Origin of the sequence: Bacillus sp. TH30 (assembly GCF_016650875.1) — a bacterium.
Taxonomy (GTDB): Bacteria; Bacillota; Bacilli; order Bacillales; family Bacillaceae_G; genus Bacillus_A; species Bacillus_A mycoides.
In genome coordinates, this window is the sequence record NZ_JAEKEY010000002.1 from 4,180,903 (window position 1) to 4,411,588 (window position 230,686).

The following is a 230,686-nucleotide window of genomic DNA, read 5'->3' on the forward strand; positions in this document are numbered from 1 at the left end:
TTGGACTTGATTTGTATCCCAGCGTTTACAGATATTATGATTGATGGTGAAGAGCGTACAGCGATAAAATTAATTGTAGAACCTCGTTAAGTTGAAACAACCTGTTTGCATGTATGCAAACAGGTTGTTTTTGTAATGGAGGAATGAAAATGAAAATTTTTGATGCACATTGCGATGTACTCTTTCAGTTATGGAGTGCAAAGGGAAAAAAAGACTTTCAAAACGATTCACAATTACATATTACATTTGAACAATTAATGAAAAGAAAAGGAAGTATACAATGCTTTGCTATATATATACCAGAAACAGTAGCGTATGAAAAGCGTTTTGAAGTTGCGCTGCAAATGATAGATATTTTTCATAATGAAATTCTATCGCTACCAGGAATGAAGTTTATTCAGACAAAAAACGATATTAACATGCTAAAACAGGACGAGATTGGAGCATTATTAACATTAGAAGGATGCGAAGCAATTGGAAAAGAAGCGATGAAATTACGTTTGTTTTATCGCTTAGGTGTACGTTCCTTTGGATTGACATGGAACTATGCCAATTTGTTAGCTGATGGAGCGCTAGAGGCACGTGGAGCAGGTTTAACTACATTTGGTAGACAAGTTGTACAAGAACTTAATACGTTACATTTATGGACCGATGTGTCTCACTTAAATGAAAGAAGCTTTTGGGATGTTATTGAAATTGCTAAAAACCCAATTGCATCTCATTCAAACTGTTATCAACTTTGTGGGCATCCACGCAATTTAACCGATGAACAAATAAGAGCCCTTATAAAGAAAAATAGCATTATTGGTATTACTTTCGTACCGCAGTTTTTAACGAATGAAAGACAAGCGAATATAGCAGATATATTAAGGCATGTGGAATATATTTGTTCATTAGGTGGAGAAAAAAATATAGGATTCGGTTCTGATTTTGATGGGATTTTAGAAACTGTTGTAGGTGTAGAAGTATATAGGGATTATGAAAATATAATTAATCAACTGTGTAAAAAGTATAATGAATCAACTGTAGAGCGATTTTTGTATAAAAATTTTGTTGACTGTATAACGTTCTAAAATTATATTTTAATAATTCTGAAGAATTAAAATAAATTCACTTGAATTTATTGATTTTTTTAAGACCTAATACTAGAATGGTAAACGAAATAGCATTATACTAAAGATTCAGGGAAAACAGAAGAGGCATAATTTGCGTCCATTGTAGTTTATTTGCATAAAAAATGCTAAACTAATACTGTAAAAAAATACACTACAATGAATGCAGCCAAAAGGGGTGTAGGAGATGATTAGTCAACTTTCATGGAAAGTTGGAGGCCAACAAGGTGAAGGAATTGAAAGTACAGGGGAAATCTTCTGTATTGCATTAAACCGATTAGGATATTACCTATACGGTTACCGCCACTTCTCATCACGTATTAAAGGCGGCCATACAAATAATAAAATTCGTGTAAGTACAACAGAAGTACGCGCGATCTCAGATGATTTAGATATTTTAATTGCTTTTGATCAAGAAACAATTGATTTTAACTTCCACGAACTACGTCCGGGCGGAATTGTAGTTGCGGATGCGAAATTTAATCCGACAATACCTGATAATACAGATGTAAATCTATATGTGATACCGTTTACAGATATCGCTTCAGAATTAGGCACATCTTTAATGAAAAATATGGTTGCTGTTGGGGCATCTAGTGCGGTATTAGGATTAGACGAAACAGCTTATTTAGAGGTTGTTGAAGAAATCTTTGGTCGTAAAGGAGAGCAAGTCGTTCAAAAGAATATGGAAGCAATTAAACGCGGCTCTCAATACATGAAAGAATTGCTTGGTGAGAAAGTAAACATGATGCAGCTTGAAAAAGCTGACGGTAAGAAACGCATGTTTATGATTGGAAACGACGCAATCGCATTTGGTGCGGTAACTGGTGGCGCTCGCTTTATGTCTGCATATCCAATCACACCTGCATCTGAAATTATGGAATATTTAATTAAAAAGTTACCGAAAGTCGGCGGAACAGTAATCCAAACTGAGGATGAAATCGCAGCTTGTACAATGGCGATTGGTGCAAACTACGCTGGTGTTCGTACATTAACAGCATCTGCTGGTCCTGGTCTTTCTTTAATGATGGAAGCAATTGGTTTAGCAGGTATTACTGAAACACCGCTAGTTATCATTGATACACAACGCGGTGGTCCAAGTACGGGCTTACCAACAAAACAAGAGCAGTCTGACTTAATGGCTATGATTTACGGAACACATGGTGAAATTCCAAAAATCGTAATGGCGCCAAGTACAGTTGAAGAAGCTTTCTATGATATTGTAGAAGCGTTTAACTTAGCAGAAGAATATCAAGTGCCTGTTATTTTCTTAACAGATTTACAGCTTTCTTTAGGAAAGCAAACAGTAGAACCACTTAAGTTAGATAAAGTGGAAATTCGTCGTGGTAAGCTTGATTTAGAAGTAGAATTACCAGAACGTGAAAATAAAGCATACTTCAAGCGTTATGAAGTAACAGAAGATGGAATTTCACCACGTGTTTTACCTGGTATGAAAAATGGTATTCACCATGTTACAGGTGTAGAACATGATGAAACGGGTAAACCATCTGAATCAGCGTTAAATCGTAAAGATCAAATGGACAAACGTTTCCGTAAAATGGCGAATTTACAGTTTAATACCCCTATTTACAAAAATGCTAAGCATGATGACGCAGACGTATTGTTAGTAGGCTTTAACTCAACTCGTGGTGCGATCGAAGAGGCAATGCAGCGTTTAGAACAAGAAGGAATGAAAGTAAACCATGCCCATGTACGTTTAATTCATCCGTTCCCAACAGCTGAAATCGATCCACTTGTGAAAAAAGCGAAGCGTGTTGTAGTAGTAGAAAACAATGCAACTGGTCAGCTTGCTAACATTATGAAAATGAATCTTGGCAATGGCGAGAAAATTTCTAGTCTTTTAAAATACGATGGAAATCCATTCTTGCCGAAAGAGATTTACAACGAATGTAAAAAAGGGGTTGTATTAAATGGCAACATTTAAGGACTTTCGTAACAGTGTAAAACCAAACTGGTGCCCAGGTTGCGGAGACTTCTCGGTGCAGGCTGCGATTCAGCGTGCGGCAGCTAACGTTGGTTTAAATCCAGATGAGCTAGCTGTTATTTCTGGTATCGGCTGTTCCGGTCGTATTTCAGGGTATATTAATTCATATGGTTTGCATAGTATTCACGGACGTGCTCTTCCAATTGCACAAGGTGTGAAAATGGCAAATCGTGATTTAACAGTTATTGCATCCGGTGGTGACGGTGATGGTTTTGCGATTGGTATGGGACATACAATCCATTCTATTCGTCGTAACATTGATATTACGTACATCGTAATGGATAACCAAATTTACGGATTAACAAAAGGTCAAACTTCACCACGTAGTGAAGCTGGATTTAAAACGAAAAGTACACCACAAGGTTCAATTGAACCATCACTAAATATTATGGAAATGGCTTTAACAGCTGGTGCGACATTTGTGGCGCAAAGCTTTTCAAGTGATTTAAAAGAATTAACGCAAATTATTGAAGCTGGTATTAACCATAAAGGCTTTTCATTAATTAATGTATTTAGTCCATGTGTTACTTACAATAAAGTAAATACTTATGATTGGTTTAAAGAGAATTTAACGAAACTAAGTACAGTAGAAGGATATGATCCATCTAACCGCATGATGGCTATGCAAACATTAATGGAAAAGAACGGGTTAGTAACAGGTTTAATTTATCAAAACACAAAGCAGCCTTCTTACCAAGAGCTTGTAAAAGACTATAGTGAAAAACCTTTAGTGCAAGCTGATTTGAATATGGATCAGAAAATGTTTGATGAGCTTGTTGCTGAATTTATGTAATGATCGGAGAGAAGGTTGCCGCTTGGTAACCTTCTTTTTGAGTGAATAAAAATAATTAATAGATTTGTTTACTTAGAAAATTCAGAATGATAAAATAATATATAAATCGTTGTATAAAAATAGCATGTTCATTAACTGTGAAATGAAATATAGGATAAGAAGCCTTCTTCGTTAAAGTTGGCTAAAGGCTCTATACTATGATAATGTGTATAGGGATAAAGCAATATACTTTTGGGTAGGACAAGATGAAATAAAAAAAAAGGGAATGTCTATTTGTGTGGGGAAGACTTCATTCTTACGGATGATTAGATCGATTACTCAAGTTTCAAAGGGCAAGTTATCTCTCATGCTATCTAACATCATTGAGATGGGTCTAAGCGCATTAAAATGGACTACAGAGTGTGTATAGTTAAGGGTGAAAGGAGATTACCGATGAACGAGCAACAACGATTAGCAAGTCGACAAGCAAATTCCTCTACGAAAAAAGAAGAGAAAGATTATAGTAAATACTTTGAAAGTGTATACCAACCACCTTCCTTGAAATTGGCGAAAAAGCGTGGGAAAGAAGAAGTTAAAATTGAAAGAGATTTTGGCCTACCTAAAGAGTTTCGCGATTTTGGCGCAGGAAGAAAGTTTTACATTCGTACATATGGCTGTCAAATGAATGAGCATGATACAGAAGTAATGGCTGGGATTTTTACAACACTTGGATATGAGCCAACCTTTTCAACTGAAGAGGCAGATGTAATTTTATTAAATACTTGTGCAATTCGTGAAAATGCTGAAAATAAAGTGTTCGGTGAACTTGGTCATTTAAAATCATTAAAGCGAAGAAATCCGGATCTTATAATTGGTGTATGTGGTTGTATGTCTCAAGAGGAATCTGTTGTAAATAAAATTATGCAAAAAAATCAGCATGTAGATATGGTGTTTGGTACACACAATATTCATAGATTACCGTATATCCTAAAGGACGCAATGTTCTCAAAAGAGACGGTAGTTGAAGTTTGGTCAAAAGAAGGGGATGTAATTGAAAACCTTCCGAAAGTACGTCGTGGTGATATTAAAGCTTGGGTAAATATTATGTATGGCTGTGATAAGTTTTGTACATATTGTATTGTACCGTATACACGTGGAAAAGAGCGCAGCAGACGTCCAGAAGATATTATTAAAGAAATTCGCCATTTAGCTGCGAACGGTTATAGAGAAATTACGTTACTTGGCCAAAACGTAAACGCATACGGTAAAGACTTTGAAGATATACAATATGGTCTTGGCGATTTAATGGATGAACTTCGTAAAATCGATATCGCACGTATTCGTTTTACAACAAGTCATCCGCGTGATTTTGATGATCATTTAATTGATGTTCTTGGAAAAGGTGGTAACCTAGTAGAACATATCCACTTACCAGTTCAATCTGGTAGTACAGATATGCTTAAAATTATGGCGCGTAAATATTCGCGAGAACACTATTTAGAGCTTGTACGAAAAATTAAAGAAACAATTCCGAATGCAGTACTAACGACTGATATTATCGTTGGTTTCCCAAATGAAACGGATGAGCAGTTTGAAGAGACGATGTCGTTATATCGTGAAGTAGGATTTGATACGGCATTTACATTTATTTATTCTCCGCGTGAAGGTACACCAGCTGCAAAAATGCAAGATAATGTTCCGATGGAAGTGAAGAAAGAGCGATTACAACGCTTAAATACACTAGTGAATGAATATGCAGTTAATAAGAATAAGCGTTATATAGGTCAAATTGTAGAAGTATTAGTTGAGGGAGAAAGTAAGAATAATCCTGAAGTACTTGCGGGATATACACGTACGAATAAACTTGTAAACTTTGTTGCTTCAAAATCTTTAATTGGTCAGCTTGTGAAAGTAAAAATAACGGAAGCAAAAACTTGGTCTCTTAACGGGGAATTGGTTAAGGAGCCGATTGAGGTGAAATAATAGATGAAAGTATATACGAAAGATGAAATTGTTGAGCAAGCGAAAGAATTAGCGAAAATGATCTCTGAAACAGAAGAAGTCGATTTCTTTAAGCGAGCAGAAGCACAAATTAATAAAAATGAAAATGTAAAGCGAGCAATTGATGAAATAAAAGCTTTGCAAAAACAAGCAGTAAACTTGCAACATTATGGGAAATGGGAAGCTTTGAAAAAAGTAGAAGCTGAAATTGATGCACTTCAAGATAAGTTAGATAATATCCCAGTTGTACAGGAGTTTAAATCTTCACAAACGTATGTAAATGACTTACTACAGCTAGTTGCTAGTACCATTTCTAACAATGTAACAGATGAAATATTAGTTTCAACTGGCGGCGATGTGTTGAAGGGTGAAACTGGTGCAGCAGTAGAAAGTAAAAAAGGAAATTGTGGTTGTTAAAGAGATGTCTTATTGACATCTCTTTTTTTTAGTGGGTTATATCGGAAATTCTTCTCAAAAAAAAGAATGACACATTCCGCTATTGTCACGCATATGATTAAGTGAATAGTGATTGAGGAGGGTTACGAATGTCCGAATTTAGAGAGATTATTACAAAAGCAGTGGTTGGAAAAGGACGTAAGTATACAAAGTCAACGCATACATGTGAATCGAATAATGAGCCAACAAGTATTTTAGGGTGCTGGGTAATTAACCATTCGTACGAAGCGAGAAAGAATGGAAAACATGTGGAAATTGAAGGTTTCTATGATGTAAACACTTGGTATTCATTTGATGGAAACACAAAGACTGAAGTTGTAACAGAACGTGTTAACTACAATGATGAAGTAAGTATTGGGTATCGTGATAAAAACTTCTCTGGTGACGATTTAGAAATTATCGCTCGTGTAATTCAGCCGCCAAATTGTTTAGAAGCTCTTGTATCGCCAAATGGTAATAAAATTGTTGTGACAGTAGAACGTGAATTTGTAACAGAAGTAGTTGGGGAAACGAAAATTTGTGTAAGTGTAAATCCTGAAGGTTGCGTAGAATCAGACGAGGATTTCCAAGTCGATGATGATGAGTTTGAAGAATTAGATCCGAACTTTATCGTCGATGCAGAAGAAGAGTAAGAGAAAGCTAGGGAGAAGTTCTTCCTAGCTTTTTACAGTACATAAGTGGTTCTGCATGAACATGATTCCTTATGAAATGTGCTATAATGAGGAAAGACTCCTGGAATAGGAGATATGGATGTCCGTGAAGTGTGACATATATGAATATAGATTATTATGTAAGAATTATGGAGGAAAGACATGACGCAATATACGCCTATGATACAGCAATACTTAAAGGTTAAGGCAGACTATCAAGATGCCTTTTTATTTTTCCGATTAGGTGATTTTTATGAAATGTTCTTTGAAGATGCGGTTAAAGCAGCTCATGAACTTGAAATTACATTAACGAGCCGAGATGGTGGTAGTAGTGATCGTATACCGATGTGCGGTGTACCGCATCATGCAGCTAAAAATTATATTGAACAACTTGTTGAAAAAGGATATAAAGTAGCTGTTTGTGAGCAAGTGGAAGATCCAAAAACAGCTAAAGGTGTAGTACGTCGTGAAGTAGTACAACTAATTACGCCAGGAACGATGATGGAAGGGCGTACAATAGACGAGAAAGAGAATAACTTCTTAGCAGCATTAACACATTTCGAAGATGGATCTTATGCGCTAGCTTGTAATGACTTAACGACTGGACAAAATACAGTGACGTTATTAACTGGTTCAGTAGAAGATATTTTATTAGAAGTGTATGCGACTGGTTCAAAAGAAATTGTTGTAGATTCTACATTTTCAAAAGATGAATTAAATAAGTTAACTGAAACATTAAAAATGACGATTTCGTATGAAGATGCAACAGCTATTCCAGAAGGATTAGAACATCTTGTGAAAAGTGTTTCCCAAGCGAAATTAATTAAAGCAATTGGACGCTTATTTAACTATGTGATAAGAACACAAAAACGTTCGTTAGATCACTTGCAACCAGTAGAAATTTATTACACGAATCAATTTATGAAAATTGATGTGCATTCAAAACGCAATTTAGAGTTAACAGAGACTCTTCGCACGAAGGAAAAGACAGGCTCATTATTATGGCTATTAGACAAAACAAAAACGGCTATGGGTGGGCGTATGTTAAAACAGTGGATGGAACGTCCACTTATCCAGAAAGAAAAAGTTGAAGAGCGTTTAGAAATGGTTGAAACGTTTGTAAATGATTACTTCTTACGTGAAGATTTAAAAGAAAAGTTAAAAGAAGTATATGATTTAGAGCGTTTAGCAGGGAAAGTTGCATTTGGTAATGTAAATGCACGGGACTTATTACAATTAAGACGTTCTTTACTGCAAGTACCAGCTATTTTAGAAGCGATTAGTCTTTTAGATAATGCTTATGCAGCAAGATTAATTCAAGGTGCGGATCCATGTGAGAGCTTAACTGAATTACTAGGAAGAAGTATTCAAGAAAACCCACCGCTTTCTATTAAAGACGGAGATATTATTAAAGACGGTTATAATGACAAGCTTGATCAATATCGTTACGTTAGTAAAAACGGAAAAACGTGGATCGCTGAGCTTGAAAAACGAGAGCGTGATATTACAGGGGTTAAATCATTAAAAATTGGGTACAACCGTATTTTCGGCTACTACATTGAAGTGACGAAGGCGAATCTTGCAGCACTTCCAGAAGGGCGCTATGAGCGTAAACAAACACTTGCAAATGCAGAGCGTTTCATAACAGATGAACTAAAAGAAAAAGAAACATTAATCTTAGAAGCAGAAGAGAAAATTGTACAATTAGAATACGATTTATTTACAGCACTTCGCGAAGAAGTAAAAGTATTCATTCCGAAATTACAGCATTTAGCAAAAGTAATTAGTGAACTAGACGTACTGCAAAGCTTTGCGACAGTTAGTGAAGAAGAGCAGTTTGTAAAACCTGTTTTAACAAATAAGCGCGAAATCTTTATTAAAGATGGTCGTCATCCTGTCGTTGAAAAAGTATTGAACGGGAAATTGTATGTACCGAATGATTGTATTATGCCGGAGAAGATGGATGTCTTTTTAATTACAGGACCGAATATGTCTGGTAAAAGTACGTATATGAGACAATTAGCACTTGTTACTGTTATGTCACAAATTGGTTGTTTTGTACCAGCGACAGAAGCAGTATTACCTGTCTTCGATCAAATCTTTACGAGAATTGGTGCAGCGGATGATTTAATCTCAGGTCAAAGTACATTTATGGTTGAAATGTTAGAAGCGAAAAATGCAATTGCAAATGCATCAGAGAGAAGTTTAATTTTATTCGATGAAATTGGACGCGGTACATCTACGTATGATGGTATGGCACTTGCGCAAGCAATCATTGAACATATTCATGACCAAATTGGTGCGAAAACATTATTCTCTACACATTATCATGAATTAACAGTGTTAGAAGAAAGTTTAGACCAACTAAAGAATGTACATGTTTCAGCAATTGAAGAGAATGGAAAAGTAGTTTTCCTTCATAAAATTCAAGATGGAGCAGCTGATAAAAGTTACGGAATTCACGTTGCTCAACTTGCCGAGCTTCCAGAGAGCTTAATCGCTCGCGCGAAAGAAGTGTTAGCACAACTAGAAGGACAGGAAGAAATTTTTATTCCGAAACGAGTAGAAGTGAAAGTACCAGAAGTCGCTCCAGAACCAGTTGTTGTAAAAGAAGAACCAGCAGAAATACAAGAGACGAAAGTAGAGACTGAGGAAGAATCGCAATTATCATTCTTTGGTGGAGAACAGTCTTCGAAAAAACAAGACAAGTCAGTTCTAGATGCAAAAGAAACGGCAGTACTTGCACAAATTAAAAAGATTGATTTACTCGATATGACGCCTTTAGAAGCGATGAATGAACTGTATCGTTTACAGAAAAAGTTAAAGAAAGGATGAGTAAGTAGATGGGGAAAATTCGCAAACTCGATGATCAACTCTCTAACTTAATTGCGGCAGGGGAAGTAGTAGAGCGCCCTGCCTCAGTTGTAAAAGAACTCGTGGAAAATTCCATCGATGCGAATAGTACATCTATTGAAATCCACTTAGAAGAAGCTGGATTATCGAAGATTCGCATCATCGATAATGGAGATGGTATTGCTGAAGAAGATTGTATCGTTGCATTTGAACGACACGCAACGAGTAAAATTAAAGATGAAAATGATTTATTTCGTATAAGAACGCTCGGTTTCCGCGGAGAGGCCCTGCCGAGTATTGCCTCAGTGAGTGAATTAGAATTAATTACGAGCACAGGTGATGCGCCTGGTACACACCTTAGTATTAAAGGTGGAGACATTATAAAACAAGAGAAAACGGCAAGCCGAAAAGGAACAGATATTACTGTACAAAACTTATTTTTTAATACACCAGCGCGTCTTAAATATATGAAAACGATTCATACAGAGCTTGGGAACATTACAGATATCGTGTATCGTATTGCAATGTCTCATCCAGAAGTATCGTTAAAACTGTTTCATAATGAAAAGAAATTGCTTCATACATCAGGGAATGGTGATGTAAGACAAGTACTTGCATCGATTTACAGCATTCAAGTTGCGAAGAAGCTTATTCCGATTGAAGCTGAATCTCTAGACTTTACAATTAAAGGATATGTAACATTACCAGAAGTAACGAGAGCGTCGCGTAACTATATGTCAACGATTGTAAATGGCCGTTACGTTCGAAATTTCGTATTAATGAAAGCCATTCAGCAAGGATATCATACGTTATTGCCAATCGGACGATACCCAATCGGCTTCTTATCAATTGAAATGGATCCAATGCTTGTTGATGTCAACGTACATCCAGCAAAATTAGAAGTACGCTTTAGTAAAGAACAAGAATTGCTAAAGCTTATCGAAGAAACATTGCAAGCTGCATTCAAAAAAATACAACTCATTCCAGATGCTGGTGTAACAACGAAGAAAAAAGAAAAAGATGAAAGTGTGCAAGAACAGTTCAAGTTTGAGCATACAAAACCGAGAGAATCATCTATGCCTAACATCGTTTTACCAACAGGAATGGATGAGAAACAAGAAGAAACAACGACTGTAAAACAACCAGCACAACTGTGGCAACCGCCGAAGCAAGAATGGCAACCACCACAGTCACTAGTAAGAGAAGAGCAAAGCTGGCAGCCATCCTCTAAGCCGGTAATAGAACAAACGGTTCGAGAGGAAAAGGAATGGACTAGCAACGATGACGATTTTGAATTAGAGGAATTGGAAGAAGAAGTTCACGAAATAAAAGAGATTGAAATGAACGGTAACGATTTACCACCACTTTATCCAATTGGACAGATGCACGGAACATATATTTTCGCTCAAAATGATAACGGGCTATATATGATTGATCAGCATGCTGCGCAGGAGCGCATCAATTATGAATATTTCCGTGATAAAGTGGGACGAGTTACGCAAGAAGTACAAGAATTACTTGTACCGTACCGCATAGATTTATCTCTTACCGAATTTTTACGTGTCGAAGAGCAGTTAGAAGAACTAAAAAAAGTCGGACTATTTTTAGAGCAGTTTGGCCATCAATCCTTTATCGTTCGTTCGCATCCAACGTGGTTCCCGAAAGGACAAGAAACAGAAATCATTGATGAGATGATGGAGCAAGTCGTCAAACTAAAAAAAGTTGATATTAAAAAATTACGTGAAGAAGCAGCTATTATGATGAGCTGTAAAGCATCGATCAAGGCAAATCAATATTTAACGAACGATCAAATATTTGCTTTACTTGAAGAGCTGCGCACAACAACAAATCCATACACATGTCCGCATGGAAGACCGATTCTGGTGCATCATTCTACTTATGAGTTGGAGAAGATGTTTAAGAGGGTTATGTAGGGTTAATGTCCAAAGAGAAAAAGTTCGTTCCCAGTTATTTGAAACGGTTTGAAAGTGCCTAGTATTATTTATATGTGTTGAAAGAAAATAAAATAAATATGTAATAGCAATGTTCTCTACAGTTATTTTAATAAAATATAGAGAGAAATAAAAAGGGGCGATAGTAACAAGTCGCTCCTTTTTAATATAATTCTTTTGCAACTATATTTTAAAAATTCATTTATAAACTAGAGATAACCTATTTGTAATGTATATGTGCTTTCTCATTTTTTTTGTAAGGAAAGGGGCTTTTAATTTACAGATTTATCAGAATTATGTAAAGTGTAGATAAAACCATAAAATGGGGTGTTCTTTATGTGTACTAGTTTGACATTACAGACAAAAAACGGTCAGCACCTTTTTGCAAGAACGATGGATTTTACATTAGATTTGAATCAAGAAGTAATAATCATTCCTCGACATTACCAGTGGAATAATATAACTGGTGAAATCATTAATACGAAACATGCTACGGTCGGAATGGGGATTAATCATCAAGGAAGGGTCATTATGGCGGACGGAGTAAATGAAGCAGGTATGACATGTGCAACACTCTATTTTCCAGGATTCGCTACTTATAGTAAAAGTATAGATAATAACAAAACGAATTTGGCTCCATTTGATTTTGTGACTTGGAGTCTCACACAATTCAATTCTGTCAAAGAGTTAAAGAAATCTGTAGATAGCATTACCTTTTTGGATATACCATTACCGGATTTAGGACTTACGCCGCCACTCCATTGGATTTTAGCGGATAAATGGGGAGATTGCATTGTACTGGAGCCAACAAATGAAGGATTAAAAATGTATGACAACCCACTAGGAGTGATGACTAATAGTCCGGAGTTTAGTTGGCATTTACAAAATTTAAGACAATATATTGGCCTTAAATCGCAGTCATTCGCGCCAACAGAGTGGAGTAATGTACCATTAAGTGCTTTTGGTCAGGGCTCAGGTTCAATGGGACTTCCAGGGGATTTCACCCCGCCATCAAGGTTTGTGCGAGCGGCATATGGCAAACAAAACATTCAAGGTATAGATAGTGAAGAAGAGGGAGTATCGGCCCTTTTTCATATCTTATCAAATTGCGAGGTTCCTAAAGGCGGAGTAATAACAGAAGAAGGTGCATTAGATAATACCATTTATACAAGCGTAATGTGTATGGAGTCCGGAACATATTATTATCATACTTACGATTGTAGACAAATTATAGCCATTCATTTATTTCATGAAAATTTAGATACAGATGAGATTAAAGCCTATCCGTTCCAACGGAAACAAAAAATATTTTATGAAAACTAAGTAGCTTTGAAACAACGCTTAGTAAATTTTCAAATATATATAATAGAGCAATAATGACCTATAAAAAGTAGGAATCGGAAGGAATCTAATAAGTAACCCGAATAAATACCCCTTAAGAAAAAATAGACGCAAAATATTCAAGGTATTATATAAATTCAATCCAATGACTCCTACCAGTAAAATTCTGCTGGTAGGTGCAGGGGCATTGGCTAAGAAACTTATTTTTTCATTAAACTAGCTTTTATTTCTTCTAGAAGGCCCATTAAAGTGCTATTATGCAAAGCAAACATGAGCGTACTCCATTTATAAATAGCAAAGAACAAAAAAGGTGTGGAAAATATCCATACCTTTTTTGTTCTTCTATTATCTATGTATAAAAAAGCGCTGTATATCAGCACTTTTTAAAAGTACATGAGTTGTATAAGAAAGATTTATACATTACTAAAAACATAACTATGCAAGGTCTAATATAGATTCTTATTTGGCACATTGTTACAAGGATCTATGCGATTATTTATTTTTATTATTATTAATTTTTTCAGTATATAAAACCTGCTCTTTATAATGCTTTTTAATTGGGAAGTTATGTGTATCTGTGCCGTTCTTGAATTTTTTATCAATGGGGTTCTTTAGAGGGACTGTTGTAGTTTCAGTAAATTCATATGGGTAATTTATTTTAGATTTATCTTCAAACATGAAAATGCCTCCTTTTTAGGATTTCCTAAATTCTTTACTATAACATGATATGCATATATATTTTTTTGGACTAGTTATTTATATAGGTTAGAACAATTTAATTACATAACTACTGAAATATTTTTAAGGAAAACAATTAGAGAAAGATATTGTAATGATAGCTGTTCACTATTATTGTTGTTTAAGTTATCGTGGTGTGTTCGAAATTCTGAGGGGACCTAGCATATTGGTCTATCTAATAACCATTATGTGATGAGTTCTTTTATTTATCAGTGAAACAAACAATGCATATATATTCGTTATAGATTGTTTTTATAATGTAATATATATATAGTTTTCCTGATAATATAATGTGGAATATTATAGTGTTATTAGGTTATTAGGAACATTTAATGTTGTTTCACAACTGAAAGGGAATTGAAAAAGAACTGAAACTTTTCTCATAAAAATTCAATCTTACTTGAAAAATGAAAGGAAAATGAAATTTTCCAAAAGAAATTCTTTGTTAAGATAAAAAGCATACATACAAAAAAGTATTGACATATGGAGAAAAATGTATTTTTCAAGATATAGTGGGGGAAAAGATGAGATTAGAAAAACAATTAATAAAAAAGATGTATTATGAAACATTCCTAATGGAGAATGAAACACATCCACCTCTTCAAGTACTTGGAGAAGCTTATGTAAACGAAGAAAAAAATGAGATTTCCGATGGATCTTATATTCGTTTTGCACAAGGTGAATTTTATTATCACCATCAAGATTTTGAAGCAGCTATTTTTAAATGGGAGAAAGTTAGTAATGAATTAGCACCATGGGCACAAAAAAATATTGCGGATGCTTACTTCGAACTTAACCAATTATCAGTTGCTGAAAACGTGTATACTTCTATTAATACTGATAACAAAATACTGATGACCGAAATTGTACTGCAATTACTGTCTCTTTATATCGAGCAAAATAATTTTGATTCAGCTTTCGCTGCTATTAAAGAAGCAGTTTCTTTAAATCCCGATTATCCAAACGTCACAATAATTGCCCGTTCCTTTTATGAAGAACAGCAAGATTTTGATAGTGCAGTAGAGCTTGCTGTGAACGAGTTAATTCGAACAGAATCTTATCCGTGGTTTGAGGTTCTAAAAGAATATATCGATAAAGGATTTACTAAAAATATTTCACCAGATTATTTTTATAAAGTATTAGTTACATTAAATAATGTAGATCAAGTGCAATTTACGCAAATGGTTTCATCACTTTGGCACAGCTATAAAGATGAACAAAATTACTTATTATGGCTCAACACAATAAATGAATTTTTCATACATATCGAAATACATTCGTCCGATATATGGGACGAAATTTCTTCTCTTTACGAAGAAACATACTTTGAATTAATTCAAGGTCAATATATGCTTAGACAATTACACGATATCATTCCAAACCTGTTAACAAATTGGTTAAAGGTAGTCAATCCCTCTCATGCTGTATTTCCATCTGCAGCAGTATTGGCATGGGATGAGATTTTTCCTTCTAAAATAGATTCAGCGGATATAAAAGATGCAGAAGACCTACTGTCATATTCTATTAATCATGTGAATGGCTTAGAGTATAGTTTACATCTTTTTGAATCTATTACACACTGGGCACAAGAACATGATTTAGAAATGGGTCACCGATTTAGCTGGTTAGTTGGTGAGCTTGCAGATTTAAGAACAAATCGCCTATTAGTAACTGGAACTTCAGGGAACGGAAAAGCTTCATTTATTAACTCTATTTTAGGAGAGAATATATTAGAAAACTCAATCTCAAATGTAGTTGTTTTTAAAAATGACGCTTATACAGAAATTAACGCTATAACAGATTCGGAAATTACAACAACTGAGAATTTCTCTGATTTCCATAACATGATGGCAGTGCACCGTCAAACATATAGAGATAGAGCGTGTGTTGAATTTAAATTACCATGCAGGTTTTTAAGTAAAAATAAACTTACATTCGTTGTTACACCTAGCTTTAATAGGAACAATGACGCGAGAGATGAGGTGTTTGAATATTTAAACTCTGTAGATGAATTATTATTCGTATTGAATACGGATTCACCTTTTACTGACAAAGAACGTGACATTCTGTTAAGTATCCAAGAACATACACCAAATCTACAAGTTCATTTCTTATTAAATAAAATCGATAACATTTACAATGAAGCAGAAGCAAAAAGAGTTATACAAGATACGCAAGTGAGAATAAATACATATTTCCCTAATGCAAGAGTTTTCCCTTATTCTTCGTTATATACAAATAGTAAACAACTAAACGATTTAACTGAGTTTATTCATTTTAACTTTAACCATAAAAATATCGATGCAGAACGTACTGAAAAGCTATTGTATTTCATTCGAAAAACAATTACATATCTTTTGGATAAACGCGTCGAGAGGGAAAATAATCTAGTGGATTCTATTAATTGGAATGAAGATATGTTAGTTAAACTAAATGCTTGTATTAATAACCTTACTGCTTTTGAGAAGGAAAAAATTCATTTAATTACAGAAACATATCGTACAATGAAAAACGAAATTACTAATGATCTTACAGAACATATTCCGAAACTATTGCAGAGTTGTTCCGATTTAATTAGTGAAGAAAGTGATTTTGGGCACATTGATATTGAACTAAATACAGCGATGAATGAAAGGGTGCAACAATATCTAGAACAAACTGTATTACCTAATCTTGCTCGCTCTATGCAAAATTGGATTGCGACTTCTAATAACGAGCTCCTTCAAAGTCAATTGTACTTAGCAGAAACCAGTGAAGGACTTAATTCTTTATTTGGAGAAAATCGAATACAGTTAGAATGTGACTTTAAAGTAATTGATGACTGGCGCAGAGATACTGATAGAATGACAACTAGAATACAAATGGAAGAAGTAAATATTTTACGCCGATTTACGCCAGCACAATTTTTACTGAAAAGTGCCGGTAAATTATTTGGAGTTCTTCCTAAAAATAAAGCTATGCTATATAACAAATACAAACAGTATTTAGAAAATGAAGATTATACCGATGTAACGGCTTCTATTATGAAGAAATTTTTCTTGCAGTTTGAGCTATTTGAAAACACACAAGAGCGGGATATTAATATGTTCTTTAGAAATCCATTTGGCTCGTTGGAACAAGCTGTAAAAAACACTCATTTAGAAATAAAAGAAAAACAAGATAAACTGCATAAAATGAAATCAAACCCTGAAGTTTATCATGATCCTATAACGCTCTTTGAATTGAGATTACGTCAATGTGAAGTAATCTTAAATATAGGTGAGGATAATGCCTATACAGATTTAACTTTAGAAACAAGCGTAGAATAAAAGTAAAATATATCAAGTTTTTTATATGAAATTGCATCATGTGTTATAAGAGGGGAAAGGGAGCAACCGTAATGAGTTGCTCCCTTTCTTTATATAGATTACTTTTCAGTTTCTTTAATTTTAGTTTTTACTTCTCCAGTTTTAATTTTATTACTTTCTGAGAAACGTAATAAATCGCCTTCAATAATTTTGTCAGACATTCGTAACTCATTTTGTGCACGGTTAATCATTTCTTGAGCTTCTTTTTTTGGTAAATCTACAACCTCACCTGTTTCTCGATTATAAAAAGTATGATTTGTATATGCATACTTGTCTGTAACGAAGCTGCCATCACGGAAAACAACAAATCCGTTATATTCATCTGAAAACATATCATGACCAAAACGGATATCGTTAGTAGTATCAACCCCTAATAAATTTAGAATAGTAGGTTTCATATCGATTTGTCCCGTAGGCTTTGAAATAGTTTGACCTTCTGTTTGGCCAGGGATATGAATATATAAAGGTGTGCGTTGTAAATTTAAAGTATCAAATTCTGTTATTTGATCTTTTTCTAAAAACTGTGCCATTGCGCGATTATGTTTTTCAGAAATGCCATAATGATCACCGTATAACACAATAATAGAATCATCATACATTCCCTCGGCTTTTAAACGCTCAATAAATTTTTTAATTGATTCGTCTAAGTAACGTGCTGTTACGATGTAGCGATCAAATACGCCATTACCAGAGTTGTATGGTTCAATGAATTTTGTATCTTCATCATACGTAAATGGATAATGGTTTGTTAAAGTAAGGAAACGAGCGTAAAATGGTTGATCAACAGTTTTTAATATATCTACTGATTGATCAAAGTATTCGATATCTTTTAATCCCCAATTTAAATTTGTTTCGGGTGTAATTTTGTAATCAAGTTCATTATAGTAACGATCATAACCAAGAGCAGAGTACATGATATTACGATTCCAAAATGTTGCGTTATTCGCATGGAATACAGAAGTGAAATAGCCTTGCTGACGTAAAATTTCTGGAGTCGCAGTATAATCGTTGTTACCGTGCGTGAAGAATACAGCACCTCGATTTAATGGATACAACGATGTATCTATTAGAAATTCAGAATCCGATGTTTTTCCTTGACCAGTTTGGTGGAAAAAGTTATCGAAATAATAGCTTTCATTTATGAATTCATTTAAGAATGGCGTAACTTCTTGACCGTTAACTGATGCACCTATTAAAAAGGTTTGCAAAGATTCAAGAGTAACGACAATTACGTTTTTTCCTTTCGCTGCACCAAACATATTAGGATTTGGTTCACTTTGGTTTGATTTTACGTAGTTTTCAGTTTCTTGTAATTTACTACTATCTGCAAGTGCCTTTTGGGATCCAGCTTTTACTTGTAGTGTTAAATCATATACTTGATGAGTGTATAGTCCTAAATTTTTCACAAGCATTACGCGGTCGAAGGATCTCGTTAATAATTCAGGTCGTTCTTTTTCTGCAAGCTGTAGATTTGCAAAAAATACACCAATTGTTAAAAGAAAATATAATAAGCGTGCAGAATGAGTTACACGTTCTGTTTTAAAGACTATTGCTTTCTTTTTTAATAAAATAAAGAAGAAAATAATGTCTACGAATGCGAGTATAATTTTGTAGTTCAATATTTCTATAATACTGCCGCCTAATTGGCCGAAGTTTGATGTTTGTCCAAGTACTGGTAACGTAACGAAATCATTATAAAAATCATAGAACATTACATTCCCAACAAGTACGATTGTTAATAAGAGATTAATACATAGCGCTATATAATTTCTCTTTTCACCGGTTGCAAATAATGCTAATCCAACAAATGCTAACGATGCAGCGAGAGGGCTAATAAACAAAATAAGTTCTTGTGTAGAAGACTCAATTTTTAAATCAAAACTGAATCGCGTAATAAGATATGTTTTTAACCATACTGCTAAAGCAATTATTATAACAAAGCTTATATTTTGCAGTTGTAAATTTATTTTATTCTTCATTTTTACACCTTCTTTATAGAATTTATTTAACTAATGTTATATATTATATTTTCATAACTATTAGAGTGTGGTGAACCATTTAGATTATATTTTTCTAAAGGTAATAATTTGAAGTATTCATATACATACAATGGAGAATTTTAAAGCGAAGTAACATAAATCTAATTTTTTTAGAAACGGAGCAGAAAAAGTCATAGTTGTAGTGAAAAATGCTTATAGACATCCTAACATATTAAACACTACGGCGATGTTACAAAATATCGAACAAATAAAAGTGAAAATGAATAGAGACTTGTAAAACTATTGACATTCAATTTGTTAGAATTGAATGTCAATAGTTTTGCATACATGGTTATATTAAATATGTATCTTGTAAAATCCCGATTCTTTGTGGGTTAATCAGTAGCGCGGGAAGGATTTCATTCATGCTATTACTACATAAGTAAAGTACTGGTGAAACTCAAAATGTTTGATTGGTATCTAAATTATAGAAATTAAATGTCAGACAAGTATTTTCCAACATACAGACCACTTGCAGCTGCTTGAGATAATGAATGAGTGACGCCTGAACAATCTCCAATTAAAAATAGCCCATTCATACTTGTTTCAAAGTGGTTATTGATTTTTATTGTAGGAGCATAGAACTTTCCATCAATTCCATATAATAAAGTATCTTTATCGATAGGTTCTTGGATAAATTGTTCTAAACGTAATAAAAATTTTTTGAGTCCTTCAATATATAATTGAGGAATTTCTTCATTCAAATCTCCATAATCTCCGTGTAGTGTAGGCTGTATACGATTATGTTTCATGTTGTTCTCCGCTGTAGGTTGTTTCTTTATTAAGTCCTCTAAACGTTGTATAACAATCCGATCTCGCCCTTGGTTAATGTTTTTAATAATTGAACTTGCGTATACATTTGCTTCTTTGAGAGTTGGAAAATAGCGCGGGATAAATAAAGTGAAATTTAAGTTAGAAGTGCCAGTTTCTTGCTCTCGGAAATTTTGACCGTCAGGCATAATCAAGCCGTCTTCGTACTTTCGAATAATGCGTCCTTTTGGATTCATACAGTAAGTAGTAGCCGTGAAAAGTTCATGCTCATAAGAAAGTTTCGTCTCAAATGTATTTTTTAATATAGAACGTAATTGGTGTTCTTTCATCTCTACTCTAATACCTAAATCTACACGAGTTTGCTCTTGAGAAATATTTAGAGAAGTGCACATTTCTTTTAACCAATCCGCCCCGGAACGTCCTGTTGCAAATACGATTTGCTTAGATTGAACTATTCCTTGATTTGTATCTATTTTAAAATGATTTTTCTGTTTCATGATATGCTCTACATCTATATGGAATCGGATATTTATTTTCGTAAGTAAAAATTCGTAGAGCTGCTGAAAAATGTTACTTGAAAGTGTAGTGCCAAGATGCCTTACTTCTGTTGTGAGCATTTGTAAACCACATGTCTCAGCTCTCTTAGTGAGATTTAGATTTTCTGTAGAATATTTTGAAACCGAACTTCCGCCAAACTGACATAGAATTTCATCTACTTCAGCCATGAGTTGTATAAAAGCTTTTTTACCTACTTTTTGCTCTAGTTCGCCTCCAAATCCATTTGTATAATTAAATTTCCCTTCAGACTTTCCTAAACCACCAAATCCGAAATATTTATCACATGTGTTACAGTTACACGTTTTCCCTTGGTCTAAAGGACAATTCCGATGTTCTAGCGGTTTACCTTTATCAAGAATTAAAATGTTTTTGTTGCTTTTAGCTAATGCATAAGCCATAAAAATGCTACTCACTCCAGCTCCGATAATTGTAACATCATACATATTCTTTCACCTGCTAACGAATAGTTTGTTTTTTATTTTCTTAGTGTATAACACTTTTATGAAGTTAAGAAATAGCTTTTATTAATAAAGAGGGAGTTTTTGAACTTGATGCTTTTCTAATTTCTCCGAGTGGTGGAGTAAATACAAATGTTTTTATTTGAAAGAAGAAATAGTTTTAAATGATCACTATGTCATATGATTAATAAAATCTTACATATAAAAAACAGACCTTTTAAGTGAAGAGGTCTGCTAATCATTTGAAATAGTTGTTAAGTGCATAAATTTGAAGAGAATTATAGTTTTATTTAGCGAAGACGTGGTTACCGATTACCGCTACTGTTTGACGTGTCGTAATCCATTTGTTTGTTGAAGTTTTTGGATTGTAAAAATAAAGCCAATCAGAATGTATTCCATTTGTAGAGATAGCCTCTTCTACTGCCATTTTTGCTTCTGCGCTTGCAGGCTGATTAATTCTACCATCGGTAACAGGAGTAAATGCATATCCGCGTTTAATAGGTTCATAAATAACACCTGTTATTGTATTTGGAAAACCATTTGCATTTACACGATTCAAGATAACTTTCGCCACCGCTACTTTTCCTTTATATGATTCGCCACCTGCCTCAGCAGTAACTAAGCGTGCCATTAAGTCTTTTTCTTTTTCTGAAATACTTGAATTGATTTTTAAATGTTGTCCTGTATAAAGCTTGTTTCCGACTGTATTGTTAATTTGTTTTATAGATTGAACGGTAACATTGTAACGCTTTGCTATAATTTCTAATGAATCTCCCGGCTGTACTTGATAAATAATTTGTCCAGAGATGTTCTTAGGTTTGTCGTTTTGATGAACAGTGACCTCATTTGATTTCATGGATCCTGGAATATGTAACTGTTCACCAATAAAAGTTTGATCTTTTCCTTTATTATTTGCTTGTTTAATAGATTGTATTGAAACTCCATATTGTTTACTGATACCCCAAAGTGTATCATTCTTTTTTACTGTATGAATGGTGGAAGCCTCAGCTACACCTTGATTACATACGAATGTAATTGCTGCCGCAGATAAAGGAATTATATGTTTTATTTTTAATAATTTCATTGTAAATCCTCCCAATAAAAAATTAAGTTTTAACTGTTGAGTAATGTAGTTCAGAGTATATAAGATATGTATTTATATTTTAATATAAGTATATTAGCACGTATAGAATAAATAATCATTATAAGTTTTTTATTTATATCATGTAGGACCCAAATATGAAATATTGCATATGAAAGCCCATTGAAGTTCGAGTTGTTGCTTACTATAATTTATCTAGTGAAAAGGGATATTAAATTTTTTTAATGCATTGAGATGAGAATATGTGGATGTTTTTAAATTTTACTTCTATGCAATATTCCATATTTATGAAACATTATTTATTAAGTAGCTTATATTATATTCAATAAGTTTGATATAAAACAGAAAAAGAGAGGGATAAAAATGAGCAATAAGAAGTTTATTTTGAAATTATTCATATGTAGTACTATACTTAGCACATTTGTATTTGCTTTCAATGATAAGCAAGCAGTTGCTGCTAGCGCTGGTAATGGGCTTGAAAACTGGTCAAAATGGATGCAACCTATACCCGATAACGTACCGTTAGCACGAATTTCAATTCCAGGAACACATGATAGTGGAACGTTCAAGTTGCAAAATCCGATAAAGCAAGTATGGGGAATGACGCAAGAATATAATTTTCGTTACCAAATGGATCACGGAGCTAGAATTTTTGATATTAGAGGGCGTTTAACAGATGATAATACGATAGTTCTTCATCATGGGCCATTATATCTTTATGTAACATTGCATGAATTTATAAATGAAGCGAAACAATTTTTAAAAGATAATCCAAGTGAAACGATTATTATGTCTTTAAAAAAAGAGTATGAGGATATGAAAGGGGCAGAAGATTCATTTAGTAGTACGTTTGAAAAAAATTATTTTCTTGATCCTATCTTTTTAAAAACAGAAGGGAATATAAGACTTGGAGATGCTCGAGGGAAAATTGTGCTACTAAAAAGATACAGTGGTAGTAATGAATCTGGAGGATATAATAATTTTTATTGGCCAGATAATGACACGTTTACGACAACTGTAAATCAAAATGTAAATGTAACAGTACAAGATAAATATAAAGTGAGTTATGATGAGAAAGTAACATCTATTAAAGATACTATAAATGAAACGATTAACAACAGTGAAGAGTGTAATCATCTATATATTAATTTTACAAGCTTGTCTTCTGGTGGTACAGCATGGAATAGTCCATATTATTATGCGTCCTACATAAATCCTGAAATTGCAAGCTATATGAAGCAAAAGAATCCTACGAGAGTGGGCTGGGTAATTCAAGATTATATAAATGAAAAATGGTCCCCAATACTTTATCAAGAAGTTATAAGAGCGAATAAGTCACTTGTAAAAGAGTAAAGATTGTCATAGTAAGAAGCGATGAAATACGTCGCTTCTTTTTTGTTTTCTAAAAATTAACATCAAATATAGTTTTACATATCGTACGTTCATGATAGAAAAAAATCGAAATTTAAGCTATAATTACTACATATAAAATTTGTACCTATAAATCTTATATGTAGTAATGAATTTGATTTGTTGTAATGAAACGGAGGTATATATTATGAAGTTTCCACATGATTTTTTATTCGGGGCTGCTTCAGCTTCTTATCAAGTAGAAGGTGCATGGAATGAGGATGGAAAAGGTGTTACGAATTGGGATGAGTTTTCAAAAATTCCTGGCAAAACATATGATGGAACAAATGGTGATGTAGCGGTGGATCATTATCATCGATATAAGGAAGATGTTCGTTTAATGGCTGAGATGGGATTGGAATCGTATCGTTTTTCGATTTCTTGGGCGAGAATATTGCCGACTGGAGATGGAGAGGTAAATGAAAAAGGAATTGAATTTTATAACAATTTAATTGATGAATGTTTAAAGTACGGGATTGTACCGTTTGCCACTTTATATCATTGGGATCTACCATTACCGTTAGAAAAAGATGGTGGGTGGACGAATAAACGAACAGCAGAGGCTTTTGTAAAGTATGCAGAAATTTGCTTTAAGGCATTTGGTGATAGAGTGAAACATTGGATTACTTTTAATGAAACAGTAATGTTTTGTGGATTAGGCTATTTAAAAGGTGCACATCCACCAGGAATACAAAATGATGTTCCAAAGTATTTTCAAGCGACTCATTATGTATTTTATGCGCATGCGAAAACAGTTGCGGTGTACAAGCAGCTGAAACAGTATGGGGAGATTGGGATTACACATGTTTTCTTACCTGCTTATAGTGTGGATGATCAAAAAGAAAATATACTAGCAGCAAATCATGCGAATGAATATGAAACGTATTGGTACTACGATCCAGTTTTAAAAGGTGAGTATCCGTCTTATGTTGTACAACAATTAAAGGAAAATGGGTGGACTCCTAATTGGACGGTTGAAGAATTAGAAATCATTAAACAAAATGCCGAAAAAAATGATTTTATTGGCTTGAATTATTATCAGCCAATACGAGTAGAAAGATATGATATGGATATAAAGAGCGAGGAGCATTCTCGAGAAAACTCAACACTTGCTCCAGGTAATCCTTCTTTTGATGGTTTTTATCGAACAGTAAAAATGGATGATAAAACATATACCAAATGGGGTTGGGAAATATCTCCCGAAGGTTTCTTAGATGGATTGCATATGTTGAAAGCGCGTTACGGTGACATAAAGATGTATGTAACGGAAAATGGACTTGGTGATGAAGATCCAATCATTGACGGAGAAATTGTAGATGTTCCGCGAATTAAATTTATTGAAGAGCATTTAAAAGTAATGAAGCGTGCAATTCAAGAGGGAATTAATTTAAAAGGTTATTATGCATGGTCAGTTATTGATTTATTAAGTTGGTTAAATGGATATAAAAAGCAATATGGCTTTATTTTTGTCGATCATAATGATAACTTAAAACGTAAGAAGAAACTTTCGTTTCATTGGTATAAACATGTGATCGAAACGAGAGGAGAAGAGTTATAACAGATAAAAGAGTATTTTAGGAGAAAGTGTATGAGTGCAAAGTATAAACAAATTGCAGATGTGTTAGAGCAAAACATTCGAGATGGGCTTTTTAATGAAACGAAAAAATTACCTACAGAAGAAGCGTTGATGAATCGATTTGAAGTAAGCCGTAATACGATACGTAAAGTAATTAGTCAGCTTGTGAATAGAGGTTATATTTTTCAAGTGCAAGGTAGTGGTATGTTTTTACGTGAAACTTCTGTAACAGATTACATTAATTTAGGAAGTTTACGTGGATTAACGAAAAATCTCGTTTCACAAAATATTGAAACGAAAGTGCTAGAGATTGAAGTAATAGATGCGGACGAAGAGATAGCAAAGCGAATGCAATGTGAAACTGGAACTAGGTTATATTTCTTGAAGCGTTTAAGAATTGTAGACGGTAAACCATTCTCTATTGAAGTAAGTTATTTCAAAAAAGATATCATTCCTTATTTGAATGAAGAAATAGCATTAAGTTCTGTATACAGTTATTTCATTGAGGATTTACGATTAAATATTGGCTTTGCCGATAAAGTTATTAGTTGTGAAAAAATAAATAAAGAAAATACAAAGCTTTTAGAACTAAATGAAGGTGATCCAGCGCTTCTTATTGAAAATACAGTTTATCTTGTAAATGGAACAATTTTCGAGCTATCTCAATCAATGTTTCATTATGAAAAGACCAAACTTTTAAATCGAATTAATTTTAATTGAAAATGAATATAAGTAGCCTTGTAAAAAAGCAACTGGTCCTAAGTGAGCAGTTGCTTTTTATTTTTAAAGTGGATGAGCAAAAAAACACAAAAGTGGTTGGTCCGTTTTTTACAAACTTCTATTATGATAAGAGAAGAAAGGTAGTATTTTATTCATGCTTTAAAATAGACTGGCCTTAGAGAGGTGGAAGACAATGAGTTTTGCGATTTCACTAGTTGTTATTATTGTAGTTGTATCACTATTTGGGACCGTACTAGTCGCACGAAATGTAGAAGAGAATTACGGTAAGTCTACAAAGAGGAATGTAAAAAACTTATCTGCTATCTATATCATTCTTCTTTTAGGGCTTCTTGTGGGAGTTACTTGGTATGCGGTCGTTATTTTATAGAGTGTGTATATGATGAAGGAGTTAATGCATTGATGAAAAATGAGCGCCATGTTTTAGTTGTTTTCCCGCATCCAGATGATGAGTCGTATTGTGTGGCTGGCACAATTTTGGCTTATACGGAGCAGAAAGTCCCTCTTACCTATGTTTGCTTAACACTTGGTGAAATGGGGAGAGCGATGGGGAATCCACCTTTTGCAACTCGTGAATCTTTATATACAATTAGAGAGAAAGAGTTAAAGCGAGCTACAAATATTTTAGGGATTGAAGATTTACGTATGATGGGATATCGTGATAAAACTCTTGAATTTGAAGAGCCTGGAAAATTAAGAAGCTTGATTCAAAACTGTATTGAAGAATTGAATCCTTCTGTAGTTATTTCTTTCTATCCTGGGTATGCAGTTCATCCGGATCACGATGCAACAGGGGAAGCAGTAGTAGAGGTCTTAGCTAATATTTCGGAAAGTAAACGACCAGCCTTTTATGCTGTAGCTTTTTCAAATAATCATGAAGCAGAAATAGGACCTCCAAGTTTTAAAAATGAAGTAAAAGAATATGTTCCAAAAAAGCTCGAGGCATTGCAAGCACATGCATCACAATTTGCGACTAAGGTAACGAAACTGAAAAGAGAGTATGCAGATGGTGTTCCAGAAACAGTTGAGTGGTTAGAGAGAGAGCCGTTTTGGATATATCCATTTAAAGATAAGAACATGTGATGCTACATCTGAAGGTGATGAATATGTATTTTGAATATAAGAATCGAAAGGTTTTTTACAATATAGAAGGATCGGGTCCTTTCATATTGTTTTTACATGGTCTTGGAGGGAATTCGAATAATTGGTTATACCAAAGAAAATGCTTCAAGGAAAGATGGACAGTAATCTCACTCGATTTACCTGGGCATGGGAAATCCGAAGGGATGGAAATTAGTTTTAAAGAATATTCAAATGTTTTATATGAGCTATGTAATCATTTAAAGCTAAAATCAGTAACAATTTGTGGTCTTTCAAAAGGAGCTAGAGTGGGTATCGATTTTGCTATTCAATATCCACGTTTTGTTTCTAGCTTAATTGTTGTAAATGCATTTCCCTATTTAGAACCGGCAGATCGTAAAGAACGACTTGAAGTATATGATTTACTTAGCTTGCAGGATAAAGGGAAAACTTGGGCTGATACGTTATTGAGAGCAATGGGAGTAGAAGATAATGATGCAATTGTCCGAGGATTTCATCAATCCCTACAAACGATTCATCCGATTCATATTCAAAGGTTATTTGCTGAATTAGTTGATTACGATCAAAGACCATACCTCTCTAACATTGCATGTCCTGTATTAATAATACGAGGAGAGAATGATTATTTTGTTCCGGAAAAGTATGTGAGAGAATTTGAAAAACACCTGAGAAACGTGACTTTCGTTGAGTTGAAAAATAGTGGACACTTGCCTTATTTAGAACAGCCTACTAGCTTTAATGTGACGGTAGAGGCATTTTTAAATCATGCGCTTGATTAATACCATTTATGCAGTGAATACTGTTATTAATGAGTTCAGGACACCAGCTTGGAGAGGAGGGAACTAAATGGAATGGCAACCGAATCGTGAAGATAAGATACCAGTTTATAAACAAATTGCTGATTACATTGAAAGAGGCATTTCTACCGGTGAATTCCCTTCTGATAGAAAATTACCTTCCGAGCGTATGTTAGCACAGAATTTACAAGTGAACCGGAGTACGGTCGTAGCTGCTTATGAGGAATTGAAATCACTTGGGGTAGTAGAACGGAAAAAAGGAAGCGGCACCCGGGTGAATACAGATATATGGGGTGTGTCACATAAACGAATACCGAACTGGGGTAGGTACGTTGAGGATGGATCGTTCTTACCTAATGTACCACTTGTTCAACAAATTCGAACGGAAACACAAAAAGATGATTTAATCAATTTAGCGAGTGGTGAATTGTCATCAGATTTAATTCCGAGTGATAGATTTCGAACAATTTTGTCGGAGAAAACATTTATGGGAAATCTCGGTTATGACCATCCGCTTGGAAATGAAATGTTGCGAAAAACCATTGCGGCACATGTCGAGCAATATAAACAAATAGAAGCAGATTCAAGCTCTATTCTTATTACATCTGGAGCTCAGCAAGCACTTAATCTTATCGTTCAATGTTTGTTAAAGCCTGGAGATGCGATTGCAATTGAGGATCCCTCCTATTGTTATTCACTTCCGATGTTTAAATCAGCAGGTTTAAAAATATTCCGTTTACCAGTTGATCAGCATGGTATGAATCCAGATGACTTAATCGATTTGCACAAAAAGCATCGCATTCGTATGGTGTTTTTAAATCCGGATTATCAAAATCCAACTGGAACGGTACTTTCATTGGCAAGACGTAAAAAGGTTTTAGAACTATCTTCTGAATTTGGTATACCGATTGTAGAAGATGATCCGTATAGTTTGACTTCTTTTAATGGAGAAGTGAATCCAACATTGAAATCGATGGATCAAAATGGGAATGTTCTTTATGTGAGCTCATTATCAAAAATTGTTGCATCAGGATTACGTATTGGTTGGGTAATTGGCCCCACACGCGTAATTGAGAGATTGGCAGATGCGAAGCAGCAAGTTGATTTCGGTCATAGTGTATTTACACAGTGGGTAGCGAACCAATTTTTAGAATCTGAGGATTTTCATACGCATATTACGATGCTTCGTGGACAACTGAAACAAAGAAGAGATGAGTTAATTAGAAAGCTTGAAGAAATATTAGGGGACCAGATTGAATTTTTTGTTCCTGAGGGCGGAATACATTTATGGTGCAAAGTGCAAGGAACGTTTGATGAATATTATTTACTAGGTGAATCTATACAAAATGGTGTAGCATTTGTCCCAGGAAGCGTCCTAGGTTCGAAAAGTGAATATATACGATTTACTTTTGGCAGAGCGAATGTAGAACAAATTCAGCTTGGAGTTACAAGGTTTGCGGAAACATTAAATGAGATTTCATAATAGTGAAGCGTAATATGGAAATGAGGGAAAGAAATGAAGTACGTGACGCTTTTACTTCAAGTAGGCGTGCTATATGTATTTAGCTTAGCTGGTACGTGGATTCAAGGAGTATTCCATCTGTCGATGCCAGGAAGTTTAATAGGGATGTTAATATTGTTTCTACTCCTTTCTACTCGTATTTTTCCATTAAAGTGGTTTGAGGTAGGGGCAGAAAAGTTAATAGTATTTTTACCGTTATTTCTAATTCCTTCGACAACAGGATTAATGGAATATGGATCTTTTCTTTTAAGTAAGGGGAGTGTTATATTTCTTTTAGTAGTTGCAAGTACGGTAGTAACATTGATTGTTTCAGGGTATGTAAGTCAATTATTAGTAACATCAAAAAAATAAAATCGACAAGGTGTACGATTCAAATGGTCTTAATTATTATTACTGTAGTAATTTATTTATTGGCGACAAAGTTATATAAAAAATTTACGTTTCCATTTACGTTACCGGTATTAACAGTTACAGCAATTATGATTTGCTTATTTTTGATATTTGGTATTTCTCATCATGAGTATAAGGAAAATGGGGGAGACGTTCTTTCAGGTTTTTTGAGTCCTGCAATTGTAGCGTTAGCCATACCTCTATTTAAAGAGCGAAAGATACTTATGAAAAACTTTTTAGCGATACTAATCGGCGTAGTGATAGGTATAGTGGCTTTAACGAGTATGAATGTAGTGATTGGTGGAATTTTAAATATCGATAAGGAACTTATATTAACAACTTTACCACAATTAGCGACAATGCCTATTGCCATTTCATTAGCGGATCAAATTGGTGGCATTCCATCTATGACTTCTAGTTTTGTAGTTGTTGCAGGAATAACAGGTGCTATTATCGGACCGACAGTACTTAAGTTTTTCCGTATAACAAGTACGATTGGAAAAGGAGTGGGGATGGGCTGCGCATCACATATTATTGGTGTGAGCCGTCTAGTGAAAGAAGGAGAGAAAGAGGCAACTATCGGTTCGGTAACGATGATTGTAACAGGGATACTTATTAGTATATTAGTACCTTATGGAGTGAAATTTTTATTTTGAAAATTAATGAATCGTAATAAGGAGTATAACACTACTCATTTTAGAGCGTAATGGAGATGATGAAAATGACAACATGGTTTATAGTTACATTATGTATTTTTGGTGCTCTTAAAGTACTAGTTTCTAGTATGCCAACTTCTGTTGTAGAATCAATTATTAGTAGATTTGAGTTACACCAAAAACTTGATGAGGAAAATACTACTGTAACGGTAGATGGGGAAAGTATAGAAGGAGAAATGAAACTTCAAGTTATTCATGAATTTAACGAGGCTTTATTTTTGGATAAGCATTATTTTCCACCGCAAGGGAATGGAACACCGATAGTCATGGAGACGAAGAAAGGAAAAAGAGAGATTAGATTTTCTATATATAGCTACGAGGAACACGTTGATGTGGTAAAGCAATATAAGAAGAAAGTAGTTGCATATCGTTTGCAATCAAAAAGCCTTCAAAGTCGTTCAGTAGCAGTAACTGAAGATTATGCGTAAGGAGAGACCGTTATTATAACGGTCTCTTTATTTTTGCATCCAAGTATATAATTTCCAAATAAGAGAAAAGAAAATGATATATCCAAATAAAGAATAAGCATGATGCCAATTCCCGTTATGTACAAATAAACCTAACCTCTCAGCAACTTGTTCAAAAATACTAGCACAAATCCCTATTAAAATAATAAATAGAGTTCTAGAAACTGCAGATAATGTTTTTGAAATTTGTATGAAAATGATTGTTAAAATCGGTAGAACAAACAACGTAAAGCCTATGTTAACTGAAAATATAGATGAGAAAGGTCTAACTGGAAAGGAATATATTTGTGTATGCACAAAGAAAGCATCTAAGCAAGTTCCAATAATAGAAGAAAGTAAGACTGTAACTAATAATGGTAAAAAATCATTCTTTTTCTCGAAGGAGGACATTTTTCTTCGCGAGAATTGCGAGTTCAATTTTTTCGAGTGTTTTGCAGTAGTCTTCTGTAATTTTTCCATTTATATTTTCCTCCTTATCAACTAAATAATTTACAACTTGCCAATCGTTAAACCAATCTTCATTTTCAACTTCTTCATGTTTCATATCCCGCCATGCATAGATGAGTGCAGGGCTGTATATACGATACGCGTCACTACGTAACTGGCATTTCTTTATTCGGCGTTTATAAAACTCACGCGAAAAAGATTCATTTACACTAGAAAATAAATGAGGCCAGTAATCTTTCCTTGAGCCTGTATGTGGATGGTGATCGACCCAGTTTATTATTTGAGATAAAATATGTGTATCCCGAAATAACAATGAATACAACCGTTTTCCAAGTGAAATTCGTTCATGCAAAGAAGTGAAATGTTTCATTGTATCACCAAATAGTAATACTTTTTGCTTTTTATCATTTTCGTAAAATGGGAAAAGGATATGATTAAACTGAAAAAAATCAAAGAGTTTAAATCCAATACTATTTAATACAGTCTTTTTAAAGTGTGCATTTTGAATAACTCTTTTTTCTAAGTAGCTTTGTTCATTAATAATAGTTGCGATCGCTAATGTTTTTTTGTTACCTGTTTTCCAAAAATCGTTCCACATTGTTTCCATAAATGTAGAAACATTTAAGTGAGTGAGAAGATGAAATAGCTTTTTTGATTTTTTTACACTTTGCTCATATAGTAAAAATTGAGGATATACATCTTGGAAAATGAGCCAATTTCCTCTTTCTAAAAAAGAGAAAAATGTAATTTGATCTTTCTCGGATAAAAGCCTCGTATATAAATCTCCCTTTAAATCTGTCATATTCCAGCCACCGTTACGTGATACGATATGCCCAAGTAGTGCCCAATGTATTTCTGGATATTGAATGTAAAATTGGTAGTATGCACGTGTTCTTGTGACGTTATTTTTATTTAGTTCTTTTGTCTGAGCTTTAATTTTATCGATGATAAGTTGCTCTTCTTTCGTTAATTTATATATGGTAACAGAAGAGATGAGATCGCTTTTTTGTTGTAACTCGTTTTTCACGTCGAATAGGGAGAGAGGGAGTGCTTTTGAGAATTCTTTAGATGTATTGTTTGAATTGCTTTGGTACATTCCATTACCTCCCTTTGCTATGAGTTTAAATGTAGTATTGGTTATGAATCATTCCATTTATCCCGCTATTAACGAGCAGTAAGACTCCCATCTCAAAAGTCGGCTAAAGCAAAGAAGTTAGGTGAGGGTGGGGCTGCTCGTAAAAGCCCGATTGATTCAACTAATAATCAGTGGGGATGGACAAAATCCCCACTAATTAAAGTTTCACTTTATTTTATTACGAGTATAAGAAATAAATGAGCGGTGTTTTTTAAACCAGTAAGATAGTTATCATTCAAACAGTATAAAGAAAGTCTAATTGCTAAGAAGTGAAATGAAAAACAGAAACTATTAAAAAATAGTTTCTGTTTTTTTATTTTGTCAATTAAATGTAACAAACGACGATTATGATTTGAATCAATTGAAAATAATTCAATAACCTTAATAAATACAATTTGAATTGAAATGTATGGTAGGAGGAAAAGGAATGCTTAATAAAATAATTTTAATTACTGGTGGTACAGGTTCGTGGGGACATGAACTTATAAAACAACTATTAGAAAAATCACCGAAAGAAATTAGAGTTTTTTCAAGGAATGAAACGGTTCAGTTTGAAATGCAGCAACAGTTTATAAATGAAGAGAGATTAAAATTTATTATTGGAGATATTCGTGATAAAGAGCAACTAGTATATGCTTGCCAAGGTGTACATTATGTATTTCATCTTGCAGCTTTAAAGCATGTTCCAGTATGTGAATATTATCCTTATGAAGCTATAAAAACAAATATACATGGTACGCAAAATGTAATTGAAGCATCTATCCAGAATCAAGTTGAGAAAGTTATATATGTTTCAACTGATAAAGCGGCCGATCCATCAAATACGTATGGGATGACAAAAGCAATTGGTGAAAAATTAATGGTTCATGCGAATGTGCAAACGAAGAAAACAAAATTCATTTGTGTTCGTGGCGGAAATGTTTTAGGAACGAGTGGAAGTGTGGTACCGCTTTTTAAAAAGCAAATTAAGCAATCTTCAAAAGTAAGGATTACCGATGCAAATATGACTAGATTTTTCTTAACCATTGAAGATGCTGTTGGATTGTTATTTAAAGCAGCATCTGAAGGAAGAGGAGGAGAAATCTTTGTTATGAAAATGCCAGCATGTAAAATAACGGATTTAGCAAGAATATTGATTGAAGATTCAAAAAAAGAAAACGTGAAGATAAAAGAGGTAGGGATAAGACCTGGTGAAAAATTAAGTGAAATGCTTTTATCTGAGGTAGAGAGTAAAACAAGTATTAGTTTTGATCAAAATTATTTTGTGGTACTACCGACTATTCCTATAGAAGGACTTCAAGAATATTATGCTAGTTATCCGCTTGTGGATGTGAAGAGTTTTAGTTCTCAACAAGACTTACTTACAAAACATGAGGTGAAACAAATGTTAGAAAAAGGAGGGTTTTTACGATGAAAAGAAATGCGAGCCTTTTAATAACTGGTGCAAATGGCTTCACAGGACGTCATGCTTGCCAATATTTTTTAGAGCAGGGCTTTCATGTAATTCCTATGTTTCAAAATCGTTCACATAGAGAAAAAATCGAAAATGGTATTACTTGTGATTTAACAAATAAGAGTGAAGTAATGAAGGTAATTAAACAAATAAAACCAGACTATGTATTGCATTTAGCAGGAAGAAACTCAGTTAATGAGTCTTGGACAGCTTCTCTGGAATATATAGAGATTAACGTAATAGGGACTTTATATTTATTAGAAGCCATTAAGCAGGAAGCCTCGCATTGTAAAACATTAGTTATAGGATCTGCATTGCAAGCAGATAGTATGAAAAACATAAAAGTTTCAAATCCATATAGTTTAAGTAAAACTATGCAAGTCATTATTGCGGAGGCTTGGGGCGGATTAATGGATTCAAATATTATCATTGCAAAGCCCTCAAATTTAATTGGTCCAGGAGTATCGAATGGTGTTTGTTCAATTCTCGCAAAAAAAATGATAGATATAGAATCGGGTAGAAGTAAAGCGATTATTGAAGTAAACAGTTTGAAAGATAGTAGAGACTTTCTAGATGTACGTGATGCAGTTAAAGCGTATCATGTGTTATTACGTGATGGTATAAATGGAAAACAATATAATATTGGATCAGGAGTAAAACGCTCTTTATTAGATGTATTGGAGCAATTTAAAGGATTAACACAGCTGAATTTTACTATAAAAGAAAAAGAGAATAGTGGGAGCAGCTCAAATGAAAATTTATTATTAGAGGATATAAAAAAATTAGGATGGATCCCAGAAATTCAATTTCAGCAATCATTAAAAGATGTACTTGAATATGCGAAGTGTAGTGAAATCTGCATTCAATAAAAATATAAAAGGATGTAACAAATATATGAATTGTTATGAAGCGATAGATAATCAAAGTACGCTATTTCTTTCGATTGTTGATACGTTGGATTGGAAAGATGAAGAAGCGCATGTGTTGCACCTCTATGAGGCAATAAATCAATATCGAGCGTATGTGGAAGAAAAAAAGGTTGATCGAATAAAGCCAGCACTAGAGACTAGAACTAGGCATGTGATTCAAGTTTTTACTCAGTATGAGTGTAGTGAGTATGGAAATGATTTTTATGAACTCATCAAAGATCTCTTACAAGATATAGGACTTGAGTTAAAGATTAATATAAAGCTAGATTTTTAATGATAAAGGTGGATATAAGTTATGAATAAAAAGATTCTCTTTACTGGGGGCGGTACAGCCGGACACGTAATGATTAATATGGTATTGATTCCTAAATTTATGGAAAAAGGATGGGGAGTTGAGTATATTGGATCTCAAAATGGAATTGAAAAATTATTAGTTCAAAATGTTAAGTATAATAGTATTTCAACAGGAAAACTTAGGAGATATTGGGATTGGGAGAACTTTAAAGATCCTTTTAAAATTATAAACGGTTGTTTACAAAGTTATAAATTAATTAAGAAAATGAAGCCTGACGTTATCTTTTCGGCAGGAGGATTTGTTTCAGTTCCTGTAGTTATAGGGGCATGGTTAAATCGTGTACCTATAATAATACGTGAACCAGATAGTACGTTAGGGTTGGCAAATAAAATAGCATTACCTTTTTCTAAAAAACTATGCACAACATTTCCTCAAACAGGGGGTAATGTAAGTACTGAGAAGAAGGTTTATGTAGGGCCAATTGTAAGGGAAGAAATTGAGAGAGGTAACGTATTACGAGGAAGAAGCTATTGTAAATTTCAGCAAGATAAACCGGTATTGTTAATAATGGGTGGGAGTCAAGGTGCTAAGTGGATAAATGATATGGTAAGGAAAAGTTTAGATACATTATTATTAAATTTTAATATTGTTCATATGTGTGGTAAAGGGAAGGTGGACCCAGCTATTGGAATGGAAGGTTATATGCAATTTGAATATATAGGGGAAGAGTTACCGCATATACTGAATATGGCAAGTGTTGTAGTTTCCAGAGCGGGTTCTACTGCTATTTCTGAATTGTTATTTTTGAAGAAACCGATGTTGCTTATTCCGTTAACTAATGGTTCCAGTAGAGGGGATCAAGTTTTAAATGCTGACTATTTTTCTAGGCAAGGATATGCGGAAGTTTTACTTCAAGATAGAGTAAACAGTAGTACATTTACACATGCAGTAAATAAGTTGTATACAAATAAGGAGAGATATATTCAAAACATGAATGGATATAAGAAAACAAATGATGAGGGGATTCATCAATTAATAGATATAATAAATGAAGTGGTGAAGTAATAGAAATTTAAATAGAAAAACAAAAGGAAAGAAGGTATCTTCTTTCCTTTTTACTATAGTTACTCAAATTCATTATTACTTATACCGATTAGCTATGTACTATTGGTGAATACCGATTTCTAATAGCTCAGTAAATGCATTGGCATAAATAGGTTTACTGTAATAGTAACCTTGAATAAACTGACATTTATTTTTTTGAAGGAAATTTGCGTGTTCTTTCGTTTCTACGCCTTCAGCAATGACAGACATTCCTAATGTATTTGCTAATGTGATGATTGTTTTTATGATTTCCATTCCATCTTCACACGTTTCAGACATTGTAATAAATTCTCTTGGGATTTTTAACGTATCGATTGGATATAAAGGTAAGTAGGCTAGGGAAGAATAGCCTGTACCAAAGTCGTCGATTGAAATGTGAATCCCTAAACTTTTTAGTGTACGCAGTTTTATCAATGTTTCTCTCTCATCCATCATTGCAATTCGTTCTGTTAATTCTAGATCAAGGGAACTTGCTGGTAAGCCTGTAGTTGCTAAAGTAGAAGAAATAGACTTTACAAAACCTTCTTGTTCAAATTCTTTAGCAGATAAATTTACCCCTATTTTTAAATGTGAATATCCGAGTGCGTGCCAACGCTTCATTTGCTTACAAGCCTGCTGTAATGTCCATTTTCCTATTGGAATAATTTGTAGTGTTTCTTCTGCAATCGGAATAAACTCGTATGGAGAAATAACACCTAATTCAGGATGATTCCACCTGATTAAAGCTTCTGCACCGATAATTTTATTAGATCCACTATCAACTTGAGGTTGATACAAAAGGAACAATTCTTCATTTTGTATTGCGTTTGGTAAATCTTTTTCTAATCGTAATCGTCTTTCGATTTTTTTAGCGATTACATCGTCATAAATAGAGACAGAGTTAAGCTCTTTTGCCTTTGCATCATACATTGCAACATTAGCGTTTTTCAGAAGTGTAGCGGTATCGATTCCGGAATGTGGATAAATGGAGATACCGATACTCAATGATAAAGTTAATTTATGCTCATGTATGACAAACGGTTTTTTCATGTTTTCAAATAATTGATTACATAACTTGAATAAGGAATCATAGTCCGTATAGTTTTCGATTAAAATTGTAAATTCATCGCCGCCGATTCTTGACAGATGAGTATGTGATGGAAGACATGATTGGAAACGTTTTGCTACTTCTTCTAATATGTAATCACCTGACGAATGTCCAAGTGTATCGTTAATTACTTTAAAGCGATCTAAATCTAAATATAATAATGCAAACTCACTTTGTGTTGTTTGAGCATTTTTTATAAATTTTCTTAGCTTCCTATGGAAAAAGGATCGATTCCCAATTTTCGTTACAGTATCGTGGAATGCTAAATATTTTATTTCTTCTTGTTGTTTTTTTAGTGCGGTAATATCCTTTACCATAATATAGCTTCCTGAAATTTGTCCATCTATCATAATAGGAACGATGGTAACGTATAAAAAATAAGTAAAGCCATCTTTATATTGAGAACTAAGTTGTAAGGATGCTGATTCTTGTTGTTTAACTTTTTCTAATGCAGATATCAGTTTATGTTTATCTGCATCTAAAATAATAGAAAAACATGTCTCACCAAGTAACTCGTTCGTTGGTGCTCCAAGTAGTATACTTCCTGCTTTATTTACATTTAAGAATATTCCATTTAAATCAATCGTAAAAATGGGATCAGGATGATATTCATATAATGATTTGAATTTTTGTTGTTTCTGAGATAGGGCCTCTGATTTATGGACTAAATCAGAAGTTCTTAAAGTAACTTTTTCTTCTAGTTGAGCATTAAATACTTGTAAACGTTTTGTTAGGGTGTCGTTTTGCATACGCACAATAGAATGGCGAATAAGTACGAAAACAAAAGCGATACAATTTCCTGTAATGAGAGTTGAAGACGATGTTTGTTCTTTTAATGTAAACCCGATTAGTATTGCAACAGCAAGATAGGGAAATACGACTAAAACTTTCTTTCCTAGTATAGGGTTTACAATGAAATGATTTTTATGGCTATTATCATCTTCTGAAATAGACCCAGCTATTGCGATAAGCAATATAGGTATTCTATATAAAAGACGTAAAAATGTTATAGTGTCAGTTGATAAATGGGTATTTAAGTAAAAATAAATATAGTTAAAAGTTGCAGAACTAATTAATACAAAAATAAAGATATAAATTTTCCGCTTGGACTTAAAAATTGTCGGGCGGAAAAAGAGACTAACACCTAGTAGAAGAAATAATAGATCTGCAATTGGATATAGAAATGAAAGGAAAATATCTGCGAGTGAAAGTGAGAATATATTTAAATTTGGCTGATTAAATAAATACCATTCTAATGTGAATATGGAAGTAAGTACTATACATATATCACAAATAAAGAAAGCTTTTTCCCATTTATTGCATTCTTTTAAGATCTTATAGCAAAAAGCGATAAGGCAGAAGAATAGAAAAAACATGTAAAATACATCAGAAATAGTAAAATGATGTATTGGAAGTTCGAAAAAGGTATCTTGATACGTATATACTACTTTTCCTAATAAAAAACTACCAATTGCAATTGTAATACATATCCAAAAAGGATTTGAACTAACTTTTTTAGAGTATATAGAGTAAATTAGCGATATAAATGTAATGACTTCAACGATGAGTGAAGCGAAGCGTACATTGAAATTTGAAAAATGAGTAGGGAACAGAAAGAAAAACATAAAATAGATTGAATAGCATATTAATGTTGTGATTAATATACATAGCTGTAAATTTTTATTTAATTTCAAAAAAATCACCTTCTTTAAGCATGTACTATATTCGTAATATCTGTACATAATAATATTACTTAAGGATTGTATCAGATTTCCTTATAAAAAGCATGCTTATAAGGAAAAAAATAAGAGTGCAATAATTCTTGAAAATGAAAAAACACTACATTTAATGATTTTTAGTGTATCAAGATTTTAGATGGGAATTGTATATTTAGTCATCCAGTATATTTTAAAGGTTTTTTAGTGCTTTGCAAGTGGAGATGCAAATTTGCATATAAAATGATGGGATTTTCTTTCTAGGTGAGTTTTTGATTGTTATAGGCTAGTAAGTAACACCTTTGTATGTATCTATTTTCATACTAATGAGGGATTTCAAAAATGTTTTAAGTATATACAATAAAATATAGTCATTCATTACGTTTTTAGTATGGGAGGAAAAGCATGAAAAATTGGGTGAAGTTTCGAATAGCACGTCCAACAGATAAGTTTGAAGAGGTTATAGCATTCTATGAAAAAGGATTAGGTTTAAAGCGTATAGGTGAATTTTACGGTCATGAAGGTTACGATGGCGTCATGTTTGGACTACCAGATGAAGAATATCATTTAGAATTTACAAGATATATAGATGGGAGCCCATGTCCAGCTCCAACAAAAGATAACTTACTTGTATTTTACATGCGAGAAGATAGTGAAATGAAAAAAGTGAGTAAAAGGCTGCATACAATGGGGTATGGTGAAGTAGAACCAGAAAATCCGTATTGGAAAGAAAAGGGGATAACGATAGAAGATCCGGATGGTTGGAGAATTGTATTGATGAAAATAGAAGAATGAGGCTAGAGAAGTTTCGAATTTTGATAGAGTAAAAGAAAATATAAAAAAGTTTCCTTGGAGGGGATAAACTCAAAGGGAAACTTTTTTACGCCTTATAATCTGAAAATTAATATTTGATAATCTATTTCGAGGAAATGTAAAATAGGAACGTATATTCCTATGGGTTTGATAGTCATGTCTTTAAAGAGGAATATAGAAAAGGGAGGACTTATGAATACATATATCTATATGGTTAGGCATGGTGAATCACCTAAATTAGAAGGAGATGAAAGAACACGTGGATTAACTGAGAAGGGAAAAATGGATACCCATAGAGTAACTGATTTATTAAAAACGGAGTGGATTGATACTTTTATTTCCAGTCCGTATAGCCGGGCTATGTTAACGATAGAAGAGTCAGCCAAATTCCATGAAAAAGAAATATTAGTATATGAAAATCTTAAAGAGTGTAAGTTTTTAAATGAAGATAAAATTATATCGGATAAGGAAGTGTACCCACTTGTAAAGGAGATGTTTTTTAATCCAGAATATGCACTGACGGATGGAGAGTCATATGCGGATTGTCAGCGAAGAGTAGTGAGAGTGTTAAAAGAAATATTAATGAATTTTCAAGGACATAAAATTGTAATTGGTACACATGGGCTTGTAATGACACTAATGATGAACTATTTTGATAATCAATATGGACTTGAATTTTTAATGAATACATCCAAACCGGATATATATAAGCTAGAATTTAAAGAAGAGCAATTAATGAATGTAGAGAGATTATGGAGAGAAGAATGAAATGGGGTATATGGAGTGTGTTTTAAAAATTACTTTTAAAACACACTCTTTTGCATTAAGTTGAGTTTTAAATATTTTCACTAATACGTTCTTTGTTTTTGTTATTTAAAGTATGTAAGAGTTTTTGAAATACCTTAAATGAATGCTGAAATATTGGACTTTGAATAAAAGTGTATAGAAAAGTTACGATAAAAACAGGACCTCCTAGCATGAATCCAATGACTAGTACAAAGCATTCTACAATGATTCGAGCACGGCTAATAGATAACCCAGTTTTGTCAGAAATGGTAAGCATGAATCCATCGCGGGGTCCAGCACCAATGCCAGCCGCGACGTACATGCCGCCCCCAATTCCTGTAATTGCAATACCAGAAAATAAAATGAGTAAGTTTATCCATAAATAATCACTAGCGTTTGGAAGGATTTTTGATTGTAAGAAAAAGTCCATAATAGGACCGATAAGTAGTGCATTTAAAAATGTGCCCACGTTTATATATTTTCGATCTACTAGTAAAGAGATAAGGACGAGACATAATCCACATATGACACTCCAAGTGCCAATTGTCCACCCAAATCGTTGGTAGAGAGCCATATTTAAAACTTCCCAAGGATGTAAACCGAGGAATTTAACTTTGACTGCGAGAGCATTTCCAAGTCCAAAAAAAATTAATCCTAGGAAAAAAAGAAAATAGCGAAAGAGAGTTAGCCTCATCTTTAAAACCTCCCAATATATAATGATGTATATTACATGTTTGAATTTCAATGTACAAATATTATGTCTTTTTATGATTTATTAAAAATGTAAATGGATATATATTTGCACAGTCAAAAAAGTTAAAATATTTCGTTTTAAGGATTATAATAGAGAGAGAACTATAAAAGGAGTGAACGAATTTGAAACAAGAACTTATTGAAAGATTTACGAGATATGTAAAGATTGATACACAATCAAATGAAGAAAGTCATACAGTGCCTACAACACCAGGGCAAATTGAATTTGGTAAGTTATTAGTGAAAGAGTTAAAAGAGATTGGGTTATCAGAAGTGACGATGGATGAAAATGGTTACGTAATGGCAACACTGCCTGCTAATACAGATAAGGATGTTCCTGTAATAGGGTTTTTAGCTCATTTAGACACAGCAACAGATTTTACAGGGAAAAACGTAAAACCACAAATTTATGAAAATTTTGATGGTAATGCGATTACGTTAAATGAAGAATTAAATGTTGTGTTAACACCTGAACAGTTCCCGGAATTACCATCATATAAAGGACATACAATTATTACAACTGATGGTACAACACTTCTTGGAGCAGATGATAAAGCTGGTCTTACAGAAATCATGGTCGCAATGAATTATTTAATACATAATCCGCAAATTAAGCATGGAAAAATAAGAGTAGCATTCACACCAGATGAAGAGATTGGTCGTGGGCCAGCTCATTTTGATGTAGAAGCGTTTGGTGCATCATTTGCTTATACGATGGACGGAGGTCCATTAGGTGGTTTAGAATATGAGAGTTTTAACGCTGCAAGCGCCAAATTAACTTTTAGAGGGACAAATACACATCCTGGAACAGCGAAAAATAAAATGCGTAACGCAAGTAAACTCGCTATGGAATTCGATAGACAGTTGCCAGTAGAAGAGGCGCCAGAATATACAGAGGGATATGAAGGGTTTTATCATTTACTCTCTTTAAATGGTGATGTCGAGCAAAGTAAAGCTTACTATATTATTCGAGATTTTGATCGTAATCATTTTGAAGCGCGTAAAAATAACATTAAAGATATTGTGAAAAATATGCAAGAGAAGTACGGTGAAGATGCGATTGTTTTAGAGATGAATGATCAGTACTATAACATGCTTGAAAAAATTGAACCAGTGCGAGAAATTGTTGATATTGCATATGAAGCGATGAAAAGTTTAAATATCGAACCGAACATCCATCCAATTCGTGGTGGAACAGATGGATCACAATTATCGTATATGGGATTACCAACGCCAAATATTTTCACTGGTGGTGAAAACTATCACGGTAAATTTGAGTATGTTTCGGTAGATACTATGGAAAAAGCTGTTCAAGTAATTGTAGAAATCGCAAGACGATTTGAAGAACAAGCTTAAAAAGAGAACCAAGTAGTAATGAAGTGCTACTTGGTTCTTTTCTATAGTAAAAAATACAAAGTGAAACTTGTTACAAGACGTTTGTAAAAGGGGGAAATGTTATGAGTGAAAATCAGTTTCATGGTTATATAGGGACATATACCAAAGCAGAGAGTAAGGGGATTTATAAATTTATACTTGATACGAACATCGGAGAACTTAAAGGGATTGAATTAGCAGCTCATATAGGAAGTCCGACATATGTAACGATTAGTCATAACAACGAGTACCTTTATTCTGTTGCGAAAGATAATGGGTTAGGTGGAATTGCTAGTTTTTCCATTCATAATAAATCCGGTAATCTAAATTCGATTAGCATGCAAGTTTTAGAAGGGGTATCGCCGTGCTATGTAAGTGTGAATCGGGAGAATAGTATAGTAGTAGCAGCTAATTATCATAAAGGAACAGTAGAGTCCTATTTAGTGAAAAAGGATAATGGAAGTTTAAATGCTGCTACGGTAATTGTAGAACATAAAGGGTCAGGACCAAATAAGGAAAGGCAAGAAAAGGCACATGCTCATTATATGGATTTTACTCCTGATGAAAAATATGTAGTAGCAGTTGATTTAGGAATAGACAAGGTGATTACATATAAAGAAAGTGATGGAGAACTAATAGAAGTTACACGGTTATCTGTAAAACATGGTAGTGGTCCAAGGCATCTTATATTTCATCCAAGTGCGCAGTATGCATATGTTATGACAGAATTAAGTTCAGAGATTATTGTACTTCAATATGATGCAAAGAGTGGCAGTTTTAAAGAAAAACAATACATTTCTACATTACCTGAAGATTTTAGAAAAGATAGTTACGGAAGTGCAATTCACATTTCTTCTGATGGCAAGTTTGTTTACGCAGCAAATAGGGGACATAATAGTATCGCGGTTTTCCGAGTGAATGAGCACAATGGAGAGCTCGCTTTTATTGAAACAGTATCGACAGAAGGGGATTGGCCACGTGATTTTTCTTTAGATCCGGATGAAAAATTTTTAATTGCAGCGAATGAAAGATCTAATACTTTGACTTTATTTGCTAGGGATGAAATGACAGGGGAGCTAACGCTTGTACAGACGGACGTAAATGTTCCAGAGCCAGTATGTGTGAAGTTTTTACATGTGAAAAAATAGATAGGTTTCCCTATCTATTTTTATTAGGAAATTTTAATATAGCACCCGCCACAAATAAAAAGTCGCGTAAGACTCCCAATGTATCCAATTTACTGCAAATTCTTTTATTTCATTTTTAGTCGGTTTTTTTTCGGCACCTGTTATAAATTTGATAGCATTATGCAGGCCGACATCATCAATTGGAAAGGCTGAAGGGAATCGTAAGCAACGCATTAAAACATAGTGAGCCGTCCAGGGCCCTATACCGCGAATGCTAGTTAATTGTTTTTCAGCTTGTTTCACATCTTGTATTTGTAATAGAGATTCTTTTGATAATTTACCTTCTGTAATGAGCTGCGCGACGTCAATTAAGTATTCGCACTTTCTTGTAGTCATTTTTAATGTTGCGAGATCTTCTACATCTAAATTTGCTATTACTTCAGGTGATGGGAATATCCAATGTTTTCTACCGTTCCAATCTACATAATCGCCAAAATTTTCGACTAATCTTCTTTTTAGAGTATAGGCATATGTGAGGTTGATTTGTTGACCTAGAATCCCCCAGCATAGTGCTTCAAATAAATCCGGAATTCCCAAAGTACGAAGACCGTAAAATTCTTTAATGGGTTTTTGAAGGAGTGGGTCGTGTTTAGCTAATTTATAGAAGGGAGCTAAATCAGTAGTTAAATCAAACCACTCTTTTACATAGTTAGATACGGCATCGTGTGCCCATTTTTCAGAGACATATGATTCTCCTAAAAAACGTATTTGAATATTACTATCGGCATTCAAACCAATTTCAACTAATGAATTTATGTTTTGAACAGGAATGACTTTATAGATTTTATTGTTTTCAATATGAAACATACATTCATTTTTAGAACGCGATAGATAGCGTAAGTTTTCTTGAAAACTAAATTCTTTTGGAACGACTAAAGACAATATTTCATTACAATCCTCTGTCATATTTACTCCTCCCGAAGCGCTTCTAATTTGAGCAATTCTTTTTTCATTTCTAAACCACCTCTAAAACCGGTAAGTTTACCATTTTTCCCAATAACGCGGTGACAAGGAATAGTGATAAGCAGAGGATTTGCCCCAACGGCAGTCCCAACTGCACGTACAGCGTTAGGTTTTTGAATTCTTTCCGCAATCTCTGAATAAGAATGTGTCTCCCCATAAGGAATTTCACGTACCGTATTCCAAACAGCTAATTGAAATGCAGTTCCGTAAACATCGATAGGAATTGTAAAGGTTTCTAGTTTGGTTTCCAAATACTCGATAAGTTCTTTTGTATATGTTTGCAGATAATCTGGATTTTGGATGAATGTATGTTGTGGCAGTTTTTTGCTAGCCCACGTATTTAGTTCTTCAAAAGTTTCATTTTGCGATCCGATGAAGCATAATCCATTTGAAGTAGCTGCAATATGCATACGCCAATGTTTATGAATAAGCAATGTCCAATATATAGTTTTATTTTCATATGGTTTCATTATTTCATACCTCTTTTATTCCATTCTTTTTTCGATATTCAGTAGGGGTAAATCCTGTCTTCTTTTTAAATAAAGTCGCGAAATACTCCGGATTTTCTATCCCGACATCAGTACTAATTTCCATAATGGATTGATTTGTATGTGAAAGGTATTCTGTCGCTTTTTTAATTCTGAATTGCTGTATATATTCTATTGGACTAATCCCTACAATTTTCTTGAAAGTGCGTTGTAGATGATAAGGGCTACCATGGCATATTTCTGCGAGTAGGTCGAGGGTTAGCACGTCACAATAATGTTTTTGGATATATTCTTTAATTTGCTCTACCCATTCTTCATTAGGTAAAGTTAGCCCGTTTGGTTTACAACGTTTACACGGACGAAAATTTTCATGTAATGCTTGCTCTGCCTTAAGAAAAATACGTACATTGTTTTTATTCGGTATTCTCGATTTACATGATGGTCGGCAAAAAATACCGGTTGATTTTACAGCGTAAAAGAATTTGTCATCATATGTGGAGTCATTATGAATAATTGCTTGCCAATACTCATTTGTTACTGTGAACTCTTCATTATGCACAGAACATCACCTCTGGCATTAGTATAACCTGAATAAAGTACGTATGTACGTATTTACGAATGTAAGAGCAAGATTACAAAGATGAAACTATGATAGGGTATCTATTTTGTGTTAGCATGAAAATTGAAAATGCACATCAAGAGGAGGAACATAGATGAAGTTGATTTCATGGAATGTAAATGGTTTGCGAGCAGTTATTGCAAAAGGTGGATTTCTAGAATATCTAGAAGAATCTAATGCAGATATATTTTGTTTACAGGAAATTAAATTACAAAGTGGACAAATTGATTTAAATCCCGAGGGATACTATACATATTGGAATTATGCTGTGAAAAAAGGCTACTCAGGAACGGCTATTTTCACGAAAAAAGAACCGATTTCTGTTACATATGGTTTAGGGATTGAAGAGCATGATCAAGAAGGACGAGTTATTACGTTAGAATTTGATGATTTTTATATGATAACGCTGTATACACCAAATTCTAAACGAGGATTAGAACGTTTAGATTACAGAATGGAATGGGAAGATGATTTCAGGGCCTATATTAAGCGATTAGATGAAAAGAAACCAGTTATTTTTTGTGGAGATTTAAATGTTGCCCATAAAGAAGTAGATTTAAAAAATCCGAAAAGTAATCGGAAAAATCCTGGTTTTTCGGATGAAGAAAGAGAGAAATTTACATGTGTTTTAGAGGCGGGATTCATTGATACGTATCGCTATCTTTATCCTGATCAAGAAGGAGCGTACTCATGGTGGTCATACCGTATGGGTGCAAGAGCGAAAAATATCGGTTGGCGTTTAGACTACTTTGTGATTTCTGAAAGGCTAAAACATAAAATTACCGATGCGAAAATTAACAGTGAAGTGATGGGATCAGACCATTGTCCAGTTGAATTACATATAAATTTCTAAAAAAGAAGTATCTCGCTAATAATAGGCGGATACTTCTTTTTAATTCAGTTTGTTAAAATTTTTCAAATCATTCTTGAAATAATTGCATATTAAATATATACTTAGTAACGATAATCATTATCATTGAAAAAGGTTATCGATGGATGAAGTGTAAAAGAATTATAGTTTAGGGGAAGTGAATGAGAATGAGTTCCGGATAAAATTATTAATCTAATGAAATATATGTTTGGGACAAGTTTCATGTAGTTAAGTTTTCATATAAAAATAATCTATTTACAAGTTTTGAGAGGAGATATATAAAGATGAACAAGAAGTTATTTACATTAGGGATGGTTACAGTTTTAAGTGTAGGTTTAGCAGCATGTAATAGTACGGATAAAACTTCAGGGGAACAAAAGCAACAGACAAAAGCTACGGAGACAAAAAAAGATGAAAAACGAAAAATTACATATTTAGGTAAAGAATATACAGTACCAGCAAAAGTAGATAAAATTGCGACAGCTAGTTTAGAGTCAATGGAAGATGCAGCAGTACTTGGAATTAAACCAGTCGGTGCAATTACTGTAGGTGGTAAATTACCAAAGTATCTTGAAAAAGAATTAGAGGGTGCAAAATCTGTGGGTGAAAAAATGCAACCTAATTTTGAAACATTACTTCAATTAAAACCGGATGTTATTACATCTAGTACGAAATTCCCAGCAGAAACAGCTGAAAAGTTTACGAAAGTAGCTCCGACGTTCCCGGTATCACACGTTTCAACAGATTGGGAAGATAACTTAAAGTTAATGGGAGAATTAACTGGTAAAAAAGATAAAGCAGAAAAAATTATTAAAGATTACAATGCGGACGCTGAAAAAGCAAAAGCAAAATTAGGAGATAAGTTAAAAGACAAAAAAGTACTTGTAATTAGACTAAGAGCAAATGAATTATTCCTATATCCAGAAGGAGTATACTTCAACCCTGTAATTTATAAAGATCTTGGACTAACTGCTCCAGAACAACTTAAAACTGTAAAAGCACAAGAGAAAATTTCATTTGAAAAACTTGCTGAACTTAACCCAGATTATGTTTTCTTACAATATGAGGCAAGTGAAAATAAAAACCCGAAAGTGCTAGAAGAAATTGAAAGCAATCCAATTTGGCAAAGTATGAATGCTGCGAAAGAAAAGAAAGTATTTGTAAACGTTGTAGATCCAATGGCCCAAGGTGGCACAGCTTGGAGTAAAACAGCATTCTTAAAAGAAGCAGTGAAAAATTTATCTAAATAATACAATAAGTAAGGTGCGTTGAATGATATGCAGAAAACGAATGCGGTACCAGTAACCATTTTATGTATAGCACCCATATTGATTTTATTTACAGTTATACTTTCTGTTTTATATGGGGCGAAAAACATTGATGCTGAAACAGTGTGGAATGCTTTATTTCATTTTGATTCAAGCGATGTAAATCATAATATTATTATTACTTCACGTTTACCAAGGGTAGTTGCAGCTCTTTTAGTCGGAGCATTTCTAGCCATATCAGGAGCACTTATGCAGGGGATGACAAGAAACTATCTTGCATCCCCTTCTATTATGGGTGTGACGGATGGTGCAGCCTTTGTTATTACACTTTGTATGATTTTTCTTCCGGGAATGTCATCGATTGGTATGGTTTTATGTTCAATGATTGGCTCTGCACTAGGAGCCGGTATAGTGTTTGGTTTTGGCTCACTCCTTCAAAATGGCTTATCCCCTGTTAGATTAGCAATTATAGGGACAGTTATTGGAACATTTTTAAGTAGTGTATCGGCTGCGATGGCTTCATATTTCCAAATTTCTCAAAATGTTAGTTTTTGGTTTAATGCAAAGTTAGATCAAGTGGACCCTAATATCATTAAAATCACGATACCATTTGGGATAATTGGTATAATTTTAGCACTATTAATATCAAAATCTATTACCATTCTTTCTTTAGGAGAAGAAGTTTCTATTAATCTAGGTCAGCGTACAAAACTAGTTAAAGCGATGGCAATTTTATCAGTTATTTTTTTAACAGGAACAGCAGTTGCTTTAGTGGGGAAAGTTGGTTTTGTAGGTTTAATTATTCCACACATTACGCGCTTTATAATTGGGGTAGATTATAAGTGGATTTTGCCTTGCGCAGGCGTTATTGGTGGAGTTTTCTTAGCATTATGTGACATTTTAAGTAGATTTGTAAACTATCCATTTGAAACACCAATTGGAGTCGTTACTTCCTTAATTGGAATTCCTTTCTTCCTTTATTTAATCCGTACAAGAGGAGGAGAGAGACATGCTTAAAAGTTCAAGTCAACGTTTTGGAATGACAATGGGGATTAGTATATTTTTAATATTATGTGCTATTTATATTAGTTTAACGAATGGTACGTTTGATATTACGATTACAGATGTATTTAAAACACTCTTTAGAATAGATCCAGTACCAGACCATGATTTAGTTATTTTTGAGTTTCGCCTTCCGCGCATTGTAATTGCTGGATTAGTAGGATTAGGCCTCGGTGTTGCGGGTGCTGTAATTCAAGGGATTACGAGAAATGGATTGGCGGACCCAGGTATTTTAGGAGTGAATGCCGGAGCAGGTACAGCCATCGTAATTTTCATGTTCTTCTTTCAAGGGCAATTAAAGAGCACAGACTGGGTTTCTATTATGATGATGCCGATGTTTGGTTTAGTCGGTGGGCTAGGAGCCGCTATAATAATTTATCTGTTTTCTTGGAAAAACGGTAAGTTAGACTCGCAACGTCTTTTATTAACAGGGATTGCAATTGGATCTGGATTTGGAGCGTTTTCTATGTATTTATCGCTCAAAATGAAGTCAACTGATTTCGAGATGGCTGCAGTTTGGGTGTCTGGAAGCATATATAGTGCAAACTGGAAGTATATTGTTGCTATGTTACCGTGGCTTATCATTTTAATTCCACTTATACAAAAGAAAGCTTATTTATTAGATTTATTTCAATTGGAAGAAACGAGTATTACAAGTTTAGGTGTTGCAGTAGAACGAGAGAAATCCATTTTACTATTAAGTAGTATCGGACTTGTGAGTGCATGTGTTGCTGTTTCAGGAAGTATTGGTTTCATTGGATTAATGGCACCGCATATAGCGAAAAGGCTCGTCGGTATTCAGCATAAATATATAATTCCTACGTGTGGAGTAATCGGAATGTTCCTTGTAATAGCTTCAGACTTTATTGCAAAAACAGTTTTCACCCCTGTAGAGTTACCTGTTGGAATCGTTATTTCTATTGTCGGTGTACCGTATTTCTTATATTTACTTTATAAGGCGAAAGCGTAAGAGGAGGAATAAAAGTGAGTATTTTAAGTGCAAAAAATTTAGAAACGAGTTATGAAAAGCTTACAGTGTTTCGCGATTTAAATGTGGAAATACAAGAAGGAAAAGTAACGACAATTATAGGGCCAAACGGGTGCGGTAAATCAACACTGTTAAAAACAATGGGAAGAATTTTAAAGCAAAAGAGCGGTAAAGTATATTTGCAAGGACAGGATTTAAATACGATTCCAACGAAAGAAATTGCGAAGCAGTTAGCTTTACTCCCGCAAACTCCAATTGCACCAGGAGAGCTTAAAGTAGAAGAGTTAATTTCTTATGGACGCTATCCACATCGAAATAACGTAAATAAGTTAACTTCAAAAGATAAAGAAATGATTGATTGGGCATTAGAAATAACGAAAACTTCTGAATTTCGAACGAGACAAATTGCAAATTTATCAGGTGGTCAACGACAGAAGGTATGGCTAGCGATGGCTTTAGCACAAGAGACAGAAGTGTTGCTATTAGATGAGCCAACTACATATCTTGATATGTCTCATCAATTAGATGTATTACAAATTGTGGAGAAGTTAAATAAAGAACATAATTGTACGGTCGTTATGGTATTACATGATATTAACCATGCAGCAAGGTTTTCAGATGAAATTATTGCAATGAAGGAAGGGGAAATCGTTACAACTGGTAGCCCAGAAGAAATAATTACAAATGAAGTGTTAAAAGAAGTATTTCATATTGATGCACGTGTCATGATTGATCCGTATAATGGGTCTCCTGTTTGTTTCGGTTACGATAGCGTTGTATCTCAAGAAGAGAAAGTAGAAATATATGTAACGAGTTAAGAAGGGGGGATGTAAGATGAATACTACTATTGAAAAACAGCAGGTTATTACATTTAATACAGAACAGTGGAAAATGTATTCAAAATTAGAAGGTAAAGAATATCAAATTCATATTTCAAAGCCGAGGCAGCCAGCACCAGAGTCAGGATATCCTGTTATATACGTATTAGATGGCAATGCCTTTTTTCAAACATTCCATGAAGCGGTTAAAATACAATCAGTTAGAGCAGAGAAAACAGGTGTTTCACCAGCTATTATAGTAGGTATTGGTTATCCAATTGAAGGGGCATTTTCAGGAGAAGAAAGATGCTATGATCTTACACCTGTCGTAATTTCAAAAGATGCCCCGTTAAAACCGGACGGTAAACCGTGGCCTAAAACAGGGGGAGCGCATAATTTCTTTACTTTTATTGAAGAAGAATTGAAACCACAAATTGAAAAGGAATTTGAGATTGATAAAGGAAAGCAAACGTTATTTGGACATTCTTTAGGTGGTCTATTTGCTTTACATATACTATTCACAAACGTAAATGCCTTTCAAAATTATTTTATAAGTAGTCCATCTATTTGGTGGAATAACCAATCCGTGCTTGAAAAAGAAAAGAATCTTATAAATGAATTAAACAATGCTAAGGTTGAAACGGGAGTATTCCTTACAGTTGGGTCATTGGAACGAGAGCATATGGTTGTAGGTGCAAACGAATTATCAGAGCGCCTTCTCCAAGTAAAACACGATCAGTTTAGATTTATGTTTTATGAAGCTGAAGGGGAGAATCATGCATCTGTTGTGCCGACTTCTTTAAGTAAAGGATTGAGATTTATTAGTCAAGTGTAGAAGACGTATATGAAAAAAGGTAAGCAATTGCTTACCTTTTTTCATTATTGTTTTATTGCTACGTATCCATCAATTAAAAAGCTTGTGAAAAAGCGATTGATTTGAGTAAATCCACATTCCTCCATGATAGCTAGTAGATTCGTTTCGGAAATAGGAAATATTTCTGTTTCAAAAGAATTTTCAAATCGGTTCCAATCTTCTAATGGAATTTGATTTTGCATCATGTGGTTGCGCCAAGCATTCAATTGTGCAGAAAACATACTTGTATGGGGTACACCATTTATTGTAGAGAGAAAGAATGGAGCACCAGGTTTTAAGCGACTACTAATTTCATTAAGAAGCTCTTTTTTCTCCTTAATAGTTGGGATGAAATGAAGAACAAGCATACAAGTAGCAGCGTCAAATAATGGATTGGTTAATAATGAATGGACAGTTCCATGTACAAAGTGAATTTGATTTTGTATGCCTTCGCTTTCAATTCTTTTTTTAGCTAGCTGTAGCATGCTTTCAGATGGATCAACACCTGTAAAAGATAAGTTGCTATTTTGTTTGCCTATTGAGAGAATTTCTTGTCCACCACCAGCACCTATAACTAGTAAATTTGGATTCATATTTTCTTTAGGGAGTGTAGTAAACAAGAAATGATTCATCATTTCATATAGGTTGTAGTAGCCGGGGATTTTACATGGAATTCTTTGTTCATATGAATTTACGGTAGTATCATTCCAATTCATTTTTAACCTCCTAAGTATGTGTGTTATAGGTTTATTATGGAATGAAATTATGAAGGGAAACAATCCCGTAAATCTGGGGGGAAGAGGATGTATGAAAAAATAACGAAAGAAATTACAATGGTAGCGAATCGGATAAGTTCTATAAGGACATTTCAAGAGTCATTTCTCCACTTAATACGTAAAGTCATTGATTTTGACGCCGCTTGTTTTACAGCTATAGACCCAATTTCTTTTTTATCTACTGGGGCATTTACGGATGAAAGTGTTGAAAAGATTCATCCACAATTGTTTATGAATGAATTTCTAGAAGATGATTTTAATAAATTTAAATATTTATCAGAACACTATCCTCATGTTGCTTCTCTTAGTATGGTGACAAATGGTGAACAAAAGAAAAGCTCTAGATACCGAAATATTTTAAACCCAGCAAGTTTTGGAGATGAATTAAGGGGCGTTTGTATGAGTAAGGGGAACTGTTTTGGGCATCTTAGTTTATTTCGAGGGAGTACAAGTCCCGCTTTTCATATAGGTGATTGTAAGTATTTGGCAACGATAGTCCCAATTGCTGGAGAGGCTTTAAAAAAGGCATTTCCTAAACCTTTTTCAGAAGAGAAGGTAATAGGGACAGGCACGATTATATTAAGTGAGGATTTTAATTTATTATATTGGAATCAAGATGGTAGCGATTGGCTCTCAAATCTTAGAAAGTATGAACAGTTAAATATAAAAGAAATACCAAGGCCAATACGTGCGGTTTGTTCGAAAGTAAAGGCTAACGAATATAATGTAGGTTGTATGAATAGAGAAGAAAAAGTTTGTATACCTTTAGCCTATGGACATTTTTTAATCATTCGGGCCAGTAAGTTAGAACGTACAAGTAGTTTTCAGGGTGGTTATGTTGTTCTATTCGAAAGAGCAAGACCGGAAGAAATCTTTCCGCTTATTACGGAAGTGTATAGTTTTACAAAACGTGAGAAGCAAGTAATACGTAAAATTCTTACAGGTATGTCGACAAAGGAATTAGCCCATGAACTTTGTATATCTATATACACGGTACAAGATCATTTAAAATCCATTTTTGAAAAGACTGGGGTAAGTAGTAGAAATGAACTCGTGTGGGAAGTTTTTTCAAGATTTTGTTTTGATGTCGATGAATAAAAATAAATAAAATAACTCTATAAAAATCACATGAAGTACGGTGGATGAGTTGTAGAATAGGGCTGAAAAAAGGTTATGGATGAAACATTCCATAACCTTTTTTTATAAGTAGAATTGTCCTTTTTGAAAGTTTTGTTTCAACTTTTCGTCTAAAGAGACAAAAAGTTGTCACAATTCGGTCACAATTAGCATAAACATAAAATAGACGAAATGAACTTATTTCCAAAAAGGCTTGATTCATTCCATTCATGATTAGTAGAGCTGAAAAAGCATGGATTAAAAGTTCACTATATTCTCAAGGAGGTAGATCGTATGAAAACTATTCTTGCTATCGCTGGGTTTATTTGGGTTTTATCACATGGCATTCCAATTTATGAAGGAGAACAAATTCGCAGTGCTCTGAATAAAAATTTTAATGAATACCATATCATTGATCGGCAAGATAATGTTGTGACAGTTCGTGTAAATGACTGTTTTCATACGGTAACCGTTGAAGGAACTTCAGTAGTGAATGATACAAAAGTATGTGATCAGCAATAATTATATATAGGAAGAAAAAAGTCTCAATTTACACGTGTGAAAATTGAGACTTTTATATTTGTGGATGAATAATAAGCGGGGATGGACAATCCCTGCTTATTATTGTTTTTTTGAAAAAAAGAAAGGGTATCATATTAATTGAGACTGAGAAGCTAATGATGTGTTAAGAATAATCATAAAGCGAAAATATACTCATATGGGGTATCCTACATAGATATTTGATGATATAATTGGTATACTCATAAAAGCAATTGTTTTATTGGATGAAGAGAAACTTTAAGAAGGTGATAATATGGATCATAAGGACCATGAATCAGTAACACATAGATCAGAAAAAGAAAAAGAACAAATTATAAATAGATTAAAGAGAATTGAAGGCCAAGTCCGTGGTATTCAAAATATGATTGAAAATGATCGTTATTGCGTGGATATTTTAGTTCAAATTTCTGCGATTAATGCAGCGATGAAAAAAGTAGGAATGGGTGTCTTAAAAAATCATACGAGTCATTGTGTTTCAGGAGCTATTAAAAATGGTAATGGTGACGAAGCAATTGAAGAATTAATGACAGTATTTGAACGTTTTTCAAAAGCATAAAAGCCAAGCTAGTATTTGACTAGCTTGGCTTTTGTTTATATAGGAGAAGATATATAAATTCATAATTGGAGCAAAAAAATAAAGATTTTAGAAAAAATAAAAATCATGATATAAAACCATTGATTACCTTAGGGGGTATGGTAAGATGTAGTTGTGATTAACAAACAATGAAGAAACAAGAGGAGGATTTTAAATGGAACAGTTAACATTAAAAGTTGAAGGTATGTCTTGTGGACATTGTGTAAACTCTATCGAAAGCAGTGTGAAAGAGCTAAATGGTGTTGAACAAGTGAAGGTTCAATTAGCAGAAGGAACTGTTGAAGTTACTATCGACTCGTCTGCTGTAACATTAAAAGATATCGTTGCTGTAATCGAAGATCAAGGATACGATGTTCAATAATTATTTTTGGATATGAAAATAAATCGTACTTTAAACGAAGTACGATTTATTTTGCTAATAATTATACCTCATAAGGGTATATAGAGGTGAGAGACATGAATGAACAAAAAGAGGCCAATCTTCAAATATCAGGAATGACATGTGCAGCATGTGCCAATAGAATTGAAAAAGGTCTGAAAAAAGTAGAAGGTGTTCATGATGCAAATGTAAATTTTGCACTTGAAAAAACAAAAATAATGTACGATCCAGCGAAAACAAATCCGCAATACTTTAAAGAAAAAGTTGAATCGTTAGGATATGGAATTGTAAGTGATAAAGCTGAATTTACTGTTTCAGGAATGACATGTGCAGCATGTGCGAACAGAGTTGAAAAGCGTTTAAATAAGTTAGATGGTGTGAACAAAGCGACAGTTAATTTCGCTTTAGAGTCGGCAACGGTAGACTTTAATCCTGATGAAATCAGTGTAAATGAAATGAAGAGTGCGATTACAAAGTTAGGATATAAATTAGAAGTGAAATCAGATGAGCAAGATGCATCAACAGATCATCGCTTACAAGAAATTGAACGACAAAAGAAGAAATTTATTATTTCGTTTATTTTATCATTCCCGTTATTGTGGGCAATGGTGAGTCATTTCTCATTTACATCGTTTATTTATTTACCTGATATGCTAATGAACCCTTGGGTACAGCTAGCTCTTGCAACTCCTGTTCAATTTATCATTGGTGGACAGTTTTATATTGGAGCGTATAAAGCGCTACGCAATAAAAGTGCAAACATGGATGTTCTTGTGGCACTTGGAACGTCCGCAGCTTATTTCTATAGTGTGTATTTAAGTATTAGGTCGATTGGTTCTTCAGAACATATGACAGATTTATATTTTGAAACGAGTGCGGTACTTATTACTTTAATTATTTTAGGTAAATTATTTGAGGCGAGAGCAAAAGGGCGTTCATCAGAAGCTATTAAAAAGTTGATGGGACTACAAGCGAAAACTGCCACAGTTGTGCGAGATGGAACAGAGATGAAAATTTTAATCGAAGAAGTGGTAGCTGGTGATGTTGTCTATGTTAAACCTGGTGAAAAAATCCCAGTAGATGGAGAAATTGTAGAAGGAAAATCAGCGATAGATGAATCGATGTTAACAGGCGAGAGTATTCCAGTTGATAAAACAATTGGGGATGTAGTAATTGGCTCTACAATGAATAAAAATGGATTTTTAAAAGTTAAAGCAACTAAGGTAGGAAGAGATACTGCATTAGCTCAAATTATTAAAGTAGTAGAAGAGGCTCAAGGTTCAAAAGCTCCTATTCAAAGGGTAGCTGATCAAATTTCTGGTATTTTCGTACCAGTTGTAGTTGTAATTGCTATTATCACATTTGCAGTGTGGATGATATTTGTTACACCTGGTGATTTTGGCGGAGCACTTGAGAAAATGATAGCGGTACTTGTTATCGCTTGTCCGTGTGCATTAGGTCTTGCGACACCTACATCTATTATGGCTGGATCAGGAAGATCGGCTGAGTATGGCATTTTATTTAAAGGCGGGGAGCATTTAGAAGCAACCCACCGATTAGATACAGTTATTCTAGATAAAACAGGTACTGTGACAAATGGGAAGCCGGTGTTAACAGATGTAATTGTAGCAGATGGATTCCATGAAGAAGAAATACTACGTTTAGTAGGTGCAGCAGAAAGAAATTCTGAACATCCACTTGCAGAAGCGATTGTTGAAGGAATTAAAGAAAAGGGTATTGATATCCCAAGTTCAGAAACGTTTGAAGCAATTCCGGGATTTGGTATTGAATCGGTTGTCGAAGGAAAACAATTATTAATTGGTACACGCCGATTAATGAAGAAGTTTAATATTGATATTGAAGAAGTTTCTAAATCAATGGAAGAACTAGAGCGAGAAGGAAAAACAGCAATGCTTATTGCGATAGATAAGGAATATGCTGGAATTGTTGCTGTTGCAGATACTGTAAAGGATACTTCAAAAGCCGCAATTGCAAGACTTAAGAAAATGGGTCTAGATGTCGTTATGATTACAGGAGATAATACACAAACTGCTCAGGCAATCGCTAAGCAAGTTGGTATTGATCACGTAATTGCAGAAGTATTACCAGAAGGAAAAGCAGAAGAAGTGAAGAAACTTCAAGCTAGTGGTAAGAAAGTGGCTATGGTTGGAGATGGAATTAATGATGCTCCTGCGCTTGCTACAGCGGACATTGGAATGGCAATTGGAACAGGAACAGATGTAGCAATGGAAGCAGCGGATATTACGTTAATCCGTGGTGATTTAAATAGTATTGCTGATGCAATTTTTATGAGTAAAATGACGATTAGAAATATTAAGCAAAATCTATTCTGGGCGTTAGCTTATAACGGCCTAGGAATTCCAATTGCGGCGCTCGGTTTCTTAGCTCCTTGGGTTGCAGGTGCAGCAATGGCATTTAGCTCTGTATCAGTCGTATTAAATGCATTAAGATTACAAAGAGTTAAATTGAAATCTTAAACACTTTCAGCTATAAAGCGAATTTAATATGCTTTTTTACAATAAACAATACTTTGTATGAGTATTGTTTATTGTTCGTTTAGAAGGAAAAGTCGATATAATATAGAAAGAGCAGAAGTAGAATCATATATAGTGGAAGAAACTGTTTCGAAAATAAACACGAAATAATTATCCGGATAACCGAAATAAAAGAGTTAGTTTGATAAGGAGTTTTACATATGTTTAAAGATATTAAAATTAGAACATTCCAGAAGGAGGATTTAGAGCAAGTATTACAATTGTTCTATGAAACGGTTCATACGGTGAATGTAAAAGATTATAACGAGTTACAGCTACAGGCGTGGGCCCCAGAGCGACTAGATAGAGAGAGATGGCTACAGTCTTTAGAAAAGAATATTTGTTACGTTGCTGATTATAAAGGTGTGATAGTGGGATTTGGGGATTATAATGATGATCATTACGTAGATCGCTTATTTACGCATAAAGATTATCAAGGAAAAAGGATAGCATCATACATACTACAGAAGTTAGAAAAAGAAGCAGTGAACTTGCAGCATAGGGATATATATACAGAGGCGAGTATTACAGCAAAACCTTTCTTTGAAAGCAAAGGTTTTATTTGCATAAAGGAACAAAATAAGCAGCATAATGGTCAAATTTTTATTAATTATGTCATGAAAAAAATAGCCTTCTCATAAATGAGAAGGCTATTTTTCATTATTTTACAGCTTCTTTTAGTTCTTTACCAGCTTTAAAAGCAGGTACTTTAGAAGCTGCGATTTGCATTTCTTCACCCGTTTGTGGGTTACGGCCTGTACGAGCAGCTCTTTCACGAACTTCGAATGTACCGAATCCGATAAGTTGTACTTTTTCGCCAGCAGCTAAAGAGTTAGTGATTGATTCTACTACAGTTTGTAAAACTACAGTAGCTTCTTTTTGAGAAATCTCAGCGTTTTGTGCTACGTTTTTAATTAATTCTGTCTTATTCATGTTTTTCACCTCATATGTAAATAATGCTATTTAAGTTGTTATTATAACGTATAAAACATTCGAGAACAAGTGTACGTACATATATTCGCAAAAAAAATGAAATTTGTAATATTTTTTAGGACCAATTTATAGACATTCAATTTAAGCGGATACAGATTTTTTCTTTAATGCAGTTTGCTCTTTATTGGAAGGTAGTTTCTTATTATAAGATATGAAATAAGGTAATGCTACAAATAACATACCCCCTACTAAGTTTCCGAAGAAAACAAAAATGAAGTTTGGAAAATATTCAACCCAAGTTAAATGACCAGAAAAAATTGCAGCTGGGATGACAAACATATTGGCTACAACGTGTTGAAATCCAATCGCAACAAAAGTCATAACAGGGAACCAAATACCGACAATCTTTCCGATAAATTCTTTACTTCCCATACTGAGCCAAACAGCTAAACAAACGAGCCAATTACACCCGATTGCAGAAATGAAGGCTTGCAGTGGTGTATCTTGTAGTTTAGCTTGTGCAATAGAAACTGTTTTTGCTAAAAAAGCTCCCTCCGTTAAGCCGACGATATGACCAAAAAAATAAGCGACGAATATAGCACCTATGAAGTTGCTAAACGTAACAATAACTAAATTTCGTATGAAGTGAAATAAGTCGATTTTTTTGTGAAGCCATGCCATTGAAACGGTCATCATGTTGCCAGTTACTAATTCACCGCCTGCAAGGATAACGAGTATAAGACCGATAGGGAATACGGCAGCACCTAAAAAGCTAGTAAATGATCCCCAAGATTTTGGCATTGTTCCGATAACATGGATATCAAGTAAATATCCTAATGCTATGAAAGCACCACCAAAAAAACCGAGAATTAGCATAGGGAGCAATGATAAATGAGCTTTTTTTCTTCCAGAATTAGCAGCAAGTTCCGTAATTTCTTCTGGTGTAAATACAGACATGAATAATCTCTCCTCAATAAAATGATAGAATGAATAGAAGGAACATTTTAAAGAATCTATGTATGATAAAAATATGATATGACTTCTGTATAAATTTGTCAAAGTGAGTGGGGAAGAAATTGGATATAACGAACATTGTTCATGTTGTCACATTAATGTAACAATAAGGATTTAAAGTGATTTTAGAGGTGAAAACATGAATACGCATCATGTAAAAAAAGAACGAAAAAAATCAATCGTAAAGATATTTATTATTAGTTTCATAAGTATATTAATGATACCAGTAAGTTTGTATTTCTATGCGACTGAAATAGAAAGAAGACTAGTAACAGTTACGTGGAATGAAATAGAAGCTCCTACAATTCCTAAAGAGTTTAATAATAAAAAAATATTGCAGTTCTCAGATGTACATTTAGGACCAGATTTTACATTGAAACAACTAGAAAATTTGGTGGAGAAGATGAATGAATTACATCCAGATATAGTAGTTTTTACAGGAGATTTAATAGATAAGTTTGGATCCTATAGTGCGGAAAGAGAAGAAGCAAAGGTTATTTTGCAGAAAATTAAAGCTCCCCTAGGAAAATATGCTGTGTTTGGGAATCATGATAGAGGTGGGGGCGGTAGTTTATTTTACAAAAAGTATATGGAGGAAGCTGGTTTTTCTGTTTTAGTAAATGACGTGCAGAAAATTAAAGTGGAAAATGGCAAGTATATTACAATATCAGGTTTGGATGATTTGTTATTAGGGAAACCACAAATAGATTCGACTTTAAAAAACTTAAGACAACAAGATTTCAATATGCTATTAGTACATGAGCCTGATGTTGTAGATAAAGTAGCTGGTTATCCAGTTGATTTTCAAATCTCAGGACATAGTCATGGAGGACAAGTTCAGATTCCTTTTGTAGGTCCTTTAATTACCACAAAATTAGCAGAGAAGTATGTTGAAGGAATGTATGAATTAGAAGGAAAGAGTAAGTCGTTATATTTATATGTAAATCGCGGTATTGGAACGACTCGAATGCCTGTCAGGTTTTGGAGTGTACCTGAACTTTCAGTTTTTGTATTGAAGCAAAGTAGTAACTTAAAGTAGAACGTTTCATATTTTGGAGAATTAAGAGTACTTTTAAAGAAAGTTCTCTTTTTTATTGATTAAGTGCAGAATATTATGTACTTTTATGTAAAGTGTTAAAAAGAAAGGAGAATTTCTATGATAGAAACATGGCATAAAGAATTGGAAAGTATATATAACCAAATGGTTTCATGGCGAAGAGATTTTCATCAATACCCAGAGCTATCGTTTCAAGAAATAGAAACACCGAAAAAAATAGCTGAAATCTTAAAAAGTTTTCATATTGATGTGACAACAGATGTCGGGGGAAGAGGGGTAATCGGCGTAATTGAAGGTGGAATACCTGGGAAGACGATAGCGCTGCGTGCTGATTTTGATGCACTACCTATTCAAGATGAAAAACAAGTTTCATATAAATCAAAGGTTCCCGGCGTAATGCACGCTTGTGGCCATGATGGACATACAGCAACACTTTTAGGTGTTGCAAAAATATTAAGTGACCATAGAGACCAGCTCTCTGGAAAAATAGTTCTGATACATCAACATGCAGAAGAGAAAGAGCCTGGCGGAGCAATTGCTATGATTGAGGATGGTTGTTTAGAAGGAGTAGATGTTGTATTTGGAACACATTTATCTTCTCAAATGCCTTTAGGAATGGTTGGGGCGAAAGCTGGAGCAATGATGGCGGCAGCTGATACTTTTGAAGTAAAGATTCAAGGGCGAGGCGGTCACGGCGGTATGCCGCATCATACTGTTGATGCTATTATCGTTGCAACACAAGTAATTAATCAGTTACAACTTTTAGTGAGTCGAAAAATAGATCCGCTTCAATCTGCGGTATTAACAGTCGGTACATTCCATGCTGGTCAAGCGGATAATATTATTGCGGATACTGCTGCATTTACAGGGACCATTCGAACGTTAGACCCTGAAGTGAGAGGATATATGGAGAAGGAATTTAAACGAGTTGTTGAGGGGATTTGTCAGTCTCTTCATGCTGAAGTTAATATTCAATATAAACGAGGTTATCCAATATTAATAAATCATGTAGATGAAACACGTCATTTTATGACGGTTGCGGAACATGATCTTGGCAAAGAAAGGGTCATGGAAGTACCACCTATTATGGGTGGGGAAGATTTTGCATACTACTTAGAACATGTTCCAGGAGCATTTTTCTTCACAGGTGCGGGTAATGAAGAAATAGGAGCGACATACCCACATCATCATCCTCAATTTGATTTTGATGAACGTGCGATGTTGGTTGGTGGGAAGTTGCTTTTAAGTCTTGTGAATAGTTATTTAAGAGATGGAAAAGAATTTCTTCATCATATAGAAGTGAAAAAGTAATTTACATAAATAAAAAACAACAATAGGTCATATAAAACCTATTGTTGTTTTTTATTATTTTTGCAAGGAAAGACTATCAAAATATGTTCTATAGTTACTAGAGAATTCAAAGTTGTTTTTTGCATCCCAATTAATAGACCAAGACATTAAACCGCGAAATGCAGGATAGCCACTCTGATTAGAAAGTTTATACTTTCCTCCGAAGGGAACGCCTTTAATGATATAATCTAAAGCTTTTTTCATTTCGGTTGGAGAAATATATCCGCCACTTGGAGCTGCTGCCGGTGCCGCCGGAAGTCCAATCATTACTTGATCTGAACGAAGAGCTGGGAAAATATTATTTGGATTACCACCTACAGGAAAGCCATGTAAGAGCATATCTGCCATCGCGACCTCGTAGTCTGCGGTTCCTTGATTATAATTATTACCGTCCATCCCAATGCCGCTACCAGAATTGTAGTGTTGAACGTGAATATACGTTAGTTTGTCTTTCACTCCGTAAATAATTGGTAAATATGCACCCCATATGCTTCCATACGCGCTATAACCGCCTTGAACATAAGCTGTTTCAGGGGCCATGCTTAATAGGAAATCTGGACCGTAATGGTCTGAAATCGTTCGAATTGCTGAGATAAGATTCACGATTTGAGGAGTTGTTGGGTTTTTAAAATTAGTGTCATTACCGTTTAAGTAAATACCTGATTCAAGGTCAATATCTATTCCATCAAAACCGTATTTATCGATCAGAGATTGTATGGAATTAATAAAACGTTGTTTAGCAGCATTGTCAGGAAGTAAAACGACCCCATTTTGTCCACCTATTGAAAGAACTATTTTCTTTCCTTTACTTTTTAAATAGGAAATATCAGATTTGAACTCTGTATCTGTACCATACACAGGGGAAAATTCAACAGTGGAACGATCACCACCAGTTTCACCGAAAGATACATTTATTACATCCCATTTTGGTGAAACATCTTTTAATTTAATAATGCCAGTACCGTTATCAAAGTTATGCCAATATCCAATGAGTAATTTTGACCCTAAATTGTTTGTTGCTTTTGTTTGGAAGGGAGCTAGTGGTAGCAGTAAGAAAATTACTAAAATACAACAAATGAATTTGAACTTGTTTAACATATCAACACTCCTATACAAAAAGTTGTCTAGATGTATAATCTTGTTCCTTTAATAATATCTGAAAATTCACTCTTTTGTAAGGCGACTATAATTTTCTCAACAATTGTATATGGAAAATTATTAAACCTAATGTAATAATTTCATTAGGAGCTTGCATTACAATTGTTAAATTCAGAATATTTTGATATATTCTGAAGTATAGAACAACGTTTTTCGCATAATACTCTTACATAAATTTCAAAATTAAGTTTGGAAGGGGATGTACAAGAGTTGAATAAAAATCTTAAGAAAGACCTCAAAATACGCCACATTACAATGATCTCAATTGGCGGCGTAATAGGAGCTGGTTTGTTTGTCGGAAGTGGTGCGGTTGTGCATTCAGCAGGGCCAGGTTCTATCGTTTCATATGCATTAGCAGGACTTCTAGTTATTTTCGTTATGAGAATGCTGGGGGAAATGGCAGCTATTAACCCGACAAGTGGTTCGTTTGCAACATATGCACGAGAAGCAATCGGCCCCTGGGCGGGTTATACAATTGGGTGGCTATATTGGTTCTTCTGGGTAATTGTTATTGCAATAGAAGCTACAGCAGGGGCTGGTATCATTCAATACTGGATTCCACAAATCCCGCTCTGGTTATTAAGCTTACTATTAACAATTTTATTAACGCTGACGAATGTTTTTTCAGTGAAATCATTTGGAGAGTTTGAATATTGGTTTTCATTTATTAAAGTAATTAGTATTGTTTTGTTCCTATGCCTTGGTCTTGCTGTGATTTTAGGATTTGTACCAGGAACGGAAGCACCTGGCACTTCAAATTTAGTAGGGCAAGGGGGATTTATGCCAAATGGTATAAGTTCGGTGCTGCTTGGAATCACCGTCGTTATATTTTCATTTATGGGATCAGAGATTGTTGCAGTAGCGGCTGGTGAATCTGCCGAACCTGTAAAAGCAGTAAAAACAGCAACAAATAGTGTGATTTGGCGTATTCTCGTATTTTTTATTGGATCTATCGCTGTAGTTGTTACACTTCTTCCATGGAACTCAGCAAACATATTAAAAAGTCCGTTTGTAGCGGTACTTGAACATATAGGAATACCAGCGGCAGCACAAATTATGAATTTTATCGTTTTAACAGCTGTACTTTCTTGCTTGAATTCAGGTTTATATACAAACTCAAGAATGCTTTTTTCGATGGCAGAAAGAGGAGATGCTCCAAAGGCATTTTTAAAATTGAACAGTAGTGGTGTTCCAGTTCGGGCAGTTTTATTTGGAACGTTCTTTGCTTATATTGGAGTTGTTTTTAGTTACATATCTCCAGATAAAGTCTTTTTATTTTTAGTGAATGCATCTGGTGGGATTGCGTTACTAGTTTATCTCGTTATAGCAGTTTCACATTTAAAGATACGTAAAAAAATGGGGAAAGTAGAACAACAAAATTTGAAAGTGAAAATGTGGCTTTTCCCGTATGTAACGTATGTTACAATTGCCGCTATTATAGCAGTTTTAGTTGCAATGGTTGCAATTGAATCTTTACGTTCACAAGCACTTTTAACGATGCTTGTTACTGTTCTTATTATAGTTTCTTATTTTATTTTTAATAGAAATAAAAATAGTTCGGTTTTGAATCCTAAAAGTGAGGATAAAGAGCCCGTTCAATTCTAATTTATTGTTTTGGAAGAGAGTTACACCCAATCATTGCTATAAAAGAATCATATATAATCATAGAAACAAGTAATTACTATTGTCATAGTGAATATAAACTTTTTTCTTGACTTTTTATACGAAGGCGAGCAAAATGGTAAAAAAGGAAGGGGGGATGATGATGGAAGAGTACGTATTGGAGCTGTATAACTTTTTATATACGACAGAATGGCAAGATATTGTTTCGTTTCTAGGAATAGTATTTTGTATGAAAATTGTAATTGTATATATGGAAGAGCAAGGTATGTTCTATTCCTTCTCATCTCCGTTCGATGTGCAGCGCGAGCCGTTGCTGAACTATGCCAAGGTAAATTACGAACAATTTCCTTTTGTGATTTTCTTTATGATTCGATTTATAACAGCAATTGTAAAGAAGAAGGAAAGTGACGATGAAGAGTGCCACTCAACTTGTAATATAGCTAACGTTTTTTAAGCTAAATACAAGGAGGAGATTTATATGTGGTTTCGATTTCTTATGATTGGTTTCTTTTCATTAACAGCAATTTCATTAATGGGATATCAAGTGTCTGAAATATATCAAGCGTATAGCAATACGTTTTTTAACAAAAACTAATTCCATTGCTATTTAAATAATAAAGCGATAAAATCCTTCTTAAGAAGTTTTATTAAGAAGGATTTTTTCTTTGCTCTGTCTTACTGTGTCAAACTATTGTCACATTTACACTGTGAATAATATGTTAAAATAGTGAGGTTACGTATACATATTTGAAGGAAGAGGAGTGACCATTTTGGTGGATCAATCAACGAATCAGAAAAGCTATGCTCCTATTGTGATAACGCTTTCTGTACTTGTAAATGCGATTATTTTATTTTTGTTCTTTGGACCTGTTGGCTATGAAGGAGAAGTACATTTTGATGTAACAATTTTACCAATGTTAAATGCAATCTTTAATAGTTTTACGTTTGTATTTTTATTAGCAGCATTATTCTCTATTATTAAAAAGAATGTAAAAATGCATCGTGGATTTATTCTTGCAGCATTTACAACGACTTTACTATTTTGTGTTTCATATTTATCGTATCATTACTTGGCGCCAGCAACACATTTTGGCGGAGAAGGATTCATTAAATATGTGTATTTCATCATTTTAATTACACATATTATCCTTGCAGCAATTATTGTACCACTTGCATTGTTTGCACTTGTATTTGGTTTTACAAATCAATTAACACGTCATCGTAAAATTGTACGTTGGACGATGCCAATTTGGTTATATGTAAGTTTATCTGGGGTTATTGTTTACTTAATGATCTCGCCTTATTATCAATAAAAAATCTCAGCCTTTAAGGCTGGGATTTTTTTGTTAAGCAAATTTGTTTGTGAAATTAAAAAAGTGTGGTATACAAAAGTATAGTTGCTTTTCATATGGAAGGGATGGTAAAGGTATATGCAAAATTTTGTATTTCGTAATCCAACAAAACTTATTTTTGGTAAAGGACAATTAGAGCAGTTAAAAACTGAGATTCCACAGTTCGGTAAGAAAGTTCTTCTCGTATATGGAGGAGGAAGTATTAAAAGAAACGGTATTTATGATAATGTAATTTCTATTTTAAAGGATATAAATGCGGAAGTGTTTGAATTGACAGGTGTTGAACCGAATCCTCGTTTATCAACTGTAAAGAAAGGGATTCAAATTTGTAAAGACAATGGAGTCGAATTTATTTTAGCAGTTGGTGGAGGAAGTGTAATCGACTGTACGAAAGCGATTGCAGCTGGTAGTAAGTATGATGGAGATGTGTGGGATATTGTAACGAAAAAAGCATTTGCTAGCGAGGCGTTACCATTTGGTACTGTGCTTACGCTTGCAGCAACAGGATCTGAAATGAATGCAGGATCTGTAATTACAAACTGGGAAACGAATGAAAAGTACGGCTGGGGCAGTCCAGTTACATTCCCTCAGTTTTCAATTTTAGATCCACTACATACTTCGTCTGTGCCGAGAGATCAAACGATTTATGGTATGGTCGATATTATGTCGCACGTATTAGAGCAATATTTCCATCACGGCATGAATACAGAATTACAAGATCGTTATTGTGAATCTGTTTTAAGAACAGTAATTGAAACAGCTCCTAAGCTTTTAAGTGATTTAGAAAATTATGAGCATAGGGAAACAATTTTATATTGCGGTACTATGGCGTTAAACGGCATTTTAGCGATGGGAGTAAAAGGAGACTGGGCAACTCATAATATTGAGCATGCAGTTTCTGCTGTTCATGACATACCGCATGGGGGCGGACTCGCGATTCTATTCCCAAATTGGATGAAGCATGTTATAGATGAAAATGTGAGTCGCTTTAAACAGTTCGCTATTCGTGTATTCGATGTAGAAACAGATGGGAAGACAGATAAAGAGGTTGCGTTAGAGGGAATTGAGGCGTTACGTCAATTTTGGACTTCAATTGAAGCTCCAGTAACATTAGCTGATTACGCTATTAGAGAAAGTGAAATTGACTTAATGGCGGATAAAGCGATGGCTTATGGTGAATTCGGTAACTTTAAAAAATTAAATAAAGATGATGTTCTAAATATATATAAAGCTTCTTTATAAGTGAATCGAGAAAAGAAACCTATTTGATTATTGTATCAAATAGGTTTCTTTTTTGTTGTCTATAACCGTTCGTGACTGATTTTGATTATTTGTGAATGTTTATGGTTGATTTTTGTGATCGTTTTCATTATACTGTAATCAAAGAAGAGGTGAATAAAATGTTAACTCCTGAACGTCATCAAATGATATTGCAACTTGTAAAAGAGCAGAAGGTTGTTAAATTACAACAATTAGTGGAAAGAACAGAAAGCTCTGAATCAACAATTCGTCGTGATTTAGCACAATTGGAAAAGCAAAGGTTATTAAAAAGAGTTCACGGTGGTGCTGCTGTTTTAACAGGAAAAGGACAAGAGCCAACGATGGTTGAAAAATCATCCAAAAACATTCAAATAAAACACCAAATTGCGAGGTATGCGGCTAACATTGTTGAACAAGGTGATTGTATTTATTTAGATGCAGGAAGTACAACATTTGAAATGATTCCATTTTTAATAAATAAAGATGTTACAGTCGTTACGAATGGACTTATGCATATTGAAGCTTTAGTTGAAAATAATATTCGTGCATATTTACTGGGCGGGATGATGAAGAGTAGGACGAAAGCTTTAATTGGTGCTATGGCACAGGAAAGTATGCAGAAGTATCGCTTTGATAAATGTTTTTTAGGAGCGAATGGTGTACATGAACAGCTTGGTTTTACAACGCCAGATCCAGAAGAGGCACTCTTAAAACAAATGGCATTAACATTAGCAAACGAAGGATATTTCTTAATTGATGAAAGCAAGTTTTCAGAAGTTGCGTTTGCGAAAATTGCAAATGTTGAAGATGCAAGCATTATTACAAACCATTTAGAAATTGATTTAGAAAAATATAAAAGACAAACCAATGTAATTGAGGCTGATAAACAATGATCTATACAGTTACTTTAAACCCATCTATTGATTATGTAGTACAAGTTAATTCTTTCGATTTAGGAACAGTAAACCGAGCAGAGAAAGATATGAAGTTTCCTGGAGGAAAAGGGATTAATGTTTCTCGTGTTCTTCATCGTTTAAGTGTTGAAAATGTAGCGCTTGGATTTACGGGTGGATTTACAGGCCAATTTATTAAAGATGTATTGCATGATGAAGGTGTAACAACAAACTTCGTCCAAGTAGATGGAGATTCTCGAATTAATGTGAAAATAAAAGGGCAAGAAGAAACAGAATTAAATGGACAAGGTCCTATTGTGACAAATGAGCAATTTGAACAATTGATGAAAAAAATCGAAAGTATGCAATCTGGAGATTGTGTTGTACTAGCTGGAAGTGTACCTTCTTCTATTCCAAATACATTTTATGAATCAATCGCAGAGTTTGGAGCGGAAAAAGGTATTCGTGTAGTGGTAGATGCAAGCGGTAGTGCACTGCAGCATGTAATTAAAAATAAGCCGTTTTTAATAAAGCCAAATCATCATGAACTTGGTGAGTTATTCGGAGTGGAGCTTTCAACCGTAGAAGACATATTACCGTATGGAAGAAAATTAATCGAACAAGGTGTAGAGCACGTTATCGTATCAATGGCAGGAGATGGAGCTTTATTATTTACGGCAGAAGGTATATATGAAGCAACTGTTCCGAAAGGTGTTGTAATTAATTCGGTTGGGGCAGGAGATTCTCTCGTTGCTGGATTTGTAGGTAAATATGAACAGACAAAAGATATTGAAAAAGCATTTCAATATGGTGTTGCAACAGGAAGTGCAACAGCATTCTCGGCGGATTTATGTACAAAGGAAAAAGTAGAAGAATTATTGTCGCAAGTAATTGTAGCTAAGCGATAGGGGGAAGCAACATATGAAAATTACAGAACTATTAAAAAGGGATACAGTCATTATGAATTTGACAGCTTCAAATAAAGAAGCTGTCATAGATGAATTAGTTGAAAAGTTAAGCGGGGCAAATCGTTTAAATAGTAAAGCTGAATTTAAAGAAGCTATTTTAAAGCGAGAGTCACAAAGTACAACAGGCATTGGTGAAGGTATTGCTATACCTCATGCGAAGACGAATGCCGTTAAGCAACCGGCGATTTGTTTTGGTAGAAGTGTAAGCGGTATCAACTATGAATCACTTGACGGACAGCCTGCACATCTGTTTTTTATGATTGCTGCGAGTGAAGGGGCGAATAATACTCATTTAGAAACGTTATCTCGTCTCTCTACGTTATTGATGGATGAAGGGTTCCGCAAGCAATTATTAGAAGCAAAGGATGAGGATGAGCTTCTCCGTTTATTTGATGAAAAAGAGAATGAAAAAGAAGACGAAGAAGTTGAAGTAGCAAAGCCGGAAGGGAATGAGCCATACGTATTAGCTGTTACAGCTTGTCCAACTGGTATCGCTCACACATATATGGCTGCGGATAGTTTGAAAGCAAAAGCGGCAGAGTTAGGGATTGCGATTAAAGTTGAAACGAATGGATCAACAGGTGTAAAGAACGGTTTAACGAAAGAGGATATTGAACGCGCAACAGCGATTATCGTTGCGGCAGATAAACAAGTAGAAATGAACCGTTTCGCGGGGAAGTATGTCATTCAAGTGCCAGTAGCTGATGGTATTAGAAAAACTGAAGTCCTTCTTAATCGAGCTGTAAAACAAGATGCGCCAATCTTTAAAGGTGTCAAAGAGAATGGGAAGGCAGAAAATGTAGAGAAAGAAAAAGGGCTAGGAATTTATAAGCATTTAATGAGCGGTGTAAGTAATATGCTTCCGTTCGTTGTTGGTGGCGGGATTTTAATAGCGCTAGCGTTTTCGTTTGGTGGTATAAAAGCGGAAGGTCCTTTAGCTGAATTGTTCATGTCTATTGGGGGAGGAAAAACAGGTGCGTTTTTATTCCTTGTACCAATCTTAGCTGGATTTATTGCGAGTTCTATTGCTGATCGTCCTGGTTTTATGCCTGGTGTTGTAGGTGGGTTTTTAGCAGCACAAGCAAATGCGGGATTTTTAGGTGGATTAATTGCTGGTTTCTTAGCTGGATATGTTGTTTTAGGATTGAAAAGATTATTTTCAGGATTACCAGTACAGTTAGAAGGAATTAAACCTGTTTTGTTATATCCAGTCTTTGGATTGTTGATTACAGGAGTTGTTATGCAAAAAGTAGTAAATCCGCCTGTAGTAGCATTAAATGAAATGTTAACAGGATGGTTAAATGGTTTGAACGGTACGAATGCTATATTATTAGGTCTTATTTTAGGCGGTATGATGGCAATTGATATGGGTGGTCCAATTAATAAAGCGGCATTTACATTTGGTATTGCTGCAATAGAAGCACAGAATTTTGGAGTGCACTCAGCAGTTATGGCTGGTGGTATGGTACCGCCACTTGCGATTGCATTCGCAACCACATTCTTTAAAACAAAATTTACAGAAGCAGAACGTAAATCTGGTTTAACAAATTATATTATGGGAGCATCGTTTATTACAGAAGGTGCGATTCCATTTGCAGCTGCCGATCCGGTTCGAGTAATAGTAAGTTGTGTTGTTGGTTCAAGTATCGCGGGTGCCTTATCTATGTTATTCCAAATTACATTGCCGGCACCGCATGGTGGATTGTTTGTTATCGCATTAGTGAATAAACCGTTGCTATACATTTTCTCTATATTAATTGGGACGATTGTTTCAGCTATTATGATAGGTGTTTGGAAGAAGAAAGTTAAATAAAAGATAAAAAGGGACAGCTAATAGGAGTTGTTCCTTTTTCGTTACAAAAAGTAATTTAATAATTGGATTATGATGGATTTTGGTAAAAGATGTAATGAAAAGTGATTTTTTTGTAACAAAAAAGTAATACTGTAATTTTTCTGGAAAAAAATTCTTATACTAATTTGTGAGAAATATATGAAAACTATTGCTAATTTTGGTAGAAATACAATTCTTTAATATGGAAATTTATGTTACAAATCATTAATCGTTTATTACGAATGCTTTGTAATTGTGTGATTTTCGAAATTCTACAAAAAACTGTTGCTATAATGAGAACACGAAAACAAAGCAAATGGAGGCTATTCATGAAAAAATTATTAGGTATAGCAACAGCAGCAGTTTTTGGTCTTGGGATTTTTGCAGGTTCTGCTAAAGCGGAAACGATTGTAACAACAGATGTATTAAACGTTAGAGAAAACCCAACTGTAGAATCAAAACTTGTAGGTAAAATGTTAAGTGGAAATAAATTAGATGTTATAAATACAGAAAACGGATGGTCCAAAATTAAATTAGATGGTAAAGAAGCTTTTGTAAGTGCTGAGTTTACGAAAAGTTCTTATTATGTAACAGCAAACGTATTAAACATTCGTGCTGGAGCGAATACTGATTCAGAAATTCTTGGCACGCTTAAAAAAGATGACTTGATTGAAACGACAAATCAAGTACAAAACGAATGGTTACAATTCGAATATGGCGGGAAAGCGGCGTATGTTCACATACCATTTTTAACAGGTACAGCACCTGTTATTGAAAGAAAAGAAGTTCCAGCTCAAGATGAAGCGCCAACTAAGGTGAAAACGGCGGTTAAAAATGATACATCAGTTAAGGAGAAAGCGCCGGCTAAAAATGATACGGCAGTTAATGGAAAAGAATCAGTTAAAAGTGGAGCATCAAGTAAACCAGTAGCGCAAGCGAAGCCGGCAACTAAGCCAGTGGCAAAATCTACTGAAACAAGTGAACCTGCTGGTCGTGAAATAACGGTAGAAGCGACAGCTTACACAGCTCACCCGAGTGAAAATGGCACATATGGTGGTCGTGTGTTAACTGCGATGGGGCATGATTTAACAGCGAATCCAAATATGAAAGTTATTGCTGTTGATCCGAAAGTAATTCCTCTCGGATCAAAAGTGTGGGTGGAAGGATATGGAGAAGCAATTGCTGGAGATACTGGTGGCGCGATTAAAGGAAACCGTATTGATGTTTTAGTTGGTTCAGATAGCACTGCTGATAGTTGGGGTCGTAAATCCGTTAAAGTGAAAGTTATAAAATAATTTATTAAAATAAAAAACGGCTGCTTGAAAATGTCTAAGCGGCCGCTTTTTTTATATAAGAATTATTGAAAAGGGTAAATTGTTTTACCTGTAATAATTTTATACGCAGTGCAAAATTGAGTTTGCATATACTCTGTATTTTTATTTTCTGGATGTAACGTTGTTTCTTGAAGAGTAGAATGAAAGGAACGTAGTAAACAATTTAGTGCGAAGTATAATTCTTCTTGTGAACAATTTTGTTCTTTTGTAGCAGTAGCTAAAATAAGGTCTTTTATTAATAATGGAAAATCGATAGTCGCTTGTTTCATAGTCATTGCACCCTCTCCGAGCTATTTTTTATCATGTATATGCAGAATTGGACAAGCTATGCTCTTTTTTTGTGTAATTTCATGTACTGGATTCAAAGAACTTGCAATCATGCCGTTAAAATTGGTAAGATTGGGTATAATCAATAGATGGAGTATATTACATAAAGAGAGTTGAATGATATGGGAGAAGTGCAACGTGAAAAAGTTGCTGTCATCATTGGGCCAACTGCTGTCGGAAAGACGAAATTAAGTATCGATCTTGCAAAAGCGTTGAATGGTGAGATTATTAGTGGTGATTCCATGCAAATTTATCGTACGATGGATATCGGGACTGCAAAGGTGACGATAGATGAGATGGACGGAATTCCGCATTATATGATTGATATAAAAGATCCGGAAGATTCATTTTCTGTGGCGGAATTTCAAGAACGTGTCCGTAAGTGCATTCGAGAAATTACAGAGCGCGGGAAATTACCAATTATTGTTGGTGGAACCGGTCTCTATATACAATCTGTTCTATTCGATTACCAGTTTACAGATGAGGCTGGGGATGCTACATACCGAGAACAGATGGAAAAGTTAGCATTAGAACACGGTGTGGAATATGTACATAAAAAGTTACAAGAAGTAGATCCAGAAAGTGCGGAGCGTATTCATGCCAATAATGTAAGGCGTGTTATTCGGGCGTTAGAAATTTTTCACACGACGGGTGAAAAAATGAGTAACCAGCTCGAAAAACAAGAAAATGAGTTACTGTACGATGTTTCATTAATTGGCTTGACAATGGATCGAGAAATGCTATACGATCGCATTAACTTACGTGTTAACCTAATGATTGAACAAGGTTTATTAGAAGAAGTAAAAGGTTTACATGAAAGAGGAGTGCGAGATTGTCAATCTATTCAAGCGATTGGTTATAAAGAGATATATGATTATTTTGAGAATCGTGTATCTTTAGAAGAAGCGGTATCACAATTAAAGACGAATTCACGCCGTTATGCAAAACGTCAATTAACGTGGTTCCGTAATAAGATGGATGTCGCGTGGTTCGATGTTACTGATGGTGAAAAAACGTCAGAAATTTTACGATACATAGAAGGAAAGCTACAACTAAAGTCGAATAATAGTAAGTAGAGAAAAAGAGGAGGATTCGACATGAAGCAATCAATCAATATTCAAGATCAGTTTTTAAATCAACTCCGTAAAGAGAATACGTTCGTTACGCTGTACTTATTAAATGGTTTCCAGCTTCGTGGATTAATTAAAGGATTTGATAATTTTACAGTCCTGCTGGAAACAGAAGGTAAGCAACAGCTTATTTATAAACATGCAATTTCTACATTTGTACCACAAAAAAATGTTTCAATTGAATTAGAGTAGTAATGAATTATTGTACATAATAAAAAAGAGCGAGTTTCTCGCTCTTTTTTTATTTGCCATAAACAATAAATAGTGAAATTTAAGCGATTCTAAATACAGTAAGACGAATGTTAGTGTTTCCTGTTGCAGGGATCGTAATCTCGTTAAGAGTAGATTGGACAGAAATGTTTGCTCCAGCAGCTAATGTTTCGATTGTAGTAAATGAAAGTGAGTCGCCTATTAGATTTGAAGAGAAGTTGTCAGTAGCAACTGCTCCATTAATTGAAATTCCTACTCCAAGTGGAGCGCATCCTGGCGCAGTTGTAGAAATAGATACGCTAATTACATAAATACCAGCGTTAATAACAGTAACTGTATTTGTGCCGTTAAAGATAATATTGTTTACGTTAATTGCAGTACTAAAAATAAAGTTATTAAATTGGAGTACTGTTTGTTGGATGTTGTTTGTTACAACGATTGTTGCTACTGGGAAGCTAGGTCCAGTAGGTCCGGTAACTCCTATACCAGTAACACCCGTTGGTCCTTGAACACCTTGAGGTCCGGTAGCACCTGTGTTACCTTGAGCACCTTGAGGTCCGGTAGCACCCGTGTTACCTTGAACACCTTGAGGTCCAGTAGCACCCGTGTTACCTTGCGCACCTTGAATACCTTGAGGTCCAGTGGAACCAGTAGCACCAGTAGCACCCGTGTTACCTTGAGCGCCTTGAGGTCCAGTGGAACCAGTAGCACCTGTGTTACCTTGAGGTCCAGGAGGCCCACCAGAAGGTCCAGTAGGTCCGGTAACTCCTATACCAGTAGCACCTGTGTTACCTTGAACACCTTGAGGTCCAGTGGAACCAGTAGCACCCGTGTTACCTTGAACACCTTGAGGTCCGGTAGCACCCGTGTTACCTTGAGCGCCTTGAGGTCCAGTGGCACCTGTATTACCTTGAATACCTTGAGGTCCGGTAGCACCTGTGTTACCTTGAGCACCTTGAGGTCCGGTAGCACCCGTGTTACCTTGAGGTCCAGTAGCACCTGTGTTACCTTGCGCACCTTGAGGTCCAGTGGAACCAGTAGCACCCGTGTTACCTTGAACGCCTTGAGGTCCGGTAGCACCCGTGTTACCTTGAACACCTTGAGGTCCAGTAGCACCCGTGTTACCTTGCGCACCTTGAGGTCCGGTAGCACCCGTGTTACCTTGAGCGCCTTGAGGTCCAGTGGCACCTGTATTACCTTGAATACCTTGAGGTCCAGTAGCACCGGTAGCACCCGTGTTACCTTGAATACCTTGAGGTCCAGTGGAACCAGTAGCACCCGTGTTACCTTGAACGCCTTGAGGTCCAGTAGCACCCGTGTTACCTTGCGCACCTTGAGGTCCAGTGGAACCAGTAGCGCCCGTGTTACCTTGAATACCTTGAGGTCCAGTGGAACCAGTAGCGCCCGTGTTACCTTGAATACCTTGAGGTCCAGTAGCACCCGTGTTACCTTGAATACCTTGAGGTCCAGTGGCACCTGTGTTACCTTGCGCACCTTGAGGTCCAGTGGAACCAGTAGCACCCGTGTTACCTTGAGCGCCTTGAGGTCCAGTGGCACCTGTATTACCTTGAATACCTTGAGGTCCAGTAGCACCGGTAGCACCCGTGTTACCTTGAACGCCTTGAGGTCCAGTAGCACCCGTGTTACCTTGCGCACCTTGAGGTCCAGTGGAACCAGTAGCGCCCGTGTTACCTTGAATACCTTGAGGTCCAGTAGCACCCGTGTTACCTTGAACACCTTGAGGTCCGGTAGCACCCGTAGCACCTGTGTTACCTTGAACGCCTTGAGGTCCAGTAGCACCCGTGTTACCTTGAGCGCCTTGAGGTCCAGTAGCACCGGTAGCACCCGTGTTACCTTGAATACCTTGAGGTCCAGTGGAACCAGTAGCACCTGTGTTACCTTGCGCACCTTGAGGTCCAGTAGCACCGGTAGCACCCGTGTTACCTTGAATACCTTGAGGTCCAGTGGAACCAGTAGCACCCGTGTTACCTTGAATACCTTGAGGTCCAGTGGAACCAGTAGCACCGGTAGCACCCGTGTTACCTTGAACGCCTTGAGGTCCAGTAGCACCCGTGTTACCTTGCGCACCTTGAGGTCCGGTAGCACCTGTGTTACCTTGCGCACCTTGAGGTCCAGTAGCACCCGTGTTACCTTGAATACCTTGAGGTCCAGTGGAACCAGTAGCACCGGTAGCACCCGTGTTACCTTGAACGCCTTGAGGTCCAGTGGAACCAGTAGCGCCGGTGTTACCTTGAATACCTTGAGGTCCAGTGGAACCAGTAGCGCCGGTGTTACCTTGAATACCTTGAGGTCCAGTGGAACCAGTAGCGCCGGTGTTACCTTGAATACCTTGAGGTCCAGTGGAACCAGTAGCGCCGGTGTTACCTTGAATACCTTGAGGTCCAGTAGCACCCGTGTTACCTCTAGGTCCGGTCGCACCAGTCACGCCCGTGTTACCTCTAGGTCCGGTCGCACCAGTCACGCCCGTGTTACCTCTAGGTCCGGTCGCACCAGTCACGCCCGTGTTACCTCTAGGTCCGGTCGCACCAGTAGCGCCCGTGTTACCTCTAGGTCCGGTCGCACCAGTCACGCCCGTGTTACCTCTAGGTCCGGTCGCACCAGTCACGCCCGTGTTACCTCTAGGTCCGGTCGCACCAGTAGCGCCCGTGTTACCTCTAGGTCCGGTCGCGCCAGTAGCGCCCGTGTTACCTCTAGGTCCGGTCGCACCAGTAGCGCCCGTGTTACCTCTAGGTCCGGTCGCACCAGTAGCGCCCATGTTACCTCTAGGTCCGGTCGCACCAGTCACGCCCGTGTTACCTCTAGGTCCGGTCGCACCAGTAGCGCCCGTGTTACCTCTAGGTCCGGTCGCGCCAGTCACGCCCGTGTTACCTCTAGGTCCGGTCGCACCAGTCACGCCCGTGTTACCTCTAGGTCCGGTCGCGCCAGTCACGCCCGTGTTACCTCTAGGTCCGGTCGCACCAGTCACGCCCGTGTTACCTCTAGGTCCGGTCGCACCAGTCGCGCCCGTGTTACCTCTGGGTCCGGTCGCACCAGTAGCGCCCATGTTACCTTGAGGTCCAGTAGGTCCAGTAGGTCCAGTAGGTCCTCTGCCGAACGAAGCTGAATTAACTAGAGTAGTTTGTAACTCTGCAATTAATTTAAGGAGTTCTTGGAGTGTACAAGGATCAATTCGGAATAACTTTGTAATGTAAAGTAAATAATTAATTAAAATTTGAAGTTCAACAAATACAGCACTTGCTACGAAGGTTGGATTTTTTAATATAGTTATTAAGTTTTTAATGATGGCTAATCCTTGTGCTTTCAGAGCGGAAGTAGTGTCTAGTGAACAGATGAATTTGCTTAGTAGGTGCAATGTATCTATTAGATTCTCAATGTTTTTGGGAGATGGATTGGCGAAAAGTTTAGGGATTATTTTTATTAAATCGTTAATGATTGCACGGAATGTTCTAATTTGCGCTTTAGTAATTGGAATCGTTGGGGTAGTTGGAATTCGTCCAGCGCTAGTTGGAAAGCAGGGATTGGAGTATTTATTTTGATTGTCGTTAAAGCGAGACATTAAATCTCTCCTTTCTAATAAGAATGTGAATGAAACTCATCATAGTAGATGCAGGGAATAGCTAAATGGTCATAGTGAAATTGAGTGTTTCGAGAAAAAAATAAAAAAACGCCTTATTATAGGGCGTTTTTTTTATTTTCAGCATATTGATAATATCGCTTTAGTGAAATTTTTGATTTGAAGCCAACTAATTTTATGATTTCTGGCTCTGGGGTTTGTTTTTTTATTAGGCGTAAAATAAACGTGTTCCGGAAATGTTGTCCAGAAATGCCTTTACGTAAATTCGCTCTTGCTACTTCAAGTCGGATCATTTTTTGGATAGCGATTTCTGTTAGTGCTTTTGGTGCATCGTTTTCGTATACCCATCTGTATGTTCCGCGGTTAAAATCGAATGCAACAAACAACGGGTCATTACTATGGTATTTAGGACGAACTGGTTCTGGAATACTTTTATAATATGTGTACAGTTGTTTTTTGTCTTCGATTGCTAATGTGATTGTTCTTTCTACTCCTGCGGTTGCTGGAATAGAAAGTGTATTAGTTTCAAAATGAACGTGATGCATAGTTAATGCTGTAAGCTCTTGTAAGGATAGTCCGTAGTCGATTAATATACTTAAAATAGCGATATTACGATCCATTAATAATGGACGAACGGGACGTTGTTTTTCTGAAAGTCCTTCTAATGAAGTGACTATATGCTTTAATCTTTTTTCTTCATCGGATGAAATGAAATCTTCATTACGCAATGCACGGTTTGGTTGAATAGTAATTTCCATATTCTTCAATGGATTTGGAATGTTAAGAAAATGATGCATTCTATTTAATACAATAAATACACGATGCATTGTTTTCTCAGAGTAGTGTCGATTCTTTTTTAAGTCTGAAAAGTAATCTTCATAGTCTTTTGTACAAAGTGTTGCCCATATATTACTGGAAGGGAGCTTTTTGTTTTTTTCTAACCAATGTCCAAAATCTTCAATGTCATAAACATAACGTTTAATGGTTGAAGACTTTCGGCCTTTATTCAATAAAAAAATAGAAAAGGCTTGTATTGTATCATGGAATTCCGTTGTTTCCATAGTCCCACCACCTTGATTATTTCTTATATTATAGCAAACTTTTCTGAAAATAGGCATTTGCAGGAGGGACTGGAATAATAATATTTGGTGAGTGGATAAAATGAGGTGATTGTATGGAACAATCGATGCGTAAGAAAAATAACAATCAAATTAATATTGTATTAAACCATCGAAAGAAAATTTCGTTACCGGCATCAGAAAATAAAACGGTAATTTCAAGTGAAACCACTACTAAACATGAGATGTTGCAGAGAATTGAAGAAGAGATGGGAAAGCTTGTTGGGATGGATGAAATAAAAAAGATAATAAAAGAAATTTATGCTTGGATTTATGTAAATAAAAAAAGACAAGAGATGGGGTTGAAATCTGAGAAGCAAGTGCTTCACATGTTATTTAGGGGGAATCCCGGTACTGGGAAGACAACCGTTGCTAGAATGATAGGGAAATTGTTGTTTGAGATGAATATTTTATCGAAGGGACATTTAGTTGAAGCAGAACGTGCTGATCTTGTGGGGGAGTATATCGGTCATACAGCGCAAAAGACGAGAGATTTAATAAAAAAGGCCATGGGAGGTATTTTGTTTATTGATGAGGCGTATTCTTTAGCGCGGGGGGGAGAGAAGGATTTTGGGAAGGAAGCTATTGATACACTTGTGAAGCATATGGAAGATAAGCAGCACGGTTTTGTATTAATTTTAGCTGGATATTCAAGAGAGATGAATCATTTTCTTTCATTAAATCCAGGGTTACAATCTCGTTTTCCATTTATTATTGAATTTGCGGATTACTCGGTAAATCAGCTGTTGGAAATTGGAAAGAGAATGTATGAGGAGCGTGAATATCAGTTATCTAAAGAAGCGGAGTGGAAATTTCGAGATCATTTACATGCGGTAAAGTATTCGTCGCAAATTACATCGTTTAGTAATGGGCGATACGTACGGAATATTGTTGAAAAATCGATTCGTACACAAGCTATGCGATTGTTACAAGAGGATACGTATGATAAATATGATTTAATTGGGATATCAAGTATGGATTTAATGCTTGAAGAGGAGACGCACAGTACGTAAACTGTGCGTCTGTTTTTATGCATAAGTTCGTTTACTCTTTTTTTGCTTTTTCTTGGTGAGTTTTATGAAGACGTTCCATTTTAGCGCTCTTTTCGTGCGCTGAATTTGGATCATGTCCAAATTGGTTTACTGAGCTTTTTTGAGCTCCTTTATTAACATGGTTTGTCATTTGCATTCACCTCGCTTTAAAAATTAGTATAAACATTATGTAAAGAAAAACTCGTTAGAAAAGAAAAACCTCTTTACGATATGTAAAGAGGTTAGATTACTATTTATGCATTGAGCGCTCCTTTGTATCGATGCGTCTATGCGGTAAATGCCATTTGTAATGAATAGAAACCATGCGGAAGCAAACAATTAAAATGAATAAGGTGTATAGAGCCCAATCGCTAACGATGACTTTAGCGCCAATCAAAAAACCGGCTAAAATCGTCCAAAACGCATATACATCAGCTCGAAGGACGAGAGGTTTTCTACGTGCTAAAAGATCACGAATAATACCGCCGCCAATGCCAGTTAAAACAGCAGCTACAATTGTAGCGCTAATTGGTAAATTTAATTTTTGGGCGTATAGAGCTCCTTGTACGGCGAACGCTGATAAGCCGATGGCATCTGTGATGTTTTCCCACTTTTTCCAATGCTTAATTAATTTATTAGGAAAAAGAAAAATGATCGTCATTGATAATAGTGCGATTTGGAATAACATGTCTTGTTGCCAAAACGCGACGATTGGATAACCGATTAATAAATTACGAAGGGCACCTCCCCCAAATGCGGTTGCCATTCCTAAAATATATACCCCGAAAATATCATAATCCTCTTCCATTGCAACAATGGCTCCGCTTAGTGCGAAAGCGATTGTGCCTATGATGCTAAAAATCTCCCATGCCATGAATTTTCTCCCCCGCTAACTAGATGAAATGTGCTTCCTCTGCTATTATATTAGAAGGTTTAAATTTCGAAAAGGATGAGTGAACATATTTGATGGAAGAAAAAGAAAAAATCATATTAGTTGGCTGTCAATTGCCACAAGATGATGATGAAAAATTTATGCATTCCATGAAAGAGCTTGCATCGCTAGCGAAAACTGCGCGAGCGGAAGTGTTAGTATCAACGACGCAAAAGCGCCCGAAGTTTCATCCGGCGACTTATATAGGAAAAGGTAAACTAGAAGAGCTTGCAGCGTTGACGGAAGAATTAGAACCAGCTGTTATTGTTTTTAATAATGAGTTAACACCAAGTCAAATTCGGAATTTATCTTCAGTATTAGATGCGAGAGTGATTGACCGAACGCAGTTAATACTAGATATTTTTGCGCAACGTGCGAAATCGAGAGAGGGTAAGCTTCAAGTAGAATTAGCTCAATTGCAATATACAATGCCGCGCCTTATGGGACAAGGTCTTGCTTTATCACGTCTTGGTGGTGGAATTGGTACAAGGGGACCAGGAGAGACGAAGCTTGAGACAGATCGTCGTCATATTCGATCTCGTATTGATGAAATAAAGAGACAACTTGCGGTTGTTGTGGAGCATCGAAAGAGATATCGTGAGAGAAGAAAAGATAATAAAGTGTTTCAAGTTGCGTTAATTGGGTATACAAATGCAGGAAAATCTACGTTGTTTAATAGATTAACTGAAGCTGATACGTTTGAAGAAAACTTATTGTTTGCAACGCTAGATCCGACGACAAGAAAGATGCCGTTACCTTCTGGTTATACAGTGCTTTTGACTGATACGGTTGGTTTTATACAAGATTTACCTACGTCACTAATTGCTGCTTTTCGATCTACGTTAGAAGAAGCTGGGGAAGCGGATGTTATTTTACATGTTGTTGATTCTGCAGATCCTAATTATGTAGGGCATGAGCAGACAGTAAAACAATTATTGTCGGACCTTGAAATTAATCGTATTCCTATTATTACGTTATATAATAAAAAAGATAAATTGCATCAAAACTTCATTCCATTTCCGAAAAGTGATTTCTTAATGACTAGTGCTTTTGAAGAAAGTGATTTATTGCGTATAAAAGAAGCGCTAGAAACGAAGATGAAGGAAGAAATGGATGATTATCAAGTGGAAATCCCTCCGAGTGAAGGTAGGTTATTAACGTTTTTAAAGACAGAAACAATATTAACTAAAATGGAGTTTCTAGAAGATAAATTTGTATATGATTGTACAGGGTATATATTTGCTCATTCATCGCTTAAGGGGCAATTAAAGAGATTTTTAGTGGAAGAAGGAGAAAATAATGTTTGATCGTTTGAAAAATGGAGAAAAAATTGCTCCAATCGTAAAAGAAGTAGAAAATCAAATTATAGAAGTACATAAACATGTGGATGAAGTGATTGAGAGTAACCAATTTCGTGTATTAGAAAGTTTTCGTAAACACAAAATTAGCGATTCGCATTTTATTCCGACGACAGGTTATGGTTATGATGATATTGGTCGTGACACGTTAGAAAAAGTGTATGCTGATGTATTTGGGGCAGAAGCGGGTCTTGTTCGTCCGCAAATTATTTCAGGTACTCACGCAATTTCGACAGCTCTATTCGGTATTTTACGTCCAGGAGATGAACTGCTATACATAACAGGAAAACCATATGATACGTTAGAAGAAATCGTTGGTGTACGCGGAAAAGGTGTAGGCTCATTTAAAGAATATAATATTGGTTATAACGCAGTTCCGTTAACTGAAGAGGGATTTGTGGACTTTGAAGCTGTTGCAGCTGCGATCCATAGTAATACGAAGATGATTGGTATTCAGCGTTCAAAAGGATATGCTACTCGTCCGTCGTTTACTGTTTCACAAATTAAAGAGATGATTGCGTTTGTGAAAGAGATTAAACCTGATGTTGTTGTATTTGTAGATAATTGCTATGGCGAATTTATTGAAGAAGAAGAGCCATGTCATGTTGGTGCGGACTTAATGGCAGGCTCTCTTATTAAGAATCCTGGCGGTGGAATTGTTAAAACTGGTGGTTACATTGTTGGTAAAGAGCAGTATGTTGAAGCGTGTGCATATCGTCTAACATCTCCGGGAATCGGTGCGGAAGCAGGGGCATCTTTATACAGTTTGCAAGAAATGTATCAAGGTTTCTTCTTAGCGCCGCATGTAGCGGGACAAGCGCTAAAAGGTGCGATTTTTACAGCTGCATTTTTAGAAAAGTTAGGGATGAATACATCACCAGCTTGGAATGCACCAAGAACAGATTTAATTCAGTCTGTTCAATTTGATGATAAAGATCGTATGATTGCGTTCTGTCAAGCGATTCAATATGCATCTCCAATTAATTCTCATTTCACTCCATATGCAAACTATATGCCGGGTTATGAAGATGATGTAATTATGGCTGCGGGGACGTTTATTCAAGGTGCAAGTATTGAGCTGTCGGCTGATGGTCCGATTCGTCCGCCTTATGTTGCTTACGTGCAAGGTGGGTTAACTTATTCGCATGTAAAGATTGCGATTTGTTCTGCGATTGATGCGTTAATTGAAAAAAAACTATTAACAATTTCTTAAAGGAAAGCTGTCGATTTCGGCAGCTTTTTTCGTGTGAAAGTAATGATTTGTGCCATTAGAAAAAAAATGAAAAAATCCACAAAAAAATCATGTAAGAAAAGCTAACATCTATTGACACTAAACATAACATGGTATAAAATGAGAAACAGTTAAGGCGAAGGAGGAACTGAAACAATGAAAGAAGATAGACGTTCTGCTCCGCTGTTTCCAATTGGTATTGTAATGGATTTAACACAATTATCTGCACGTCAAATTCGCTACTATGAAGAGCATAATCTTATTTTTCCAACCCGTACAAAAGGGAATCGTAGATTATTTTCATTTAACGATGTAGATAAATTGTTGGAAATTAAAGATTTGTTAGATCAAGGCTTAAATATGGCCGGAATAAAACAAGTATTGCAAATGAAAGAAAATCAAACAGAAGCAGTGAAAGTAAAAGAAGAAACGAAAGAAATTTCAAAATCCGAGCTTCGCAAAATTCTTCGAGATGAACTACAACATACAGGTAGATTTAATCGGACCTCATTGCGACAAGGTGACATTTCAAGGTTTTTTCACTAAAGATAACTGATTCTGAAGGTGTTTAGAGGGACTAAGGAGGAATTTATAATGGCTAGGTACACAAAAGAAGATATTTTCCGTTTGGCGAAAGAAGAGAATGTAAAGTATATCCGTCTGCAATTTACGGACCTTTTAGGGGTAATTAAAAACGTAGAAATTCCAGTGAGCCAATTAACAAAAGCTCTTGATAACAAAATGATGTTTGATGGATCTTCTATTGAAGGTTTCGTACGTATTGAAGAATCTGATATGTATTTATATCCGGATTTAGATACTTGGGTAATTTTCCCTTGGACAGCTGAAAAAGGTAAAGTAGCTCGTTTAATCTGTGATATTTACAATGCTGATGGTACTCCATTTGATGGCGACCCACGTAACAACTTAAAGCGTGTGTTAAAAGAAATGGAAGCATTAGGATTCTCAGATTTCAATCTTGGACCAGAGCCAGAATTCTTCCTATTTAAAGTTGATGAAAAAGGAAATCCAACATTAGAATTAAACGATAACGGTGGATACTTCGACCTTGCGCCGATGGATCTAGGGGAAAACTGTCGTCGTGATATCGTTCTTGAACTTGAAGAAATGGGCTTTGAAATTGAAGCATCTCACCATGAGGTTGCGCCAGGTCAACATGAAATTGACTTTAAATATGCAAATGCAATTCGCTCATGTGATGACATTCAAACATTCAAGCTTGTTGTAAGAACGATTGCTCGTAAACATGGTTTACACGCAACATTTATGCCGAAACCATTATACGGTGTGAACGGTTCAGGTATGCACTGTAACTTATCACTATTTAAAAATGGTGAGAACGTATTCTTCGATCAAAACGGTGATTTACAATTAAGTGATGATGCTCGTCACTTCATCGCAGGTATTTTAAAGCATGCGCCAGCATTTACAGCGGTAGCAAACCCAACTGTAAACTCTTACAAGCGTTTAGTACCTGGATATGAAGCTCCATGTTACGTAGCATGGTCTGCACAAAACCGTAGTCCATTAGTGCGTATCCCTGCATCTCGTGGTATTAGTACACGCGTAGAAGTACGTAGTGTTGACCCAGCTGCGAACCCGTATTTAGTAATGGCTACATTATTAGCAGCAGGTCTTGATGGAATTAAAAATAAATTAACTCCACCAGCTGCAGTAGACCGTAACATCTACGTAATGACAAAAGAAGAGCGTGAAGAAGCAGGTATCGTTGACTTACCAGCAACATTAGCGCAAGCGTTAGTTACTTTACAATCTAATGAAATCGTATGTGGCGCATTAGGTGATCATTTACTTGAGCACTTCATTGAAGCAAAAGAAATTGAGTGGGATATTTTTAGAACTCAAGTTCACCAATGGGAACGCGATCAATATATGTCTCTATACTAAGAGAGAAAAAAGCCCTAATACTACGGTATTAGGGCTTTTTCGTCATTTATCTACAGTGAAAAAACACGAATATTGTCGTTATTTTTTTAGTGTCAGCAGGAAGTAATTTAGTGAAAATAATTTGTATTGACTCGTTCTATATAAAGAACTAAAATGGCATTAACTAGAAATGTTTGTATATTTAAAAGAATGAAAATATTGTTTTTTCTTAAGTTTTCGATGCCAATTTCAAGTTGAAGCTCATTGGTTTTAAATGAGGAGGGAAGTTATGGATAAGGAAATAAATTTGAAAAATCTATTTACTATTATACGGAAAAGAATTTGGATACTTCTATTATTTACAACTCTCACAACAGTAGCAGGAGCGATGTATACTATATATGTAAAAACACCATTATATGCCTCTTCAGCAAGAGTTATTGTTCAAGCTAATGCTGAAACGATGAATACATTGAAAGCGATGGTAAATGAGCCTGTAATATTAGAAAAAGTGGCTGCTGAATTGAATATTAACAGATCTGCAGGTGCATTAAGTGGACAAATAAGTACAGAAAGTGTGCAAGGGTCCCAGATTATGAGAATAAATGTAGTGGATATAGATCCTGTGCTTGCTCATAAAATTGCAAATACTACAGTTGCTGTTTATAAGAAAGAAGTAGCGAATATACTGAATTTTAATAATGTGAGTATATTACCAGAAGACCCAGTTCAAAAAAATTCTATGCCTATAAATATAAATCACTTTAAGACGATACTAATTGCATTCTCTATAGGTATGGTGCTCAGTGTTGGATTCATTTTTTTATTGGATTCACTTGATGAGAGAATCAAATCGGAACGGCGAATTGAACAATTGTTAGATGTCCCTGTTTTGGGCGGAATATCTAAAATGAATAGAAAAAATGTGAAAGACAAATTCAGTAAAAAAAATACGGTATTATTGGGGGAGGGAACGGAGTGGCTTACAAAAATAGACGAAAAACAAATAAAGTTAAAGGAGAAAGTATAATTGTACATACCGCTCCAAGATCGAAAATTTCGGAGCAGTATCGTTCGCTTCGAACAAATCTTCAATTATCTTCATCTATTCATAAAAGCAGAACTATAGTTATTACTTCTCCGAGGTATGGTGAAGGAAAATCAACGATTACAGTTAACTTAGCAGTCTCAATAGCACAAAAAGGTGAAAAAGTATTGGTAATAGATGCAAATTTACGAACACCGACGATTCATGAAATGTTTGGAGTAGAAAATACAATTGGATTAATTGATATATTGAACGGAAAAACAACTTTAGAGGGCGCCGTGAAAAAAACAGAGATGGCAAGTCTGGATATATTAACTAGCGGACCGGTACCATTCAATCCATCCGAAGTACTTAGTTCGAGTGCAATGGATATGTTAGTTCAAAAGGCAATGGAACGATATGATATTATATTATTTGATTCTTCTCCTGTACTAGAAGTAACAGATACAAGTGTATTGGCTGATAAGTGTGAAGGTGTATTATTGGTGATACGTTATAATCATACTGTGAATGAAGATGCGCTTGAAACGAAAAGGGCGTTAAGTTTTACGAAAAGTAGGATATTAGGTGCGATTTTGAATGGAAAAGTATAAATAACATAAATGTACTTTTAAAAAAATAATATCCTTATATTAAGATGTTATTTATAAAGAATTTTTTAAAGAGCTACGATGTGGTGATGTCTCCTTACCGCTATCAACGGAGGCACTCGATTATGCTGTGGGTTGTGAAAACAACCTTAGATGCGAGTCATCAAGAGTGTAATGTGAGGCCGGGTTAGATGCCCATGTTTTATTAAAGTTTCTAACTATGTGCTTTTAATAAAGAGAATATAGTTAGAAACTTTAAATTTGAAAGAGTTAAGTATGGAATTGATTAAAGGAGGAAGTTACATGACGTATCGGCGGAGGATATCGTTATTGCTTTTAATGGATTCAATGATTGTGTTAAGTGCTATTTTCTTTAGTTATTTCTTTGTAAATGCTAGCTTTAGTGTTATCACTTTATCATCAATTATTAGCTCTATCACTCTACTAGTCAGTCATCATTTATTTGCTTTAATATATAAGTTGTATAATAAAGCTTGGGAATATGCAAGTATAGGAGAATTACTCATTATATGCAAAGTTGTTACATTTTCTATAATTGCTACAGCAGTTGTGCAGCAACTAATCATGCAAAAAATGTATTTTCGGCTGTTAGTTGTAACTTGGATGATTCATATTTTATTAATTGGTGGTTCACGTTTTATATGGAGAATGTACAGAGATATTTATTATGTAAAAAAGGGTGATAAAAAAAGAACGTTAATTGTTGGTGCGGGATCTGCTGGGACAATGGTTGCAAGGCAGTTGTTAAAGAATAGTGCTGCCGAATTAATGCCAGTCGCATTTATTGATGATAATGTAAAAAAACATAACCTTGATATTTGGGGTATTCCAGTAATTGGCGGTAAGAATCAAATTGAGTATGTCGTTAAAAAACTGAATATTGAAATAATAATTTTAGCAATTCCTTCATTAAACAAAAGAGAGCAAAATGTTATTTTGAAAAGATGTTTAAAAACAGAAGTGAAAACTCAAATTCTTCCGATGTTAGAAGACTTAGTAACGGGTAAAGTATCGGTGAACGAATTCAGAGATGTTCAAGTAGAAGATTTATTAGGGCGCGATCTTGTAGAACTTGATGTGGATGTTATTTCAGATTATATAACTAACAAAGTTATTTTAGTTACTGGTGCAGGGGGTTCAATTGGTTCGGAAATTTGTAGACAAATTGCAAAATTTAGGCCGAAAAGGTTGATTTTACTAGGGCATGGGGAGAACAGTATTTATTCTATAGAAATGGAATTAAACAGAAAATATGGAGATATGAAAGGCACGTTTATTCCTGAAATCGCAGATATACAAGATGAAAAAAAGATGAATTTAATAATGAATAAACATCTTCCAAATGTTGTATATCATGCAGCTGCACATAAACATGTACCACTAATGGAGAATAATCCTGAAGAGGCTGTTAAAAATAATTTGATTGGAACTATGAATGTATCAGAGGCAGCGAGAGCACATGGAGTAGGAACGTTTGTTATGATTTCCTCTGATAAAGCTGTGAACCCGACGAGTGTTATGGGAGCAACAAAGAAATTAGCTGAGATGGTAATTCAACATAAAGATAAAATAAGTCATACAAAGTTTGTTACTGTACGCTTTGGGAATGTCTTAGGAAGTAGAGGGAGTGTTATACCTTTATTTAAGAAGCAAATTCAAAATGGTGGACCAGTTACAGTTACTCATCCTGATATGGTTCGGTATTTTATGACAATCCCGGAAGCATCAAGACTCGTAGTGCAAGCTGGTGCTTTAGCTAAAGGTGGAGAGATTTTTGTATTGGACATGGGAGAACCAGTGAAAATAGTCGACCTTGCCAAAAATCTTATTCGATTATCAGGAAATTCTGTGGATGAAATAGGAATAGAATTTACTGGTATACGCCCAGGGGAGAAACTTTTTGAAGAATTACTAAAAGAAGATGAAATGAATGAAAAGCAAATTCATCCGAGGATTTACGTAGGACAAGAAATGAATGTTCGTATAGAAGAAATTGAAGAGTTTATTTCAAGTTATACAGATTTAAACGAAGTAGAATTAAGAAAACGATTGTTAAAGTTAGTAAATCAGCGTAAAACTTTAAAACTGTTAATACCTGTATCAGGTTAATAGAAAAAATTTATATAAGACGGGTGCGTGGGATGGTGTCTAAAAAAGTTCTGTTTTGTGCAACTGTAGATTATCATTTTAAGGCTTTTCATTTACCGTATTTGAAATGGTTTTCAGAACAAGGATGGGAAGTACATGTTGCAGCGAGTGGGAATATACATCTTCCGTACGTAACTCGAAAATATAACATTTCTATTCAAAGGTCACCTCTTAGTATACAAAACCTCCACGCATATAAAAAACTAAAATCAATTATTGATCAAAATAAATATCATATCATTCATTGTCATACGCCTATGGGAGGAGTAATTGCTCGTTTAGCTGCTCAGAAAGCCAGGCGGCAAGGAACGAAAGTCGTATATACAGCACATGGATTTCACTTTTGTAAAGGATCACCATTCATAAATTGGCTTCTATATTATCCAATTGAAAGAAGTTTAGCAACTAATACGGATTGTCTTATAACAATTAATCAAGAAGATTACAATTTAGCAGTTAAACATCGTTTTCAAGCGAAAGATATTAAATTCGTTCATGGTGTAGGGGTAGATATAAAACGATTTGCCCCTGTAACTGAAACTGAAAAGCAAGAATTAAAACTACAATTTGGCTATAATCCACAAGATTTTTTAATGTTTTCTGCTGCTGAATTTAATAAGAATAAAAATCAAAGCTTTTTAATCCATGTATTAGCACAATTGAAAAATGAAATGCCACATGCGAAGCTTTTGCTTGCTGGCGAAGGACCGTTAATGGAAGAGTGCAAAAAAATAGCTACTCAACTAGGAGTGACTAACATGGTTCATTTTCTCGGTTACAGAAATGATATAGCTTCCTTACTACAGATGTGTGATCTTGCGGTTGCATCTAGTTACAGGGAAGGTTTGCCAGTTAATATTATGGAAGCCATGGCTTGTGGACTTCCGGTTGTAGCTACTGATAACCGGGGACATAGGGAATTGATTATTAATAATAAAAATGGTTGGATTGTAGATCGTGATGATATAAAAGCAATGGCTGACAGGATAAAGGGTATTTCTATAAATCCTAAAGTATTAGCTCAGATGGGGCAGTATGGATGTACTATTATTAAAAATCAATATTCAGTAAATGAAGTGTTAAAAGAGAAAAAAGAAATTTATACAACATTTATGGGGGAAATGGAGGATTTAAATTGGGCACTCCATTAAGAGTATTACATGTAGTCGTAAATATGAATAGAGGCGGAGCGGAAACTTTAATTATGAATTTATATCGCAATATAGATCGTTCCAAAGTTCAATTTGATTTTTTAACATGTAAAGAAGGAGTGTTTGATGAAGAAATAGTAAAGTTAGGCGGGGAAATTCATAGAATTCCATATGTTACAGACGTTGGTCATAGAGGCTATATAAAGACGCTAGATACCTTCTTTAGCTCTCATACGCAATATAAAATCGTTCATTCACATATGGATAAAATGAGTGGATTGGTACTACGTTCAGCTAAAAAAGCAAGGGTGCCAGTTAGGATTGCACATAGTCACAATACTAGTAGTGAAGGTGGTGCTACTGCAAAAATCTATAAATGGTATGCAGGAAAATCTATAGGTACATGTGCAACTCATTTGTTAGCATGCTCAAATGCAGCTGCGAGATGGTTATTTGCAGATAAAGCTGATACAGCCAAAATCTTAAAAAATGGAATTGATTGTGATAGATTTTTGTTCCGTCCTGAAATAAGAAAACAAGTAAGAAAGGAATTACAAATTGAACAGGAAGCTTTTGTTATAGGTCATGTCGGAAGATTCGCTTATCAAAAAAATCATACCTATCTTATAGATTTATTTGCTCAGTTAACTCAATTTCGGCCAAATTCAATACTTTTATTAGCTGGAGAAGGGCCGCTTCGCTTGGAAATGGAAAAAAAGGTAAAAGATTTGAACATGGAGAATCACATAAGGTTTCTGGGGGTACGAAGTGATATAGAAAGGATACTTCAAGCATTTGATGTATTTGTTTTTCCGTCTATTCATGAGGGATTACCAGTCACACTTGTAGAGGCGCAAGGGGTTGGTTTACCTTGTATCATATCGGATACTATTACGAAGGAAGTGGATTTGGGAATGAATTTAGTTGAACATTTTCCTCTAACGGATAAATTGGCATGGATAGAAAAAATGAAAAGACTAGAAACTAGTAATTGCTCGAGGAATATATCAGCTCAATTATTATTAGAAAAAGGATACGATATAAAGCATACGGCAGAATTAACCCAAGGTTTTTATTCCGTACTTTCGAGGTGAGTAATTTGGAAAATTTAACAATTTTCACCCCTACTTATAATAGAGCATATTGTCTTCAAAATTGTTATGAGAGTTTAAAACGTCAAACATGCAAGAACTTTGTATGGCTCATTATAGATGATGGATCTAGTGATCACACGAAAGAGTTGGTGAATAATTGGATTTTCGAGGGACATATAAAAATAAGGTATCATTGGCAACCAAATCAAGGGATGCATGGTGCTCATAATACAGCATATGGGTTAATTGAAACGGAGTTAAATGTTTGTATTGATTCTGATGATTATATGCCAGATGATGCCGTAGAGAAAATTATTTCTTTTTGGAATAGCTATGGAAGTGATGAAGTTAGTGGGATAATCGGACTAGATTTGTATATAGATGGACAAATAATTGGCTCGGAGTTACCAGAAAACCTTAAATATTCCACGTTGTTTAATCTTTACAATAAACATGGTGTCACAGGTGATAAAAAATTGGTCTATCGCACAGAATTGACTAAGAAATATCCATACCCAATTTTTAAAAATGAAAAATATGTTGGATTAGCATATAAATATTATATGTTAGATCAGCAGTATGAGATGTTACTGATGAACGAACCTCTTTGCTATGTTGAATACATGCCTGACGGTTCATCAATGAATATGCTAAATCAATATCGTAAAAATCCAAGAGGTTTTGCTTTTTATCGTAAGGAACTTATGAAATTACCATTTACTAATCGAGTATTCAAGTATAGGCAAGCTGTACATTATGTATCTAGTAGTTTTATAGCGAAAAATAAAAGATTTATGCAAGAGTCGCCATGCAAAGGTCTTACGATTTGCGCATTACCACTTGGAGTTATTCTTTATAGTTACATTACAATGAAAACAAGAATGGAAGTAAATATATAGGGATTTACTTAGTAAGTAAATGAGAGGACATAATAATGACTATACTTTGGATGAATCTTTTTATCGTATTCATACTCGCATTTTTTGCAAGATATTTTGCTATACCTGTAACTAATAATTTTACATTGATAAAGCCAAATAGATTATTGGTTTTAATGGCGGCTCTATCACTTGTATTGGTAGCGGGACTTCGGAATAATATTGGGGATACTTATTTTTATATGCATGCATATAAAATAACGGAGTTTAATTGGGAGTATGTTCAAACTAACAAAGACATGGGCTTTAATATTTTTCAAATGGTTTTGAAAAAATATGCGGATGATCCTCAAGTAATGGTTTTTACTACAGCATTGATAACAAATGTACTCATTGTAGCAACACTATATAAATATTCAAGACTAATTGAATTGAGTTTATATGTTTATATTACGTCGGGTATGTATTTAACATCAATGAATGGGATTAGGCAATATTTAGCCGCTGCAATTATTTTTGCTGCCACAAAATATATTTTTGAAGGAAAATGGAAAAAATATATGGCAATTGTATTATGCGCATCAACATTTCATGCAAGTGCATTAGTTCTTATGCCAATCTACTTTTTTGTAAGAAAAAAAGCCTGGTCAGGAACGACATATTTGCTTCTTTTTTTAGCAGTATGTGTAGTTATAGGTTTTAATCAGTTTTCGGAAGTTTTATTTTCGGCAATTGGAAATACTCAATATGGTCAATATAAGGAATTTCATGAAGGTGGTGCCAATATACTTAGGGTTGCTGTGAGTATAGTGCCAATTATACTGGCTTATCTTGGGAAAGATAAAATGAGGGCGTTATTCCCTGAAAGTGATTATATTGTAAATATGTCTATATTAGGTCTTGTTTTTATGATTATTTCAACACAAAATTGGATATTTGCTAGATTCTCCATATATTTTGGATTGTATCAGTTAATATTAATTTCTTGGGTTGTGAAGTCATTTACAGATAAAGATCAAAAGTTGATTTATTATGCAGTTCTAGTGTGCTATTTTATTTATTTTGTATATGAACATGTAATTACTCTGGGAATTATCTATAAGAGTAACCTACTTTGATAATAAAGTGCAAGATGCTGGGAGAGGATTGTTAAATGGGGATAGATTCTAAGCTTAGACCTAAAAATAAAAAGAAGGTTTTACACATTGTCAGCGCTCTGAATCGCGGGGGAGCTGAAACGTTACTAATGAATATATATAGGAAAATAGATAAGAGGCAGCTTCAGTTTGATTTTGTATCTCATCGAAATGAGAAAAATGATTATGAAGATGAAATAATGGCGTTAGGTGGGAGAATATATAAGGTACCTAGTTTAGGACAAATAGGACCTTTTTCCTATGTTAAAGAACTTGTGAAAATTATGTCGGATAATCAATATGAAGTTGTACATGCACATACGGATTATCAAGGTGGTTTCGTTGCTGTAGCGGCAAAAATAGCTGGTATAAAAAAGAGGATTTGTCATTCACATAGTAATAATTGGCCACAAGACTCTGGAATAAAAGCAAGAGTTATCCTAAAGGTTTTGCAATCTATTATTAAATATGCTGGAACTAATTATTGTGCGTGCAGCGTTGAAGCAGCACGTTTTTTATTTGGCGAAAGGATGCTTCATAGTGAGAGGATAGAACTAATTAAAAACGGTATAGATATTAATCAATTTACTGATATAGACGCTGGGAGTAGTGTCAGCGTAAGAAGGGAACTTAATATACCGAATGCAACAAAATTAATAGGACATATAGGAAGTTTTTCAGAGTCAAAGAATCATATTTTTATCTTAAAAGTTTTAAAGCAAATTTTAAAACGAGATTCAAATTTTGTTGCTATTTTAGTAGGAGATGGCCCGTTAAGGATTTCTATTGAATTAAAAGCAAAGCAATTAGGGGTTTTTGAAAATATTAGATTTTTGGGGGTTAGGAAGGATATTCCACGACTCATGAAGAGTTTTGATGTTTTTATTTTTCCTTCTTTGTTTGAGGGGTTTGGTATTGTAACTTTAGAAGCGCAATCTGCAGGTGTACCATGTGTTGTAGCAGATACGCTACCTAATAATACTGATATGGGGTTAGGGATAATGTCATTTGTTGACTTAGATGAAGAAATTGAAATATGGTGTAAAGAAATTTATAAAGCCTTGTTAAAAGAAAGACCTGACAGGGAATTCATAATTAACAATATATCGAAATTAGGCTTTGATATTAACGATAACATTTACGAGTGGCTATCGTTATATGGAATTGTGCGCAAGGAAGAAATAGGATAATCTAATTTATTTTCATTTTATATGTCTGATGTATAAGGAGATTTGTTGAGCGTAACAGCAAAATACAAATATAAAATGAGGAAGAGAAATCAATAATAGATTTTGTGAGGTATCCTATAATGAAAAAGAAAAGAATATTAATTACATCTTTTGATATGGAAATTGGTGGAGTAGAAAGAAGTTTGATTGGTTTATTAAATACAATTGATTACAGTAAGTATGATATAGATTTAATGTTATTTAAACATGAAGGTGGATTTTTCTCTTTACTACCTAAAGAGCCGAATTTATTAGAGGAATTGCAACAATATACTACTTTTAGAAAATCAATTAAGCAGATATTACAAGAAGGGCATTACTCAATTGGGATTACTAGGATAATAGGGAGAATTATGGGCGTTATGCATGGGCGATATGTAAATAGTAAAGAACCTGGATACTTCGTCATTCAATATGGATGGAGAATATCTCTTCCATTTCTTCCAAAGTTGAGAGAAGAGTACGATGTTGCGATAAGTTTTTTATGGCCGCATTATTTTATAGGGGATAAAGTTCGAGCGAAAAGAAAAATTGGGTGGATTCATACTGATTATTCGAACATACAACTTAACAAAGAAATGGAATGTAAAATGTGGAGGAAAATGGATGATATTGTGGCGGTTTCCGAAAGTTGTAGAGATACATTCCTGAATAGTCTGCCTTATATTAATAAAAAGGTGCAAGTGATAGAAAATATAATAGATTCTGAATTTGTTCGCGAACAATCTAATGAAGGAGATATTACTCAGGAAATACCAATAAATAGAGAGCGAATCAAGTTAGTTACTGTTGCTAGACTTTCTCATGCTAAGGGAATTGATGACGCTATATATGCGCTTAGAAAACTATTAGATCAAGGGTATGATATCGAGTGGTACATAGTTGGATATGGGCCTCAAGAAGCGGAACTTAAATTGTTGATAGATAAATTAGGACTTCAAGATGAATTTGTTTTACTAGGTAAGAAGATTAATCCGTACCCGTACATAAAAGCATGTGATATTTATGTACAACCTTCTAGATACGAAGGGAAGGCAGTAACAGTTCGGGAAGCGCAAATTCTTAAGAAACCAGTATTAATAACTAATTTTTCAACTGCCAAAAGTCAGCTGGAGAACGGGGTAGATGGATATATTTGTCCAATGGGTATAAAGGGAATTGTCGAAGGAATAAAAAAAATGATTGATGATGTTGAATTCAGAAGTGAAATTGTTAATAATGTAAGTCAAAAAAATTATGGTAATGAAATAGAAGTGGAAAAGATATATAGGTTAATTGAATTAGAATAGATTAAGTTATAAAACTAAAAAATCTTTTACTATTTATAAAAGATACTTGGGGGAATTATTTTTATGGAGAATGTTTTAGTATTAGATACATCGGTAGGTTCTCTTAACAAGGGTGACGATATAATAATGAAGTGTGTAAAGCATCATCTTTCTGATATAACTAAAAATGCATATGTTTTAACATTACCTACTCATGTTTCACCTTTTCATTGGTACCAAGTAGCGAGAAAATCAAATAGGGTAAAGATTTATAGTGATGCGAAATATAAGTTTGTAGGTGGTTCGAATTTGCTAGCAATGGATATGTTTACGCACTTTCCGCAGTGGAATATTAATATATTTAATTATGGTCCTTTAAAGGGGAGTATTCTGGTTGGAGTTGGTGCAGGAAAAGGGAATAAAATAAATCCCTATACAAAAATGTTATATAGAAAAGTTTTATCACATGAATATATACATAGTGTTAGAGATGAAAGAACAAAAAAATTTTAGAAGAAATGGGCTTTAAAGCTCTAAATACTGGTTGTGCAACTTTGTGGTCTTTTACGCATGATTTTTGTAGGGGAATTCCAAGTGGAAAATCGGAATCGGTTGTTTTTACACTAACCCATCATTCTAAAAATCGTGAAAAAGATCAATTATTGATAGATACACTTAACAAAAGTTATGAAAATGTCTATTTTTGGATACAAGACGCTGATGATTTTGAATATTTAAAAACTTTAGAGGGTATACAGGACATAAAAATTATACCTCCTACTATAGAGGCGTATGAAAAAATCCTAAATACAGCCGTCGATTATATTGGAACACGTTTACATGGCGGCATATTTGCTATGCGTCATAAAAAACGTGCAATAATTATCTCCATAGATGAAAGAGCTAAGGGGATGGGCGAAACGTATAATTTAAATCTGATTGATAGGGAAGATTTAAATAATCTTGAAAAAATGATAAATTCAGAGTTTATCACGGATGTTCAAGTGAATTTTGATGTAGTAAATCAATGGTTAAAACAGTTCTCTAATTAATAAATGTACTTTGATAAAAATGGCGATTTATTAGGAGGCTCAAATGAATAGTATAATTCTCGATAAAATTGTCGTAAGAAATAATAGAGTTGATTATTCTTTTAGTATTAAGGGGGATTTACAAAAGTATTTTAAGACAAGTAATCATATGTTTCTTGAATATAACTATGATGTATCTGATATCCCTTTAAGTATTTTGGCTATTCCGTTTGTTGCAAATGTAGTTCCTCTTGTATGGATTACTAATTCAACAATAGTAATAAATGAACTAGATAAATCTTTTTATATTTGTTTAAATAATATAAAAAATGCATATCAAAACATGTTTCCTGGTGTGAAATTTAAAGGATCCGTGGATGTAGGAGAAATTATTGATAATGTTTACATTCCGGAATTTGAAGCGGCATCTTTATTTAGTGGGGGATTAGATGCACTTACTACATTTATAAGAATAAAAGATAAAAACCCCTTGCTAGTTACTGAATATGGATGGCATGAAAATGAAATAGAGGGTAGTAAAGTATGGGAGGCAGATAAAGAAAATGCCATAAATTTTGTAAAGGATAATGGACTAGAAAATATTTTTATACAATCCAACTATGGGACCTTTATAATTGCAGGGAACATTGACCATGATTTTAGAGAAAAGTTAAACGATACATGGTGGCATGGATTGCATCATGGTCTAGCGATAATATCTGCAGCTATTCCAATAGCTTTTAAACTTAAGATAAAATGTATATACATTGGAAGCTCTAATTCTCCATTATATCAAGTTACTTGTGCATCTGATCCAACTGTGGATAATGAAATAAAATATGCATCTGGAACAGTATTTCATGATGGATACGAACTTACTAGGCAAGAAAAGATTAAAGTTGTTGTGGACCATTATTCAGCTAGTAAAGAACCTGTTAATATCAGGGTATGTTTTAAAAATGAAGAAAATTGTTGTAAATGTGAAAAATGTTTAAGAACAATTATGGGAATTATTGCTGAAGGGAGAGATCCTCGTGAATATGGTTTTAATATTCCAAGTAATCTTTATCAGTACGTTAAAACTTCTTTAAATAGTGAGGTGAAGTTTTTTACTAATACATTCATTGAAATGTATTGGAACTTAATCCAAGTGCGAATGAAACAAAATTGTGATTGTATTACAGATAAAAATTTACTAAATTGGTTTCTAGATTATGATTTCAAGGCGCAACGAAGAAAAGCGTTATTAAAATACAGGATAACAAAGTTTTTCCCTATTTTAAAGAGGAAGATTAGTGCCAAATTTAGTAGAGTGGGTACGCAAAACAACTAAAATATAGAAGGTATTACGATGAGAATACAAAATTCCTTAAAAAATATTTTATTCGGTTTGTCTGGACAAATAATTAGTATTGGCATGGGATTTGTTGTTCGAACTGTTTTTATTTATACACTCGGTATAGAATATTTAGGTGTGGATGGGCTTTTTACAAGTATACTATTGATGTTTTCCCTAGCTAATTTAGGCTTTGATACAGCTATAATTTATAGTTTATATAGGCCATTAGCTGAGAAGGATATCTATAAAATACAGGCATTAATGAATTTATATCAAAAAGCATACAGATTAATAGGAGTAGTAGTTTTATTATTAGGGTTATCTCTATTACCATTTCTTGATTATTTAGTGAATGCAGATACTATGATTAAAGACATTAACATTATCTATCTTTTATTTTTAATAAGTTCGGTGTCATCATATTATTTTGTATATAAGCAATCTATTATTATTGCTGATCAAAGTAACTATATCATTTCTAAAATACACACTTTGTTCATAATTATATCTAACGCATTACAAATTGTTTTATTAATAATTATTAGTGATTACATTGTAGTACTGATAGTTCAATTAACATTGAAAGTAATTGAGAATGTATATATTGCAAATAAGGCAAATAAATTATATCCATTTTTAAAAGAAAAAAATAATGCGAAATTATCTAAGGCAGACAGACGAGAGTTTTTTGAGAATTTGTATTCCTTGTTACTATATAAAATTAGTGGTGTAGTAATTAATGCAACAGATAATATAATTATATCGAAATTCATTGGAATTATTTGGGTTGGTGTGTATTCAAATTATTTGTTGATCTTAAATACATTAAATACCTTATTAGGCTATTTGTTTTATTCTATCACTGCTAGTGTTGGAAATTTGAATGTGAAAGAAAATGCAGAAAAAAATATTTTATTTTTCGTGTAATTAACTTTTTTAATTTTTGGATATATGGATTTTGTACAGTTTGCCTTTGGAATTTGATAAATCCATTTATAACACTCTGGTTAGGTGAGGAATATGTGTTTAATAAGTATGTATTATTTTTCATATTACTTAATTTTTTCACTTCAGGAATGCAAAATACAACTACAATTTTTAGAGAAACCACAGGTTTATTTAAAAAAGGGAAGTATAGACCTATCATAGCGGCAATTATAAATATTGTAGTTTCTATAATTCTCGCGAAACAAATAGGAATAGCAGGAGTGCTTTTAGGGACTGTTATTAGTAGATTATGTACTTACTTTTGGTATGATCCTTATATTATATTTAAAATGATTTTTAAAAAATCTGTAAAAGTATATTTTATTAGATATATTTTGTTTGTAGTGCTTGTATTATTTTCTGTTATAGCAACGGATTTTATTGGTTATATTTTTCACATAAATATATTTATGGACATGGTAATACGTAGTGTTTTGTGCCTGATTATTCCGAATTTGATCTTTTGGATGGTATTTAAAGAGGCGGAAGAGTATAGATATTTCCTTAATTTAACCCGAATATTAATAAAAAAATAAAGTCGAAATTATTAACTCGGAAAGTTTCGAATGATAATTATCCATAAATCATTATTTTATTTTTTCCATATCACAGTAAAGAATGCTTTATTTACGGAAGAGATTTTAGGTTGTTCTGAAAATAATAGTAGGGGAGTTATGTATAAAGAGCATAGTGTCTTTTTAATAAAATTGTAAGTTTAAATAGTATAAATAAAAGGGTATTGAAATAAAAACAGCTAGTAAGAATAGATCTATTTAGGAAGGAGAAAGGAATTGTGAAAAGACTTTCTAAATAATGGATCTCTAAAAACAATAAAAAGTGATGTTACTTCTCTTATATCCAATCAATTTACCTTATGAAACATAAGATGTAGAAAAGCAAAAAAAGAGGTGTGAATTGATGTGGAGAAGAAGGGATAATCTTGGGAATTTGAATGATTTAGATTTGGTGTCCAAGCCTCCTTTTCATAATGACATTTTAACTTATGATAGTACGCAATTAAAATGGATTCCAAAATCATTTGAAGCTACAAATTCTACAAGTATATATGTATTAGAATTAGATAGATGGGATGTTAAGAATGATGGGACTGATGCTATCAATACTTCCAAAGGTATTAATAATGCTTTAGTTTGGGCGGCTCAACAAGGTTATACGGAAGTTGTGTTACCTAGAGGAATATATTTGATTGATAAACAAACACCCATCGAACCACCAAGTCATTTAACTTTGAATCTAAACGGTTCAACATTAAAAATGGAAACAAATAATTTGACTGGATATGCAATTATAAGTTTTCGTAGAAATCAAGTATATTCTAGGATAACAAATGGTATTATCCAAGGAGATAGATATACACATGATTATTCTAGTGGGGGAACACATGAGGCAGGGTACGGCATTGAATTGGGGAGTTTTACTCCACCTGCTGATGGGGGGAACAATACACGGTTTGTATCTTTAGATAATCTAGATATTTTAGATTGTACAGGAGATGCCATTACACTGAACAGTACCTTTGGGCAGATTTCACCTTTTCCTACAGCATTAGCAAGTTCATTTGAACAGGGAGCAATTAATACAACAGATGGTTCATTAGTAAGTAGTACAACAAAGATACGTTCCAATTTGCAAATTGATATGACCCAAGTGGCTATTGTAAAGTATGGTTACTTTGGATTATATGGAAATGGATTTGGAGCATTGGGTTCTGAAATAAAATGCGATTATTATGATGTCATTTTTTACACTTCAAATAATATATTTTTATCTTCAAAAACCAATGTACAATTCTTTGATGAAGTAGAAGTCCCTAATGGAGCAAGTTATGCTAAAATTGTTTTGCATCAAGGGAATGTTCCTGCTCCTGCAAATTGTTTAATAAATGTTCGGGTGCCTTCTTTTTCACAATATACTTATATAGAAAAATGTAATTTACATGATTGCCGTAGACAAGGGATTAGTGTATGTGGGGCAAAGAATGTATATATTCGAGATAATGATATTCATCACATCGCAGGTACCAATCCACAAAGTGGACTAGATATTGAAGATGGATATGATTTAAATCAATATATATACATTGAAAGAAATAATTTTCATGATAATAAAAATTATAATATTATTGTTGTAAATGGGAAATTTATCTATATATCGAATAATTCTATTATGAATACCATTTCAAATGCTTATGTTGGGCTATCTATTAATGGTGGTGCAGATAGGGTAATCGTAACAGGGAATAATATCCGATTAACCAAGGTCTCTTTGTTAGGAGATGTTATTTTTTCCAATAATTATGTATACGGAGCGCAAGTAAATGTTCAAGGTGTATATGTAAATCGATCTATTAATATATTAGATAATATTTTTTCTAATAGTAAAATGATTATTGATACCCCCTTTCCATATGCGGTTAAAGTTGATTCCTGTCGCTTTATAAACGATGCAGATAAACTAAATTCCTTGTCATCATTGTATCAGTGGACATTAGAGATGAAAAATGAGCCGCAAACTATCTCAAATTGTATATTTGAAGGACAAGACGTTTTGTATTTAAATTATGTACCAGTAGGAACAGTTAAATCAGGATGGATATTTGAAAATATTATATTTAATAATGTTAAAAACCCAACCTTAGTTGCAGGGACATATACAAATTGCTTTTTTAAGGACGTAACCTTTTTGGGGATAACAAGTACAGGAAGCACTTTAGAATTAAAAGATTGCAAGTTCTTTAGTATAGATAGAAATAACACGTTATTTACAGTGAATAACCTCAAAGCATTCAAGATGATGGATTGTCATATAGAAAAACCAAATGGTACGGTCTTGAATATTCAAAATGTATCTGATGAAATAGTGTTAGGGGGAAATACTATAAAAATTACAAATGATACTCTTCAGAGAGCTATTATTGTTTTGGATGCAGCGTTTACTGGTAAGCAAGTGATAATTCAAAATAATATTATAAATTCCACAAATTTGATGCAAGTTGGGATAGATAATAGAACAACGAGTATTACACCCCTAGTAGTAATTCAAAACAACGTGTTGAATAATGCGAAAATTACAATTACAGGGAGGGAATTTCTGCAAGGGAATATAGTTAATGGTGTAATAGATCCAAATTAATGCATGGTGATAATTAAATTTGAATAGTTTCAAAAAATTATGAGAAATGAAGTAGAGTGGCTCTTAATAAATATGTCCATAAAGTATTATATAATGGTACATGGAAGGATTTTGTCCAATGTAATTATTCGAAATAGTCTAATTCCTAATAGATAATAGGTTTATTGACTTTTAGTTACTACTATAGAATAGAGAAAAGCTATTATGTTTTTTATAAACATAATAGCTTTTTATTATTACGTTAACTGCATACTAAAAAATAGTGTGTAGGAGAATTTTTAAATAATAAATGGATTTTTTAATATACTACTAAGCGTTGTTTATAAAACTGTGTTTGTGAATATATTTTTTGAGATTTTTACAGTGTGTAATAGTCTCTTGGATAAGCATTTGGAAAAATATATTTTGCACCTATGTGTATTGCTTTCTTCTACTTATTAAGTTTTAAAGCTGTGTACTATAGAAAATGTTTGCAGGTGATAAGTAAAGAGAAATTGAATACAATTCTTTAATTACAACTTAAGAATACTTGATTTCAATCCGTAATGAATACTTTGTAGATTATTTAACTTTGGAAAAGCATTTGTAATAATTTAAGATGGGGGAATGATTGGTAATGAAGAGACTGTTTGATATCTTTATTTCTTTATTATTATTAATTTGCTTTTTTTTCGTTATTCTTTTAGTAGCAATTATAGTTAAAACTCAGATAGGATCACCCATTTTATTTAGACAACAACGTCCAGGGTTACATGGAAAACCTTTTTATCTTTATAAATTTCGTACGATGACCAATGAGCGAGATCGTAATGGGGAGCTGTTACAAGATCACGCTAGATTAACTAAAGTTGGAAAATTTCTTAGAAAATATAGTTTAGATGAATTACCACAATTAATAAATGTACTAAAAGGTCAATTGAGTTTGGTGGGCCCTCGACCATTATTAATGGAATATATGCCTTTATATTCGCAAGAGCAAGCTAAAAGGCATAATGTTAGACCCGGAATCACTGGATGGGCTCAAATTAATGGAAGAAATAGTATCTCATGGGATGAGAAATTTAAATTAGATGTATGGTATGTTGAGAATCAAAGTTTTCTTTTAGATTTGAAAATTTTATATCTAACTTTTAGTAAGGTTTTAAAGTCGGAAGGGATAACAAATAATAAGCATGTGACTATGCCAGTTTTTAAGGGGGGAATCGAGCATGGGGGGGAATAAAATGAATATTTTGTTTACTAGTTCTGGTAGGAGGGTCACCTTAATTAAAAAATTTAAGGAAGTACTTAAACAAGAAGGAATCAAAGGAAAAATCTTTACTGCAGACTTAAAAGAAACTGCTCCTACCATTTACTTTAGCGATAAGCATTTTATTGTTCCGCGTGTAAATGAAGAGGGATATATAAATGAATTATTAAAAATATGTAAATCTGAAATGATAAATCTAATAATTCCGTTAATTGATACGGAATTAACCCTTATGGCTAATAATTCGAAGGTTTTCGAGGGTATTGGTGTAAAATTATTAGTTTCTAGTATGGAATTAAATAAGATTGCTAATAACAAAAAATACACATATAACTTTTTTGCATCTAATAATATACCAACACCTAGAGTATATAGTGATGAAGAGATTGGAAGAAAAGAATATCAATTTCCACTATTAATTAAACCTTATGATGGCAGTTCTAGTAAAGGTGTAACAAAAATAATGAATGAAAAGGAATTGGAATTTTTTAAGGATTATATACCTAACGCTATGATACAAGAGTATGTTTCAGGAGAAGAATACACTATAGATGTCATGGTAGATTTCTGTGGGAATATAAAAACAATCGTTCCTAGATTGCGTATAGAGACACGAGCAGGTGAGGTAAGTAAAGGTATGACCAAGAAGGATTTTGATATCATCCAAGCAGCAGAAACTGTAATAAAAGCTCTTCCTAATCCTATTGGGTGTATTACTTTACAATGTTTTAAAAAGGAGGATGGACAAATTACGTTTATTGAAATAAACCCTCGTTTTGGAGGAGGAATACCACTATCAATAGAAGCAGGAGCGAATTTTCCACTTTGGACAATTAAAATGTGTCAGGGGGAAGTCTTTATAGATAAGGACTTTAATTGGAGAGAAAATTTAACAATGCTTAGATATGATGAAGCGGTTTTTATGGAGAGTATTTAAGATGATGATTAAAGCAATTGTTTTTGATATGGATGATACTTTATATAAAGAGAAAGATTATGTTGTAAGTGGTTTTAAAGCAGTGGATGATTGGATTAAAGAGAAGTATAAGAAAACCGGATTTTATAATATTGCAATTCAATTATTCGATTCGGGGGAAAGAAGGTTCGTGTTTAATGAAACACTAGAAAAGTTAAACATTCCTTACGATGAAAAATTGATTAGTAATTTGATAGAACAGTATAGGTTTCATAAACCAGATATTCAATTGTTGGATGAAGCGGATTGGGTACTAAATAATTTAGTTAATACCGTTAAAATAGGACTTATTTCAGACGGATATTTAGTTGCCCAAGAAAAGAAAATTAATGCATTAAAGTTAAAAGAGAGATTTCATTCGATAATTCTCACTGATGAGCTGGGAAAAGAATATTGGAAGCCGAGCCAAATTCCTTATGAAAAAATAAGTAAGGAACTACAGGTGCCTCATCAGCAATGTGTCTATATAGGAGATAATTTAAGTAAGGATTTTATAACAGCCAAGAAATTGAAATGGTTAACGATCCATATTAATAGAGAAGGTGGAATTCACCATAATCTTATAGTTGAGCAAGCTTATAAAGCACATTATACAATTGATAATTTAAGGAGATTATCTGATATATCTGTATTAAAGCATATGTTTTTAGATACATAGTATTTAAATATGTATAAAGGATGTGTTTACATGCACACAGTTCAGCATAAAAAGCGAATTTACCTTTCCTCTCCGCACATGAGTAGGAATGAACAAAAATATATTCAAAATGCATTTGATACAAACTGGATTGCCCCTCTTGGTCCAAATGTAGATGAATTCGAAAGAGAACTTGCATCTTTTGTAGGAGTGAAAGGTGGGGCTGCAGTTAGTTCAGGTACGGCTGCTATTCATTTAGCTTTGCGATTATTAGATGTCCAAAAGGGAGATACAGTGTTTTGTTCAAGTTTTACTTTTGTAGCGAGTGCGAATCCGATTGTTTATTTGGGAGCTGAACCAGTATTTATTGACTCAGAACCGGAAACATGGAATATGTCACCGAATGCATTGGCACATGCATTGTATGAAGCTAATAAAGTGGGGAAATTACCAAAGGCTATCATTCTTGTTCATTTATATGGTCAGAGTGCTAAACTAGATGAAATTCTTTCACTTTGTAATCAATATAATGTTCCTATAGTTGAGGATGCAGCAGAATCTCTTGGATCTACATATAAAGGAAAAGCAAGCGGTACATTTGGGAGGTTTGGGGTTTATTCATTTAACGGAAATAAAATTATTACAACTTCAGGTGGTGGAATGCTAGTTTCTAATGATGTAGAAGCATTAGAAAGAGCGAGGTTTTTAGCGACACAAGCAAAGGATCCAGCTCCACATTATGAGCATAGTGAGATAGGATATAATTATCGAATGAGTAATATTTTAGCTGGTATTGGTAGAGGACAATTAGAAGTGTTAGAAGATAGGGTGAGAGCTAGAAGATTTATATATAAACGGTATTATGAAGCGCTATCTCACATGCCAGGATTTTATTTTATGCCTGAATTAGAAAATACTCGCTCTAATCGTTGGCTTACTACATTGACAATTGATGAAAAGGAATCCGGGATCTCTATTGGGAAATTGTTGAGAACTTTAGCAGAAGAGAATATTGAAGCGCGTCCTATGTGGAAGCCACTTCATATGCAGTCGCTCTTTAAAGAGAAGAAGTATTATCCGCATAGTAAAAATGAAGATGTGTCGCATTCCTTATTTCAAAGTGGAATTTGTTTGCCTTCAGGATCTAATATGTTAGCTGAAGATCAACAAAGGGTAATTCAAAGCATTTTAAAAGCAGTAGAATGGAAGAATTAAAAGAAAAGTAAGTAAAATTGGAATTAGATTTGTATATGTACCACTATTTGTTCTTTATAGTGAATTCCAAAGGGGATTGTTTGGGAACATTCAGTTTCAATTGATATAAAAAAGAGATGATTATAGGTTTTAAATATTTATATCTTAGTCTGTAAGTAAATTAAAGCATGTAATTGAGAAAGTAATAAAACAAATAACTTTGTTCGTTAAAAAGAATGATAAAGGGGTATGTTTAACGAATTTAATATATAAATAGTATTTGTAGTGACTTTTCATATATTAGGAGGAAGAAATGAGCGCTATAACTGGTATTATTCACTTTACTAATGAACCTGTATCAATTGAACATGGCACACGATTAATGAGTGATTTACAAAAGTACCCTGCTGATGATATTCAAATATGGCACAAAGAAAATGCTTTCCTAGGATGTCACGCACAATGGATTACGCCAGAGTCAGTTGGTGAACAATTACCCTTCTATAATTATGAAAAGCAACTGGCAATTACAGCAGATGCTATTATTGATAATCGTCATGAGTTATTTAAAAAATTACAAGTAGATTATGCGGATAGAAAGAATATGACAGATAGTGAATTAATTTTACTTTCTTATCAAAAATGGGGGGAAGCGGCTCCAAAATATTTGGTAGGCGATTTTGCCTTTATGATTTGGGATGAGAAAAAACAAATTCTTTTTGGAGCTAGAGATTTTTCGGGAAGTCGGACACTTTATTTTTATCGTGGTGAGAAAAAGTTTGCTTTTTGTACTATTATAAATCCGTTATTTTCTCTACCATATGTTGAGAAGAAATTAAATAAGCAGTGGATTGCTGAATTTTTAGCTATACCTGTAAATTTCGAATCAGTAGATCCACAGTTAACAGTTTATAAATATATAGAACAGGTGCCTCCATCACACACTATTTTGGTAAAGGAAGGCAAAGTGAAGTTTTCGCGATACTATACACCAACTGCTGGGAAAATGCTTAATTTAAAATCAAATGAAGAGTATGAAGAGGCGTTTCGAGAGGTGTATCAAAGTGCAGTGAAGGCACGTTTACGAACACATCACCAAGTAGGAGCTCATTTGAGCGGAGGGCTAGACTCAGGATCTGTTGTTAGCTTCGCTGCAAAGGATTTACGTGCTGAAAATAAAAAGTTACATACGTTTAGTTATGTCCCTGTAACAGGATTTGAAGATTGGACACACAAAGGTAGAATTGCTGATGAAAGGCCATTTATTCAATCAACTGTAGAGCATGTAGGGAATATACAGGATTATTATTTAGAATTGCCAGAGAGAAGCCCACTATCGGAAATTGATGATTGGTTGGAAACGATGGAGATGCCATATAAATTTTTTGAGAATACTTTTTGGTTGAGTGGAGTTTATGAAAAAGCATCTCAGCATGGAATAGGAGTACTCCTTAGTGGTCAAAGGGGTAATTGGACAGTATCATGGGGGCCTATTTTTGATTACCAGGCAATGTTGTTGAAAAAGCTACATTGGATTCGTTTTTATCGTGAACTATATTTGTATAGTAAAAATATAGGAGTGAAAAAATCGCGTGTTTTTGAAGTGGTAAGAAGAAAGGCTTTTCCATTTTTGTATCAGTTACTTTCTTCAGAGGAACAAGATGTTTTCCCCACAATAATCAATCCGGAATTTGCTAAAAAAATGAATGTTTTTGATAGACTCAAAGAACAGGGCGTTGATATAACAGGTACTTCTATCGCAAATGCATATGACATGAAAAGAGAACAGTTTGAAAAACCCTATTATTGGAGCATAAATGGAACGTATGAAACGAAATTGTCGTTACGCTATGCTTTATGGGATCGTGATCCTACAAATGACTTACGGATTATTCAATTTTGTTCGTCAGTCCCGGAAGAACAGTATGTTCAAAATGGTTTAGATCGATCCCTTATCCGGAGAGCAACAAAAAAATTACTTCCTGATAAAGTACGATTAAATCAGCGTATTCGAGGTGTTCAAGGTGCAGATGGTGTTTACCGTATGGCTCCTTTTTGGAATGAATTCATTGAAGAAGTTGAAGAACTTAGTGTAGATCCAGTAATTTCTGAATTTTTAAATGTAGAGGTAATTAAGAAAGCTATCTCAAAAATTTGTAAAGAACCTCGACCAGAATATGCATTTGATTTAGATTTTAGAGTTTTAATGCGCAGCTTAATATTCTATCGATTTATAAAAAAAGTAATATGAAAGGAGGTGATACGTATGAAAAAGGAATGGAAACAACCTGTATTGGAAGTACTTAGTATTAATATGACTATGGCGGGACCTGGGCATAAACTTCCTGATGCTGTTCAACCTGATCCAGATGATGCGGTGAAGTATAGTTAAATCATTAGAAAAATAAAGCTCTTATATAGTTTATCTTATATATAAGAGCTTTCAAAAAATTGACAATGTGGGGTGAATAGGATGATTGATTCGATGGGAAATGTGTTATACAAAGCCTTCGGGTTAAAGTTAGTAAGTGAAATTCCATTACCTGAATTGTCTCAGCTGAATGAAAAGAAAGAGATGGCAGATATTCAAATAGAAATGACTGATCTATCTGAACGATGGAGTGGATATAACGAAGAACAGCAAAGAACAATTGTAGTGGAAGATGATGTAGTTATGTTTCATGTTCCTCAAACTGCAATATTTTCTGTCCAAGCGGGTGAGAAAATCATTTTTTCACCTATGCCAGAGGCTGAAGAAAATAAAATACGACTATATATCCTTGGAACTTGCATGGGAGCACTATTAATGCAACGCAAAGTACTTCCATTGCACGGAAGTGTGATTGCTATAGATGGGAAAGCATATGCTTTAATTGGTGATTCAGGGGCTGGGAAATCAACTTTAGCCTCGGCTTTTTTGAGTAAAGGATATCAGTTTTTAAGTGATGATATAGTTGCTGTGACTCTTTTATGTAAGAATACCCCAATAGTTCATCCGTCTTATCCACAACAAAAATTATGGCAAGAGAGTTTAGATGAGTTTGGAATGGAAATAACGCAATATAGCCCTTTGTTTGAAAGGGAAACGAAGTATGCTGTTCCTGTGAATTCTCAATTCTTTCCTGATCCATTACCTCTTGCTGGTGTTATTGAATTAGTAAAAGCACAGGGAGAAGATATTGAGATGACCCGTATAGAAGGGCTTGCACGCTTGTATAAATTATACCGCCATACTTTTAGGAGTTCTTTGATTTCTAAATTAGGATTGATGGAATGGCATTTTGAAACGTCATCTGATATTGCAAGCGGAATGGAAATGTTTCAATTAAGTCGCCCGACTTCAAGATTTACAGCTCATGAGCTTGTGCAAGTTATTTTAAATACTATACAGAAAGGGAGTATGGTTGATGGTTGTTCATTCGAGAAAAATATCATTAGAACATAACGTTGTCCAAAGTAAAGGTAATATAGTAAGCGATATGGATGGAGAAAAAGTTATGTTAAATGTCCAAAAAGGAAATTACTATAACTTGGGTGAAATAGGCGGAGAAATATGGGAGCTTATTGAAAATCCAGTAATAATTAATCAGCTTGTTACTATGTTAGTATCTAACTATGATATTGAACGAAAAGATTGTGAAGAGCAAGTTCTTTCCTTTTTAGAGCGTTTATTTCAAGAAGGTTTAATTCAAATAAAAGATCAATCTAATAGATAGATTCGCAATTTCAAGAGAACTGTTAGGAAGGGATTAATGAATATTGTGAAAAGGTTAAGGGTATTTTTATCACTGAACATGGAAACAAAGCTTTTATTTTTAGAGGCTTTTATTTTTTTAGGATGGGCGCGTGTACTGAAAAGTATTACCTTTTCCAAAGTTGCACCTTCTTTAGGGGATTACATGAACGAAACATCAGTTGCTCAAATTCAGCCACACGGGGATACACTAAAGAAGGTGTCTGAAGCTATTTCTATTATGAGTCGTTATACTTTTTGGGAAAGTCAATGCCTTGTTAAAGCTATAGCTGGGATGAAAATGCTCGAAAAACGTCACATTGAGAGTACTCTTTATTTAGGAACTGCTAAGGATAGTCATGGTGAATTAATTGCGCATGCATGGTTACGGAGCGGTTCTTTTTATGTTACTGGATCAGAAGGAATGGAGAAATTTACTGTCGTTGGATCATTTGCAAAGAGGTTAAGTGAGGACACTATTAAAGGAGAATAAAATGGAGAAAGATTTTGGTCTTAATGTAGAGTTCATGTCTAAGGAATTGAAACTTCTTTTTACAATTTTGAAGTTACAAGATGACGAAATACTGCAAACTTATAGTAGTGAATGGTTCACAGATATTGATTGGGAGGTTTTTCTTGAGCAAGCCATGCATCATCGTGTTTATCCGGTGATTTATCAAAAACTTAAACAGGTAGATGAGGAACGAATTCCTTCACATGTTGTACAAACTTTAAATAGAAAATATAGAAATAATACATTTCAAATGCTTTATTTAAGTGCTGAAATGGAACGAATAAATAAATTTTTTAATGAAAATGAGATTCGTACGATGTTTCTAAAAGGACCTGTACTATCTCAGGACTTATATGGAGATATTTCTTTACGAACATCTTGTGATTTGGACGTTCTCATTCCTGTTCAAAAATTAGAAAAAGTAGAAAAACTACTTTTAGAGCAAGGATATGTGAAAGATGATTATATTCAAACGATATTAAGTGATTGGAAATGGAGGCATCACCATATAACATTTTTCCATCCAACAAGGCGGATTAAACTTGAAATTCATTGGAGGTTAAATCCTGGACCGGGTAAGGAACCTGGGTTTGAAGAGCTTTGGAAGCGAAAGAGAAAAAGTGCACTTACAAGTAATTCGGTATATATGTTAGGAAAGGAAGATTTATTTTTATTTCTTGTCTCTCATGGTGCTAGACATGGTTGGTCTAGATTGCGCTGGTTAGTGGATATAAAAAAAATTGTCAATCAAGATCTTAACTGGAGTGAGATTAACAAATTAATGAGAAAATATCAAATGTTTCATTTAGGAGGACAAGCATTAATTTTGGCATCTCAAATGTTAGGTGCACGATTAGATAAGAGGATGATGGAATTAGTAGCGAAAAAACGTTCAAAGCAGTTAGCTCAAGAAGCGCTGTTTTATTTCAAGCAAATGATAAACTTGCATACCGACCCTGTGCCAGAAGAAGTACTTGCTTATCATAGTCGACATTTATTTTCACTAATGTCTAATCAGCAAAAAATTTTATTTATTATGAGCCAACTCTATCCTTATCCGATTGATGCAAAAACATTGCCGTTACCTAAATTCCTTCATTTTTTATATTTTCCTTTACGTCCGTTTCTATGTCTTTGGAGGAAAACAAAGAAGCTTGCTTTGTCATAGGGGGAACATCGATGAATCATATTATATATTTTATGAAGAAATTATATTCTTCTGCAGGGAAAATTCTGTATGTGAATTTGTTTGGTATGGTTTTAATAAGTTTACTTGAAGGGATAGGTATTATTTTATTAATTCCTATGATAAGTATGGCTGGAATAATTAATATAGGTGAGGAGACTGCTTTTATTGCACCTGTTTATAGATTTTTGCAGGATTTCCCTAAAACAACAAGCCTAATTTCTATTTTAGGTATATATATACTAATAGTGTTAGGGCAAAATCTATTACAACGAAACATAACGCTAAGGGATGCGAGAACGCAACAAGCTTTTGTACGAGAATTAAGAATAGAAACATATAGTATGATTCTAAAAGCGAAGTGGAGTTTTTTTTTAGAGAAAAGGAAAACAAATCTAATAAATATATTAACTACAGAATTAGCTCGCGTAAGTTATGGGGTTAATTTAATTTTACAATTGTTAGCTGTTATTCTGTTTACATTCATACAGGTGGGGCTTGCGTTTTTATTATCTCCCCAAATAACTATATTTGTTTTGGTCTTTGGCTTATTATTCTTAGTAGCTTCTCGTGTTTTTATAAAAAAAGCACGAATACTAGGCGGTAAGACCTCGAAATTAGCACAAGACTATCTTTCTGGTATAACAGATCATTTTAATGGAATTAAAGATATAAAGAGTAATACTTTGGAAGCATCACGTTTAGATTGGTTACAATCTATAACAGAAAAGATGAGTAATGAACAAATGGAGTATATGAGAATAAGGTCGAACTCTCAATTGTTTTATAAAGTTTCAATGGCTATTTTAATTGCATTTTTTATATTATTATCAGTAAGTATATTTAAAGCTCAACCCACCCAATTACTATTAATCATACTCATCTTTTCGAGACTATGGCCACGATTTATGACAATTCAGTCAAATTTAGAACAGCTTGCTGCAAGCATTCCTGCTTTTAAGTCATTATGGGACTTACAAGGGGAATGTAATGAAGCAATTGAAATGCAGGATATACATCAGCAAAAACATATAAAGCCGATTTGTATAGAGCAGGGTATTGAATGTAAGGGTATTTATTTTCGATATAATAAGAAGGAGCATTTGTATGCACTTCAAAATATTAATGTGAAAATACCAATCAATAGTATGACGGCTATTGTGGGACATTCGGGAGCTGGGAAGAGCACATTAATCGATGTTTTAATGGGATTGATTCAGCCAGAGAAAGGTCAAGTATTAATAGATGGAACTCCTCTTACAAGTGAAAATTTATTGTCATTGAGACGGGCTATTAGTTATGTGCCACAAGATCCTTTTTTATTTAATGCAAGCATAAGAGAAAATTTATTGATGATTGAGCCGAATGCGAGTGAAGAACAAATTTGGACTGCATTAGATTTTGCGGCGGCAGCTGAATTTGTACGAATGCTTCCAAAAGGGCTTGATACTCTCATTGGAGATCGTGGAGTGAGACTTTCAGGTGGTGAACGTCAACGACTTGTACTAGCTCGAGCTATTTTAAGACAACCATCCATTTTAGTATTAGATGAAGCTACGAGTGCATTAGATACTGAAAATGAAGTAAAAATTCAATCAGCAATAGAAAGGTTGAAAGGAACGATGACTATTGTTGTTATTGCGCATCGGTTATCTACGATCCGCAATGCAGATCAAGTTATTGTTTTAGGAAAAGGTGAGATTGTTCAAAAAGGTGAATTTAATCAATTGGCTAAAGAGAGAAAAGGTGTATTTCGAAATTTATTAGGGTCACAAATGGAAGTGGGTTCATAGAGGAGAAAGATTGAATGAAATCTTGTATTATTGTAATTCGAGTTGAATGATAGCCCGGATAATGGTCAGTTACAAAAGGTCTTATTCGGGCTTTTATATTTGTATTTTCTAAATTTAGGGAATAAATATAATTTAGTACCTTGCAATAAATAGTACTGAGTGGTATATTATGGATAAATCAGGTACCGTGTATTGAACAGTACTAAAATGAGAAAGGGGGATTGTCCTTGAACGTTCAGTTTAAAAAAGGGGTGTTAGAACTATGTGTTTTGGCACTAGTGAAACGTAAAGATAGTTACGGTTATGAACTTGTTCAGCAAATATCTAATAAATTTTTAATATCGGAAGGTTCTGTATATCCGTTATTACGTCGTTTAACGAAAGAGGGATATTTTCAAACGTATTTAAAAGAGTCGACGGAAGGACCGCCCCGTAAATATTATCAACTAACAGAGCAAGGAGAGAGGCAACTTACTTTATTAGTAACAGAGTGGCGTGATTTTGCTAAAGGTGTTCAAGAAATTATTGAAGGGGTGGAATGGGATGAGTAAAGAACGGTTTCTTAAAGAATTATCAAGTCATCTTAGAAAGTTACCAGAAGAAGAGCGACAAGATATTTTATTTGATTATGAAGAGCACTTTCAGTTTGGGATGGAAGAGGGGAAAACTGAATCAGAAATAATAAAGGGACTTGGCTCTCCGAAAGTAATTGCGAAAGACTTGCTTGCTTTGTATCGCTTTGATGAGATGAAAAAGGATCCATCGACTTCGAATATAACAAGAGCTGTCATGGCAGCGGTTGGACTTAGTTTGTTTAATTTCATTATTGTGTTAGGCCCATTAATTGCAATTATAGGTTTTATATTTTCTTTTTGGGTCGGTGGGATTGCTAGTGTAGTGACACCATTTTTCGTTATTGTAAAAGTATTTATGGGCACTTTTATATGGTTGGATCTTTTCGTTAGTATAACGTTTGTCGGAGTAGGTTTGTTGTTATGTATTGTAGCTTATTATAGTACGAAGTGGTTTAAAAGATTATGTGTACGCTATGTAGTCTGGAACTTCAAAATGATAAAAGGGGAGTAGATGATGAAAAAGATATTATTAGTAGCTATCGCTTGTATCATTATTGGAGTAATAGGGATTTCACAAACATATGAAAAAGCAGTACAAACTGCAGAAAAAGGAGATAAAGAGGACGTAATTAAAAACGAAACGCTAAAAAATGTAGAAGTTAAGTTAGATGCTGGAGATATTGTTGTCCAAAAATCTCCTGATTCCTCTTTTTATGTAAAGCAAAAAGGAGACGTAAGTAAACAGGAGATTCGTATTGCTGAAGATGGTGATACATTAAAAATCATAGGGGAAATAGAAAAAGGTGTTTCATTTGATTTTTCATTTTACAATTTCGGATTTCAAACGCCTACATTGACTATATTAGTACCTGAACGTTCTTATCAAGAGATAAAAGTAAATTCATCCGCTGGACAAATAGAAATAAGTAATGTGAAAAGTGACCGCGTAAGTGTTGAAACACTCGCCGGAGAAGTGGATTTGAAACATGTAACAGCAAAGAGTGTGGAGGGGTCTACAAAAGCTGGTGAGGTGAATTTTAAAAAAGTAATAGGGAAAGTAACAGCAAAAACGGCTAGTGGGGATATAGATATTATTGATCATGATTCTAAATATGATTTAGAGGTAAGTTCAACTGCTGGAGATGTAGATATTACTTTATTGGAAAAACCACAAGATGCAGTTATAACTGGGCAAACTGCTGCTGGAGACGTGACAATTTTTAATGAAGACAATAAAAATATAACGATTGGTAATGGTAGTAAAAAGATTAGCGGTAAAACCGCTGCTGGAGATGTTACTATTGAAACGCGTTAATAATTAATGAAACGCATTCTTTTGAATGAACGGAAATCTATCAAAATATAAAAAGAAGATAATTACCTATATAAATAAGGGAATTATCTTCTTTTTATTATTTTTAATGTAAATCACGATATACGCCAATTACTTTTCCAATAACTGACACTTGTTTTAAAATAATAGGTTCTAGTGAAGAGTTTTCCGGTTGTAGACGGAAATGATCTTTTTCTTTATAGAAACGTTTAACAGTTGCTTCGTTATCTTCTGTTAAAGCAACTACAATTTCACCGTTGTATGCAGACTGTTGTTGGCGAACAACAACTAAATCACCATCAAAGATACCGGCTTCAATCATGCTATCTCCAGAAATGCGTAACATAAACACTTGATCTGCTCCAGCAACGATACTAGCTGGAAGTGGGAAGTGATCTTCTACACTTTCGACTGCTGTAATCGGTAAACCGGCAGTAACTTTTCCGATGATTGGAACTTGAATAACAGATTGTGTTTCCGTTCGGTTGTCACCTAAAATTTCAATTGCGCGTGGTTTTGTTGGATCGCGTCGAATATATCCCTTTTCTTCTAGTCGTGATAAATGTCCGTGCACTGTAGAACTAGAAGCAAGGCCGACTGCTTGACCGATTTCACGTACGGAAGGTGGATATCCTTTTTCTTGTACTTTTAGCTTAATAAAGTCGAGAATGTCTTGCTGGCGTTTCGTTAACTTTTCCATGTTTTCTAACACCTCGTTTTCTTTCATTTTTCTTATTATTAAGTATAACATGCGAAAAAACATTCTACAAACATAAGTTCGAACGAAAGGCAAATTTATGATACACTATAAGGAAAATATAGTGAGAAAGAAGGGTTCAAAATGAATGCAATTATTTATGCACGTGTGAGCACAACAAAAGAAGAACAGGAAACATCATTATTGCGTCAAAAAGATGAATTATTGCATTTAGCTGAGCGCTATCAAATGGATGTTACAAAGGTAATTGAGGAGCAGGCTAGCGGTTATACAATTGAACGTGATGGCATATTAGAAGTGCTAGATACAATTCGAGATGAACAAGTTGATGTACTACTTATACAAGATGAAACGCGTCTTGGTAGAGGAAATGCAAAGATTGCATTAATGCATTGTTTACATAAAGAGGGGATAAAAGTTTATACGCACACGCATAGTGGTGAATTACAGCTTTCAGATTCTGATTCGATGGTGCTAAATATAATTGGGATCGTTGAAGAGTATCAAAGAAAGATCCACAATTTAAAAATTAAACGTGGCATGCAAAGAGCAGTGGAGAAAGGATTTCGTCCAGAAAATAATTTGAAAAATCGTCATTTAAGCGTAGGACGTGAGAAAAAAGAAGTGCCAATTGAGGAAATTGTACGTTTGCGCCGGAATGAATTAACTTTTGAAGAAATTGCAGCAACACTTCGTGGTTTTGGTCATGATGTTTCAAAAGCAACTGTACATCGAAGGTATGTAGAATATACAAAGCAATTGCTTGATAAAGAGGAATAACTATTGTATGATAATAATCAGTTTTGAGTAGAAGGGGGATTCGAGATGCCAAGTCAAGAACTCATTGAACGCATTAACTTCTTAGCGAAAAAAGCAAAAGCTGAAGGCTTAACTGAAGAAGAACAACGTGAGCGCCAATCGCTTCGTGAACAATATTTAAAAGGATTTCGTCAAAATATGTTAAACGAATTAAAAGGAATTAAAGTCGTTAACGAAGAAGGCACGGACGTTACACCGGCGAAATTAAAAGCTTTAAAAAAGCAGGATAATGCAAAATTAAATTAAAAGATGGGCATAGCCCATCTTTTTTTATTTGTTAAAATTGTTATTTAATAACTTTCCAGTTTTCATTTTTCGTTGCTTCTATCCTTTTATGCTTTAATATATAGTTAGCGATAAGTTCAGACATATCTGTTGGTATGTCTTTTACTACTGGTTTATTTTGAAACATAAAGAAGTTCCCGCCACCGCTTGCACGATAATTATTCATAACAACGTCATATTCTTCATTCATATTAAGAGGAGCGCCTTTATACTGCAAAGACTCTACTCTCTCTCCAATTGGTTTTGAAATGTTTAATACATACGAAATCCCTTCCCACATATCGTAATTATAGTGTTGTGGTTTTGGTTCTATATAGGTAGGGTTTACGATGATGGTTCCATCTGCTTTTAATGTGAAATAAGAAGCAGAGAGTTCGAGAGCATCTTTTATATCCGCTCCGGTTATTCTAATTACTTTTAATGTATTTGGATAAATATAATTAGAAACGATGTCACGCATTGTTACATGTTTCGGGAAACCTGGAGATGTATTATGAAACAAACTTGTACAAGAAATTGAAACATTAGCTATATCCATCTGTATTTTATTTATGAATTCAATAAAAGGATGGTCTTGCAAACGTGTTTGCATAGCATCGGAAATTTGCATATCCCCATAAATTATTCCAATAGGTTTATCAAGCCAATTTTGTGTTTTCTCTTCATAATTGGCAACCAAGGAAAGAACATCTTGGTCTGCCGCAATTCCTTGTACGGGCAATAACTCTGAATAACTCTCTTTTTTCACCCATTTTTGTTCTGCTTTTTCGAATGTTACTGTTACTTTTCCAACTGAGTGTCCATTGCATCCGGTCTGTAAAATTGTTACACCATTAATCACGGTGTGAGCGATTTCTCGGTGTTGGTGGCCTGTTAGTAAAATATCTATGCCTTCAATTTCATGGCACATTGCATATCCTTGGTTTTCACCTGTTAAAACTTCAGTCGGTACTCCGGTTTGTAAATCACGTTCAAATCCCCCGTGATAGGCTACGACTAGTAAATCTGGTTTTTCATGTTTACGGATGTAAGAAACCCATTTTTTTGTTGTTTCAAATGCATCTTCAAATTGTAAATCTTTAATATGATGTGCTTGTTCCCAATGGGGGATGTAATGCGTTGTCACCCCTAAAATAGCAATTTTTATATTTGATTCAATATGTTTTATTATATATGGTTTCCCGAAATAAGGTTCTTTTCTGTTTTTATCTAAAATGTTTGCTGATAGATAAGGGGAATTTGCAGTAGCCACAGCATTATTTAATATATCCATTCCGTAATTAAATTCATGATTTCCGATAATTGCAATGTCATACTCTAAGTAGTTGGCTAATAAGGACATTGGGTTTTCCATATCTTTTTCGTATGTAGCGTAATGATAAGTAAATGGTGTTCCTTGAATGAAGTCCCCGTTATCAATCAGAAGAACGTTTGCATTTTGAGAACGTTCTTTTTTTATGAGAGTAGAAATTTTAGCTAAACCAATTTCTGCTTTGGAGTTATCTTGGTAGTGAATTGGATACACAGTACCATGTACATCGCTTGTTAATAAAATATTTAAAGTTACAATTTGATTTTGATTCAACGCCATTCACCTTTTCTATAGTTATCTTTCAATTAATCATATCAAATATATGAAAAGAATTTTAATGTGAATGTATAGAATGTGTAAAGATTCTGTAAATAAGCAATTATTTGTAAAAATATGTGATATATTTCTTCATGTTTATGGAAGGTTATTTTATAACAACGAAAAATGGAGGCATTAACATGTTGAAAAAAGTTTTTGCAATGAGCACAACAGTTGTACTAGCAGCGGGATTATTAAGTGGATGTGGAACGAAGGAATCAAGTGCAAGTAAAAATGAAGATACGAAAAAAGGTTATGTACCGAAGACACTAAATGTTCAATTTGTTCCTTCTCAAAATGCAGATACGTTAGAGGCGAAGGCAAAACCATTGGAAAAGCTATTAAGTGATAAATTAAACATTCCGGTAAAAGTTAGTATTTCAACGAATTACAATACAATTGTAGAAGCGATGGCATCTAAGCAAGTAGATGTAGGCTTTTTACCTCCAACAGCGTATGTGTTAGCGCATGAGAAAAAGGCTGCAAACGTAATTTTACAGGCGCAACGTTTTGGGGTAGATGATGAAACTGGAGCTCCCACAAAGGATTTAGTAGATGTTTATAAATCAGAGTTTGTTGTTAAGAAAGATTCTAATATTAATAGTGTAAAAGATTTAAAAGGTAAAAAAATTGGCTATCAAGATGTAACATCATCAGCGGGTTATGTATGGCCTGCGGCTGTATTGTTAAAAGAGGGAATCGATCCGCTAAAGGATGTGAAACCTGTTACATTAAAAGGTCATGATCAGTCACTTATTGCTCTTTTAAATGGTGATGTAGATGCAGCTGTTGTATTCCAAGATGCTCGCAATATTGTAAAAAAAGATTATCCGAATATATTCGATCAAACGAAAATAGTGAAATTTACGGAGAAAATTCCAAACGATACGATTTCTGTACGTTCTGATTTAGATGCAGAGTGGAGCAAGAAATTACAGGATGCTTTCATTGAAATAGGAAAGAATGAGGAAGGGCACAAAATCATTAAAGAAGTATACTCACATGAAGGATACGTTAAATCTGATGATAGTAAATTTGATATCGTTCGTGAATATGGAAAGAAAGTGAAAACGCAATAATACATATGGAAATGGCGACTAACTGGAAAGTGTGTGATTTCAGTTAGTTTGCCGTTTTTCAGTTATTGATAATACATAGAAGGTAGGTAAGATGTGTGATAGAGTTTCGAAATGTTTCCAAAGTGTATCCGAATGGTACAAAAGGATTGAATAATATAAACTTGAAAATTCAAAAAGGTGAGTTTGTTGTAATGGTCGGGCTATCCGGGGCTGGAAAATCTACACTTCTCAGATCGGTAAATCGCCTTCATGAGATCACAGAAGGAGAAATCATTATTGAAGGGGAGTCTATTACTGCTGCAAAAGGAAAAGGATTACGACGCATACGCCGAGATATTGGTATGATTTTTCAAAGCTTTAACCTTGTGAAGCGATCAACGGTACTGAAGAATGTATTAGCTGGGCGGGTTGGATATCATTCTACATTGCGTACAACGTTAGGTCTGTTTCCGAAAGAGGATGTGGAGCTTGCATTCCAGGCGCTGAATAGAGTGAATATCTCAGAAAAAGCATATGCACGAGCTGATGAATTATCAGGGGGACAACAGCAACGTGTATCAATTGCTAGAGCATTGGCACAAGAAGCGAAAATCATATTGGCAGATGAGCCTGTTGCTTCGTTAGATCCTCTGACAACAAAGCAAGTAATGGATGATTTGAAGAAAATTAATGAAGATTTTGGAATTACGACAATTGTAAACTTACATTCTATTGATTTAGCGAGGCAATATGCTACTCGTATTATTGGATTACATGCTGGTGAAATTGTTTTTGATGGGTTAGTAGAAGAGGCAACGGATGAAAAATTCGCTGAAATTTATGGGGACGTAGCTCAGAAAAGCGCATTATTAGAGGTGGCAGCTAAATGAATGAAGTGACGATATATTCGAAATCGATACCGAAGCCGCCGAGTAAATTGAAACATATGTTAACGGTTATTTTAGTTATTTTACTGTTGTGGGGGAGTAGTGTACAGGTCGACGCATCATTTTCAAAACTAGTAGTTGGTTTTCCAAATATGATGGATTTATTGAAGGAAATGGTGCCACCAGATTGGAGTTATTTTCAAATTATTACAACAGCAATGTTAGATACAATACGTATGGCGATTATTGGAACGACTTTAGGGGCGATTTTAGCCATTCCACTTGCACTATTTGCGGCAAGTAATGTATTTACTAGTGTATTTTTGTACAGTCCAGCTCGATTGATTTTAAATTTTATACGAACAATACCAGATTTATTATTAGCGGCTATTTTTGTAGCGATTTTTGGAATAGGGCCACTTCCAGGTATTTTGGCTCTTACTTGTTTCTCCGTTGGACTCGTAGCGAAATTATTGTATGAGTCAATTGAATCAATTGATCCAGGTCCATTAGAAGCGATGACAGCTGTAGGAGCGAATAAGGTGCAATGGATAGTTTATGGGGTCATTCCGCAAGTGAAAGCGCACTTCGTCTCCTATGTACTTTATACATTTGAGGTGAATGTACGTGCAGCAGCTGTTCTAGGTTTAGTAGGAGCAGGTGGGATTGGATTATATTATGATCGTACACTTGGATTTTTACAATATCAACAAACTGCTTCTATTATTATTTATACCCTTGTTGTTGTATTGCTAATTGATTATATAAGTACAGTGTTGCGGGAGAAATTATAATGAGTAAAACGATGATAATCATACCAAAACCGAAGAAACTGAGTGTAAATCGCTGGATTATTTTTATAGCACTTACAGTTGTATATGTATGGGCCTTTTCAGGAGTCCCGTTAGAGGGAATAAAGAATACGGCGGGAGAAATTACAAAAGCCATTATGACAGGCGTATTGAACCCAGATTGGTCGTATGTATCTTTGCCAGATGGTGAAGATTTATTACACGGTTTAATTGATACGTTGGCAATTGCGATATTAGGTACATTTATTTCTGCTTTTTTATCTGTTCCATTTGCTTTTTGGGCGGCAACGAATATGAGTAGTGGAAAATTAACTTCAGGAACTGGGAAATTTGTACTTAGTTTTGTTCGTACATTTCCTGAATTAGTTATGGCTCTTTTATTTATAAAAGCTGTTGGTCCAGGCTCTTTTGCCGGAGTTCTAGCTTTAGGGTTACACTCTATCGGAATGTTAGGGAAACTATATTCGGAAGGAATTGAAAATATAGATAAGGGACCGACGGAAGCGTTAATAGCAACGGGTGCAAATCGGTTTCAAATACTTTGGTATGCCGTATTACCACAAGTGTTACCGGATTTTCTATCGTATACGTTATACAGGTTTGAAATTAATGTACGATCCGCTGCGATTTTAGGTGTTATTGGAGCAGGTGGTATTGGTACGCCATTAATTTTTGCACTTAGTTCACGTAATTGGTCTCGTGTGGGAATTATTTTATTAGGTATCATTTTAATGGTAATTATAATTGATTTTATTTCAAGTTCTATTCGTAAGCGGATTATTTAATTTGTTTTAAAAGCATCTAATTCAGATGCTTTTTTGTATTTTTAAAGGTTATCAAAAAGGAGATATATCAGAAATTAGTATATTTGTATAAATATACAGATAATTATATTTATTTTTAAAATAAAAACAATTAAAAAGTATGTCATATTGAATGCCCATACATTCCCTGAATCACTGTATTTTTTATGAAAAATCAAAAAAACATCAACATATTTGTCGATACATGTTGTATAATCTTGCGTGGGAAGCTATCATATAAATGTATAAAACGTTTACTAACATACGCGAAGGGAAGAATAGCATGTCACATTCAATCGAACAACTTTCTATCAACACGATTCGCACATTATCCATTGATGCGATTGAAAAAGCAAACTCTGGTCACCCAGGAATGCCAATGGGTGCAGCACCAATGGCTTATACATTATGGACTCAATTTATGAAACACAATCCAAATAACCCAACGTGGTTTAACCGCGATCGTTTCGTATTATCTGCAGGTCATGGCTCAATGTTACTATACAGTCTACTTCATCTATCTGGTTATGACTTAACAATGGATGATTTAAAGAACTTCCGTCAATGGGGAAGCAAAACTCCAGGACATCCTGAGTATGGTCACACAGCAGGTGTAGACTCAACAACTGGTCCACTTGGACAAGGTATTGCAACTGCTGTAGGTATGGCAATGGCTGAAAGACATTTAGCGGCTAAATACAACCGTGATGCGTATAATGTAGTAGATCATCATACATACGCTATTTGTGGTGATGGAGATTTAATGGAAGGCGTTTCTGCTGAAGCATCTTCATTAGCTGCTCATTTACAATTAGGTCGTCTTGTTGTACTTTACGATTCAAACGATATTTCATTAGATGGCGATTTAAATCGTTCATTCTCTGAAAGTGTAGAAGATCGTTACAAAGCATACGGATGGCAAGTAATCCGTGTTGAGGATGGAAATGATATTGAAGCAATCGCAAAAGCAATTGAAGAAGCGAAAGCTGACGAAAAACGCCCAACGCTAATTGAAGTAAGAACGACAATTGGTTTCGGTTCTCCAAACAAATCAGGAAAATCAGCTTCACATGGTTCTCCACTTGGTGTAGACGAAACAAAATTAACGAAAGAAGCATACGCTTGGACTGCTGAACAAGACTTCCATGTAGCTGAAGAAGTATATGACAACTTCCGTAAAACAGTACAAGATGTTGGTGAAACGACGCAAGCTGCGTGGAACACGATGCTCGGTGAATATGCACAAGCATATCCAGAATTAGCAAACGAACTGCAAGCAGCAATGAACGGTCTTCTTCCAGAAGGTTGGGAACAAAGCTTACCAACTTATGAATTAGGATCAAAAGCAGCAACACGTAATTCTTCAGGTGCTGTAATTAATGCAATTGCAGAGTCTGTACCATCATTCTTCGGTGGATCTGCTGACCTTGCTGGTTCTAACAAAACATACATGAATAACGAAAAAGACTTTACAAGAGCTGATTACAGCGGAAAAAACATTTGGTACGGTGTACGTGAGTTCGCAATGGGTGCAGCAATGAACGGTATCGCACTTCATGGCGGTTTAAAAACTTACGGTGGTACGTTCTTCGTATTCTCTGACTACTTACGTCCAGCAATTCGTCTTGCAGCATTAATGCAATTGCCTGTAACGTATGTATTTACACATGACAGTATTGCTGTTGGTGAAGATGGTCCAACACATGAACCAGTTGAACAATTAGCAGCGCTTCGTGCAATGCCAAATGTATCTGTTATTCGTCCAGCAGACGGTAACGAATCAGTTGCAGCTTGGAGACTAGCTCTAGAATCTACAAAAACACCAACTGCATTAGTGTTAACTCGTCAAGATCTTCCAACATTAGAAGGTGCAAAAGACGATACTTATGAAAAAGTAGCAAAAGGTGCATATGTAGTTTCTGCAAGCAAGAAAGAAACTTCTGATGTAATCTTAATTGCAACTGGATCTGAAGTAAGCTTAGCAATCGAAGCGCAAAAAGCTCTAGCAGCAGACGGCGTTGATGCAGCTGTTGTTAGCATGCCATCTATGGATCGCTTCGAAGCTCAAACTGCTGAGTACAAAGAATCTGTACTACCAAAAGCAGTAACGAAACGTTTCGCAATTGAAATGGGTGCTACATTCGGATGGCACCGTTACGTAGGCCTTGATGGAGATGTACTAGGTATTGACACATTCGGTGCTTCTGCTCCTGGTGAGAAGATTATGGAAGAGTATGGATTTACTGTAGAGAACGTTGTTCGTAAAGTAAAAGAAATGCTTTAATGATTTTAGAAAAATCTCTCCAGCATGGGGAGATTTTTCTATGTAATTGAGTTTTTTCGACAGGAAAAGTTTTTTCTCTCTCCGTAGTCAGACAATCATTGCAAGTCTTCTCTTATATAATGTAGGGAAAAGGTTGTCCAGATCGGGAGGGGAAAAATGAAAACGTATGAATTGTATTTAATTCAAGAGGATATTGCGAAAGCTTACTTTGGTCGTGAATATTTGTTTTTTGATTTATTTGCTCGATTTTCAGAATCTGGGTTCCTTTCGGAGAAGAAAGTATTATATAAACAAATGACGTATATTACGATGCCGTTACAAGTAATGAAAATTCATCATAAATTAGAACAAGCTTTGCGTGTTCTTGGTAAATATGAAAGAACAAATCATACTCATACGCTTTATACAGGAGCCGAATACGGAGAAATAATGGTGAAACCACAATATATTCGAATAAATACTTCTGGAAATGTATCCATGGAAACAACTTTCTTTGAGGTGCTTAGAAAGTGTGAGTTAACATTTTTAGCGATGGATTATGAAAATAAAAAGTACGGTTGGTTAAATCCTCTCAAACAAGTACGAACATATGTGTAAAAAATGTCGAATAGTATCTTGTCTTATTGAAAAGGTTTTAGTACACTGTAAGGTAGACAACATGAAGGAGGAAAAGATATGCCAATGTGGTTAGGTATTCTAGTGGGCGTAGTAGCACTAGTAGCAGGCGTGGCGTTAGGATTTTTCATTGCCCGCAAATACATGATGAATTACTTACAAAAAAATCCACCAATTAACGAACAAATGTTAAAAATGATGATGATGCAAATGGGACAAAAACCTTCCCAAAAGAAAATCAATCAAATGATGAGCGCGATGAACAAGCAACAAACGAAATAAGCGCCAAAGGGCACTCTTACCGAGTGCCCTTTTCTTTTGGTTATAAAAGATATTTAAAACTTTTAAAAATTCTGTGTTTTTGGTAAACTGAAAACATCGCTCATTTTAAGGGAGGAGGATAAATATGAAAGTGTTTTTTAATTTAGCTTGGTTTTTTAAGCAAGAAAAACGAGCGTACATAATCGGAATTATTATGTTATTTGGTGTCGCGCTTCTTGAACTTGTAGCGCCAAGAGTACTGGGCATTGTAGTAGATGAAATTAATAATGGAACATTAACGTCTGAAAAATTGTTGAACTGGGTTATTCTATTAGTAGTTGTAGGAATTACGATGTATATATTACGTTACTTATGGCGTATTATGATTTTTGGATCTTCTTTAAAACTAGCTCGTCAACTGCGAAAGAATCTATATGAACATTTTACTAAGATGAGCCCATCCTTTTATCAATCACGTCGCACAGGCGATTTGATGGCACATGCGACAAATGATATTCAGGCCATTCAGCAAACTGCGGGGTCAGGTGTTTTAACACTCGTTGATTCATTAGCTGTTGGAGGATGTGTACTCGTAGCGATGGGGTTTACAATTAGTTGGAAGTTAACGTTATTAAGTTTAATTCCGATGCCAATTGTAGCTATTTCTACAAATTATTATGGAACTTTATTGCATAGAAGATTTCATAAGGCACAGCAATCGTTTTCTGAAATCAATGATAAAGTACAAGAAAGTATGAGTGGGATGAAGGTAATTCGCTCACTTGGACAAGAGAAAGAGGATTTACAAGCGTTTCGGAAGAAATCTGAAGATGTCGTACATAAAAATATGCTAGTTGCACGTATTGACTCGTTATTCGATCCAACGATTTCCCTAATTGTCGGATTTTCATTTTTGATCGCAATTTGTTACGGATCATTATTAGTTGTACGAGGTGAATTAACTGTAGGGGAATTAGTAACATTTACAACGTACTTAGGGACACTTGTATGGCCAATGTTAGCGTTTGGATGGCTATTTAATATTATGGAGCGTGGACGTGCTTCGTATGATCGTGTGGAGAAAATACTTTCACAAACTTCAGATGTAGTGAATAGGGACAATGCTATAAATACTATAGCAAGTGGTGATGTTTCGTTTGCTGTTGATTCGTTTTCTTATAAAAAGAATGAACTATTAAACTTAAAAGATATTTACTTTAACTTAAGAAAAGGTGAAACGTTAGGAGTTGTAGGGCGTACCGGTGCAGGGAAGACGACGTTATTAAAATGTTTAATTCGAGAGTATGATCATTTTAATGGTGAATTAAAAGTTGGGGAGCGGGATATTCGAGATTTAACGCTTCACGGTGTGCGTTCTGCAATTTCATATGTACCGCAAGATCACTTTTTATTTTCAGCGAGTATTGGGGAGAACATTGCTTTTGGAAAGGCCGATGCTACATATAAAGAAATTAGCCGAGCTGCTGATATTGCTTGTATTCATAATGATATATTTCAATTTCCAGAAGGGTATGACACTGTAGTAGGTGAAAGGGGCGTTTCACTATCAGGAGGTCAAAAACAGAGAATCTCTATTGCGCGTGCATTATTAACAAATGCTGAAATTTTAATATTAGATGATTGTTTATCAGCCGTAGATGCAAAAACAGAAGAAACTATTTTAACTGCATTGAAACGAGAAAGGGCAGAGAAAACGACGATTATTACTGCCCATCGTTTAAGTGCTATTCAGCATGCAAATCTTATTCTTGTTATTGATGAAGGTAGGGTTATGCAGCGAGGGACACATGAGCAATTAATGAAAGAAAATGGTTGGTATAAAGAAATGTACGAAAGCCAGCAGTTAGAGGCATTAGTAGAGAAAGGAGGCGTATGATGGCTGAGAAAAAACGGAGTGATTTAAGAAGGTTGCTTTCTTATATGAGGCCCTATAAAGGGTTATTGGCGTTAGCATTTTTATTTCTAGTTGGTGCAACTGTAACTGAAATGATGGGTCCTTTTTTAATTAAACAATTTCTTGATGAACACTTAGTGCCAGGTAACTTTGAACAATCAGCACTTGTAACCCTATTTGTAGTGTATATTATTGCTCATTTATTAAAAGTATTATTTACTTATTTAGACTTATTGTACTTTCAAAATATCGCTTTTAAGATTGTCCAAGATATGCGAGTTGAAGTGTATGAACATGTTCAAAAATTGTCATTAAGCTTCTTTGATCGTACGCCGATTGGTACGCTCGTATCTCGCATAACGAATGATACAGAAGCGATTAAGGATTTTTATGTTAGTGTACTATCAACATTCGTGAAAAATGTAGTCTTTTTAGTAGGGATTTTAGTAGCGATGTTTTTATTAGATGTAAAATTAGCGCTATTTTCGCTCATATTAATTCCGGTAATGTTTGCAATTATGGTGTTGTATCAACGGAAAAGTGCAGCTTTTTATTTAGAGGTACGTAATCAGCTGAGTATATTAAATGCAAAGTTAAATGAGTCCATTCAAGGTATGAATATTGTTCAGGTATTCCGGCAAGAAAAGCGGATGAGAAAAGAATTTGAAGAAGTGAACAATAAACATTTTAGTGCTGGACGTCGTACATTGAAATTAGATGCATTACTTTTACGTCCAGCAACAGATCTTGTTCATATTGTAGCAATTGCGTTAGTACTTGGTTTATTCGGAATCGATGCTTTAAAGAGTCCTGTTGAAGTAGGGGTTTTATATGCTTTCGTTAACTATATTCATCGTTTCTTCCAGCCGGTAAATGAGATGATGATGAAACTATCTTTCTTCCAGCAAGCGCTTGTTTCATCATCGCGTGTATTTCATTTAATGGATGATAAAGATTTAGCTCCTGTTCAAATGGGGAGTGAACAGCCACGAGTAGCTAATGGGGAAATTCAGTTTAAAGATGTTACTTTTTCATATGATGGAAAGCGGGACGTTTTAAAAAATGTATCTTTTCACGTAAAGCCAGGGCAAACGGTTGCTTTCGTAGGGCATACTGGTAGCGGAAAGAGTACGATTATGAATTTATTAATGAGATTTTACAATATTAAATCAGGAAATATTGTAATAGACGGAGTAGATTTAGAGAAGTTTGAAGAACAAGAAATTCGAAAGAAAATTGGTCTTGTGCTGCAAGATGCATTTTTATTTGCTGGAAATGTAAAGCAAAACATTCGTATGTATAATGAAGAGATTACGGATGAAGAGATAGAGGAAGCGGCAAAGTTTGTGCAAGCGAATACGTTTATTGAAAAATTACCAGAGCAGTATGATACAGAAGTTGTCGAAAGAGGAGCTGCATTTTCTAGTGGTCAAAGGCAATTAATTGCTTTTGCTAGAACGATAGCAACCAATCCGAAAGTATTAGTGTTAGATGAAGCGACGGCAAATATTGATACAGAAACAGAGGAGGCTATCCAAACGGCATTGCAGCAAATGCGAAAAGGTAGAACAACGATAGCGATTGCGCACAGATTGTCTACAATCCAAGATGCGGATCAAATATTTGTTATGCATGAAGGGGAAATTGTAGAAAGCGGAACACATCAAGAGCTACTTAGTAAACAAGGACTTTATTACAATATGTACTTACTGCAAAATAAAGGGATTTTACAAAAGGCCTTGTAATTACAAGGCCTTTTTTGAGGTGTTAAAAGTGTATTAATGGAGTTTCTGGTGGACGGTGTATTTTTAATTCCACTTTTTTCTTAAGCGTCTCGACAAAATAAATATATTAGAACTTTATTACTCTAGCATAAACGTCGTGTCCACTAACTGAAGCTATACATATTGTATACGGAATAAAAAAATTTGATAGGAGCTTTTATATGCAAAATAGATCCAGTTCAAATGTTACGTTTATCGATGTGTCTCATTGGGAAGGAAGCATCGACTGGAATGCTGTGAAGTCATCTGGCATTCCAGCGGCGTATGCAAAAGCGACGGAAGGTGTGAACTATATTGACCCTACTTTCGTTCAAAATGTACAAGCTGCGAGAGATGCGAATGTATTAATTGGTGCATATCATTTTGCGCACCCAGAACAAAATGATGCCATTTCAGAAGCGAAATATTTTGTGAATATATTACAGAGTAATCAGACGGACTTAATTCCTGTTTTAGATTTAGAATCGCCAACGGATACTAGCAATAGTAGTTTAACGGGTGCGACTATATCGAATTGGGCAAGAAGTTTCGTAAATTATGTGAAACAAGCTACTGGGAAAGATGTAATGTTATATACAGGAGTTTGGTATATTAATGAATTTGGAATTAGCGGGTTAAGTGACATTCCACTATGGATTTCCAGATATTCTAGTATACCGCCTGCTGATGCTGGTGGATGGACAGAGTGGACAGCATGGCAGTACACAGATTCTGGTCAAATTTCAGGTGTAGGAAATTGTGATGTATCAGCAGCTGTTTCATTAGAAGCTTTACAAGGAAATGGAGCAAGTGGTGGAGGTAATGTTCCCACGCCTAATAATGCGACTCCAGTATATGGAGTTGCTGTAATTAATGGAGATAATGTGAATTTACGAAGTGGACCATCTTTACAGTCTAGTGTAATTCGCCAATTGAATCGTGGCGAATCATATGAAGTTTGGGGAGAACAAAATGGATGGCTCTGCTTAGGGACAAATCAGTGGGTATATAATGATTCAAGTTATATTCAGTATAAACATTATGTAGCAACTATTACTGGCGATAATGTGAATCTGCGAGATGCTCCATCATTAAACGGGAATGTTATAAGACAGTTACATCATGGTGAATCATATCGAGTATGGAGTAAGCTAGATGGATGGCTTTGCTTAGGGACAAATCAATGGGTATACTATGATTCAAGTTATATTCAATATGGTGTACAATAAAGTGAACTTAAAAGGTATCTCGACTGAGGTGCCTTTTATTAAAAATATATAATTTTTACAAAGTATATATTGATAGCATAGTATAATGTAATTGATATATGTTTAAAAATAATCGGAAATGAAATAAAGGAGTAATAATATGGAGTATGTGCTAATAGGTGGGATTTTAATATTATTAGCTGTAGTGTTTGTACTGTTTTATAAAAATAAACAGTTAGAATCAGAGAGTCAGCAAGTAGAGTTTGAAAAGAAACAAGCGATTGAAACGTATGAAAATGAGATTGCAGCTACGATTACAGGGCATAAAGAACAACAGGATACTTTAAAGAATATGGAACAGAAAAAATATAATGATTTACAAGTGAATACAGCTAGAGAACTTGAAAATATGCGTATGATGAAAAATCAATTGGCTGTTCAACATAGTAAAGAACGTAGTGAAATGCAAGATAAGCATAGTAGTGAAATACATATGTTTCAAAATTTAATTGCGGATTTACGAGAATATACCAAAAATGGTGCTGAAGTGAATGCACATGAAACATTACATTATATGAAGCGAGGTTTCGTTGAGCAAGGAATAATACTAGACGAAGAGTTTCATATTATACCGAACGTTTTTATGATACGCAATAAATATAGAGATAAACGTGACATAAATGATAATCGAATTCATCACCTTATCTTATGTAAAACTGGTATTTATCTACTTGAGACGAAAGAATGGACAGGGAAATTAATCCATGGCTTAACGAGAGAAAATGCGGGTATATATTCATTTATGATTGAGGAAATTGGTAAGTATCAACATGAAATTGAAAAAGAAGAGACATTTGAATTTATTACGGATGGAACTTCATTAACTTTGCAAGTAAGAAATGAAGGGAATCCAGCGTATAAAGCGAAAATGCTATCTCAAACTTTATATAATTGTTTGGAAGAAATGCAAGTAGATATTGTAAAGGAAAAAGTAAAACCAATTGTATATTTTGAAAATGAGAGTGGAAAAGAAGTTATTGATCTTTCTAATGAAGAATTGCCGAGATTTAAAGATAGAGAGCAAATTGTAACGTTTTTCAGAAATGAACTTTTAACAAGTAAAGTAATATATACAGCACAAGAACTAAGAAAGATTAGAGATATGATTGGTCAGATGAATTATGTCGCGAAGTAAAACTTTAATCAGTAGGGTTTTATGGGCACCCTGGCTCCTACCCTGTACAGCCGAATTTTGAGGTGGGAGTATAACTGTTTGCAAATAGTGGGATAAAGAAGGTGTTATTTGGATGGAGAAAGGTAAAAGCTCTATATTGTGGGGAATGTTGTACATTTATTTTTGTTTGTATATATTAATGTACATTGCGTTTATTTTCGTTATTGATATGGTTCATGTGTCATTGAGTGTAATGAGTATTTTGGTGGTAGTAATGCCTTTTATTTTATTAGTTATTATTCAAAAGTTTATCTTACATGTTTCGGCAAGACGTGATAAAGGTAAGAAACAACTGTTCACTATAATGATGGTAGGTCTCATTCCATTGCTAGTATGCACCGTACAATTAAGTATAAATAAATACACTTCAAATTTTAATCAGGATCGGTGGTTAAATTATGAAGAAAAACGAGTACATATGGTAGATGACCTATTACAGGAGCATAAATTGATAGGGAAATCAAACGAGGAAATTACAAAATTGTTAGGGACCCCTATGAAAACGAGAAGTTGGGCAGAGGGAATTACTACTTTGTACTATCTTGGGAATGAACGTGGTTTCATTCCTATAGATAGTGAATGTCTTGTTTTGCAATTTGATAAAGATGGTAGAGTTATAGAGTATAAGGTACAACGAGATTGAAATAGTGAGAGGAGAAGCTATATCTTTTATAGCTTCTTTTCTATATTCCAATATAGAAAAAGTAGGCAAATAGTAGTCATTCCTATCTATACGAATGAGATAGAGTTTGTTATATTGTAAAGGGTTATTTAGTTTAGAAGTCTGCTAGATAGCCTTAAATATTTGAGATTAGGGAGGGAAGTTAACACGAATTAAGATATAAACGTGTTAAATAATTAGTATGAAAAAAGAATTTTATAATGTTTTAGCTGCATCAATTGTATTTAGCATGGTAACAATTCCAAGTTTTTCCTATGCAGACACAGTAGAAAAGACCGTAACAATTTCAACAGACGATCAAGCATTAAAAAGTATTGAAAGCCATATGAAAGATGAAGATGGACGTGGAGAGAGCAAAGGAATAACAAATGAAGTACAAGGAGATTTTTTTGTACATATAATAGGTTCAGCATCTTTATTTGATTCTGCTGAGTTACAAAAAGCGACAGGTGTTCAGCTTTCTAATCAAGTAGTGAAAGCCGAAAAACAAAAAGGAAACGCTTACTATATACAAACAGAATCTGGAGCTGGGTGGATACAAAGTAGTGAAGGAAATGTAGAGGTTAAGGAAGTTTATCACTTGGCAAACGAAAAATTAGTAATTAATGAAGAGACAGCTACATATTCCGCACCATTTAATTCATATAAAGACGAGAAAGTGTTACAACCGCAAACAATTATTGCAATTGGACAAGTTGGAGAGTGGTTCCAAGTCCAAATAGATAATGAGGTGAAATGGATTTATTCACCTTCAGCAAAATTTGAGGGTACAAAAGCATCTCTTATTCAAAGCACAACTCCAACTCGTACGAAACGTGCAGCGGTTATGTATACTGCACCAATAGAAGAGAAAACAACGGATATTTACGGTGTACCATTAAAGGAAATGATTGTACCAACAGGTAATGAAAATATTCGTCCAGGTTATGCGATGAAACCAAAATACATTACAATTCATGAGACAGATAATTATAGTGTTGGAGCAAATGCTAGAAACCATGCACAATATTTATACAGTCAAGCAACAGGAACGACTGATCGTTCAGCATCTTGGCATTTTACAGTAGATGATAAAGAAATTTATCAACATCTACCATTAAATGAAAATGGTTGGCATGCTGGAGATGGATCAGAAGGAACCGGTAACAGAGAATCAATTGCAATTGAAATTGCTGTCAATCAAGATGGTGATTATAATAAAGCTGTGGAAAATGCTCGCAAACTAGCAGCCTATTTAATGGGGGAATTAAATATTCCTTTAGAAAATGTGAAAAAACATCAATTTTGGAGCGGAAAGAATTGTCCGGCCATTATGATAAGGAATAATGCGTGGGAGCCATTTTTACAGGGAACGAAAGCTTATTATGATGCGAATCATAAAGATGATATAACTGGCGGTTGGTATGAAGCAGATATTCGTGAATTAGATAAAAGAGGTATTATGGTTGGAGACGGAAAGGGTTCTTACTGGCCAGAACGCCTTGTAACACGTGGTGAATTTGCGAATTTAGTTTCAAGATCATTGCAATTACCAGAGGGGAAATCGAATTTCAAAGATTTAAGCACAGCCCATCCATCGTTAGTAGATGGTATTAATCGTGCAGCTAGTGCTGGGATTATAAGTGGACGAGGAAATGATATATTTGCTCCGAATGATACGATTAAACGTGATGAAGCTGTTATTATGATTGATCGTGCATTGCAATACAAAAATATAAAAGGTAATTTAGTTTCATTACCATTTACGGATCAAAATTTAGCGTATGATAAACAGGCGGTTCAACGTGTTTATGGGTTAGGTATTGTAAAAGGGAATGAGAATAATGAGTTTATGCCAAAAGGTTCTGCAACACGTGGGGAATCGGCAGCATTTATTAATAGAATGTTAAAAGTAATAGAGAGTAAATAATGGAAAGGCATTCGCTTTGGCGAGTGCTTTTTTATTTTTCAATATGTTATAGAAAGGGGATGTGAATTTTGACTGGAATAAGGAATGAAAGCGGAGGTGATGCATATATTTAGATGCATTGGGTAGTTTTTTGTAATTTTGTATAAAATGAAAAGGAGGTAGGACGGTGAAATCAATACCGACTGAAGTCCTGAGTAAGGAATTGATGGAAAGAGAAGGGGTTATATCTATTACAGTGATGGAATTTGAAAAGATAGAAGTGGCCGGAGTAGTTGTCTCTGGTCCAGCTGTTATTTTAATTAATCAAGATTAAGTACATATTATCAATAAAGAAAAGTAGTCAGAGCATCCGCTTAGGGTGCTTTTTGTTTGTATAGAAGTGTGTATATGATAGATAATTGGGATATTGGAGGGGAATTATGTGGCAATTATTATAACAATGTTATTAATGGGAGTTTTATTAGGATTTGTCGGAGCAGGGGGAGCAGGATTTATCATCGCGATACTCACTCTAGTATTCCATATCCCTATTCATGTTGCTCTTGCAACATCTTTAACTGCGATGGCATTTACGACATTATCTGGAGTAGTAAGTCATTACCGAGAAGGGAATGTTGTGCTTGTAATAGGCGGAGTTGTTGGGGGATTTGGCGCGTTGGGATCCTATATTGGTTCAAAGTTTGGTTCGTTAATACCAGCACATCTGTTGCATTGGTTTACAGCTGGTATGTTATTTTTATCGGCAATTTTTATGTTTATTCGGTTGATTATGTTTCAAAAAAGATCACAGTCGTCTTTAAACGGGCATAAAGAACTTTCGAAAGATAACGTGATTAAATGTATATTCCTCGGATTGGTGACTGGAATTTTAGCAGGTGCATTTGGTATTGGCTCAGCACCTTTTATCCAACTCGGATTAATGGTTCTATTAGGTTTAACAATCCGTCAATCTGTAGGGACGACAATGCTCGTTATATTACCAATCGCAATTGGAGGTGGGTTTGGATATAGTTCGGAAGGGTATTTAGATTATGTATTATTAGTACAAGTTTTAATCGGGACAATGTTAGGAGCATATATAGGAGCTAAGTTTACAAATTATGCACCTCGCATGCTTCTAAGGTTTTCGATGATTATGACACCAATATTAGCTGGATGTATGTTGTTAGTAGATTAAAGAGAATATATAGAAATCTATTAATATATTTTACGAATGAATTATGTAAGTAATTCATATTTCTCATATAAAAGGATTTGCTTTAATATAATGAGTATAAAGTTCGAGTATTCGAAGTATTACTTGAATTATATCCCTATCCCTTTTCTAAAAATGCGAACAAGTTTTGCCCTATTCTATTCAATAGTTTATTGTATAGAAATATATTGTTCGATGACCATTATGGAACGCACATAATGGGTAAATCCCGATCCTTAAAGAGGATGCCCCTAATCTTCATGTGAAAATATGATCGGATAAGAAAGCTGGCCAATTTATGGTCAGCTTTCTTTTTGTTCAATGAGTAAGCCTTCTTTAATTTCTGTTTGCAATAATAAAGTTTTTCCGAAGCGACGTTTACATTCAGCTCGTACTTTTTGAATGGCTAGTAGCTGAGAAGTAGCAGGCACTGTGACAATGGCTTGCCGAGGTTTTCGGTTTTCTTCACAAAAAACACATTCCACAACATATTTAGAAATCATAATTTCATCCTTCCGGTTTGAATTTCTAAGAAGGGACTGCTCATGAAGTTGATGTAAACTTTCGGCATCTTTTTACTTATTTCCTCTTTTTCAAAGGGGAAATAAAAAAGAAGACGAATTTTAGTAGGGGAGGGATGTATATGGAGAGATGGATAGGTACGGCAGCTATTTGTATGAATGAAAGAAATGAAATTTTAATGGTATTGCAAGGAAAAGAAGGGGAAGAAAAAAGGTGGTCTGTCCCAAGTGGAGGACTTGAAAAGGGAGAAACACTAGAAGAATGTTGTATCAGGGAAGTTTGGGAGGAAACAGGCTACAATGTGGAGGTTGTAAATAAAATATACGAAAAAAAAGGTATTACATACGGGATTCCGGTGTATGTTCATTATTACTTTGTTAAAAAAATAGGCGGTAATATGAAAATCCAAGATCCGGATGAGTTAATACATGAGATTGATTGGAAAGGGATACGTGAAGTTGGAAAATTAACATTAGCTTTTCCGGAGGATTACGAGCTAATATACCGATATGTAAATAAAAAAGCAAGTGTGTAAATACTTGCTTTTTTAGTGTATCCAAGATAAGAAAAGTGGAACGATAACTAAACTAGCTCCAGCTGTTAAAAGCATTGATAAACTTGCAATTGTACCTTCTACAGGACCGATTTCAAATGCTTTTGATGTTCCAGTCCCATTCGCGCTAGTACCTAGCATTATACCTTTTGCGAGCGCTGTTTTAATACGGCATATGCGTATGAGTGTAGGACCGAATAAAGCTCCAGTTAAGGCAGTTAATACAACGAAAACTGCTGTTAATTGTGACATGCCGCCAATCATTTCTGAAATAGCCATTGCAATAGGTGTTGTTACAATGTGCGGTGCTAAACTTTGTTCTATTGTAGAGTCAATTTGAAAAAAATTAGCTAGTAGTGCGGAAGTAATAACAGATAGAAAAGAACCGACAATGACATTAATTAAAATAGCAGTGCCGTGTTTTTTTAATAGATCAAAATGTTTATAGATTGGCCATGCGAAAGCAACTGTTGCAGGTTTTAATAATTCTGTTAGCCAATGACTACCAGATTCGTAGGTTTCGTATGGTGTATCTAATCCAAGTAATAAAGCGATTAAAATGATTGGGCATACAAGAAGGGGAGAAAGCAAACTCCAATTCCAGCGTTGATACATTTTTTTAGATACCCAATATGTGAATAGTGTTAATAGTAAACAAAGAAAGCCGATCATTGTGTTGATCCTTTCCGCTTTAATAGCAATTCTGTTAAAAGTCCTGTTACGAGAGTGACACAAAGTGTACTAATCACGATAATTAAAATGAGATCGATTCCATACTGTGATAATGTATCTTTGTAACGAATGACAGCGACTGCAGAAGGGATGAAAAATAAAATAAGTTCTTTTAATAAAAAGTCTGCACCGTCTTGTATCCATTCTTTTTTCACTATATTAAATTTTAATGAGATTAACAATAAAAAAATACCGATTATACTTCCTGGAACTGGGAGGTGTGCCTGTTTTGTAATCCATTCACCTGTCCAAGCGAAACAAAATAATAATAAAATTTGTCCGCTTAACTTCCACCATTTCATACAGTAACCACCTCTTTGTTTTTTACATAAAAATTGTAAAAAAGAATTAACAATTTCTACTATACGTTCATTCGAAATATTTGTCTAATATATAAATTATATGTTATTAATATATTAGATGTATTAATCGAAAGTGAAAAGGGTGTCCAAAATGGAATTACGGCATTTGCAGTATTTTGTTGTAGTGGCAGAGGAATTACACTTTGGACGAGCAGCTGCTCGTTTACAAATGACACAACCACCGCTTAGTCAACAAATTCAGCAATTAGAAAAAGAAATGGGAGTTATGTTATTTTCAAGAACGAAGAGAAAGGTTGAATTAACAGAAGCAGGAGAAATGTTTTTAAAAGAAGTAAAAAAAGCGTTTGAACAAATTGAAAAAGCAGTAGAAGTTGCACAAAGTGCTCAAAGGGGAGAAGTTGGATCACTTTCAATTGGTTTTGTAGGTGCGGCGATATATGATATTTTACCGTCAATCGTCAGAGAGTATAGAAAGAAATTTCCGAGAGTGTCTGTAGCATTACATGAATTGTCCACACCGGATCAGGTGCATGCACTTCATGATAATCGAATTGATATTGGATTTTTACGTCCGCCAATTCCAACGCAATTACTTGAGTTAGAACCAATTCAAAAACTTTCATGTACGTTATGTTTACCGAAGGCACATCCTCTTGCTGAAAAGGACGAAATACATATCGAAGATTTAAGGGATGAACCGTTCGTATTTATTACGAGACCAGTATGGCCAGCGTTATATGATACAATTTTATCGCTTTGCCGTGATGTAGGTTTTAGTCCGCACATTGTACAAGAAGCAACGGAGTATCAAACTGTTATGGGGCTTGTAGCGGCAGGTATTGGAATTACGGTAATACCTGTATCCGCAAATAAATTGTATAGAACAGAAGTTGTATATAAAGAGTTATGTGATTCTAATTTTGTTGCGGAAATGTCAGTGGCTTATAAAAAAATGAATAACAATCCAGAGTTGTTAGAGTTTTTGAAAATTGCAAGAGAGAAAAAAAGGATTGAAGTGGAAGATGCGAAGGTTGAATAGTTGATGAAGTTACAAGGCAGTCATGATAATTAAGTTATATAAAGATTCACCTCATTAAACAAAAAACGGAAATGTAACTAAAGTGCATTTCCGTTTTTTGTTTTTTATTCAATGCTAAAGAGGTAAATATGCTTGGTTTCTAGGACTAAAGGCTTAGTAAAGATTCCGATTGAAGTGCGATGTTTAAAATGTCATATTTTTATACACTAGTAGTATAGAATGCGTATGTTATGAAGCAAGGTAGGGGGGAATTATGTCTTTATTTCGGTTAGCGAGAAAAAATATACAAACATTTGCTGCCCAAAGGTTAAAACAATTTATGTGGATTGCTATGAATACAATGCTTTGTTTTTTTATGATATCATTCCGATTTAATGAAGCTGTAATAAGTAAAGCGGAATATACACCTATGTTTGTAAAGTGGTTTTATGCTATGTTTCTATTTATAGTTTTTGTGTGTATTTTCGTTACATATAAAATGACAACCTCTCTTTTACAGGTAAGAAGAGAGGAGTTTAAATCGTATGAAGTAGTGAAGATGACAAGAAAAGAAATGTTATGTTTATTATGTCAGGAGCAATTATTAACTTACGGAGGAGCTTTTGTTTTCGGATTAATTCATGGTATGTTATTTTTGAAATTATTTATTATTATTTTTATGAAAGCAGTAGGAATCCAAGGGATAACCAATGCACCGATTACGATGTATGCGGTAGTGATAACAGCAGTTGTTATGATAACCGTCATTATAATATCAATGTGGCAATGTTGTAGGTTTACACAAAGGTTAAAGGGTGAAAAGTCATATGAAACGAGGAGAAAGGCATGAGAAATCATGGCTTTTTCTTCATTTTACACATGTTATTAATCATGATACAGTGGGAAGAACTGAAAAAAAGAGTTAAGAAGAAAGGTTGTATGGAATGATAAATGAGCAAGCGATCGTAAAAGTTGATCGATTAACAAAGCGAATTGGTTCAAAGACGTTAGTAGAAAATATTAGTTTTGAAGTGAAAAAAGGTGAAGTAGTTGGCTTATTAGGACCAAATGGTGCTGGAAAAACGACATTAATGCGAATGATGGTCGGAATGATTCGTATGACAGAAGGGGAAGTATGGATTGATGGTCAATCTGTAAAACAGCAATTTGAAAAAACTGCTGCGAAAATTGGTGCTGTAATTGAGACACCAGAATTTTATCCTTTCTTAAGCGGCTATGAAAATTTAACATATTTCGGACGAATGAATGGGAATGTGACTGAAGAGCGTATCGATGAAGTAGTGCAATTGTTAGGAATGGGACAAGTAATTGACCGTAAAGTAAAAGCATATTCACTCGGTATGAGACAGCGTTTAGGAATTGCTCAGGCACTTATACATAATCCAGATGTATTAATACTAGACGAACCGACGAACGGATTAGATCCTAGTGGTATACATGAAATGCGGATGTACATAAAGAAAATTGCGCATGAACAAGGAAAAGCTGTTCTTGTTTCTAGTCACTTACTCTCAGAAGTTGAATTAATGTGTGACAGGGTTATTATTATTCAGCATGGAGAATATGTCGCAACACAAAATATTCAAAGTGATAAAAAGGAAGAAACAGAAGAAATACATATACGTGTAGATGATGCGAATAAAGCAGCAGAGGTTTTAGAATACGATGTTTTAGTAAAAGAAAACGAATTAATTATAAACGTGAAAGATGAAGAAGTTCCAAATATTCTTCGTACATTGATGGAGAAAAACATTCAAGTTTATCGTGTATATGAAGAAAGAAAAACGCTAGAAGAGCAGTTTTTAGAATTAACAGGAGGAAAAGATATTGTTTAATTTAGTTTATAACGAGCTGTATAAAATATTTAAGCGAAAGCGAACGATTATTCCTTTTGCAGTTATTGCGGTATTAATTATTGGATTAGGATGGGTTACGGTAAAATATTTAGAGCCAGAAACAAAAGGGTGGAAAGCGGATTATACAGAACGCACTGTAGAAATTGAGAAAAAGCTCGGCATGAAAAAAGAGGATATTTTAACAGAAAAGTCAGGAGACGAGCTTGTAAAGGAATACCAGCTTAAAATGAAGCATTTAGATACGAATACAGCGCCAGCAAGTAGTTCTCCGCTTTCATTTATGAGAGATACAGGTTTTATCGTATTTCCAATTTTACTTCCGTTTATTCTCGTATATGCGAGTACGATTTTTGCGAATGAATATAGCTGGGGAACATATAAATTTTTAACAATTCGTCCAGCGAGCCGATTTAAAATTTTAACATCTAAGTTTTTGGCAATCGTTATATTTGCGGCATTATTATTTATATTTAATATGATTTTTTCCGTATTATGCGGGTTGATTATTTATAAATTCCAACAACCAGCTTGGGCTGAATTTGTCGTTCAAAATGGAAATATAATAAAACAAAATATTTTCGTAGAAGCAAGTAAATATTATATTTTATCTTGGTTACCAACTCTTGTGTATGCTGCATTTGCCTTTATGATTTCCGTTTTAACGAGATCGAGCGGAGGTGCAATCGGGATTTCTTTATTTCTTGCATTATCAGGGGGAATAGCGCTAATTCCGGCAGCAAGATATGAATGGGCGAAATATTTATTACCAGCGAATACAGATTTATATGGGCTTTTAAAGGGTGGAAGCTTTATTGATGGAGTAACATTCCCATTTGCTTCTTGTATGCTTCTTCTATACTTAGCTGTATTTTTAGGGGTTTCCTATACTGTATTTATAAAACGAGATTTAACAGCATAAGCAAAAGCCGTTAAGGGTAACTGAAGTGACCCCCGAAAGTTAGACAGGTCGTTTCATTAGGCAGCCTCTAGGGTATGAGCCCGGTATTGTACCGGGCTCATACCCTTTAATTTTGCCTTAATTCTTTTATGATTATAGTATTCTATATACTTTGCTAATTCTTGTTTGAAATGTGTTATACTTTCAAATTCTTTTCGATACAGAAATTCTGATTTCATGATACCAAAGAAATTTTCAATAACGGCATTGTCATAACAGTTTCCTTTGCGAGACATACTTTGAGTAATGCCACAGTTCTTAAGAGAATGAAGGTATTGTTTCATTTGATAGTGCCAACCTTGATCAGAATGAATGAGGAGTTTATCCAGATCTGTTATACGTTCAAAAGCTTGATCTAACATCGTTGAAACAAGGGAATAGGTCGGTCTTGAACCAATTGTATAGGTAATAATTTCACTATTAAACAAATCCAACATTGGTGATAAGTATAACTTCTCCCCAAATAACTTAAACTCCGTAATATCTGTAACCCACTTTTCATTTGGTTTTACAGCTTGGAAGTTGCGATTTAAAATATTTGGCGCAATTTTCCCAACTGTCCCTTTGTAAGAGCGATATTTTTTCATACGAACAAGACATTTTAACCCTAATTCTTTCATAAGGCGATACACTTTTTTATGATTTACTTTGTGTCCACGATTCATAAGTTCATCACGAATACGACGATACCCATAACACCCATCGTGTTCATTATAAATAGCTTGAATCAGTTCTTTTACTTCTGCATTTGGATCAGGACGATTGAACTGTTTCATCCAGTAATAGTACGTACTACGTGGAATGTTTGCGAGTTGAAGTAACTCCTTGACAGGAAATTCATGCCTTAACTCATAGATTACTTGCGCTTTGTCTTGTTTGGTGATTTTTCCTTGTTTTGAACTAAGGCATTCAACTTTTTTAAATATGCATTTTCCATCCGTAAACGCTCATTTTCGGCTTGTAGTGCTTCTATTGAACCTTCTACTACTGGTTTTATTTTTTTATCTTTCATGGTTGGACGCCCCTTTTTCTTTGATTGTAGGGCATCCAATCCTCCTGTTTCATAGGCTATTTTCCATTTCCGAAGTGTTTCATAAGACGGAATATTGAAAAGCGCCGCTGTTTCTCTGATAGATGTCCCGTGTTCATTCATATAATAAAGTACATCTAGTTTATACTGAGCTGGGTATAATGTATAGCACTTGTCAAAGGCCCTTTCACCTGAAGATTCATATCGTCTAATCCACTCACGAATTAAAACAGGAGTAACTCCTATAGATTTAGCAATTGTTTTTCCACTCTCTGAACCATCTAAATATCGTTTCACCGCTTGGATTTTTTCTTTTGAAGAAAATTTAGCCATAAAAAATGCACCTCCAATTGTTAGACCGTGTCTAACAATTGGGGTGCACTTCATAACTTAACGGCTTTTTGTTTGTAATAATTGATGAATAGCTTCTTCGGCTAATAGTGCGAAATACTCTGCGCTAATAGGCAATGCTTTTTCATCTACTGTAAAAGCTGGATGATGCCATTCATGTGTACCACTTGTTCCCATAAAGACGAATGAGCCTGGTATTTCTTGTTGGTAAAAAGAAAAGTCTTCTCCTGCCATTGATGGTGTAGGAGAGATAACGTTTAGATTCATTTTCTCTGCAATATGAATAGAAAAATCAGTGAGTACTTTATCGTTTTGAACAGCAGGAGGACCTGGGTAAAATCGAAATTCTGTTTTTACACCTAGTGCATCAGAAACGCCTTTAATGATACGTTTCATTAATGCCGGAATCTTTTCACGTGTTTCAGCTTGGAATGTACGGACAGTTCCTTCTAATATTGCTTTTTCGGGAATAACGTTCCACGTATTCCCTGAATGAATGTTTGTTACACTTACGACAGCGTTATGAGAAGAACTAATATTTCGGCTTACAATCGTTTGAAGTGCCATAACGATTTGAGATGATGCAACGATAGGATCGACGCCGGCATCAGGCACAGCTGCATGTGTACCAACACCATGGATTTCAATTTCAAATCGATCAACTCCGGCCATTAGTGGCCCATCTTTAATACCGATTGTACCTACTGGTAAATCAGGTTTATTATGCATACCGAAAATAGCTTGCACGCCACGTAAATGCCCAGCTTCAATAACTTTGCAAGCACCATTACTACTTTCTTCAGCTGGCTGGAATATAAGGCGGACAGTTCCATTAAGAGAAGCTTCTTTTTCTTTTAATAAGTAAGCCGCACCCAATACAGCAGCTGTATGAAAATCATGCCCACAAGCATGCATTTTACCTTGTATTTTTGAAGTGTATGGAAGGTCTGTTTCTTCCTGAATGGGAAGGGCATCGATATCAGCACGAAGCGCTACAACCGGTCCTTTTTTATTACCAGAAATTTCAGCGATAACTCCTGTTTCTAAATTGGAATCAATAATAGTGATATTGGCCTCGTCTAACCAATTTTTTATCGCTTTTGTCGTTTCAAATTCTTCGTATGATAGTTCTGGATTTTCATGTAAATACCGACGAATGGAAATAAGTTTTTCTGTTAATTGATCAGGAATAGATGCCACTTATTATGCCCTCTTTCTTAAGTGAAGTATTTGTATTAATTATACAATAATAAAAGAGAGGATTCTCAAATGAAAATCCTCTCTCGTTTTATGCTGCAACTTTTTTATGAGTATGCTGTTTTTTATAACGTCCACGCATTGCGTATGCAATTTGCGGAATTGCGATACCGATTAAAATAAGTGATACACCGATCCATTGTGACGATAGTACAGCTTCTTTTAAAACGAATACAGACATAATTGTTGTAACTGGCAGTTCTGCTGCACCAAGAATAGTTGCTAAGCCAGAACCGATTTTTGGAATGCCAATTGTAAAGGCAATGGACGGAATAACGATACTAAATATTCCTAATCCTAAGCCGTATTTCCAAAGGCCTTGAGAGATCGCCCCGTTAAAAATAAATGTTGGCGGGAATACGATCATGACTAAAGTTAAAGCGCCAGCCATTAAAAGGACACCACGTGGTAAAGAAGGTACTTCAACGGCAACTTTCCCACTTACGAAAATGTATGTTGCAAATGTAACAGCAGATAATAAACCTAAAATGATTCCAGTCGTATCGAAATCACCAGCTGATGTTTCTAATAACCCACTTGATAAAAATGTACCTGCAAGTAAGAAGATTACTGAAATAACTTTTTCTCTGGAAGGTAATGTTTTTGTTGCGACTGCTTCAATGATAATCCCAACCCAAACGAACTGGAATAAAAGTATAATTGCAATAGAAGCTGGTACAGTTTTTAAAGAAGCGTAATAAAAAATTCCAGTAAAACTTGCAGACGTTCCTGCGACGAATAAAATTAACATTTGTTTTAGTGGAACACGATGTCTAGAAAATAGAAGTGTAATAGCAAGTAAAATAATCCAACCGAACAAATACTGGCTACCAATTACCTCTCCAAGTGAAAACCCTTCTGCATATGCAAGTTTAACAAAAATAGCTAAAACCCCATAACTACACGCTCCTAATAAAACTAAAAGAGAATAACGAAGCATGAAAAATTCCTCCCATCTATATGAACTTGTTCCGTAACGGACATATATAACTAGATGGAAGTATACAAAATTAAAAATGAAGGGTCAAATGAAAGAAAAGTGCAAAATTTTATAGAATAATAATAAAAGTATGATATTTATGCATAATCTTGAAATTAATAATAATTAAAGTATTGTAAAATCAGCTTTATGTTGTATAAAGACAGCATTTGAAAAAAATTTTAAGGCCAATAGGTGTGAAGTCAATTGTAATGTGCTAATCATTTGAGAAACTGTGGAACCTTTGTTATGTTAGTAACAATTAGAAAGAGTTTCATAATTCAATTGAGATTTTTCTATATAATAGAAGGGAATGAAAACGTTTTATCCCGCGTTAACGGGCAGTAAGATTCCCACCTCAAAATTCGGCTGGAGCAAAGAAGTTAGATGGGAGATTAACTGCCCGTAAACGCCCGATTGGTTCAACTAATAATCAGTGGGATGAACAAAACCCCACTGATTAAAGTTTCACTTTATTAGAAACTGTGTGAAAGGGTAGTTTTTCTTATTATCACGTTGGAAACGTGAGTTCACGAATTGTTCATAGTATTTTTATGTGTTTTTGCTACAATATGTAAGGAGAGGAGTGGAATCATGCAAGATATTAGTATTTTTTTAGCGTTTGGAGCTGGGTTCTTATCGTTTATATCCCCATGTTGCTTACCGCTTTATCCGGCATTTTTATCATACATAACAGGTATGTCGGTTTCTGAATTGAAAGAAGAAAATGCAATGCTTCGCAAAAGAAGTATGATACATACAGCGTTTTTCTTACTTGGTTTTTCAATTATTTTTATTGCAATTGGATTTGGTACAAGTTTTATTGGAGGCATCTTTACAAATTATAAAGATTTAATTAGACAGTTAGGTGGTATATTTATCATCGTGTTCGGTCTTATTATTGTCGGTGTGTTTAAACCGAAGTTTTTAATGCAAGACCGTAAATTTACGTTTAAAAATCGTCCGAGTGGTTATTTTGGTTCAGTTTTAATTGGATTGGCATTTGCTGCTGGATGGACACCTTGTACTGGGCCTATATTAGTGTCTGTAATTGGATTAGCTGCAACAAATCCAGAATCGGCAATGATTTATATGATTGCTTACATACTTGGATTTGCTATCCCGTTTTTCGTACTTTCATTCTTTATTACGAAAATGTCTTGGATTAAAAGAAATAGTATGAAATTCATGAAGATTGGAGGATACGTTATGATTGTCATGGGTATCTTCCTATATTTTAACTGGATGACGAAAATTATCGTATATTTCTCAAGTTTATTTGGTGGTTTTACCGGTTTTTAGTATTATTCTGTGAAAATGTTGGAAATACTAACGGAAAAGCATATAATAAAATTATATTTTGCATATAGCCACAAAAAAGGATGAGAAAATATGAACATAGTTCTGTTATCAAGTATCGTTGCTGTTTGTATGGCTGTCGGTGCGATGTTTATTCGTTTAAAAGCAGCTAAGAAACCTGCAACATTGAAAAAAATTATACTTCCCCCATTTTTTATGAGCACGGGAGCGTTGATGTTTGTTTTTCCTGAATTTCGATTAACTCCAGCAGAAATGTTAGAAGCAATTGGCGTCGGTTTGTTTTTCTCTATTTTTCTTATTAAAACATCTAAATTTGAAATTAGAGGACAAGAGATTTATTTGAAGCGTTCAAAAGCATTTGTTTTTATACTAATTGGATTACTTGTCGTGCGGATTGTATTTAAAACATACTTAAGCCAGTCTCTTGATTTAGGACAACTTAGTGGCATGTTCTTCTTACTTGCGTTTGCAATGATCGTTTCATGGAGAATTGCAATGTACCGTTCCTTTACGAAATTACAGAAGGAAATGGAAAAAGAAGATGGTTTTTATAATGAAAAAGATATGAAGTTAACGTAAAGAGTGTTATATGTATAAAGAAACAACGTCTGATTAGACGTTGTTTTTTGTTAATCACTGAAAGGTAACTTCCTCAATTCTAGTTGTGATGTATAAATTGTCGACCATCGAAGAAGCAATTTAAGTTTGACGTTACGAATGGACCGATATAAGGAATACTATTTGGTTTGAAGTTTTATCATCGGTAATTGGTGGCTAAGTTAGATTAGGTTGGATCGTATAGGAGACGTTCCTTCATTAACAATTACTCCACTTGATGGTACTGATACAACATGAAAGTGGAATGTTAATGACGAAATTTCGCTTAGCTTAAGTGTCTTGAGCCGAATCTAATATTGCAAATATAAATGCAACAGGATCAATTGCTGCGAATACAACATATACCTCTGTAAATATTACAGGTACTGGTGATACGATTTATACGAGTGCTGTAGGGTTACAGATAGATTTAGCGAAAGCGAGATTAATTGCTACAAAATCAGTAACTGTAAGTTGAGCTTATAAAAAAGATTGCTATAAAATAGCAATCTTTTTTATAAGGAATAATGGGCTTACTTTGCAAGTAAAGTTTTATAGTTAGAATAATCAATCTCTTTTTCTTGTAGTTTCTTAATTAAAAATTTATGATCGCGCTTCGGTGTGGCAACGATATATCCTTGTATGATTAAATCTTGTGTAATTTTTGGAGCGTTTTCCTTTATTGCAAGTTCCCCAATTTTACCGGCAATTTTTGATTTGGCAACATCACGAAATAGTTCAGGAACGGGACTTACTAGTTCTTCTAACAATTGTTTTTGTTCGTCAGCCCATAAATGTCTCGTTTTATTTATGTAATGCTCTTCCCAATCTAAAATGGACATACCGTCTTCTTTCGGCAATCGTTTTAAAAATTTTCTGAACATAAAGTATCCACCGATAGACATAAGTCCTAATAAAATAACAGTCCATAATACAATAAACCAACTGAACCATCCTTCGAGCAAGTGTATCCCCCCTTAATGATTGCGGTTTTCTTTTATTCATATTATAAACAGTGAGATTCATAGAAAGCAAGAACGCTTGGTCAATTTGACCAAGCGTTGTAGTTTAAACGAAGTATAGTTGTTCAACACATAAAATATCATTGTCATTTTCTACATATTCAATGATGAGTGTGCCAACTTTACGATCTTTATCTTCAGTTGTGAAAATAGAGTAAGAAGTAAAACGTGCTGTTGATAGGCCGCTTATATGTGTAGGTAAAGGAATGTAGTCGTTATCGCGGAAGAATTCCATTAGTTCAATATCTTCAAATTCTTTTCGGTCAACTTGTTTGTTTGTATAGCGGCGTTGAAGTTGTTTTAAAGATGCATTCCAAGAAATTGCTTTTGTGTCGTATACCATTGTTCTATCTCCTTACTGTATGTAATTATTAAGAACATACGTTCTAATCTAGTATACTCTTTTTATAAGAAAAGGGAAAGCAAAAAATAATGTAAGCTTGGATTTCCAAGCTTACATTATTGATGCGTCCGTCATAATCTCTATTTTTTATTATAAGTTAGATAAGAATAAGAAACAAGATGATATATATCTTGTTGATAGTTTTCAAAATTCTGTTTATTATTTATGTATTACAGTACAAGGGAATGAGAGAGATGACATACGTAATTTCACTCCAAGGACCGATGGCAAGTGGAAAAACAACATTGGCCAAAAGCTTAGAGCGATGTGGGCTTTCAGTTATATATGAAAACCCTTATCCAATTGTAGAAAAGCGGAAAGAATTAAATTTGGATATTTACACAAAAGAGGGGTTTATTACAAATCAAAAAATGTTTATTGAAGCAAAAATAAAAGAGTTTCAAAATGTGAAATCAGTCATGATTTTTGACCGCGGACCAGAAGATATTGAATTTTATACACTCTTTTATCCGAAGATGATAGGGAAAGAGTGGGATATAGAAACAGAATTAAAAGATGAATTGTATAAATTAAGAGAATGCCGTTCGGATGCAATTTTTTATTTAGATGTTTCGAAAGAGAGTTTGTATGATAGGAGAAATAATGATAGGACAAGAAATCGAAGTACATTTGAGGAACAATTTAAATTAGTAGAAGTTGAAAAAGAATGGTATAAACAATTTCCCGTAACTTATGTGGACACTAATATATTATCAGTGGACGAATTAGAGGCATATTTTATAGGGTGGCTAAGGGAGAAAAGGCTATGAAAAAAATATTATTATTCGTATACCCGACATTTGCAGAGTTTGAAATAACGGTAGCAACAGCATTGCTGAAAAAGAAATATGAAATCATTACAGCGGGTTTAACAAAAGAAATGATTATAAGTGAAACAGGCTTACAAGTACAGCCGCATATAGAATTAAGTGAAGTGCGTGTAGAAGAATATGAGGGGATTATCATTCCGGGCGGAGATGAAATACATATGAAAGAGGCGAAACCGCTTTTTCAGTTATTCGTCAATTTTCTGAGCAAGGAAAATTAGTGGCAGCGATTTGTGCTGGACCGTATGCGTTAGCAAGAGCAGGTTTATTTAAAGAAATCTCTTATACAGTGACTATAGATTATCAAAAATTAGATTGTTTTCCAGTAGAAAATTTTGTGTATACAGAAGTTGTACAGCACGCAAATATTATTACAGCACAAGGACATGCATTTGTGCCATTTGGACTAGCGATTGCCTCCTATTTTGGAGTAGTGAATGAACATAATACAAATTTTTATAGTGGAAAGGGCAATATAATGATGGAGAATCTTTTACCGGAAAACGTGTAAAAGCTAGCGAATGCTAGCTCTTTTCTTTTTTACATCGATAAATCACTAACGTTTTCGGATCGCGCCATATACCGTTGTGAAGTGATAAATCATTTTCTATTTCTTCTTTTAGCCATTCCTTCATTTCGGTGTGAAGGGACATATTATCAGGTATATTCAGCGACGGGAACATGCTAGAAATATAGTTAACGATTGGAGTGGCATGATGAAAAACGAGTGCATTATGAATAATTGTTTCTTCAACAGTTGAAAAAATAGATTGTAGTATCTCTTTACCATTTTCTAAACAAAATGGAGCTACAGCTGGTGATGTTTTCGGTAAGTCAAATGCGTCTAGCATACTGTTACACATTTCAACTATACGAGGCATTGAAACTTTAGAATTTGTTGTAGCTAAAAGTGAGCCACCGGGACGAATTACTTTATGGAATCCTTGAATTGTTTTTTCGACATCTTTCATGTGGTATAACATATGCCTTGCGATTATCAGGTCATAACAATTAGCTTCGAAAGGAAGTTTACTAGCATCACCGAGTTTCCATTCAATCGTATTATTCGTTATAGCGGCTTCAGAAATCATGGTTTTCGATTGATCAAAGCCGGTTAACTGGCCTTTATGACCATTAGTTTGCAAAAGGGAAAGAAATTTTCCGTTAGCACACCCGACCTCTAATATTTTTTCTTCCCCTTGGAGTTGTAAATGTTCAATGACGACTTCATCTACATTCACTTGTTTTTCTTCGTAATGTTTATGCGTATCGATACGTGTTTGTAAATGGTCACTAACGTTGTATTGACGTTTTACATCATTCATTTTTTCACATTCCACCTTTATGCAAAATTGCTGAATCGCATGTGTTAATACGTCTGTTTTATTTAAACCTTCGTAATGGAGTACGTCTTCAAACCTTGTAAGTAATTTTTCTTCAATTCGAAAATGAATATCTTTTCGCTTCGCCACTGAAATTTCGCCCCTTTGTATCTGTTAGTGAGACTATAGCACGTCTGAAAAAAATCTGTAAATAAATTGTGTACACAAGTACAAGTATGAGAGGGATAAAAAATTGCTTGAATAATATTTTAAACTATTGACGATTTAACCGTTTTCATATATTCTTAAATTAAGTAATATTCAAATAATTCAAAAGAAATGAGAGAGTCACATGCTTCTTCAAGGAACACATCGAATTGGTCGTATGGCCATGCTGTTGGCACTTGCGGATGAGAATGAAAGTCCCGTATTATCTATTCCGAAAGGTTGGAAATATTGTACTGGGAAAGTTGGTTCTATGAATTCGCAAAAAGTAGTAGCAGCAATGGAAACAGCGGCTAAGAGCAACCGAGTTATTGAAACAGATGTTTACAGAGAAACACATGCACTTTATCATGCAATTATGGAAGCTTTGTACGGAGTGACGAGAGGTCAAATTCAGTTAGCAGACGTTCTTCGTACAGTAGGACTTCGCTTTGCGATTGTGCGCGGTACACCATACGACGGAAAAAAAGAAGGCGAATGGGTTGCTGTTGCGCTTTATGGAACGATTGGTGCACCTGTAAAAGGATCTGAGCATGAGGCGATTGGTTTAGGAATTAATCACATATGATTTGCCCATAGTCTATTAGTTAGAAGGGGGCCTTATTTTTTAGGACAGGAGTCTGTCTTAAAAAGATAAGGTCCCCTTTTGCCTTTATAAGGAGGAAAAAGAATGATTACGCTAACAGGACACACATTGACAGTTGAAGAAATGAAGAGGTTGTTACTTGAAGGTGAAGGTGTAACAGCTTGTCCAAATAGTATGCAACAGGTAGCAGAGTGCCGCGAAGTAGTTGAGAAAATCGTAGAGGACGGAAAAGTCGTTTACGGTATTACAACTGGATTTGGAAAGTTTAGTGATGTGCTTATTCAAAAAGATGATGTAAAAGCACTTCAGCACAACTTAATTCAGTCACATGCGTGCGGAATAGGCGATCCATTCCCTGAAGAAGTATCACGCGGTATGTTGATTTTACGAGCTAATACGATGTTAAAAGGAGTATCGGGTGTTAGACCACTTGTTGTAAACATGCTTCTTGAGTTTGTAAATCGTAAAATTCATCCAGTCGTTCCGCAACAAGGATCACTTGGTGCGAGTGGCGATTTAGCACCTTTATCTCATCTTGCTCTCGTTTTATTAGGTGAAGGTGAAGTGTTCTACAAAGGAAAACGAGTTCATGCGATGGTTGCTCTTACAGAAGAAGGACTTGAACCTATTGAACTTGAAGCAAAAGAAGGTCTTGCGTTAATCAATGGTACGCAGGCAATGACAGCGCAAGGGGTTCTTTCTTATATAGAAGCTGAAGCAAGTGCTTATCAATCAGAATTAATTGCATCGATGACAATGGAAGGATTACGCGGCATTATTGATGCATTCGATGAAAATGTTCATAAAGCGCGTGGTTATAAAGAGCAAGTCGAAGTGGCAAGCAGAATTCGTGATATTCTTCATGATAGTAAACTTGTGACAAAACAAGGAGAACTTCGTGTACAAGATGCATATTCACTTCGTTGTATCCCGCAAGTTCACGGTGCTTCTTGGCAAGTTTTAAATTATGTGAAAGAAAAATTAGAAATTGAAATGAATGCAGCAACAGATAATCCACTTATTTTTGATGGCGGTGAAAAAGTAATCTCTGGTGGTAATTTCCACGGACAACCAATTGCATTTGCAATGGACTTCTTAAAAGTAGGGATGGCGGAGCTTGCAAATATTTCAGAGCGCCGTATTGAACGCCTAGTAAATCCGCAATTAAATGACTTACCACCATTTTTAAGTCCAGAACCAGGACTTCAATCAGGTGCCATGATTATGCAATATGCAGCGGCTTCACTCGTTTCAGAAAATAAAACGTTAGCTCATCCAGCGAGTGTAGATTCAATTCCGTCTTCAGCTAACCAAGAAGATCACGTAAGTATGGGAACAATCGCTTCACGTCATGCGCATCAAATTATTCAAAATGCAAGACGCGTTCTTGCAATTGAGATGATCTGTGCGATGCAAGCAGCAGAATATCGCGGAATTGAAAACATGAGTACAGTTACAAAAACGTTCTATCATCAAGGTCGTCAGCAAGTGCCATCTATTACAAATGACCGTATATTCTCAACGGATATTGAAAATATCGCGCATTGGTTAAAAACGAATTATTCAATAAAGGAAAGATTGGATGTAAATGCAGCACTATAAAACGAGAAAAGGGAGAGATTGAAATGGAAAAAGTACAACAAACAATTCGTGCGGCAAGAGGTACTGAGTTACAAACGAAAGGATGGGTTCAAGAAGCTGCACTTCGAATGTTAATGAACAATTTAGACCCTGAAGTAGCTGAAAAACCAGAAGAATTAGTTGTATACGGCGGAATTGGCCGTGCAGCTCGTAACTGGGAAAGCTACCATGCAATTGTTGATTCATTAAAAACGTTAGAAAACGATGAAACGTTACTTGTTCAATCAGGAAAACCAGTTGCAATTTTTAAATCACATGAAGATGCGCCTCGCGTTCTTTTAGCGAACTCAAACTTAGTACCGAAGTGGGCGAACTGGGATCACTTCCGTGAATTAGAGAAAAAAGGTCTTATGATGTACGGACAAATGACAGCGGGTAGCTGGATTTACATTGGGACACAAGGGATTTTACAAGGAACATATGAAACATTTGGTGAAGCGGCACGTCAACATTTCGATGGTTCATTAAAAGGTACTGTAACGATTACTGCTGGTTTAGGTGGCATGGGTGGCGCACAACCGCTTGCTGTAACGATGAACGGCGGTGTTGTAATTGCTATTGATGTAGATAAGCGTAGTATCGATCGTCGTATTGAAAAGAGATATTGTGATAAGTATACAGAATCATTAGAAGAAGCGTTAACTATTGCAAACGAATATAAAGAGAAGAAAGAGCCTATTTCAATTGGATTATTAGGTAATGCAGCAGAAATTTTACCTGAGTTAGTAAACCGTAATATTATCCCTGACTTAGTTACGGATCAAACTTCTGCCCATGATCCATTAAACGGTTATATTCCAGTAGGTTACACAGTAGAAGAAGCAGCGAAGCTTCGTGAAGAAGATCCAGAACGTTACGTACAATTATCAAAAGAAAGTATGAAAAAACATGTAGAAGCAATGCTTGCAATGCAAGAAAAAGGCGCGATTACATTTGATTACGGAAATAACATTCGCCAAGTTGCTTTCGATGAAGGATTAAAAAATGCTTTCGATTTCCCGGGATTCGTTCCAGCATTTATCCGTCCATTATTCTGTGAAGGAAAAGGACCATTCCGCTGGGTAGCACTTTCTGGTGATCCAGAAGATATTTATAAAACAGACGAAGTTATTTTACGCGAGTTCGCGGATAATGAGCATTTATGTAATTGGATTCGTATGGCACGTCAGCAAGTTGAGTTCCAAGGTCTTCCATCACGTATTTGTTGGCTTGGTTATGGCGAGCGTGCAAAATTTGGCCGCATTATTAATGAAATGGTGGCTAATGGTGAATTATCAGCACCGATCGTTATCGGCCGTGACCATTTAGATTGTGGATCAGTAGCATCTCCAAACCGTGAAACAGAATCAATGAAAGACGGTAGTGATGCAGTAGCAGACTGGCCAATTTTAAATGCATTAATTAACAGTGTAAACGGTGCAAGCTGGGTGTCTGTTCATCACGGTGGTGGCGTTGGTATGGGGTATTCACTTCACGCTGGAATGGTTATCGTTGCAGATGGAACAGAAGCAGCGGCAAAACGTATTGAACGCGTATTAACTTCTGACCCTGGTATGGGTGTTGTTCGTCACGTTGATGCTGGCTATGACTTAGCGGTTCAAACTGCGAAAGAAAAAGGCGTTAACATCCCAATGATGAAATAAGGAGGCAGAAACATGCTGGACACTTTACTAATAAATATCGGTCAATTACTAACAATGGATCAAGAAGATGGCTTGTTAAGACGGGAAGCGATGAATACGCTTCCTGTTATTGAAAATGGTGCGGTTGGAATTGAAAATGGTGTAATTACTTTTGTTGGAACAGCGGAAGAAGCTAAAGGATTACAAGCGAAAGAGGTTATTGATTGCGGCGGGAAAATGGTGTCTCCTGGTCTTGTTGATCCGCATACTCATCTTGTATTTGGTGGATCTCGTGAAAATGAAATCGCGCTAAAACTACAAGGAGTTCCGTACTTGGAAATTTTAGAACAAGGTGGAGGTATTCTTTCAACTGTAAATGCAACGAAACAAGCGTCGAAAGAAGAACTTGTTCAAAAAGCTAAATTCCATTTAGACCGTATGCTATCTTTCGGAGTTACAACTGTAGAAGCGAAGAGTGGTTACGGATTGGATGATGAGACAGAATGGAAACAATTAGAGGCAACTGCACAATTACAAAAAGAGCATCCAATTGATTTAGTTTCAACATTTTTAGGTGCTCATGCAGTTCCGAAAGAGTATAAAGGAAGATCGAAAGAATTTTTACAATGGATGCTAGATCTATTACCAGAAATGAAAGAGAAGCAATTAGCTGAGTTCGTTGATATTTTCTGTGAAACAGGTGTGTTCTCTGTAGAAGAATCAAAAGAATTTTTATTAAAAGCGAAAGAGCTTGGCTTTGATGTGAAAATTCATGCAGATGAAATCGACCCTCTTGGTGGTGCGGAAGCAGCGGCTGAAATTGGTGCAGCATCAGCGGACCATTTAGTTGGCGCTTCTGATAAAGGAATTGAAATGCTTGCGAATTCTAATACAGTAGCAACTTTATTACCAGGAACAACTTTCTATTTAAATAAAGAAAGCTTCGCACGCGGCCGCAAAATGATTGATGAAGGTGTTGCAGTTGCTTTAGCTACAGATTTTAACCCAGGTAGCTGTCCAACTGAAAACATTCAGCTTATTATGAGCATTGCGATGCTGAAACTGAAAATGACACCAGAAGAAGTTTGGAATGCGGTAACAGTGAACTCATCTTATGCCATTAATCGAGGCGATGTAGCTGGGAAAATTAGAGTTGGTCGTAAGGCGGATTTAGTTTTATGGGATGCTTATAATTACGCTTACGTACCGTACCATTACGGCGTAAGTCATGTAAATACAGTATGGAAGAATGGGAATATCGCATATACAAGAGGTGAACAATCGTGGAGCACGGCCACTATTTAAAGAAAAATGCAAAGTTTATCGATCGGGAAGTGACGAAATGGAGCGAAATGATTAAAGATTGGGAGAAAGGCGTAGAAATATTCGGTGCTGCCTTAATTGGAGCACCCCTTTCTAAACCATCTATTAGTCATTCAGGAGCATGTTTTGCACCAAAAACAATTCGTTCAATGTTGGATGCATATAGCACGTACGCAATTACAGAAGAACACGATATGAAAGAAAGTGTTCTTCATGATTGTGGTGATATTACGATGCATGTGACAGATATAAAAGAGAGTCATAACCGAATTGCGAAAACAGTTGGTCACTTGACGAAAGTAAATCCGAAAATGATACCAATCGTTCTTGGTGGTGACCACTCGATTAGTTTTCCGAGTATAACTGGTTTTGCAAATAGTAAAGGGAAGGTCGGTATTATTCAATTTGATGCCCATCATGATTTACGTAATTTAGATGATGGTGGTCCATCAAATGGTACACCGTTCCGTAGTTTACTAGAAAATGATGTGATTACAGGAAAACAACTCGTTCAAATTGGGATTCGTAATTTTTCAAATGCACGAGCGTACCATGAATATGCAAAAGAGCATGGCGTGACAGTGTATACAATGAAAGATGTAAGAGAGCGAAAAATAAAAGATCTTATTTCAGAAAGTATTGAAGTATTAAGAAAACAAGATGTGACTTCTATTTATATTTCTCTTGATATGGACGTACTAGACCAAGCGTTTGCGCCAGGCTGTCCAGCAATTGGCCCTGGTGGGATGGATAGTACAACTTTACTTGATGCAATTGAATTCCTTGGTAAAGAGCCACTCGTTCAAGGGATGGATATAGTAGAAATTGATCCAACTCTTGATTTTAGGGATATGACGAGTAGAGTAGCTGCGCAAGTGATTATGAGTTTTCTTTTAGCGCGAGAAACGATTAGTAAACAGGTTAGTATATAAGCGAAGGATCGTGTGTAAAGTTTTGAAGCAACCGTTTTTGTCATTATATAAAAATACATCGCTACTTATATGTAGTGATGTGTTTTTTTTGTTTTACAAGGTATATAAAATTGGAGAAAATGGGTGTGGAAATGTAACAAAATCGCGGGTTTTTTAGTGTTTCTGTACAGCTTGAATTTTTATGTGTAAATAAATTGACATAGAAAATAATTTTGTGATATTATAAAAATTTTGCTAAAAAAATAAATGTGTGTTAAGATTGAGAAGGTTACCATATATGGAGGTGGATTATTTGTTTCAAATTGGCGATAACATCGTTTATCCAATGCACGGAGCAGGTATAATTAAAGCCATAGAAGAAAAGGAAATCTCAGGAGAAAAAAGACAGTATTATGTTATAAAAATGTCGGCTAGTAATATGGAAGTAATGATTCCTATGGGGAAAATATTGAGTTCAAATATACGACCAGTTACAGATATAAAGGCATTAACAAACATAATAGATATTTTTCAGCATGGGGAATCAGATAGATTACTTACGTGGAAACAAAGGTATAAATTGAACACTGATAAAATAAAAACGGGTAAAATACAAGAAGGTGCTGAAGTTGTACGTGATTTATTACGTATGCAGAAAGAAAAAGCACTTAATGCAAGCGAAAAGAAAATGTTAGATAACGCACATGAATTTTTGATTAGTGAGCTGGGATTAATTGAAGGTATCACAGAAAATCAAATAAAAAGCTTTTGTTAAGATTCATTGTAGATAATGTATTACATCCCAAAAAAGATCTTGAATTTTTTGGGAATATAATTATAGAAAATCAATCATTTCAAAGACATTCAACTCTTTCAAACCACTTTTAGAGCATTAACCTCTTTTGTTATTACTACAATTTAATCCATTTTTATTTTTTAATTTCTTTTACGAATGTTCGAAGTTTAATTAAATAACTCGATAAAATAGTTACTTGATTTTTGCAATCCTGATTCACACTGGCACGGACGAGGAGCCGTAAGGATGAAAGAGAGGTAGGGCTTTCATTGTTTTAGGTATATAAGTTATTATTTTTAGAAGAATACTGAACCACTCCCACTTCTATTGTTAAGAGATTTTCCATATGTGAGGAGATAATAATTGTTTATTTTCTTTATTTAAAAGAGATAAACGAATTGTTAGCCTTATATGGTCAACTAAAAAAGGTTTCCTACTTAGGAAACCTTTTTAATTTTATTTATTCCATTTCAGGATATTTTTGTTTTGTTAGTTATCGGGAAAAAGTAAACAAATGTTACTCCATTACGATAATAGGTTTAATCGTTTTTCCTGTTTTAGAATCTTCAAATGCTTGAGCAATTTCTTCAAAAGAATAGAATTGTACAAACTTATCGAATGGGAATAGTCCTTTTTGATAGAAATTAATTAATTTTGGAATGAATAGTTGCGGTACTGCATCACCTTCAACTACCCCTTTAATTGTAATAGCTTTTACGACAATTTCATTTGTTACGTTTAAAGTTAAATCCTTTTTACCAACAGCAACAGTTGCCATTGTACCTTTTACTCGTAAGCATTGAATGGATTGCAGTGTAACAGTATTTACGCCAGTTGTTTCAAATGAGTAATTAGCTCCACCGTTTGTAATTTCTTTAATTTTGGCAACTGGATCTTCGTTTAAGCTATTAATCGTGTGTGTAGCCCCTAATTCCTTCGCTAATTCTAAACGACTATCATGAATATCAATGGCAATGATTGTAGTACATCCAGCAATTTTAGCTGCCATTAAGCCACTAAGGCCAACAGCACCGGTTCCAAATACAACTAGGCTACTACCTGGTTTTGGCTGTAATGAATTTAGGATCGTACCGCTACCAGTCATAATTCCACAACCAAGTGGTCCTAACAAACGTATATCAACATCTTTTGGTACTTTTACAGCATTATTCTCATTAACAACGGCATGGTATGCGAATGAAGATTGGCCGAAGAATTGAGAAATGTCATTATTGTTAAGATCGTGTATAGGTGTTACATGGCGTTTGTTTTTTCCAGAGAAGTTTAATTCAATCATATTTTCGCAAGCAGCAGCATTACCATCTAAGCAATTTTCACAATGACCACAGTAAGAAAATCCAAGTACAACATGGTCACCAGATTTAACCAATGTTACATTACTTCCCACTTTTTCTACAATACCAGAACCTTCATGTCCTAAAACAACTGGTTTTGGTGTTGGCATTGTACCGTCTAAAACTGTTGCATCTGTATGACATATACCCGAAGCGATAATTTTTACTAATACTTCATCGTCTTTAATCTCGTCTAAGTATACTTCTTGCATATTAAAATCTTTTTCAGGTGTAGAAACGATAGCTTTTGTTTTCATTGTTATCCTTCTTTCTAAAAATTAAATAAGAAAAAATACTTTCAACTATCTAGGAGTCTTTTATTAGTTCCTAAAATTTCGTTGGTATAATTAAAAAACAAATGAATTATTGAAACCTCGTTAGTTTAAGTTTGAACATAGTACATTGGAAACAGGTTCTTTTTGGTTAGTAAATAGTTAAATAATTAATTACCAATATATTCTATAGTAATAAAACTAGAAGAAAAGAAAACATCCACTTAACAAGTATTTTCTTCATCCACTTACTGAACATAAAAATAGACAGTAGAGTCTTGAATACCAGAACCCTTAAAGTTAAAAAACAGTTAGTTTTATTATGCGAATATTCCTACGTAAGAGCGTATAAATTGACGTTACTATCTAAAAGTAAGTATGATGCGATTATAGTAAGAATTTTTTAGGGGGAAGAAAAATGACAAGTGCAAATAATAAAGCTGCAAGTATTTACGAAGGAACAAATATAAATGATTGGGGATCTTTTGAAAATATTGAAGAAACGAAGCTGTTTGATCCGATTCAAATTGGATCTTGGTCTCTTCGTAATCGCATAGCAATGGCACCGATGACGAGATGTTTCGCGGATCATGAAACGGGAGTCGTTGGTACTGATGTGGTAGAGTATTATAGAAAACGTGCAGCTGATGGAGTTGGCTTAATTATTACAGAGGGAATCGTCATTAGCCCAAGGGCAAAAGGTAATCCGGGAGTACCAGGGATTTATACACAAGAACAAATCGATTCGTGGAAGCCTGTTACAGAGGCAGTACATAAAGAAGGTGGAACGATTATTGCTCAAATATGGCATGTTGGCCGTATGAGTCATCACGAGATAATTGGTGGGCAAATGCCACAAGCACCGTCTGCTATCGCTGCAGAGGGAAATGTTCCGCGTTTTCGTAAACCGTTCGACACGCCAGAAGCAATGACGTTAGAAGAAATACAAGAGGTGATTGGTCAATACGCACAAGCTGCGAAAAACGCGATCGAAGCTGGATTTGATGGAGTAGAAATTCATGGGGCACACGGATATTTAATCGATCAATTTACTTATGAGTTCGCAAATAAGCGTACTGATAAATACGGCGGAGATTTAAAGCAAAGGCTAACGTTTATGAAAGAAGTAACGGAGGCTGTAATAGAAGCTGTTGGGGCTGATAAAACACTTCTTCGTTTCTCTGCTTTCAAAGGTGATAATCCAACTTATATGTGGGAAAACCCTGAGCTTGCAATTGAAATGTTTGTAAATATGTTCAACGAAGTTGGATTAACGATGATTCACCCTTCAACGATGAATTATACGGCAGTTATTGCTGACGGAAAGAATTTTCATCAATTAGTAAGAAAATATTGGGAGGGTACGATTGTAGGAGTAGGGAATTTAAATCCGAAAGAGGCTGAAGAAGCGTTGCAAGAAGGAACAATTGATGTAGTGGCATTCGGAAGACCTTTAATAGCTAATCCAGATTTTGTTCATCGAATTAAAAATGCTGAAAGTTTAGTTGAATATGATGCGAAAGAGCATCTTGCTACATTAATTTGAATAAAGATAAAAGGAGAACACATCAGGTGTTCTCCTTTTATTATGGATTTTCATAGGAGGAAGCGGGATGAGTGAAACGCTACTCGTTATTATTAGTATATTGCTCTTATTGATGTTACTATTAATCATTTTTTTTATTATTACATTTTTTATTAAAAAACGGACGCATCATTCTATATTAAAGTTACATCCATACTTAGGAAGGATGCGTTATTTACTTGAAAAGATAGGACCGGAATTTAGGCAATATTGGTTTGATCATGATACGGATGGAAAGCCCTTTTCACGTTATGATTTTCAAAGTGTAATGTTTCTAGCAAAATACCGTTCAGAAATACTCGGTTTTGGATCAAAACGAGATTTTGATGCATCTGGATATTATATCGCTAATACATTATTTCCGAAATTAACAGATGAATTAAGTGTGAATGTAACGAAAGAACGTGAAGGGAAAAAGTATGTGATTCATAAAGAAGGGTTATTTTCACGAAGAGAAAAATTGACAGCGGATACAACGAATCTTTGGTTATATGAAGAAGACGATGCAATTATCGTCGGTGAAAACCGCAAATATCCGTGGAAACTGTATGGCATGTTTGGCGCATCAGCAACTTCTTACGGTGCAATTGGCGAAAATTATATTTTGGCAAGTGGATTTGGCGCGAAGATGGCTGGCGGTTCGTGGATTAATACGGGGGAAGGTGGTGTAATACCGGAACATTTACATACCGGTGCAAATATCGTTGCGCAAATTGGTCCAGGATTATTTGGATATCGTGATGAGGATGGTAAGTTTTCAATGAAGAAATTTATGGAGAAAGCGAAAGAAAGTAATATTAAAGCATTCGAATTGAAATTTGGGCAAGGTGCGAAAATACGTGGTGGTCATCTAGAGGGACAAAAAGTAAATGAGAAAATTGCTTCTGTTCGGAATGTGCGAGAAGGAGAAACGATTAATTCACCGAATCGATTTCCATTTTTAAAGAATGCAGTAGATACACTTTATTTTATTCAACGTTTGCAAGAAAACGGTGGTAAACCAGTTGGGATGAAGATTGTAATTGGACAGCAGGAACCGTTGGAAGATTTATTCAAAACGATGAAAGAGTTAAACATTTATCCAGATTTCATTACAATTGATGGTTCAGAAGGTGGATCAGGTGCTACGTATAAATCAATGGCAGATAGTATGGGAATACCGCTTATTCCAGCATTACTGACATGTATTGATACAGCGAATCATTACGGTGTTCGGGAAAAATTCAAAGTGTTTGCCTCAGGAAAATTAATTACACCAGATAAAGTGGCAATTGCTTTAGCCATTGGTGCAGATGCTGTAAATTCAGCACGCGGATTTATGATGGCAAGTGGCTGTATAATGGCACTTCAATGTAATTCCGGACAATGTCCATCTGGAATTGCCACGACGAATCCGCACTATCAAAAAGCGCTAGATCCGTATGAGAAGAAATGGCGAGTAATGAATTATGTTGTTAGTATGAGATATAGTTTGTTCTCACTTGCGGCAGCAGCGGGAGTAAAGAGCCCGCGCCATTTAACGAGAGAGCATATTGTGTTTAAAGATGAGGTGGGGCGAATAGTTCCTCTTTCAGAATTGTTTCCTACTAGTAAATAGAAGATAAGCTATGTTTAATAAATTAAAAGTCATACATTCGTATGGCTTTTTTATTTTAAAATTCAACTAATAAACGAATGAAAATAAGGTGTGAAAAAACGATATTTTATTTTCTGAATATTTTTACTTTAATTTCTTTTAAAAACCGGGTAATCCACTGGGATAAAGGCGTTTATAAAGGTTTTCACATGTAGTGAAAAGGGCTTGTTCACTTGAAAGAACAAAAAATGTTTGTTAAGGTAGGGAACCATAAGCGAAAACAAGAAAATAGAAAAAGTCATTTTTCGAAATTTTGAATGGCTTATGTAACTAAGGGAGAGATTTGGTGAAGATTGAGATTATGGTTTCGCTTGCTATTTATATGGCAGGTATGTTGTATATCGGTTATTGGTCTTATAAGAAGACATCCGATTTATCAGATTATATGTTAGGCGGAAGGGGACTCGGTCCAGCAGTTACAGCTTTATCAGCTGGTGCTTCTGACATGAGTGGTTGGATGCTAATGGGATTACCTGGTGCGATGTATGCAACAGGATTATCAAGTGTATGGATTGCGATAGGTTTATTAATAGGTGCTTATGCAAACTATTTAATTCTTGCCCCGCGTTTGCGAACGTATACAGAAATGGCAAATGATTCAATTACGATTCCAGATTTTTTAGAAAATCGGTTTAAAGATCGTACGAAAATACTTCGTTTTGTCTCCGCTATCGTCATTTTAGTGTTTTTCACATTTTATGCGTCAGCTGGTTTAGTTTCAGGTGGACGTTTGTTTGAGAATTCTTTCAATCTTGATTATAAAATTGGTTTATTTGTAACTGTCGGTGTCGTTGTTGCTTATACATTATTCGGTGGCTTTTTAGCAGTAAGTTGGACCGACTTTGTGCAAGGTTGTATTATGTTTATTGCTCTTGTGTTAGTGCCAATTGTAGCTTTTACAGATGTCGGTGGTGTAACAGAAACATTCAATACGATTAAGCAAGTTGATGCATCGCATTTAGATATGTTTAAAGGTACTACAATTCTTGGTATTATTTCATTTTTAGCATGGGGTCTTGGGTATTTTGGTCAACCGCATATTATTGTTCGCTTTATGGCAATTACCTCTGTTAAAGATTTAAAAACTTCTCGTAGAATCGGTATCGGTTGGATGACGATTTCAATTATAGGTGCAATGCTTACTGGTCTAATTGGTATTGCTTATTACGCTAAAAATAATGAGAAATTACAAGACCCAGAAATGGTCTTTGTAACATTCTCAAACATTTTATTCCATCCGTATATTACTGAATTTTTATTGTCAGCTATTTTGGCTTCGATTATGAGTAGTATTTCCTCGCAATTACTCGTTATTTCAAGTGCTGTAACGGAAGATTTCTATAAAACATTTTTCCGTCGTAACGCAAGTGATAAAGAACTTGTATTTATCGGTAGACTGTCAGTATTAGTAGTAGCTATGATCGCAGTTGTTTTAGCGTATCATCCAAGTGATACAATTTTAACACTTGTCGGTTATGCTTGGGCAGGATTTGGTTCAGCATTCGGACCCGCCATTTTATTAAGTTTATATTGGAAGAGAACGAACAAATGGGGAGTTCTTGCTGGTATGATTGTAGGTGCAGTAGTTGTTATTACTTGGGTACAAATTCCAAGTTTAAAAGCGACTATGTATGAAATGGTACCTGGATTCTTCTGTAGTTTATTAGCTGTTATAGTTGTAAGTTTATTAACGAAAGAACCAGTGAAAGCAATTCATCGTGAATTTAACGAGATGGAAGCAGTGTTGGAAGAGGAAACGAAATAATTAGCGAAGAGAGTAAATGCTAACTAGCATTTACTCTCTTTTGATTTAAAATGAAAATAAGTGCTTGTTGACAACTAAAAGTAAGTAACTTATAATAAATATTGAGTTCAAGATAATTTATTTCCGAATAAAGATTTCAGATGGAGTAAATATTTTTTTGGAATTATCTCGAATTCGAGATGAATTCAGTGATATAGAAGATAATGCGTAATTTCACAGCTTATATCTCGAATTAAAGATAAAATCATAACGATGGATTTTACTTTGCAGTATGGACAAAATGAATAATGAATTTTAATGTATAAAAGTTTTTAAAATGAAATAAAAAGGGGCGGAGAAAATGGAAAAGAAAACAATGGGAATTCATCACATTACAGCAATCGTAGGACACCCACAAGAAAATGTAGATTTTTATGCAGGTGTATTAGGATTGCGTTTAGTAAAACAAACAGTGAATTTTGATGATCCAGGTACGTATCATCTTTATTTTGGTAATACAGGAGGAAAGCCTGGAACAATTATTACGTTTTTTCCATGGGCAGGTGCTCGTCAAGGTATTATTGGGGACGGTCAAGTAGGCATTACGTCTTATGTCGTACCAAAAGGTACAATGGAGTTTTGGGAAAATAGATTAGAAAAATTCGACGTACCGTATACAAAAATGACTCGGTTTGGAGAACAGTATATAGAATTTGATGATCCACATGGTTTGCATATAGAATTAGTTGAAAGAGAAGAGGGCGAATTAAATAATTGGACTTTTGGGGAAGTTACGCCAGAAGTAGCAATTAAAGGATTTGGCGGTGCTGTCCTTTTATCTGCACAACCTCAAAAAACTGCTGAATTGTTAGAGCATGTTATGGGTCTTGAGAAAGTAGGAGAAGAGGGAGAGTTTATGCGGTTCCGTTCTTCTGCTGATATTGGAAATATTATCGATTTGAGATTATCAACAATTGGACGTGGGCAAATGGGTGTTGGTACAGTTCATCATATTGCTTGGAGAGCGAGTGATGATGCTGATCAATTAGACTGGAAAGAGCATGTGTCTCGCTTTGGATATGGTGTAACCCCTGTACAAGACCGAAACTATTTTAACGCAATTTATTTTAGAGAACACGGCGAAATCTTATTTGAAATTGCAACAGACCCTCCTGGTTTTGCCCATGACGAATCTTTAGAGACGATGGGTGAGGAGTTAAAATTACCGGATCGATATGAACAACATAGAAAACAAATTGAACAGACACTCTTACCATTTGAAGTGAGAAGTCTAGATTAAAGTGATTGAAAGGGGAAAAGGAATATGATGAAACATGTTTTTCAAAAAGGAAAAGATACGTCAAAACCAGTGTTGTTATTGCTTCATGGTACAGGAGGAAATGAATTAGATTTATTACCGCTTGCAGAAAGAATTGATCGGGAAGCTTCTGTATTAAGTGTTCGTGGAAATGTATTAGAAAATGGGATGCCTCGTTTCTTCCGCCGATTAGCAGAAGGTATTTTTGATGAAGAGGATCTTGTTTTCCGTACGAAGGAATTAAATGAATTTTTAAATGAAGCAGCAAAAACATATGAATTTGATAGAGATAATATCGTAGCTGTTGGGTATTCAAATGGAGCAAATATTGCGGCGAGCTTATTATTCCATTACGAAAATGCATTAAAAGGTGCAGTCCTTCATCACCCAATGGTGCCTAGAAGAGGAATAGAATTACCTAATTTAGCAGAGAAATTCGTATTTATCGCTGCTGGAACAAATGATCCAATTTGTTCACTTTCTGAGTCAGAGGAATTGAAGATGCTATTAGAAAATGTAGATGCTAATGTAACAATGCATTGGGAAAATAGAGGACATCAATTAACGATGAATGAAGTAGAGAAGGCAACAGAATGGTATGAAAAAATATTTTCACATGCATAAATAGTAGACTAAATCGAGTGTAAAATCATAAAGATTTTATACTCGATTTTTTTGTTGCAATTTAAGGGGTTAAAAGAGAATAGGAAAGTTATGTTAAAATATAAAGGAAATGTAGAATAATGGAGGGGAACTATTAGATGTCAAACTACGAAAATGAAGAAATGCTAACGGGAGGGAATGTCTCAAACGTATATCGTTCGGAAGATACTGTTCGACGAGAATTAAAGCAAGGCAGTACCAAAATTCATAAGCTATTAAATCATTTGGAAAACAAAGGTTTTAGTTATGCACCAAAGTTTTTAGGTATTGATGATAAAGATAGAGAGATATTATCATTTATTGAAGGAGAAGCTGGTAATTACCCTTTAAAAGAGTACATGTGGTCTAATGATGTTTTAAAAGAAATAGCGAAGATGCTCCGTCTTTATCATGATGCTGTGAGTGATTTCCCGTTATCAGATGATTGGAAACCGATGGATAATACTCCAAATAAAATAGAGGTTGTATGCCACAATGATTTTGCAATATACAACATTATTTTTAATAATGAAAAACCAGTAGGTATTATTGATTTTGATGTTGCGGGTCCTGGGCCAAGACTTTGGGACATAGCCTATACTCTTTACACTTGTGTCCCATTAAGTAGAGTTTATTATAAGGAAACAGGTGCGGCGGTTTATTATAATTCATTACAGCATGCAGACCGCATAAAGCAAAGAGTTAAATTGTTTTTTGAGTCCTATAAAAGTGATGGCATCGCCGAGGATTATTTGGAGATGGTACTTCTACGATTAGAAGGATTATGTAAATACATGAAAAGAAAAGCACTAGAAGGCGATATGAACTTCCAAAAGATGATAGATGAAGGGCATCTTGAACATTATGAAAATGATATTCAGTTTATTCGTAAACATGGAAAAGAGTGGATTTAATAAAATAAATCGTATACAAAAATAAAGCTCAGAGTCATATAGGGACTTTGAGCTTTTTAACGTATTAGTGTAGATGTTTTCCACAATAACCCGACTACTTATAACAGATGTCTTTTACTATATTAATGTAGCATAGTTAAGAGTTTGTTACAGGCTGAGCTGTAGCAATCGGTAATTGGATATCGACAGTTGTTCCTATGTTTAATTCACTGGAAATGAATAATTTTCCGTGATGCTCTTGAATGATTTTATAGCACATCATTAAGCCAAGGCCAGTTCCTTTTTCTTTCAAGCTATAAAAAGGTTCGCCAAGACGAGCCATGCGCTCTTCAGGAATCCCACAACCTTCATCCATAATGCGTATTGAAACAAAATCATTTTCTAACGAAGCTGTTTGAATGAATATGTTACCACCATCAGGCATCGCCTCGATTGCATTTTTTAATATGTTAATCAAAACTTGTTTTAATTGATTACTGTCACATTGAATGTCAGAAATATAATCGAAATGATCCATGATGATATGAACGCTATGCATAACTGCTGTTGGTAAAATAAAAGTTACAACTTCTTCAATTAATGTTTGTACGTTGCATGAATGAATAGATAACACTTGTGGTTTAGACATCGCCATAAATTGGCTTGTTATAGATTCCATTTGTGAAATCTCACTCAACATAACGTCCACATACCATTTATTTTCCTCATTTATTTCTGGATGTAATAACGTTAAAAATCCTTTTAATGAAGTGAGCGGGTTTCTAATTTCATGGGCAATTCCAGCTGTCAGTTGTCCTACTACTGCAAGTTTTTCGGATTTCCGTAATAACTTTTCAGTTTCTTTTAGTTCGGTAACGTCTCTTCCCATCACTATAAGACCTTTGCGTGAGCCATCAGGATGGAAGAGTGGGACTTTTGAAATGCTTAAAACTAAGTCGAAATCATTTCTATGTATAATAAATTCCTCTCCGTGAAGAATTTGTCCTTTTTGCCATGTTAGTTCATCGACTTCTTCACAATGCAAAAAAGATTCGCGGTATGCTTCGTTATATTGAATGAGTTCATTATCTTTTTTTCCATGATAAGGAACGTTATGGAAATTGAAACAAGAAAGCGCATAGTCATTCGCTTCAAGCCAGCGTCCTTCATGATCCTTAAAAATAACAAATGCAGGCATTGAATTCATTAATGTGCGTAATCGTTTCTCACTCTCTTGTAATACTTTCTCAATTCTTTCTGATTTTTCAAGGGGTTTCATAATGGCGTATACACCTGTTAAACGGTTTTTAACAAAAATAGGAACTAATTTTGTTACGACATCTAGTAAATATCCATCTTTATGATAAATAGAGACGATATACTCTTTTTGATTGTCAGCTGCAGTATTTTTTATGTATTGTAGCACTTGATCAGAAATATGTGCTTCTAAAATAGAAGTGATTGTTTTTCGCTCTAATTCGTTAGAAGTATAACCTAATATTCTTTCAGCAGAGGGGTTAATATGTAAAATAACTCCTTCTAAATTCAATGAAATAATACTATCAGGGTTATGTTCAAAAAGAGATGCATACATTTCTGCTAAAGAACGATTTTGTATATGGTTTCGCAAGCGCTCCGATACGTTTGGGTGACGCTTTTTTTGAGTAGATGAATGTTTTTTACGACTCATAATATTTCCTCCGTACAACTAGCATCTAAAAAAGATGAATCTAGTACTAACTATAATATAGGTGCAATGTGTATTTCTATAAAAAATGGAAATTATATAATAAATTTTCTTTTTTATTTTTAGTGGAAGGTAAAAAAGGTAGTAATAAGAGAATCTTATATTGCTTTATTAATATTTTCTAAGTTACATGAATGTATTTTCGTTATAACATTAGAATAGAAGAGGGGGAAGGAATATGAAAAATTATATTCAAGGAATTGATCATGTACAAGTAGCGGCGCCAGTAGGATGTGAAGAAGAAGCACGAGAATTTTATGGTAATAAAATTGGTATGGAGGAAATCCCAAAGCCAGAGGAATTAAAGAAGCGTGGTGGGTGTTGGTTTAAGTGTGGAAATCAAGAGATTCATATCGGAGTTGAGCAAAATTTTAATCCAGCTAAAAAAGCGCATCCAGCTTTTTATGTTTTGAAAATTAATGAATTTAAAAAAGGGTTAATAAAGCAAGGTATTGAAGTAATAGATGATCATGCGCGACCAGATGTAATCAGGTTTTACGTGTCAGATCCGTTTGGAAATCGAATTGAATTTATGGAAAATAAAAACTAGGTGAAGGTCCACCTAGTTTTTTACACTTTTCTAAACAATCCTAATACTTCAACAGTCTCCGTAATATTAACGAATGCATGAGGATCAATTTCCGAAATCGTTAGTTTCATACTTGCTAATTCTTCACGTGAAACGACTGTCATAAGTACACGTTTTTTCTCGTTTGAATAAGCACCTTCACCATCAAGTAACGTAATTCCACGTACTACAGTTGAAAGAAGCTTTTTTTTCATTTCTTCTGCTTGATTTGTTACAATCATAAGTGTAACTTTACGATGTTTCGTATGAACGGCATCAATTACTTTACCAGTTACATAAATTGAAAGTAAGCTTGTAAGGGCAACATCCCAAGTGAAGAAAAATCCTGCAATGACAACAACAACAGTATTTAATGCAATAAGGAATCCACCAAGTTTAATATCTCGCTTACGAGATAACAACATACCGATAATATCAAATCCACCAGTTGAACCATGGCAGTTAAAGACAAGACCAATACCAGCTCCGGCGATGACACCGCCAAATACAGATGATAAAAGTGGATCTGTTGCTACGACTTTTACTGGAACATAGTATAATGCAACAGATAATACAATTACAGAAACAACCGTGTTAAAAATTACTTTTTTTCCAAGACCTATGTATCCTAAAATAAGGATAGGTAAGTTCAATACAAAGTTAATAATACCTGTGTTTACAGGGGTTACAATCCCTAAAATAATAGCAATTCCGCCAATTCCACTACTTAAAATTTTATGGGGGATAAGGAAAAGATTAAAGGCAATTGCGATAATAATAGAACCAAAAATAACACCAAGAAATCTGACCATCTCTTTCCCGTCCTTCACTAAATAATCATATTATTTCAAGATTATATATGAAATTGAAAGTTTTTTGGGAAAACAGTTTATTTTGGAAAATTAGATTAATCTAAATAGTTCGAGTGTTTGGTAAATTGGGAGGGGGATACAGATATGAAGATAACGACGTATCAACAGAAGAGTCCTTTAAAACAAGAGTGTGAGGATTCATTTTTTTGTAATGAAGATAAAATGATTTACGGTGTATGCGATGGAGCAACACCGTTAGTTCCATTTTGTGATGAAGAAGGAAATAATGGAGCATACATCGCTTCACATTTATTTGCAAGTCATTTTACTTCGCTACGAGAGATCAATAGTTTACAAGGTGAAGTTGCAAAGGCGAATGAATTATTGCAAAACAAGATGCTAGAGTACAAGGTTGATACGAGAAAAAAAGACCATCTGTGGTGTACATGTATTGCAGCAGTTCAAATAGAAGGCGATAAACTTGAATATGCACAATTAGGTGATTGTATGATCGTTGCAATACTTCAGGATGGAGCGATAAGAGTATTAACGAAAGATACAGTTAAGGGAATTAGTAAACGCGCAAAAAAGAAGAGGGAAGAGGATCGTAAAAAAGGAGTACCAGTCCCGGAAGAACACGTTTTTCAAGATGTTCGGGAGCAGTTAAAATACAATCGCTATCTTGCAAATATGCCAAACGGCTATTCAGTTGCAAATGGGATGAAAGAAGCAATGACTTATTTACAACATGGGGAATTACATGTAGCTGATGTAAGTGGAATCTTTATTTGTTCGGACGGATTGTTCCATCCGGAGTGGTCGTTAGAACAAATTGTGATATATATAAGAAAGAATAGTATAAAAGAATATGTAGCAATCATTGAAAGGCTAGAAGGAGAAAATAGAATAAGACCAGATGATAAAACAATTATTATAATTGATTTTTAAGGGGAGGAAGTTCAAATGGAAATTAAATGTGTAAATTTAACATTTCAAGATGAATTAGTTCCTTTAGAGAAAGTAAATAAACTGATTGTCCACCATACGTCAGAAGATGGATGGGATGTGTATAAAACCCACGAATTTCATCAAAAGGTAAGAGGCTGGAGCGGGATTGGTTACAATTATTTTATTGAAGAAGATGGAACTGTAGTCGAAGGGCGAGGTTTACATATTGGAGCACATGCGAAAGATAATAATAGTGACACAATTGGAATATGTATGACGGGGAATTTTGATAAATATGATCCAACTACTGCACAAATGAATTCATTATATTCTTTATGTAAAATGTTTATGAAGCAGTTTGCCATAGAGAAAGGAAATATACTCGGCCATAGGGAGTTAGAAGGGGTTACAAAAACTTGTCCAGGAAATCGCTTTTCTATGGTAGAGTTAAGAAAAGTATTATCTTAAATATAGAGGAGTAACGAATGATGATGAACATACAAATAACGAATGATAAAAAAGAAGAGCTTGTAGCACAAATTCAGCAATTTTTCGTTGAAGAAGATTTAGATGAAATTGGACGTTTCCAAGCAGAACGTTTAATAGAAGAAATGATAAAGTTAGTAGGACCATTTGCATACAATCAAGCAATTGGAGATGCAAGAAAACTTGTAACTGAAAAATTAACAAATATTGAAGAAGATTTGTATGTGTTAGAGAAGAATGAAGGGAAGTAAAAAGAGCTATTTTGGTCGTCTTCCGTCAATTATAAAATAAGTATATGCCACGGCTTTTTTTCGATGTTTTGTTTGGAAAAGACCGTGAAATTGTTTTTGGACATATAAAATAAACCTCTTTTTTTCCAAAAGGGACCCTAGAATTAAAAAAACGTTATTCTTTCTTAACAAGCTAGATGAGAAAGAATAACGTTTTTTTTGATTGAGATTAAAAATATATTATCTTAATTTTATCTTTTTTTAATAATTTATTTATGGGCAATTTATAGTTGCTATTTATAATTCCTATATATAACAGCTATGGATACTACGAAAAAGAACTTTGGAGGTGTAACCAATTAGCTGTAATCAAAATTTAAAACATGAATTGCTCACATAGAATCTTCTTTTGGAAGATAAGTGGTGTAATTCTTTGTTAAATGAAGGAAGGGATTGGGAAGCTATGAATAAAACAATTTTAAAAACATGTATCATATCAGCAGTTTTAGGTGGAAGCCTATTAAGTGAAAAAAATGGAGAGGTGAAAGCAGAGGAGGTTACACCACAAACGAATCATACTGGTGTATTCAAAGATGTTCCAAAGGGGCACTGGTCATATGAGGCGATTCATCAATTAACAGGTGAGAAAATTATTTTCGGCTATGATGATGGAAGATTTGGTTTTGGAGATAACGTAACACGCGAACAAGTTGCAGCTTTAATGTATCGTTATTTTAATATGGCAGAAAACAAAAATTATCAGAACCCATATGGGGACGTAAGCGAAGATTCGACAAGCTATATAAAGGAAATCTTGTCTTTAACAGAAATGGGTGTTTTTAAGGGTGATGAGTATGGGAACTTTAGAACGAAGGCATCCTTAACACGTGCAGAAATGGCACAGGTTCTTACAAATGCTTTTCATTTAAAGGCAAAGAGTGATCATACTTTTAATGACGTTTCAACGAACTCATGGGCAAGAAATGCAATTAGTGCTGTTCAAACAAATAATATTGCAAAAGGAGTAGGAGGAGGGGAATTCGCTCCAAGTATGGATGTGACGCGTGAACAGTATGCACAATTTTTATACAATGCAATACAAGAAACTCAACACACGAAAGGGCAGCTACTAGCTAGTATACTTGGTGAAACAAACTGGAAAGGGACAAAAGTCTATGACAAAGATCATAATGATTTAACGAAAGAAAATCAAAATTTCATCGGGCTTGCAAAATATGATGCTAAAACTGCAAGGTATGAATTTTTTAATGCAAATACAGGAGAGAGTCGTAATGATAGCGGTACCTTTTTTATAACCAACGATGGAAAGAAAAGAGTGTTAATTTCTGAAACGCAAAATTATCAAGCAGTTGTTGAATTAACGCAATTAGACAAGGAGAAATTTACATATAAAAGAATGGGGAAAGATGCAAAAGGGAACGATGTAGAAGTATTTGTTGAGCATGTTCCTTATCAAGAAAAAGAGCTTTCTTTTACCCGACCTGATAAAAATTTAGAAAGCTCGACGGGGAAAATAGTTACAGACGTTGATGGAGATGAAATCTTATCTAGTACTCTATGGAACGGAACAGTGGTATTAGATGAACAGGGTAATAATGTAACAAACTACAACTCTAACTTAATCAGTCTAGCAAAATATGATAAAAATACAAATAAATATGAGTTTTTCAATATGAATACAGGGATAAGTCGTGGGGATTATGGTTTCTTCGATGTTGTACATGACAATAAAATAAGAGCTCACGTTTCGTTAGGAAATAATAAATATGGTGCGGTCCTTGAACTTACAGAGTTAAATAAAGATAAATTTACGTATACAAGAATAGGGAAAGATGCGAATGGAAAAGATATAAAAATCTTTGTTGAGCATGAACCGTATACAGGTGACCTAAAACCAAATTTCACAAAGTAAGATGTAAAAGTAATCTTATACTCTAGCAAAGGCATTATGTTAGAAAATGTTAGTAAGGAAAAACCTGAGTGATTAGGATTAGGTAATTATACAATAGAAGTAAAATAGTTCTTTATAGACAAATAGATGCCTTGAGGCATCTATTTGTCATTTTAAAATGATCTTATGGGTAAATGTAAAATACAAACTCTCTTACTTTCTCGGTTGTATTTTCATTTTTGAGTAGCTGACAATCTTCTCAGATCTAGTAACTTACTACTTGCACGACCATACATCGTGGCTCTTTTTTATTTGTTCTCTTTATATTCATGTATTTTCTCTTTTACATTACCGACAGTATCTTTAGCAGAGCCTTTCACCTTATCCCATTTTCCTTCAGCTTGTAATTTTTTATTGTCAGTGACTTTCCCAACAACTTCTTTTACTTCACCTTTTACTTTATCAATAGCACCTTCTACTTTTTCTTTTAAACCATGATCATGTTTAGTCATACATTTCTCCTCCTTGTAGTTTGAGTAGAATTCTCTTTTCATATTGCAAGTTGAATGATGTATCTAGTAATAGCGTAACAAATTTAGTTTGAATATTCAAATGAGTAACAGGATAGAAAGGTAATTGTCATAAAATGTATACATTCGTAATGGAAAGAAAAAGAAAGTTAATTATATGTCTTTCGCAGTCCATATTGATTTTGTATAAGCAATTTTCATATGGGCACGTTCCATATTATTTTGACTGCCGCTACCGAATCTTGCTTGTCCAACTATTAAATTACAATTGGATTCAAGAGCGGTCTCAATTCGTTTTTGAATTAATACGGTATGACAACCTTTACGTTGAAATTCTGGCAAAGTAGCAGAAGCAGCTAATGAAGCAACACCTTTATTTATATAAAGTACCCCTATACTAGCAGGAGTGTTTTGAACTTCGGCTATGAAAAAATGCCATCCTGGTTTATTGTAAAGAATTTCATTATTTTGACGAACACCATTTTTTGTAAAGGACGGCATATTAAATCCACGTATATAAATATCTGCAAAAGTATGAAACTCATTTTCTTTCAGTTTGCGTACTGAAATGTTAGAAGGGGGAAGCGGAAAATCTTGTCCCGGTATGCTATATAAAGCGGTATGGAAGCTCGATTGGTAAAACCCTTGTTGAGATAAGTATTGAAATAGTTCAGTTGTACCTTGAGCCGGTGTAATTTCAAAACGGCAAGGGATTTGTAGTGATTGATAATAAGCGATGATTTCATCTATCTCATCTGTATTTGTAAATGTAATGCCTTTTACCGTATTAAAAGCAGGACCAGCAATTATTTTTGATGAAAAGGCAGTGGCACTCCCGAACTTTTTCATTTGTACTTGCATTGGATTTCCGCTTATTTCTTGTAGTGCCTCTAATCTAGAAGAAAGCATGTGTATTTCTGCGTTCTCGATTTCTTGTGCTGTATTGACTGTCATAATTGTACTCATACGATTCCTCCGTCAATTAATATAGTTCATAGTACATATACGATTTTTCTTCTGAAATTCCTGTTGAAATGTAAGAGAATAAGAGGTTTTTTGGAAGGGAAATGGAAGCGGACTGTCGAAGGGAGTGGAAACAGATTAAAGGTGGTGCTCTCATGAAACAGAAAGACGTGCAGACATGCTCTCATTGCGGTTCTCAAAACATAGGAGAAGGTGAGTTTATCGGTTATGCACAAATACGGAAAAAGGAAACGATGTTCACATCTTCACCAGTGGATGCTTATATTTGTACAGATTGCGGGAATATCCTTTCATTAAAGGTACGGAATTATGAAAGGTTTAGGCAGAAGCCGCTATGATTGTTGAGAAGTGGTCATATCCAGCGTTGTATACGAAACGTCTTATATTAAGGGAAATTAATATGAGTGATATTTTACATATATATGAGTATGCCTCAGATAAAGAAATCTCAACGTATACAGTATGGGATGCTCATCAATCGTTACATGACACACAAAAATATATAGAAGAAATTGTGAGTCAATATGAGAAAGAAAAAGTAGCTCCCCTTGGAATTGTATTAAGAGAGGAACAAAAACTCATAGGGACTTGTGGATTTATAAAATATGATGTAACTGAACATAAAGCGGAAATTGCATACGCCTTATCACGAAAATATTGGGGTAGAGGATTAGCTACCGAGGCGGCTTCAGCTTTTTTTAGCTATGGTTTTAATGAGTTACGTCTTAATAGTATTGAAGCAGGATGTAATTCAGAAAATGAAGCATCTGAAAAATTAATGAAACGTTTGAATATGGAATACGATTGTACAATTCAAAAGGATTTGTTCATTAAAGGTAAGTATCGTGATACGAAAAGGTATTGTATATCTAGGAAAAGATATATGAATCAATGAAATATTTTATATTGAAAACTCCTTTAATTGAATAAGGGGGTTTTTGTTTTATGTATAACAATAATTACCTTTAATTGTTATAATTGGTTATTGAGAGGTGTTGTTTTTCTTAATACCACAATCATAGAAGAAAACTAGCTAAATCGTATAGAAAACCGCTATATAACACAATCGCAACCGTAAGTTGACAAAGTGCAACCGCAGGAAGATAGAGATAGGGGCAATGTTTGCATACAATTTAGTTAAGAAAACAAAGGGGGACACACATATGGGATTTGGTGAAAAGCTTTTTAAATTAAGAAAGGAAAAGGGCCTTTCTCAAGAAGCATTAGCTGAGAAATTAAACACAACAAGGCAAGCAGTTAGTAAATGGGAAAACGGTCAAGGATTTCCTGAAACTGAAAAGTTAATAATGATTGGAAATGTATTTGAAGTATCTCTTGATTACTTATTAAAAGAAACTGCTGAACAAATTAATGAAACTGAACATGGTTATTATGTAAGTACGGAAATGGCAGAAGGGTATATAGTGTACGGACAAAAGATTTCAAAATATATCGCGTTAGGGTTTAGTTTGCTTATTTTATCTACAATACCGTATTTATTATTCAAAGAAGATGTAACAATGTCGACATTTCTTGTCATTATTATTGCTGTCCTTGGAATTGGAGCAATGATGGTACCTGCAACGATAGAAGAGAGTCGATACAATGTATTAAAAAAGAAGAATTACTATTTGATCAAAACTTTTTAAAAGAATTGACAAAAAGATATGAAGTAATTAAGAAGAGGTATGCTGCAGTGATGATTGTTGGATTTTGTTTTATTGCAGCAGGAGCGATACCATTTTTATTTGAGAAAAAGCATATCACTTCAGGCGAATTAGTGCAGTATTATCCGTACTGTGTTGTACTTATTGCTATTGGAGTCTATCTTTTTGTTCGTGTTGTAGGAGTGTGGGAGATGTATCGGATTTTAGTAGAAAATAAAGAATATAGTAATCGTGTCATTTTTAAATTAAAAAAGAAAGTAAGAAAAAAGGTAGATAGTTTTTAAATAGGAGAGAACCATGTTTTGTATCGTATGTATTCAAAACATGGTTTTTATTTATTAGAATTATTTCCAAAGAAATAATTCAGAAAATACAGAAAAATATCGTAATTTTTTGTAGAAGTCTGTTATAATATACAGAAATGAAAACGCTTTAAAGGGAGGATGTAAACAATATGATGATGAATGTACCTCTAACAATTAGTTCTATGATGGAAAGGGCAGAAAAACTATTCCCGAAGAAAGAAATCATTTCACGGACGCATGATACAGTTACGACCTTAACGTATAAGCAGCTAGGGGAAAGGACAAGAAGACTTTCCAGTGCGTTAACAAAGCTTGGGATTAAAGAAGGCGAGCGCATAGGAACGTTAGCGTGGAATCATCATCGACATGTAGAAGCATATTTTGCTATTCCAGGTATTGCTTCCGTTTTACACACAATTAATATTCGTTTATCTCCTCAACATATTTCATACATTATTCAGCATGCAGAAGATCGAATTCTACTTATTGATGAAGATCTCGTACCACTTGTTGAAAATATTCAATCGCAATTATCAACTGTACAAGCCTACATTATTATGACTGATAAAGACGAACTTCCAAAAACTACACTGGAGCCTGTATATCATTATGAAAAGCTATTAGAAGAAGGCGATCCCAATTTCCAATTTGTAAAAGATATTGATGAAAATACACCTGCTGGTATGTGTTATACGTCAGCAACTACAGGGAATCCAAAAGGCGTTGTTTATACGCATCGTAGTACGGTTTTGCATTGTATGGCACTCGGTTTAGCCGATACAGCTGCTTTATCGGAAAGTGATGCGGCTATGGCAATTGTACCAATGTTCCATGTGAATGCTTGGGGGCTTCCTTTTGCAGCTACTTGGTTTGGAACTAAACAAGTTCTGCCAGGACCAATGTTTACTCCGAAAATTTTATTAGAGATGATTCAAGCTGAAAAAGTAACGATAGCAGCAGGTGTGCCGACAATTTGGCTCGGTGTATTACAAGAGTTAGAAAATAATAGTTACGATTTATCTAGTATAACGAGAATATTATGCGGTGGTGCTGCTGCACCGAAAAGCGTTATTAAAGCATTTGAGCAAAAATATAATGTTCCTTTCGTACATGCATATGGTATGACTGAAACAAGCCCGCTCGTAACACTTGCACGTTTAAAAAGTTATGAAACAGAATTATCATATGAAGAGCAATTAGAAATCCGCTCAAAACAAGGATATCTTGTCCCTGGTGTAGAGATGAAAGTAGTCGGTACAAACGGTGAAGTGAAGTGGGATGGTACTGAGATGGGAGAGTTATGTTTACGAGCACCTTGGATCGCTGAAAGCTATTATAACGATGATCGTACTGTCGAAGGATTCCGAGACGGTTGGTTATATACTGGTGATGTTGTTACAGTTGATGAGGAAGGCTGCGTGAAAATTGTTGATCGTACGAAAGATGTTATTAAAAGCGGAGGAGAATGGATTTCTTCAGTGGATCTTGAAAATGCTTTAATGGCACATGATGCTATATTTGAAGCGGCTGTCGTTGCAATTCCACACCCGCAGTGGCAAGAGCGTCCAGTTGCCTGCGTTGTACAAAAGAAAAATAGTACTGTTACAAAAGAAGAACTATATGAATTTTTAAAACCACAGTTTGCGAAGTGGTGGTTACCAGACGATATTGTATTTATGGAAGAAATACCGAAAACATCTGTTGGGAAGTTTTTAAAACAGGCACTTCGAAAAGAACTTGAGCATTTGCATAAAGAGAAATAACCGAATTTTTATTTGTAAACTTATTTTTAATCACGGTTGACAAACGTCGAAGGGAAAGATAATATAACTCCTATAATATGTTATCTAAAATCTAATTTAAGTTTACAAATAGGAGAAGCAAATATGAATACAAAAAACTTAGTTTTCGTCGCTTTATTTAGTTCTATTATGGGAGTGTTAGGGTTAATACCTCCAATTGCTCTTGCTATTACACCAGTTCCAATTACATTACAATCACTCGGTGTTATGCTTGCTGGTGGGTTGTTAGGCTCACGGCTCGGTGCGTTAAGTCAGCTTATTTTCTTACTTATAGTTGGAGTTGGAGCACCATTACTTGCTGGTGGGCGCGGGGGACCAGGGGTATTTGTTGGGCCAAGTGCAGGATATTTACTTGGTTATATCGTTGGAGCGTTTGTCATTGGATATTTAATTGAGCGTTTGCGTGAAGTTTCTATTATAAAAGTACTATGCATTAATATAATTGGTGGTATTTTCGTAGTTTATGTATTTGGTATCATTGTCCAAGCTTTCGTAATGGATATTTCCGTATGGGAAACGATGAAAGTAAGTGTCGCATTTTTACCAGGTGATTGCATAAAAGCGACTATAGCAGCGATTCTTGTGACAAGATTACATCGCTCATTGAAACATATTATTACGCCTGCTTTGAAGAATAAAAAAATTACAAATGCAGGGTAAGAAAAAGGAGAAACACGTTACTTGCGTGTTTCTTTTTATTATTTTGTAAAGGAAGGAAGTCTCATATGGGGATTACAAAAGAATATAAAAAGTATGCCTCTTTACAACCAAATAAAATAGCGATTAAAGAAAATGATAGAGTATTAACATATAAAGAATGGTTTGAGTCAGTTTGTAAAGTAGCAAACTGGTTGAATGAAAAAGAATCGCAGAATAAAACGATAGCAATTTTATTAGAGAATAGTATGGAATTTTTACAACTATTTGCTGGTTCTGCTATGGCTGGATGGGTTTGTGTGCCGCTAGATATAAAATGGAAACGAGATGAACTTAAAGAAAGAATAGCGATTAGTAAACCGGATATTATTGTGGCGGAGCAGTATAGGCTTAGTGATATATCGTGCGAAGAAGGAAGGATTATTGAGATTGAAGAATGGAAAGAAATGATTGAGAACTATCTTCCTGCATATCATTCTGTAGAAAATGTACAAAACGCTCCTTTTTATATGGGATTTACATCAGGATCGACTGGAAAAGCAAAAGCGTTTTTACGTGCTCAACAGTCGTGGGTACATAGTTTTGATTGTAATGTACATGATTTTTATATGAAAAAGGAAGATTCTATTTTCATAGCTGGGACGCTTGTTCATTCTCTTTTCTTATACGGGGCAATAAGTGCATTATTTCTAGGACAAACGGTACACATAATGAGAAAGTTTGTACCAGTTCAAGTGCTATCTAGTATAAAGATAGAGAATATTTCTGTAATGTATACAGTTCCTACAATGCTTGAGTCTTTGTATAAAGAAAATAAAGTAATTGAAAGTGAAATGAAAATTATTTCGTCAGGAGCGAAATGGGAAGTTGAAGCAAAAGAGAAGATGAAGAATGTGTTTCCTTATGCAAAAAGATATGAGTTTTATGGTGCGTCTGAGCTAAGCTTTGTAACGGCATTGGTTGATGAAGAGAGTGAAAGAAAACCGAATTCAGTAGGGAAACCTTGTCATAATGTACAAGTTCGAATATGTAATGAAGCAGGAGAAGAAGTACAGACAGGTGAGGTAGGAACTGTGTATGTGAAAAGTGATCAGTTTTTTATGGGCTATGTATCGGATGGAGCTATAATCCCGCAATTGTCCGAAGGTGGCTGGATGACAGTGCAGGATGTGGGCTACCAAGATGAAGAAGGCTTTATATATATTGTTGGTAGAGAGAAGAATATGATTTTATTTGGAGGAATCAATATTTACCCAGAAGAGATAGAAAGGGTATTACAGACACATCCAGCTGTTGAAGAAATAGTTGTGGTTGGTGTAGAAGATAGTTACTGGGGTGAAAAGCCTGTCGCTATCGTAAAAGGAAGTGCTACAAAGCAACAATTAAAGAGTTTTTGCTTACAACGATTATCATCTTTTAAAATACCGAAAGAATGGTACTTTGTTGATGAAATACCTTATACAAATAGTGGGAAAATAGCTCGCAATGCAGCAAAAAGTATGATTGAAAACAGGGAGAAGATATATGAATAGGGCGGTTATTGTAGAAGCGAAAAGAACACCTATTGGTAAAAAAAACGGGATGTTGAAAGATTATGAAGTTCAGCAATTAGCAGCACCACTTCTTACGTTTTTAAGTAAAGGAATTGAGAGAGAAATAGACGATGTTATATTAGGGAATGTTGTTGGACCGGGAGGTAATGTTGCAAGATTATCGGCTTTAGAAGCTGGGCTTGGTTATCATATACCTGGTGTAACGATTGACCGGCAATGCGGCGCTGGATTGGAAGCAATTCGTACTGCGTGTCATTTTATTCAAGGGGATGCAGGTAATTGTTATATTGCTGGGGGCGTAGAGAGTACAAGTACGTCACCTTTTCAAAATAGAGCGCGGTTTTCACCTGAAACAATTGGGGATCCTGATATGGGAGTGACAGCTGAGTATGTTGCAGAGCAATATAACATAACAAAAGAGATGCAAGATGAATATGCTTGTCTTAGCTATAAAAGAACGCTGCAAGCATTAGAAAAAGGATATATACAAGAAGAGATATTACCTCATTATTTTAATGGATTATTAGATGAATCTATAAAGCGAGAAATGAATTATGAAAGAATGATTAAGAGAACGAAACCTGTATTTTTGCAAAATGGAACGGTAACAGCAGGGAATTCGTGTGGTGTAAATGACGGGGCATGTGCTGTTCTTGTAATGGAAGAGGGGCAAGCTCGGAAATTAGGGTACAAGCCAGTTCTTCGTTTCGTTCATAGTGCTGTAGTTGGAGTTGACCCAAATCTTCCAGGAACTGGTCCGATATTTGCCGTACAAAAAATACTTAGAGAAATGAATTTAGTAATAGAAGATATTGATTGTATTGAGATGAATGAAGCGTTCGCCGCTAAAGTTGTTGCATGTGCGCAAACGTTACAAATTCCGTATGAAAAGTTAAATGTAAATGGTGGTGCAATAGCACTTGGTCATCCGTACGGTGCGTCTGGAGCTATGCTTGTAACGCGCTTGTTTTATCAGGCTAAAAGAGAGTATATGAAATATGGAATTGCTACATTAGGAATTGGGGGAGGGATAGGGCTTGCTCTATTATTTGAGAAAGTAGAAAACTAGCAAGATAACTAGTTTTCTATTTTTTCAGGAATATAGGCGTTGTTACCAGGTTTTGCTTTTATTTTGTTCCAAGCAGCGATAGCATCAGCTTTTGATTTTCCTTTGTTATTTGGATCTTCGAAAAAGTCGCGAGTAAAGCGATTGTATTCAAACTGTGTACCGATAGTTGTTTTATAGGATGGTTCTTTTTTACGTTCGTTTTCTTCGTACCAAAACGTTATCGCGTCTTCATATGTTTTTCCAATATTCTCTTTAAAAAACTTTTGAAGAGCTACTGTAAAGCGAAAGTTTGCTCCAATTTTTTCTTTGAAAAAAGCACGCACATCTTCACTACAGCGGTGATTTTCAGTAATAATTGTTTGAAGAGAAAGATCTTTATAAGAGAGGGAAGCTTTACTCACTTTTTGATGAGAACTGTTTTTTAATACTTTACCCGTAGTTAAATAATGTGAGATACGCCCGCTTATTTCAATCTTAGAGCCACTAGCTGGTAAATCATGCTCACGACAAAATGTTTGCAGTTCTGTTTTTAACCAATAATAGTTTTGGAAATCTTCAAGAGATATAGACTTTGTTAAAGGTGGGCGCATGCATATAACAACTTCTTTCTTCCATAATTTTCTTTAATTATAAAACATACGTTCCTTTTGTGGAAGGATTAATTTATAAATTTAATGGGAAGAGGAGATTACATATGGAAAATGTAATGCAAGTTCGTGTTACTGGAATTTTAATTGAAGATGAAAAAGTATTGTTAGTAAAACAAAGAGTCGCTAATCGGAATTGGTCTTTACCTGGAGGAAGAGTAGAGAATGGTGAAACGTTAGAAGAAGCGATGATTCGAGAAATGAGAGAAGAAACCGGATTAGAAGTTAAGATTAAGAGACTACTCTATGTTTGTGATAAACCAGATGCTATCCCATCTTTATTGCATATTACATTTCTGCTTGAAAGGATTGCAGGTGAAATCAAGCTTCCGTCTAATGAATTTGATCTTAATCCAATTCATGATGTACAAATGGTAGCGATAGAAGAATTGAGTAGATATGGTTTTTCTGAGAAGTTCATTAAACTTGCATCTGAAAAGTTCTTGAACGCAGGAAGTTATCAAGGGTTAAAACAAAATATTGGTTTGTAAACATAAGAGGAGGCTGTTATTTTAGAACAGCCTCCTCTTACTCTATAAGTTGTGTTTATTGTTGTATTTTGTTGGAAAATCGATATTTCTTATAGAATCGTTCATATAATTTCATTTACTGTACTACTGTGTACGAAGCAGAAAAGAGAAGTGGATGTCACACAGTTCAATGACATCCCATTCATAAAATAATCTACACTGCTGACTGTAAAGAAGAAACAAGTTGATCTAAAAACTCATCCCCACTCATAATTGCTTTTCCTCCGCCGCGAGCATTCTTTTTATTTCCGCCACCTTTTCCTTCAATAGAAGGGAGGGCATCTTTTAAAAGTGTATTCATATCGAGTGTCACTGCTTTACCACAAGCGAGAATACATTGTAATTTTTCCTCATTTTCAATAACGAAATATGTAATTGCGTGTTCTTGTTGTTCCGTAATAATAGCAGCTAGTTTTGCGACTTCTTGCATAGAGCGATTTGTAAATGCTCGAGAGATAAGTGTTCCAGCATGTATTTCTTCCGATTGTTGTAATAGTTCATTTGCTTCTACAAATAATAGTTTTTCATTCATTGCTTGTACTGCCTTTTCGTTTTCTTTTTGAGAGGTAAGAAGTTGTGCTACTTTTGCTGGAATATCAGTGTCGCTACTGTTCAATTGTTTAGAAACATCTTTCATAATTTGTTGCTGTTGTCCCATTAATTTAAGAGAGCGCCAACCAGCGATAAATGTTAAGCGTATACCACCTTTATTGCGCTCCCATCCTAGTATTTGAATAGGACCTACTTCACCTGTATGTTTCGGGTGTGTTCCACCACAACCGTTGTAATCATAATTTGCGATAATAACAACGCGTATATTTTCTGTCATAGTTGGTTCTTTGCGAAGGGGTAATGCTTTGGCCTCTTCTAAGTTCATCCATTTAATACGAATAGGGTGGTTTTCAAAAACAATTTGATTAGCAATTTGTGCGGCCTTCTCAACAGTTTCTGTAGAAAGGTTGGCAGTTTCTAAATCAATGGTTATAGTTTCTTTTCCAAGATGGAACCCGATTGTCGGTATGTTAAAGTGATCCCAAAAAGCAGCGGATAAAATGTGCTGAGCTGTATGTTGCTGCATATGATCAAAACGGCGATCCCAATCTATTTTACCCTCTACTTCTTCCATATGTAATTGTTCTACTATGAAATGGCGAATTTCTCCATCTACTTCTTCAACGTTAATTACCGGAATACCATTTAAAGTTCCAGTGTCATGTGGTTGTCCGCCGCCTGTTGGATAAAATGCAGTTTCATTTAAGACAACATATAAGTTTCCTTCTGTATCATGCTCTTGTTTTATAACTTTAGTTGTAAAGGTTTGCTGATAAGCATCGATGTAATATAATTTTTTCTCCAATTTTCTTTCCCCTTTCGTGTTAGCTAGTTTCATTGTAAAGCAATTGAAATTAGTTTCCTAATATTTCAGAAGAAAGAAACTTTTTTAGAATTTTCTTGCTATAATAAGAAGAAAATGCGGGGGGGAATGAAAATGCCATATGAAAACGGCGTAGATAAATTGCTTAGTTTAAGCAGAAATATTTCCGAATTATATCGAGAATTAAATGAGATGACCCGGATTTTAACGGATTGTAATCGAGAAAGTGTGAAATTTGATCGGTTATATGTAAAGGAGTTACTTTGGAAAAAAGAAGATGTCATAGAGAAGTATGAACAATTACTCGTCCAGCTTTGTATTAATGAATGCTTTGATTTAAAAAGTGTAATTACTGGCGAATATAAGTATACATATGAAGAAGTAGAAAGCATTGTTTTAGAATTTAATGAAAAGTATAACGTAGCTATTTTGATTAAAGATGTTTGTAAAGAACTACAGTTTACATATGGAATTGATATGGAAATAACGAGAACAGCTCGGGTATAAACATCTCAAGTATAGAAAAAGGAAAAAGAAAGCAGATCCTTTGCTTTCTTTTTTTATGTAGGAAAAGGGAGAGTAGGTTTAAAGATGAAGGGGAAGTTACAAAATATTCATCCACTTGGAATGAGTATCATTATAGGGACATTATTTGCTAGGTTTGCAACTTCAATGAGCATTCCTTTTTTAGCGATTTATTTAACGACTGTTAAAGACGTATCGGCTGGAATGACCGGTGCTATCATTGGAACGAGTGCGCTTGTTGGAGTGTTTGCTAGTTTTATTGGGGGCAATTTATCTGATCGATTTGGTCGAAAGATGATTATAATATGGTCCATGATTGTTTGGGTGTTTGTATTTATAGGATTTTCAGTTGCAGAGCATGTTTTGAGTTTCTTTCTATTAAACGCTTTGAATGGCTTATGTCGTTCTTTTTTTGAACCGACATCAAGAGCTTTATTATCAGATTTAACGAAACCAGAGTATCGTTTACTCGTATATAATTTGCGTTACGGTGCAATAAATGTTGGAGTAGCGATGGGTCCACTTGTTGGATTACAGATTGGAAGTGCAAAATCAACGATTCCTTTTTTAGTAGCCGCTGGAGTGTACATTTTATATACAGTTATATTAGCGTTTCAATTTAAGAAATATCCACTTGATAAAAAGAAAGTAGCTACAGAAAATCCGGTCACAATGTTAAGTGCGGTTCGGATTTTGCGAAAAGACATAGTATTTTTAGTTGCTTTAGTCGGAATCATTTTGAGTAATAGTGGTTTTTCACATTTAACGACGACACTATCTCAATATTTTGCAAACGCACATATATTTCAAGATGGAGTAAAGTTGTTCTCATATATGCTAACTTTAAATGCGATTACAGTAGTAGTTATTCAATACCCTGTTATTCAAATGTGTAAAAAGTATACGCCGTTAGCATCTATTATGGTTGGAACGTTATTTGTGAGCGGGGGATTGTTTGGATTTGGACTAGTAGAATCTATGTTAGGGGCTGCTATATGTACAATTATTTTTACATTCGGAGAAGTATTAATGTTTTCAATGACAGATGTATTTATTGATGAGATAGCTGTTCCACATTTGAAAGGGACATATTTTGGAGCTATGGGATTTTCAGGAATTGGAGTAGTAATTGGTCCTTGGTTTGGCGGGATACTTCTCGATCATTATGGATATCAAAATGGCTTTATAGTATTTTTAATATTAGCTATATTTTCAAGCATAGCGTTCCCAGTTCTTTTAGTGACAAAAGGTTTAATGAAAAAAAGATATATTAGAAATTCTAAAATAGAAATACATGCGAAATAACATGAGCCCGAGCAAACTAAAAAGTTGCTCGGGCTCATGTTTGTGTTTATAGTAATCCTTAATTTGAAAAAAGAACTTTCTTTTCATGCTTATTGGCAACTTCGTTTTTGGAAATATGAATGGCTAAACATCCATTCTCTAAACAGGCTAGCATCTTGTTATAAATGATATTAGTAGGTAAAGGAACAATCCGCTGTAAAGAAGTGTTTTTATAAAGTATACAAATGTTTAGGCCTGTCTCCATCTTTTTAATGAGTACATTTTGTGCAGTTGCATTTGGTACATCTGTTTCCAAAATGTATTCTTGTTCTGTTTCACAAAGGTCAATATGAATTTGATTTGGAAAACTAAAGTTGCTACAAGAATCAGAACAAAATTGATCCATCCATTCTTCGAAACCATCAACATGAAAAAGACAATCCTTCTTTTTCTTGCCCATGAAAGACACCCTCCGTAAAATCTCAATTCATACTATGTTATGCATGAATGAAATAGAGGTGAAGAACAAATAGAAAAATATAAACATTTTATGTGAAAGATACAGTGTGTGTGAATGCTTTTGCTTTACATATCATGATGTGCATGATTTTTTTGACGTGAATGATTACGATTTTTAACTTTGTGAGATCCACTTAAAGGTTCGGGCTGTCCAGAAGATTGCCCTTTTTTCTCGTTTTGACGATTAGATTGATTATTGTTTTTACCCATTGTATTTTACACCTCCTCTCCCTATTTAGAATGAGAGAAGTTTGCGAATTTATACGAGAATGTTTTTTGAGAAACGGGTAAAGATAAGTAGGACTAACTCATATAGGAAGGGGAAAGTGTTATGCCATATCATAAAGATAAGCAACAGGCTTTTCAGGCCGCGCAGCAAGGGGTTGTTCAAGCGGAAAATATATTCAATAATATTGTGAAAAATGACCCGAATTACGGCCATGATTTAAAAGAGTTACGCCAAGAAGTGCAAGAGGCGTACGAACAAATTCAAAATGCACTTGAAGTAGCATCAGAAACGCAGCGTCCACAACTTGAGCAATATGAAAGTAATCTCCAAAATATTATGCGAAATGTAGATCAAATAGAAAAGTGAAAAGGTTGTTGTGAATTCAACAATCTCATTACTTTTAGTGCTACTATGCTGAAACGAAAAATTATTCTATCAATTTTTTCTTTAATTTGTGCAGTACATATATTTCAAGTGGACAAAGTGGAAGCTAAAATGTTGTTAAGAAAAGAGCTAGAGCCAACTGGCTATGTAACATGGGAAGTACCAAATAATGAAAAAATTATCGCAATTACATTTGATGATGGACCGGACCCAACTTATACACCGCAAGTATTAGAGTTATTACGTCAATATAAAGCGGAAGCGACTTTTTTTATGATTGGCTTTCGAGTTCAGCGTAATCCGTACTTAGTAAAGCAAGTGTTGAAAGAAGGGCATGAAATCGGAAATCATACGATGAATCATTTGTATGCGAGTAATTCATCAGATGAAAAATTAGAACATGATATTTTAAATGGAAAGAAATATTTTGAAAAATGGGTGAAAGAACCTTTATTGTTCCGTCCGCCAGGTGGATATATTAATGATGCTGTATTTACTACGGCAAAAAAAGCTGGGTATCAAATTGTTCTATGGTCATGGCATCAAGACCCTCGTGATTGGGCGAATCCAGGTACAGAATCCATAGTAAATCATGTTGTGAAAAATGCTAAAAGTGGAGATATTGTACTGTTGCACGATGGAGGAAGTGATCGTAGTCAAACAGTGGCGGCATTAGCAAAAATTTTACCTGAGCTGAAAAAGCAGGGTTATCGATTTGTAACAGTTTCGGAGTTGTTACGTTATAAACATTAGAGAAAATCCCAAAAGGTATACCTTTTGGGATTTTTCGTTACTGATTCTTTTTTCGTTTCTTATTATTTTGTCGCTCTGCCGGAGTTAAAGGTTCATTTGCGAACTCTTCATTATAGCCAGTTCCTTGCCCTTGGGCGGATGCAGCATTCATTCCTGAAATAATATGATTGGCTTTTCGTTTACCCATTTTTCTCACCTCTATAATGTTTTTTATAGACGAACCATGAGTCGTTCATAGCATATATGAACGTAAAGTAAAACGCTGAAAGAGTGCTTTACTTTATAGTAATAGTATTAATAAAGAGCATGGACACTATTCAAATTTAGAAAGATAAAGAAAACTTATGATAATCCATAAGTTTCTTATTATTTACTTATTTAGAAAGTTGTAATAAGATATTATCGTAAGGTATTGAAAAGTTTGTCTACATTTTATATTCAGACAAATTAGTCACGTTTAACAGGGGGGAAACATAATGGTCAAACATAATCCATTTCAATCACGTGCAACTTTTGAACTAGATGGAAAGACGTATCATTATTATCAATTGAAAGCGCTTGAAAACGCAGGGGTTGGCAACGTATCTCAATTACCATATTCCGTGAAAGTTTTACTTGAATCTGTACTTCGTCAAGTAGACGGACGCGTAATTACAGAAGAACACGTTACAAATTTAGCGAAATGGGGAACGAAAGATGTTCAAGATATCGATGTTCCGTTTAAACCATCTCGCGTAATCTTACAAGACTTCACAGGTGTTCCAGCTGTTGTAGATTTAGCTTCGCTTCGTAAAGCAATGGCAGATATGGGCGGAGATCCTGATAAAATTAATCCAGAAATTACTGTAGACCTTGTAATTGACCACTCTGTACAGGTTGATAGAGCGGGTACAGCAGACTCGCTTGCATTCAACATGGACTTAGAGTTTAAACGTAATGAAGAACGTTATAAATTTTTAAGCTGGGCACAGAAATCATTTGATAACTACCGTGCAGTTCCACCAGCAACAGGTATTGTACACCAAGTAAATCTTGAATATTTAGCACCGGTTGTTCATGCGGTGAAAAATGCTGAAGGTGACTTAGTTGCATACCCAGATTCATTAGTTGGAACTGACTCACATACAACAATGATTAATGGTATTGGTGTTCTTGGATGGGGCGTTGGTGGTATTGAAGCAGAAGCAGGAATGCTTGGACAGCCTTCATATTTCCCAGTACCTGAAGTAATCGGTGTGAAATTAACTGGTACACTTCCAAGTGGTACAACAGCAACTGATGTTGCATTAAAAGTAACACAAGTGTTACGTCAAAAAGGTGTAGTTGGTAAATTTGTTGAGTTCTTCGGTAGTGGACTAAAGAGCATGCCTTTAGCTGACCGTGCAACAATTTCAAATATGGCACCAGAATACGGTGCAACTTGTGGATTCTTCCCAATCGACGATATTTCATTAGAATACTTACGTTTAACAGGTAGAGATGAAGAACAAATTCGCGTTGTTGAAGAATATTGTAAAGCAAACGGTTTATTCTATACAGCAGATAGTAAAGATCCAATCTATACTGATCTTGTTGAAATTGATTTAAATACAATCGAATCTAACCTTTCTGGACCGAAACGTCCGCAAGATTTAATCCCGCTTTCAGATATGAAAGAGGAGTTCCATAAAGCTGTTGTAGCACCAGTTGGAACACAAGGACTTGGATTCAATGAGCAAGAGTTCGATAAAGAAGTGAAAGTTACATTGAAAGATCAAGAAGTAACGATGAAAACAGGTGGAATTGCAATCGCTGCAATTACAAGCTGTACAAATACGTCAAATCCGTACGTGTTAATTGGAGCAGGGTTAGTTGCGAAGAAAGCAATTGAAAAAGGACTTAAAGTACCTGGTTACGTAAAAACATCGTTAGCACCAGGATCTAAAGTTGTTACAGAGTACTTAGATAAGTCTGGTTTAACAACGTATTTAGATCAATTAGGTTTCCAAACAGTTGGTTACGGCTGTACGACTTGTATCGGTAACTCTGGTCCATTAGCAGAGGAATTAGAAGAAGCAATCGCAGCAAATGATTTATTAGTAACATCTGTTTTATCTGGTAACCGTAACTTTGAAGGTCGTATTCACCCACTTGTAAAGGCAAACTACTTAGCATCACCACCACTTGTTGTGGCATATGCACTTGCAGGTACTGTTGATATTGACCTGAAAAATGATGAAATCGGTAAAGATGTAAATGGTAATGCTGTTTACTTTAATGATATTTGGCCATCAGCTAAAGAAATTGAAGATGTAGTTCAAAGTGTTGTTACATCTGAATTGTTCAAAAAAGAATATGCACAAGTATTTAACAGCAATGAGCGCTGGAATGAAATCCAAACTTCAAATGAAGCTTTATATACTTGGGATAATGATTCAACATACATTCAAAACCCACCGTTCTTCGAAGGATTATCTAAAGAGCCAGGTGAAGTTGAAACATTATCAGGTTTACGCATAGTTGGTAAATTTGGTGATTCTGTAACAACAGACCACATTTCACCAGCAGGTTCAATTGGTAAGCACACGCCAGCTGGACGTTATTTACTAGAAAACGGCGTACAACCAGTCGACTTTAACTCTTACGGTTCTCGTCGTGGTAACCATGAAGTTATGATGCGTGGTACATTTGCAAACATCCGTATTAAAAACCAAATCGCACCAGGAACAGAAGGCGGATATACAACATATTGGCCAACTGGTGAAGTAACATCTATCTATGATGCTGCTATGAAGTATAAAGAAGATGGCACAGGCCTTCTAGTTGTTGCTGGTAAAGACTACGGTATGGGAAGTTCTCGTGACTGGGCTGCGAAAGGTACAAACTTATTAGGTATTAAAGCAGTAATCGCAGAAAGCTTCGAGCGTATTCACCGCAGTAACTTAGTATTAATGGGCGTATTACCACTTCAATTTAAAGATGGCGACAGCGCTGAAACATTAGGTCTTGTTGGTGACGAGTCATTTGAAATTCAAATTGACAAAACGGTTAGACCACGCGATCTTGTAAAAGTAGTTGCAATCGATGCAGAAGGAAAAGAGAAGCAATTTGAAGTAGTAGCTCGTTTCGATAGTGAAGTTGAAATTGACTACTACCGTCACGGTGGTATCTTGCAAATGGTTCTTCGTTCGAAAATCGAAGAGTCTAAAGTGTCGAACTAAATAATTGAAATGAATGATAAGGAAGCTAACATTTGTTAGCTTCCTTACTTTATGTACAGAGGGAAAGGGATGAAACCATTTGGTTTCATCCCTTTCCTTTTATTATGCAAAATTGGGGGAATGACAATGAATGAGTATAGAAGAATAATGTTGCCGTTGTTGCAAGAAAAGCTATTGCTAATTAGTGCAATTTGTAGCGGAATAGTAGCTGCCATTTTAAATTTATCCCGTCCGCTATTTATGGGGCTAATTGTAGATAACCTTATTCAGCGGGAGTTAAAAGGTGCGTATGTATATATTGCTTTGTTTGCGGGGAGCCGCTTTTTGATGTGGGTGAACAATCTGTTATTTGATTATGGAAGCTCAAAAGTAAGTCAGCGAATATTACGAGAGAAGCGTATAGATGTATTACGTCATTTTTTCTTATTACCGTTTGAAGAAAGTGAGAAGGTAAAACAAGGGGAGTTAGAAACATTAGTCGTTTCTGATATTCCAAATTGGGTAAGGTTATATGGATCTTTATTAATAGAATACATCCACGCTATTGCACAATTTATTGGTGCGTTCATAGCTCTACAACATATCGATGTACAGTTCATATGGTGGATAACCCCGTTTTTATTTTTAAGTGCAATGGTTCCAATGTTTATGGGGGGAAAGGTAAGAAATATTGCGAGTATTTCTCAAAAGAATCAATCAATTGTTGTAGAGATGGTGTCACAATTTGTAAAAGGTATACAAGATTTGCGTAGTTTACAAAAAGAGAGCTGGGCAATTGGCTTATTTAAAGGAGTGACAGTAAAATCTTATAAAACAGAAGTAAGGAAGACGATGATACAACATTGTATTGGGATAGTTGGAACGGTAATAGAAACAGGAGCATATATAGTTGTTCTTATTATAGGAGCAAAAAAAATAATAAAAGGGGATATGGAAGTCGGTTCGCTTGTGGCGGTATTAGCTACAATTGAGATGTTATTTTTCCCCGTTCGTTATGCGAGTGATTTATTGATGATGACACAAGTTGCTATTGCTTCGGCAAATCGAGTTTTTGGCTTTTTAGATATACCGGCTGAATACAGAAATGTAGAAAGAGCGATGGGAATGAAATTAACAAACGTTTCATTTCAAGAGAACGGTGAAGAGAGATGTAGAATTAAAAATATACATTTGCAAATTAATCCTGGCGAAATCGTTATTATTGTGGGGGAAAGTGGTGCAGGAAAAACGACGCTTTTAAAGTTATTAACAGGGTTATATAAACCATCTAGTGGCAAGATTACTTATTACGGTAATAAAGCTCGTATGACTACTATATGGCAGGAACCACGTTTTTTTCGAACGACAGTAAAAGAGAATATATATTTCGGGGAAGGGGGCTTAGAAAAACAGTTAGAAAAAAATATGGAACTTGTAAATGCGAAGTCGATTATTAGGAGTTTATCTGAAGGTATTCAGACTGTACTACATAAAAGCGGTGAAGAGTTTTCGGGAGGAGAGAGAAAGCGTCTTGCATTATTGCGAGCGATTGTATCAAATCCGAATCTCATTGTTTTAGATGAGCCGACTGCGGGATTAGATCCGGGCAATCAAGAAATGGTTTGGAATATGCTTAAAGGGCTAGAGGGGAATGTAACGAGAATTGTGACGACACATGATGTCGAGAGGGCGATGATAGCAGATCGGGTTGTTGTCATGAAGAATGGAATTATGGTGGAATGTGGGGATCCTAGAGAACTATTAAATTGTAAGTCATTGTTTAAAGAGATACTAATAAAAAGATAAGAGCTACATAGCGCTCTTATCTTTATTCACTCTTATTAAGTTGATACGTATAAGACTCAGGATTGTTAGTACTAAACTCTTTGACTAGAGTAAGTTGATTTGTATCCGGATTATATTTGAAAATCTTGACCGTACGTTCGCTACTTAGTGATGGATTATATTCTTGAATAGCAAATGTATTTTCAGCAATCTGAGTCATATTACTGGTGGAAACATTTTCTATGGAATCATGATTTGTAGAAATTTCAACGACTCTTTCACCGTTGAAAAATAAGAGAACGATTACTAAAATAACTAAACAAATTCGTATATAGCGAAGTTCTTTACTTATAGGATGTTCTCCCAAAATAATCATCCTTTCTATAACTATTGTATAGTAGTGGTAGTCATCGTGAAGAAACTAAGAATACCGAGACCGGCTAAAAGGATAAATGAGATTAAAGCGATAAAGAGACAAATACGCCCAACTTGCTTTTTTTCAGGATCTTTACTGAAGAGCGAGATGATCCAAGTGATAATCCCGATTGGGGAAAATATAAAACTAAGAATATATAATAGTATTTTTTCAAATAAATTCATAAAAATCCCCCTTTTTGAAAGTTCTACATGTGCAGTTTTCTTCGTATTAGCGCTGGCGTTATGTAGGAAAGTACAGAATAAACAGCACTATAAACAATCCAAGCGTCTAAGTTTTGTAAAGCTAGGTGTATATTAAATTTAGAGACGATAATGAAAAATATAAGTGGAACAGTAAAAGAAATAATAATTGCAGCCCATTTGAATGTGTATAGTAAGGCGCTAAAAAAAATACATAGTAATGGTAAAGTGAAAAAAACAAAAGTGAAAGGGTTGATAAGTAATTGTAAAATACATATCACCTCGCAAGTTTTGTATTTATTTCTAATTATATGATAAAAAGGGAAATATTTCATATGGACTATAAATATTCTAACTATTTCGACTGTGAATATTTCCAAGCTTGTCCGTATAAGCTAAAATAAGGTATATAGTATTTTGGTGATTATGTAATAAGAAGATAAACACGTAAGGGTGATATAATATGTGGCGGAAGCTTACCATTATTGTAGTGTTACTTTGTTTAGCGGGATATGCAGCTTATGAACAGTTTGGTAAAGAGGATCAAGTAATGCAAGAAAAGCCTGTCAAAAGTGAAGCTGCTATGAAAGAGATTTTCGCAAGGAACGGTATTGAAATTGGAAAGAGCGCACCAGATTTTGAATTAGCAAAGATAGATGGAACGAATGTAAAGTTATCCAATTTAAAAGGAAAGAAAGTTATTTTAAACTTTTGGGCAACGTGGTGTGGGCCTTGTCAGCAAGAAATGCCTGATATGGAGGCCTTTTATAAAGAACATAAAGAAAACGTAGAAATTTTAGCTATAAACTATACTCCTTCAGAAAAAGGAGGGGGAGAAGAAAAGGTAAGGAACTTCGCTAAAGAAAAAGGAATTACTTTTCCTATTTTATTGGACAAGAACATTGATGTGACAACAGCGTATAAAGTAATTACCATTCCAACTTCTTATTTTATTGATACAGAAGGTGTCATTCAAGATAAGTTCATTGGACCGATGACGCAAAAAGAGATGGAGAAACGGATTGCTAAATTAAAATAACGGTGAAAAGGTAGAGATGGAAAGTTACCATTTCTGCCTTTTCTTTTTCACGTAGTGATAGCAGCATGTTATGATAAAAGAAATATAAACGTTTAGAGGTAAAGGAGTGTTTGGAGTGGGGAATATATCCTTACCGTTAGATTATGTTGTAATTGATTTTGAAACAACAGGATTTAACCCTTATAATGATAAAATTATTCAAGTCGCAGCAGTGAAATATCATAATCATGAACTAGTAGATCAATTTGTTTCCTATGTGAATCCGGAGCGTTCAATTCCGGACCGAATAACAAGTTTAACAGGTATTACAAATTATCGTGTTTCAGATGCACCGACGATTGAAGAAGTATTACCTTTATTTTTAGCATTTTTACATACAAATGTTATTGTCGCTCATAATGCATCTTTTGATATGCGTTTTTTAAAAAGTAATGTAAATATGCTTGGACTACCTGAGCCTAAAAATAACGTTATTGATACTGTGTTTTTAGCGAAAAAATATATGAAGCATGCGCCTAATCATAAACTTGAAACGTTAAAACGAATGCTTGGAATTCGATTAAGTTCTCATAATGCATTTGACGACTGTATTACGTGTGCGGCTGTTTATCAAAAATGTGCAGCGGTTGAAGAAGAAGGAAAAAGAAAAGCGAATAAGGAAGTACTTGATGAAACAGCGGTATTTGAAGCAGTAAAAGAAATGCTTGTACGAAATAAACGTGATATTGAGTGGATTCGTTGTATGAATGTTGGGAGTTATTTAGATATAAAAGCCTTTTACCCAATTATAAGGTTAAAGGTCAAAGGGCGAAAGAAATATGTGTTAACAGAAAAAATGGAAGACGATGTAAGAGAAATTTGTACGAGCTTAACATACGAGGCAGCATTGAAAAGTGAGATTGGCAACACGAGAATTATGATTGACAGTGTAGAGGACATTTTGAAGCTAGAGAGCTACATTGTAGCAGAATACGATTCTGTATTACGAGCGCTGGATGAATATAGAGCAAATAAAGTAAATGCGGATGAAGAAATTAAAAAATATTTAAATACGATGGTGTAAAAAATGCCATGTGCAATATATGCGCATGGGATTTTTTATCAAAACATAAAATTTTCTTACAAATCTGATTAAAGAGTTTTTCATTTGCTCATACTATGTAATAAGAAAGCGTAGAAGAAAGGGTGAGCAACATGAGAAGAAGTCGCCGTAGATCGTTTGAAGAACTTGTAAATGAAAATAAACAACAATTATTAAGCGATCGTGATGCAATGGATCGAATTGAAAAACGAATTGAAAAACGTTATGAAATGAAACTTTTTAAGCAGGCTGAATAATTCTTAACACTAGTACGATACTAGTGTTAAGGAGGCGATAGTAATGGGTAATCCGAAAAAAAATTCAAAAGACTTTGCACCAAATCAAATTGGAACACAATCGAAAAAAGCTGGTGGCAATAAAGGGAAGCAAATGCAAGACCAAACTGGCAAACAACCAATTGTTGATAACGGTTAAAAAAAGGAGAATGTCATCATTCTCCTTTTTGTGTGTTTGGATAATATTATAAAAATATTTAAAAAGCTGACTTTCGTCAGCCTTTTTTCGTAATTGTAAAGTTTTCAACGAGTAAACGCCAATTTTGTGGGAATGGTAGACCAATCTTCCAGTAACTAATACCGCCAATGCCTTGTTCTTTCATTAAATTGAATTTACTTTGAATAGACCTCGAATCTTCAAACCAAACCTCGTGTTGTACGCCGTTTTCATCAAAGTAATTAAAATGTGGAGCTTGGGCTGTGAAATCATAGCGGATAGGAACATTGTATTTACGAGCAAGTGCAACAGCTGCGACAGAGCTAACTGCTTTTGCGGGTGGATTCCCTTGTTTGAAAGGAAGTTTCCAATCAAATCCATATAAATTTTGCCCCATCATAATTTTTTGTGGGGGCATTTGAGATTTTGCATATTGAAGTACTTCTTTTACAGGACCAATAGGGGAAATCGCCATCGGTGGTCCACCTTGCCAACCCCAGTCGTATGTCATAATGACGACGAAATCAACAATTTGTCCTTGTGCTTTATAATCGTGAGCCTCAAAAAATTTCCCTTTTTGATTTGAGCTCGTTTTCGGTACAAGTGTTGTACTTAATGTGTACCCGCTAGGTAAGCGTGTTTTCACATTTCGTAAAAAACGATTATACGCTTCGCGATCTTCAGGTGCCACACTCTCGAAATCGAAATGAATGTCTCGCATGCCATATTTTTCAGCTGTTTGCAAAATGTTAGTAATAAACTTGTTTTGAATTGTTGCATCGCGTAAAATAACCGAGGTCAGATCGGCACTGAAATTTCCATTTTCAATATTTGTAATAACGAGCATAGGGATGGTGTTACCTTGCGTTGCAATATTAGCGATTTTCGCTGTTTCCGTCGGTTCTTTTAAAGTGCCGTCTCTTTTTGCTTCAAAGCTGAAGTAGGCTAAATATGTTAAAAATGGATTAATAGCACGTGTAGCATTTACTAAACTTTCTTTTATCGGTATTGTTGAAGGCTGTAAATAAGCAATGGATTCTACTGCTCGTTTTGTTCCTTTCGGTATATATAATTGCTGTCCGACATGGAGAATAGATTTTAATGAAAGGTTATTAACTTTAGCTAAACTGGCGAGAGGGACGTTATACGTTTGAGAAATTCGATAAAGGCTGTCACCTGGCTGTACATAATAATTATTGCCTTTCGTATTAACGATAAGTGCCTGACCAACAACGAGTGTTTCGGCTGGATTTAGTCCATTGTCTTTTACAATCTCTTCAGGTGTAGATCCATATTTTGAGGCTAAACTATATACGCTATCACCGCTACGAACAGTTACAATTTGAATCATGTGCTTGCCCCTTTCGGTAAAAGATTCACTGTTTTTATTTTATTTTTGATTCCACTGTATTATGATTAAATGTATGCAAGGGAACAGAAGTGAAAGAAGGCGAATAGAAATGTTTGTAGCAGAACATGAAGTTGAAATCCGTTATGCGGAAACAGATCAAATGGGTGTTGTTTACCATTCAAACTATTTAGTGTGGCTTGAACTAGGGCGCACTAAACTTATACAAGATTTAGGATTTTCATATGTTGAAATGGAGAAAGAGGGAATTATTTCTCCTGTGTTAGACTTACAAATTTCATATCGTAAAGCGATGCGTTATGGAGAAAAAGCTATTGTGAAAACGTGGGTTGATACTGTGAGCCCGCTCCGCGTTGTATATGGATATGAAATTTATAATGGTGATGGCGAACTTTGTATTACTGCAAGCACGACGAATATTTGTGCGAAAAAAGAAGGGTTCCGCCCTGTATCATTTAAAAAATTATATCCTGAGTGGTATGCGAAATATGAGGAAATTAAAAAGAAATAAAGTGAAACTTTAATCAGTGGGGGTCTTACTACCCGCAAATAGCAGGATAAAAAAAGCGTGGCAGAAGCCACGCTTTTTTATTTTTCATAATTAAATTGAGGGAAATCATCACCGTCGTTAAGTGTAACTAATAAATTATGTCCATCGAAGAACCACTCATCATCGCTTTCAATAAAGAAGTTAATACCTTCTTCTTGAGTTTGAACAGCAGGGTGCGCAGGGTCATCTTTACGAATACCTAAAGAAAGTCCTTTTTGCACAGTACTGCAACCGCCGTATTGTACGAAAAGGCGTATTGTTTCACCCGATTGTAAGTTTAATTCGTTTTTATACCATTGTGCTGCTTCTTTTGTTACGGAAAGATTCATGTATAGTTCCTCCAAATTATGTTGCTTTTTCTTTTAGTATAAAAAATAACGCAAAAAGACGCTATTAATATGCTTCACGTTTTCTTTTTGCGTTATGTGGGTTACGATCTTATTTTTGCTTTTTTGAAAAGTTTGCTTTTGGTTCAGTTTTATTTATAATTCGTCCGATATTTGCACGGTGTTTATAAATAACCATACCTGCTAATAAACACATCGCAATAATGAAGATTTTATCCCCGCTAACAATGGATGCAATAACAGCAACGACAGCTGTTATCATAGAAGAAAGTGATACGTATCTTGTTGTAAATAAAAGGCTGAAAAAGACAACAGCTAATATTGCAAAAACAACTGGTGAATAGCATAATAGCACCCCAGCAGAAGTTGCAACTGCTTTCCCACCGCGGAATTTTGCGAAGATCGGATAGACATGTCCAAGAACAGCGGCTAATCCAAACCATAGTGGGTGAATATCTGACCCGAAAATAATCGGTAGACCTGTTGCTAATGTACCTTTTAAAATGTCAGCAATTGTTACGATAAAACCTGCTTTTTTCCCTAATGTACGGAATGTATTTGTTCCGCCTAGATTACCGCTTCCATGCTCACGAATGTCGATTCCATAACCAATTTTTCCAACGACTAATGCAAATGGAATCGAACCGAGTAGATAGGCAACGATAAATAAAAGATATGTAATAACCATGAGTTCAGTCTCCTTTATACAAATGTGTTGATAAAGGGTAAAAAGAGTTTTTCCCATTTATTGTACCATACATTTGTAAAGAGCACATTTCTTTTTTATAAATGAAAAAGTCATTAATTTTTAAAAAAACTTTCACAGGAATGTTACATTTTTCACAGGAACAGAAGAACTATATGTTGTATGATTTTAATCAAAAGACAACAACATGTTGGTGGAGGGTTATGAATGTTGAAACAAAATGTACGTGGAAAAGAATTAATGAAAGTATTTGAGACAATTATCCACGGTAATGAACAAGATTTAATGCAGGAAAATGCAAATGTAGATGGTCGATCTCCAATGGGGGTAATGGGAACGTTCGCATCTGAGAGCGCAAAGTATTATGCAGTAGAAAAATTATTATCAGATCAAGTGAAAAAAGCGATAGATCAAAATATATTATATCCACATGATTTAGATTTTTATGCAACAGGAACAACGACTTGTTCGCAAATTCCGTTAGCGCAAATGCTAGCTAACGGTTTTCATACTGGACATGGACATATGAGACAACCACAAGACATTAAAAGTGCGTTGGCGCTTTCTTCAATTATTTTTCAGGCGAACCAAAATATGCAGCACGGTGGTCAATCGTTTGCACTCTTTGATATTGATTTAGCTCCATATGTGAGAAAAACAGTAAAGAGACATAAAAAACGACTACAGTCATATCCGCTTACGAAAGAACAAATAGAGGAATTTGCATGGAAAGAAACAGAAAATGATACGTATCAGGCGTGTGAGGCTTTCGTTCATAATTCAAATAGTATGCATAGTAGGGGCGGGGGACAGGTACCGTTTATTTCTATTAACTACGGAACAGACACATCGAAAGAAGGAAGACTGTTAATTAAGCAGCTGTTAAAAGCAACGCAAGCTGGTCTTGGGAAAGGGGAAACACCGATTTTTCCTATTCAAATTTTCAAAATGAAAAAAGGTGTGAACTTTGAAGAGTGTGATCCGAACTATGATTTATTTGAATTAGCGTTAGAAACGACCGCTGAGCGATTATTCCCTAACTTTTCGTTTTTAGATGCTCCGTTTAATGCAGTGCACTATGATGGACGACCTGAAAGTGAAGTATGTTATATGGGGTGCCGTACTCGTGTTATGTCTAATATACATGGGGAAGAAACAGCAATTGGAAGAGGGAATTTATCGTTTACTTCTATTAATTTAGTGAAATTAGCGCTAATTAGTGGTTCAAAAGAAGCGTTTTTTGAAGCGCTAAGTTATTATTTAGATTTAGGCGTTAAGCAATTATTAGAGAGATTTGCTTATCAATGTACAAAGAGAGCAAGAGATTTTCAGTTCTTATATTCACAAGGTGTATGGCGCGGTGGAGAGACGTTACAACCTGAAGATGCTGTGGCACCGATTTTAAAACAAGGGACGTTAAGTCTTGGTTTTATCGGTCTTGCAGAATGTTTAGTAGCGTTAACTGGAAAGCATCATGGAGAAAATGAAGAATCGTGGAAGCTTGGATATGAAATTATTTCCTTTATGAGAGAGAGAATGGATAAGGCGATGGAAGAACATCAACTCAATTTCTCTGTAATTGCAACGCCTGCAGAAGGTTTATCAGGTAAATTTGTGAAAAAAGATAGAGAAGAATTTGGTGAGATTAGCGGTATAACGAACCATAATTACTATACGAATTCATTCCATATTCCAGTTTATTATAACATTCAAGCGATAAATAAAATTCGTTTAGAAGGACCTTTCCATGCCCTATGTAACGGGGGACATATTACGTATATTGAACTAGACGGAGCAGCTATGCATAACAAGAAGGCATTAAAGCAAATTGTGCAAGCGATGGCAGAGAATGGCGTTGGGTACGGTTCAATAAATCATCCTGTTGATCGTTGTAAGTGCTGTAGTTATCACGGAGTTATTGGGAATGAATGTCCAAGCTGTGGAAATGAAGATGAGGCTAATATAGAAAGAATTCGCCGTATAACGGGCTATCTTGTAGGAGATATGTCGAAGTGGAATAGTGCGAAACGTAGTGAAGAGATGGATCGGGTGAAGCATAAATGAAAGTTATGAATATCATTCATGATAGTGTAGTAGATGGAGAAGGGTTGCGGACAGTCGTGTTTTTTGCGGGCTGTCCGCATCGTTGTTTCGGGTGCCATAGCCCGAAATCTTGGAATGTTTGCAATGGAACTGAAATGACGGTAGAAGAAATTGTGAAAGAGATTGAAAGTAATTCATTAACAGATGTAACATTTTCAGGTGGAGATCCATTCTTCCAAGCTGCTGAAGTGAAAAAAGTAGCAAAAGCTGTGAAAGATTTGAAAAAAAATCTATGGATGTATACAGGTTATACGTTAGAAGAGATACAGAGTTCTCGAAATAATGATATGATAGAGTTGTTACAGTATGGGGATGTTTTAGTCGATGGAAGATTTGAAATCGAGAAAAAAGATTTAACACTTCCATTTCGCGGAAGCTCCAATCAACGTATTATTCGATTGAAAGAGTAAAAAGGCGGGATAGATTATATGAATAAAACAGTATTACTTGTTGAAGATGAAAGAAGATTACGTGAAATTGTTAGTGATTATTTTCGTAATGAAGGCTTTGAAGTAATCGAAGCAGAAGACGGGAAAAAAGCGTTAGAATTATTTGCAGAGCATGAAATTGATTTAATTATGTTAGATATTATGTTACCAGAAATAGATGGATGGTCTGTTTGTAGACGAATTAGAAAAGAATCAGCAGTACCAATTATTATGCTAACAGCACGTTCGGATGAGGATGATACATTACTAGGTTTTGAATTAGGTGCAGATGAGTATGTAACGAAACCATTTAGCCCGAAAGTGTTAGTAGCTCGCGCGAAGACGTTATTGAAACGTGCGGATGGAGCGGTAGGAGTATCAGAAGAAAATACTATGTCTTTAGCTGGAATAGAAGTGAATCGACTATCTAGAACAGTTTTAGTAGATGGTGAAGAAATTATATTGACACATAAGGAGTTTGAACTTCTTGTTTATTTAATGGAGAACAAAGGAATTGTGTTGTCACGTCAACATTTATTAGATCAGTTATGGGGATATGATTACTACGGTGATGACCGAACGGTTGATACACATATTAAAAAACTGCGAAATAAGCTAGGAGATAAGGCGAAGCATATCGGCACTGTTATTCGAGTAGGTTACAAATTCGAAGAATAACCTTTAAGTTACTATGCATCTCGGCTTTGGGATATAGCAAATTTACACTCTCCTTTGTAGGTGGAATGTACAAAAAATACTTTTTTTGTCTACAATGGTAGATAGGAGTATTTTTTTAATTGGATTTCACGATGAGTTCACAAGAAGGACACAAAATGTGACTATACTGAAAGTACGAATTCACCAGGGAGGGGAAATAAAACATGGGATATTACGACGGACCGAATTTGAATGAAGAGCATAGTGAAACGAGAGAAGTGAAAAAATCAGGTAGTAAAAAAGGATATTTTTTCACAGGTTTAGTTGGAGCTGTAGTCGGGGCGGTTTCGATTAGTTTTGCAGCACCGTACATGCCATGGGTGCAAAATAATAATGCAGCTGTTTCGTCATTCAATTCTAATAAACAAGTAGAAGGAACTGTAGTTCCAGTTGTAAATAAAGCGAAAAATGAAACTGATTTACCGGGAATGATCGAAGGCGCGAAGGATGTTGTTGTAGGTGTTATTAATATGCAACAAAGTGTTGATCCATTTGCAATGCAACCGACAGGCCAAGAGCAACAAGCTGGCTCAGGATCAGGTGTTATTTATAAAAAAGCAGGAAATAAAGCGTATATTGTAACGAACAACCATGTAGTAGATGGAGCAAATAAACTTGCTGTAAAACTAAGTGATGGTAAAAAGGTAGATGCAAAGCTTGTAGGGAAAGACCCTTGGTTAGATTTAGCGGTTGTAGAAATTGATGGATCTAATGTAAATAAAGTTGCCACTTTAGGTGATTCAAGTAAACTTCGTGCGGGTGAAAAAGCGATTGCAATCGGTAACCCACTTGGGTTTGATGGAAGTGTAACAGAAGGTATTATTAGTAGCAAAGAACGTGAAATTCCAGTAGATATTGATGGCGATAAGCGTGCAGATTGGAATGCTCAAGTTATTCAAACAGATGCAGCGATTAACCCAGGTAATAGTGGTGGTGCGTTATTTAACCAAAACGGTGAAATAATTGGGATTAATTCAAGTAAAATTGCACAACAAGAAGTTGAAGGAATTGGATTTGCTATTCCAATTAATATTGCAAAGCCAGTTATTGAATCCCTTGAAAAAGAAGGAGTGGTGAAACGTCCAGCACTAGGAGTCGGTGTCGTTTCATTAGAAGATGTGCAAGCTTATGCAGTAAATCAATTAAAAGTGCCAAAAGAAGTAACAAACGGCGTTGTATTAGGTAAAATCTATCCAATATCACCAGCGGAAAAAGCTGGTTTAGAGCAATATGATATAGTAGTAGCGTTAGATGATCAAAAAGTAGAGAATTCACTTCAATTCCGTAAATATTTATATGAAAAGAAAAAAGTAGGCGAGAAAGTAGAAGTTACATTCTATCGCAATGGCCAAAAAATGACGAAAACAGCTACATTAGCAGATAATTCAGCTACAAAGAATCAATAATCGGAATAAAAGAAAGTCTCTTTCATGTTGAAAGAGACTTTCTTTATCGGATATACTAAAGAAATAGGAGGGATAAATTATGATAATTGAAAACCCAACTCGTACGGAAATTGGTGAAGTATTAAAGAAAAGTAAAACGATTGCAGTTGTTGGATTATCAGATAAGCCAGAACGCACATCGTATATGGTTTCAAAAGCAATGCAAGATGCTGGGTACCGCATTATTCCAGTAAATCCAACAGTAGATGAAGTACTCGGAGAAAAGGCGGTTTCTTCACTGACGGATATTAAAGAACATGTTGATATTGTAAATGTGTTTCGTCGCTCAGAATTTTTAAAGGATGTTGCGAAAGAGTTTGTAGAGATTGATGCAGATGTTTTCTGGGCACAATTAGGAGTACAAGATGAAGATACATATAAACTTTTACAAGAAAAAGGCTACACAGTAATAATGGATCGTTGCATTAAAGTAGAGCATGTAATGACAAAATAGTATAGATTTTAAAGATAGAAAGATTGATTCAGCCCTCGCTTTTTACATAAGTAGGGCGGATGAACGAGGTGTTCATCATGAGATTTTTTAAAGGCTGTTTTTGGGGATTGTTACTTGTTATCCCATTTTGGATATTGATCATTTGGATCATGATAAAGGTTTGGAATGTATAATGTTGGAATACATATCCATTTCTCGTTGACAAACGATTATTTTTCTGAAATAGTAGCCTAGAGGAATCCTTGTGAAAAAAACAAGGATTTTTCTATTGAAAATAGTATATAAAAGAGATAAGATAACTTGCCAAAACTATAGTCGAGGCGTTATTCTATAATAGAAACATATGTTCTGATTTGATTAGGAAAGGGGCAAGGAGTTTGGCGAAGCATCAGTTCCAATATAATGAAGATGCAATTCAAGTGTTAGAAGGACTTGAAGCCGTTCGAAAACGCCCGGGTATGTATATCGGGAGTACGGATAGCCGTGGATTGCATCATTTAGTATATGAAATAGTAGATAACTCCGTTGATGAAGCATTAGCGGGATTTGGCGACGAAATTTCTGTCGTAATACATAAAGATAATAGTATTAGCGTAATTGATAAAGGGCGAGGAATGCCTACGGGAATGCATAAGCTTGGAAAGCCGACACCTGAAGTTATTTTAACAGTACTTCATGCTGGTGGTAAGTTTGGCCAAGGAGGCTATAAAACGAGTGGTGGTTTACACGGTGTTGGGGCATCAGTTGTAAACGCCTTATCAGAATGGCTAGTAGTAACGATTAAGCGAGATGGTAGCATTTATGAACAACGCTTTGAAAACGGTGGTACTCCTGCAACGACGTTAGAGAAAATCGGGAAAACGAAAGAGTCTGGTACAACGATGCACTTCAAACCAGATACAACTATTTTCAGCACAACAAATTATAATTATGAAACATTATGTGAGAGATTACGTGAATCTGCATTCTTATTAAAAGGAATGAAAATCTCGATAAAAGATGAACGTAATGATTTAGAAGATGTGTTTCATTATGAAACAGGAATTGAGGCTTTCGTTTCATACTTAAACGAAGAGAAAGATTCGATTCATCCAGTTGTATATTTCTCGGGTGAGCAAAATGGAATTGAAGCAGAGTTAGCGTTTCAGTTTAATGATGGTTACTCAGAAAACATTCTTTCGTTTGTAAATAATGTACGTACAAAAGACGGTGGTACACACGAAGCTGGATTTAAAACAGCAATGACACGTGTGTTCAATGAGTATGCTCGTAAAGTTTCTTTATTAAAAGAAAAAGACAAAAATTTAGAGGGTACAGATATTCGAGAAGGATTAGCTTCGATTGTTTCTGTACGTGTACCAGAAGACGTACTCCAGTTTGAAGGGCAAACGAAAGGGAAACTAGGTACAAGTGAAGCTCGTTCTTCAATTGATGCAATTGTATCTGAGCATTTAGCTTACTTTTTAGAAGAAAACCCGGATGTAGCTACACTTCTTGTGAGAAAGGCAATTAAAGCAGCACAAGCACGTGAGGCTGCTCGTAAAGCGAGAGAAGAAGCGCGTACTGGTAAGAAGAAGAAAAAATCAGAAGGTACTTTAAGCGGGAAGTTAACACCTGCACAATCACGTAATCCTCAGAAAAACGAATTGTATTTAGTAGAGGGTGACTCGGCTGGTGGTTCAGCAAAGCAAGGGCGAGATCGTCGTTTCCAAGCGGTACTACCATTACGTGGTAAAGTAATTAACACGGAAAAAGCAAAGCTTGCTGATATTTTTAAGAACGAAGAGATCAATACGATTATTTACGCAATTGGCGGAGGCGTAGGGAATGAGTTCGCTGTTGAAGATATTAACTACGATAAAGTTGTTATTATGACCGATGCAGATACGGATGGAGCACATATTCAAGTGTTACTACTGACGTTCTTCTACCGTTATATGAAACCACTTATTGAAGCTGGTAAAGTATTTATCGCACTTCCACCTTTATATAAAGTAAGTAAAGGAAAAGGGAAAAGTGAAGTAATTGAATATGCATGGTCTGATGAAGAATTAGGTGATGTAACGAAAAAGGTCGGTAAAGGCTACATGTTGCAGCGCTATAAAGGACTTGGCGAAATGAATGCCGATCAATTATGGGAAACAACGATGAACCCTGAAACACGTACGTTAATCCGTGTGAAAATTGACGATGCATCAAGAGCTGAGCGCCGAGTTACGACATTGATGGGGGATAAAGTAGAACCTCGCCGTAAATGGATTGAGCGTAATGTACAATTTGGTATGCAAGAAGAAGGAAATATTTTAGAAAATGAAATGATTATGGAGACGGAGGTGGAATAACATGCAGGCAGAGAAGTTTCATGACCTCCCGCTTGAAGACGTGTTAGGTGACCGCTTTGCACGTTATAGTAAATATATTATTCAAGACCGCGCGCTTCCAGATGCGCGTGACGGTTTAAAACCGGTACAAAGACGTATTTTATATTCTATGTATGTAGAAGGAAACGTACATGATAAAGCGTTTCGTAAATCAGCTAAAACAGTAGGTAATGTTATCGGTAATTATCATCCACATGGTGATTCCTCTGTATATGAGGCGATGGTCCGTTTAAGTCAAACTTGGAAAGTACGTAATGTTTTAGTTGAAATGCACGGAAATAACGGTAGTGTTGATGGGGATCCAGCAGCGGCAATGCGTTATACGGAAGCACGTTTATCACCAATCGCATCTGAGTTATTACGTGATCTTGATAAAGAAACAGTAGAATTCGTGTCAAACTTTGATGATACGAGTGAAGAACCTATTGTATTACCGGCAATGTTCCCAAACTTATTAGTGAACGGATCTACAGGGATTTCCGCTGGTTATGCAACAGAAATTCCACCGCATCATCTTGGAGAAGTAATTGATGCTACAATTATGCGTATCGATCAACCGAATAGTTCTGTGGAGGACTTGTTAACAGTTATTAAAGGACCAGATTTCCCTACAGGTGGTATTATACAAGGGATAGATGGCATTAAAAAAGCGTATGAAACAGGTAAAGGTAAAATTATTATTCGCGGAAAAGCAGAGGTTGAAACGATTCGTGGCGGGAAGCAACAAATCGTTATTACAGAAATTCCGTACGAAGTAAATAAAGCGAATCTTGTTAAGAAAATGGATGAATTACGTATAGATAAAAAGCTAGATGGAATTGCTGAAGTACGTGATGAGACAGATCGTACAGGTCTTCGTATCGTTGTAGAATTAAAAAAGAAGCGAATGCTGAAGGTATTTTAAATTATTTATATAAAAATACAGATTTACAAATTCCATACAACTTTAATATGGTAGCGATAAATAATCGTCGTCCGACACTTATGACATTACCTAAGATTTTGGATGCATATATTGGACATCAGAAAGAAGTTGTTACAAGACGCTCACAATATGAATTAAGAAAAGCAGAAAATCGTCAGCATATTGTAGAAGGTTTAAAGAAAGCATTATCAATTTTAGATGAAGTGATTGAAACAATCCGTGGGTCTAAAGATAAGCGTAATGCGAAAGATAATTTAAGTGCGAAATTTGGATTTACAGAGGCGCAGTCAGAAGCAATTGTTTCACTGCAATTATATCGTTTAACAAATACAGATATTACAGCGCTAGAGCAAGAAGCAGCGGAACTTAGTAAGAAAATTATAGAGTTACAGTCAATTTTACAAAGTGAAAAAAGACTTTTTCAAGTTATTAAAACAGATTTGAAGAGAGTAAAGAAAACATATAGTGATAATCGCCGTGCGATAATTGAAGAGGAAATTGAAGAAATTAAAATCGATGTGGAAGTTATGATTCCGCAAGAAGATGTCATCGTTACTGTAACGAAAGAAGGCTATGTGAAACGAACAGGTTGGCGTTCGCATAATGCATCGAACGGGAAATACTTCGGTATGAAAGAGGGTGACATCTTACTTGAGCGTTTCGATACAAACACGACAGAAACCGTTCTTTTATTTACGAACAAAGGAAATTATATTTATCTTCCTGTGTATGAAATGCCAGAAATTCGTTGGAAAGATTTAGGTCAACACGTTGCGAATCTTGTTTCACTCGAGCGAGATGAATCGTTAATTTGGGCAACAGTCGTACCGAATTTTGAAGAAGAAAAACGATTTATCGTATTTGTTACACGAAACGGTATGATTAAGAAAACAGAATTAAACCAATATAAAGTGCAGCGTTATTCACGGGCATTCGTTGCTGTAAACTTGAAAAAAGATGATGAAGTTGTTGATATATTTGCGACAGATGGGACAAGTGATATTGTTCTTGCAACACATGGTGCATATGCACTTGTATTCAATGAAGAAGAAGTAAGTCCAGTTGGTGTCAGAGCAGCTGGTGTGAAAGCAATTAATTTAAAAGAAGATGACTATGTTGCTTCTGGTAAACCGTTAAATGGTGAAAAAGATCAACTTATTCTCGTTACGCAGCGAGGTGCTGTGAAACGTATAAAGGCATCGGAAATTGAGAAATCAACGAGGGCGAAGCGAGGCCTTGTAATTTTTAAAGAGTTAAAACGTAATCCGTACCGCATTGTCGGTATTGAAATTGTTCGAGATGATGAATTAGTTTACATGAAGACAGAGAAACACATTGTAGAAGAAATTGATCCGAAAGCGTTTCGAAATAAAGACCGGTATAGTAATGGTAGTTTAGTACTAGATGTTAATGATACTGGTGAAGTAATTGAAACGTGGACAAAGAAAAGAACGGAATAAAGTGAAACTTTAATCAGTGGTTTTTTTTTCATCCCCCCACTGATTATTAGCCTTCACCAATCGGGCTTTTACGGGAAGTTGGTCTCACGCCTAACTTCCCTCGCATTCGCCTTATTTTGAGGTGGGAGTCTTACTGCGCGTTAATGCGGGATAAAGGGAGCATCTTGCTATGAATGATAGTAAGATGCTTTTTTCTAAGCAAATCATTATGTATATAAAAATAATCTTGTTATAATGATGAAATGAAATCGTTCTCATAAAGTGAAACTTTAATCAGTGGGGATTTTCTTTATCCCCACTGATTATTAGTTGAACCAATCGGGCTTTTACGAGTAGTTGATTCCTCACCTAATTTCTTTGCTTTCGCTGAATTTTGAGTTAGGAATCTTACTGCCCGTTAAAGCGGGACAAATGGAGGGGCAACATGAAAAAAATAGGTGTAGGGATTGTAGGATTTGGATTTTCTAGTACAACATTTCACATCCCGTTATTACAAACGATAGAAGAATACGATATTCGTGCTATTTTATCATCAAAAGAAGAAGTAGTGAAACAAGCATTACCAAATGCTGAAGTTGTTGGTACAATTGATGAATTAGTAAATCGAGCTGATATTGACTTAGTGGTCATTACTTCGCCGAATACAACCCATTTTCCATATGTAAAAGAAGCAATTGTACACGGTAAGCATGTTGTTGTGGAAAAACCATTCGTTGTTTCAATTGAAGAAGGAGAAGAACTTATTTCATTAGCGAACCGACATAATGTCGTTTTAAGTGTGTATCATAATCGCCGTTTGGATAATGATTTCTTAACGATAAAGAAATTATTACAAGAAAAAAGAATAGGGAATGTATACGCATATGAAGCGCATTTCGATCGTTTCCGCCCACATGTACGCGATCGCTGGAGAGAAAAGAACTTACCAGGATCAGGTATATTATATGATTTAGGATCGCATTTAATTGACCAAGCATTATCATTATTTGGGAAACCAGATGCGATAAGCGCAGATGTAATAAAACAACGACCAGGTGCAGAAGTGGATGATTACTTCCATGTTGTACTTCACTATGGAGTGAAGCGCGTTATTTTACATAGTAGCAGTTACGTAAAGCAAGCTGGACCACATTTTACACTGCATGGAGATAAAGGTTCTATCGTGAAGTATGGTATGGATTCACAGGAAGAACAATTAAAGACTGGAATGAAGCCAGGGGATAATGGTTATGGATCAGACTCTGAAGAGAATTTTGCTACTTTAGAAACAGAAGAAAGCTTAGAGCGTATTCCAACAGAAGTCGGCTGCTATGACATGTATTATAAAGGAGTGCGAGATAGCATATTAAATGGTGAAAAACTACCTGTAACTGCTCAAGAAGGTTTAGACGTTATTAAATTGATTCAATTGGCGACTGAAAGTAGTGAAACGGGTAGAGTCATTGCGGTAAAATAAAAAAAGACACGAATTTCGTGTCTTTTTTTATTAGGAATATGCGAATATGACTCATTATTTATTTTAGTCGTTTGTCATACATTAATTGGATTTGTATGCCGTAAGGATCTTCAATAATACCATATGCTTCACTAAATATATTTTTTTCTAGTGGAGAGATTATTTTCACATGCTTATCGGAAATTAAATTATTATAAAATCTTTGTATTTCTTCTAAATTAGCACTTTGAATGCAAAGTGACATGTTATTTCCAACGCTATAACGTTCAGTAGGGTTCATTGTATCTTCGGCTATCATTAGCTTTGTATTCCCAATTTGTAAAACAGAGTGGGCAATATGATCTTTATTTTCACTTGTAATTTCAAAAGAACTATCTCTTTTGGCCAGTTCTTCATACGTAACAATCATTAACTTCTTGGCCTCTAAATTACGTGTATAAAAATTAATTGCCTCCTTTGCTTGCCCATTCATTGAAAGAAAAATAGCTATTTCTAATGTCATAAATATATAACTCCTTTATTAGTTAATAATTATAATATAGACTAAAAAGGTTTCAATACATGACACCTTTTATGGAGGGAAATATGAAAAAAACTGAACGAATAAATGATATGCTTATTTTCTTAAATAATAAAAGATATTTTAATTTAAAAGATTTAATGGTTAGATATGATATTTCTAAAAGTACCGCTCTACGAGATATTCAATCATTAGAAGAAATAGGTGTACCAATATATTCTGAACTAGGTAGAAATGGGAGTTATAAAATTATAGAAAATAGTGTGTTATCACCAATATATTTTAGTGTGGATGAAATGTATGCGTTATACTTTTCGATGCTTACATTAAATGGATACAAAACAAAGCCATTTAATATAGAAAGTATTGCGCTTGAAAATAAATTTAAACATGTATTACCTGATAATGTGAGTAAAAATATTTCAATCATGGAACGAACGCTTTCCTTTGAAGTAACAAATCATAGTAACTTTAGTCCGTTCTTAAAAGAACTTTTACAGGGGATTTTTGCTGAGCGAGTTTATCATTTAACATATTTAAAAAAAGATGAGGAGAAAGTATTGGTCGCCCAATTTATTCGAATAGAATCTAAATTTGGCCAGTGGTATGCTAAAATCTTTAATTTTGAGACAAATCATGTTCAAATAATTAGATGTGATAAAATTCTTTCTATTGTGGAAACAAGCAATACTAATTCAAAAAATCTTGAAGAATTGTTAAGTTATCTTACTAATTTTCATAGAAGGCCTGATGCAACTGATTTTATTGTCGTTGTTAATCAAAAAGGAAAAGACATTTTTGATAAAGAGAATTATCCCTCCATGAAGATACAAAAAGAAAACGAAAATTACATTATAACAGGCTATTTTAACAAGAAAGAAGTTGATTTTGTTTCAAGTTATTTTCTGAATTTCGGTGAAACGATTATCTCAATTCAGCCTGTTATGCTAAAAGAGTTAATTTATAATAAGGTATTATCTATAAAGCAGCATTTAACTTCGTTAAGATAAAGTTAGTATTAATAATTCTTTTAACACCAAAAAGCCCTTGAAATCTAAATATCCAAAGGGCCTTTTGGTGATTTTATTTGTTCTTTAGAAAAAAATTATTTTTCTGGGACGGACAGTCCGTAAAAGAACATCGTAACGATATCTTGTATATGTTTTTCGCGATCTCCTTCAAGAAGCTGTGCCCCGAAATCATCACCTAATTTAGTGAACATTTGAATGTATAGCAACATCATTTCTTTAGTAAGGTGAGGGTTAATTTCATTTTTTTGCTGTGCTTGTTCTAGTATTTCTAAATACCAAGGCAGGATTTTTTCGTTTTGATAACTATAAATAAACTTTCGGAGCTCTTCATCTCTTTGCATCATTTGTAGCAACATATCAGGTTGGAATAACCCGCCAGTATTCATTTTTCTAATGATCATCTTTTGCATCATCTCATGAAAAGGTAATTTTTCTTCTGCAAGTTTTTTATAATATTGAAATTCAGATATTATAAATTCTTGTATAAGCTCCCTAAATAACGCATCTTTACTTCCGAAATGATTATAAATTGTCACTTGAGAAACGTTTGCTTTTTTTGCAATATGTTCTATTTTCACTTCATTAAATCCACGTTCTGAAAATAATGTAAAGGCCGCATCTTTAATGGCACGTTTTTTCTTTTCTTTCACTTTTTCAAAGCCGTTCAATACAATCACCTCAATTAAAATATACAAGAAAAAATAATTGAAAACAATATTTTTGAAATATGGACATATAAATATTTCAAAAAGTTGTTGCGAATATGAAAGATGAGGAGTACAATAATTTTGAAATATAACATGTTAAATATTTCAAAAAATGAGGTGGGTTTATGATTTCAGTTCAAAATGTTACAAAACAGTTTTCAAATGGAAAAGGCTTGTTTGATATTACATTTGAAGTGAAAGAAGGAGAAGTTTTTGGCTACTTAGGACCAAATGGTGCTGGGAAATCAACAACGATTCGTAATTTAATGGGATTTATAAAACCGACGGCTGGTAAAGCGACAATTTTCGGATTAGATTGTTGGGAAGATGCTGCGAAAATTCAAAGAGAAGTTGGCTATTTACCAGGAGAAATTTCTTTTATTGAAGGAATGAATGGATTAGAATTTTTAAATTTGATGCAAGGAATGCGTGGGTTAAAGGAAACGAAGAGACGTGATGACTTGATAGAGCGTCTGCAATTCGATGTGAAAACACCAATTCGAAAAATGTCTAAAGGAATGAAACAAAAAGTAGGTATAGTTGCGGCATTTATGCATGATCCAGAAGTGCTAATTTTAGATGAACCGACATCAGGACTCGATCCACTTATGCAGCAAATATTTATAGATTTAATATTAGAAGAAAAGCAAAGAGGGAAAACGATTCTTATGTCATCGCATATTTTCACTGAAATTGAGAGAACTTGTGACAGAGTAGCGATTATTAAAGATGGTTGCCTTGTAACAGTTGAAAATATTCATGATTTACAAGAAATGAGACGACAGGTGATAGATGTAACAGTATCAGCGCAAGAAGAAATTGAGTCACTTACACAATCAAATTTACAATTCGAGGCTGTGAAAGGGAAAACAGCATCAATTATTGTGCAAGGAAACTATCAAACTGTTTTACAAATACTTTCAAAATATAATGTAACTGCACTTCAAACAAGAGCAATGGATTTAGAACATTTATTTATGCATTATTACGATAAGAAAGAAGGGATAAAGCATGAATAAACAATTATTTTTAGCTAGTTTGAAAGAAACACAAAAAAGTATTTTGAGTTATGCGACTGGTGCAGCCCTTTATTTATGGCTATTAATTTGGATATTCCCATCGATGGTATCAGCGAAAGGGTTAAATGAATTAATAAGTGCCATGCCTGATAGTGTAAAAAAAATCGTTGGAATGGAAAGCCCAATTCAAAATGTAATGGATTTTTTAGCTGGTGAATATTATAGCCTGTTGTTCATTATCATTTTAACAATTTTTTGCGTCACGGTTGCAACGCATTTAATTGCTCGTCATGTAGATAAAGGGGCGATGGCATATTTATTAGCAACACCTGTATCCAGGGTGCAAATTGCAATTACACAAGCTACTGTTCTCATATTGGGGCTACTAATAATTGTAATTGTTACTTATGTAGCTGGTATATTAGGTGCAGATTGGTTTTTAAAAGATAATAACTTAAATAAAGAATTATTTTTGAAAATAAATGTAGTTGGAGGGCTTATATTTTTAGTAGTTAGTGCCTATTCATTTTTCTTTTCTTGTATATGTAATGATGAAAGAAAGGCACTTAGCTACTCAGCCAGTTTAACAATCTTATTTTTCGTATTAGATATGGTAGGGAAATTAAGTGATAAGTTAGAATGGATGAGAAATATATCTTTATTTACATTGTTTCGTCCGAAAGAAATTGCTGAAGGAACATATAATATATGGCCAGTAAGTATAGGCTTAACTGCTGGAGCGCTTAGTATTTTCATAGTAGCAATTGTAGTGTTTAGGAAGAGGGATTTACCGTTGTAAATTAGAAAGTCCACTGAGAAAGTGGGCTTTTTTCGTTTTTGTAGGAAAGAGATTTCTAAAATATACATTATTTATTAACGATAATCTACAGTCTATTTATTGGGAAGTATCATTAACACTATTAAATTAGTGTATATGTAACGATAAAAAACAATGTTAAAAAACTATATGGAATTTTTATGAATATTACTGTAAGAAAATAATTTTTTAATAATTTTCAATAATAACACTTTACAAATTTTAAAAAATTAGTAGAATAAGAAGTAGTAAGAATCGTCTGATAAATATATAAAGAAAAACAGAATTATCAGAAAATTCTTAAATAGCTATCGTTTAGAATTAGGGAGGGTACAAAAATGAAAAAGAAAAAAATGAAAAAACTAACAGCAGTTGTAGTACCGGTTTTAGCAATGAGCATGGCACTAACAGCATGTTCTACATCAGGCGGAGATAAAAAGACAAGCACAAACTCAAGTGGAGATAGCAAGTCAGAGGGGAAATTAGCGGCAAAACAAGTGTTAAATCGAACAGAAACAAATGAAATTCCAACGATGGATACTTCGAAAAATACGGATACACTTGGTTCGCAAATTTTAGGAAATACAATGGAAGGTTTATATCGCCTAGATAAAGATAATAAGCCAACTCCAGCTGCCGCGGAATCTAGTACGAAAAGTGAAGATGGTAAAAAATATACATTTAAACTACGTAAAGATGCAAAATGGTCAAATGGTGATCCAGTAACTGCGAAAGATTTCGTATATGCATGGCAACGTCTATTAGATCCGAAAACAACTGCTGAGTATGCGTTTATCGCATTCCCACTAAAAAATGCAGAAGCGGTTAATAAAGGAGAAAAACCTGTAACTGAATTAGGAGCGAAAGCGTTGGATGATTATACGCTTGAAGTTGAATTAGAGCAAGCAGTGCCGTACTTCTTAAACTTAGTTGCATTCCCATCGTACTATCCATTAAATGAAAAATTCGTAAAAGAAAAAGGGGATAAATACGGTTTAGAATCTGATACAGTAGTGTATAATGGACCGTTCGTTCTTACTGAATGGAAACATGAGCAAGGTTGGAAATTGAAGAAAAATGATCAATATTGGGATAAAAAGACTGTAAAATTAGATGAAATTAACTATAGCGTTGTAAAAGAGCAAGCAACTCGTGTGAATTTATATGATAGCGGTCAAGTTGACTTTGCTTTACTAAACGGTGAGTTTGTTGATAAATATAGAAATAAGAAAGATGAGTTTGGAACATATTCACAAGTGAGTACGTATTTCATCCGTCTGAACCAAAAACGTGGTGGACAAGATACACCATTAAAGAGCAAAAAATTACGTGAAGCAATTGCGTTATCAATTGATAAAAAGAATTTATCAACTGTTATTTTAAATGATGGCTCACAGCCAGCTGATTTCTTAGTACCAAAAGGTTTAGCGACTGGACCAGACGGAAAAGACTTCCAGGAAACATTTAAAAATGGTTTGAAACAAGACCCTAAAAAGGCAGCGGCAGCATGGGAAGAAGCGAAAAAAGAGCTTGGCAAAGATCAAGTTACGATTGAATTTTTAAACTATGATACTGGTAATGCGAAAAAAGTTGGAGAATATATAAAAGATCAAATTGAGAAAAATTTAAAAGGTGTAACAGTAAATATTAAACTTCAGCCATTCAAGCAAAAACTAAAATTAGAAACTGAGCAAGATTATGATATTTCGTTTGCTGGCTGGGGACCTGACTATGCAGATCCAATGACATTCTTAGATATGTTTGATTCTAAGCATTCTCATAACCAAATGAGCTTCTCTGATCCGAAATATGATGAAATGATCAAAAAAGCGGGCGGTGAATTAACGAATGATGCGAAAAAACGTTGGGAAGAACTAGGAAAAGCAGAGAAATTATTACTTGAAGAGGATGTAGCGCTTGTACCTATATACCAACGTGGAGATGCTTACGTTTTACAACCGAATATAAAAGGCATTGTTCACCATAATATTAGTCCAGAGTATAGCTTTAAATGGGCTTATGTAACTGAGAAAGACGGGAAATAATGGAATTTAAAAAGCATTGCAAAAGTGGCTAATCTACTTTTGTAATGCTTTTTTATTGAGCTTAAAATACTAATTTGTAGTGCAAGTAAATAGAGAAGCATAAGGGGTATAGTACGTACATATAGTAGATGGGGGATAAATCATACTAAATTACGAATATTAAAATCAGAATATTTAAAATAAAACTATTTACAAATACGAAAAAAAGAGTAGAATAATATTAGTTGTAATTTTCAGAAAACTAATTGTTAGCAAGGGGTCTCTCAAGGGTTGGTAATGTACATATAATTAGGGAGGGTACAAAAATGAAGAGAAAAAAGATGAAAAAGTTAACAGCGGTTGTAGTACCAGTTTTAGCGATGAGTGTTGCATTGACAGCATGCTCTGGTTCAGGTGGGGAGAAGAAAACGACTACTACATCTAATAGTGGGGAAGAAAAAAAATCTGATATTAAATATGCAGCGAAGCAAGTATTAAATCGTACGGAAAACCAAGAAATTCCGACGATGGACACTTCTAAATCTACTGATACGTTAGGGGCACAAATTTTAGGGAACACGATGGAAGGGTTATACCGTCTTGATAAAGATAATAAGCCTATTCCGGCTGCTGCAGAATCAAGTACGAAAAGCGAAGATGGTAAAAAATATACGTTCAAACTGCGTAAAGATGCGAAATGGTCAAATGGAGATCCTGTAACAGCGAAAGATTTCGTATATGGATGGCAGCGCTTACTTGATAAAAATACAGCGGCAGAATATGCGTTTATTGCCTACTATATTAAAAATGCAGAGGCAATTAATAAAGGTGAAAAACCTGCAACAGAATTAGGAGCAAAAGCTGTAGATGATTATACACTAGAAGTAGAATTAGAAAAACCGGTACCGTACTTCTTAAACCTATTAGCATTCCCGTCATATTATCCTTTAAATGAAAAGTTCGTAAAAGAAAAAGGAGAGAAATTCGGTTTAGAAGCAGACACAACATTGTATAACGGGCCATTTGTAATGGCATCGTGGAAACATGAACAAGGTTGGCAGCTGAAGAAAAATGATAAGTATTGGGATAATAAGACTGTGAAATTAGAAGAAATTAATTACAGCGTTGTAAAAGAAGTGGCTACAAAAGTAAATTTATATGATACAGGATCGATTGACTTTACATTACTGTCAGGAGAATTTGTAGATAAATATAAATCGAATAAAGATGAATATGGTGAGTATTCAGAAGCAAGTACGTACTTCTTACGTTTAAATCAAAAGCGTAACGGACAAGATACACCGTTAAAGAGTAAAAAGCTTCGTGAAGCAATCGCATTATCCATTGATAAAAAAGGTTTAGCAAACGTTATATTAAATAATGGATCAAAAGCAACGGATCAATTGGTTCCAAAAGGGCTTGCGACGGGACCGGATGGTAAAGATTATCAAGATACATTTAAAAATGGTCTGAAATATGATGTGAAAAAAGGCGCAGCAGCTTGGGAAGAGGCGAAAAAGGAACTCGGAAAAGATCAAGTTACAATTGAATTACTAAGCTATGATGATGGAACTGCGAAAAAGATTGCCGATTACTTTAAAGATCAAATTGAGAAAAATTTAAAAGGTGTAACAGTTACCACGAAAATTCAGCCATTCAAACAGAAATTAAAATTAGAATCAGCGCAAGACTATGAAATTTCCTATGCAGGCTGGAGTCCAGACTATGCGGATCCGATGACATTTATTGATATGTTTGAATCGAAGAGCCCATATAACCAAATGAGTTATTCGAATCCGAAATACGATGAAATGGTGCAAAAAGCAGGTAATGAATTATTATCTGATCCGAAGAAGCGTTGGGAAGCGTTAGGAAAAGCAGAAAAATTATTCCTTGAAGAAGATGCAGGGTTAGTTCCTTTATATCAAACAGGAAGATCGTATGTAATGAAACCGAATGTAAAAGGAATTGTGAAACACAACATTAGTCCAGAATATAGCTTTAAGTGGGCGTATGTAACTGAGGATGGCGGAAAGAAATAATATGAAAGCATTTCAAAAGCGGCTAATCTGCTTTTGAAATGCTTTTTTTGTATGAATAAGAGAATAAGACACATGGAAATTAGAAAGGAGTTCAACAATTGGATAGATAAATGATAGCAGAGATTTCATATTGATGAGAAAAATATAGAACATAGCAATAGAGAAGAATAAGAGGGGATATGTTTACATATAGTAGACGGGGGATAATTCATATAGTAGTAATAGTAAAATAGCAAGTTATTATCATAAAAAAATAAATATTTAGAAAATTTACAAAAATACTTTACAAAACTGAAAAAAATAGTAGAATATTAATTAATAAGAATTTTCTGATAACGAAAGTTAATAGAGAATCTCTAAATGTTAATATCGTACATATAATTGGGGAGGGTACAAAAAAATGAAGAGAAAAAAGATGACAAAATTAACAGCGGTTGTAGCACCAGTTCTAGTAATGAGTATGGCATTAACAGCTTGCTCGGGATCAGGGGATAAAGATAAGGCAAGCACAACGCCGAAAAGTAGCGAAAAAGAAGGCGGGAAATTAGCTGCAAAGCAAGTACTTAATTTAACGGAGAGCCAAGAGATTCCATCTATGGATTCTTCTAAAGCGACAGACCAAGTATCGTTTCTTGCTTTAAACAACGTAATGGAAGGTTTATATCGACTGGATAAAGATAATAAAGCAGCACCAGGGGTTGCTGAATCATATAAAAAGAGTGATGATGGTAAAAAATATACATTCACATTAAATAAAAATGCGAAATGGTCAAATGGAGAACCTGTAACAGCGAAGGATTTCGTGTTTGCTTGGAAACGCGCGGTAGATAAAAATACAGCAGCGGAATATGCATACATTATGTTTGATTTAAAGAACGCAAAAGCAATTAATGATGGCAAAGCACCACTTGATACGTTAGGTGTAAAAGCTGTAGATGACTACACATTAGAAGTAGAATTAGAAAATCCAGTTCCTTACTTTGTAGAATTAACTTCATTCGGAACATTCTATCCGTTAAATGAAAAATTCGTAAAAGAAAAAGGAGAAAAATACGGTTTAGAATCAGATACAACGTTATACAACGGACCATTTACATTAACAGACTGGAAACATGAAGAAGGTTGGAAGTTAAAGAAAAATGCACAATACTGGGATAATAAAACAGTTAAATTAGAAGAAATCAACTTTAACGTAGTAAAAGATAGCGGTACACGTGTCAACTTATATGAAAGTGGACAAATCGATCGTGCAGCACTTACATCTGAAATGGTTGACAAATATAAATCAAATCCAGATTTCTTTACACAAAAAACACCGTCAACGTACTTCTTACGATTAAACCAAAAACGTGGTAATCAAGATACAGTATTAAAGAGCAAAGATTTACGTTTAGCGATTGCAATGGCATATGATAAAAAAGGCTTAACGAATGTAATTTTAAATGACGGATCTACACCTGCAGATTACTTAGTACCAAAAGAATTTGCGAAAAGTCCAGATGGAAAAGACTTCCGTAAAGATAACGGAGATATTTTAAAAACAGATGTGAAGAAAGCAAAAGAGCATTGGGAAAAAGCGAAAAAAGAACTTGGAAAAGAGCAAGTAACGATTGAGCTATTAAACTACGATAGCGATAATGCGAAAAAAGTAGGTGAGTTCTTAAAAGGAGAGCTTGAGAAGAACTTACCGGGCTTAACAGTGAATTTGAAAAACCAACCGTTTAAACAAAAATTAAAATTAGAATCAGATCTAGATTATGATTTATCTTACGCTGGTTGGGGACCTGACTACTTAGATCCAATGACATTCATTGATATGTTCGTTACAAATGGACCTCATAACCAAACTGGATATTCAAATCCGAAATATGATGAAATTGTAGAAAAAGGTAAAGGCGAGCTATTAACGAAAACGAAAGATCGTTGGGATAGCTTACTGAAAGCTGAAAAAATGTTACTTGAAGATGCTGCAATTGCACCGTTATACCAACGTGGTGATGCTCTAGTTCAAAGAGCGAAAGTAAAAGGTATTATTCACCACCCAGTTGGTGGAGATTACAGCTACAAATGGGCATATATTGGTGAAGATAAGTAAGAGAGAGGGCGCGCGATGCGCCCTTTTTTTATGCACTTTTCTTCCTTCCTGGAATATATAAAATAAAAAAGGGAGAATCGTATGGAACGGAATACTTACATCGACTTCTTAGCTTATTACGGAATAGGGAGTGCTCATCCTGGTGGTTTTACGTTAACGAAGCAATTACTATCTCAATTGCCACTTAGACACGGAGCAAATGTTCTTGAGATAGGTTGCGGCACGGGGAAAACAGCGGCGTATATGACAAAAGAATTGGGTTATAAAGTGACAGCGGTTGAAAAGAATGAAATTATGATTCAAAAAGCGAAAGATAGATGGTTGTTTGATGGTTTAAATATACAATTGATTCAAGGCGATGTAGAAGGGTTACCGTGTTTAAATGATTCTTTTGAGCTTGTACTTGGAGAATCTATACTCGCTTTTACAAATAAAGAAAAGGTTATTTCGGAATGTTATCGTGTATTACAAAAGGATGGGAGACTTGTTGTCATTGAAATGATTACCGAAAAACATATTGAGAAGAAAGAGGAGGAAAAGATTGGACAGTTATACGGTATGAAAGAATTATTAACTGAGAATGAGTGGATTCATTTATTTCAAGCAGCAAATTTTAAAAGAATTACAATTGCGGGTGGCGGAACTATTGCAGAAACAGTTGCAGGACATATGGAAGAGCCAGAGTGGAATGTATCACCGTTTATTCCAGAAGAATTGTATGAAGCGTGGGTGCAACACGAACAAGTACTGCTTATGTATCAACATATTTTAGGGCATCGGATTTTTATATGTGAAAAATAGAAAAAGAGTTGGCTAAAGATAGTCAACTCTTTACTATGTTAGATGAAAAATAATGCAGCCAAAGTAATTCCAAAAATAAAGCCAAATCCGAGTTCAAGGCCCCAGCCACCGCCGCCGCAACCACCGCAACCACGACCGCCGCATCCACAGCCACTAAATCCACCACCGAACCCACCACCGAATCCAAATCCACAGTTATCACATCTGCTAATACCACCGCAAATATCACATCCACCGTTTGAATATGCGTCATAGTATCCAAATCCTGTATCAAAAGATGAACGCCCTTTTACCGGTTCGATCCAAACAGAATCATTTGTCACATCTACTATTTTACCTAAATGAATGCGACCATCACGATCTTCAATTCGAACAACTTTACCGAAATAACGTTGGCATGTATCATAACATTTTTGTCTATGCATGTTCTTTCCTCCTTCCGTATTACCGTAATACGATATGTGAGCAGGACAAGTGCGGCTTGTATGAATGACCTATCTCTCATAATTGTTATACGAAAGGGGAAATATACGAACAGGATACATAACGAGGAGGAAGAGAAATGAAATCTACAGACCAATTTCAGACGTACGAAGTTCCTTGGGAGGAATTAATAGAAGCACTGCGAGGTGAAATGAAGAAACAAGTAGGAGCGGATATTATTGATACGGTCGTATGTAATTTGAAAGATGGTTTTGAAGTGTATACATATGTGCAGGGTGATTTGGATTTCGAGTATACAGAAGCTCTTGAACGAAAATATGGGAGTGATGGGAAAATCCCTAATTTGTTAACAGTTATGCTGGTAGCTAGCATTTATAATACGGGTGAAGAGAATATACGTTTACATGCAGATAATAAAGATAATCCAATTGTTGAGGTATATGTGAAGCAATGAAACACGCTGTGAAAAGCGTGTTTTTTATTTATATGATAAAATGTTAGAAAATTAAGAAAGAAGGTGAGTGAATTGAAAATTAATCATCTTAATTTAACAGTTATAGATGTAACAGCTGCTAGAGAGTTTTTAGAAAAATATTTTAGTTTAACTTGTAGTGGAACAAGGGGGAATGCCTTTGCGGTTTTGCGGGATAATGATGGGTTTATATTAACTTTAATGAAAGGGAAAGAAGTTCATTATCCGAAAACATTTCATGTAGGATTTCCACAAGAAAATGAAGAACAAGTTAATAAAATTAATCAAAGATTGAAGGAAGACGGATTTTCAGTCGAACCGCCTAAACATGCACATGCGTATACGTTTTATGTCGAAGCACCTGGAGGATATACAATTGAAGTGATGTGCTAATTAAAAATCAAACTTTTTGTTAAGAGTTTTTAATTTTAAAAGTAGGAAAAGTCTGTTTTAAGGGTGGAGCTTAAACAGGCTTTTTTACTTATATAATTGGATAGAAAATGCTAGAAGGAATATTACCAAGTTATATATCTATTTACATAATAAAGTTATGGTTCGTTCGTTGTCCTAAAATACAAGTCATATATCTTGTTTCCCCTCATAAATTTAAACATAGGAATTTGTCTACAAAGGTGGCGAAGCCTCATCATGAAAATTCGAATTTGTGCCACGTTCATGTTGTTTCTATTTATATGTTTACCTTTTTCAGTTTTTGCAAAAGGAGAGGAGGCAAAGGAAAGGGTCGTTTCACTTGTATATGATGATTCGGGCAGCATGAGAAATAACGATCGCTGGAAGTATGCCAATTACGCCTTGCAAAGTTTAGTTGCGCTATTAGATGAGAAAGATAAATTTTCTTACGTTCCAATGAGTAAGCCAAATGATCCGTTAAACATTTCGTTAACAAAGGATCAAAGGCAAACAGAAATTAATGGAATCGGCGCGTGGAAAACATATTTAAATACTCCATTTAGCGCAGTAGAAACGGCGATGCAATCTATAGAGAAGGAAGCAGATATAGATGGGAAACGTGAATTTTGGCTTATTGTATTAACTGACGGGGCATTTAATGATTTGGAGAAAGATAAGATTGGCGGAAAAGAACAAATTACACAGAAGTTAGCACAGTTTAAGAAAGAGATGGATTCTAAAAAGATCTCTTTACACCCAGTCTTAATCACGATGGAAGAGGATTTAGGGCAGCAAGAGAAGCTGCAGTTAAATACGTTTAAAGAGATTTGGAAAAAAGAAATGAATGGAGTTGTCATGCCGTCTAGCGGTGAGGATGGTATTGTACAAAGTGTGAATCAAGTGGCAGCATTAGTTGCAAATCGTGATCCATTTTCTTCTGTTGAGTCGATTGTCAAAACGAAAATAGTAGGGAAAAAAGTAGAGATTACAACACCGTTTCCATTAAAGCGTATGACGCTTGTACGACAATCACCTTCTTTGTCTAATTATAAAGTTATGCAACTTTCCAAACCGTTACAATTGCAGTCTTCTTTTTCTATACATGCACCAGGAGAAGCTAAATTATTCGGAAATATAGTGCATGTAAGTACAGCGAATCAGGAAGTGATTAAGCCAGGGACATATACGATAGAAGTGGATCAGGACATTGAGAAAGAGGGATTACAAGTACTTGTTGAACCAGCGCTTAATTATACTGTTTCTACGTACGACAAAGATGATAAAGATAGAAAAAATGTTGAGAAAATGTATGAAGGTGTGACAGCTGTTATTGAAGCGAAACCTACTGAATTACCAATTCAAACTTCTTATTTCGAAGCAGAAGTAGAAATAGACGGAAAGCAGTATCCGATGAAGTGGGATGATAAAAGACATGTGTTTTATTACGAGACAAAGGTTGGTAAAGAGTTAGTACGCGGGAAAGTCCATATGAATATAAAGGGATTTTATAGACAGACGAAAGAATTCAAGATTGAACCAGCTGAAAAACCAAAATTAACACTTCAAGCTGTTACGAAAGATTATGAAGAAAAGGTAACAAATTTAGAAAATAGTAAACCATTTATTTTACAGCCGCAGTTAAATGGTAAACCGATGACAGAAGAGGCTGTAAAGAAACTATTAAAATCTACTGGTGTCACATCGAATCAATCGATCAACTATGAATTAAAACAGCATGGTAGTCAAGTTTATGTTTATCCTCGACCTTATTACTCCGACACATTCAATTTTACAGATACCGGCACCGTAGAGGCTACCATCACGATCAATGATTCAAAATTAAAAGAAGTAAAGGAAAAGATTGTACTGCACATTGAAAATGCGCCGTTTTTTGAGAAGTATGCGCTCGTTTTTAAATTTGTAATTCCTATTACTTTATTACTTTTAATAGTAGGAATTATTATTTTAGGATGGATTGTTCGTCCGAGATTTCATCGGAAAGCATTACTATATTACGAATGGGATCAAGAAGTAGCGAAAGATTGGCTTTATCAATCTGAACCAGAGTTACTTAAAAATAAATGGTGGAAGCACTATTTTGGCATTCCATTCCGAGCAGAAAGAAAGACGGTGCAATCTGTAACATTAATAGCGAAAAAAGGATCGAAATCTATATTTGTAGCAAAAGAATCGCAAGTGGTTGGGATGATTATTGATGGGATGTTTATAACAGAGGAAGAGGTAGGAATGGAGCATAAGACGTTGTATCCAAATGAACTTTTAGTAATTGATAGAGGATATGGTAAGGAGATTTACCGGTACGAATGTGAATAGTAGATAGGGTGTAAGAGGGGCGGAGGAGGCCCGGCTCTCTTTATTCTTCTTTTCAAACAAGCAAGAATAGGAAGGTGGTTCACATGACATTACAAGTTCCAACAATTTTAATTGGCTTAGGTGGAATCGGTAGTACTGTCACACATCAAATATATGAAAGATTACCTGAGGAGCGTCGTAAAAAGGTAGCGATGCATGTATTTGATACAGATGTGAATACATTGAGTAAATTTGATCATATTCGGAAGTTTAAGACGCAAACGAGCTCGAGTAAAACACCGAGAGAGTATATTGCGGGAGATCCAACGATTCCAGAGTGGTTTCCGATGGACCCGACTATACTCGATAAACCGTTAACAGAAGGGGCTGGACAGTTACGCGTCATTTCACGGTTAGCGTTACGCGCTGCGATGAAAGAAGATAAACTCACATCGTTTTGGCAAGAAATCGAGAAGATTTTTCCAGTTACAAGTGATCAGACCGAATATGGTGTACGTGTCATTATTGTAACATCACTAGCTGGCGGAACAGGTTCAGGGATGTTTTTACAAATCGCATTATATTTGCGTGAGATGCTCCGGAAGAAATTGCAGCATCATAACATTTTAATTCGCGGTGCGTTTTTAATGCCAGATGTTTTAGTTAAGACGAGAACGGTTAGTGCGAAAGAGTTTGAAACTGTGCAAGCGAATGGTTATGCATCGTTAAAAGAGTTGCACGCTATTACGCTTGGGTCGACTGGTGAATTATCAAAACGAGGCGGCGTAACGATTGAATTAGAATATCGTCCTGATCAAGTGGATGAAGATGGAAGAACAAACCATACGATAAAGCAGCATCATTTACCGTACAATTATTGTTTCTTATATGATTATGAAAATTTACATGGGCACCATTTGCACAATTTATCAGATTATATGGAGCAAATGGCAAATACGATTTATTTACAGTTATTTAGTCCAATGTCTGCAAATCATTTTGCCCAAGAAGATAATCAAATTCAGCAATTGGCAGAATCGAGTGGGAAAGGGAGATATTGCGGAGCAGGAACGGCAAAACTTATTTATCCGTATGAGCACGTTTTGAAATACTGTGCTTTAAAATGGGCGGTGCAAGGTTTAGATGAATCTTGGCTTCATTTAGATCAACTATTTCAAGAAAAAAAGCAAAGATACGACCAAGATGTCAAACGTGGTATGCAGCGTGAAAAGCCAGAGCGCGGGAAAAGTTATTTAGAAGACTTAGAGCATCTTGCTACTCGGCCAGAACAAGCTCATATTTTTTATAGACAAATGTACCATGAAACACGTGAAGGGGCAGAGGGTGGTAAGCTCGGTGTTGCAAAATCAAAATTGTTTTTAGATGCTGTAGAGAGTTACGTACACCGTACAGTGCAAAAAGATGAGGAATTAAACCGCCTGCAGCATGAGTGCAAAATATCGGCTGCGAAGCTTAAAATGATGGAACAAATGAAGGGGGAAGTAGCGAGAGTTGATCATGCGGTTCGTTTATATGCTTATGCCATTCCGAGCCGTGTACATGAGCATGTTACTACCCTTTTATATGACATGATCGAATCAGACCGCTTTACACTGAGTGGCTCAGAAGGACAGTCTTACCAATTAAATACATGGTTTTTAAAGAAAACGGATCCAGTTCATCCAGTTGCAGCACGTTTTATGCTGTATGAAATTCGTAAGCAGTTAGTAGAGAAGATGAATCGACTACATGAAAATAATGAACAAAAGCGTAATTTAATTCAAAACTACGATAAGAAATTTAATGTGAGTAATATTGATGGAACTGTAACGGCTGTTCGCCGCGTTGAAATTGCGCAGCAACAAGGCTGGTTTGGAAAAATGATTAATAATCAGCAGCGTTTGTTTAAAAAAGAATTTGAAGATATTGTAACGCAGTACGTACACAAATTAAGTGAGTATCGTAAAGAAATGTTGTTAGAACTCGTGTATCAATCGCTATACCAAGCAGTTGATAAAATGATTCAATATTGGGAAAGATTCTTTGATAATTTATACGAAACACGTGAAAATTTATTGTTTGAAATCCAAAAGCGAAGCAAGGAATTTGAGGGGAAAACGAACCCGACGAATGTATACGTATTAGCTGAAGAGAAATTGCAAGAAAAGATTTGGCAAGATATGCAGCAACATTTAAATTTAGGTGTATTACCGAAAGATATATCGTCCGAAATTTATATGAGCTTGTACGGGGAATATTGTCGTGATGCGAAAGCCGAAGAAATTCAGTCGAAAAAGGTGGAAGACTTCTATCGTGAACATATATTGAGTTATTGTTATGACGAACTTCAAGTGCGCTATCGTGACAAATTAGAGCTTAATATCGTTGAAGCATTGCGAAAAGAAGCAGATTTCAAGAAGCGTGATCGTGATGAATACGTTCGTGAAAAAATTGAAGATCTTTTCCATTTAGCAAGTCCGTTCGTTCCGAAAGTTTCTCATCATAGAGAATTACAATATTGGGGCGTACATCCATCTTTAAAACAAGAATTGCAAGAAGAGCTATTGCAAGAAATGTTTAAAGAAAAAGATACGGTAAACGGGGCGTTTTCACCATTTGAAGTGATTTGTTATCGTGCTCATTACGGATTATCGCTACAAGATTTTCCTAAGCTTTCATCTGGACATATTGCGAATGGTTTTATGAACGATAAAGGTGATTATTTTCAATCGTATTATCGCCGCGTGAACAAATTAAATAGTAAAAAATCTAGTTTGACGCCGCATTTAGATAAATATTGGCACTTACCAGCCTTTATGCCAGACTTGAATGCAACGCAAACGAAGTTAGATTACGATAAATGTAATCGTGCTCTTCTATACGCGTATATGTATCGCTGGATTAGCTTAGTTGCTGTTGATGGACAGTTCGTGTATCAATATAACGGTGTCGGCCGTAGCTTTTTAATCCAGTCGATGGGGAAAAATATTTCAAGTGAAAGTTATAAGTTGCACAGAGCATTGCTTCATAATCCGTTTATTTATGAAAACATCTTGTCACGATTTGAAGAAGAACAAGAAAAGGCAATGATACAAGGTGGACATTTATATACACATGCATTTGTATTAGGCGCTCAAGATATAAGATGGCTCCGTAAAGAGCATGTTCATAATATTTTAGATATGATTTTAATGTATGACCGTGAGGCAAAATATGACCCGACGTTAGAAGAAACATCTGACGATTTGTTAAGGTTATTCCTTGATGAAATTGAGCTGTATTTCCAAAACTATTACGGAACAGGTGCAGATATGGTTGCAAAGAAAGAGAAAGAGATGTTTATGAAACAATTGTGGGATCGTTCGTATGCGAAAGGGTATGTGGATCCAAATAGTGCGCCTTATAAAAAATGGCAAAATATATTACATGTTCCCGATGAAGAAGAAGTGCCAAAAACGAATGTATAATGAGTGAAAAGGGAATCCTTAAGAATGACAATACAACTTTAGAAATGAGGGATTCCGATGCCGTTTTTAGGTAGTGTATATCAAATATTTGGATTATATCCAGAAATTTATTATGGAATGATTTCAGCGGAAATCGCTGAACAACAAATGGAAGAACAGAAAGAACAAGAAAATCAAGAGACTGAATTATAAAACCATGCAGGCTACTCGCCTGCGTGGTTTTTTCGTGTTACAATAAAGCGAATTTTTTAAGGGAGAGAATAAGATGAAATGGATATACTTTATTATTATTAACGTTATAGCATTTAGTATGATGGGGCTTGATAAGCGAAAAGCAAAGAAAAAGCAGTGGAGAACGCCAGAAAGTACGTTGTTTTTATCAGCTGCAGCTGGAGGAGCGGTTGGAGCTTGGATTGGTATGTATATGTTTCATCATAAGACACATAAAAGTAAATTTGTCTTCGGTATTCCAGTGCTCGTTATTATAACAGTAGGCGTGTTTTTATACATATAACGGATTTGCAAGAGGAATGTCGAAAGAAATGCAGATTGAATATTGGTAAAGTAAGTATGTGAGACCTTATAATGAAGAAAAAAAGAGAAGAGGAGAACAGGGAAGATGGGGAGTCAAACAGCAGAGCAAAAGCAGGGGATTATATATGCGGCGGGTGCGTATACGATGTGGGGAGTTCTTCCGATTTATTGGAAATGGGTGGAGGAAGTACCGGCGGATGAAATATTAGCACACCGCATCGTTTGGGCATTTGTTTTTATGTTGTTAGTTTTAGGAGTAACGAAGAGGTTTCGTCAGTTTGGTGGAGAGTTAGTGGCCCTTTTTAAACGACCTAAATTATTAATGTCATTAACAATTGCTTCGGTACTTATTAGTGGAAACTGGTTTGTATACATATGGGCCGTAAATCATAACCATGTAATCGAAGCAAGTCTTGGGTATTATATTAATCCACTTATAAGTATTTTACTTGGTACAGTTGTTTTAAAAGAGAAGCTTAATTTTTGGCAATATGTTGCGGTTGGTTTAGCTGGATTGGGCGT

At 34.9% G+C, this 230,686-nt stretch carries 213 protein-coding genes and 6 pseudogenes (2 of these 219 running past the window's edge); 170 read left to right on the top strand and 49 right to left on the bottom strand.

The window, feature by feature from the left end:
- From spoVS to JFU20_RS23910, 10 genes are all read left to right on the top strand, one after another.
- A protein-coding gene (gene spoVS / locus JFU20_RS23865; protein ID WP_000404341.1) for a stage V sporulation protein SpoVS crosses the window boundary here: on the top strand, positions 1–90 show its 3' end. It extends 171 nt beyond the left edge of the window; only the last 90 of its 261 coding nucleotides appear in the window; its start codon lies beyond the left edge, outside the window; its stop codon occupies positions 88–90.
- Positions 91–149: 59 nt separating this feature from the next.
- The gene (locus tag JFU20_RS23870; RefSeq protein ID WP_002128703.1) at positions 150–1,073 is read left to right on the top strand and encodes a dipeptidase; all 924 of its coding nucleotides are present in this window, start codon (positions 150–152) and stop codon (positions 1,071–1,073) included.
- Positions 1,074–1,299: 226 nt separating this feature from the next.
- A complete protein-coding gene (locus JFU20_RS23875; RefSeq protein WP_002014603.1) occupies positions 1,300–3,057 on the top strand; it encodes a 2-oxoacid:acceptor oxidoreductase subunit alpha in 1,758 nt (585 codons plus the stop codon).
- Positions 3,044–3,910 carry a 2-oxoacid:ferredoxin oxidoreductase subunit beta gene (locus JFU20_RS23880; protein WP_002165211.1) on the top strand — a complete coding sequence of 289 codons (867 nt, stop codon included), beginning with the start codon at positions 3,044–3,046 and terminating at the stop codon, positions 3,908–3,910. The genes JFU20_RS23875 and JFU20_RS23880 overlap by 14 nt, the downstream gene beginning before the upstream one ends.
- Positions 3,911–4,342: 432 nt before the next feature.
- Positions 4,343–5,872 (top strand): tRNA (N6-isopentenyl adenosine(37)-C2)-methylthiotransferase MiaB, encoded by a 1,530-nt coding sequence (gene miaB / locus JFU20_RS23885; protein ID WP_002014605.1) that lies wholly within the window; start codon positions 4,343–4,345, stop codon positions 5,870–5,872.
- Between the two features lie 3 nt (positions 5,873–5,875).
- Entirely contained in the window at positions 5,876–6,307 is a 432-nt protein-coding gene (locus tag JFU20_RS23890) for a YlbF/YmcA family competence regulator (RefSeq protein ID WP_002014608.1), read from the top strand.
- Between the two features lie 128 nt (positions 6,308–6,435).
- Positions 6,436–6,978, top strand: coding sequence for an outer spore coat protein CotE (gene cotE, locus JFU20_RS23895; RefSeq protein WP_002014610.1), 543 nt, complete (start codon positions 6,436–6,438; stop codon positions 6,976–6,978).
- Positions 6,979–7,158: 180 nt separating this feature from the next.
- Entirely contained in the window at positions 7,159–9,831 is a 2,673-nt protein-coding gene (gene mutS, locus JFU20_RS23900) for a DNA mismatch repair protein MutS (RefSeq protein WP_201038942.1), read from the top strand.
- Between the two features lie 8 nt (positions 9,832–9,839).
- Entirely contained in the window at positions 9,840–11,783 is a 1,944-nt protein-coding gene (mutL, locus tag JFU20_RS23905) for a DNA mismatch repair endonuclease MutL (protein ID WP_002014613.1), read from the top strand.
- A gap of 354 nt (positions 11,784–12,137) precedes the next feature.
- Complete coding sequence (locus tag JFU20_RS23910; protein WP_002165213.1) at positions 12,138–13,124, top strand: choloylglycine hydrolase family protein; 987 nt, start codon at positions 12,138–12,140, stop codon at positions 13,122–13,124.
- Positions 13,125–13,634: 510 nt separating this feature from the next.
- On the opposite strand, the gene JFU20_RS23915 is transcribed toward JFU20_RS23910, so the two are convergent.
- Entirely contained in the window at positions 13,635–13,820 is a 186-nt protein-coding gene (locus JFU20_RS23915) for a hypothetical protein (protein WP_002014615.1), read from the bottom strand.
- Positions 13,821–14,404: 584 nt separating this feature from the next.
- On the opposite strand from JFU20_RS23915, the gene JFU20_RS23920 reads away from it, so the two are divergent.
- A complete protein-coding gene (locus tag JFU20_RS23920; protein ID WP_002165214.1) occupies positions 14,405–17,188 on the top strand; it encodes a dynamin family protein in 2,784 nt (927 codons plus the stop codon).
- A 98-nt stretch (positions 17,189–17,286) separates the two neighbouring features.
- On the opposite strand, the gene JFU20_RS23925 is transcribed toward JFU20_RS23920, so the two are convergent.
- From JFU20_RS23925 to JFU20_RS23935, 3 genes are all read right to left on the bottom strand, one after another.
- Positions 17,287–19,206, bottom strand: coding sequence for an LTA synthase family protein (locus JFU20_RS23925; protein ID WP_002014618.1), 1,920 nt, complete (start codon positions 19,204–19,206; stop codon positions 17,287–17,289).
- 494 nt (positions 19,207–19,700) lie between these two features.
- A complete protein-coding gene (locus JFU20_RS23930; protein ID WP_002165216.1) occupies positions 19,701–21,038 on the bottom strand; it encodes a BaiN/RdsA family NAD(P)/FAD-dependent oxidoreductase in 1,338 nt (445 codons plus the stop codon).
- A 301-nt stretch (positions 21,039–21,339) separates the two neighbouring features.
- Positions 21,340–22,137: a cell wall hydrolase gene (locus tag JFU20_RS23935; protein WP_002088026.1), complete on the bottom strand. Its 798-nt coding sequence runs from the start codon at positions 22,135–22,137 to the stop codon at positions 21,340–21,342.
- Positions 22,138–22,518: 381 nt separating this feature from the next.
- On the opposite strand from JFU20_RS23935, the gene JFU20_RS23940 reads away from it, so the two are divergent.
- The 10 genes from JFU20_RS23940 (at position 22,519) to JFU20_RS23985 (ending at position 30,833) form a co-directional block, all read left to right on the top strand.
- The gene (locus JFU20_RS23940) at positions 22,519–23,508 is read left to right on the top strand and encodes a phosphatidylinositol-specific phospholipase C (protein ID WP_002014622.1); all 990 of its coding nucleotides are present in this window, start codon (positions 22,519–22,521) and stop codon (positions 23,506–23,508) included.
- A 205-nt stretch (positions 23,509–23,713) separates the two neighbouring features.
- Positions 23,714–25,123, top strand: coding sequence for a glycoside hydrolase family 1 protein (locus tag JFU20_RS23945; RefSeq protein ID WP_002014623.1), 1,410 nt, complete (start codon positions 23,714–23,716; stop codon positions 25,121–25,123).
- Between the two features lie 30 nt (positions 25,124–25,153).
- Positions 25,154–25,861, top strand: a complete 708-nt coding sequence (locus tag JFU20_RS23950) for a GntR family transcriptional regulator (RefSeq protein WP_002014624.1) — start codon at positions 25,154–25,156, stop codon at positions 25,859–25,861.
- A gap of 193 nt (positions 25,862–26,054) precedes the next feature.
- Positions 26,055–26,249, top strand: coding sequence for a hypothetical protein (locus JFU20_RS23955; RefSeq protein ID WP_002014626.1), 195 nt, complete (start codon positions 26,055–26,057; stop codon positions 26,247–26,249).
- A 32-nt stretch (positions 26,250–26,281) separates the two neighbouring features.
- Complete coding sequence (bshB2, locus tag JFU20_RS23960; RefSeq protein ID WP_002014627.1) at positions 26,282–26,962, top strand: bacillithiol biosynthesis deacetylase BshB2; 681 nt, start codon at positions 26,282–26,284, stop codon at positions 26,960–26,962.
- Entirely contained in the window at positions 26,962–27,759 is a 798-nt protein-coding gene (locus JFU20_RS23965) for an alpha/beta fold hydrolase (RefSeq protein ID WP_002165217.1), read from the top strand. Before bshB2 ends, JFU20_RS23965 begins: the two co-directional genes overlap by 1 nt.
- Positions 27,760–27,826: 67 nt before the next feature.
- Positions 27,827–29,260 carry a MocR-like pyridoxine biosynthesis transcription factor PdxR gene (gene pdxR / locus JFU20_RS23970; protein WP_002014629.1) on the top strand — a complete coding sequence of 478 codons (1,434 nt, stop codon included), beginning with the start codon at positions 27,827–27,829 and terminating at the stop codon, positions 29,258–29,260.
- A 33-nt stretch (positions 29,261–29,293) separates the two neighbouring features.
- The gene (locus JFU20_RS23975; RefSeq protein WP_002014630.1) at positions 29,294–29,650 is read left to right on the top strand and encodes a CidA/LrgA family holin-like protein; all 357 of its coding nucleotides are present in this window, start codon (positions 29,294–29,296) and stop codon (positions 29,648–29,650) included.
- 23 nt (positions 29,651–29,673) lie between these two features.
- Positions 29,674–30,345 carry an LrgB family protein gene (locus JFU20_RS23980; protein ID WP_002014632.1) on the top strand — a complete coding sequence of 224 codons (672 nt, stop codon included), beginning with the start codon at positions 29,674–29,676 and terminating at the stop codon, positions 30,343–30,345.
- A 65-nt stretch (positions 30,346–30,410) separates the two neighbouring features.
- On the top strand, positions 30,411–30,833 hold the full coding sequence (locus tag JFU20_RS23985) for a YfmQ family protein (protein ID WP_002165218.1): 423 nt from the start codon (positions 30,411–30,413) through the stop codon (positions 30,831–30,833).
- 27 nt (positions 30,834–30,860) lie between these two features.
- Here JFU20_RS23985 and JFU20_RS23990 read toward each other — a convergent pair whose 3' ends face one another.
- Together JFU20_RS23990 and JFU20_RS23995 are read right to left on the bottom strand one after the other, a co-directional pair.
- Positions 30,861–31,262 carry a CBO0543 family protein gene (locus JFU20_RS23990; RefSeq protein WP_002165219.1) on the bottom strand — a complete coding sequence of 134 codons (402 nt, stop codon included), beginning with the start codon at positions 31,260–31,262 and terminating at the stop codon, positions 30,861–30,863.
- Positions 31,237–32,415 (bottom strand): DUF2515 domain-containing protein, encoded by a 1,179-nt coding sequence (locus JFU20_RS23995; protein ID WP_002165220.1) that lies wholly within the window; start codon positions 32,413–32,415, stop codon positions 31,237–31,239. The genes JFU20_RS23990 and JFU20_RS23995 overlap by 26 nt, the downstream gene beginning before the upstream one ends.
- Before the next feature lie 466 nt (positions 32,416–32,881).
- Between JFU20_RS23995 and JFU20_RS24000 the strand changes: the two genes are divergently transcribed.
- Genes JFU20_RS24000 through JFU20_RS24015 form a run of 4 tightly spaced genes read left to right on the top strand, consistent with a single transcriptional unit; the run spans position 32,882 to position 36,196 of the window.
- The gene (locus JFU20_RS24000) at positions 32,882–33,868 is read left to right on the top strand and encodes a UDP-N-acetylglucosamine 4,6-dehydratase family protein (protein WP_002165221.1); all 987 of its coding nucleotides are present in this window, start codon (positions 32,882–32,884) and stop codon (positions 33,866–33,868) included.
- Positions 33,865–34,776 (top strand): SDR family oxidoreductase, encoded by a 912-nt coding sequence (locus JFU20_RS24005; RefSeq protein WP_002165222.1) that lies wholly within the window; start codon positions 33,865–33,867, stop codon positions 34,774–34,776. The genes JFU20_RS24000 and JFU20_RS24005 overlap by 4 nt, the downstream gene beginning before the upstream one ends.
- A gap of 25 nt (positions 34,777–34,801) precedes the next feature.
- Positions 34,802–35,110 (top strand): DUF6572 domain-containing protein, encoded by a 309-nt coding sequence (locus JFU20_RS24010; RefSeq protein WP_002014642.1) that lies wholly within the window; start codon positions 34,802–34,804, stop codon positions 35,108–35,110.
- A 21-nt stretch (positions 35,111–35,131) separates the two neighbouring features.
- Entirely contained in the window at positions 35,132–36,196 is a 1,065-nt protein-coding gene (locus JFU20_RS24015) for an undecaprenyldiphospho-muramoylpentapeptide beta-N-acetylglucosaminyltransferase (protein WP_002014644.1), read from the top strand.
- Positions 36,197–36,295: 99 nt separating this feature from the next.
- Here JFU20_RS24015 and JFU20_RS24020 read toward each other — a convergent pair whose 3' ends face one another.
- The gene (locus JFU20_RS24020) at positions 36,296–39,016 is read right to left on the bottom strand and encodes a putative bifunctional diguanylate cyclase/phosphodiesterase (protein WP_201038943.1); all 2,721 of its coding nucleotides are present in this window, start codon (positions 39,014–39,016) and stop codon (positions 36,296–36,298) included.
- Positions 39,017–39,442: 426 nt separating this feature from the next.
- Between JFU20_RS24020 and JFU20_RS24025 the strand changes: the two genes are divergently transcribed.
- A complete protein-coding gene (locus JFU20_RS24025) occupies positions 39,443–39,832 on the top strand; it encodes a VOC family protein (protein ID WP_002014647.1) in 390 nt (129 codons plus the stop codon).
- A gap of 210 nt (positions 39,833–40,042) precedes the next feature.
- Complete coding sequence (locus tag JFU20_RS24030; protein WP_033710040.1) at positions 40,043–40,618, top strand: histidine phosphatase family protein; 576 nt, start codon at positions 40,043–40,045, stop codon at positions 40,616–40,618.
- A gap of 67 nt (positions 40,619–40,685) precedes the next feature.
- Here the strand turns inward: JFU20_RS24030 and JFU20_RS24035 are convergent, their stop codons facing one another.
- Positions 40,686–41,330 (bottom strand): YczE/YyaS/YitT family protein, encoded by a 645-nt coding sequence (locus JFU20_RS24035; protein WP_002014649.1) that lies wholly within the window; start codon positions 41,328–41,330, stop codon positions 40,686–40,688.
- A gap of 182 nt (positions 41,331–41,512) precedes the next feature.
- Here JFU20_RS24035 and pepT point away from each other — a divergent pair, with 182 nt between their 5' ends.
- Together pepT and JFU20_RS24045 are read left to right on the top strand one after the other, a co-directional pair.
- A complete protein-coding gene (pepT, locus tag JFU20_RS24040) occupies positions 41,513–42,745 on the top strand; it encodes a peptidase T (protein WP_002014650.1) in 1,233 nt (410 codons plus the stop codon).
- A gap of 101 nt (positions 42,746–42,846) precedes the next feature.
- Positions 42,847–43,911 carry a lactonase family protein gene (locus JFU20_RS24045; RefSeq protein WP_002014651.1) on the top strand — a complete coding sequence of 355 codons (1,065 nt, stop codon included), beginning with the start codon at positions 42,847–42,849 and terminating at the stop codon, positions 43,909–43,911.
- A gap of 33 nt (positions 43,912–43,944) precedes the next feature.
- On the opposite strand, the gene JFU20_RS24050 is transcribed toward JFU20_RS24045, so the two are convergent.
- From JFU20_RS24050 to JFU20_RS24060, 3 genes are read right to left on the bottom strand one after another with little or no spacing between them, the layout of a single operon-like run.
- Positions 43,945–44,856, bottom strand: coding sequence for a DNA-3-methyladenine glycosylase 2 (locus JFU20_RS24050; protein WP_002014652.1), 912 nt, complete (start codon positions 44,854–44,856; stop codon positions 43,945–43,947).
- Positions 44,857–44,858: 2 nt separating this feature from the next.
- Positions 44,859–45,383 carry a methylated-DNA--[protein]-cysteine S-methyltransferase gene (locus JFU20_RS24055; RefSeq protein WP_002014654.1) on the bottom strand — a complete coding sequence of 175 codons (525 nt, stop codon included), beginning with the start codon at positions 45,381–45,383 and terminating at the stop codon, positions 44,859–44,861.
- Between the two features lie 4 nt (positions 45,384–45,387).
- Positions 45,388–45,960 (bottom strand): bifunctional transcriptional activator/DNA repair enzyme AdaA, encoded by a 573-nt coding sequence (locus JFU20_RS24060; RefSeq protein ID WP_002014656.1) that lies wholly within the window; start codon positions 45,958–45,960, stop codon positions 45,388–45,390.
- 154 nt (positions 45,961–46,114) lie between these two features.
- Here JFU20_RS24060 and JFU20_RS24065 point away from each other — a divergent pair, with 154 nt between their 5' ends.
- The 6 genes from JFU20_RS24065 (at position 46,115) to JFU20_RS24090 (ending at position 51,862) form a co-directional block, all read left to right on the top strand.
- Positions 46,115–46,873, top strand: a complete 759-nt coding sequence (locus tag JFU20_RS24065; RefSeq protein WP_002014658.1) for an exodeoxyribonuclease III — start codon at positions 46,115–46,117, stop codon at positions 46,871–46,873.
- 302 nt (positions 46,874–47,175) lie between these two features.
- On the top strand, positions 47,176–48,141 hold the full coding sequence (locus JFU20_RS24070; RefSeq protein ID WP_002014659.1) for an iron-hydroxamate ABC transporter substrate-binding protein: 966 nt from the start codon (positions 47,176–47,178) through the stop codon (positions 48,139–48,141).
- A gap of 27 nt (positions 48,142–48,168) precedes the next feature.
- On the top strand, positions 48,169–49,176 hold the full coding sequence (locus JFU20_RS24075) for a FecCD family ABC transporter permease (RefSeq protein ID WP_002014660.1): 1,008 nt from the start codon (positions 48,169–48,171) through the stop codon (positions 49,174–49,176).
- Complete coding sequence (locus JFU20_RS24080) at positions 49,169–50,191, top strand: FecCD family ABC transporter permease (RefSeq protein ID WP_002128652.1); 1,023 nt, start codon at positions 49,169–49,171, stop codon at positions 50,189–50,191. Before JFU20_RS24075 ends, JFU20_RS24080 begins: the two co-directional genes overlap by 8 nt.
- A gap of 14 nt (positions 50,192–50,205) precedes the next feature.
- Positions 50,206–51,027 (top strand): ABC transporter ATP-binding protein, encoded by an 822-nt coding sequence (locus JFU20_RS24085; RefSeq protein WP_002014663.1) that lies wholly within the window; start codon positions 50,206–50,208, stop codon positions 51,025–51,027.
- Positions 51,028–51,043: 16 nt separating this feature from the next.
- Positions 51,044–51,862, top strand: coding sequence for an alpha/beta hydrolase (locus JFU20_RS24090; RefSeq protein WP_002014664.1), 819 nt, complete (start codon positions 51,044–51,046; stop codon positions 51,860–51,862).
- Between the two features lie 44 nt (positions 51,863–51,906).
- Here the strand turns inward: JFU20_RS24090 and JFU20_RS24095 are convergent, their stop codons facing one another.
- Entirely contained in the window at positions 51,907–52,596 is a 690-nt protein-coding gene (locus JFU20_RS24095) for a class I SAM-dependent methyltransferase (RefSeq protein WP_002165226.1), read from the bottom strand.
- An 87-nt stretch (positions 52,597–52,683) separates the two neighbouring features.
- Between JFU20_RS24095 and JFU20_RS24100 the strand changes: the two genes are divergently transcribed.
- From JFU20_RS24100 to JFU20_RS24125, 6 genes are all read left to right on the top strand, one after another.
- Positions 52,684–53,754, top strand: coding sequence for a helix-turn-helix transcriptional regulator (locus JFU20_RS24100; protein ID WP_201038944.1), 1,071 nt, complete (start codon positions 52,684–52,686; stop codon positions 53,752–53,754).
- A gap of 312 nt (positions 53,755–54,066) precedes the next feature.
- Positions 54,067–54,294, top strand: coding sequence for a hypothetical protein (locus JFU20_RS24105; RefSeq protein ID WP_002014667.1), 228 nt, complete (start codon positions 54,067–54,069; stop codon positions 54,292–54,294).
- Between the two features lie 292 nt (positions 54,295–54,586).
- Positions 54,587–54,889: a metal-sensing transcriptional repressor gene (locus tag JFU20_RS24110; RefSeq protein ID WP_002014668.1), complete on the top strand. Its 303-nt coding sequence runs from the start codon at positions 54,587–54,589 to the stop codon at positions 54,887–54,889.
- Positions 54,890–55,082: 193 nt separating this feature from the next.
- Positions 55,083–55,289 carry a copper chaperone CopZ gene (gene copZ, locus JFU20_RS24115; RefSeq protein WP_002014669.1) on the top strand — a complete coding sequence of 69 codons (207 nt, stop codon included), beginning with the start codon at positions 55,083–55,085 and terminating at the stop codon, positions 55,287–55,289.
- A 95-nt stretch (positions 55,290–55,384) separates the two neighbouring features.
- Positions 55,385–57,805 carry a heavy metal translocating P-type ATPase gene (locus tag JFU20_RS24120; protein ID WP_002014670.1) on the top strand — a complete coding sequence of 807 codons (2,421 nt, stop codon included), beginning with the start codon at positions 55,385–55,387 and terminating at the stop codon, positions 57,803–57,805.
- A gap of 218 nt (positions 57,806–58,023) precedes the next feature.
- A complete protein-coding gene (locus tag JFU20_RS24125; RefSeq protein WP_002014672.1) occupies positions 58,024–58,503 on the top strand; it encodes a GNAT family N-acetyltransferase in 480 nt (159 codons plus the stop codon).
- A gap of 19 nt (positions 58,504–58,522) precedes the next feature.
- Here the strand turns inward: JFU20_RS24125 and JFU20_RS24130 are convergent, their stop codons facing one another.
- Positions 58,523–58,795: an HU family DNA-binding protein gene (locus tag JFU20_RS24130; protein ID WP_002033657.1), complete on the bottom strand. Its 273-nt coding sequence runs from the start codon at positions 58,793–58,795 to the stop codon at positions 58,523–58,525.
- A 141-nt stretch (positions 58,796–58,936) separates the two neighbouring features.
- Complete coding sequence (locus JFU20_RS24135; RefSeq protein WP_002014675.1) at positions 58,937–59,752, bottom strand: formate/nitrite transporter family protein; 816 nt, start codon at positions 59,750–59,752, stop codon at positions 58,937–58,939.
- Positions 59,753–59,948: 196 nt separating this feature from the next.
- Here JFU20_RS24135 and JFU20_RS24140 point away from each other — a divergent pair, with 196 nt between their 5' ends.
- Complete coding sequence (locus JFU20_RS24140) at positions 59,949–60,848, top strand: metallophosphoesterase (RefSeq protein ID WP_002014677.1); 900 nt, start codon at positions 59,949–59,951, stop codon at positions 60,846–60,848.
- 117 nt (positions 60,849–60,965) lie between these two features.
- Complete coding sequence (locus tag JFU20_RS24145; protein WP_002014679.1) at positions 60,966–62,177, top strand: M20 metallopeptidase family protein; 1,212 nt, start codon at positions 60,966–60,968, stop codon at positions 62,175–62,177.
- 54 nt (positions 62,178–62,231) lie between these two features.
- Here the strand turns inward: JFU20_RS24145 and JFU20_RS24150 are convergent, their stop codons facing one another.
- A complete protein-coding gene (locus JFU20_RS24150) occupies positions 62,232–63,314 on the bottom strand; it encodes a chitinase (protein WP_002165229.1) in 1,083 nt (360 codons plus the stop codon).
- A 270-nt stretch (positions 63,315–63,584) separates the two neighbouring features.
- On the opposite strand from JFU20_RS24150, the gene gabP reads away from it, so the two are divergent.
- The 8 genes from gabP to JFU20_RS24190 all read left to right on the top strand — a co-directional run bounded on the left by gabP (position 63,585) and on the right by JFU20_RS24190 (position 72,596).
- The gene (gabP, locus tag JFU20_RS24155; protein WP_002165230.1) at positions 63,585–64,979 is read left to right on the top strand and encodes a GABA permease; all 1,395 of its coding nucleotides are present in this window, start codon (positions 63,585–63,587) and stop codon (positions 64,977–64,979) included.
- Positions 64,980–65,112: 133 nt separating this feature from the next.
- Positions 65,113–65,451, top strand: a complete 339-nt coding sequence (locus JFU20_RS24160; protein ID WP_002014685.1) for a hypothetical protein — start codon at positions 65,113–65,115, stop codon at positions 65,449–65,451.
- A 316-nt stretch (positions 65,452–65,767) separates the two neighbouring features.
- Positions 65,768–66,310, top strand: a complete 543-nt coding sequence (locus JFU20_RS24165) for a DUF420 domain-containing protein (RefSeq protein WP_002137842.1) — start codon at positions 65,768–65,770, stop codon at positions 66,308–66,310.
- 117 nt (positions 66,311–66,427) lie between these two features.
- Entirely contained in the window at positions 66,428–67,591 is a 1,164-nt protein-coding gene (locus JFU20_RS24170) for an iron-containing alcohol dehydrogenase (RefSeq protein ID WP_002014688.1), read from the top strand.
- A 158-nt stretch (positions 67,592–67,749) separates the two neighbouring features.
- Positions 67,750–68,502: a DeoR/GlpR family DNA-binding transcription regulator gene (locus JFU20_RS24175; protein WP_002137840.1), complete on the top strand. Its 753-nt coding sequence runs from the start codon at positions 67,750–67,752 to the stop codon at positions 68,500–68,502.
- A complete protein-coding gene (gene pfkB / locus JFU20_RS24180) occupies positions 68,499–69,410 on the top strand; it encodes a 1-phosphofructokinase (RefSeq protein ID WP_002137839.1) in 912 nt (303 codons plus the stop codon). The genes JFU20_RS24175 and pfkB overlap by 4 nt, the downstream gene beginning before the upstream one ends.
- Positions 69,411–69,423: 13 nt before the next feature.
- Positions 69,424–71,283: a PTS fructose transporter subunit IIABC gene (locus tag JFU20_RS24185; RefSeq protein WP_002014693.1), complete on the top strand. Its 1,860-nt coding sequence runs from the start codon at positions 69,424–69,426 to the stop codon at positions 71,281–71,283.
- A 347-nt stretch (positions 71,284–71,630) separates the two neighbouring features.
- A complete protein-coding gene (locus JFU20_RS24190; protein ID WP_002014694.1) occupies positions 71,631–72,596 on the top strand; it encodes a 3D domain-containing protein in 966 nt (321 codons plus the stop codon).
- Between the two features lie 62 nt (positions 72,597–72,658).
- On the opposite strand, the gene JFU20_RS24195 is transcribed toward JFU20_RS24190, so the two are convergent.
- The gene (locus JFU20_RS24195) at positions 72,659–72,904 is read right to left on the bottom strand and encodes a hypothetical protein (protein ID WP_002014695.1); all 246 of its coding nucleotides are present in this window, start codon (positions 72,902–72,904) and stop codon (positions 72,659–72,661) included.
- 180 nt (positions 72,905–73,084) lie between these two features.
- Between JFU20_RS24195 and miaA the strand changes: the two genes are divergently transcribed.
- Together miaA and hfq are read left to right on the top strand one after the other, a co-directional pair.
- A complete protein-coding gene (gene miaA, locus JFU20_RS24200) occupies positions 73,085–74,038 on the top strand; it encodes a tRNA (adenosine(37)-N6)-dimethylallyltransferase MiaA (protein WP_002014696.1) in 954 nt (317 codons plus the stop codon).
- 21 nt (positions 74,039–74,059) lie between these two features.
- Positions 74,060–74,284 carry an RNA chaperone Hfq gene (gene hfq / locus JFU20_RS24205; protein ID WP_000813896.1) on the top strand — a complete coding sequence of 75 codons (225 nt, stop codon included), beginning with the start codon at positions 74,060–74,062 and terminating at the stop codon, positions 74,282–74,284.
- 79 nt (positions 74,285–74,363) lie between these two features.
- Here hfq and JFU20_RS24210 read toward each other — a convergent pair whose 3' ends face one another.
- Together JFU20_RS24210 and JFU20_RS24215 are read right to left on the bottom strand one after the other, a co-directional pair.
- Positions 74,364–77,879 (bottom strand): Gly-Xaa-Xaa repeat protein, encoded by a 3,516-nt coding sequence (locus JFU20_RS24210; protein WP_201038945.1) that lies wholly within the window; start codon positions 77,877–77,879, stop codon positions 74,364–74,366.
- A gap of 116 nt (positions 77,880–77,995) precedes the next feature.
- Entirely contained in the window at positions 77,996–78,958 is a 963-nt protein-coding gene (locus tag JFU20_RS24215; protein ID WP_002137832.1) for a tyrosine-type recombinase/integrase, read from the bottom strand.
- Between the two features lie 113 nt (positions 78,959–79,071).
- On the opposite strand from JFU20_RS24215, the gene spoVK reads away from it, so the two are divergent.
- Complete coding sequence (gene spoVK / locus JFU20_RS24220; RefSeq protein WP_002014481.1) at positions 79,072–80,028, top strand: stage V sporulation protein K; 957 nt, start codon at positions 79,072–79,074, stop codon at positions 80,026–80,028.
- Between the two features lie 31 nt (positions 80,029–80,059).
- On the opposite strand, the gene JFU20_RS24225 is transcribed toward spoVK, so the two are convergent.
- Positions 80,060–80,197: a hypothetical protein gene (locus JFU20_RS24225; protein WP_002087943.1), complete on the bottom strand. Its 138-nt coding sequence runs from the start codon at positions 80,195–80,197 to the stop codon at positions 80,060–80,062.
- Between the two features lie 99 nt (positions 80,198–80,296).
- Complete coding sequence (locus tag JFU20_RS24230; protein ID WP_002014478.1) at positions 80,297–80,920, bottom strand: trimeric intracellular cation channel family protein; 624 nt, start codon at positions 80,918–80,920, stop codon at positions 80,297–80,299.
- A gap of 92 nt (positions 80,921–81,012) precedes the next feature.
- On the opposite strand from JFU20_RS24230, the gene hflX reads away from it, so the two are divergent.
- From hflX to JFU20_RS24385, 31 genes and pseudogenes are all read left to right on the top strand, one after another.
- Positions 81,013–82,284 (top strand): GTPase HflX, encoded by a 1,272-nt coding sequence (gene hflX / locus JFU20_RS24235; protein WP_201038949.1) that lies wholly within the window; start codon positions 81,013–81,015, stop codon positions 82,282–82,284.
- The gene (locus tag JFU20_RS24240; protein WP_201038951.1) at positions 82,277–83,548 is read left to right on the top strand and encodes a methionine gamma-lyase family protein; all 1,272 of its coding nucleotides are present in this window, start codon (positions 82,277–82,279) and stop codon (positions 83,546–83,548) included. Before hflX ends, JFU20_RS24240 begins: the two co-directional genes overlap by 8 nt.
- Positions 83,549–83,722: 174 nt before the next feature.
- Entirely contained in the window at positions 83,723–84,112 is a 390-nt protein-coding gene (glnR, locus tag JFU20_RS24245; RefSeq protein ID WP_002014475.1) for a transcriptional repressor GlnR, read from the top strand.
- Between the two features lie 48 nt (positions 84,113–84,160).
- Positions 84,161–85,495, top strand: coding sequence for a type I glutamate--ammonia ligase (gene glnA, locus JFU20_RS24250; RefSeq protein WP_002014472.1), 1,335 nt, complete (start codon positions 84,161–84,163; stop codon positions 85,493–85,495).
- A 268-nt stretch (positions 85,496–85,763) separates the two neighbouring features.
- A complete protein-coding gene (locus JFU20_RS24255) occupies positions 85,764–86,504 on the top strand; it encodes a YveK family protein (protein WP_002165235.1) in 741 nt (246 codons plus the stop codon).
- Positions 86,453–87,115 (top strand): CpsD/CapB family tyrosine-protein kinase, encoded by a 663-nt coding sequence (locus JFU20_RS24260; protein WP_002165236.1) that lies wholly within the window; start codon positions 86,453–86,455, stop codon positions 87,113–87,115. The genes JFU20_RS24255 and JFU20_RS24260 overlap by 52 nt, the downstream gene beginning before the upstream one ends.
- A 300-nt stretch (positions 87,116–87,415) precedes the next feature.
- A complete protein-coding gene (locus tag JFU20_RS24265) occupies positions 87,416–89,242 on the top strand; it encodes a polysaccharide biosynthesis protein (protein ID WP_002165237.1) in 1,827 nt (608 codons plus the stop codon).
- A gap of 32 nt (positions 89,243–89,274) precedes the next feature.
- A complete protein-coding gene (locus JFU20_RS24270) occupies positions 89,275–90,432 on the top strand; it encodes a glycosyltransferase family 4 protein (protein ID WP_201038953.1) in 1,158 nt (385 codons plus the stop codon).
- Positions 90,417–91,526 carry a glycosyltransferase family 1 protein gene (locus JFU20_RS24275; RefSeq protein WP_002165238.1) on the top strand — a complete coding sequence of 370 codons (1,110 nt, stop codon included), beginning with the start codon at positions 90,417–90,419 and terminating at the stop codon, positions 91,524–91,526. The genes JFU20_RS24270 and JFU20_RS24275 overlap by 16 nt, the downstream gene beginning before the upstream one ends.
- Before the next feature lie 5 nt (positions 91,527–91,531).
- Complete coding sequence (locus JFU20_RS24280; RefSeq protein WP_002014465.1) at positions 91,532–92,425, top strand: glycosyltransferase family 2 protein; 894 nt, start codon at positions 91,532–91,534, stop codon at positions 92,423–92,425.
- Positions 92,426–92,460: 35 nt separating this feature from the next.
- Positions 92,461–93,522, top strand: coding sequence for an EpsG family protein (locus JFU20_RS24285; protein ID WP_002014464.1), 1,062 nt, complete (start codon positions 92,461–92,463; stop codon positions 93,520–93,522).
- Positions 93,523–93,557: 35 nt separating this feature from the next.
- Positions 93,558–94,730 (top strand): glycosyltransferase family 1 protein, encoded by a 1,173-nt coding sequence (locus JFU20_RS24290; RefSeq protein WP_033715894.1) that lies wholly within the window; start codon positions 93,558–93,560, stop codon positions 94,728–94,730.
- 119 nt (positions 94,731–94,849) lie between these two features.
- Positions 94,850–96,058: a glycosyltransferase gene (locus JFU20_RS24295; protein WP_002014461.1), complete on the top strand. Its 1,209-nt coding sequence runs from the start codon at positions 94,850–94,852 to the stop codon at positions 96,056–96,058.
- A gap of 63 nt (positions 96,059–96,121) precedes the next feature.
- Positions 96,122–97,089 (top strand): annotated as a pseudogene (locus JFU20_RS24300) (polysaccharide pyruvyl transferase family protein).
- Positions 97,090–97,132: 43 nt separating this feature from the next.
- Positions 97,133–98,401, top strand: coding sequence for a hypothetical protein (locus JFU20_RS24305; protein ID WP_002014458.1), 1,269 nt, complete (start codon positions 97,133–97,135; stop codon positions 98,399–98,401).
- Between the two features lie 18 nt (positions 98,402–98,419).
- Positions 98,420–99,977: pseudogene (locus JFU20_RS24310) on the top strand (lipopolysaccharide biosynthesis protein).
- A gap of 335 nt (positions 99,978–100,312) precedes the next feature.
- Positions 100,313–102,547, top strand: coding sequence for a right-handed parallel beta-helix repeat-containing protein (locus tag JFU20_RS24315; protein WP_002014456.1), 2,235 nt, complete (start codon positions 100,313–100,315; stop codon positions 102,545–102,547).
- A 616-nt stretch (positions 102,548–103,163) separates the two neighbouring features.
- Positions 103,164–103,769 carry a sugar transferase gene (locus JFU20_RS24320; RefSeq protein ID WP_002014455.1) on the top strand — a complete coding sequence of 202 codons (606 nt, stop codon included), beginning with the start codon at positions 103,164–103,166 and terminating at the stop codon, positions 103,767–103,769.
- Positions 103,756–104,733, top strand: coding sequence for an ATP-grasp domain-containing protein (locus JFU20_RS24325; protein WP_201038954.1), 978 nt, complete (start codon positions 103,756–103,758; stop codon positions 104,731–104,733). Before JFU20_RS24320 ends, JFU20_RS24325 begins: the two co-directional genes overlap by 14 nt.
- A 1-nt stretch (position 104,734) precedes the next feature.
- Positions 104,735–105,430, top strand: coding sequence for an HAD family hydrolase (locus tag JFU20_RS24330; RefSeq protein WP_002165242.1), 696 nt, complete (start codon positions 104,735–104,737; stop codon positions 105,428–105,430).
- A gap of 30 nt (positions 105,431–105,460) precedes the next feature.
- The gene (locus JFU20_RS24335) at positions 105,461–106,624 is read left to right on the top strand and encodes an aminotransferase class I/II-fold pyridoxal phosphate-dependent enzyme (RefSeq protein WP_033715892.1); all 1,164 of its coding nucleotides are present in this window, start codon (positions 105,461–105,463) and stop codon (positions 106,622–106,624) included.
- 292 nt (positions 106,625–106,916) lie between these two features.
- Positions 106,917–108,854: a lasso peptide isopeptide bond-forming cyclase gene (locus JFU20_RS24340; protein WP_002014451.1), complete on the top strand. Its 1,938-nt coding sequence runs from the start codon at positions 106,917–106,919 to the stop codon at positions 108,852–108,854.
- 15 nt (positions 108,855–108,869) lie between these two features.
- Positions 108,870–108,995 carry a paeninodin family lasso peptide gene (locus JFU20_RS24345; protein ID WP_002014450.1) on the top strand — a complete coding sequence of 42 codons (126 nt, stop codon included), beginning with the start codon at positions 108,870–108,872 and terminating at the stop codon, positions 108,993–108,995.
- 81 nt (positions 108,996–109,076) lie between these two features.
- Positions 109,077–110,048 carry an aldolase gene (locus JFU20_RS24350; RefSeq protein ID WP_002014449.1) on the top strand — a complete coding sequence of 324 codons (972 nt, stop codon included), beginning with the start codon at positions 109,077–109,079 and terminating at the stop codon, positions 110,046–110,048.
- Complete coding sequence (locus tag JFU20_RS24355) at positions 110,011–110,319, top strand: lasso peptide biosynthesis PqqD family chaperone (RefSeq protein WP_002165245.1); 309 nt, start codon at positions 110,011–110,013, stop codon at positions 110,317–110,319. The genes JFU20_RS24350 and JFU20_RS24355 overlap by 38 nt, the downstream gene beginning before the upstream one ends.
- A gap of 36 nt (positions 110,320–110,355) precedes the next feature.
- The gene (locus tag JFU20_RS24360) at positions 110,356–110,829 is read left to right on the top strand and encodes a lasso peptide biosynthesis B2 protein (protein WP_002165246.1); all 474 of its coding nucleotides are present in this window, start codon (positions 110,356–110,358) and stop codon (positions 110,827–110,829) included.
- 1 nt (position 110,830) lies between these two features.
- The gene (locus tag JFU20_RS24365; RefSeq protein ID WP_002014444.1) at positions 110,831–112,018 is read left to right on the top strand and encodes a nucleotidyltransferase domain-containing protein; all 1,188 of its coding nucleotides are present in this window, start codon (positions 110,831–110,833) and stop codon (positions 112,016–112,018) included.
- Positions 112,019–112,029: 11 nt separating this feature from the next.
- Positions 112,030–113,829 (top strand): ABC transporter ATP-binding protein, encoded by a 1,800-nt coding sequence (locus JFU20_RS24370; protein ID WP_002165247.1) that lies wholly within the window; start codon positions 112,030–112,032, stop codon positions 113,827–113,829.
- A gap of 227 nt (positions 113,830–114,056) precedes the next feature.
- Positions 114,057–114,380 (top strand): PadR family transcriptional regulator, encoded by a 324-nt coding sequence (locus JFU20_RS24375; protein ID WP_002165248.1) that lies wholly within the window; start codon positions 114,057–114,059, stop codon positions 114,378–114,380.
- Positions 114,373–114,915: a DUF1700 domain-containing protein gene (locus tag JFU20_RS24380; protein ID WP_002087898.1), complete on the top strand. Its 543-nt coding sequence runs from the start codon at positions 114,373–114,375 to the stop codon at positions 114,913–114,915. The genes JFU20_RS24375 and JFU20_RS24380 overlap by 8 nt, the downstream gene beginning before the upstream one ends.
- A complete protein-coding gene (locus tag JFU20_RS24385; protein WP_002014437.1) occupies positions 114,916–115,719 on the top strand; it encodes a DUF4097 family beta strand repeat-containing protein in 804 nt (267 codons plus the stop codon).
- Between the two features lie 103 nt (positions 115,720–115,822).
- On the opposite strand, the gene lexA is transcribed toward JFU20_RS24385, so the two are convergent.
- Positions 115,823–116,437 (bottom strand): transcriptional repressor LexA, encoded by a 615-nt coding sequence (gene lexA, locus JFU20_RS24390; protein WP_002087894.1) that lies wholly within the window; start codon positions 116,435–116,437, stop codon positions 115,823–115,825.
- A gap of 141 nt (positions 116,438–116,578) precedes the next feature.
- On the opposite strand from lexA, the gene JFU20_RS24395 reads away from it, so the two are divergent.
- Both JFU20_RS24395 and JFU20_RS24400 read left to right on the top strand, forming a co-directional pair.
- The gene (locus JFU20_RS24395; RefSeq protein ID WP_002014433.1) at positions 116,579–117,235 is read left to right on the top strand and encodes a YneB family resolvase-like protein; all 657 of its coding nucleotides are present in this window, start codon (positions 116,579–116,581) and stop codon (positions 117,233–117,235) included.
- A 45-nt stretch (positions 117,236–117,280) separates the two neighbouring features.
- The gene (locus JFU20_RS24400) at positions 117,281–117,520 is read left to right on the top strand and encodes a DUF896 domain-containing protein (protein ID WP_002014431.1); all 240 of its coding nucleotides are present in this window, start codon (positions 117,281–117,283) and stop codon (positions 117,518–117,520) included.
- A 40-nt stretch (positions 117,521–117,560) separates the two neighbouring features.
- On the opposite strand, the gene JFU20_RS24405 is transcribed toward JFU20_RS24400, so the two are convergent.
- Complete coding sequence (locus JFU20_RS24405; RefSeq protein WP_002165251.1) at positions 117,561–119,144, bottom strand: bifunctional metallophosphatase/5'-nucleotidase; 1,584 nt, start codon at positions 119,142–119,144, stop codon at positions 117,561–117,563.
- Positions 119,145–119,329: 185 nt separating this feature from the next.
- Here JFU20_RS24405 and JFU20_RS24410 point away from each other — a divergent pair, with 185 nt between their 5' ends.
- The 15 genes from JFU20_RS24410 (at position 119,330) to JFU20_RS24480 (ending at position 135,797) form a co-directional block, all read left to right on the top strand.
- Entirely contained in the window at positions 119,330–120,268 is a 939-nt protein-coding gene (locus JFU20_RS24410; RefSeq protein WP_002137777.1) for a phosphate/phosphite/phosphonate ABC transporter substrate-binding protein, read from the top strand.
- Positions 120,269–120,363: 95 nt separating this feature from the next.
- On the top strand, positions 120,364–121,137 hold the full coding sequence (gene phnC / locus JFU20_RS24415; protein ID WP_002165253.1) for a phosphonate ABC transporter ATP-binding protein: 774 nt from the start codon (positions 120,364–120,366) through the stop codon (positions 121,135–121,137).
- Positions 121,134–121,928: a phosphonate ABC transporter, permease protein PhnE gene (phnE, locus tag JFU20_RS24420; RefSeq protein WP_002165254.1), complete on the top strand. Its 795-nt coding sequence runs from the start codon at positions 121,134–121,136 to the stop codon at positions 121,926–121,928. Before phnC ends, phnE (JFU20_RS24420) begins: the two co-directional genes overlap by 4 nt.
- The gene (gene phnE, locus JFU20_RS24425) at positions 121,928–122,731 is read left to right on the top strand and encodes a phosphonate ABC transporter, permease protein PhnE (RefSeq protein ID WP_002014419.1); all 804 of its coding nucleotides are present in this window, start codon (positions 121,928–121,930) and stop codon (positions 122,729–122,731) included. The genes phnE (JFU20_RS24420) and phnE (JFU20_RS24425) overlap by 1 nt, the downstream gene beginning before the upstream one ends.
- 301 nt (positions 122,732–123,032) lie before the next feature.
- A complete protein-coding gene (tkt, locus tag JFU20_RS24430) occupies positions 123,033–125,033 on the top strand; it encodes a transketolase (protein WP_002087884.1) in 2,001 nt (666 codons plus the stop codon).
- A 156-nt stretch (positions 125,034–125,189) separates the two neighbouring features.
- On the top strand, positions 125,190–125,630 hold the full coding sequence (gene sirA, locus JFU20_RS24435; protein ID WP_002014415.1) for a sporulation inhibitor of replication protein SirA: 441 nt from the start codon (positions 125,190–125,192) through the stop codon (positions 125,628–125,630).
- A 78-nt stretch (positions 125,631–125,708) separates the two neighbouring features.
- Entirely contained in the window at positions 125,709–125,930 is a 222-nt protein-coding gene (locus tag JFU20_RS24440) for a YneF family protein (RefSeq protein ID WP_001132292.1), read from the top strand.
- A gap of 124 nt (positions 125,931–126,054) precedes the next feature.
- Positions 126,055–127,806, top strand: a complete 1,752-nt coding sequence (locus JFU20_RS24445; protein ID WP_002014413.1) for an ABC transporter transmembrane domain-containing protein — start codon at positions 126,055–126,057, stop codon at positions 127,804–127,806.
- Positions 127,806–129,569 (top strand): ABC transporter ATP-binding protein, encoded by a 1,764-nt coding sequence (locus tag JFU20_RS24450; protein WP_002014412.1) that lies wholly within the window; start codon positions 127,806–127,808, stop codon positions 129,567–129,569. Before JFU20_RS24445 ends, JFU20_RS24450 begins: the two co-directional genes overlap by 1 nt.
- A gap of 200 nt (positions 129,570–129,769) precedes the next feature.
- Positions 129,770–130,816, top strand: coding sequence for a GH25 family lysozyme (locus JFU20_RS24455; RefSeq protein ID WP_002165256.1), 1,047 nt, complete (start codon positions 129,770–129,772; stop codon positions 130,814–130,816).
- Between the two features lie 139 nt (positions 130,817–130,955).
- The gene (locus JFU20_RS24460; RefSeq protein ID WP_002014409.1) at positions 130,956–131,990 is read left to right on the top strand and encodes a nuclease-related domain-containing protein; all 1,035 of its coding nucleotides are present in this window, start codon (positions 130,956–130,958) and stop codon (positions 131,988–131,990) included.
- A gap of 112 nt (positions 131,991–132,102) precedes the next feature.
- Positions 132,103–132,672, top strand: coding sequence for a hypothetical protein (locus JFU20_RS24465; RefSeq protein WP_002014407.1), 570 nt, complete (start codon positions 132,103–132,105; stop codon positions 132,670–132,672).
- 220 nt (positions 132,673–132,892) lie between these two features.
- Positions 132,893–134,620 carry an S-layer homology domain-containing protein gene (locus JFU20_RS24470; RefSeq protein WP_002014406.1) on the top strand — a complete coding sequence of 576 codons (1,728 nt, stop codon included), beginning with the start codon at positions 132,893–132,895 and terminating at the stop codon, positions 134,618–134,620.
- Between the two features lie 166 nt (positions 134,621–134,786).
- The gene (locus tag JFU20_RS24475; RefSeq protein WP_002014405.1) at positions 134,787–134,933 is read left to right on the top strand and encodes a BC1881 family protein; all 147 of its coding nucleotides are present in this window, start codon (positions 134,787–134,789) and stop codon (positions 134,931–134,933) included.
- A 108-nt stretch (positions 134,934–135,041) separates the two neighbouring features.
- Entirely contained in the window at positions 135,042–135,797 is a 756-nt protein-coding gene (locus tag JFU20_RS24480) for a sulfite exporter TauE/SafE family protein (protein ID WP_002165257.1), read from the top strand.
- Positions 135,798–136,117: 320 nt separating this feature from the next.
- On the opposite strand, the gene JFU20_RS24485 is transcribed toward JFU20_RS24480, so the two are convergent.
- Positions 136,118–136,318 carry a DUF3903 domain-containing protein gene (locus tag JFU20_RS24485; protein WP_002014403.1) on the bottom strand — a complete coding sequence of 67 codons (201 nt, stop codon included), beginning with the start codon at positions 136,316–136,318 and terminating at the stop codon, positions 136,118–136,120.
- 140 nt (positions 136,319–136,458) lie between these two features.
- Here JFU20_RS24485 and JFU20_RS24490 point away from each other — a divergent pair, with 140 nt between their 5' ends.
- On the top strand, positions 136,459–136,872 hold the full coding sequence (locus JFU20_RS24490) for an NUDIX hydrolase (protein WP_002165258.1): 414 nt from the start codon (positions 136,459–136,461) through the stop codon (positions 136,870–136,872).
- Between the two features lie 12 nt (positions 136,873–136,884).
- On the opposite strand, the gene JFU20_RS24495 is transcribed toward JFU20_RS24490, so the two are convergent.
- On the bottom strand, positions 136,885–137,562 hold the full coding sequence (locus tag JFU20_RS24495) for an LrgB family protein (RefSeq protein ID WP_002137763.1): 678 nt from the start codon (positions 137,560–137,562) through the stop codon (positions 136,885–136,887).
- Positions 137,559–137,924, bottom strand: coding sequence for a CidA/LrgA family holin-like protein (locus JFU20_RS24500; protein WP_002014397.1), 366 nt, complete (start codon positions 137,922–137,924; stop codon positions 137,559–137,561). Before JFU20_RS24500 ends, JFU20_RS24495 begins: the two co-directional genes overlap by 4 nt.
- 151 nt (positions 137,925–138,075) lie before the next feature.
- Between JFU20_RS24500 and alsR the strand changes: the two genes are divergently transcribed.
- The 4 genes from alsR (at position 138,076) to JFU20_RS24520 (ending at position 141,759) form a co-directional block, all read left to right on the top strand.
- Positions 138,076–138,984, top strand: coding sequence for an acetoin biosynthesis transcriptional regulator AlsR (gene alsR, locus JFU20_RS24505; protein ID WP_002014396.1), 909 nt, complete (start codon positions 138,076–138,078; stop codon positions 138,982–138,984).
- A 253-nt stretch (positions 138,985–139,237) separates the two neighbouring features.
- Complete coding sequence (locus JFU20_RS24510) at positions 139,238–139,813, top strand: FtsX-like permease family protein (RefSeq protein ID WP_002165259.1); 576 nt, start codon at positions 139,238–139,240, stop codon at positions 139,811–139,813.
- Positions 139,814–139,907: 94 nt separating this feature from the next.
- Positions 139,908–140,819 (top strand): ABC transporter ATP-binding protein, encoded by a 912-nt coding sequence (locus JFU20_RS24515; RefSeq protein WP_002014392.1) that lies wholly within the window; start codon positions 139,908–139,910, stop codon positions 140,817–140,819.
- A complete protein-coding gene (locus tag JFU20_RS24520; RefSeq protein ID WP_002128553.1) occupies positions 140,812–141,759 on the top strand; it encodes an ABC transporter permease in 948 nt (315 codons plus the stop codon). The genes JFU20_RS24515 and JFU20_RS24520 overlap by 8 nt, the downstream gene beginning before the upstream one ends.
- 56 nt (positions 141,760–141,815) lie before the next feature.
- Here the strand turns inward: JFU20_RS24520 and JFU20_RS24525 are convergent.
- The 3 genes from JFU20_RS24525 to JFU20_RS24535 all read right to left on the bottom strand — a co-directional run bounded on the left by JFU20_RS24525 (position 141,816) and on the right by JFU20_RS24535 (position 145,376).
- Positions 141,816–143,161 (bottom strand): IS3 family transposase gene (locus JFU20_RS24525; protein WP_201038956.1). Its coding sequence is split into 2 segments (ribosomal slippage): positions 141,816–142,720 and positions 142,720–143,161, totalling 1,347 coding nucleotides; the frame shifts between segments, so codons are not numbered across the junction.
- Positions 143,162–143,218: 57 nt separating this feature from the next.
- Entirely contained in the window at positions 143,219–144,379 is a 1,161-nt protein-coding gene (locus tag JFU20_RS24530; RefSeq protein WP_002014221.1) for a M20 peptidase aminoacylase family protein, read from the bottom strand.
- A gap of 88 nt (positions 144,380–144,467) precedes the next feature.
- Positions 144,468–145,376, bottom strand: coding sequence for an EamA family transporter (locus tag JFU20_RS24535; RefSeq protein ID WP_002137757.1), 909 nt, complete (start codon positions 145,374–145,376; stop codon positions 144,468–144,470).
- Between the two features lie 533 nt (positions 145,377–145,909).
- Between JFU20_RS24535 and JFU20_RS30605 the strand changes: the two are divergent.
- The 3 genes and pseudogenes from JFU20_RS30605 to JFU20_RS24545 form a co-directional block, all read left to right on the top strand.
- Positions 145,910–145,993, top strand: a pseudogene (locus JFU20_RS30605) (peptidase T); the annotation flags it as partial.
- Between the two features lie 16 nt (positions 145,994–146,009).
- Entirely contained in the window at positions 146,010–146,717 is a 708-nt protein-coding gene (gene ccdA, locus JFU20_RS24540) for a cytochrome c-type biogenesis protein CcdA (RefSeq protein WP_001152684.1), read from the top strand.
- Between the two features lie 90 nt (positions 146,718–146,807).
- On the top strand, positions 146,808–147,314 hold the full coding sequence (locus JFU20_RS24545) for a CcdC family protein (protein WP_002014224.1): 507 nt from the start codon (positions 146,808–146,810) through the stop codon (positions 147,312–147,314).
- Between the two features lie 551 nt (positions 147,315–147,865).
- On the opposite strand, the gene JFU20_RS24550 is transcribed toward JFU20_RS24545, so the two are convergent.
- Both JFU20_RS24550 and JFU20_RS24555 read right to left on the bottom strand, forming a co-directional pair.
- Complete coding sequence (locus JFU20_RS24550) at positions 147,866–148,297, bottom strand: DUF2621 domain-containing protein (RefSeq protein ID WP_002165260.1); 432 nt, start codon at positions 148,295–148,297, stop codon at positions 147,866–147,868.
- A 103-nt stretch (positions 148,298–148,400) separates the two neighbouring features.
- Positions 148,401–148,697, bottom strand: a complete 297-nt coding sequence (locus JFU20_RS24555) for a hypothetical protein (RefSeq protein WP_002014228.1) — start codon at positions 148,695–148,697, stop codon at positions 148,401–148,403.
- 254 nt (positions 148,698–148,951) lie between these two features.
- Between JFU20_RS24555 and JFU20_RS24560 the strand changes: the two genes are divergently transcribed.
- Together JFU20_RS24560 and JFU20_RS24565 are read left to right on the top strand one after the other, a co-directional pair.
- Positions 148,952–149,527 carry an AAA family ATPase gene (locus JFU20_RS24560; protein WP_002137753.1) on the top strand — a complete coding sequence of 192 codons (576 nt, stop codon included), beginning with the start codon at positions 148,952–148,954 and terminating at the stop codon, positions 149,525–149,527.
- Positions 149,524–150,095, top strand: a pseudogene (locus JFU20_RS24565) (DJ-1/PfpI family protein). The gene JFU20_RS24560 and the pseudogene JFU20_RS24565 overlap by 4 nt, the downstream one beginning before the upstream one ends.
- Before the next feature lie 13 nt (positions 150,096–150,108).
- On the opposite strand, the gene JFU20_RS24570 reads toward JFU20_RS24565, so the two are convergent.
- On the bottom strand, positions 150,109–151,056 hold the full coding sequence (locus JFU20_RS24570) for a class I SAM-dependent methyltransferase (RefSeq protein WP_002014232.1): 948 nt from the start codon (positions 151,054–151,056) through the stop codon (positions 150,109–150,111).
- Between the two features lie 202 nt (positions 151,057–151,258).
- Here JFU20_RS24570 and hutP point away from each other — a divergent pair, with 202 nt between their 5' ends.
- The 6 genes from hutP (at position 151,259) to JFU20_RS24600 (ending at position 157,989) form a co-directional block, all read left to right on the top strand.
- Positions 151,259–151,699, top strand: a complete 441-nt coding sequence (hutP, locus tag JFU20_RS24575) for a histidine utilization transcription antiterminator HutP (protein WP_000926519.1) — start codon at positions 151,259–151,261, stop codon at positions 151,697–151,699.
- A 102-nt stretch (positions 151,700–151,801) separates the two neighbouring features.
- Positions 151,802–153,319 (top strand): histidine ammonia-lyase, encoded by a 1,518-nt coding sequence (gene hutH, locus JFU20_RS24580; protein WP_063219752.1) that lies wholly within the window; start codon positions 151,802–151,804, stop codon positions 153,317–153,319.
- 23 nt (positions 153,320–153,342) lie between these two features.
- Entirely contained in the window at positions 153,343–155,001 is a 1,659-nt protein-coding gene (hutU, locus tag JFU20_RS24585; protein WP_002165262.1) for a urocanate hydratase, read from the top strand.
- Positions 155,002–155,013: 12 nt separating this feature from the next.
- Positions 155,014–156,285, top strand: a complete 1,272-nt coding sequence (gene hutI, locus JFU20_RS24590) for an imidazolonepropionase (RefSeq protein ID WP_000887529.1) — start codon at positions 155,014–155,016, stop codon at positions 156,283–156,285.
- Complete coding sequence (hutG, locus tag JFU20_RS24595; RefSeq protein ID WP_002165263.1) at positions 156,264–157,235, top strand: formimidoylglutamase; 972 nt, start codon at positions 156,264–156,266, stop codon at positions 157,233–157,235. The genes hutI and hutG overlap by 22 nt, the downstream gene beginning before the upstream one ends.
- Positions 157,236–157,527: 292 nt before the next feature.
- Positions 157,528–157,989: a CarD family transcriptional regulator gene (locus JFU20_RS24600; protein WP_170935206.1), complete on the top strand. Its 462-nt coding sequence runs from the start codon at positions 157,528–157,530 to the stop codon at positions 157,987–157,989.
- 538 nt (positions 157,990–158,527) lie between these two features.
- On the opposite strand, the gene JFU20_RS24605 is transcribed toward JFU20_RS24600, so the two are convergent.
- Positions 158,528–159,622 (bottom strand): NAD(P)-dependent alcohol dehydrogenase, encoded by a 1,095-nt coding sequence (locus tag JFU20_RS24605; protein WP_002014240.1) that lies wholly within the window; start codon positions 159,620–159,622, stop codon positions 158,528–158,530.
- 433 nt (positions 159,623–160,055) lie between these two features.
- Here JFU20_RS24605 and JFU20_RS24610 point away from each other — a divergent pair, with 433 nt between their 5' ends.
- From JFU20_RS24610 to JFU20_RS24635, 6 genes are all read left to right on the top strand, one after another.
- A complete protein-coding gene (locus tag JFU20_RS24610) occupies positions 160,056–161,183 on the top strand; it encodes an alkene reductase (protein WP_002014241.1) in 1,128 nt (375 codons plus the stop codon).
- A 67-nt stretch (positions 161,184–161,250) separates the two neighbouring features.
- A complete protein-coding gene (locus JFU20_RS24615; RefSeq protein ID WP_002014243.1) occupies positions 161,251–162,819 on the top strand; it encodes an FMN-binding glutamate synthase family protein in 1,569 nt (522 codons plus the stop codon).
- 325 nt (positions 162,820–163,144) lie between these two features.
- Positions 163,145–164,623 carry a sodium/proline symporter PutP gene (gene putP / locus JFU20_RS24620; protein WP_201038958.1) on the top strand — a complete coding sequence of 493 codons (1,479 nt, stop codon included), beginning with the start codon at positions 163,145–163,147 and terminating at the stop codon, positions 164,621–164,623.
- A 340-nt stretch (positions 164,624–164,963) separates the two neighbouring features.
- On the top strand, positions 164,964–165,902 hold the full coding sequence (locus JFU20_RS24625) for a ring-cleaving dioxygenase (protein WP_002014246.1): 939 nt from the start codon (positions 164,964–164,966) through the stop codon (positions 165,900–165,902).
- Positions 165,903–165,926: 24 nt separating this feature from the next.
- Complete coding sequence (locus JFU20_RS24630; protein WP_002014249.1) at positions 165,927–166,544, top strand: alpha/beta hydrolase; 618 nt, start codon at positions 165,927–165,929, stop codon at positions 166,542–166,544.
- Between the two features lie 137 nt (positions 166,545–166,681).
- A complete protein-coding gene (locus JFU20_RS24635; protein ID WP_002014251.1) occupies positions 166,682–167,476 on the top strand; it encodes a phosphotransferase in 795 nt (264 codons plus the stop codon).
- Between the two features lie 136 nt (positions 167,477–167,612).
- Here JFU20_RS24635 and JFU20_RS24640 read toward each other — a convergent pair whose 3' ends face one another.
- On the bottom strand, positions 167,613–169,145 hold the full coding sequence (locus JFU20_RS24640; RefSeq protein ID WP_201038959.1) for a BA3702 family sensor histidine kinase: 1,533 nt from the start codon (positions 169,143–169,145) through the stop codon (positions 167,613–167,615).
- Between the two features lie 235 nt (positions 169,146–169,380).
- On the opposite strand from JFU20_RS24640, the gene JFU20_RS24645 reads away from it, so the two are divergent.
- A complete protein-coding gene (locus JFU20_RS24645) occupies positions 169,381–169,752 on the top strand; it encodes a VOC family protein (RefSeq protein ID WP_002014253.1) in 372 nt (123 codons plus the stop codon).
- A 20-nt stretch (positions 169,753–169,772) separates the two neighbouring features.
- On the opposite strand, the gene JFU20_RS24650 is transcribed toward JFU20_RS24645, so the two are convergent.
- Positions 169,773–170,582 carry a YitT family protein gene (locus tag JFU20_RS24650; RefSeq protein ID WP_000251329.1) on the bottom strand — a complete coding sequence of 270 codons (810 nt, stop codon included), beginning with the start codon at positions 170,580–170,582 and terminating at the stop codon, positions 169,773–169,775.
- A 144-nt stretch (positions 170,583–170,726) separates the two neighbouring features.
- Between JFU20_RS24650 and JFU20_RS24655 the strand changes: the two genes are divergently transcribed.
- From JFU20_RS24655 to JFU20_RS24670, 4 genes are all read left to right on the top strand, one after another.
- Positions 170,727–171,530, top strand: a complete 804-nt coding sequence (locus JFU20_RS24655; protein WP_033715885.1) for a protein phosphatase 2C domain-containing protein — start codon at positions 170,727–170,729, stop codon at positions 171,528–171,530.
- A gap of 15 nt (positions 171,531–171,545) precedes the next feature.
- Positions 171,546–171,998, top strand: coding sequence for a peptidoglycan recognition protein family protein (locus JFU20_RS24660; protein ID WP_002014256.1), 453 nt, complete (start codon positions 171,546–171,548; stop codon positions 171,996–171,998).
- Positions 171,999–172,015: 17 nt separating this feature from the next.
- A complete protein-coding gene (locus tag JFU20_RS24665; RefSeq protein ID WP_002014257.1) occupies positions 172,016–172,267 on the top strand; it encodes a DUF2164 domain-containing protein in 252 nt (83 codons plus the stop codon).
- Positions 172,268–172,709: 442 nt separating this feature from the next.
- Entirely contained in the window at positions 172,710–174,179 is a 1,470-nt protein-coding gene (locus tag JFU20_RS24670) for a DUF4822 domain-containing protein (RefSeq protein WP_033716217.1), read from the top strand.
- 287 nt (positions 174,180–174,466) lie between these two features.
- Here the strand turns inward: JFU20_RS24670 and JFU20_RS24675 are convergent, their stop codons facing one another.
- Together JFU20_RS24675 and JFU20_RS24680 are read right to left on the bottom strand one after the other, a co-directional pair.
- Positions 174,467–174,670 carry a CsbD family protein gene (locus tag JFU20_RS24675; RefSeq protein ID WP_002014260.1) on the bottom strand — a complete coding sequence of 68 codons (204 nt, stop codon included), beginning with the start codon at positions 174,668–174,670 and terminating at the stop codon, positions 174,467–174,469.
- 171 nt (positions 174,671–174,841) lie between these two features.
- Positions 174,842–175,654 (bottom strand): GNAT family N-acetyltransferase, encoded by an 813-nt coding sequence (locus tag JFU20_RS24680; RefSeq protein ID WP_002014261.1) that lies wholly within the window; start codon positions 175,652–175,654, stop codon positions 174,842–174,844.
- Positions 175,655–175,806: 152 nt separating this feature from the next.
- Here JFU20_RS24680 and JFU20_RS24685 point away from each other — a divergent pair, with 152 nt between their 5' ends.
- The 7 genes and pseudogenes from JFU20_RS24685 (at position 175,807) to JFU20_RS24715 (ending at position 182,725) form a co-directional block, all read left to right on the top strand.
- The gene (locus JFU20_RS24685; protein WP_033710153.1) at positions 175,807–176,010 is read left to right on the top strand and encodes a hypothetical protein; all 204 of its coding nucleotides are present in this window, start codon (positions 175,807–175,809) and stop codon (positions 176,008–176,010) included.
- A complete protein-coding gene (locus JFU20_RS24690; protein ID WP_201038961.1) occupies positions 176,007–176,567 on the top strand; it encodes a GNAT family N-acetyltransferase in 561 nt (186 codons plus the stop codon). Before JFU20_RS24685 ends, JFU20_RS24690 begins: the two co-directional genes overlap by 4 nt.
- A gap of 268 nt (positions 176,568–176,835) precedes the next feature.
- Positions 176,836–177,623, top strand: a pseudogene (locus JFU20_RS24695) (helix-turn-helix domain-containing protein).
- Between the two features lie 170 nt (positions 177,624–177,793).
- Entirely contained in the window at positions 177,794–179,407 is a 1,614-nt protein-coding gene (locus JFU20_RS24700; RefSeq protein ID WP_002014264.1) for a long-chain fatty acid--CoA ligase, read from the top strand.
- A 123-nt stretch (positions 179,408–179,530) separates the two neighbouring features.
- Positions 179,531–180,106 (top strand): biotin transporter BioY, encoded by a 576-nt coding sequence (locus tag JFU20_RS24705; protein ID WP_002014265.1) that lies wholly within the window; start codon positions 179,531–179,533, stop codon positions 180,104–180,106.
- Between the two features lie 65 nt (positions 180,107–180,171).
- Positions 180,172–181,635 carry an acyl-CoA synthetase gene (locus JFU20_RS24710; protein ID WP_201038963.1) on the top strand — a complete coding sequence of 488 codons (1,464 nt, stop codon included), beginning with the start codon at positions 180,172–180,174 and terminating at the stop codon, positions 181,633–181,635.
- A complete protein-coding gene (locus tag JFU20_RS24715) occupies positions 181,628–182,725 on the top strand; it encodes an acetyl-CoA C-acyltransferase (protein WP_002146313.1) in 1,098 nt (365 codons plus the stop codon). The genes JFU20_RS24710 and JFU20_RS24715 overlap by 8 nt, the downstream gene beginning before the upstream one ends.
- Before the next feature lie 8 nt (positions 182,726–182,733).
- On the opposite strand, the gene JFU20_RS24720 is transcribed toward JFU20_RS24715, so the two are convergent.
- Positions 182,734–183,315, bottom strand: coding sequence for a DUF6434 domain-containing protein (locus tag JFU20_RS24720; RefSeq protein ID WP_002014269.1), 582 nt, complete (start codon positions 183,313–183,315; stop codon positions 182,734–182,736).
- A gap of 104 nt (positions 183,316–183,419) precedes the next feature.
- On the opposite strand from JFU20_RS24720, the gene JFU20_RS24725 reads away from it, so the two are divergent.
- Positions 183,420–183,863: an NUDIX hydrolase gene (locus JFU20_RS24725; RefSeq protein WP_002137718.1), complete on the top strand. Its 444-nt coding sequence runs from the start codon at positions 183,420–183,422 to the stop codon at positions 183,861–183,863.
- A gap of 193 nt (positions 183,864–184,056) precedes the next feature.
- Here the strand turns inward: JFU20_RS24725 and JFU20_RS24730 are convergent, their stop codons facing one another.
- Positions 184,057–185,259: an alanyl-tRNA editing protein gene (locus JFU20_RS24730; protein ID WP_157381559.1), complete on the bottom strand. Its 1,203-nt coding sequence runs from the start codon at positions 185,257–185,259 to the stop codon at positions 184,057–184,059.
- 132 nt (positions 185,260–185,391) lie between these two features.
- Here JFU20_RS24730 and JFU20_RS24735 point away from each other — a divergent pair, with 132 nt between their 5' ends.
- Positions 185,392–185,784 carry a hypothetical protein gene (locus tag JFU20_RS24735; protein ID WP_002137716.1) on the top strand — a complete coding sequence of 131 codons (393 nt, stop codon included), beginning with the start codon at positions 185,392–185,394 and terminating at the stop codon, positions 185,782–185,784.
- Between the two features lie 84 nt (positions 185,785–185,868).
- Entirely contained in the window at positions 185,869–187,107 is a 1,239-nt protein-coding gene (locus JFU20_RS24740; RefSeq protein ID WP_002014277.1) for an MDR family MFS transporter, read from the top strand.
- A 58-nt stretch (positions 187,108–187,165) separates the two neighbouring features.
- Here JFU20_RS24740 and JFU20_RS24745 read toward each other — a convergent pair whose 3' ends face one another.
- Both JFU20_RS24745 and JFU20_RS24750 read right to left on the bottom strand, forming a co-directional pair.
- The gene (locus JFU20_RS24745; protein ID WP_002014278.1) at positions 187,166–187,546 is read right to left on the bottom strand and encodes an Hsp20/alpha crystallin family protein; all 381 of its coding nucleotides are present in this window, start codon (positions 187,544–187,546) and stop codon (positions 187,166–187,168) included.
- Positions 187,547–187,671: 125 nt separating this feature from the next.
- Positions 187,672–187,815: a small acid-soluble spore protein P gene (locus JFU20_RS24750; RefSeq protein ID WP_002014281.1), complete on the bottom strand. Its 144-nt coding sequence runs from the start codon at positions 187,813–187,815 to the stop codon at positions 187,672–187,674.
- A 121-nt stretch (positions 187,816–187,936) separates the two neighbouring features.
- Between JFU20_RS24750 and JFU20_RS24755 the strand changes: the two genes are divergently transcribed.
- Positions 187,937–188,200: a hypothetical protein gene (locus JFU20_RS24755; protein ID WP_002014282.1), complete on the top strand. Its 264-nt coding sequence runs from the start codon at positions 187,937–187,939 to the stop codon at positions 188,198–188,200.
- Between the two features lie 45 nt (positions 188,201–188,245).
- Complete coding sequence (pdaB, locus tag JFU20_RS24760; protein WP_002066634.1) at positions 188,246–188,971, top strand: polysaccharide deacetylase family sporulation protein PdaB; 726 nt, start codon at positions 188,246–188,248, stop codon at positions 188,969–188,971.
- A gap of 37 nt (positions 188,972–189,008) precedes the next feature.
- On the opposite strand, the gene sspO is transcribed toward pdaB, so the two are convergent.
- Complete coding sequence (gene sspO / locus JFU20_RS24765; protein ID WP_002033549.1) at positions 189,009–189,158, bottom strand: small acid-soluble spore protein O; 150 nt, start codon at positions 189,156–189,158, stop codon at positions 189,009–189,011.
- A gap of 289 nt (positions 189,159–189,447) precedes the next feature.
- Here sspO and acnA point away from each other — a divergent pair, with 289 nt between their 5' ends.
- Together acnA and JFU20_RS24775 are read left to right on the top strand one after the other, a co-directional pair.
- The gene (gene acnA / locus JFU20_RS24770) at positions 189,448–192,171 is read left to right on the top strand and encodes an aconitate hydratase AcnA (RefSeq protein WP_088031057.1); all 2,724 of its coding nucleotides are present in this window, start codon (positions 189,448–189,450) and stop codon (positions 192,169–192,171) included.
- A gap of 69 nt (positions 192,172–192,240) precedes the next feature.
- A complete protein-coding gene (locus JFU20_RS24775; RefSeq protein WP_033707087.1) occupies positions 192,241–193,956 on the top strand; it encodes an ABC transporter ATP-binding protein in 1,716 nt (571 codons plus the stop codon).
- Positions 193,957–193,978: 22 nt separating this feature from the next.
- On the opposite strand, the gene JFU20_RS24780 is transcribed toward JFU20_RS24775, so the two are convergent.
- Positions 193,979–194,311, bottom strand: a complete 333-nt coding sequence (locus JFU20_RS24780) for a YmzC family protein (protein WP_002066639.1) — start codon at positions 194,309–194,311, stop codon at positions 193,979–193,981.
- Positions 194,312–194,322: 11 nt separating this feature from the next.
- The gene (locus JFU20_RS24785; protein ID WP_002033553.1) at positions 194,323–194,535 is read right to left on the bottom strand and encodes a hypothetical protein; all 213 of its coding nucleotides are present in this window, start codon (positions 194,533–194,535) and stop codon (positions 194,323–194,325) included.
- 481 nt (positions 194,536–195,016) lie between these two features.
- Here JFU20_RS24785 and JFU20_RS24790 point away from each other — a divergent pair, with 481 nt between their 5' ends.
- From JFU20_RS24790 to sspN, 4 genes are all read left to right on the top strand, one after another.
- Complete coding sequence (locus tag JFU20_RS24790; protein ID WP_201038964.1) at positions 195,017–195,592, top strand: TlpA family protein disulfide reductase; 576 nt, start codon at positions 195,017–195,019, stop codon at positions 195,590–195,592.
- A gap of 115 nt (positions 195,593–195,707) precedes the next feature.
- Complete coding sequence (locus tag JFU20_RS24795; RefSeq protein WP_016100849.1) at positions 195,708–196,655, top strand: 3'-5' exonuclease; 948 nt, start codon at positions 195,708–195,710, stop codon at positions 196,653–196,655.
- A 131-nt stretch (positions 196,656–196,786) separates the two neighbouring features.
- The gene (locus JFU20_RS24800) at positions 196,787–196,930 is read left to right on the top strand and encodes an FbpB family small basic protein (protein ID WP_002014298.1); all 144 of its coding nucleotides are present in this window, start codon (positions 196,787–196,789) and stop codon (positions 196,928–196,930) included.
- Positions 196,931–196,973: 43 nt separating this feature from the next.
- On the top strand, positions 196,974–197,108 hold the full coding sequence (gene sspN / locus JFU20_RS24805) for an acid-soluble spore protein SspN (protein WP_000527988.1): 135 nt from the start codon (positions 196,974–196,976) through the stop codon (positions 197,106–197,108).
- A 76-nt stretch (positions 197,109–197,184) separates the two neighbouring features.
- On the opposite strand, the gene JFU20_RS24810 is transcribed toward sspN, so the two are convergent.
- Positions 197,185–198,477 carry a glycoside hydrolase family 18 protein gene (locus tag JFU20_RS24810; protein WP_201038970.1) on the bottom strand — a complete coding sequence of 431 codons (1,293 nt, stop codon included), beginning with the start codon at positions 198,475–198,477 and terminating at the stop codon, positions 197,185–197,187.
- Between the two features lie 109 nt (positions 198,478–198,586).
- Between JFU20_RS24810 and JFU20_RS24815 the strand changes: the two genes are divergently transcribed.
- Entirely contained in the window at positions 198,587–199,006 is a 420-nt protein-coding gene (locus JFU20_RS24815) for an acyl-CoA thioesterase (RefSeq protein WP_000495812.1), read from the top strand.
- A gap of 77 nt (positions 199,007–199,083) precedes the next feature.
- Here JFU20_RS24815 and JFU20_RS24820 read toward each other — a convergent pair whose 3' ends face one another.
- Positions 199,084–199,374, bottom strand: a complete 291-nt coding sequence (locus JFU20_RS24820; RefSeq protein WP_002014303.1) for a HesB/YadR/YfhF family protein — start codon at positions 199,372–199,374, stop codon at positions 199,084–199,086.
- Between the two features lie 109 nt (positions 199,375–199,483).
- Positions 199,484–200,080 carry a glycerol-3-phosphate 1-O-acyltransferase PlsY gene (plsY, locus tag JFU20_RS24825; protein WP_002014306.1) on the bottom strand — a complete coding sequence of 199 codons (597 nt, stop codon included), beginning with the start codon at positions 200,078–200,080 and terminating at the stop codon, positions 199,484–199,486.
- 225 nt (positions 200,081–200,305) lie between these two features.
- On the opposite strand from plsY, the gene JFU20_RS24830 reads away from it, so the two are divergent.
- The 8 genes and pseudogenes from JFU20_RS24830 (at position 200,306) to JFU20_RS24865 (ending at position 211,467) form a co-directional block, all read left to right on the top strand.
- The gene (locus JFU20_RS24830) at positions 200,306–202,162 is read left to right on the top strand and encodes an anaerobic ribonucleoside triphosphate reductase (protein ID WP_002014307.1); all 1,857 of its coding nucleotides are present in this window, start codon (positions 200,306–200,308) and stop codon (positions 202,160–202,162) included.
- The gene (gene nrdG / locus JFU20_RS24835; protein ID WP_002165281.1) at positions 202,159–202,611 is read left to right on the top strand and encodes an anaerobic ribonucleoside-triphosphate reductase activating protein; all 453 of its coding nucleotides are present in this window, start codon (positions 202,159–202,161) and stop codon (positions 202,609–202,611) included. Before JFU20_RS24830 ends, nrdG begins: the two co-directional genes overlap by 4 nt.
- A gap of 18 nt (positions 202,612–202,629) precedes the next feature.
- Positions 202,630–203,307 carry a response regulator transcription factor gene (locus JFU20_RS24840; protein ID WP_002014310.1) on the top strand — a complete coding sequence of 226 codons (678 nt, stop codon included), beginning with the start codon at positions 202,630–202,632 and terminating at the stop codon, positions 203,305–203,307.
- A gap of 203 nt (positions 203,308–203,510) precedes the next feature.
- Entirely contained in the window at positions 203,511–204,752 is a 1,242-nt protein-coding gene (locus JFU20_RS24845; protein ID WP_002014311.1) for a S1C family serine protease, read from the top strand.
- A gap of 79 nt (positions 204,753–204,831) precedes the next feature.
- Positions 204,832–205,245 (top strand): CoA-binding protein, encoded by a 414-nt coding sequence (locus tag JFU20_RS24850; protein ID WP_002014313.1) that lies wholly within the window; start codon positions 204,832–204,834, stop codon positions 205,243–205,245.
- A gap of 377 nt (positions 205,246–205,622) precedes the next feature.
- The gene (parE, locus tag JFU20_RS24855; protein WP_002014314.1) at positions 205,623–207,587 is read left to right on the top strand and encodes a DNA topoisomerase IV subunit B; all 1,965 of its coding nucleotides are present in this window, start codon (positions 205,623–205,625) and stop codon (positions 207,585–207,587) included.
- 1 nt (position 207,588) lies between these two features.
- A pseudogene (gene parC / locus JFU20_RS24860) lies at positions 207,589–210,011 on the top strand (DNA topoisomerase IV subunit A).
- 424 nt (positions 210,012–210,435) lie between these two features.
- Positions 210,436–211,467 carry an oxidoreductase gene (locus JFU20_RS24865; RefSeq protein WP_002014316.1) on the top strand — a complete coding sequence of 344 codons (1,032 nt, stop codon included), beginning with the start codon at positions 210,436–210,438 and terminating at the stop codon, positions 211,465–211,467.
- A 58-nt stretch (positions 211,468–211,525) separates the two neighbouring features.
- On the opposite strand, the gene JFU20_RS24870 is transcribed toward JFU20_RS24865, so the two are convergent.
- Positions 211,526–211,969, bottom strand: coding sequence for a VOC family protein (locus tag JFU20_RS24870; protein WP_002014318.1), 444 nt, complete (start codon positions 211,967–211,969; stop codon positions 211,526–211,528).
- Between the two features lie 59 nt (positions 211,970–212,028).
- Between JFU20_RS24870 and JFU20_RS24875 the strand changes: the two genes are divergently transcribed.
- Positions 212,029–212,997, top strand: coding sequence for a helix-turn-helix transcriptional regulator (locus JFU20_RS24875; protein ID WP_002014319.1), 969 nt, complete (start codon positions 212,029–212,031; stop codon positions 212,995–212,997).
- A gap of 95 nt (positions 212,998–213,092) precedes the next feature.
- Here the strand turns inward: JFU20_RS24875 and JFU20_RS24880 are convergent, their stop codons facing one another.
- Positions 213,093–213,713, bottom strand: a complete 621-nt coding sequence (locus JFU20_RS24880) for a TetR/AcrR family transcriptional regulator (RefSeq protein ID WP_079998970.1) — start codon at positions 213,711–213,713, stop codon at positions 213,093–213,095.
- A gap of 137 nt (positions 213,714–213,850) precedes the next feature.
- Here JFU20_RS24880 and JFU20_RS24885 point away from each other — a divergent pair, with 137 nt between their 5' ends.
- From JFU20_RS24885 to JFU20_RS24910, 6 genes are all read left to right on the top strand, one after another.
- Positions 213,851–214,744: an ABC transporter ATP-binding protein gene (locus JFU20_RS24885; RefSeq protein ID WP_002014324.1), complete on the top strand. Its 894-nt coding sequence runs from the start codon at positions 213,851–213,853 to the stop codon at positions 214,742–214,744.
- The gene (locus JFU20_RS24890; RefSeq protein WP_002165283.1) at positions 214,737–215,543 is read left to right on the top strand and encodes an ABC transporter permease subunit; all 807 of its coding nucleotides are present in this window, start codon (positions 214,737–214,739) and stop codon (positions 215,541–215,543) included. Before JFU20_RS24885 ends, JFU20_RS24890 begins: the two co-directional genes overlap by 8 nt.
- Before the next feature lie 356 nt (positions 215,544–215,899).
- A complete protein-coding gene (locus tag JFU20_RS24895; protein ID WP_002014326.1) occupies positions 215,900–217,606 on the top strand; it encodes a peptide ABC transporter substrate-binding protein in 1,707 nt (568 codons plus the stop codon).
- 305 nt (positions 217,607–217,911) lie between these two features.
- On the top strand, positions 217,912–219,627 hold the full coding sequence (locus JFU20_RS24900) for a peptide ABC transporter substrate-binding protein (protein ID WP_002014327.1): 1,716 nt from the start codon (positions 217,912–217,914) through the stop codon (positions 219,625–219,627).
- Positions 219,628–220,027: 400 nt separating this feature from the next.
- The gene (locus JFU20_RS24905) at positions 220,028–221,722 is read left to right on the top strand and encodes a peptide ABC transporter substrate-binding protein (protein WP_201038971.1); all 1,695 of its coding nucleotides are present in this window, start codon (positions 220,028–220,030) and stop codon (positions 221,720–221,722) included.
- Positions 221,723–221,803: 81 nt separating this feature from the next.
- Positions 221,804–222,523, top strand: coding sequence for a class I SAM-dependent methyltransferase (locus JFU20_RS24910; protein ID WP_002014332.1), 720 nt, complete (start codon positions 221,804–221,806; stop codon positions 222,521–222,523).
- 38 nt (positions 222,524–222,561) lie between these two features.
- Here the strand turns inward: JFU20_RS24910 and JFU20_RS24915 are convergent, their stop codons facing one another.
- On the bottom strand, positions 222,562–222,948 hold the full coding sequence (locus JFU20_RS24915; protein ID WP_002014338.1) for a hypothetical protein: 387 nt from the start codon (positions 222,946–222,948) through the stop codon (positions 222,562–222,564).
- Positions 222,949–223,085: 137 nt separating this feature from the next.
- Here JFU20_RS24915 and JFU20_RS24920 point away from each other — a divergent pair, with 137 nt between their 5' ends.
- The 7 genes from JFU20_RS24920 to rarD form a co-directional block, all read left to right on the top strand.
- On the top strand, positions 223,086–223,421 hold the full coding sequence (locus JFU20_RS24920) for a hypothetical protein (RefSeq protein ID WP_002014341.1): 336 nt from the start codon (positions 223,086–223,088) through the stop codon (positions 223,419–223,421).
- A gap of 72 nt (positions 223,422–223,493) precedes the next feature.
- Positions 223,494–223,832 (top strand): VOC family protein, encoded by a 339-nt coding sequence (locus JFU20_RS24925; RefSeq protein WP_002087749.1) that lies wholly within the window; start codon positions 223,494–223,496, stop codon positions 223,830–223,832.
- A 255-nt stretch (positions 223,833–224,087) separates the two neighbouring features.
- Positions 224,088–226,184 carry a vWA domain-containing protein gene (locus tag JFU20_RS24930; protein ID WP_002165285.1) on the top strand — a complete coding sequence of 699 codons (2,097 nt, stop codon included), beginning with the start codon at positions 224,088–224,090 and terminating at the stop codon, positions 226,182–226,184.
- An 83-nt stretch (positions 226,185–226,267) separates the two neighbouring features.
- A complete protein-coding gene (locus JFU20_RS24935) occupies positions 226,268–229,630 on the top strand; it encodes a tubulin-like doman-containing protein (protein ID WP_201038973.1) in 3,363 nt (1,120 codons plus the stop codon).
- A gap of 57 nt (positions 229,631–229,687) precedes the next feature.
- On the top strand, positions 229,688–229,822 hold the full coding sequence (locus JFU20_RS24940) for a hypothetical protein (protein ID WP_002014348.1): 135 nt from the start codon (positions 229,688–229,690) through the stop codon (positions 229,820–229,822).
- 73 nt (positions 229,823–229,895) lie between these two features.
- Entirely contained in the window at positions 229,896–230,144 is a 249-nt protein-coding gene (locus tag JFU20_RS24945) for a DUF1294 domain-containing protein (protein WP_000871335.1), read from the top strand.
- Positions 230,145–230,249: 105 nt separating this feature from the next.
- Positions 230,250–230,686, top strand: the 5' end (the start) of a protein-coding gene (rarD, locus tag JFU20_RS24950; protein WP_002014350.1) for an EamA family transporter RarD. Its footprint extends 505 nt past the window's final position; only the first 437 of its 942 coding nucleotides appear in the window; its start codon is at positions 230,250–230,252; its stop codon lies off the right edge, out of view.

What these genes read in the sequence shown, in the direction of transcription:
- JFU20_RS23870 (WP_002128703.1), top strand. Translation starts at nt 150, where the DNA reads ATGAAAATTTTTGATGCACATTGCGATGTACTCTTTCAGTTATGGAGT.
- JFU20_RS23875 (WP_002014603.1), top strand. Translation starts at nt 1,300, where the DNA reads ATGATTAGTCAACTTTCATGGAAAGTTGGAGGCCAACAAGGTGAAGGA.
- JFU20_RS23880 (WP_002165211.1), top strand. Translation starts at nt 3,044, where the DNA reads ATGGCAACATTTAAGGACTTTCGTAACAGTGTAAAACCAAACTGGTGC.
- miaB (WP_002014605.1), top strand. Translation starts at nt 4,343, where the DNA reads ATGAACGAGCAACAACGATTAGCAAGTCGACAAGCAAATTCCTCTACG.
- JFU20_RS23890 (WP_002014608.1), top strand. Translation starts at nt 5,876, where the DNA reads ATGAAAGTATATACGAAAGATGAAATTGTTGAGCAAGCGAAAGAATTA.
- cotE (WP_002014610.1), top strand. Translation starts at nt 6,436, where the DNA reads ATGTCCGAATTTAGAGAGATTATTACAAAAGCAGTGGTTGGAAAAGGA.
- mutS (WP_201038942.1), top strand. Translation starts at nt 7,159, where the DNA reads ATGACGCAATATACGCCTATGATACAGCAATACTTAAAGGTTAAGGCA.
- mutL (WP_002014613.1), top strand. Translation starts at nt 9,840, where the DNA reads ATGGGGAAAATTCGCAAACTCGATGATCAACTCTCTAACTTAATTGCG.
- JFU20_RS23910 (WP_002165213.1), top strand. Translation starts at nt 12,138, where the DNA reads ATGTGTACTAGTTTGACATTACAGACAAAAAACGGTCAGCACCTTTTT.
- JFU20_RS23915 (WP_002014615.1), bottom strand. Translation starts at nt 13,820, where the DNA reads ATGTTTGAAGATAAATCTAAAATAAATTACCCATATGAATTTACTGAA.
- JFU20_RS23920 (WP_002165214.1), top strand. Translation starts at nt 14,405, where the DNA reads ATGAGATTAGAAAAACAATTAATAAAAAAGATGTATTATGAAACATTC.
- JFU20_RS23925 (WP_002014618.1), bottom strand. Translation starts at nt 19,206, where the DNA reads ATGAAGAATAAAATAAATTTACAACTGCAAAATATAAGCTTTGTTATA.
- JFU20_RS23930 (WP_002165216.1), bottom strand. Translation starts at nt 21,038, where the DNA reads ATGTATGATGTTACAATTATCGGAGCTGGAGTGAGTAGCATTTTTATG.
- JFU20_RS23935 (WP_002088026.1), bottom strand. Translation starts at nt 22,137, where the DNA reads ATGAAATTATTAAAAATAAAACATATAATTCCTTTATCTGCGGCAGCA.
- JFU20_RS23940 (WP_002014622.1), top strand. Translation starts at nt 22,519, where the DNA reads ATGAGCAATAAGAAGTTTATTTTGAAATTATTCATATGTAGTACTATA.
- JFU20_RS23945 (WP_002014623.1), top strand. Translation starts at nt 23,714, where the DNA reads ATGAAGTTTCCACATGATTTTTTATTCGGGGCTGCTTCAGCTTCTTAT.
- JFU20_RS23950 (WP_002014624.1), top strand. Translation starts at nt 25,154, where the DNA reads ATGAGTGCAAAGTATAAACAAATTGCAGATGTGTTAGAGCAAAACATT.
- JFU20_RS23955 (WP_002014626.1), top strand. Translation starts at nt 26,055, where the DNA reads ATGAGTTTTGCGATTTCACTAGTTGTTATTATTGTAGTTGTATCACTA.
- bshB2 (WP_002014627.1), top strand. Translation starts at nt 26,282, where the DNA reads ATGAAAAATGAGCGCCATGTTTTAGTTGTTTTCCCGCATCCAGATGAT.
- JFU20_RS23965 (WP_002165217.1), top strand. Translation starts at nt 26,962, where the DNA reads ATGCTACATCTGAAGGTGATGAATATGTATTTTGAATATAAGAATCGA.
- pdxR (WP_002014629.1), top strand. Translation starts at nt 27,827, where the DNA reads ATGGAATGGCAACCGAATCGTGAAGATAAGATACCAGTTTATAAACAA.
- JFU20_RS23975 (WP_002014630.1), top strand. Translation starts at nt 29,294, where the DNA reads ATGAAGTACGTGACGCTTTTACTTCAAGTAGGCGTGCTATATGTATTT.
- JFU20_RS23980 (WP_002014632.1), top strand. Translation starts at nt 29,674, where the DNA reads ATGGTCTTAATTATTATTACTGTAGTAATTTATTTATTGGCGACAAAG.
- JFU20_RS23985 (WP_002165218.1), top strand. Translation starts at nt 30,411, where the DNA reads ATGACAACATGGTTTATAGTTACATTATGTATTTTTGGTGCTCTTAAA.
- JFU20_RS23990 (WP_002165219.1), bottom strand. Translation starts at nt 31,262, where the DNA reads ATGTCCTCCTTCGAGAAAAAGAATGATTTTTTACCATTATTAGTTACA.
- JFU20_RS23995 (WP_002165220.1), bottom strand. Translation starts at nt 32,415, where the DNA reads ATGTACCAAAGCAATTCAAACAATACATCTAAAGAATTCTCAAAAGCA.
- JFU20_RS24000 (WP_002165221.1), top strand. Translation starts at nt 32,882, where the DNA reads ATGCTTAATAAAATAATTTTAATTACTGGTGGTACAGGTTCGTGGGGA.
- JFU20_RS24005 (WP_002165222.1), top strand. Translation starts at nt 33,865, where the DNA reads ATGAAAAGAAATGCGAGCCTTTTAATAACTGGTGCAAATGGCTTCACA.
- JFU20_RS24010 (WP_002014642.1), top strand. Translation starts at nt 34,802, where the DNA reads ATGAATTGTTATGAAGCGATAGATAATCAAAGTACGCTATTTCTTTCG.
- JFU20_RS24015 (WP_002014644.1), top strand. Translation starts at nt 35,132, where the DNA reads ATGAATAAAAAGATTCTCTTTACTGGGGGCGGTACAGCCGGACACGTA.
- JFU20_RS24025 (WP_002014647.1), top strand. Translation starts at nt 39,443, where the DNA reads ATGAAAAATTGGGTGAAGTTTCGAATAGCACGTCCAACAGATAAGTTT.
- JFU20_RS24030 (WP_033710040.1), top strand. Translation starts at nt 40,043, where the DNA reads ATGAATACATATATCTATATGGTTAGGCATGGTGAATCACCTAAATTA.
- JFU20_RS24035 (WP_002014649.1), bottom strand. Translation starts at nt 41,330, where the DNA reads ATGAGGCTAACTCTCTTTCGCTATTTTCTTTTTTTCCTAGGATTAATT.
- JFU20_RS24045 (WP_002014651.1), top strand. Translation starts at nt 42,847, where the DNA reads ATGAGTGAAAATCAGTTTCATGGTTATATAGGGACATATACCAAAGCA.
- JFU20_RS24050 (WP_002014652.1), bottom strand. Translation starts at nt 44,856, where the DNA reads ATGACAGAGGATTGTAATGAAATATTGTCTTTAGTCGTTCCAAAAGAA.
- JFU20_RS24055 (WP_002014654.1), bottom strand. Translation starts at nt 45,383, where the DNA reads ATGAAACCATATGAAAATAAAACTATATATTGGACATTGCTTATTCAT.
- JFU20_RS24065 (WP_002014658.1), top strand. Translation starts at nt 46,115, where the DNA reads ATGAAGTTGATTTCATGGAATGTAAATGGTTTGCGAGCAGTTATTGCA.
- JFU20_RS24070 (WP_002014659.1), top strand. Translation starts at nt 47,176, where the DNA reads ATGAACAAGAAGTTATTTACATTAGGGATGGTTACAGTTTTAAGTGTA.
- JFU20_RS24075 (WP_002014660.1), top strand. Translation starts at nt 48,169, where the DNA reads ATGCAGAAAACGAATGCGGTACCAGTAACCATTTTATGTATAGCACCC.
- JFU20_RS24080 (WP_002128652.1), top strand. Translation starts at nt 49,169, where the DNA reads ATGCTTAAAAGTTCAAGTCAACGTTTTGGAATGACAATGGGGATTAGT.
- JFU20_RS24090 (WP_002014664.1), top strand. Translation starts at nt 51,044, where the DNA reads ATGAATACTACTATTGAAAAACAGCAGGTTATTACATTTAATACAGAA.
- JFU20_RS24095 (WP_002165226.1), bottom strand. Translation starts at nt 52,596, where the DNA reads ATGAATTGGAATGATACTACCGTAAATTCATATGAACAAAGAATTCCA.
- JFU20_RS24100 (WP_201038944.1), top strand. Translation starts at nt 52,684, where the DNA reads ATGTATGAAAAAATAACGAAAGAAATTACAATGGTAGCGAATCGGATA.
- JFU20_RS24105 (WP_002014667.1), top strand. Translation starts at nt 54,067, where the DNA reads ATGAAAACTATTCTTGCTATCGCTGGGTTTATTTGGGTTTTATCACAT.
- JFU20_RS24110 (WP_002014668.1), top strand. Translation starts at nt 54,587, where the DNA reads ATGGATCATAAGGACCATGAATCAGTAACACATAGATCAGAAAAAGAA.
- copZ (WP_002014669.1), top strand. Translation starts at nt 55,083, where the DNA reads ATGGAACAGTTAACATTAAAAGTTGAAGGTATGTCTTGTGGACATTGT.
- JFU20_RS24120 (WP_002014670.1), top strand. Translation starts at nt 55,385, where the DNA reads ATGAATGAACAAAAAGAGGCCAATCTTCAAATATCAGGAATGACATGT.
- JFU20_RS24125 (WP_002014672.1), top strand. Translation starts at nt 58,024, where the DNA reads ATGTTTAAAGATATTAAAATTAGAACATTCCAGAAGGAGGATTTAGAG.
- JFU20_RS24130 (WP_002033657.1), bottom strand. Translation starts at nt 58,795, where the DNA reads ATGAATAAGACAGAATTAATTAAAAACGTAGCACAAAACGCTGAGATT.
- JFU20_RS24135 (WP_002014675.1), bottom strand. Translation starts at nt 59,752, where the DNA reads ATGTCTGTATTTACACCAGAAGAAATTACGGAACTTGCTGCTAATTCT.
- JFU20_RS24140 (WP_002014677.1), top strand. Translation starts at nt 59,949, where the DNA reads ATGAATACGCATCATGTAAAAAAAGAACGAAAAAAATCAATCGTAAAG.
- JFU20_RS24145 (WP_002014679.1), top strand. Translation starts at nt 60,966, where the DNA reads ATGATAGAAACATGGCATAAAGAATTGGAAAGTATATATAACCAAATG.
- JFU20_RS24150 (WP_002165229.1), bottom strand. Translation starts at nt 63,314, where the DNA reads ATGTTAAACAAGTTCAAATTCATTTGTTGTATTTTAGTAATTTTCTTA.
- JFU20_RS24160 (WP_002014685.1), top strand. Translation starts at nt 65,113, where the DNA reads ATGGTAAAAAAGGAAGGGGGGATGATGATGGAAGAGTACGTATTGGAG.
- JFU20_RS24170 (WP_002014688.1), top strand. Translation starts at nt 66,428, where the DNA reads ATGCAAAATTTTGTATTTCGTAATCCAACAAAACTTATTTTTGGTAAA.
- JFU20_RS24175 (WP_002137840.1), top strand. Translation starts at nt 67,750, where the DNA reads ATGTTAACTCCTGAACGTCATCAAATGATATTGCAACTTGTAAAAGAG.
- pfkB (WP_002137839.1), top strand. Translation starts at nt 68,499, where the DNA reads ATGATCTATACAGTTACTTTAAACCCATCTATTGATTATGTAGTACAA.
- JFU20_RS24185 (WP_002014693.1), top strand. Translation starts at nt 69,424, where the DNA reads ATGAAAATTACAGAACTATTAAAAAGGGATACAGTCATTATGAATTTG.
- JFU20_RS24190 (WP_002014694.1), top strand. Translation starts at nt 71,631, where the DNA reads ATGAAAAAATTATTAGGTATAGCAACAGCAGCAGTTTTTGGTCTTGGG.
- JFU20_RS24195 (WP_002014695.1), bottom strand. Translation starts at nt 72,904, where the DNA reads ATGAAACAAGCGACTATCGATTTTCCATTATTAATAAAAGACCTTATT.
- miaA (WP_002014696.1), top strand. Translation starts at nt 73,085, where the DNA reads ATGGGAGAAGTGCAACGTGAAAAAGTTGCTGTCATCATTGGGCCAACT.
- hfq (WP_000813896.1), top strand. Translation starts at nt 74,060, where the DNA reads ATGAAGCAATCAATCAATATTCAAGATCAGTTTTTAAATCAACTCCGT.
- JFU20_RS24210 (WP_201038945.1), bottom strand. Translation starts at nt 77,879, where the DNA reads ATGTCTCGCTTTAACGACAATCAAAATAAATACTCCAATCCCTGCTTT.
- JFU20_RS24215 (WP_002137832.1), bottom strand. Translation starts at nt 78,958, where the DNA reads ATGGAAACAACGGAATTCCATGATACAATACAAGCCTTTTCTATTTTT.
- spoVK (WP_002014481.1), top strand. Translation starts at nt 79,072, where the DNA reads ATGGAACAATCGATGCGTAAGAAAAATAACAATCAAATTAATATTGTA.
- JFU20_RS24225 (WP_002087943.1), bottom strand. Translation starts at nt 80,197, where the DNA reads ATGACAAACCATGTTAATAAAGGAGCTCAAAAAAGCTCAGTAAACCAA.
- JFU20_RS24230 (WP_002014478.1), bottom strand. Translation starts at nt 80,920, where the DNA reads ATGGCATGGGAGATTTTTAGCATCATAGGCACAATCGCTTTCGCACTA.
- hflX (WP_201038949.1), top strand. Translation starts at nt 81,013, where the DNA reads ATGGAAGAAAAAGAAAAAATCATATTAGTTGGCTGTCAATTGCCACAA.
- JFU20_RS24240 (WP_201038951.1), top strand. Translation starts at nt 82,277, where the DNA reads ATGTTTGATCGTTTGAAAAATGGAGAAAAAATTGCTCCAATCGTAAAA.
- glnR (WP_002014475.1), top strand. Translation starts at nt 83,723, where the DNA reads ATGAAAGAAGATAGACGTTCTGCTCCGCTGTTTCCAATTGGTATTGTA.
- glnA (WP_002014472.1), top strand. Translation starts at nt 84,161, where the DNA reads ATGGCTAGGTACACAAAAGAAGATATTTTCCGTTTGGCGAAAGAAGAG.
- JFU20_RS24255 (WP_002165235.1), top strand. Translation starts at nt 85,764, where the DNA reads ATGGATAAGGAAATAAATTTGAAAAATCTATTTACTATTATACGGAAA.
- JFU20_RS24265 (WP_002165237.1), top strand. Translation starts at nt 87,416, where the DNA reads ATGACGTATCGGCGGAGGATATCGTTATTGCTTTTAATGGATTCAATG.
- JFU20_RS24270 (WP_201038953.1), top strand. Translation starts at nt 89,275, where the DNA reads ATGGTGTCTAAAAAAGTTCTGTTTTGTGCAACTGTAGATTATCATTTT.
- JFU20_RS24285 (WP_002014464.1), top strand. Translation starts at nt 92,461, where the DNA reads ATGACTATACTTTGGATGAATCTTTTTATCGTATTCATACTCGCATTT.
- JFU20_RS24290 (WP_033715894.1), top strand. Translation starts at nt 93,558, where the DNA reads ATGGGGATAGATTCTAAGCTTAGACCTAAAAATAAAAAGAAGGTTTTA.
- JFU20_RS24295 (WP_002014461.1), top strand. Translation starts at nt 94,850, where the DNA reads ATGAAAAAGAAAAGAATATTAATTACATCTTTTGATATGGAAATTGGT.
- JFU20_RS24305 (WP_002014458.1), top strand. Translation starts at nt 97,133, where the DNA reads ATGAATAGTATAATTCTCGATAAAATTGTCGTAAGAAATAATAGAGTT.
- JFU20_RS24315 (WP_002014456.1), top strand. Translation starts at nt 100,313, where the DNA reads ATGTGGAGAAGAAGGGATAATCTTGGGAATTTGAATGATTTAGATTTG.
- JFU20_RS24320 (WP_002014455.1), top strand. Translation starts at nt 103,164, where the DNA reads ATGAAGAGACTGTTTGATATCTTTATTTCTTTATTATTATTAATTTGC.
- JFU20_RS24325 (WP_201038954.1), top strand. Translation starts at nt 103,756, where the DNA reads ATGGGGGGGAATAAAATGAATATTTTGTTTACTAGTTCTGGTAGGAGG.
- JFU20_RS24330 (WP_002165242.1), top strand. Translation starts at nt 104,735, where the DNA reads ATGATGATTAAAGCAATTGTTTTTGATATGGATGATACTTTATATAAA.
- JFU20_RS24335 (WP_033715892.1), top strand. Translation starts at nt 105,461, where the DNA reads ATGCACACAGTTCAGCATAAAAAGCGAATTTACCTTTCCTCTCCGCAC.
- JFU20_RS24340 (WP_002014451.1), top strand. Translation starts at nt 106,917, where the DNA reads ATGAGCGCTATAACTGGTATTATTCACTTTACTAATGAACCTGTATCA.
- JFU20_RS24345 (WP_002014450.1), top strand. Translation starts at nt 108,870, where the DNA reads ATGAAAAAGGAATGGAAACAACCTGTATTGGAAGTACTTAGTATTAAT.
- JFU20_RS24350 (WP_002014449.1), top strand. Translation starts at nt 109,077, where the DNA reads ATGATTGATTCGATGGGAAATGTGTTATACAAAGCCTTCGGGTTAAAG.
- JFU20_RS24355 (WP_002165245.1), top strand. Translation starts at nt 110,011, where the DNA reads ATGGTTGTTCATTCGAGAAAAATATCATTAGAACATAACGTTGTCCAA.
- JFU20_RS24360 (WP_002165246.1), top strand. Translation starts at nt 110,356, where the DNA reads ATGAATATTGTGAAAAGGTTAAGGGTATTTTTATCACTGAACATGGAA.
- JFU20_RS24365 (WP_002014444.1), top strand. Translation starts at nt 110,831, where the DNA reads ATGGAGAAAGATTTTGGTCTTAATGTAGAGTTCATGTCTAAGGAATTG.
- JFU20_RS24370 (WP_002165247.1), top strand. Translation starts at nt 112,030, where the DNA reads ATGAATCATATTATATATTTTATGAAGAAATTATATTCTTCTGCAGGG.
- JFU20_RS24380 (WP_002087898.1), top strand. Translation starts at nt 114,373, where the DNA reads ATGAGTAAAGAACGGTTTCTTAAAGAATTATCAAGTCATCTTAGAAAG.
- JFU20_RS24385 (WP_002014437.1), top strand. Translation starts at nt 114,916, where the DNA reads ATGATGAAAAAGATATTATTAGTAGCTATCGCTTGTATCATTATTGGA.
- lexA (WP_002087894.1), bottom strand. Translation starts at nt 116,437, where the DNA reads ATGGAAAAGTTAACGAAACGCCAGCAAGACATTCTCGACTTTATTAAG.
- JFU20_RS24395 (WP_002014433.1), top strand. Translation starts at nt 116,579, where the DNA reads ATGAATGCAATTATTTATGCACGTGTGAGCACAACAAAAGAAGAACAG.
- JFU20_RS24400 (WP_002014431.1), top strand. Translation starts at nt 117,281, where the DNA reads ATGCCAAGTCAAGAACTCATTGAACGCATTAACTTCTTAGCGAAAAAA.
- JFU20_RS24410 (WP_002137777.1), top strand. Translation starts at nt 119,330, where the DNA reads ATGTTGAAAAAAGTTTTTGCAATGAGCACAACAGTTGTACTAGCAGCG.
- phnE (WP_002165254.1), top strand. Translation starts at nt 121,134, where the DNA reads ATGAATGAAGTGACGATATATTCGAAATCGATACCGAAGCCGCCGAGT.
- phnE (WP_002014419.1), top strand. Translation starts at nt 121,928, where the DNA reads ATGAGTAAAACGATGATAATCATACCAAAACCGAAGAAACTGAGTGTA.
- tkt (WP_002087884.1), top strand. Translation starts at nt 123,033, where the DNA reads ATGTCACATTCAATCGAACAACTTTCTATCAACACGATTCGCACATTA.
- sirA (WP_002014415.1), top strand. Translation starts at nt 125,190, where the DNA reads ATGAAAACGTATGAATTGTATTTAATTCAAGAGGATATTGCGAAAGCT.
- JFU20_RS24440 (WP_001132292.1), top strand. Translation starts at nt 125,709, where the DNA reads ATGCCAATGTGGTTAGGTATTCTAGTGGGCGTAGTAGCACTAGTAGCA.
- JFU20_RS24445 (WP_002014413.1), top strand. Translation starts at nt 126,055, where the DNA reads ATGAAAGTGTTTTTTAATTTAGCTTGGTTTTTTAAGCAAGAAAAACGA.
- JFU20_RS24450 (WP_002014412.1), top strand. Translation starts at nt 127,806, where the DNA reads ATGGCTGAGAAAAAACGGAGTGATTTAAGAAGGTTGCTTTCTTATATG.
- JFU20_RS24455 (WP_002165256.1), top strand. Translation starts at nt 129,770, where the DNA reads ATGCAAAATAGATCCAGTTCAAATGTTACGTTTATCGATGTGTCTCAT.
- JFU20_RS24460 (WP_002014409.1), top strand. Translation starts at nt 130,956, where the DNA reads ATGGAGTATGTGCTAATAGGTGGGATTTTAATATTATTAGCTGTAGTG.
- JFU20_RS24465 (WP_002014407.1), top strand. Translation starts at nt 132,103, where the DNA reads ATGGAGAAAGGTAAAAGCTCTATATTGTGGGGAATGTTGTACATTTAT.
- JFU20_RS24470 (WP_002014406.1), top strand. Translation starts at nt 132,893, where the DNA reads ATGAAAAAAGAATTTTATAATGTTTTAGCTGCATCAATTGTATTTAGC.
- JFU20_RS24485 (WP_002014403.1), bottom strand. Translation starts at nt 136,318, where the DNA reads ATGATTTCTAAATATGTTGTGGAATGTGTTTTTTGTGAAGAAAACCGA.
- JFU20_RS24490 (WP_002165258.1), top strand. Translation starts at nt 136,459, where the DNA reads ATGGAGAGATGGATAGGTACGGCAGCTATTTGTATGAATGAAAGAAAT.
- JFU20_RS24495 (WP_002137763.1), bottom strand. Translation starts at nt 137,562, where the DNA reads ATGATCGGCTTTCTTTGTTTACTATTAACACTATTCACATATTGGGTA.
- JFU20_RS24500 (WP_002014397.1), bottom strand. Translation starts at nt 137,924, where the DNA reads ATGAAATGGTGGAAGTTAAGCGGACAAATTTTATTATTATTTTGTTTC.
- alsR (WP_002014396.1), top strand. Translation starts at nt 138,076, where the DNA reads ATGGAATTACGGCATTTGCAGTATTTTGTTGTAGTGGCAGAGGAATTA.
- JFU20_RS24510 (WP_002165259.1), top strand. Translation starts at nt 139,238, where the DNA reads ATGTCTTTATTTCGGTTAGCGAGAAAAAATATACAAACATTTGCTGCC.
- JFU20_RS24515 (WP_002014392.1), top strand. Translation starts at nt 139,908, where the DNA reads ATGATAAATGAGCAAGCGATCGTAAAAGTTGATCGATTAACAAAGCGA.
- JFU20_RS24535 (WP_002137757.1), bottom strand. Translation starts at nt 145,376, where the DNA reads ATGCTTCGTTATTCTCTTTTAGTTTTATTAGGAGCGTGTAGTTATGGG.
- ccdA (WP_001152684.1), top strand. Translation starts at nt 146,010, where the DNA reads ATGCAAGATATTAGTATTTTTTTAGCGTTTGGAGCTGGGTTCTTATCG.
- JFU20_RS24545 (WP_002014224.1), top strand. Translation starts at nt 146,808, where the DNA reads ATGAACATAGTTCTGTTATCAAGTATCGTTGCTGTTTGTATGGCTGTC.
- JFU20_RS24555 (WP_002014228.1), bottom strand. Translation starts at nt 148,697, where the DNA reads ATGGTATACGACACAAAAGCAATTTCTTGGAATGCATCTTTAAAACAA.
- JFU20_RS24560 (WP_002137753.1), top strand. Translation starts at nt 148,952, where the DNA reads ATGACATACGTAATTTCACTCCAAGGACCGATGGCAAGTGGAAAAACA.
- hutP (WP_000926519.1), top strand. Translation starts at nt 151,259, where the DNA reads ATGCTTCTTCAAGGAACACATCGAATTGGTCGTATGGCCATGCTGTTG.
- hutH (WP_063219752.1), top strand. Translation starts at nt 151,802, where the DNA reads ATGATTACGCTAACAGGACACACATTGACAGTTGAAGAAATGAAGAGG.
- hutU (WP_002165262.1), top strand. Translation starts at nt 153,343, where the DNA reads ATGGAAAAAGTACAACAAACAATTCGTGCGGCAAGAGGTACTGAGTTA.
- hutI (WP_000887529.1), top strand. Translation starts at nt 155,014, where the DNA reads ATGCTGGACACTTTACTAATAAATATCGGTCAATTACTAACAATGGAT.
- JFU20_RS24605 (WP_002014240.1), bottom strand. Translation starts at nt 159,622, where the DNA reads ATGAAAACAAAAGCTATCGTTTCTACACCTGAAAAAGATTTTAATATG.
- JFU20_RS24610 (WP_002014241.1), top strand. Translation starts at nt 160,056, where the DNA reads ATGACAAGTGCAAATAATAAAGCTGCAAGTATTTACGAAGGAACAAAT.
- JFU20_RS24615 (WP_002014243.1), top strand. Translation starts at nt 161,251, where the DNA reads ATGAGTGAAACGCTACTCGTTATTATTAGTATATTGCTCTTATTGATG.
- JFU20_RS24625 (WP_002014246.1), top strand. Translation starts at nt 164,964, where the DNA reads ATGGAAAAGAAAACAATGGGAATTCATCACATTACAGCAATCGTAGGA.
- JFU20_RS24630 (WP_002014249.1), top strand. Translation starts at nt 165,927, where the DNA reads ATGATGAAACATGTTTTTCAAAAAGGAAAAGATACGTCAAAACCAGTG.
- JFU20_RS24635 (WP_002014251.1), top strand. Translation starts at nt 166,682, where the DNA reads ATGTCAAACTACGAAAATGAAGAAATGCTAACGGGAGGGAATGTCTCA.
- JFU20_RS24640 (WP_201038959.1), bottom strand. Translation starts at nt 169,145, where the DNA reads ATGAGTCGTAAAAAACATTCATCTACTCAAAAAAAGCGTCACCCAAAC.
- JFU20_RS24645 (WP_002014253.1), top strand. Translation starts at nt 169,381, where the DNA reads ATGAAAAATTATATTCAAGGAATTGATCATGTACAAGTAGCGGCGCCA.
- JFU20_RS24650 (WP_000251329.1), bottom strand. Translation starts at nt 170,582, where the DNA reads ATGGTCAGATTTCTTGGTGTTATTTTTGGTTCTATTATTATCGCAATT.
- JFU20_RS24655 (WP_033715885.1), top strand. Translation starts at nt 170,727, where the DNA reads ATGAAGATAACGACGTATCAACAGAAGAGTCCTTTAAAACAAGAGTGT.
- JFU20_RS24660 (WP_002014256.1), top strand. Translation starts at nt 171,546, where the DNA reads ATGGAAATTAAATGTGTAAATTTAACATTTCAAGATGAATTAGTTCCT.
- JFU20_RS24665 (WP_002014257.1), top strand. Translation starts at nt 172,016, where the DNA reads ATGATGATGAACATACAAATAACGAATGATAAAAAAGAAGAGCTTGTA.
- JFU20_RS24670 (WP_033716217.1), top strand. Translation starts at nt 172,710, where the DNA reads ATGAATAAAACAATTTTAAAAACATGTATCATATCAGCAGTTTTAGGT.
- JFU20_RS24675 (WP_002014260.1), bottom strand. Translation starts at nt 174,670, where the DNA reads ATGACTAAACATGATCATGGTTTAAAAGAAAAAGTAGAAGGTGCTATT.
- JFU20_RS24680 (WP_002014261.1), bottom strand. Translation starts at nt 175,654, where the DNA reads ATGAGTACAATTATGACAGTCAATACAGCACAAGAAATCGAGAACGCA.
- JFU20_RS24685 (WP_033710153.1), top strand. Translation starts at nt 175,807, where the DNA reads ATGAAACAGAAAGACGTGCAGACATGCTCTCATTGCGGTTCTCAAAAC.
- JFU20_RS24690 (WP_201038961.1), top strand. Translation starts at nt 176,007, where the DNA reads ATGATTGTTGAGAAGTGGTCATATCCAGCGTTGTATACGAAACGTCTT.
- JFU20_RS24700 (WP_002014264.1), top strand. Translation starts at nt 177,794, where the DNA reads ATGATGATGAATGTACCTCTAACAATTAGTTCTATGATGGAAAGGGCA.
- JFU20_RS24705 (WP_002014265.1), top strand. Translation starts at nt 179,531, where the DNA reads ATGAATACAAAAAACTTAGTTTTCGTCGCTTTATTTAGTTCTATTATG.
- JFU20_RS24710 (WP_201038963.1), top strand. Translation starts at nt 180,172, where the DNA reads ATGGGGATTACAAAAGAATATAAAAAGTATGCCTCTTTACAACCAAAT.
- JFU20_RS24715 (WP_002146313.1), top strand. Translation starts at nt 181,628, where the DNA reads ATGAATAGGGCGGTTATTGTAGAAGCGAAAAGAACACCTATTGGTAAA.
- JFU20_RS24720 (WP_002014269.1), bottom strand. Translation starts at nt 183,315, where the DNA reads ATGCGCCCACCTTTAACAAAGTCTATATCTCTTGAAGATTTCCAAAAC.
- JFU20_RS24725 (WP_002137718.1), top strand. Translation starts at nt 183,420, where the DNA reads ATGGAAAATGTAATGCAAGTTCGTGTTACTGGAATTTTAATTGAAGAT.
- JFU20_RS24735 (WP_002137716.1), top strand. Translation starts at nt 185,392, where the DNA reads ATGCCATATGAAAACGGCGTAGATAAATTGCTTAGTTTAAGCAGAAAT.
- JFU20_RS24740 (WP_002014277.1), top strand. Translation starts at nt 185,869, where the DNA reads ATGAAGGGGAAGTTACAAAATATTCATCCACTTGGAATGAGTATCATT.
- JFU20_RS24745 (WP_002014278.1), bottom strand. Translation starts at nt 187,546, where the DNA reads ATGGGCAAGAAAAAGAAGGATTGTCTTTTTCATGTTGATGGTTTCGAA.
- JFU20_RS24750 (WP_002014281.1), bottom strand. Translation starts at nt 187,815, where the DNA reads ATGGGTAAAAACAATAATCAATCTAATCGTCAAAACGAGAAAAAAGGG.
- JFU20_RS24755 (WP_002014282.1), top strand. Translation starts at nt 187,937, where the DNA reads ATGCCATATCATAAAGATAAGCAACAGGCTTTTCAGGCCGCGCAGCAA.
- pdaB (WP_002066634.1), top strand. Translation starts at nt 188,246, where the DNA reads ATGCTGAAACGAAAAATTATTCTATCAATTTTTTCTTTAATTTGTGCA.
- sspO (WP_002033549.1), bottom strand. Translation starts at nt 189,158, where the DNA reads ATGGGTAAACGAAAAGCCAATCATATTATTTCAGGAATGAATGCTGCA.
- acnA (WP_088031057.1), top strand. Translation starts at nt 189,448, where the DNA reads ATGGTCAAACATAATCCATTTCAATCACGTGCAACTTTTGAACTAGAT.
- JFU20_RS24775 (WP_033707087.1), top strand. Translation starts at nt 192,241, where the DNA reads ATGAAACCATTTGGTTTCATCCCTTTCCTTTTATTATGCAAAATTGGG.
- JFU20_RS24780 (WP_002066639.1), bottom strand. Translation starts at nt 194,311, where the DNA reads ATGATTATTTTGGGAGAACATCCTATAAGTAAAGAACTTCGCTATATA.
- JFU20_RS24785 (WP_002033553.1), bottom strand. Translation starts at nt 194,535, where the DNA reads ATGAATTTATTTGAAAAAATACTATTATATATTCTTAGTTTTATATTT.
- JFU20_RS24790 (WP_201038964.1), top strand. Translation starts at nt 195,017, where the DNA reads ATGTGGCGGAAGCTTACCATTATTGTAGTGTTACTTTGTTTAGCGGGA.
- JFU20_RS24800 (WP_002014298.1), top strand. Translation starts at nt 196,787, where the DNA reads ATGAGAAGAAGTCGCCGTAGATCGTTTGAAGAACTTGTAAATGAAAAT.
- sspN (WP_000527988.1), top strand. Translation starts at nt 196,974, where the DNA reads ATGGGTAATCCGAAAAAAAATTCAAAAGACTTTGCACCAAATCAAATT.
- JFU20_RS24810 (WP_201038970.1), bottom strand. Translation starts at nt 198,477, where the DNA reads ATGATTCAAATTGTAACTGTTCGTAGCGGTGATAGCGTATATAGTTTA.
- JFU20_RS24815 (WP_000495812.1), top strand. Translation starts at nt 198,587, where the DNA reads ATGTTTGTAGCAGAACATGAAGTTGAAATCCGTTATGCGGAAACAGAT.
- JFU20_RS24820 (WP_002014303.1), bottom strand. Translation starts at nt 199,374, where the DNA reads ATGAATCTTTCCGTAACAAAAGAAGCAGCACAATGGTATAAAAACGAA.
- plsY (WP_002014306.1), bottom strand. Translation starts at nt 200,080, where the DNA reads ATGGTTATTACATATCTTTTATTTATCGTTGCCTATCTACTCGGTTCG.
- JFU20_RS24830 (WP_002014307.1), top strand. Translation starts at nt 200,306, where the DNA reads ATGTTGAAACAAAATGTACGTGGAAAAGAATTAATGAAAGTATTTGAG.
- nrdG (WP_002165281.1), top strand. Translation starts at nt 202,159, where the DNA reads ATGAAAGTTATGAATATCATTCATGATAGTGTAGTAGATGGAGAAGGG.
- JFU20_RS24840 (WP_002014310.1), top strand. Translation starts at nt 202,630, where the DNA reads ATGAATAAAACAGTATTACTTGTTGAAGATGAAAGAAGATTACGTGAA.
- JFU20_RS24845 (WP_002014311.1), top strand. Translation starts at nt 203,511, where the DNA reads ATGGGATATTACGACGGACCGAATTTGAATGAAGAGCATAGTGAAACG.
- JFU20_RS24850 (WP_002014313.1), top strand. Translation starts at nt 204,832, where the DNA reads ATGATAATTGAAAACCCAACTCGTACGGAAATTGGTGAAGTATTAAAG.
- JFU20_RS24865 (WP_002014316.1), top strand. Translation starts at nt 210,436, where the DNA reads ATGAAAAAAATAGGTGTAGGGATTGTAGGATTTGGATTTTCTAGTACA.
- JFU20_RS24870 (WP_002014318.1), bottom strand. Translation starts at nt 211,969, where the DNA reads ATGACATTAGAAATAGCTATTTTTCTTTCAATGAATGGGCAAGCAAAG.
- JFU20_RS24875 (WP_002014319.1), top strand. Translation starts at nt 212,029, where the DNA reads ATGACACCTTTTATGGAGGGAAATATGAAAAAAACTGAACGAATAAAT.
- JFU20_RS24885 (WP_002014324.1), top strand. Translation starts at nt 213,851, where the DNA reads ATGATTTCAGTTCAAAATGTTACAAAACAGTTTTCAAATGGAAAAGGC.
- JFU20_RS24890 (WP_002165283.1), top strand. Translation starts at nt 214,737, where the DNA reads ATGAATAAACAATTATTTTTAGCTAGTTTGAAAGAAACACAAAAAAGT.
- JFU20_RS24895 (WP_002014326.1), top strand. Translation starts at nt 215,900, where the DNA reads ATGAAAAAGAAAAAAATGAAAAAACTAACAGCAGTTGTAGTACCGGTT.
- JFU20_RS24900 (WP_002014327.1), top strand. Translation starts at nt 217,912, where the DNA reads ATGAAGAGAAAAAAGATGAAAAAGTTAACAGCGGTTGTAGTACCAGTT.
- JFU20_RS24905 (WP_201038971.1), top strand. Translation starts at nt 220,028, where the DNA reads ATGAAGAGAAAAAAGATGACAAAATTAACAGCGGTTGTAGCACCAGTT.
- JFU20_RS24910 (WP_002014332.1), top strand. Translation starts at nt 221,804, where the DNA reads ATGGAACGGAATACTTACATCGACTTCTTAGCTTATTACGGAATAGGG.
- JFU20_RS24915 (WP_002014338.1), bottom strand. Translation starts at nt 222,948, where the DNA reads ATGCATAGACAAAAATGTTATGATACATGCCAACGTTATTTCGGTAAA.
- JFU20_RS24920 (WP_002014341.1), top strand. Translation starts at nt 223,086, where the DNA reads ATGAAATCTACAGACCAATTTCAGACGTACGAAGTTCCTTGGGAGGAA.
- JFU20_RS24930 (WP_002165285.1), top strand. Translation starts at nt 224,088, where the DNA reads ATGAAAATTCGAATTTGTGCCACGTTCATGTTGTTTCTATTTATATGT.
- JFU20_RS24935 (WP_201038973.1), top strand. Translation starts at nt 226,268, where the DNA reads ATGACATTACAAGTTCCAACAATTTTAATTGGCTTAGGTGGAATCGGT.
- JFU20_RS24940 (WP_002014348.1), top strand. Translation starts at nt 229,688, where the DNA reads ATGCCGTTTTTAGGTAGTGTATATCAAATATTTGGATTATATCCAGAA.
- JFU20_RS24945 (WP_000871335.1), top strand. Translation starts at nt 229,896, where the DNA reads ATGAAATGGATATACTTTATTATTATTAACGTTATAGCATTTAGTATG.